The 177,183-nt window shown below is 61.3% G+C and carries 133 protein-coding genes and 3 pseudogenes; 69 read left to right on the forward strand and 67 right to left on the reverse strand.

The window, feature by feature from the left end:
- Window positions 1-250 precede the first annotated feature (250 nt).
- A complete protein-coding gene (gene tkt, locus EJD88_RS08260) occupies window positions 251-2,305 on the reverse strand; it encodes a transketolase (protein WP_158877644.1) in 2,055 nt (684 codons plus the stop codon).
- 175 nt (window positions 2,306-2,480) lie between these two features.
- Between tkt and EJD88_RS08265 the strand changes: the two genes are divergently transcribed.
- Window positions 2,481-2,705 (forward strand): YdcH family protein, encoded by a 225-nt coding sequence (locus tag EJD88_RS08265; protein ID WP_158877646.1) that lies wholly within the window; start codon window positions 2,481-2,483, stop codon window positions 2,703-2,705.
- A 50-nt stretch (window positions 2,706-2,755) separates the two neighbouring features.
- Here the strand turns inward: EJD88_RS08265 and EJD88_RS08270 are convergent, their stop codons facing one another.
- Window positions 2,756-4,132, reverse strand: a complete 1,377-nt coding sequence (locus tag EJD88_RS08270; protein ID WP_158877648.1) for a VOC family protein — start codon at window positions 4,130-4,132, stop codon at window positions 2,756-2,758.
- Window positions 4,133-4,331: 199 nt separating this feature from the next.
- On the opposite strand from EJD88_RS08270, the gene EJD88_RS08275 reads away from it, so the two are divergent.
- Complete coding sequence (locus EJD88_RS08275) at window positions 4,332-6,959, forward strand: glucosidase (RefSeq protein WP_178117105.1); 2,628 nt, start codon at window positions 4,332-4,334, stop codon at window positions 6,957-6,959.
- A 125-nt stretch (window positions 6,960-7,084) separates the two neighbouring features.
- On the opposite strand, the gene EJD88_RS08280 is transcribed toward EJD88_RS08275, so the two are convergent.
- Window positions 7,085-7,399 carry an SCP2 sterol-binding domain-containing protein gene (locus tag EJD88_RS08280; protein ID WP_158877651.1) on the reverse strand — a complete coding sequence of 105 codons (315 nt, stop codon included), beginning with the start codon at window positions 7,397-7,399 and terminating at the stop codon, window positions 7,085-7,087.
- Between the two features lie 56 nt (window positions 7,400-7,455).
- Window positions 7,456-8,166 (reverse strand): histidine phosphatase family protein, encoded by a 711-nt coding sequence (locus EJD88_RS08285; RefSeq protein WP_112195708.1) that lies wholly within the window; start codon window positions 8,164-8,166, stop codon window positions 7,456-7,458.
- A 194-nt stretch (window positions 8,167-8,360) separates the two neighbouring features.
- Between EJD88_RS08285 and sohB the strand changes: the two genes are divergently transcribed.
- Together sohB and EJD88_RS08295 are read left to right on the forward strand one after the other, a co-directional pair.
- Window positions 8,361-9,386, forward strand: a complete 1,026-nt coding sequence (sohB, locus tag EJD88_RS08290) for a protease SohB (protein ID WP_158877653.1) — start codon at window positions 8,361-8,363, stop codon at window positions 9,384-9,386.
- Between the two features lie 374 nt (window positions 9,387-9,760).
- Complete coding sequence (locus tag EJD88_RS08295) at window positions 9,761-11,323, forward strand: TerC family protein (RefSeq protein ID WP_158877655.1); 1,563 nt, start codon at window positions 9,761-9,763, stop codon at window positions 11,321-11,323.
- Here EJD88_RS08295 and EJD88_RS08300 read toward each other — a convergent pair.
- Both EJD88_RS08300 and EJD88_RS08305 read right to left on the reverse strand, forming a co-directional pair.
- Complete coding sequence (locus EJD88_RS08300) at window positions 11,290-11,646, reverse strand: thioredoxin family protein (RefSeq protein ID WP_158877657.1); 357 nt, start codon at window positions 11,644-11,646, stop codon at window positions 11,290-11,292. The genes EJD88_RS08295 and EJD88_RS08300 overlap by 34 nt on opposite strands.
- 85 nt (window positions 11,647-11,731) lie before the next feature.
- Window positions 11,732-11,980, reverse strand: a complete 249-nt coding sequence (locus EJD88_RS08305) for a hypothetical protein (protein WP_158877659.1) — start codon at window positions 11,978-11,980, stop codon at window positions 11,732-11,734.
- A gap of 321 nt (window positions 11,981-12,301) precedes the next feature.
- On the opposite strand from EJD88_RS08305, the gene EJD88_RS08310 reads away from it, so the two are divergent.
- From EJD88_RS08310 to EJD88_RS08345, 8 genes are all read left to right on the forward strand, one after another.
- On the forward strand, window positions 12,302-13,150 hold the full coding sequence (locus EJD88_RS08310; RefSeq protein ID WP_099583189.1) for a transporter substrate-binding domain-containing protein: 849 nt from the start codon (window positions 12,302-12,304) through the stop codon (window positions 13,148-13,150).
- Window positions 13,151-13,202: 52 nt separating this feature from the next.
- Window positions 13,203-13,865: an amino acid ABC transporter permease gene (locus tag EJD88_RS08315; RefSeq protein ID WP_112195698.1), complete on the forward strand. Its 663-nt coding sequence runs from the start codon at window positions 13,203-13,205 to the stop codon at window positions 13,863-13,865.
- A gap of 11 nt (window positions 13,866-13,876) precedes the next feature.
- Window positions 13,877-14,539 carry an amino acid ABC transporter permease gene (locus EJD88_RS08320; protein ID WP_099583191.1) on the forward strand — a complete coding sequence of 221 codons (663 nt, stop codon included), beginning with the start codon at window positions 13,877-13,879 and terminating at the stop codon, window positions 14,537-14,539.
- Complete coding sequence (locus EJD88_RS08325) at window positions 14,536-15,318, forward strand: amino acid ABC transporter ATP-binding protein (protein WP_099583192.1); 783 nt, start codon at window positions 14,536-14,538, stop codon at window positions 15,316-15,318. Before EJD88_RS08320 ends, EJD88_RS08325 begins: the two co-directional genes overlap by 4 nt.
- A 14-nt stretch (window positions 15,319-15,332) precedes the next feature.
- A complete protein-coding gene (locus EJD88_RS08330; RefSeq protein WP_065952451.1) occupies window positions 15,333-15,722 on the forward strand; it encodes a RidA family protein in 390 nt (129 codons plus the stop codon).
- Window positions 15,723-15,890: 168 nt separating this feature from the next.
- Window positions 15,891-16,655: an IclR family transcriptional regulator gene (locus EJD88_RS08335; RefSeq protein ID WP_032886547.1), complete on the forward strand. Its 765-nt coding sequence runs from the start codon at window positions 15,891-15,893 to the stop codon at window positions 16,653-16,655.
- A gap of 8 nt (window positions 16,656-16,663) precedes the next feature.
- The gene (locus EJD88_RS08340; RefSeq protein ID WP_158877661.1) at window positions 16,664-17,872 is read left to right on the forward strand and encodes an amino acid deaminase; all 1,209 of its coding nucleotides are present in this window, start codon (window positions 16,664-16,666) and stop codon (window positions 17,870-17,872) included.
- Between the two features lie 47 nt (window positions 17,873-17,919).
- Window positions 17,920-18,828, forward strand: coding sequence for a sugar kinase (locus EJD88_RS08345; protein ID WP_158877663.1), 909 nt, complete (start codon window positions 17,920-17,922; stop codon window positions 18,826-18,828).
- Between the two features lie 77 nt (window positions 18,829-18,905).
- On the opposite strand, the gene EJD88_RS08350 is transcribed toward EJD88_RS08345, so the two are convergent.
- The 12 genes from EJD88_RS08350 to EJD88_RS08405 form a co-directional block, all read right to left on the reverse strand.
- The gene (locus tag EJD88_RS08350) at window positions 18,906-19,181 is read right to left on the reverse strand and encodes a peptidylprolyl isomerase (RefSeq protein ID WP_003174397.1); all 276 of its coding nucleotides are present in this window, start codon (window positions 19,179-19,181) and stop codon (window positions 18,906-18,908) included.
- Between the two features lie 43 nt (window positions 19,182-19,224).
- Window positions 19,225-21,720, reverse strand: a complete 2,496-nt coding sequence (locus EJD88_RS08355) for a PAS domain-containing sensor histidine kinase (protein ID WP_112195693.1) — start codon at window positions 21,718-21,720, stop codon at window positions 19,225-19,227.
- Between the two features lie 140 nt (window positions 21,721-21,860).
- Window positions 21,861-23,813, reverse strand: a complete 1,953-nt coding sequence (locus EJD88_RS08360; protein WP_158877665.1) for an acetoacetate--CoA ligase — start codon at window positions 23,811-23,813, stop codon at window positions 21,861-21,863.
- Between the two features lie 36 nt (window positions 23,814-23,849).
- Complete coding sequence (locus EJD88_RS08365) at window positions 23,850-24,623, reverse strand: 3-hydroxybutyrate dehydrogenase (RefSeq protein ID WP_158877667.1); 774 nt, start codon at window positions 24,621-24,623, stop codon at window positions 23,850-23,852.
- A 7-nt stretch (window positions 24,624-24,630) separates the two neighbouring features.
- Entirely contained in the window at window positions 24,631-26,022 is a 1,392-nt protein-coding gene (locus tag EJD88_RS08370) for a GntP family permease (RefSeq protein WP_099583199.1), read from the reverse strand.
- Between the two features lie 296 nt (window positions 26,023-26,318).
- Entirely contained in the window at window positions 26,319-27,710 is a 1,392-nt protein-coding gene (locus EJD88_RS08375) for a sigma-54-dependent Fis family transcriptional regulator (RefSeq protein ID WP_099583200.1), read from the reverse strand.
- Window positions 27,707-29,281: an ABC transporter ATP-binding protein gene (locus tag EJD88_RS08380; protein WP_158877783.1), complete on the reverse strand. Its 1,575-nt coding sequence runs from the start codon at window positions 29,279-29,281 to the stop codon at window positions 27,707-27,709. Before EJD88_RS08380 ends, EJD88_RS08375 begins: the two co-directional genes overlap by 4 nt.
- Before the next feature lie 11 nt (window positions 29,282-29,292).
- A complete protein-coding gene (locus tag EJD88_RS08385; RefSeq protein WP_160385023.1) occupies window positions 29,293-30,315 on the reverse strand; it encodes an ABC transporter permease in 1,023 nt (340 codons plus the stop codon).
- Window positions 30,315-31,376, reverse strand: a complete 1,062-nt coding sequence (locus tag EJD88_RS08390) for a microcin C ABC transporter permease YejB (RefSeq protein WP_122306167.1) — start codon at window positions 31,374-31,376, stop codon at window positions 30,315-30,317. Before EJD88_RS08390 ends, EJD88_RS08385 begins: the two co-directional genes overlap by 1 nt.
- Window positions 31,376-33,235 carry an extracellular solute-binding protein gene (locus EJD88_RS08395; RefSeq protein WP_158877669.1) on the reverse strand — a complete coding sequence of 620 codons (1,860 nt, stop codon included), beginning with the start codon at window positions 33,233-33,235 and terminating at the stop codon, window positions 31,376-31,378. Before EJD88_RS08395 ends, EJD88_RS08390 begins: the two co-directional genes overlap by 1 nt.
- Window positions 33,236-33,365: 130 nt before the next feature.
- Window positions 33,366-33,647 (reverse strand): peptidylprolyl isomerase, encoded by a 282-nt coding sequence (locus tag EJD88_RS08400; protein WP_005788801.1) that lies wholly within the window; start codon window positions 33,645-33,647, stop codon window positions 33,366-33,368.
- A gap of 89 nt (window positions 33,648-33,736) precedes the next feature.
- Window positions 33,737-34,231: a DUF1543 domain-containing protein gene (locus EJD88_RS08405; RefSeq protein WP_099583205.1), complete on the reverse strand. Its 495-nt coding sequence runs from the start codon at window positions 34,229-34,231 to the stop codon at window positions 33,737-33,739.
- A 106-nt stretch (window positions 34,232-34,337) separates the two neighbouring features.
- Here EJD88_RS08405 and EJD88_RS08410 point away from each other — a divergent pair, with 106 nt between their 5' ends.
- A complete protein-coding gene (locus EJD88_RS08410) occupies window positions 34,338-35,159 on the forward strand; it encodes an aldo/keto reductase (RefSeq protein ID WP_158877671.1) in 822 nt (273 codons plus the stop codon).
- Between the two features lie 53 nt (window positions 35,160-35,212).
- Here the strand turns inward: EJD88_RS08410 and EJD88_RS08415 are convergent, their stop codons facing one another.
- Complete coding sequence (locus EJD88_RS08415) at window positions 35,213-35,728, reverse strand: Hcp family type VI secretion system effector (protein WP_099583207.1); 516 nt, start codon at window positions 35,726-35,728, stop codon at window positions 35,213-35,215.
- Between the two features lie 475 nt (window positions 35,729-36,203).
- On the opposite strand from EJD88_RS08415, the gene tssA reads away from it, so the two are divergent.
- The 16 genes from tssA to EJD88_RS08490 are packed head-to-tail and all read left to right on the forward strand — an operon-like array spanning window position 36,204 to window position 55,929.
- Window positions 36,204-37,751 carry a type VI secretion system protein TssA gene (gene tssA, locus EJD88_RS08420; protein ID WP_158877673.1) on the forward strand — a complete coding sequence of 516 codons (1,548 nt, stop codon included), beginning with the start codon at window positions 36,204-36,206 and terminating at the stop codon, window positions 37,749-37,751.
- Between the two features lie 32 nt (window positions 37,752-37,783).
- Window positions 37,784-38,281, forward strand: coding sequence for a type VI secretion system contractile sheath small subunit (gene tssB / locus EJD88_RS08425; RefSeq protein WP_112195675.1), 498 nt, complete (start codon window positions 37,784-37,786; stop codon window positions 38,279-38,281).
- A 28-nt stretch (window positions 38,282-38,309) separates the two neighbouring features.
- Window positions 38,310-39,785 (forward strand): type VI secretion system contractile sheath large subunit, encoded by a 1,476-nt coding sequence (tssC, locus tag EJD88_RS08430; protein WP_099583210.1) that lies wholly within the window; start codon window positions 38,310-38,312, stop codon window positions 39,783-39,785.
- Window positions 39,786-39,799: 14 nt separating this feature from the next.
- Window positions 39,800-40,201 carry a type VI secretion system baseplate subunit TssE gene (gene tssE / locus EJD88_RS08435; protein ID WP_158877675.1) on the forward strand — a complete coding sequence of 134 codons (402 nt, stop codon included), beginning with the start codon at window positions 39,800-39,802 and terminating at the stop codon, window positions 40,199-40,201.
- Complete coding sequence (gene tssF, locus EJD88_RS08440) at window positions 40,191-41,978, forward strand: type VI secretion system baseplate subunit TssF (RefSeq protein ID WP_158877677.1); 1,788 nt, start codon at window positions 40,191-40,193, stop codon at window positions 41,976-41,978. Before tssE ends, tssF begins: the two co-directional genes overlap by 11 nt.
- Window positions 41,942-42,949: a type VI secretion system baseplate subunit TssG gene (gene tssG, locus EJD88_RS08445; RefSeq protein ID WP_112195667.1), complete on the forward strand. Its 1,008-nt coding sequence runs from the start codon at window positions 41,942-41,944 to the stop codon at window positions 42,947-42,949. The genes tssF and tssG overlap by 37 nt, the downstream gene beginning before the upstream one ends.
- A gap of 12 nt (window positions 42,950-42,961) precedes the next feature.
- Window positions 42,962-45,400 carry an AAA family ATPase gene (locus EJD88_RS08450; RefSeq protein WP_158877679.1) on the forward strand — a complete coding sequence of 813 codons (2,439 nt, stop codon included), beginning with the start codon at window positions 42,962-42,964 and terminating at the stop codon, window positions 45,398-45,400.
- Entirely contained in the window at window positions 45,397-46,923 is a 1,527-nt protein-coding gene (locus tag EJD88_RS08455; protein ID WP_099583215.1) for a sigma-54-dependent Fis family transcriptional regulator, read from the forward strand. Before EJD88_RS08450 ends, EJD88_RS08455 begins: the two co-directional genes overlap by 4 nt.
- 59 nt (window positions 46,924-46,982) lie before the next feature.
- A complete protein-coding gene (locus EJD88_RS27185) occupies window positions 46,983-47,114 on the forward strand; it encodes a type VI secretion protein (protein ID WP_256673659.1) in 132 nt (43 codons plus the stop codon).
- Window positions 47,115-47,130: 16 nt separating this feature from the next.
- Window positions 47,131-48,315, forward strand: coding sequence for a type VI secretion system-associated FHA domain protein TagH (gene tagH / locus EJD88_RS08460; RefSeq protein WP_158877681.1), 1,185 nt, complete (start codon window positions 47,131-47,133; stop codon window positions 48,313-48,315).
- A 5-nt stretch (window positions 48,316-48,320) separates the two neighbouring features.
- The gene (gene tssJ / locus EJD88_RS08465; protein ID WP_099583217.1) at window positions 48,321-48,791 is read left to right on the forward strand and encodes a type VI secretion system lipoprotein TssJ; all 471 of its coding nucleotides are present in this window, start codon (window positions 48,321-48,323) and stop codon (window positions 48,789-48,791) included.
- A 1-nt stretch (window position 48,792) separates the two neighbouring features.
- Window positions 48,793-50,121, forward strand: a complete 1,329-nt coding sequence (gene tssK, locus EJD88_RS08470; RefSeq protein WP_099583218.1) for a type VI secretion system baseplate subunit TssK — start codon at window positions 48,793-48,795, stop codon at window positions 50,119-50,121.
- A gap of 5 nt (window positions 50,122-50,126) precedes the next feature.
- On the forward strand, window positions 50,127-50,990 hold the full coding sequence (gene icmH / locus EJD88_RS08475; RefSeq protein ID WP_158877683.1) for a type IVB secretion system protein IcmH/DotU: 864 nt from the start codon (window positions 50,127-50,129) through the stop codon (window positions 50,988-50,990).
- Window positions 50,991-51,005: 15 nt separating this feature from the next.
- The gene (gene tssM, locus EJD88_RS08480) at window positions 51,006-54,371 is read left to right on the forward strand and encodes a type VI secretion system membrane subunit TssM (RefSeq protein ID WP_158877685.1); all 3,366 of its coding nucleotides are present in this window, start codon (window positions 51,006-51,008) and stop codon (window positions 54,369-54,371) included.
- A 5-nt stretch (window positions 54,372-54,376) separates the two neighbouring features.
- Window positions 54,377-55,090 carry a PP2C family serine/threonine-protein phosphatase gene (locus tag EJD88_RS08485; protein WP_158877785.1) on the forward strand — a complete coding sequence of 238 codons (714 nt, stop codon included), beginning with the start codon at window positions 54,377-54,379 and terminating at the stop codon, window positions 55,088-55,090.
- A complete protein-coding gene (locus EJD88_RS08490; RefSeq protein ID WP_099583220.1) occupies window positions 55,087-55,929 on the forward strand; it encodes a serine/threonine-protein kinase in 843 nt (280 codons plus the stop codon). Before EJD88_RS08485 ends, EJD88_RS08490 begins: the two co-directional genes overlap by 4 nt.
- 8 nt (window positions 55,930-55,937) lie before the next feature.
- Here EJD88_RS08490 and EJD88_RS08495 read toward each other — a convergent pair whose 3' ends face one another.
- Window positions 55,938-56,267 (reverse strand): DUF6388 family protein, encoded by a 330-nt coding sequence (locus EJD88_RS08495; RefSeq protein ID WP_099583254.1) that lies wholly within the window; start codon window positions 56,265-56,267, stop codon window positions 55,938-55,940.
- 267 nt (window positions 56,268-56,534) lie between these two features.
- Between EJD88_RS08495 and EJD88_RS08500 the strand changes: the two genes are divergently transcribed.
- A complete protein-coding gene (locus EJD88_RS08500) occupies window positions 56,535-58,610 on the forward strand; it encodes a PTS sugar transporter subunit IIC/EAL domain-containing protein (RefSeq protein WP_099583221.1) in 2,076 nt (691 codons plus the stop codon).
- On the opposite strand, the gene EJD88_RS08505 is transcribed toward EJD88_RS08500, so the two are convergent.
- From EJD88_RS08505 to EJD88_RS08515, 3 genes are read right to left on the reverse strand one after another with little or no spacing between them, the layout of a single operon-like run.
- Window positions 58,607-59,440 (reverse strand): metal-dependent hydrolase, encoded by an 834-nt coding sequence (locus EJD88_RS08505; RefSeq protein ID WP_112195657.1) that lies wholly within the window; start codon window positions 59,438-59,440, stop codon window positions 58,607-58,609. The two genes, EJD88_RS08500 and EJD88_RS08505, sit on opposite strands and share 4 nt — an antisense overlap.
- Window positions 59,441-59,455: 15 nt before the next feature.
- Complete coding sequence (locus EJD88_RS08510; RefSeq protein ID WP_099583223.1) at window positions 59,456-60,346, reverse strand: SDR family oxidoreductase; 891 nt, start codon at window positions 60,344-60,346, stop codon at window positions 59,456-59,458.
- A complete protein-coding gene (locus EJD88_RS08515) occupies window positions 60,343-61,881 on the reverse strand; it encodes an NAD(P)/FAD-dependent oxidoreductase (protein ID WP_158877687.1) in 1,539 nt (512 codons plus the stop codon). Before EJD88_RS08515 ends, EJD88_RS08510 begins: the two co-directional genes overlap by 4 nt.
- 276 nt (window positions 61,882-62,157) lie before the next feature.
- Between EJD88_RS08515 and EJD88_RS08520 the strand changes: the two genes are divergently transcribed.
- From EJD88_RS08520 to EJD88_RS08565, 10 genes are all read left to right on the forward strand, one after another.
- Complete coding sequence (locus EJD88_RS08520) at window positions 62,158-63,147, forward strand: alpha/beta fold hydrolase (RefSeq protein ID WP_177411548.1); 990 nt, start codon at window positions 62,158-62,160, stop codon at window positions 63,145-63,147.
- Window positions 63,148-63,441: 294 nt separating this feature from the next.
- A complete protein-coding gene (locus EJD88_RS08525; RefSeq protein WP_158877689.1) occupies window positions 63,442-64,737 on the forward strand; it encodes an alkane 1-monooxygenase in 1,296 nt (431 codons plus the stop codon).
- Between the two features lie 113 nt (window positions 64,738-64,850).
- The gene (praA, locus tag EJD88_RS08530; protein ID WP_112195651.1) at window positions 64,851-65,345 is read left to right on the forward strand and encodes an alkane oxidation protein activator PraA; all 495 of its coding nucleotides are present in this window, start codon (window positions 64,851-64,853) and stop codon (window positions 65,343-65,345) included.
- Window positions 65,346-65,467: 122 nt separating this feature from the next.
- Entirely contained in the window at window positions 65,468-65,962 is a 495-nt protein-coding gene (praB, locus tag EJD88_RS08535; RefSeq protein WP_158877691.1) for an alkane oxidation protein activator PraB, read from the forward strand.
- A 133-nt stretch (window positions 65,963-66,095) separates the two neighbouring features.
- Window positions 66,096-67,553, forward strand: coding sequence for an outer membrane protein transport protein (locus tag EJD88_RS08540; RefSeq protein WP_099583229.1), 1,458 nt, complete (start codon window positions 66,096-66,098; stop codon window positions 67,551-67,553).
- A gap of 247 nt (window positions 67,554-67,800) precedes the next feature.
- Window positions 67,801-70,326 (forward strand): acyl-CoA dehydrogenase, encoded by a 2,526-nt coding sequence (locus tag EJD88_RS08545; RefSeq protein WP_158877693.1) that lies wholly within the window; start codon window positions 67,801-67,803, stop codon window positions 70,324-70,326.
- A gap of 70 nt (window positions 70,327-70,396) precedes the next feature.
- Window positions 70,397-71,740 (forward strand): 3-oxoacyl-ACP reductase, encoded by a 1,344-nt coding sequence (locus tag EJD88_RS08550; protein ID WP_158877695.1) that lies wholly within the window; start codon window positions 70,397-70,399, stop codon window positions 71,738-71,740.
- A 3-nt stretch (window positions 71,741-71,743) separates the two neighbouring features.
- Window positions 71,744-72,634: a MaoC/PaaZ C-terminal domain-containing protein gene (locus EJD88_RS08555; protein WP_158877697.1), complete on the forward strand. Its 891-nt coding sequence runs from the start codon at window positions 71,744-71,746 to the stop codon at window positions 72,632-72,634.
- Window positions 72,631-73,929 carry an acetyl-CoA C-acetyltransferase gene (locus tag EJD88_RS08560; RefSeq protein WP_158877699.1) on the forward strand — a complete coding sequence of 433 codons (1,299 nt, stop codon included), beginning with the start codon at window positions 72,631-72,633 and terminating at the stop codon, window positions 73,927-73,929. The genes EJD88_RS08555 and EJD88_RS08560 overlap by 4 nt, the downstream gene beginning before the upstream one ends.
- A 31-nt stretch (window positions 73,930-73,960) precedes the next feature.
- The gene (locus EJD88_RS08565) at window positions 73,961-75,664 is read left to right on the forward strand and encodes an AMP-binding protein (protein WP_099583234.1); all 1,704 of its coding nucleotides are present in this window, start codon (window positions 73,961-73,963) and stop codon (window positions 75,662-75,664) included.
- A 111-nt stretch (window positions 75,665-75,775) separates the two neighbouring features.
- Here EJD88_RS08565 and EJD88_RS08570 read toward each other — a convergent pair whose 3' ends face one another.
- On the reverse strand, window positions 75,776-76,891 hold the full coding sequence (locus EJD88_RS08570) for a Gfo/Idh/MocA family protein (RefSeq protein WP_158877700.1): 1,116 nt from the start codon (window positions 76,889-76,891) through the stop codon (window positions 75,776-75,778).
- A 308-nt stretch (window positions 76,892-77,199) separates the two neighbouring features.
- Here EJD88_RS08570 and EJD88_RS08575 point away from each other — a divergent pair, with 308 nt between their 5' ends.
- Complete coding sequence (locus EJD88_RS08575) at window positions 77,200-78,240, forward strand: YCF48-related protein (protein ID WP_178117168.1); 1,041 nt, start codon at window positions 77,200-77,202, stop codon at window positions 78,238-78,240.
- Window positions 78,241-78,255: 15 nt separating this feature from the next.
- Window positions 78,256-80,631 carry an RND family transporter gene (locus EJD88_RS08580; protein WP_112195637.1) on the forward strand — a complete coding sequence of 792 codons (2,376 nt, stop codon included), beginning with the start codon at window positions 78,256-78,258 and terminating at the stop codon, window positions 80,629-80,631.
- Window positions 80,632-80,683: 52 nt separating this feature from the next.
- Here EJD88_RS08580 and EJD88_RS08585 read toward each other — a convergent pair whose 3' ends face one another.
- Both EJD88_RS08585 and EJD88_RS08590 read right to left on the reverse strand, forming a co-directional pair.
- Complete coding sequence (locus tag EJD88_RS08585) at window positions 80,684-85,597, reverse strand: hypothetical protein (protein ID WP_158877704.1); 4,914 nt, start codon at window positions 85,595-85,597, stop codon at window positions 80,684-80,686.
- A 190-nt stretch (window positions 85,598-85,787) separates the two neighbouring features.
- Window positions 85,788-90,461, reverse strand: a complete 4,674-nt coding sequence (locus EJD88_RS08590; protein ID WP_158877706.1) for a hypothetical protein — start codon at window positions 90,459-90,461, stop codon at window positions 85,788-85,790.
- A 178-nt stretch (window positions 90,462-90,639) separates the two neighbouring features.
- On the opposite strand from EJD88_RS08590, the gene EJD88_RS08595 reads away from it, so the two are divergent.
- The 3 genes from EJD88_RS08595 to EJD88_RS08605 all read left to right on the forward strand — a co-directional run bounded on the left by EJD88_RS08595 (window position 90,640) and on the right by EJD88_RS08605 (window position 92,428).
- Complete coding sequence (locus tag EJD88_RS08595; protein ID WP_158877708.1) at window positions 90,640-90,930, forward strand: DUF5629 family protein; 291 nt, start codon at window positions 90,640-90,642, stop codon at window positions 90,928-90,930.
- On the forward strand, window positions 90,917-92,092 hold the full coding sequence (locus EJD88_RS08600) for a lactonase family protein (RefSeq protein ID WP_158877710.1): 1,176 nt from the start codon (window positions 90,917-90,919) through the stop codon (window positions 92,090-92,092). Before EJD88_RS08595 ends, EJD88_RS08600 begins: the two co-directional genes overlap by 14 nt.
- A gap of 156 nt (window positions 92,093-92,248) precedes the next feature.
- On the forward strand, window positions 92,249-92,428 hold the full coding sequence (locus EJD88_RS08605; protein ID WP_158877712.1) for a hypothetical protein: 180 nt from the start codon (window positions 92,249-92,251) through the stop codon (window positions 92,426-92,428).
- Window positions 92,429-92,447: 19 nt separating this feature from the next.
- Here EJD88_RS08605 and EJD88_RS08610 read toward each other — a convergent pair whose 3' ends face one another.
- The 10 genes from EJD88_RS08610 to EJD88_RS08655 form a co-directional block, all read right to left on the reverse strand.
- Complete coding sequence (locus tag EJD88_RS08610; protein WP_099583245.1) at window positions 92,448-93,041, reverse strand: glutathione S-transferase; 594 nt, start codon at window positions 93,039-93,041, stop codon at window positions 92,448-92,450.
- The gene (locus tag EJD88_RS08615; RefSeq protein WP_158877714.1) at window positions 93,038-96,676 is read right to left on the reverse strand and encodes an AAA family ATPase; all 3,639 of its coding nucleotides are present in this window, start codon (window positions 96,674-96,676) and stop codon (window positions 93,038-93,040) included. Before EJD88_RS08615 ends, EJD88_RS08610 begins: the two co-directional genes overlap by 4 nt.
- Window positions 96,673-97,914 carry an exonuclease SbcCD subunit D C-terminal domain-containing protein gene (locus EJD88_RS08620; protein WP_158877716.1) on the reverse strand — a complete coding sequence of 414 codons (1,242 nt, stop codon included), beginning with the start codon at window positions 97,912-97,914 and terminating at the stop codon, window positions 96,673-96,675. Before EJD88_RS08620 ends, EJD88_RS08615 begins: the two co-directional genes overlap by 4 nt.
- 214 nt (window positions 97,915-98,128) lie before the next feature.
- Window positions 98,129-99,769 carry a BatD family protein gene (locus tag EJD88_RS08625; protein ID WP_158877718.1) on the reverse strand — a complete coding sequence of 547 codons (1,641 nt, stop codon included), beginning with the start codon at window positions 99,767-99,769 and terminating at the stop codon, window positions 98,129-98,131.
- Window positions 99,766-101,505 carry a tetratricopeptide repeat protein gene (locus tag EJD88_RS08630; RefSeq protein WP_158877721.1) on the reverse strand — a complete coding sequence of 580 codons (1,740 nt, stop codon included), beginning with the start codon at window positions 101,503-101,505 and terminating at the stop codon, window positions 99,766-99,768. The genes EJD88_RS08625 and EJD88_RS08630 overlap by 4 nt, the downstream gene beginning before the upstream one ends.
- Window positions 101,502-102,590 carry a VWA domain-containing protein gene (locus tag EJD88_RS08635; RefSeq protein ID WP_099585381.1) on the reverse strand — a complete coding sequence of 363 codons (1,089 nt, stop codon included), beginning with the start codon at window positions 102,588-102,590 and terminating at the stop codon, window positions 101,502-101,504. The genes EJD88_RS08630 and EJD88_RS08635 overlap by 4 nt, the downstream gene beginning before the upstream one ends.
- Window positions 102,583-103,077 carry a DUF4381 domain-containing protein gene (locus tag EJD88_RS08640; protein ID WP_099585380.1) on the reverse strand — a complete coding sequence of 165 codons (495 nt, stop codon included), beginning with the start codon at window positions 103,075-103,077 and terminating at the stop codon, window positions 102,583-102,585. The genes EJD88_RS08635 and EJD88_RS08640 overlap by 8 nt, the downstream gene beginning before the upstream one ends.
- Window positions 103,074-104,006 carry a DUF58 domain-containing protein gene (locus EJD88_RS08645; protein ID WP_099585379.1) on the reverse strand — a complete coding sequence of 311 codons (933 nt, stop codon included), beginning with the start codon at window positions 104,004-104,006 and terminating at the stop codon, window positions 103,074-103,076. Before EJD88_RS08645 ends, EJD88_RS08640 begins: the two co-directional genes overlap by 4 nt.
- A gap of 5 nt (window positions 104,007-104,011) precedes the next feature.
- Complete coding sequence (locus EJD88_RS08650; protein WP_017739127.1) at window positions 104,012-104,971, reverse strand: MoxR family ATPase; 960 nt, start codon at window positions 104,969-104,971, stop codon at window positions 104,012-104,014.
- 197 nt (window positions 104,972-105,168) lie between these two features.
- Entirely contained in the window at window positions 105,169-105,522 is a 354-nt protein-coding gene (locus EJD88_RS08655; protein WP_158877723.1) for a hypothetical protein, read from the reverse strand.
- A gap of 492 nt (window positions 105,523-106,014) precedes the next feature.
- On the opposite strand from EJD88_RS08655, the gene EJD88_RS08660 reads away from it, so the two are divergent.
- Window positions 106,015-110,883, forward strand: a complete 4,869-nt coding sequence (locus tag EJD88_RS08660) for an NAD-glutamate dehydrogenase (RefSeq protein WP_099585377.1) — start codon at window positions 106,015-106,017, stop codon at window positions 110,881-110,883.
- 94 nt (window positions 110,884-110,977) lie between these two features.
- On the opposite strand, the gene EJD88_RS08665 is transcribed toward EJD88_RS08660, so the two are convergent.
- The 3 genes from EJD88_RS08665 to EJD88_RS08675 form a co-directional block, all read right to left on the reverse strand.
- Window positions 110,978-111,664 carry a GntR family transcriptional regulator gene (locus EJD88_RS08665; protein ID WP_099585376.1) on the reverse strand — a complete coding sequence of 229 codons (687 nt, stop codon included), beginning with the start codon at window positions 111,662-111,664 and terminating at the stop codon, window positions 110,978-110,980.
- Window positions 111,665-111,680: 16 nt separating this feature from the next.
- Complete coding sequence (locus EJD88_RS08670) at window positions 111,681-112,382, reverse strand: FadR/GntR family transcriptional regulator (protein WP_099585375.1); 702 nt, start codon at window positions 112,380-112,382, stop codon at window positions 111,681-111,683.
- A gap of 107 nt (window positions 112,383-112,489) precedes the next feature.
- Window positions 112,490-113,815, reverse strand: coding sequence for a C4-dicarboxylate transporter DctA (locus EJD88_RS08675; protein WP_174244871.1), 1,326 nt, complete (start codon window positions 113,813-113,815; stop codon window positions 112,490-112,492).
- A 217-nt stretch (window positions 113,816-114,032) separates the two neighbouring features.
- Between EJD88_RS08675 and EJD88_RS08680 the strand changes: the two genes are divergently transcribed.
- Entirely contained in the window at window positions 114,033-114,662 is a 630-nt protein-coding gene (locus EJD88_RS08680) for a DNA-3-methyladenine glycosylase I (protein ID WP_112195613.1), read from the forward strand.
- 81 nt (window positions 114,663-114,743) lie between these two features.
- On the opposite strand, the gene EJD88_RS08685 is transcribed toward EJD88_RS08680, so the two are convergent.
- The gene (locus EJD88_RS08685; protein WP_158877725.1) at window positions 114,744-116,177 is read right to left on the reverse strand and encodes a PLP-dependent aminotransferase family protein; all 1,434 of its coding nucleotides are present in this window, start codon (window positions 116,175-116,177) and stop codon (window positions 114,744-114,746) included.
- Between the two features lie 238 nt (window positions 116,178-116,415).
- Here EJD88_RS08685 and EJD88_RS08690 point away from each other — a divergent pair, with 238 nt between their 5' ends.
- Both EJD88_RS08690 and EJD88_RS08695 read left to right on the forward strand, forming a co-directional pair.
- Complete coding sequence (locus tag EJD88_RS08690; protein WP_158877727.1) at window positions 116,416-119,772, forward strand: calcium-binding protein; 3,357 nt, start codon at window positions 116,416-116,418, stop codon at window positions 119,770-119,772.
- A 67-nt stretch (window positions 119,773-119,839) separates the two neighbouring features.
- On the forward strand, window positions 119,840-121,684 hold the full coding sequence (locus EJD88_RS08695; protein WP_158877729.1) for a hypothetical protein: 1,845 nt from the start codon (window positions 119,840-119,842) through the stop codon (window positions 121,682-121,684).
- A gap of 52 nt (window positions 121,685-121,736) precedes the next feature.
- Here the strand turns inward: EJD88_RS08695 and EJD88_RS08700 are convergent, their stop codons facing one another.
- The 3 genes from EJD88_RS08700 to EJD88_RS08710 form a co-directional block, all read right to left on the reverse strand.
- On the reverse strand, window positions 121,737-122,504 hold the full coding sequence (locus EJD88_RS08700; RefSeq protein ID WP_158877731.1) for an SDR family oxidoreductase: 768 nt from the start codon (window positions 122,502-122,504) through the stop codon (window positions 121,737-121,739).
- Window positions 122,505-122,527: 23 nt separating this feature from the next.
- Entirely contained in the window at window positions 122,528-123,595 is a 1,068-nt protein-coding gene (locus tag EJD88_RS08705; protein WP_158877733.1) for a phosphotransferase family protein, read from the reverse strand.
- A gap of 129 nt (window positions 123,596-123,724) precedes the next feature.
- On the reverse strand, window positions 123,725-124,678 hold the full coding sequence (locus tag EJD88_RS08710) for a 2-hydroxyacid dehydrogenase (protein WP_099585366.1): 954 nt from the start codon (window positions 124,676-124,678) through the stop codon (window positions 123,725-123,727).
- Between the two features lie 223 nt (window positions 124,679-124,901).
- On the opposite strand from EJD88_RS08710, the gene EJD88_RS08715 reads away from it, so the two are divergent.
- Complete coding sequence (locus tag EJD88_RS08715; protein ID WP_158877735.1) at window positions 124,902-126,179, forward strand: serine/threonine transporter; 1,278 nt, start codon at window positions 124,902-124,904, stop codon at window positions 126,177-126,179.
- A gap of 215 nt (window positions 126,180-126,394) precedes the next feature.
- On the opposite strand, the gene acnB is transcribed toward EJD88_RS08715, so the two are convergent.
- Window positions 126,395-129,004 carry a bifunctional aconitate hydratase 2/2-methylisocitrate dehydratase gene (gene acnB, locus EJD88_RS08720; protein WP_099585364.1) on the reverse strand — a complete coding sequence of 870 codons (2,610 nt, stop codon included), beginning with the start codon at window positions 129,002-129,004 and terminating at the stop codon, window positions 126,395-126,397.
- A 396-nt stretch (window positions 129,005-129,400) separates the two neighbouring features.
- Here acnB and EJD88_RS08725 point away from each other — a divergent pair, with 396 nt between their 5' ends.
- Window positions 129,401-129,871, forward strand: coding sequence for a DUF1289 domain-containing protein (locus tag EJD88_RS08725; protein WP_158877737.1), 471 nt, complete (start codon window positions 129,401-129,403; stop codon window positions 129,869-129,871).
- A gap of 33 nt (window positions 129,872-129,904) precedes the next feature.
- Here EJD88_RS08725 and EJD88_RS08730 read toward each other — a convergent pair whose 3' ends face one another.
- Entirely contained in the window at window positions 129,905-130,768 is an 864-nt protein-coding gene (locus EJD88_RS08730) for a universal stress protein (RefSeq protein ID WP_158877739.1), read from the reverse strand.
- 150 nt (window positions 130,769-130,918) lie between these two features.
- Between EJD88_RS08730 and EJD88_RS08735 the strand changes: the two genes are divergently transcribed.
- Window positions 130,919-131,521 carry a tRNA-(ms[2]io[6]A)-hydroxylase gene (locus EJD88_RS08735; protein ID WP_099585360.1) on the forward strand — a complete coding sequence of 201 codons (603 nt, stop codon included), beginning with the start codon at window positions 130,919-130,921 and terminating at the stop codon, window positions 131,519-131,521.
- On the opposite strand, the gene EJD88_RS08740 is transcribed toward EJD88_RS08735, so the two are convergent.
- Window positions 131,477-132,676, reverse strand: coding sequence for an MFS transporter (locus EJD88_RS08740; RefSeq protein ID WP_158877741.1), 1,200 nt, complete (start codon window positions 132,674-132,676; stop codon window positions 131,477-131,479). The genes EJD88_RS08735 and EJD88_RS08740 overlap by 45 nt on opposite strands.
- Window positions 132,677-132,833: 157 nt before the next feature.
- Between EJD88_RS08740 and EJD88_RS08745 the strand changes: the two genes are divergently transcribed.
- A complete protein-coding gene (locus tag EJD88_RS08745) occupies window positions 132,834-133,541 on the forward strand; it encodes a winged helix-turn-helix domain-containing protein (protein WP_112195589.1) in 708 nt (235 codons plus the stop codon).
- The gene (locus EJD88_RS08750) at window positions 133,542-134,819 is read left to right on the forward strand and encodes an ATP-binding protein (RefSeq protein ID WP_158877743.1); all 1,278 of its coding nucleotides are present in this window, start codon (window positions 133,542-133,544) and stop codon (window positions 134,817-134,819) included.
- A 33-nt stretch (window positions 134,820-134,852) separates the two neighbouring features.
- Here EJD88_RS08750 and ampC read toward each other — a convergent pair whose 3' ends face one another.
- Window positions 134,853-136,007: a class C beta-lactamase gene (gene ampC, locus EJD88_RS08755; RefSeq protein WP_178117095.1), complete on the reverse strand. Its 1,155-nt coding sequence runs from the start codon at window positions 136,005-136,007 to the stop codon at window positions 134,853-134,855.
- Between the two features lie 202 nt (window positions 136,008-136,209).
- Between ampC and EJD88_RS08760 the strand changes: the two genes are divergently transcribed.
- Window positions 136,210-137,394 carry a DUF2252 family protein gene (locus tag EJD88_RS08760; RefSeq protein WP_112195585.1) on the forward strand — a complete coding sequence of 395 codons (1,185 nt, stop codon included), beginning with the start codon at window positions 136,210-136,212 and terminating at the stop codon, window positions 137,392-137,394.
- Between the two features lie 143 nt (window positions 137,395-137,537).
- Here EJD88_RS08760 and yghX read toward each other — a convergent pair whose 3' ends face one another.
- Window positions 137,538-138,425 (reverse strand): YghX family hydrolase, encoded by an 888-nt coding sequence (yghX, locus tag EJD88_RS08765; protein WP_099585354.1) that lies wholly within the window; start codon window positions 138,423-138,425, stop codon window positions 137,538-137,540.
- Between the two features lie 129 nt (window positions 138,426-138,554).
- On the opposite strand from yghX, the gene EJD88_RS08770 reads away from it, so the two are divergent.
- A complete protein-coding gene (locus EJD88_RS08770) occupies window positions 138,555-139,106 on the forward strand; it encodes a YceI family protein (RefSeq protein WP_158877745.1) in 552 nt (183 codons plus the stop codon).
- Here the strand turns inward: EJD88_RS08770 and EJD88_RS08775 are convergent.
- On the reverse strand, window positions 139,103-139,993 hold the full coding sequence (locus tag EJD88_RS08775; protein WP_158877747.1) for a DMT family transporter: 891 nt from the start codon (window positions 139,991-139,993) through the stop codon (window positions 139,103-139,105). The two genes, EJD88_RS08770 and EJD88_RS08775, sit on opposite strands and share 4 nt — an antisense overlap.
- Before the next feature lie 90 nt (window positions 139,994-140,083).
- Between EJD88_RS08775 and EJD88_RS08780 the strand changes: the two genes are divergently transcribed.
- Complete coding sequence (locus EJD88_RS08780) at window positions 140,084-141,409, forward strand: PLP-dependent aminotransferase family protein (RefSeq protein ID WP_158877749.1); 1,326 nt, start codon at window positions 140,084-140,086, stop codon at window positions 141,407-141,409.
- Between the two features lie 14 nt (window positions 141,410-141,423).
- Here the strand turns inward: EJD88_RS08780 and EJD88_RS08785 are convergent, their stop codons facing one another.
- Window positions 141,424-141,849: a nuclear transport factor 2 family protein gene (locus EJD88_RS08785; protein ID WP_099585350.1), complete on the reverse strand. Its 426-nt coding sequence runs from the start codon at window positions 141,847-141,849 to the stop codon at window positions 141,424-141,426.
- Window positions 141,850-142,096: 247 nt separating this feature from the next.
- Here EJD88_RS08785 and EJD88_RS08790 point away from each other — a divergent pair, with 247 nt between their 5' ends.
- Window positions 142,097-142,315, forward strand: a complete 219-nt coding sequence (locus EJD88_RS08790) for a DUF6434 domain-containing protein (RefSeq protein ID WP_158877751.1) — start codon at window positions 142,097-142,099, stop codon at window positions 142,313-142,315.
- A 163-nt stretch (window positions 142,316-142,478) separates the two neighbouring features.
- Here EJD88_RS08790 and EJD88_RS08795 read toward each other — a convergent pair whose 3' ends face one another.
- On the reverse strand, window positions 142,479-144,185 hold the full coding sequence (locus tag EJD88_RS08795; RefSeq protein WP_158877753.1) for an amidase: 1,707 nt from the start codon (window positions 144,183-144,185) through the stop codon (window positions 142,479-142,481).
- Window positions 144,186-144,241: 56 nt separating this feature from the next.
- Window positions 144,242-144,394, reverse strand: a pseudogene (locus tag EJD88_RS08800) (transcriptional regulator); the annotation flags it as partial.
- A gap of 85 nt (window positions 144,395-144,479) precedes the next feature.
- Between EJD88_RS08800 and EJD88_RS08805 the strand changes: the two are divergent.
- Window positions 144,480-144,785, forward strand: a complete 306-nt coding sequence (locus EJD88_RS08805) for a DUF2834 domain-containing protein (RefSeq protein WP_099585347.1) — start codon at window positions 144,480-144,482, stop codon at window positions 144,783-144,785.
- Window positions 144,786-144,908: 123 nt separating this feature from the next.
- On the opposite strand, the gene EJD88_RS08810 is transcribed toward EJD88_RS08805, so the two are convergent.
- From EJD88_RS08810 to EJD88_RS08820, 3 genes are read right to left on the reverse strand one after another with little or no spacing between them, the layout of a single operon-like run.
- Window positions 144,909-145,832 carry a sugar ABC transporter substrate-binding protein gene (locus EJD88_RS08810; RefSeq protein WP_158877755.1) on the reverse strand — a complete coding sequence of 308 codons (924 nt, stop codon included), beginning with the start codon at window positions 145,830-145,832 and terminating at the stop codon, window positions 144,909-144,911.
- A gap of 37 nt (window positions 145,833-145,869) precedes the next feature.
- Window positions 145,870-146,994, reverse strand: coding sequence for a phytanoyl-CoA dioxygenase family protein (locus tag EJD88_RS08815; protein WP_158877757.1), 1,125 nt, complete (start codon window positions 146,992-146,994; stop codon window positions 145,870-145,872).
- The gene (locus EJD88_RS08820) at window positions 146,994-147,839 is read right to left on the reverse strand and encodes an SDR family oxidoreductase (RefSeq protein ID WP_158877759.1); all 846 of its coding nucleotides are present in this window, start codon (window positions 147,837-147,839) and stop codon (window positions 146,994-146,996) included. The genes EJD88_RS08815 and EJD88_RS08820 overlap by 1 nt, the downstream gene beginning before the upstream one ends.
- A gap of 123 nt (window positions 147,840-147,962) precedes the next feature.
- Here EJD88_RS08820 and EJD88_RS08825 point away from each other — a divergent pair, with 123 nt between their 5' ends.
- A complete protein-coding gene (locus tag EJD88_RS08825) occupies window positions 147,963-148,988 on the forward strand; it encodes a LacI family DNA-binding transcriptional regulator (RefSeq protein ID WP_099585343.1) in 1,026 nt (341 codons plus the stop codon).
- Window positions 148,989-149,023: 35 nt separating this feature from the next.
- The gene (iolG, locus tag EJD88_RS08830) at window positions 149,024-150,028 is read left to right on the forward strand and encodes an inositol 2-dehydrogenase (protein WP_158877761.1); all 1,005 of its coding nucleotides are present in this window, start codon (window positions 149,024-149,026) and stop codon (window positions 150,026-150,028) included.
- A gap of 2 nt (window positions 150,029-150,030) precedes the next feature.
- Here iolG and EJD88_RS08835 read toward each other — a convergent pair whose 3' ends face one another.
- Together EJD88_RS08835 and EJD88_RS08840 are read right to left on the reverse strand one after the other, a co-directional pair.
- Window positions 150,031-151,191, reverse strand: coding sequence for a GGDEF domain-containing protein (locus tag EJD88_RS08835; protein WP_158877763.1), 1,161 nt, complete (start codon window positions 151,189-151,191; stop codon window positions 150,031-150,033).
- A gap of 108 nt (window positions 151,192-151,299) precedes the next feature.
- A complete protein-coding gene (locus EJD88_RS08840) occupies window positions 151,300-152,511 on the reverse strand; it encodes an MFS transporter (RefSeq protein WP_099585340.1) in 1,212 nt (403 codons plus the stop codon).
- 144 nt (window positions 152,512-152,655) lie between these two features.
- On the opposite strand from EJD88_RS08840, the gene EJD88_RS08845 reads away from it, so the two are divergent.
- Window positions 152,656-153,447 (forward strand): helix-turn-helix domain-containing protein, encoded by a 792-nt coding sequence (locus EJD88_RS08845; protein WP_099585339.1) that lies wholly within the window; start codon window positions 152,656-152,658, stop codon window positions 153,445-153,447.
- On the opposite strand, the gene EJD88_RS08850 is transcribed toward EJD88_RS08845, so the two are convergent.
- The 3 genes from EJD88_RS08850 to EJD88_RS08860 form a co-directional block, all read right to left on the reverse strand.
- Complete coding sequence (locus tag EJD88_RS08850) at window positions 153,422-155,980, reverse strand: EAL domain-containing protein (RefSeq protein ID WP_158877765.1); 2,559 nt, start codon at window positions 155,978-155,980, stop codon at window positions 153,422-153,424. The genes EJD88_RS08845 and EJD88_RS08850 overlap by 26 nt on opposite strands.
- Before the next feature lie 74 nt (window positions 155,981-156,054).
- The gene (locus tag EJD88_RS08855) at window positions 156,055-157,194 is read right to left on the reverse strand and encodes an MFS transporter (RefSeq protein WP_158877788.1); all 1,140 of its coding nucleotides are present in this window, start codon (window positions 157,192-157,194) and stop codon (window positions 156,055-156,057) included.
- Window positions 157,195-157,238: 44 nt separating this feature from the next.
- Window positions 157,239-158,261 (reverse strand): alpha/beta hydrolase, encoded by a 1,023-nt coding sequence (locus tag EJD88_RS08860; RefSeq protein ID WP_158877767.1) that lies wholly within the window; start codon window positions 158,259-158,261, stop codon window positions 157,239-157,241.
- 166 nt (window positions 158,262-158,427) lie between these two features.
- On the opposite strand from EJD88_RS08860, the gene EJD88_RS08865 reads away from it, so the two are divergent.
- The gene (locus tag EJD88_RS08865) at window positions 158,428-159,342 is read left to right on the forward strand and encodes an AraC family transcriptional regulator (protein ID WP_099585336.1); all 915 of its coding nucleotides are present in this window, start codon (window positions 158,428-158,430) and stop codon (window positions 159,340-159,342) included.
- Here EJD88_RS08865 and EJD88_RS08870 read toward each other — a convergent pair.
- Together EJD88_RS08870 and proP are read right to left on the reverse strand one after the other, a co-directional pair.
- Window positions 159,317-159,823 carry a GAF domain-containing protein gene (locus tag EJD88_RS08870; RefSeq protein WP_099585335.1) on the reverse strand — a complete coding sequence of 169 codons (507 nt, stop codon included), beginning with the start codon at window positions 159,821-159,823 and terminating at the stop codon, window positions 159,317-159,319. The genes EJD88_RS08865 and EJD88_RS08870 overlap by 26 nt on opposite strands.
- Before the next feature lie 51 nt (window positions 159,824-159,874).
- Window positions 159,875-161,377, reverse strand: a complete 1,503-nt coding sequence (proP, locus tag EJD88_RS08875) for a glycine betaine/L-proline transporter ProP (protein WP_099585334.1) — start codon at window positions 161,375-161,377, stop codon at window positions 159,875-159,877.
- A gap of 394 nt (window positions 161,378-161,771) precedes the next feature.
- Between proP and EJD88_RS08880 the strand changes: the two are divergent.
- Window positions 161,772-162,041: pseudogene (locus EJD88_RS08880) on the forward strand (GNAT family N-acetyltransferase); the annotation flags it as partial.
- A 143-nt stretch (window positions 162,042-162,184) separates the two neighbouring features.
- On the forward strand, window positions 162,185-163,588 hold the full coding sequence (locus EJD88_RS08885) for an MFS transporter (protein WP_158877769.1): 1,404 nt from the start codon (window positions 162,185-162,187) through the stop codon (window positions 163,586-163,588).
- A gap of 51 nt (window positions 163,589-163,639) precedes the next feature.
- On the opposite strand, the gene EJD88_RS08890 is transcribed toward EJD88_RS08885, so the two are convergent.
- Window positions 163,640-164,932: a sorbosone dehydrogenase family protein gene (locus tag EJD88_RS08890; RefSeq protein WP_158877771.1), complete on the reverse strand. Its 1,293-nt coding sequence runs from the start codon at window positions 164,930-164,932 to the stop codon at window positions 163,640-163,642.
- Window positions 164,929-165,342 (reverse strand): DUF2231 domain-containing protein, encoded by a 414-nt coding sequence (locus EJD88_RS08895; RefSeq protein ID WP_160385003.1) that lies wholly within the window; start codon window positions 165,340-165,342, stop codon window positions 164,929-164,931. Before EJD88_RS08895 ends, EJD88_RS08890 begins: the two co-directional genes overlap by 4 nt.
- A 221-nt stretch (window positions 165,343-165,563) precedes the next feature.
- Here EJD88_RS08895 and EJD88_RS08900 point away from each other — a divergent pair, with 221 nt between their 5' ends.
- Both EJD88_RS08900 and EJD88_RS08905 read left to right on the forward strand, forming a co-directional pair.
- Window positions 165,564-166,589: a UV damage endonuclease UvsE gene (locus tag EJD88_RS08900; protein ID WP_158877773.1), complete on the forward strand. Its 1,026-nt coding sequence runs from the start codon at window positions 165,564-165,566 to the stop codon at window positions 166,587-166,589.
- Entirely contained in the window at window positions 166,586-167,380 is a 795-nt protein-coding gene (locus tag EJD88_RS08905) for a nucleotidyltransferase domain-containing protein (protein WP_158877775.1), read from the forward strand. Before EJD88_RS08900 ends, EJD88_RS08905 begins: the two co-directional genes overlap by 4 nt.
- Before the next feature lie 86 nt (window positions 167,381-167,466).
- Here the strand turns inward: EJD88_RS08905 and EJD88_RS27515 are convergent, their stop codons facing one another.
- From EJD88_RS27515 to EJD88_RS08915, 3 genes and pseudogenes are all read right to left on the reverse strand, one after another.
- Entirely contained in the window at window positions 167,467-168,234 is a 768-nt protein-coding gene (locus EJD88_RS27515) for a methyl-accepting chemotaxis protein (RefSeq protein WP_371926551.1), read from the reverse strand.
- A gap of 87 nt (window positions 168,235-168,321) precedes the next feature.
- Window positions 168,322-169,419: pseudogene (locus EJD88_RS27520) on the reverse strand (cache domain-containing protein); the annotation flags it as partial.
- Window positions 169,420-169,556: 137 nt separating this feature from the next.
- Window positions 169,557-173,540, reverse strand: a complete 3,984-nt coding sequence (locus EJD88_RS08915) for a bifunctional nitrate reductase/sulfite reductase flavoprotein subunit alpha (protein ID WP_158877777.1) — start codon at window positions 173,538-173,540, stop codon at window positions 169,557-169,559.
- A 587-nt stretch (window positions 173,541-174,127) separates the two neighbouring features.
- Between EJD88_RS08915 and nirB the strand changes: the two genes are divergently transcribed.
- Complete coding sequence (gene nirB, locus EJD88_RS08920) at window positions 174,128-176,671, forward strand: nitrite reductase large subunit NirB (protein WP_158877779.1); 2,544 nt, start codon at window positions 174,128-174,130, stop codon at window positions 176,669-176,671.
- On the forward strand, window positions 176,671-177,012 hold the full coding sequence (gene nirD, locus EJD88_RS08925) for a nitrite reductase small subunit NirD (RefSeq protein WP_158877781.1): 342 nt from the start codon (window positions 176,671-176,673) through the stop codon (window positions 177,010-177,012). Before nirB ends, nirD begins: the two co-directional genes overlap by 1 nt.
- The last annotated feature ends 171 nt before the right edge of the window (window positions 177,013-177,183 follow it).

Below are 177,183 nucleotides of genomic sequence, written 5' to 3' on the forward strand. Positions count from 1 at the left end.
GGCAGGACGCCGGGTTAGCCGCGCTGGGCCAAGGATGGCCCATCGCGGCGGCCCACGCTCCAAAGCCTGCGTTCGGGCATGCCGAGCCTAGGCGAGGCACCGAGTGGTGGGGCGAGAGCCTTTTGCTTACTTTTGGGCTCTTCCAAAAGTGAGCCGCTGTAAGAGCGGAACCGTAGGTGGTCGTTACCTAAACAACGGATATGTACTCAGACCCATCGCCATCGGGGGCAAGCCCCCTCCCACAGGGTGATCAGTGGCCGGCCAGGTCGATTTGTTGCTTGGCCTGGTTCACCACATGCTCAACCGTAAACCCAAACTTCTCCTGCAACTTGGCCAACGGCGCCGACGCCCCGAAGCTGTTCATCACCACCTTGGCGCCGGTCTGGCCGACATAACGGTCCCACCCCAAAGGCCCGGCCTGTTCCACCACTACCCGCGCTTTCACCGCCGGCGGCAACACGCTGTCGCGATAGGCCTGGTCCTGTTCTTCGAACAACTCCCAGCTCGGCATCGAGACCACCTGCGCGGCAATCCCGTCCTTCTTGAGTTGCTCATAAGCGGCTACTGCAAGGCTGACTTCACTGCCCGTGCCGATCAGGATCACCTGGGGTTCATCCGCCCCCGCCAGCACATAAGCGCCTTTGGCGGCTCCGCAGGCCGAGGCATAGTGCGTGCGATCCAGCGTCGGCAGCGGCTGGCGCGACAGCACCACACAGCTTGGCCGGTGGGTTTGCGCCAGGGCAACTTTCCATAGCTCCAGGGTTTCATTGGCATCGCCCGGTCGCAGGGTCAGCAACCCCGGCGTGGCTCGCAACTGCGTCAGGTGTTCGATGGGCTGGTGCGTCGGCCCATCCTCACCCACGCCGATGGAGTCGTGGGTAAACACAAACACCACCGGCAGTTCCATGATTGCCGCCAGGCGGATCGGCGGTTTCATGTAGTCGCTGAACACCAGGAAGGTCGAGGTGTACGGGCGCAGGTACGACAGTGCCATGCCATTGGCGATGGCGCCCATGGCGTGTTCGCGAATACCGAAATGCAGGTTGCGCCCGCTGTAGTCATCGGCGCTGAAACGCCCGGCGCCGTCGAAGGTCAGGTTGGTCTTGGTCGACGGTGACAAGTCCGCCGAGCCACCGAGCAGCCAGGGGATTTGCTGGGCGAAGGCATTCAGCACTTCGCCGCCCGCCGCCCGGCTGGCGACGCCCTTGGCATCGGCGGCAAAACCCGGCAGGTCAGCCTGCCAGTGCTTGGGCATCTCCCCGGCACGCATCCGCTGCAGTTCATCGGCCAGTTGCGGGTCGAGACGCGACAGGGTCTGGTTCCACTGCTGGAACAACGGTTCGGCGCGGGCGTGCAGCGCATCCCGCAACAGCGTGCGCGCCTCATCCGGCACCAGGAAACTGGAATCCTGCGGCCAGCCATACGCGGCCTTGGTCAGGCGGATTTCCTCGTCACCCAACGGCTCGCCATGGGCGGCGGCGGTGTTGTGCTTGTGGGGCGAGCCGTAGCCGATCACGCTGTCGACCACGATCAGGGTCGGCGCGCCAGTGTTCGCCTGGAAGGTTTCCAGGGCCGCGCTCAGTGCCTGCAAGTCATTGGCGTCGGTGACGTGCAAGGTGTGCCAGCCATAGGCCTGGAAGCGCTTGATCACGTCTTCGCTGAACGCCAGTTCGGTGTGGCCTTCAATGCTGATGGTGTTGTTGTCGTAGATCCAGCAAAGGTTATCCAGCTTCAAATGCCCGGCCATCGACGCCGCTTCGCTGCTGATGCCCTCCATCATGTCGCCGTCGCCGCACAGGGTGTAGACGTTGTAGTCGAACACCACCTGATCGTCGCGGTTGAAACGCTCAGCCAGCCAGCGTTCGGCCATGGCCATGCCCACACTGTTGGCGCACCCCTGGCCGAGGGGGCCGGTGGTGGTTTCCACGCCGGTGGTCATGCGGTATTCCGGATGGCCTGGGGTCTTGGAGTCGGCCTGACGGAACAGCTTGATATCGTCCAGGCTGATTGCCGGCTGCCCGGTGCGCTGGCCATGGGCATCAATCTCCACCACACCGGCCAGGTGCAGCAGCGAATACAACAGCATCGACGCATGCCCCACCGACAACACAAACCGGTCGCGGTTGGGCCAGTCGGGATGCTCGGGGTGATAGCGTAAAAACCGGCTCCACAGGGTGTATCCCACCGGCGCCAGGCCCATGGGCGTGCCTGGGTGGCCGGAGTTGGCCTTCTGCACGGCGTCCATCGCCAGGGTGCGCAGGGTGTTGATGCATAGGGTGTCGACAGTGGTTGCGGCATGAGTCATGAAACCGGTCTCCCTCAAGTGACGATCTACAGTGGAGGGCAGTGCGTGGCGAAGGTTTGATCCCATTGCCGTTGCCGCGACGAACGGGGATGTATTGCGCGCAAACATGACAAGACCTGCTGGAATGGGCTAGCGTCTGGTATGTAGGCCATTGATCAACTTGCGGAGGTACGTCATGCCAGTGAAACACGACCTGTATCAGGATCTGGGTTTGAGCAAGGAAGTCGTTCACGAACGCAGGGCGAGTGATAAACGTCTGGACTCGCTGCTCACGCAATATGCAGCTGCCGACGAGCATGTGCTGGAGGCGGAGTCGCGCAAGGCCGACGACATGGAGGTGGAGGTGCTGAAGAAGAAACGTCTGTTGATCAAAGACGAGATTGTGCAGCGATTGGGTTAAGCCCGGACCGAGCCCCGTGCGGGAGCGGGCAAGCTCGCTCCCGCCGTGGTTTACGCCAGCAATGCCTGGGTGCATGCATCCATCGACCGCTGCTGCGTCTCGCCGTACAACTGCAATTCATCAATAGTCCTGCGCCCCAAGGCCTCCTCGAATTGCGCCTGGTTTGATTGGGCTGCGTAGTGGCTCTGCGCGGCATCCCCCAGGTTCGATTGAAATATCCCCGCCGCACTCACCGGCAGAAAATCCTCATACACCAACGGCTCCACATCCACATGACCGGCGGCGATCAGCGTTTGCAGTGTGCGTGGTTGATCGGCGTGGCCGCGTGCTGCCAGGCCTTTTGGCGTGGCGAAGTAGCGGAAGTACGCCAGGCCTTGTTCGCGCATCTGGTCGTGGTTGTCCGGGAAGGCCTGGAAGTGCTGTTCCATCAAGTGCATGTAGTGAGCGGCGTTGGATTCGTTGGGGAACGCGCCCAACTCGTCGCGGGCGGCGTTCAGCAACTGGTCGTAGAGGGCACGGCCCTTGGGCGTGAGGGCGACGCCGCGTTGTTCGATTTCACCGAAGCGCGCGCTGTGACTGCCTTGGGCGTCGGTAAAGGCGATGGCTTCGTCGAGGGCCTTGAAGCTGGTCTGGCGCAGCAGGATCGGGCACCGGCGGCGCGGTGGGCCTTCGATCACGGCCTTGGGGGTGATGCCCTTGCCGGGCATGGCGGCCTGCACCTGGTCGATGTCCAGGGTGCGTGGGGTGAGGTGGTTGATGTGCGGGCCCTTGAAAGCCACCACATCGGCGATCAGGCGGTGCTGGTCGCTGAGTTGCTGGTATTGCGCGGCGGTGACGGTAGCGGTGTGGTGCCAGCGGAAGGTTTCCAGGGCCTGGCGGATAAATTCGTCGGCTTGGGCGGCGTTGAGGCCGCCTTGTGTTTGCGCCTGTTCGATCAACGCCAAGACGCCGGTGGTGAAGATCGAACGTTTGGCCAGTGCGCTTTCGGCGAAGGCGCGTAGCTCGGGGTTCTCAATCAGTTCCAGGCGCAGCAGTGAAGTGAACACGCGAAACGGGCTGGCTTGCAGCGCGTGTTCGTGCACCGCGCGAAACGCCGTGGAGTGCACCGGCACGCCGGCTGGCGTGAGGTCGTAGTAGCCCACCGGCTGCATGCCCATCACCGCAAACAGGCGGCTGATCGTGGCCAGTTCGGCCGCCGTGCCCAGGCGGATGGCGCCGTGGCGCTCCATGTCCAGGCGCTGGATTTCGCCGGTGCGTTGCAGCTGTTGCGCCAGGCCTGGCTGGCTGTCGAGCACGCGGCCGTTGGTCTCGGCCACCAGTTCCATCAGCGCCCCATACAAGGGGACTTCGTCCCGGTACATATCGGACATGGCCTTGGAAAAGCCCTTGCGGATCTCGTCGGGGCTGACATGTGCGGCACTGGGCATAGAAAATTTCCTGATGACGATGAAGAGGGCGATGGCCTTTTACTGGATTTTGTTGGGCTCCATGAGCGCTTGCAAACGAAGAATCCTCTGGACTTCATTCTGCAAATGAATGAATGGCAGGCTCTGCCAAGTCTTCATGTGCATCCGGGCGCCGATGGGTTCTACACTGCTCCTCACCTTGTAGGCGATGGAGGACCCCATGACGGCCACGCCCGTTACCCAAACGATTGAAGGCCAACGCTTGGCCACCGAAGACGCCGAGCGCTGGCGCGAATGGGGCCCGTACCTGAGTGAACGCCAATGGGGCACGGTGCGTGAAGACTACAGTGCCGACGGCGATGCCTGGACCTACTTTCCCCATGAACACGCGCGCAGCCGCGCCTACCGTTGGGGCGAGGACGGCCTGGCCGGTTTCAGCGACAAGGCCCAACGCTGGTGCCTGGGCCTGGCGCTGTGGAACGAGCGCGACGCGATCCTCAAGGAGCGGCTGTTCGGCCTCAATAACGCCGAGGGCAACCATGGGGAGGACGTCAAGGAACTGTACTTTTTCGTTGATGGCGTACCGAGTCATGCCTACATGCGCATGCTCTACAAATACCCCCATGGCGCCTTTCCCTACACTGACCTGATTACCGAAAACGCCCGTCGCGGGCTGGATGATGCCGAGTATGAAATCCTCGATACCGGCGTGTTTGAGGACAACCGCTATTGCGATGTCAGCGTCGAGTACGCCAAGCAGCAGCCTGACGATATTTTCATGCGTGTCACCGTGCATAACCGCTCGCAGCAGCCGACACGCTTGCAGGTATTGCCTCAGGCGTGGGCGCGTAACGACTGGAGCTGGACCTTTGATGCGCCCAAGCCGCAGTTGTCGATCGACGGCGAGCGAGTATTGGCCCGTCATCATGAATTGCCGGATCGTCATCTGACTGCCTGGGGCGAGGATGGCGTGGAGTGGTTGTTCTGCGAAAACGAAAGCAACGTCGTCAAACTGGACGGGCAAGTGGCGTCGGGGCCGTTCAAGGATGGCATCAATGACTACGTGGTGAGTGGCACTCAATCCACGATTCGCCGGGACACCGGCACCAAGGTCGCGGCGCGCTTCATCCTTGAGCTGGCGGCGGACGAAAGCAAAACCCTGTACCTGCGTTTTGCCCCGGTTGATGCGCCTGCGGTCAATGCGCGCAAGTTGTTTGAACAGCGTCGCCAGGAAACCGACGACTTCTACGCGGCCCTGCAACACGGCATCGCCGATGCTGATGCGCGCAACGTGCAGCGTCAGGCCCTGGCCGGTTTGCTGTGGTCCAAGCAACTCTATTATTTCGACGTGAACCAATGGCTCGACGGCGACCCGGCGCAACCCGCGCCGCCGCCTGAGCGCCTGCATATTCGCAATACCCATTGGCGGCACCTGTCCAACTTCGACATCCTCTCCATGCCCGACACCTGGGAGTACCCGTGGTACGCCTCGTGGGACCAAGGCTTCCAGGCGGTGGCGATGGCGCTGATCGATCCGGGATACGCCAAGCAACAGCTATTGTTGCTGGTGAAGGACCGCTTCATGCACCCCAACGGCCAATTGCCAGCCTATGAATGGCGCTTCGACGACGCCAATCCGCCGGTGCATGCCTGGGCCAGTTGGCGGGTGTACCTGCAGGACAAGGCGTTGACCGGTGTAGGCGATATGGATTTTCTGGAGCGGATTTTCCATAAGCTGCTGTTGAATTTTTCCTGGTGGGTCAACCGCAAGGACGCCGAGGGCCGCAACCTGTTCCAGGGCGGTTTCCTGGGGCTGGATAACATTGCGCTGTTCGACCGCTCGGCGGCATTGCCGGCGGGGTATCAGTTGGACCAGGCCGACGGCACGGCGTGGGTGGCCGCGTATGCGCTGGACTTGATGCGCATCGGCCTGGAACTGGCCAAGCGCAATGCCGTGTACGTGGATATTGCGGTGAAGTTTTTCGAACATTTCCTGTATATCGCCGGCGCCATCAACCGGGTCGACGACAGCGCCGAAGGCCTGTGGGATGAGCAGGACCTGTTCTTCTACGACGTGCTGCACCGCCCCGACGGGCAGAGCGAACCGGTGCGCTTGCGCTCCATCGTCGGCCTGATGCCGTTGTTCGCCGTGTTGGTGCTGGAGCAGCGCGAACATGAAGCGCTGGCGGGGTTGCGCGAGCGATTGCTGGGTTTTATGAAACATCGACCGGATCTGGCCAGGTTGGTCTCACGCTGGAATGAGCCGGGGCAGGGCAATCGCCTGCTGCTGGCGTTGTTGCGCGGTGAACGTACCAAGGACTTGCTGCGGCGCATGCTTGATGACAAGGAGTTCCTCTCGGCCTTTGGCGTGCGCTCCCTGTCCAAGGCGTTCGCCGAGCAGCCGCTGGCGCTGAAGATGAATGGCGACACCCTGTGTGCCCGTTACCAGCCTGGCGAATCAGATTCACGCTTGTATGGCGGCAACTCGAATTGGCGGGGGCCCGTGTGGATGCCGGTCAACTACATGCTGATTGAATCGCTGCGCGAGTTTCATCGCTACTACGCGGATAACTTCTCGGTGGAGTACCCGTCTGGGAGCGGTTATCTGTCATCCCTGGAGGAAGTGGCTGACAGTCTCAGTCAGCGGCTGACCGGATTGTTTCTACGGGATGAAAATGGCTGTCGACCGTCGATGGCGGGGTATTCGCAGTTGGAAGCGGATCCCCTCAGCCGTGACCTGGTGCTGTTCCATGAGTATTTCCATGGCGAGACCGGGCGCGGGTTGGGCGCATCACACCAGACCGGCTGGAGTGCGTTGGTGGCGTTGTTGCTGCAGCCCAAAAATTGAATACCACCGACCCAATGCAGGAGGGGGCTTGCCCCCGATAGCGGTGGATCAGTCAACTCAGAATCGACTGAAAACCGCTATCGGGAGCAAGCCCCCTCTCACAGTGATTCAAGGTTGCCCGTGAATCAGGAAGGAAACAGTTCGCTCAGCTTCATGGCCAGCATCATGTCGCCTTCGGTGCGCAGCTTGCCGCCCATGAAGGCCTGCATGCCGTCAGTCGAGCCGTCGACGATGCCTTCCAGGGTTTCGCTGTCCATGACCAGGGTCACTTGTGCGTCTGGGTTTTCGCCTTCCTGCAGTTCGCAGGTCTTGTCTTTGACGATCAGGGAAAAGTTCTTGGTGTCGTCGATACGGAAACCGAACACCAGGTCCAGACCTTCGGCAGCGCCTGGGTTGAATTTGGCTTTCATTGCTTCTACAGCTTTGGCTACGTCAGTCATGGTTTCGATCCTTTAGGGTAGAGTCCAGTGACCTTGGGGTCACGGTTGGCCGCACTTCATCGAAAGGTGATGAGTTGCGGCGCCTTCAACAGTTGCAAGTGGGTATGCCCGTTGAAGGAAGCCAGTGCCACCTCGCGACCGCGGAATTTCAGCTGGTTGAGCGAGGTGTTAACAATTTGCCAGTTCAGTTCGAACGCCTGGGCGGCAGGCATTCGGGTAATCAGGTGGAGCAGGGCGGTGATGGTGCCGCCGGAGGTGAACACGGCGATTTTCTGTGTGTTGTCCGCGGCTTCAAGAATGCGTTGCAAGCCCCCCTGGACGCGTTCGACAAACCCCAACCAGCTTTCGAGCCCCGGCGTGTCATAAGTGCCGGCCAGCCAGCGCTCGATGATCAGGGCGAAGATGCGCTGGAATTCACTGCGGTTCTGCGCGGCGTTGCGCAGGATGTCCAGGGCGTCGGGTTCGGTGGTGAGCAGGTCGGGGAGCAGGGCGCGGATGATTGCGTCGGCATCGAATTCGTTAAAGGCGCTGTCGGTTTCCAGGACCGGAACCGGCAGGCCAAGGGCACGGTATTGATCGAAGGCAGCCGTGGCAGTGTGCTGCTGGCGGCGCAGGTCGCCCGCCACGCAGCGGTCGAACACCAGGCCCATGTCCGCCAGGTGGCGACCGAGCACGTGTGCCTGCTCCACGCCGACGGGCGACAGGACGTCATAGTCGTCTGCACCGAAGGAGGCCTGGCCATGTCGAATCAGATAGATGCTGCCCACGTCCGTTTTCCCGGTACGTTGAAGTCTGGCGAGGTTATGAGGATGCCAGGGAGCTGTCAATGAAAAAACATACGCTTGTTTTAAAAGCGCATTGGAGGCTGTGCTTGCTGGCGGTTTGATCACTGGCCCGGAGGCGGTGCCGCCGGTATGCTGGGGCAATCCGCGCCGCGCGCACTGCACTTGTAAGGAGCAACATGGATTTTTTGGCCGAATATGCCAGCTTCCTGGCGAAGACTGTCACCCTGGTGGTCGCTATTCTGGTGGTACTGATCAGCTTCGCCGCACTGCGCAGCAAAGGTCGTCGCAAATCCGCCGGCCAACTGCAGGTCAGCAAGCTCAACGATTTCTACAAAGGCCTGCGTGAGCGCCTGGAGTCGAGCCTGCTCGACAAGGACCAGCTCAAAGCCCTGCGCAAGTCCGAAAGCAAAACCGAAAAGAAGAACAGCAAGAAAAAACCCGAGGCCAAGCCACGGGTATTCGTGCTGGACTTTGACGGTGACATCAAGGCCTCGGCCACCGAGAGTCTGCGCCATGAAATTACCGCGCTGCTGAGCCTGGCCACGCCCAAGGACGAAGTGGTGCTGCGCCTGGAAAGCGGCGGCGGCATGGTGCACAGCTACGGCCTGGCCTCGTCGCAATTGGCGCGTATCCGCCAGGCGGGTGTGCCGTTGACCGTGTGCATCGACAAGGTCGCGGCCAGCGGCGGCTACATGATGGCGTGCATCGGCGAGAAGATCATCAGCGCGCCGTTTGCCATCCTGGGCTCCATCGGCGTGGTGGCGCAGTTGCCCAACGTCAACCGCCTGCTCAAAAAACACGACATCGACTTTGAAGTGCTGACCGCCGGCGAATACAAACGCACCCTCACAGTGTTTGGCGAAAACACCGAGAAGGGTCGCGAGAAGTTCCAGGAAGACCTGGATATCACCCATCAACTGTTCAAGAACTTCGTATCGCGTTATCGCCCGCAGTTGGCGATTGATGACGTGGCCACCGGGGAAGTGTGGCTCGGCGTTGCAGCCCTGGACAAACAACTGGTCGACGAACTGCAAACCAGCGACGAATACCTCGCCACCAAGGCTGCGACCGCCGAGGTGTTCCACCTGCATTATGCCGAGCGCAAAAGCCTGCAAGAGCGCCTGGGCCTGGCGGCCAGCGGTTCGGTGGACCGTGTGTTGCTGACGTGGTGGAGCCGCTTGACCCAGCAGCGGTTCTGGTAAGAGGCAGGTAATCCCCTGTAGGAGCGGGCTTGCTCGCGAAGGCGGTGTATCAGTCAAGCATGGACCGACTGGCACTCCACTTTCGCAAGCAAGCCCGCGCCCACATTGGTCCAGCGGTGACTGAGGGAATACAGATCTTGTAATAGTTTTGCGTTGTAGGAAAATTACCTTTCGGCTGTACGATTCAAGTCCTTTTGTCATCGCAGGATTTGCATGAACACCCTCTCGGAGCCCCCCAGTCGTCTTTCCCCAAGACACCTACTGCTGCCGTTCCCGCTGAAACATCCCGTATTCCGACTGCTAACCTTGTCCCGGTCTCCTGACCGCGTCTTGCCGTGTCCGGCATTCTGAAACCTAGATAGAGACTGATATTAATGGAATGGTTAGCGGATCCAACGGCCTGGCTCGGCCTGTTGACCTTGATTGTGCTGGAACTGGTGCTGGGTATCGACAACCTGGTGTTTATCGCGATCCTGGCAGACAAACTGCCGCCGGAGCAGCGTGACCGCGCGCGGTTGATCGGTTTATCCCTGGCGTTGCTGATGCGCCTGGGCCTGCTGGCCAGTATTTCGTGGTTGGTAACCCTCACGCAGCCGCTGTTCGAAGTGTTCGACAAGAGCTTCTCCGGCCGTGACTTGATCATGCTGTTTGGTGGTGTGTTCCTGCTGTTCAAGGCCACCATGGAATTGCATGAGCGCCTTGAAGGGCACGTGGCCCAGCGTACGGGCAATGTGGCTTATGCCATGTTCTGGCCAATCGTGGCGCAGATCGTGGTGCTCGACGCGGTGTTCTCCCTGGATGCGGTGATTACCGCCGTGGGCATGGTCGATGAGCTGGCGGTGATGATGATCGCGGTGATCATTTCCATCGGCCTGATGATCGTGGCGAGCAAGCCGCTGACGCGCTTCGTCAACGCCCATCCGACCGTGATCATGCTGTGCCTGGGCTTTTTGATGATGATCGGTTTTGCCCTGACCGCCGAAGGCCTGGGCTTCCATATTCCGAAGGGTTACCTGTACGCGGCGATTGGTTTTTCGATCCTGATCGAGGTGTTCAACCAGATCGCCCGTGCTCGTCGCAAGAAATCGGCGCAGGGCGTGTTGCCGGTGCGTGAGCGTACCGCCCACGCGGTAATGCGCTTGCTCGGCGGTCGCAGCCTGGCAGTGGAAGAAGTGGGCGAAGAGGTGGCCGACTTGCTGGGTGAGCCGGATACCGCCCAAGGCCCGCTGTTCGACCGCCGCGAACGGGTAATGATCAGCGGCGTGCTGCAATTGGCCGAGCGGCCGATCCGCAGCCTGATGACGCCACGAGCCAAGGTCGACTTTATCGACCTGGCGGACGATGCCGAGACGATTCGCCTGAAGCTGATGCATTCGTCCTACTCACGCCTGCCGTTGATCCGTAATGGCGCGGTGGATGAACCCTTGGGCTTCGTGCACAAGAAGGAACTGCTCAAGGAATACCTGGCCGGTAACGAGCCGAACCTGGAGCACCTGGCGCGTCGGGCAATCAACCTGCTGGAGAGTTTTTCGATCCTCAATGCCCTGGAGCAGATGCGCCAGGAGTCGACCCATATTGCGTTCGTGATCAACGAATTCGGTGATTTTATGGGTGTGTTGAGCATGACCGACATCCTCGAATCCATCGCCGGGGAATTGCCGGATGCCAGTGAGATCGAAGGGCCGGACATTGTCGAGGAGGCTGACGGCTTTCGCGCCAATGGCGCCTTGAACCTCACCCAGGTTCGTCGGCGCACTGGCTTCAAGGCAAGCGCTACCGAGGATTACCAGACCCTGGCCGGCCTGGTGATGAGTCTGCTCGACCGTCTGCCGGTGGTGGGCGATAGCCTGGAGCATGAGGGTTGGCGGTTGACGGTCGCGGCGGTAGAGGAGCGGCGTGTGACTCAAGTTTGCCTGGTGCCGGTGCCTGCGCCGTAACCTTCTTTTCTGGTGTACTGCTCGAAAGCCTTTTTTAGCGCCTGCTCACCCAGGCCGGGAACGGTGTCGAGCAGCGCTTTATTGTGATAGATCAGTAGCATGGGAATGCGATCGACCTCGGGATGGCGAGGGGTTTCGGTACAGTCAAGGATCAGGATTTTAATCCCGCCCTTATACCTCTCGCTCATACGCGTGAAGCGCGGCATTGCGTCAGTGCAAGCCGGGCAAGCATGTGAAATAAATACGACGAAAACCGGCAGCGGCGTATCAAGCGCGCGCTCAAACGCCGCCTTGTCCTCGATCACAGCGTTGACATAGTTCATCGGGCAACCCCCTTCAGCACCTTGGGCTTACGCTAAGGCAGGCGTTTGCGCCGGTCTACTGTCAACTTTCACAGGTAGCAGTGGCTTACACGTCGTTGGCACGCTCTGCGCGTTCCCGGGCCTTACGGGCCTGGCTTGCACATTTTCTGTATTCCTCATTGTCCCTGGAAGCCTTCGCCTGCCGGTAGCCGTGGTGATTCTGGCTGCTGTAGTTGGTATCGAAGGCCTCCTTGAGCTTTTGCAGTTCCTCTTTACATTCGCGGCGGTCGTTACTTGCCGCGGCACTGCCTGCTGCCAGTAGAGCGAGCAAAACCAGGGGGAGACGAAGCTTCATTGGAACCAGTCCTTATTTTCGGGTCTGTGCCAAAGGCTAGCCCAGCTCAGGCGTTTTTCCACGGTGCGAGTGTGCGCGGTAACGGAGCGGTGACGCACCCCGATGGCGCTGTCACTGCTGTGTGAGTCCTTGAGTAGCAATCTGATTCCAGGGGCTGGGCAGACGCCGCCGCTCACGCGCCTATTTATGTAGCTGATTAGCAAGGACTTTATCGAGTCCGTAGTTTTCGCCGAACACGTATGGCACACTTTCTGCTGTCTATTCCGTTGTTACATACTATGTTCCGGTATAGCGGAATACACAACTCCTGGAGTGCCTGTCATGCATCACCGACCTTCCGTGTTCAACGCGTGTGTTTTTCTCTTCGCCGCATCGGCTTCCCTCGCAGGCATTGTGCAAGCGGCGGACAGCAAGCTCGATAACGTGCTCAAACGTGGGCATTTGATCGTGGGTACAGGCAGTACCAATGCGCCGTGGCACTTCCAGGGAGCGGATGGCAAGTTGCAGGGGTTTGATATCGACATTGGCCGCATCGTGGCCAAGGGGCTGTTCAATGATCCGACCAAGGTCGAGTTCGTGGTGCAGTCTTCCGATGCGCGGATTCCCAATCTGCTGACCGACAAGGTCGACATGAGCTGCCAGTTCATCACCGTCACCGCCAGCCGTGCGCAGCAGGTGGCGTTCACCTTGCCGTATTACCGCGAAGGCGTGGGCCTGCTGCTGCCGAACAACAGCAAGTACAAGGAGATTGAAGACCTGCAGGCAGCGGGTGATGGCGTCACCGTGGCCGTGCTGCAAAACGTCTACGCCGAAGAACTGGTGCACCAGGCGCTGCCCAAGGCCAAGGTCGACCAGTACGACAGTGTCGACCTGATGTACCAGGCCGTGAACTCCGGGCGCGCCGATGCTGCCGCCACCGACCAGTCCTCGGTCAAGTACCTGATGGTGCAGAACCCCGGCCGCTACCGCAGCCCGGCCTACGCCTGGAGCCCGCAAACCTATGCGTGCGCGGTCAAGCGTGGCGACCAGGACTGGCTGAACTTCGTCAACACCGCCCTGCATGAAGCCATGACGGGTGTGGAATTCCCGACCTACAAGGCCTCGTTCAAGCAGTGGTTCGGCGTGGACCTGCCTGAGCCGGCAATTGGTTTCCCTGTTGAATTCAAGTGATCCGGAATAACCGGGGTGCCTGTCAAGGCGCCCCAACCAGGTACTGTTGACCATGAACTATCAGTTGAACTTTGCCGCCGTGTGGCGCGACTTCGACACCTTGCTGGCGGGGCTCGGCCTGGGCCTGCAACTGGCATTGCTGTCGATCGCCATCGGCTGCGTGATCGGCCTGCTGATGGCGTTTGCCATGCTGTCCAAACACCGTGCGTTGCGCATCTTCGCCTCGGTGTACGTGACGGTGATCCGCAACACGCCAATCCTGGTGCTGATCCTGTTGATCTACTTTGCCTTGCCGAGCCTGGGCATCCGGCTGGACAAGATTCCCTCGTTCATCATCACGTTGTCGTTGTACGCCGGTGCCTACCTGACCGAAGTGTTCCGCGCCGGGCTGTTGAATATTCCCAAGGGGCTGCGTGAAGCCGGGCTTGCGATCGGCCTCGGCGAGTGGCGTATCCGCGCGTATATCACCGTGCCGGTGATGTTGCGCAATGTGCTGCCGGCGCTCTCGAACAACTTCATCTCACTGTTCAAGGACACCTCGCTGGCCGCTGCGATTGCAGTGCCCGAGCTGACCTATTACGCCCGCAAGATCAACGTCGAAAGCTACCGGGTGATTGAAACCTGGATGGTCACGACCGCGCTCTACGTGGCTGCCTGTTACCTCATTGCCATGCTGCTCCGCTACCTGGAACAGCGTCTGGCGATCCGTCGTTAAGGAGGGTTTCCATGTACGAATCCCCCAGTTGGCTGCATGAATTGTGGATCGCCCGGGACACCCTGTGGGCCGGGTTCCAGACCAGTATCTATTGCTCGGCGCTGGCGATTATCTTCGGCACCCTGATCGGCATCTTCGCCGGGCTGGTGCTGACCTACGGCAAATTCTGGATGCGGGCGCCGTTTCGCCTGTATGTGGATCTGATCCGCGGCACGCCAGTGTTTGTGTTGGTGCTCGCGTGTTTCTACATGCTGCCGGCGCTCGGTTGGCAGATCAGCGCGTTCCAGGCCGGTGCCGTCGGGCTCACCTTGTTCTGCGGCTCCCATGTGTCGGAAATCGTGCGTGGTGCCCTGCAAGCCATTCCCCGTGGACAGTTGGAAGCAGGCAAGGCGATTGGCCTGACGTTTTATCAGTCCCTGGCCTACGTGCTGCTGCCCCAGGCACTGCGGCAGATCCTGCCGACCTGGGTCAATTCCTCCACGGAAATCGTCAAGGCCTCGACCTTGCTGTCGGTGATCGGCGTGGCTGAGTTGCTGCTCAGTACCCAGCAAGTCATCGCACGTACCTTCATGACCCTGGAGTTCTACCTGTTCGCCGGGTTTATGTTCTTTGTCATCAACTACGCCATCGAGTTATTCGGGCGCTACATTGAAAAGCGGGTGGCCTTGCCATGAACCAACCTCAAACAACCGAGCCACTGCTGAACATCCGCGGCCTGCGCAAGCAATACGGCGAGGTGGAAGTGCTCAAGGGCGTCGACCTGTCCATGCAGCGCGGCAACGTCGTGACCTTGATCGGCTCCAGCGGCTCAGGCAAGACCACGCTGTTGCGCTGCGTCAACCTGCTGGAAGAGTTCCAGGGCGGCCAGATCACCCTGGACGGCGAGTCCATCGGCTACAGCGACGTCGGCGGCAAGCGTGTGCGCCACCCCGAACGGGTGATCGCCCAGCACCGGGCGATGACCGGCATGGCCTTCCAGCAGTTCAACTTGTTTCCCCATTTGAGCGCGTTGCAGAACGTGACCCTGGGTTTGTTGAAAGTTAAGAAAATGCCTAAGGACGAGGCCGTTGCACTCGCGGAAAAATGGCTCGACCGCGTAGGACTTCTGGAGCGCCGCAATCACTTCCCCGGCCAGCTGTCCGGCGGCCAGCAACAGCGTGTGGCGATTGCCCGTGCGATTGCGATGAACCCCAGCCTGATGTTGTTCGACGAAGTCACCTCGGCCCTCGACCCGGAGTTGGTGGGCGAAGTGCTCAGCGTGATCAAGGGCCTGGCGGAAGAGGGCATGACCATGTTGCTGGTCACCCATGAAATGCGCTTTGCCTATGAAGTCTCGGACAAGATCGTATTTATGAACCAGGGGCGGATCGAGGAGCAGGGCTCGGCCAAAGATATTTTCGAGCGCCCGCAGTCACCGCGCCTGGCGGAATTTTTGAAGAACATTCGTTTTTAATCAGGAGCACATGTATGAGCATTACTCGTTACGGCGCCGGCAGCACCGCCGGTGGCGGCCAACCCCGTCCTTTTGCACGCGCCGTAGAAGCGGACGGCTGGCTCTACGTCTCGGGCCAGGTGCCGGCGGTGGACGGTGAAATCATCACCGGCGGCATCATCGAGCAGACCCGGCAGACCATGCGCAACGTGGTGGCGATCCTCGAAGAAGCCGGCTACGAACTCAAGGACGTGGTGCGGGTCGGCGTGTGGCTGGAAGACCCGCGGGATTTCTGGAGTTTCAACAAGGTCTTCGGCGAATACTTCACCGCGGAACACGCCCCGGCGCGGGCCTGTGTGCAGGCCAATATGATGGTGGATTGCAAGGTCGAGATTGATTGCGTGGCCTACAAGAAAAAGGGCTAAATTGCCCCGTTCTTGAACCCACAGAAAATCCACTGTGGGAGGGGGCTTGCCCCCGATGGCGGAGTGCCAGTCGACACATCTGTTTCTGACACACCGCTATCGGGGGCAAGCCCCCTCCCACAGGAGAATTGTGTCGTACCCAACAACTTCGACCGGACCGAAATTGCCATGACCGAAGACACCATCAAACGCCGCGCCAAAGGCCTGGACCGTGCATTCGATATCCTCGATTTCCTCAAGGAAGTCGGCCAGCCCCTGCGCCCGAATGATATCGCCAGCGGTATCGGCAGCCCCAAGTCCACCGTCTACGAATTGGTCGCGTCCCTGCTGGAACGGCGCATTCTTGAAACCGTGGGCAAGGATGGTCACGTCTACCTCGGTCGCCAGTTGTACTTCCTCGGCCAGGCGCACCTGCGCCACTTCGACCTGACCCGCGAGGCCGATCACGCCTTGCAGGAGATCGTCAGCCAGACCCACGAAACTGCACAGATGTGCCTGCTCAATGGGCGCAAATACACGGTAGCGCTGATGCGCGAAGGCGAGCGGCATTTCCGGATTTCTTCGGACATCGGCGAAAACGCGCCAATCCCCTGGACCGCCTCCGGGCGCCTGTTGCTGGGGCACCTGAGCGACCAGCAGATCGTCGACCTGATCGACCATGACGATTTCATCCTGCCGGACGGTCAGCGCCTGCCGCTGGAAACGTTCCTTGCGCAGATACGCCAGGCCACCCTTGATGGGTTCTTTTCCTTCGACAGTGTGGCCGACACCTTTACCCATTGCTTTGCCGCCCCGGTGCGGGACGCGCAGGGCATCAGCATTGCGACGCTGTGCATCGTCGCCCCACGGGCCGATGCGCAAAAAAACTACAACGACTATCGCCGGGTGTTGATCGACAGCGCCAACCACCTGGCCCGTCGCATCAACGAATAGGAGTTTTCATGTCTGCCATCAACGCCGTTGAAAAAGGCGCCGCCGCCGTCGGTGCCCACCTGGTCCGTGACGTCAGTTTGCCGGCCCTGGTCCTGCACCGCGACGCCCTGGAACACAACATCCGTTGGATGCAGGACTTTGTCAGCAACAGCGGCGCCGAACTCGCGCCCCATGGCAAGACCAGCATGATGCCGGCGCTGTTTCAGCGTCAGATCGCCCAAGGCGCCTGGGGCATTACCCTGGCCAACGCCGTACAGACCCGCGCAGCGTATGCCGGCGGCGTGCGCCGCGTGTTGATGGCCAACCAATTGGTGGGCGCGCCGAACATGGCGTTGATCGCCGACCTGCTGGCCGACAAGGATTTTGACTTCCACTGCATGGTCGACCACCCGGACAACGTCGCCGACCTGGGCCTGTTCTTCGCCGCCCGTGGCCTGCGCTTGAATGTGATGATCGAATACGGTGTGGTCGGTGGCCGTTGCGGTTGCCGCAGCGAGCAGCAAGTGCGCGACCTGGCCAAGGCGATCAAGGCCCAACCGGCGCTGGCCCTCACGGGTATCGAGGGTTATGAAGGCGTGATCCATGGCGAGCACGCCATCAGCGGTATCCGCGAATTTGCCGCCAGCCTGGTGCGTCTGGCGGTGGACCTGCAAAACAGCGGCGCTTTCGATTTGACCAAGCCAATCGTCACCGCTTCGGGCTCAGCCTGGTATGACCTGATCGCCGAGTCCTTTGAACAACAGAACGCCGCCGGGCGTTTCCTCAGCGTGCTGCGCCCTGGCAGCTATGTAGCCCACGACCATGGCATCTACAAAGAGGCGCAGTGCTGCGTGCTCGACCGTCGTAGCGACCTCAATGAAGGCCTGCGTCCGGCGCTGGAAGTCTGGGCCCATGTGCAGTCGTTGCCTGAGCCGGGTTTTGCAGTCATTGCCCTGGGTAAGCGTGACGTGGCCTACGACGCCGGGTTGCCGGTACCGCTCAAGCGCTACAAGGCCGGCATCGTACCGGCGCAAGGCGATGATGTGAGCTCCTGCAAGGTTACGGCAGTGATGGACCAGCATGCCTTCATGGTCGTGGCGCCCGGGGTTGAACTGCGCATTGGCGACATCATTTCCTTTGGTACGTCCCACCCATGCCTGACCTTCGACAAATGGCAGGTGGGTTGCCTTGTGGATGAGCAACTGCAGGTGGTCGAGTCCCTGCACACTTGCTTCTAGACCGCGTCGTTCCTATCGGGGCCCTCAGCCCCACCGAGAAAGCAGCCATGACCACCCAACCCCGCATCGCCCTGATCGGCGAGTGCATGATCGAACTGCAACACCGCGCCGACGGCAGCCTGCAACAAAGCTTCGGCGGCGACACCCTGAACACGGCGGTGTACCTGCGCCGCGAGCTGGGCGATATCGGCGCGGTGGACTATGTCACTGCCTTGGGCGACGACAGCTTCAGCGACGCCATGTGCCAGCAATGGACCGACGAAGGCCTGGGGCTGGGCTTGGTCCAGCGTCTGCCGGGGCGATTGCCGGGCTTGTATTGCATCCAGACCGACGCCCACGGCGAGCGTAAATTCCTCTACTGGCGCAACGAAGCCGCCGTGCGCGACTGTTTCACCACGCCGGCAGCCGAGCCGGTCCTGGCGGCTTTGCCGAGTTATGACGTAGTGTATTTCAGCGGCATTACCCTGGCGGTACTGGGCGAGGTCGGGCGTGAGCGTTTGCTGCAAGCGCTGGTCGAAGCCCGCCGCCGTGGCGCCAAGGTGGTGTTCGACAACAACTACCGGCCGCGCTTGTGGGCCAGTATCGAGGCGGCGCGTGCGGCGTATCGAAAAGTGTTGGCTGAGGTGGATATCGCCTTGCTCACCGAAGATGACGAGCGCGCGTTATTTGGTTATGCCGACAGCGAGCAGGTGTTTGCGGCGTACCCGGCGATTGCGGAAGTGGTGCTCAAGCGAGGGGCGGATGCGTGTTTGATCCGCTGCTATGGCGAGCGCTTTGTCGTGCCGGCGTTGAAAGTCGAGAAAGTGGTGGATACGACGGCGGCGGGGGATTCGTTCAGTGCGGCGTACCTGGCCAGCCGGCTCAGGGGTGGGGCGCCGGAAGAGGCTGCGTTGGCTGGGCATCGGTTGGCGAGCCGGGTGATTCAGGTGCCGGGGGCGCTGATTTCAAGAGAGTGAGTGGATGGCCGCCTTTGGCGGATCGGGGGCAAGCCCCCTCCCACAGGAGCCCCCGATAGCGTTCTAAAGCCAACCACTCAATCCCGGTAAAACACCTGCACCAAGTGATACCCAAACTTGCTCTTGATCGGCCCGTGAACCACCTTCACCGGTTTCTTGAAAATCACCGCATCGATCGCCCCGACCATCTGCCCCGGCCGCACTTCACCCAGGTCACCGCCGCGCTTGCCCGATGGGCAAGTGGAGTACTTCTTGGCCAGCACATCAAAGGCTTCGCCCTTGGCGATGCGCTGCTTGAGTTGTTCGGCTTCTTCGCTGGTTTTCACTAGGATATGACGGGCTTGGGCTTTCATTGATCTCTACCAGGTGTGCGACGGCGCGCGATTATGCCTGAACTCATTCGACCACGCTGATCATGCTGCGGATTTTAGTCGCCAGCAGGTCGATGGAAAACGGTTTGGCCACCATGTCCATGCCGTCCTCCAGGAAGCCCTGGCGCTCGGCGGCTTTTTCGGCGTAACCGGTCATGAATAGCACCCGCAACCCTGGACGGTGCTGGCGCGCGATTTCCGCCAGTTGCCGACCATTCATGCCCGGCAGGCCGACGTCGGTCACCAGCAGGTCCACGCGCAGGTCCGATTCCAGCAGTGGCAACGCGGTGCGTGAATCCGCCGCCTGATGCGCGGTATAGCCCAATTCATCCAGCACATTCACCACCAGCATGCGCACCGCCGGGTCGTCCTCGACCACCACCACGGCTTCACCGGCCAGGGCCACCGGCGCTTCGCCGAGGCTGGCGGGCAGATTGCTTTCCAGCGCAGTGCCGTGCAGGCGCGGCAGGTACAGGCGCACACAGGTGCCCTGGCCGGGTTCGCTCTGGATCGTGACGTGGCCGCCGGACTGCTGGGCAAACCCGTAGATCATCGACAACCCCAGGCCGGTGCCCTGGCCGATGGGTTTGGTGGTGAAGAACGGGTCGAACGCCTTGGCGAGGATTTTCGGCGCCATGCCAGTGCCGTTGTCGCACACGCCGAGCATCACGTAGTCGCCGGCCTTGACCGGTTCGAGGGTGGTGATGTCGGTGCCGTCCAGGTAGCTGTTGGCGGTTTCGATCAGCAATTCGCCGCCATCGGGCATGGCGTCGCGGGCGTTGATCACCAGGTTGAGCAGGGCGTTTTCCAGCTGGCTGGCGTCGGTGTTGACCGGCCAGATGTCGTGGCCCAGTTGCACCTTGAGCGCGATATGCGCGCCCTTGGTGCGCTGGAACAAGTCCTCCAGGGACGCCACCAATTGGTTGGGGTCGGTGGGGCGGCGGTCCAGTGACTGGCGTCGCGAAAACGCCAACAAGCGGTGGGTGAGGGCGGCAGCGCGATGGGCCGACGACACGGCGGCATCGGTAAAGCGCCCGATCTCCTCGCTGCGCCCGGCGGCGATGTAACGCTGCATCAGGTCCAGACTGCCGATGATCCCGGTGAGCATGTTGTTGAAGTCATGGGCAATGCCGCCAGTCAGTTGGCCCACCGCTTCCATTTTCTGCGCGTGGCGCAGCGCATCTTCGGCGCGCTCACGTTCGAACATCTCGTTTTGCAGGCGCTGGTTGGCCTCGGCCAGGGCCTGGGTGCGCTGGGCCACGCGCTCTTCGAGGTTGTCGTTGAGGTGGCGCAGGGCTTCTTCGGTGAGTTTGCGTTCGGTTTCGTCGATCACAAAGATGTAGAAACCGTTCACCGAGCCGTCATTGCTGAAACGCGGCAAGTACTTCATCAGTGCATGACGCGGGCGCCCGTCGCGGTGGGGTGTGATGGTCATGAAGCTGCAGGCCTTGCCCTTGAGCGCGGCGGCGATCTTGTCTTCGCGTCCTGCGTACACCTCGTCGCCGAGCACTTCGCGGATGGTCTTGCCGTACAGCTCCTGGGGCGTCATGCCGTACCACTCAAGGTAGGCGCTGTTGTTCAGGCGAAAGCGCTGCTCGTGGTCGACGTAGCCGATCAGCACCGGCATCGCGTTGATGATCAGTTGCAACTCGGTCTGGCTTTGGCGCAGGGCCTGCTCGGTGTGCTTGCGCTCGGTCAGGTCCAGTGCGGCGCCGAGGAAACGCGCCGGGCGGCCATTGTGATCCTTGTAACACCGACCTCGGGCAAATACCCAGCGCACCTGGCCGTCGGCTTGTTGCAGGCGGTATTCCTCGGCGTATTCGGTGCCGTGGGTGATGCAGTGCTTGATGCTGCGCGCCACCGTGCCACGGTCTTCCGGATGCACGCCATGCAGGTATTCGCTGATGGGCAGCAGGCCAGCGTCGCTGGGGTCGACACCGTGCAGGTAGGCGAAGTGGGCGTCGGCGATAAAGTGGTCCTCGCCGATGTCCCAATCCCAGGTGCCTACGGCGTCGGTCGCCGCCAGTGCAAGCTGCAGGCGTTGCTCGGTGTTGTGCTGGGCTTTGCGGCGCTCATTGGTTTCGATGGCAGTGACGAGGATACCGGCCACATTGGCGCTTTCATCGCGGATCGGGCTGTAGGTCAGGTCCAGCCAGATTTCCGTGTCGCGATTGTTGCGTTGCAGGACGAAGCGCTGCTCGCTGAAAGTGCGCACCTGGCCACTGAGCACGGCGTCGTAGACCGGGCCGGTAAAGCCTTCCAGCTCTGGCCATGTCTGGTGCGCCGGTTGGCCCATGGCCTCGGGGTGTTTATTGCCGGCCAGCGCCGCGAAGCCGTCGTTGTAGAGTTGGGTGAGCTGGCTGCCCCACAGCAGGAGCATCGGCATCGGCGAATGGACGACGATATCGACCGCTGTGCGCAGGCTTTGCGGCCAGTCATTGGCCTCACCGAGTGGGCTTCGTGCCCAGTCCAGCCGCGCAATCAATGCAGCGGCTTCGCTACCGGTGGATGTTCCTTTCATATAAAGCCCTGAGCGTAACGCTTTGAAAAATGACAACACCCATTATCCCGTGAGTCGGGAATGGGTGACTACTCCCGAAAAATAGCACGCATTCGGGGTTTGTCTTCAAATGAGTGCCTCAGGGCTGAAACCTTTCATCTTTACGCCAGTTCCGGGCGGTCGCGAAACTCCTCCAGTGCCTGCGGGTTGGCCAGGGCGTCGGTGTTCTTTACCGGCTCGCCATGCACCACGTTGCGCACCGCCAATTCAACGATCTTGCCGCTGATGGTGCGAGGGATATCGGTAACAGCCAGGATTTTGGCTGGCACATGGCGCGGGGTAGTGTTGGCGCGGATGACCTGGCGGATCTGCTGCTGCAGGGCCTCATCCAACTCGACGCCCTCATCGAGGCGCACAAACAGCACCACGCGCACGTCGTCCTGCCAGCGTTGGCCGATGGCGAGGCTCTCCAGCACCTGCGGGATTTTTTCCACTTGGCGATAAATTTCCGCTGTGCCGATGCGCACGCCGCCGGGGTTGAGCACGGCGTCGGAGCGGCCATGGATCAGCAGGCTGCCATTCGGGCGTTGCTCGGCGTAGTCGCCTTGGGCCCACACGCCGGGGAACTGGCTGAAATACGACGCGCGCAGCTTTTTCTGGTCCGGGTCGTTCCACAAACCGATGGGCATGGCCGGGAAGTGCCGGGTGCACACCAACTCGCCTTTTTCGCCGATCAACGGCTGGCCCTGGTCGTCCCACACCTCGATGGCCATCGCCAGGCTCTTGCACTGCATTTCGCCACGGCGCACCGGCAGCACCGGGTTGCCGATCACAAAGCAGGACACGATATCAGTGCCGCCGGACATCGACGACAGGCACAACTCGCCCTTGATCTCGCGGTAAACGTAGTCGTAGCTCTGGGGCGACAGCGGCGAACCGGTCGAGATCAACCCCTTGAGGCTGCCCAGGTCATGGCTCAGGCGCGGTTGCAGGCCGGCCTTTTCGAGGGTGGCGAGGAACTTGGGGCTGGTACCGAATACGCTGATTTTTTCGGCATCAATCAGGTCGATCAAGCGCTCCGGGCCTGGATGAAAGGGCGAACCGTCGTACAGCACCGCCGTCGCGCCGATGGCCAGCACTGACACCAGCCAGTTCCACATCATCCAGCCGCAGGTGGTGTAGTAGAACAGGCAGTCCTCGCGGCACAGGTCGGCATGCAGGCCGTGTTCCTTGAGGTGCGTGAGCAACACGCCGCCGGTGCTGTGGATGATGCATTTGGGCACGCCGGTGGTGCCGCTGGAATAGAGGATGTACAGCGGATGGTCGAACGGCACCGCGACAAATTCGGGCTCGCCGCCGGGTTGGTAGAAGTCATTCCACAGCGCAACGTTTGCCGGGGTGCGGTAGTCCTCGACCTGCGCCTCGGGCCGCGCATACGGCACCACAATCAACTGCTCCAGGGACGGCAGCCGTTCGAGGATTTCATTGAGCTTGGCGCTCTGGTCGATGGTCTTGCCGGCGTACTGGTAACCGGCGCAGGTGATCAGCACCTTGGGCTCGATCTGCCCAAAGCGATCGATTACGCCTTGGGTGCCGAAGTCCGGTGAGGAGCACGACCAGATCGCGCCCAGGCTGGTGGTGGCGAGCATGCCCACCAGGGTTTGCCAGGTGTTGGGCATGCACGCGGCAACGCGGTCACCCTGGCGGATACCGGCGGCGTGCAGGCTTTTTTGCAGGCCGGCGACGTGTGCGGCCAGTTCGGCATAGGTGAGTTGTTCGCGCTGGCCGTCTTCGCTGATGGCGACGACCGCTGGATGAGCGTCGCGACGGCGCAGCAAGTGCTCGGCAAAGTTCAGCGTCGCGCCGGGGAACCACTGAGCGCTGGGCATCTCGGTGTTTTCGATCAGCGTGGTGCCGGGCGGGCTGCGAAACTGCACGTCGAAGAAGGCGACGATGGCCTGCCAGAAGTCCGGGCGCTGGTCGATGCTCCATTGGTGCAGCGCGGGGTAGTCGGCCAGTTGCAAGGCGTGGCGGTCGTTAATGAAACGGCGGAACCCGTCCATCCGCGTATGGCGGATGCGTTCGGGGGAGGGTTGCCAGAGGATCTCGGACATCAGCAAGGTCTCTTGTTCTTATAAATGTGTCTGGGGTTATTGGGCCAGCCAGCCGCCATCGATGTTCCAGGCGGCACCGCGCACCTGCGCGCCCGCTTCGCTGCACAGGAACAGTACCAACTCACCCAACTGCGGCGGCGTCACGAATTCCAGCGAGGGTTGCTTCTCGGCGAGCAGATCATGCTGCGCCTGTTGCGGGTCCACGCCTTTGGCCACGCGATCATCAATCTGCTTTTGCACCAACGGCGTCAGCACCCAACCTGGGCAAATCGCATTGCAGGTCACGTTGCTGGTGGCCGTCTCCAGGCCCACCACTTTGGTCAAACCGATCACGCCGTGCTTGGCTGCCACATAGGCCGCCTTGCCCACCGACCCGACCTGGCCATGCACCGAGGCGATATTGACGATGCGTCCCCAGCCCTTGGCCTTCATGCCCGGCAGGCTCAGGCGCGTGCTGTGGAACACCGACGACAGGTTGATGGCAATGATCGAGTCCCAGCGTTCAGCCGGGAAGTCTTCCACGGCTGCCACGTGCTGGATGCCGGCGTTATTGACCAGGATGTCCACGCCGCCGAATTCACGTTCGGCGTAGGCGATCATGTCGGTGATTTGCGCCTGGTCGCTCACGTCCGCCGGGTGATGGCCGACCTTGCCGCCAAATGCCTGGACCTGGGCGACCACCGCACTGGCGTCGCCGAAGCCGTTGAGAATCAGGTTGGCGCCCGCCTTGGCCAGGCTCAATGCGATCCCCAGGCCGATGCCGCTGGTAGAGCCGGTGACCAGGGCGGTCTTGCCATTCAAAGTCGTCATGAAAACCTCACACAATGCCGGTGGCGTAGAAAGTACCGATCACCACGAACACCGCGAGGGTCTTGATGATCGTAATGCCGAAAATGTCCTTGTAGGCTTCGCGGTGGGTCAGCCCGGTGACCGCCAGCAGCGTGATCACCGCGCCGTTGTGGGGCAGGGTGTCCATCCCGCCGCTGGCCATGGCTGCGACCCGGTGCAGCACTTCAAGGGGAATATTGGCCGCATGGGCCGCCGAAATGAAGCTTTCGGACATGGCCGCCAGGGCGATGCTCATACCGCCCGACGCGGAACCGGTGATACCGGCCAGCAGGGTCACGGTAATCGCTTCGTTGACCAGCGGGTTGGGGATGCCCTTGAGCCAGTCCGCCAGCACCAGGAAGCCTGGCAGCGAGGCAATCACCGCACCAAAACCATATTCCGACGCGGTGTTCATCGCCGCTAGCAATGCGCCGCTGACCGCACTTTTACTGCCCTCGGCCAGCTTGCTTTTGATTGCCGCCCAGCCAAACACCAGCACCATGATGATCCCGACCAGCAACGCCGCCTGCACCGCCCAGATCGCGGTGAGCTTGGCGATTTCAGTGGTCACCGGCGCGCTCATCCCTGGCAGGCTGAGGCTGTGGGTCTTGCCGTACCACTGTGGGATCCAGTGGGTGAACAGCAGGTTCATCACGCCCACCAGGATCAGCGGCGACAGCGCGATCCACGGGTTGGGCAGGGTCAGGTTCTCGGCGGTTTCCGGCTCGTTGCGCAACTCGGTGCCGTAGCCTTCACCGGCGCGCTGGGCCTTGTTGCGTTGGCGCGCCAGGTACAGCATGCCGGCGCAGAACACGAAGATGGTGCCAATCAAACCCAGCCACGGCGCGGCCCAGGCGGTGGTGTTGAAGAAGGTGCTGGGGATGATGTTCTGGATCTGCGGCGTGCCCGGCAGGGCGTCCATGGTGAACGAAAACGCGCCGAGGGCGATGGTCGCCGGGATCAGGCGCTTGGGGATATTGCTCTGGCGGAACATCTCCGCCGCGAACGGGTACACCGCAAATACCACCACAAACAGCGACACGCCGCCGTAGGTGAGCAGGGCGCAGACCAGCACGATCACCAGCATCGCCTGGCGCGTGCCGAGCAGACGGATCGCAGCCGCCACGATAGAGCGCGAGAAGCCCGACAGCTCAATCAGCTTGCCGAACACTGCACCCAACAGGAACACCGGGAAATACAGTTTGATAAAGCCGACCATTTTCTCCATGAACACCCCGGTAAACGCAGGGGCGACGGCGGATGGGTCGGTGAGCAAGACAGCGCCGAGGGCGGCTATGGGGGCAAACAGGATAACGCTATAGCCACGGTAGGCAGCCAGCATCAGCAACGCGAGCGCTGCCAGGGCAATGATCACACTCATGGTGTGTCTCCATCGGATTGTTATTGTTGTGGGGTGGTGCTTTGGAGAAAGGCTATAGCGAGATGCGTGCCAAATATTCAACTCATTGAAAATAAACAATATTTAGTGAGTTTGCATGGCGGCTTGCTGGTTTTGTCTCAGTATAGAGACATACAGGACGCAAATGTGGGAGGGGGCTTGCCCCCGATAGCAGTGTGTCAGCCACTGCATCTGTCAACTGATCCAATGCCATCGGGGGCAAGCCCCCTCCCACAGTAGAGTGTCTTGATAGGGAGAATGTTGTCTCTTTTTTGAGATCAGGCGATGCCCAGGGCGACCATTTTCTTGTACAGCGTCGACCTGCCCAGCCCCAAGCGCCTTGCCGCCTCGACCACATTCCCATCACAGGCCTTGAGCGCCGCCCCTATTACCTGTCGATCGAACCGCTCCCGCGCCGCCGCGAACGTCTCACCCTCAACCGCCGCAACAGCGCCGCGCTCCACAGGGCTGAACGTGCCAATCGCCGCTCGAATCTCCTCGGCATTCAGCACCAGGTCATCACTCAACAAGGCCGCCCGTTCCAGCACATTGCGCAGCTCACGGATATTCCCCGGCCACGCGTGCTGTGCCAGCAGCGCCAAGGCGTCGCGGTCCAGTTCATGCTGGCTGCGCAGCTCTTCAAGGATCGCCTCGCTCAACGCCGGAATATCCTCCAGTCGATCACGCAGGGGCGGCACCTGGATCGGCAGCACATTCAGCCGGTAATACAAATCTGCGCGAAACTCGCCGCGCTTTATGGCCGCTTCCAGGTCCATGGACGTGGCGGCAATCACCCGCACGTCGCTGTGCAGCATTTCATTGGAGCCGACCGGTTCGAATTCCTTTTCCTGCAACACCCTCAGCAATTTGCTTTGCAGCGGCAGCGGCATATCGCCGATTTCATCGAGGAACAGCGTGCCGCCCTGAGCAATCTGGAATTTGCCGGGACGGCCCTTGCGATCGGCACCGGTAAAGGCACCCGGCGCGGTGCCGAAGAATTCGGCCTCCAGCAAGTCATGGGGAATCGCCGCACTGTTGATGCTCACAAACGCCTTGTGCGCCCGTGGCGAGGCACCGTGGATGGCCTGGGCCAGCAACTCCTTGCCGGTGCCGGTTTCGCCGAGCAGCAACACCGGCGACTCGGCGCTCGCACTGCGCCGGGCACGCCGCTTGACTTCAAGGCTGGCGGCACTGGTACCGATAAAGTGCGCGAAGTTGTACTTGCTCTGGCGTGAGCGCAGCAGCGAGCGGGTTGAGGCCAATTCCTGCTGCATGCTCAGGTAGCGTTCGATCAGGGGCGAGAGGTTGCGCAGCTCATCAAACAGCGCAAAGCCAATCGCGCCGATCACCGCGCCGGCGTCGTTGTGGATCGGCAGGCGCATCACCACCAGCGGACCTTTGGGCGTGTCCTGGATGTCCAGCAGGATCGGCTGGTCATTGCGCACCACCTGACGCAACAGGCTGTTGGAAATCACCTGCTCGCAAGGCTGGCCGATGGCTTCGTCAGCGCTTTTGAGGCCGAAGCGCTTGGCGTAGCGCTCGTTCATCCACACGATGTTGGCGTCGCGGTCGACAATCACCGTGCCTTCGCTGGACTGCTCGATGATCTCGAACAGCGACTGGATCGCCAGGCCGCGAACCTGTTGGTAGTCCTTGAGGCTGGTGCTCATGTCGACAGTCCGCACGCCGCCGCCAGCAACTCCCTGGTGTACGGATGTTGCGGCGATTCGAACACATCATGGCTGGCGCCGTGCTCCACCACCTTGCCGTCCTTGATCACGATCATGTCGTGGGCCATGGCGCGCACCACGGCCAGGTCGTGGCTGATAAACAGGTAGGTCAGGCCGTATTTGTCCTGCAGTTCGCGCAGCAGCGCCACCACTTGCTTCTGCACCGTGCGGTCCAGCGCCGAGGTGGGTTCGTCCAGCAGCATCAGGGCCGGCTTGAGCACCAGGGCGCGGGCGATGGCGATGCGTTGGCGCTGGCCACCGGAAAACTCATGGGGGTAACGATGGCGGCTGGCGGGGTCGAGGCCCACGTCCTTGAGCACCTGGATCACCTGCGCGTCGCGGTCGGCGAGGCTGCACGGTGCATGGACTTCCAGGCCCTCGCTGATGATCTGCTGCACCGACATGCGCGGGCTGAGGCTACCGTAAGGGTCCTGGAACACCACCTGCATCTGTTTGCGCCATGGACGCATTTGCTGGTGGCTCAGCGGGTCGAGGGCTTCACCCTGGAAGCGGATGCTGCCGCTGGAATCCAGCAGGCGCAGGATCGCCTGGCCCAGGGTGGATTTGCCCGAGCCGGACTCGCCGACGATCCCCAGGGTCTTGCCGCGCTGTACGCTGAGGCTGATGCCGTCCACGGCGCGCAGGTAGGTTTTGCGCCGAAACAGCCCACCGCTCAGGGGGAACTGTACGCTCAGGTCGTCGACTTCCAGCACCGTCTCGCGTGGATCGCTGCACAGCACATCGCCGGACGGCTCGGCGTCCAGCAGCAGGCGGCTGTAGGGATGTTGCGGCGCGGTGAACAAGGTCTCGCAGTCAGCCTGCTCGACAATCTCCCCGGCGCGCATCACACAGACCCGCTGGGCAATGCTGCGCACCAGGTTGAGGTCGTGGCTGATCAGCAGCAGCGACATGCCCAGGCGCTGTTGCAAGGACTTGAGCAGCAGCAGGATCTTGCGTTGTACGGTCACGTCCAGGGCGGTGGTGGGTTCGTCGGCAATCAGCAACTCCGGCTCGCAGGCCAGGGCCATGGCGATCATCACCCGTTGACGCTGGCCGCCGGACAGTTGGTGCGGATACGCCTTGAGGCGCCCCTCGGGTTTCTGGATGCCCACCAGTTCGAGCAGTTCGAGGATGCGCGCCTGCGCCGCCTTGCCGCCCAGGCCCTTGTGCAGCAGCAAGGTTTCGCCGATCTGCTTTTCGATGCTGTGCAGCGGGTTGAGGGAGGTCATCGGCTCCTGGAAGATCATTGCGATGCGGTTGCCGCGCAGCTTCTGCAAGGTTGCCGCCGACGCGCCGATCAGTTCCTGGCCGCGATACTGAATGGAGCCTGCGGTCTCAGTGCCGGCCTCCGGGAGCAGTTGCAGGATCGAATGGGCCGTGACCGACTTGCCCGAGCCCGACTCACCCACCAGCGCCAGGCATTCGCCGGGGCGCACGTCCAGGCAGAGCTTGCTGACGACCGTCTGGCCGCTGAAGGCGACGCTGAGGTCGCGGATTTCGATCAGGTTCATTAGGGACTTACTCATGAACGTGGGTCGAAGGCGTCACGCAACGCCTCGCCGATAAAGACCAGCAGCGACAGGATCAGCGCCAAGGTGAAAAACGCCGTCAGGCCCAGCCACGGCGCTTGCAGGTTCTGCTTGCCCTGGGCGATCAGTTCGCCCAGCGACGCGCTGCCCGCTGGCATGCCGAAGCCGAGGAAGTCCAGGGCGCTCAAGGTGGAAATCGCCCCGGTCAAAATAAACGGCAGGTAGCTCAAAGTGGCGGTCATCGCATTGGGCAGGATATGCCGGCTGATGATCTTGCCATCGCCCAGGCCCAGCGCCCGTGCGGCCTTGACGTACTCCAGGTTGCGCCCGCGCAGGAACTCGGCGCGCACCACATCCACCAGGGCCAGCCAGGAAAACAGCGCCATGATCCCCAGCAACCACCAGAAATTCGGTTCGACAAAGCCCGACAGGATGATCAGCAGGTACAGCACCGGCAAACCGGACCACACCTCAAGCACGCGCTGGCCGATCAAATCCACCCAGCCGCCGTAGTAACCCTGCAAGGCCCCGGCGGCAATGCCGATGGCCGCGCTGATGGCCGTGAGCGCCAAGGCAAACAGGATCGACACCCGCGCACCGAAGATCACCCGCGCCAGCACATCGCGGGACTGGTCGTCGGTGCCCAGCCAGTTCACCGCCGACGGCGGGCTGGGGGCAGGGCGGGTCAATTCGTAGTTGGGCGTGTCATCGCTGAACGGAATCGGCGGGAACAGCATCCAGCCGCCGTCCTGCTTGATCAGCTTTTGCACGTAGTCACTGCGGTAGTCGGCCTGGAACGGCAACTGGCCGCCGAACTGCTGTTCGGTGTAACGCTTGAACACCGGGAAATACAGCTCGTTCTTGTAGCTGAGCGCCAGGGGCTTGTCGTTGGCGATCAGCTCACCGCCGAGGGTCAGGATAAACAGGCCGATAAACAGCCACAGCGACCACCAGCCACGGCGGTTTTTCTTGAAACGCTCGAAGCGTCGGCGCGCCACGGGGGACAGATTAAGCATCAGGCGTTCCTCGCGGCGAAGTCGATACGCGGGTCCACCAAGGTGTAGCAGAGGTCACCGATGAGTTTTATCAGCAGGCCGAACAGGGTGAAGATAAACAGCGAGCCGAACACCACCGGGTAATCCCGTGAAACGGCCGCTTCATAGCTCATGCGACCGAGACCATCCAGAGAGAAAATCACCTCGATCAGCAACGAGCCGGCGAAAAACACGCTGATAAACGCCTGGGGAATCCCCGAGATCACCAGCAACATGGCATTGCGGAACACATGGCCGTACAGCACGCGTCGTTCGCTCAAGCCTTTGGCCCGTGCAGTCACCACGTATTGGCGGGTGATTTCATTAAGGAACGAATTTTTGGTGAGAATGGTCAGGGTGGCAAAGCCGCCGATCACCAAAGACGTCACCGGCAACACCAGGTGCCAGAAGTAGTCGGCAATCTTGCCCACAGTGCTCAGTTCTTCGAAGTTTTCCGAGACCAGTCCGCGCACCGGGAACCAGTTCAGTGAGGTGCCGCCGGCGAACACCACGATGAGGAACATCGCAAACAGAAACGCCGGCATCGCATAGCCGATCACGATGGCGGTGCTGCTCCACACATCAAAGCTGCTGCCATGGCGCACCGCCTTGCGAATCCCCAGGGGGATCGACACCAGGTAGGTGATCAGCGTTGCCCACAGACCCAGCGAGATCGTCACCGGCATCTTTTCCAGAATCAGGTCAATCACCGTCGAGCCGCGAAAGAAGCTATTGCCGAAGTCCAGCTGGGCATAGCTCTTGAGCATCAGCCACAGGCGCTCCGGTGCGGACTTGTCGAAGCCGTACTGTTTTTTGATGTCCTCGATCAGCTTCGGGTCCAGGCCCCGGCTGGACCGCGAGCCGCTGCTGATGCCTTCGCCGGATGAACCGCCGACGCCACCGCCGCCAATCCCCTGCAAATGGGCGATGGCCTGCTCAACCGGGCCGCCGGGCGCGGCCTGCACGATCACGAAATTCACCAGCAGGATGATCACCAGCGTCGGGATAATCAGCAGCAGGCGCCGCACGATATAGGCAAACATCAGCGCGCTCCTCCGCTTTTTTTCAGTTCGGCGTTCATCTGTTCAGTGGTCAGTGGCGTGGGGCTGATTTCCCACCAGGTTTCCAGGGCCTCGTCGTTCTTGGCCTCGATGGCCGGGCGACCGAAACGGTTCCACCACGCCGCGGACGTGCCGGGCGGGTAGTAATTGGGAATCCACAGGTAATTCCATTGCAGCACTCGGTCCAGGGCATGGGCGTAGGTGAGCATCTGCGCCTGGGTGTCGGCCTTGACCAGGCCCTTGATCAAGGCGTCGACTGCAGGATCCTTGAGCACCATGTAGTTGTTCGCGCCTGAATCGAAAGCGGCGCTGGAACCAAAGTAGTTGTACAGCTCCATGCCCGGGGAGGTAGTGACGGGGAACCCGGTGACGATCATGTCGTAATCGCGCGACATCAGCCGGTTCACGTATTGCGATGAGTCGATGCGACGGATATTCAGGGTAATACCAATCTGCGCCAGGTTGCGCTTATAGGGCAGCAACAGACGCTCCAGACCGGCTTGGGCATTGAGGAAGGTGAACTCCAGCGGTTCGCCTTCGGCGTTTACCAGCTTGTCGCCGGCGGGTTTCCAGCCGGCTTCCTCAAGCAGGGCCAGGGCTTGCAGCTGCTTGTCGCGGATCATGCCGCTGCCATCGGTGACCGGAGCCTTGAACACCTGGGTAAACACCTCATCAGGGATCTGCCCGCGCAGGGGTTCGAGAATCGCCAGTTCTTCCTGGGTCGGCAGTTGGGTCGCCGCCAACGGGCTGTTGGAGAAGAAGCTCTGCTGACGGATGTACAGGTTGCGCATCATCTGCCGGTTGGCCCATTCGAAATCCCACAGCATTGCCAGGGCCTTGCGCACACGGCGGTCCTTGAAGATCGGCTTCTGCACGTTGAAGACATAGCCTTGGGCCGGTTGCGGCATGTCCTTGGCCAGGTGGGCGCGTTGCAGACGGCCGTCATCCAGCGCGGGACCGTTGTAGCCGATGGAGTAGCCGGTCGCGGAAAATTCGCGATTGAAGTCATACGCGCCGCCACGCAGCACTTGGCGGGCCACTTCGGTGTCGCCGAAGTATTCCAGGCTCAAGTGATCGAAGTTGTACAGGCCACGGCTGACGGGCAAATCCTTGCCCCACCAATTCGGGTCGCGGGTAAAGGTGATGGTATTGCCGGAGTCGATTTTGCTGACCTTGTACGGGCCGCTGCCCAGCGGGGCTTCGTAGCCACCGCCGTTGGCGAAGTCGCGAGTCTTCCACCAATGCTCGGGGAACACCGGCAGGGTGGCGATATCCAGGGGCAAGGTGCGGTTTTCATTGCTGGAAAAGTCGAAGCGTACCTGACGCTCACCTTCCACTTCGACGTGCTTGACGTCGGCGAACAGCGTGCGAAAGCGCAGGCTGCCCTGGGTCATCAATAAATCGAAGCTATAGCGTACGTCTTCGGCGGTGATGGGTTTGCCATCGGCAAAGCGCGCCTTGGGATTGAGGTAGAAGCGCAGGGACAGGCCGTCTTCGGCGCGCTCCATCTTTTCGGCGACCAGTCCGTAGACCGTATAGGGCTCGTCCAGGGAACGCAGGGCGAGGGGCGCGTAGAGCCAGCCGTCAACCTGTGACACGCCGATGCCTTTGTCGATATACGGCAACACGTGGTCGAAGCGCCCGATTTCAATGGCCGAGCGCCGCAGGCTGCCACCCTTGGGCGCGTTGGGGTTGGCGTAGTCGAAATGGCTAAAGCCGGCAGGGTACTTGGCCGGTTCGCCGTACACCGTCAGCGACGGTTGCGGCGCCGCGATCACGGCGGTGCTGGCCAGCAGCAGGGCGAGGGTGGAACGAAATAGAGTCGAAAAGGCCAATCGCATTATCAGTCTTGAGCGCCGGAAGAACAGGAATAGGGATTTGTACGCTAACGGCATCAGCGTCGCCAGTCATCACATGCACAACGGCCCACCAAAAGGCGGGCCGTTGTTTATTGCATCAGCGCGGACTGGATCAGTCCTGGCGGCTGGTGACTTCCAGCAGGTGGTAGCCGAACTGGGTTTTCACCGGGCCTTGCACGGTGTTGACCGGGGCGCTGAATACCACGGTGTCGAATTCTTTAACCATTTGGCCTGGACCGAACGAACCCAGGTCGCCGCCTTGACGGCTGGACGGGCAGCTGGAGTTGGCTTTGGCAATTTCTGCGAAATCGGCGCCGCCTTCAATTTGGGCCTTGAGTTCGTTGCACTTGTCTTCAGTGGAAACGAGGATGTGACGGGCGGTGGCTTTGGCCATGGGGAGTAACTCCTTGAGTAAAAAGGGTGAGCCTACCGGATTCAGGCGGTTATTTCCTGGCAAAGTTCCCGGTATTTGATCGGTTGGGTTCAGGGCAGCACGATATAGTCGTTGCGCTGCAGGATTGCCCGGTGCGGCGCCTGGACGAGGTGCAGGTAGCGCCCATCCACCAGGTCGATGGGCAGGCAGTCGTCGATATCCAGCACACCATCGGTATGGGCCTGGGACCAATGCCCGCGCATCTGCTGCTTGCCCATGCCCATGGCTTGCTGTTTGTTGCGGGCGACCACCAGCAGGTAGTGATGGGCTTCGCCAAAGGTGTTCGCTTCATAACCGCCCAGGTTGATGAAGTACAGGTGATGCGCGTCCGCCTGGGGTGCCAGATGGCTGAGTTCGACCTTCCAGCCGTCGACGCCATCCACGGCCATCCACGAGTCGATATGCACGCCCTTGGGGCTGCCAAACCAACCGTCACGCAATTGCGGATAAGTGGCCTCCAGCGTATCCGCAGCGGCGAACACCACATCGTGCACTTCAATTTTCGCCCTGGGGTGCTTGCCCCCGAGCATCACGACAAACAGCATTGCGGGTCTTTCCTCGCGACTTGGCAAAGGCCAACCATACTGCGATTGAACGCTTTTGTCCGACCAATGCCACACTGTTAATCCGCGAACTCATCAGGAGGTTGTCATGCGTACCATTGATCTGGCGGGTGTTCCCGTCCCTGTCATCGGCCAGGGAACCTGGCGCATGGGCGAAAACCCGCACCAGCACCGCGCCGAAGTTGCGGCGTTGCAACTGGGAATCGACGAGGGCATGACCCTGATCGACACCGCTGAAATGTATGGCGAGGGCGGCGCCGAGACGGTGGTCGGCGAAGCCATTCGCGGCAAACGTGACCAGGTGTTCCTCGTGAGCAAGGTGTACCCGCACAATGCCAGCCACAAGGGCGTCCCGCGTGCCTGCGAAGCCAGCCTCCAGCGGCTGGGTACTGACTACATCGATCTTTACCTGCTGCACTGGCGTGGCCAACACCCGCTTGAAGAAACCGTTGAAGCGTTTGAGCGTCTGCGCGAAGCCGGCAAGATCGGCCGTTGGGGCGTCTCCAATTTCGACATGGCAGACCTGCAGGAGCTTGCGTCCGCTGCCTGCGCAACCAACCAGGTGCTCTACAACATCGAAGAGCGCGGCATCGAATTCGATCTCCTACCCTGGTGGCAGCAACATTACCTGCCGTTGATGGCGTACTGCCCGATAGCGCAGGGCGGTGAGTTGTTGTCCAGTACGACCCTCAAGCAGATCGCCCATCGCCATGAGGTCACACCGGCCCAGGTCGCACTGGCCTGGGTGTTGCGCCAAGAGGGTGTGATCGCTATTCCCAAGGCTGTTTCGCCGGAGCACGTGCGACTGAACGCAGCCGCCGCCAACCTGCTGCTCGACGAGCATGATCTCGACGCCATCGACCGTGTGTTCGGCGCGCCCAAGCGCAAGCACTCGTTGGCGATGGTTTAGCCTACGCGCAGAAACGGCGCCATCCGTGGCGGCCGTTTCTGCGCGAGCCCGAGTTAACCGGCTACCGGGCTGCGCCAGTCATCCGACCCAGACGTGCCGGACACTTCGTGTGTCCACACGATCTTGCGATAGGTGAAGTACACGTCCTCCAGATGTGTGAAGTGGGCATTGTCGGGGTCTTGGCAGTTGGGCATGCGCGACTGGATGTCTACAAGGGTGGCGCCCTCCAGCTCAATGGTGAAGTAGTGTTCCTGGGTGCCGGCCGAGGACGTGCGAAACCATTCCAGCCGGCACTTGACCTCTTCACCGCTGGTCAATGCGCTGAACAGCAGTGGCGAGGACTTATCGAAGACCTTGCTGACCATCAGCGGCTTGTGCACCCGCTGGCCCGTTGGCTGACCCGACTGTGGGTCGCGGGGAATGATTACCTGATGGGAAAACGCCTGCACCAGAATCTGGTCCTCATGGCCTTCCTGAAAAATATTCCCTACCGAGTCCTGGGTAAATGTGCCTGCCGTGATCAAACCTTGTTTTACACCGGTGATAGAGAGATACGCGGGTGTTGGCATGACTGGTTTCCTTGCCTGATTAAAAAGTAATTCCAATCGGCAACTGCGCCGACTGGTCAAATGCCTATAACAAGAACTGTGCCGGAAAGTGCGCAAGCTAATAAAAACAAAGGGGCTGTGATCGCAGTTTGCTGGATGTTGGGAATTGTGGGGAGATTTTAGTGGTTTTATAAGAATTTAGTTGCGCATAAGTGCGCATTTGTTTGCTCATGTCTCAATGCGCTGGATATTGAGTCTCTTGAGTAGGCTGGGCAGTTTATCCTGTTTTTACTGCGCAAAAACCTGCGCATGCCCTGTTTTAATTGGGTTGTAGGATGTTTCTTAAGTTTGGTTCCGATGCTTGATGAATGGGCTTTGCATGGCTAATGTTTTTGAACTTTGTAGCAGGTTTACAAAGTTTGGATGGCATTCTGATGCGACTGCTTAGTTCGCTTGGTCTGTCGATAATGTATCGATCAGTCGCATACGGTTTCAAATGGACTATTCAGAAAAGCGTTGCGCTTATTACCGTGAACTTGCCCAGTTACCCTGTTCTCCAACAAGTTTTGCGGGCAGCGATATGCGCTTTTCGGCTGAATACGAAGCGCTGGAAGCCGAACTGGGAAAGGGGCAGTCCTTACATGGCGCCGGCCAACCGGATTGGCAGAAGATCCAGGAGACCAGCGAGTACCTGTTGCGCGAGCACTCCAAGGATCTGCGGGTGGCCGTCTGGCTGACCTGGGCGTTGCACCAGCGCGAATCCTTTACCGGGCTCCTGGCAGGCCTCGGTTTGCTGCGCCAGCTGTGTGAGCATCACTGGTCGGCGGTGTATCCGAAAAAACTGCGTACCCGTGGCGCTGCGTTCGGCTGGTTGGTTTTGCGCCTAGAAACACTGGCGGCGCAAAGCCTATCTCTTCAGGGCCAGCAACCTGTATTCCGAGCTTTACTTGAGCAGTTGGCGCGCCTTGATGAGCTGTGGGCTGAGCATCTGACGGATGACGCGCCGTTGCTGCTGCCGATTCGCCGGCAATGGGACCAGCTGTTGGCTCGCGCCGCGCAAGGCCAAACGCCTGCCGTAGGGTTGGGCAGTGTGATTGCCCAAGTCAAACAGGCTGCGACTGAACGGCTTAAAGCCGAACCGACGGTAAACAACGAAAAAGACGCGCATAAATGTCTGCGCGCGTTACAGGAACAGGCCCGTCCATTGTGTACCTGGTGGTTACGCCAGAGCGCCACCGACCTGCGTGCCTTGCGCTTGAACCGGACACTGGCATGGCTGGCTCTCGTCAGCTATCCGGACGCCGACAGTGAGCGGCTCACTGCGCTGCGTGGTCCTGCGCCCGACAAACTCAAGCGTTATCACGAGCGCTTTGCCCAAGGCCATCATGCCGACTTGATCCTTGAACTTGAGGCCAGTTTCTCAAGCGCGATGTTCTGGTTCGACGGCGTGCGCATGCTCTGGCAATGCCTTGAAGCCCAGCAGGCTGGCCTGGCCATGACCGAGCTGGAAGTGAGCTTCGCCCTGTTGCTGCAACGCTTGCCCGATCTGCCGGAGTTTCGCTTTTTCGATGGCGCGCCCTTTGCCGACGCCATGACCCGCGACTGGATCGCCCTGCACGTTTCTCCTCACCTGCAATCCCCGGAGGCCTCCGGCGTGGTGGTTGACGGTGAGCCATGGGAGCTCGCCTTGCAGAACGTGGTGCCCCGGTTGCGCAAGGATGGGCTCAAGGCTGCGGTACAGGAACTCAAGCAGGGCTTGCATGCCGCCCGCGGAGACCGCGCCCGATTTCATTGGCGTCTGGCTCAGGCCCGGGTGTGCATACAGGCGGGCAAACATGAGCTGGCGAAGATTCAGCTGGAACACCTGGATCTCGAACTCCAGCGCACGGGCCTGGAGCGCTGGGAGCCGGAGCTGGCCCTTCAGGTGACCCAACTTTTGTACCGCTGTTGCGACCTGATGCCCCAAGACCACGCCGTGCGCGAGCGCAAGGAAGACACCCATCGCAGGCTGTGCCTCTTCGATCTCGAAGCGGTACTTGAATAGGCTTTCGAGCCATCCATAAAAGGAGAAATACCGTGGCCAAAGAAGGTTCGGTAGCACCCAAGGAACGCATCAATATCACCTTCAAACCCGCTATCGGTGGTGCGCAGGAAGAGGTCGAACTTCCATTGAAACTGTTGGTGCTGGGGGACTTCACCCAGCGTGAGGACGTGCGAAAGCTTGAAGATCGCAAGCCCATCGCCATCGACAAGAACACCCTTGACGAGGTGCTGGCCAAGCAGGCGCTGAGCCTGACCCTGAATGTGCCCAATCGCCTCCAGGCCGACCCCGACGTCGAAGAGTTGGCGATTCAGGTACGCATCAATTCGATGAAGGATTTCAACCCCGCGAGCCTGGTGGAACAGATCCCCGAGCTGCACAAGCTCATGGCGCTGCGTGAGGCGTTGATGGCACTCAAAGGGCCGCTGGGCAACACACCGAGCTTTCGCAAGGCCATCGAGCAGGCGCTGGCCGATGACGGGGCCCGCGCGCGGGTACTGGCTGAGCTGGGGTTGAGCGACCACACCGTCTGAGCATTTTCAGTAAAAGGACACTGACACCATGACCACACAGCAAAAAACGTTGCCTGTACACACCGCTGACGAGTCCAGCATTCTCGATCACATCATTGCTCAAACGTTGCTGAGTGCTGACGACGAGGCTTACGCCATTGCCAAACGTGGCGTCTCGGCATTTATCGAAGAGCTGATCAAGCCGCAGAACAGCGCAGAACCGGTCAAGAAGCGCCTGGTCGACCGGATGATTGCTGAAATTGACGAGAAACTCAGCCAGCAAATGGATGAAATTCTTCACCATCCGCAGTTCCAGGCCCTGGAGTCATCCTGGAAGGGCCTTCAGTTGTTGGTCGACCGCACCAACTTCCGGGAAAACATCAAGATCGAACTGCTCAACGTTTCGCGCCAGGACCTGCTGGATGACTTCGAAGACTCGCCTGAGGTGACCCAGTCCGGGCTCTACAAACATATCTACAGCGCTGAGTACGGTCAGTTCGGCGGCCAGCCTGTGGGCGCAATCATTGCCAACTATTTTCTGTCTCCCAGCGCCCCCGATGTGAAGCTGATGCAATACGCCTCCAGCGTGGCATGCATGGCCCATGCGCCTTTTATCGCGTCCGCCGGGCCAGGCTTCTTCGGCTTGGAAAGCTTCACCGGCCTGCCTGACCTGAAGGATCTCAAGGACCACTTCGAAGGCCCGCAGTTTGCCAAATGGCAGAGCTTGCGCCAGAGCGAAGATGCGCGCTATCTCGGGCTGACCGTGCCGCGTTTCCTGCTGCGCACGCCGTACGATCCCCTGGAGTGCCCGGTCAAGACGTTTGCGTATCGGGAAAACGTGGTGAACAGTCACGAGCACTACCTATGGGGCAATACCGCCTACGCCTTTGCCACGCGCCTGACCGACAGCTTCGCGCGGTTCCGCTGGTGCCCGAACATCATCGGCCCGCAAAGCGGTGGTGCAGTGGAAGACTTGCCCTTGCATCACTTTCACAGCATGGGCGAGATCGAAACCAAGATCCCCACCGAAGTACTGGTGTCCGACCGTCGTGAATACGAACTGGCGCAGGAAGGCTTCATTGCCCTGACGATGCGCAAGGGCAGCGACAATGCCGCGTTCTTCTCCGCCAGCTCCGTGCAGATGCCCAAGAGTTTCGGCATCAGCGCCGAGGGCAAGGAAGCCGAACTGAATTACCGCCTGGGCACGCAGCTGCCCTACATGATGGTGGTCAACCGTCTGGCCCATTACCTCAAGGTCCTGCAACGGGAGCAGTTGGGTTCGTGGAAGGAGCGTACCGATCTGGAACTGGAGCTCAACAAGTGGATTCGCCAATACGTTGCCGACCAGGAAAACCCCAGCGCAGAAGTGCGTGGGCGACGGCCATTACGCGCCGCGCGCATCGTGGTCAGTGACGTCGAGGGCGAGCCGGGTTGGTACCGCGTCAACCTGAGTGTGCGACCGCATTTTAAATACATGGGGGCTGACTTCACGCTGTCCCTGGTTGGCAAGCTCGATAAAGAATGAGCAGGGGCCAAGGGATGACCCGCAACAGAAGCCTTTTCGAGCGGCTTGAACAGCCTGCGGCTGACCCGGCAAACGGTGTGACATCCGTTGCGGCTCACTTGGGGAAAATGCTCAGCATCCGTGCCGGCAGCGTACAGACACTGCCGGATTACGGCATGCCGGACCTCAATGATATGCACCGCAGCCTGCATGAGTCGTTGAGCCAGTCGCGCGTGTTGATCGAGCGATTTATCCGGGCCTACGAGCCACGCTTGAAGCAGGTACGCGTGAGGGCACTGCCGCGTGGTCATGATCCTCTGGCCTTGGCATTCGCCATCGACGCCACGTTATGCATAGCCGGTGAGACGCAGCCTGTGGCGTTCACCGCGCACCTGCGTGATGCCGGGCAGGTAGAGGTGTTGCCTGATGTCCTTTAACCAGTATTACCAAAGTGAGCTCAGTGCGTTGCGTCAGCTGGGCCGGCGCTTCTCTGAACGTAATCCTGCGCTTGCCCCGTTCCTTGGCGAGGCTGGTCAGGATCCTGATGTGGAGCGCCTGCTGGAAGGCTTTGCCTTTCTCACGGGTCGCCTGCGCCAGAAGCTGGATGACGAGTTACCTGAACTGACTCACTCTTTGATGCACCTGCTGTGGCCCAACTACATGCGGCCGACACCGGCGTTCAGCATCTTGCAGTTTGACCCGTTGAAGCAGGTTGGGCCGGGTGTGATGGTCCCACGGGACACCCCCGTGGAAAGCTCGGCGATCAACGGCGAGCGCTGCCGTTTTAGGACCTGCTATGCCACCCGGGTCCTGCCACTGCAACTGAGTGCACTGGATTACAGCCCCCAAGGCGAGCGGGCGCTGTTTAGCCTGCGTCTGGAGATGAGTGCCGAGGGCAATTTCAGTGAGTGGTCGTTCGATCATGTGCGCCTGCATCTGGCGGGAGACCGTTATGTCAGTCAGGGGTTGTACCTGAGTCTGTTGCGCCACGTTGACGGGATCGAGTTGCAGCCATTCGGCTGCGATGGCCTGGCAATCAAGGGGGCGGATGGCCAGGCTTTGTGCCTGCGAGTTGGCGCCGATCAGGTGAAGCCGGTGGGGTTCTGCGAGCTGCATGCGCTGATTCCCTACCCGCAGAACACCTTTCGCGGATACCGTCACCTGCAGGAATATTTCGCTTTCCCGGAAAAATACCTGTTCGTCGATGTGCAAGGGCTGGATGTGCTGCAGCAGTTGCCCCAGGACGTACTCAAGCAGATCTGCGGAGTGAAGCTGTGCTTCGGGTTACACACCCAGAGCCAGGCTACGCAGTGCCCTACGCTGGACAACGTGAAGCTGTACTGCACGCCCATCGTCAACCTGTTCCAGCATGATGCGGTGCCGATTCGCCTTGAGGGCAAGCAGGACGAATACCTGCTGATTCCCGGCGAGTATGCGCGCGCTAACGCCAGCGTGTTTTCCGTAGACAAGGTGACGGGCTGGCGCCCTGGCGGCTTGGGGTATGCGGCTTACGTACCGTTTGAATCCTTCGAGCATGACGGCGATACGGATGCATCGGCAGCGCCCAACAGCTACAGCATTCGCCAACGCGAGTCGACGCAGCACGCGGGACTTGATACCTGGCTGGGCCTGGGCAACGGCCATGGGCATGCACAGGAAACACTGTCGATCGAGCTGACCTGTACCAATCACAACCTGCCTCGGCAACTGCGGGCCGGAGAGATCAACCAGCCCTGCGAGCAGACACCGGAGGGGTTGTCATTTCGCAATATCAGCGTGCCGACCGCGAGTTATGCGCCGCCCCTGGATCAGGACTTTCTCTGGCGCCTTATCAGCAACATGTCACTCAACTATCTGTCACTGAGCGATATCAAGGCGCTGAAGGTGATCCTCGAAACCTATGACCTGCCGCGTTATCACGATCGACAGGCACGCAAGGTCAGCCAGATCAGGTTAGGTGCGTTGCAGTCCATCAGCCATACCGCCGTCGACCGCTTGCACCGTGGAATGCCCTATCGGGGGTTGCGGATCGACCTGACCGTTGATCCACACGGTTTCCTGGGGCCGGGCGAAGTGTTTGTGTTCGCGTCGGTGCTCAACGAGTTCTTCGCGCTTTACGCCAGCCTCAATGCCTTCCATGAACTACGCGTCATCAGCACACAAGGAGATGTGTACCTATGGCCACCCAGGATGGGCCAGCAGCCCCTGCTTTGACCGAACTGTCCCGTGTCATTCGCGAGTATTCGCTGTATCAGGCGATTTTGCAGGTGATCAAACGTCTGCGTGATGCCCATCCGTTGCTGGATGACAACGCGCTGTATGACCGGTTGGAGTTTCAGGCCAACCCAGGTCTTGGTTTCCCCGGTCACGATATTGATCGGCTGGAGTTTTTTGTCGAGCGCGATCAGTTGCACGCGCGTCTTCGCCTGAACGTGCTGGGGTTATGCGGTGCGGGCTCTCCATTGCCCGCGTTTTATGGCGAGCAGGCATTTGCCGAAGGGGTGGGCGGTACGACGACGCGAGATTTCCTGGACCTTTTTCATCACCGCCTGCAACGACTGATGCTGCCGATCTGGCGTAAATACCGCTATCGAGCGCGGTTTCAGACGGGAGCCAGCGACGCCTTTTCCGAGCAGATGTTTGCCCTGGTGGGGTTGGGGAGCAGGCACATCCGTGATGCGACGCAGTTGGACTGCAAACGGTTGCTGCCTTACCTGGGGCTGCTGAGCCTGCGGGCTCATTCGGCGGCCCTGATCGAGACAGTCCTGCGTTACTACTTCAAGCACAGCAGCGTGTACATCGAGCAGTGGGTTGAGCGCACGGTTGGCATTGCTCTAGAGCAGCAAAACCGGCTGGGTGGTGCCAACAGTTTGCTGGGGTTGGACCAGGTATTGGGGTGCCGGGTCGCCGACCGCAGCAGCAAGTTCAGGGTGCATGTAAAGGGCCTGGACTGGCGGCGTTTTCATGGGTTTTTGCCCAATGGTCCGGAGTATCCCCAACTGTGCTCGTTGGTGCGATTGACCGCACGAGACCCACTGGAATATGACCTGCGCCTGGTGTTGGCCAGGGACGAGATCAGGCCACTGCACCTCGGCGAACACAACGTCTGTCGGCTGGGTTGGACCAGTTGGCTGGCACATGAGTGCGCTGACGGTGTGGTCATTGTGGCCAGCAATGCTCAATAGGGACTGATGATTATGATGAATGTAGACCTGCAACAACTTATCCGGACGCTGAGCCCCGGGGTTCGTCGAGACCTGGAACGCTCGGCCGAGCGTTGCGTTACCCGGGGCGGACGGGAGGTGCTGGTAGAAGACTTGCTGCTGGCCCTGCTGGAGCATAGCGGTGGGCTTCTGGAGCGGGCATTGGCCGATGCCGGGGTTGAAGTCGGCGAGCTGGAAGCCGCCCTGCAACCCAAAGGCGAGACGAGCGCGTCGCGTAATCCGGTGTTTGCCCTGGCGCTTGTGCAATGGCTGCAACAGGCGTTGCTGGTTGCGCATTTGGAACTGCGTCAGACCGAAGTGGACCATGGCGCCCTGTTACTGGCGCTGTTGCGCCACCCACTGCAGCATGCGGGCAGTGGCTATCAGGCGTTGTTGAGCCGTTTGGACGCACAGCGCGTCCGCGATGTTGCGTTGAGCCAGGTAGCTGAGATCAGGCCGGTGACCAGCGGCGAGTCATTGCTGGAACGTTTTACCCATGACCTGACGCGCCAGGCAGGTGAAGGGCGTATCGATCCGGTGTTGTGTCGCGATGCTGAGATTCGCCAGTTGATCGACATCCTTATGCGCCGGCGCAAGAACAATCCGATCCTTGTCGGTGAGGCGGGGGTGGGCAAGACCGCCGTGGTCGAAGGCCTCGCCTTGCGCATTGCCAACTCACAGGTGCCTGACCCGCTCAAGGATGTGCGGGTGCTGACCCTGGACATGGGCCTGTTGCAAGCAGGTGCCAGTATCAAAGGTGAATTCGAACGGCGCCTCAAGGGCGTGATCGATGAGGTCAACGCCTCTGCGAAGCCGGTGATTCTGTTTATCGACGAGGCACATACCCTGGTGGGTGCCGGTGCGCAGGCGGGTGCCGGCGATGCGGCCAATCTGCTCAAACCGGCGCTGGCGCGGGGCGAGTTGCGGACCATCGCGGCCACCACGTGGTCGGAATACAAGAAGTATTTCGAGAAGGACCCGGCGTTGGCCCGACGTTTCCAACCGGTGCTGGTTGGCGAGCCCAGTGTTGAGCAGGCGATCTCGATCCTGCGCGGGCTGGTTCCGGCGTATGAGACCAGTCACGGCGTGTACATCCGTGACGATGCTGTCGTCGCAGCCGCGCAGATGAGCGCCCGCTACCTCGCCGGTCGGCAACTGCCCGACAAGGCCGTGGATGTGCTGGATACCGCCTGCGCACGTGCGCGAATCAGCCAGGTAACAGCGCCCGAGGCATTGGAGCGCCTGAGTACCCAACAGGCTGAAGGCTCGCGCCAGCGCGAGGCGCTGAGTCGAGACAGGAACGCCGGGCTCCCCGTGGATGAGCAGGCCATGCACGCATTGAGCCTTCGACTGGCGGCTATCGAGAGCGAGCGTCAGCCGTTGGAACAGCGCTGGCATGAACAGCGAACTCAGGCGGAACCGGTGCGTGTGTGCCCGCGGGTGGTGGCGCAGGTCATCAGCGCCTGGACGGGTATTCCGCTTGAACAGCTGTCCCTGGAACACAGTGCGGCGGTCCTCGGTTTTGCCGATGCGCTGCGTTCGCGCATTCTCGGCCAGGAACCTGCTGTACAGGCGCTGGATCGCAACCTGCGCGCGGTGGCGGCAGGGCTGAACAAGGCCGATGCTCCGGTCGGCGTGTTTCTGCTGGTGGGCCCGAGTGGTGTGGGCAAGACCGAAACCGCCTTGGCTCTGGGGGATTTGCTGTATGGCGGCGAGCGTTTTGTTACCACGCTAAATATGTCGGAGTTTCAGGAAAAGCACGCCTTGTCACGGCTGATTGGCGCACCACCCGGTTATATCGGGTACGGCGAGGGCGGGGTGTTGACCGAGGCTGTGCGCCAGCGACCTTATTCGGTGGTGCTCCTCGACGAAGTCGAAAAGGCCGACCCGGAGGTGTTGAATCTGTTCTATCAGATCTTCGACAAGGGGCTGGCCAATGATGGTGAAGGACGGGAAATCGATTTTCGCAACACGCTGATCCTGATGACCTCCAACCTGGCCAGCGAGTGCATCGTCGACTTATGCGCAGGCGGCCAACGGCCTGACGCTCAAGTGCTGCAAGACGCAATCCGCCCCGTGCTGCGCGACTATTTCAAGCCAGCACTGCTCGCCCGGATGCGTGTCGTGCCTTATTACCCGGTCGCGGGTGATGTATTACATGACCTGGCAAGGCTCAAGCTCGACCAGTTGGGGCGAAGATTGCAGTCGCGCAAGCTGGTATTCAGCTATGCAACTGAACTGCTTGCTCATATGGCCGAGCGTTGCTCCCATAGCGACAGCGGGGCACGGTATATCGACCAATGGATCGAGATCCACCTGTTGCCACAGATGGTCGATCGTCTGCTGGAGGCGATGACCATCGGTGAGTCTCTGTCGAGGGTTCATGCACGTCTGGATGGTGACGGGCAGCCGATATGCGAGTTCAGCCGATGATGAACAGTGCATTCGCCCAATTACCCCAGCCCCTGGCCTATGCCGATGCGTTGCTGGCATGGATCACCCGGATGGGGATCGACAGTGATGAGAGTACGTTGCCGGACCTGTGCGTCGCGGCGGCTGCGCAACTGAGTCAATGTGAACTCAGCCAGTTGTATTGGCGCGATGAGGCGACGGGTCGACTCGACCTGATTGCCCAGCATTTGCCTGGGGCACTATCCCCGTGTAATCAGGCTTGCGGACCTGACTTCCAGCAAGAGCAGTTGTTGGACTATGTCCTCAGCCAGTGCCGTCCACTGAGCCTGGAAGATCTGCCTGGTAGCGTGTACCAAAGCGGGTTTTTGCCGGCAGTGGCAATGCCCTGGCGGTCGTTGTGCTGCGTACCGTTGTTCGGTCGGCGCAAAACCGTTGCCGGCGTGTTGCTGTGCGCCAGCCAGCATCCGGTGTCCTTGCAGGAATATGCCTCTTCGTTGGGCCAGTTGGGCAGCTTCGCCTTGAGCCAGCTTGCCTTGTTGCGGCGTATGCGCCCCGCGCCCGGCGGCGCCCAGGTTTGCATGCCGATACCGCGTACGGTGTATGGGCTGATCGGCAAGAGCGCGGCCATGGATGAAACCTGCCGCTTGATCGGCAAGGTACTGAACACACCCTATACCGTGCTCCTGCGCGGCGAGACGGGCACCGGCAAGGAGGTGGTGGCGCGGGCCATCCATGGGGCCGGGCCGCGCAAAAACAAAGCCTTTGTGGTGCAAAACTGTGCCGCCTTTCCCGAAGGCCTGCTGGAAAGTGAGTTGTTCGGCTACCGCAAAGGCGCCTTCACTGGCGCTGAGCGCAACCACGCCGGGCTATTCGATACGGCGGACGGAGGCACGTTGCTCCTTGATGAAATCGGCGACATGCCGCTGTCGCTGCAGGCCAAGCTGCTGCGGGTTTTGCAGGAAGGAGAAATCCGCCCGTTGGGCGCCAGCGCTGCGCATAAGGTCGATGTGCGCATTATCGCGGCGACCCACCGTGACCTTGCGGCGATGGTGGCCGAAGGCAGTTTTCGCCAGGACCTGTATTACCGGTTGGCGCAATTCCCTATCGAGCTTCCGGCCTTGCGTGAACGGGAGGGCGACGTGTTGCTGTTGGCGCGACATTTCGCGCAAATCGCCTGTACCGCGCTGGGCCGTACTGCGGTGGAGTGGTCCAGCGCAGCCCTGGACCAACTGTCGAGTCACGCCTTCCCAGGCAATGTCCGCGAACTTAAATGCCTGGTGGAGCGCGCTGTATTGCTTTGTGACGACAGCGTGATCTTGCCGGTACATCTATCTCTCGCGCCAGTGCCTGAGGCTACGGCGGCGGATGCAACGTTGCGCCAGCGGCTGGAGCGAGTTGAACGGGTGTTCCTGATCGATTGCCTGCGCAAAAACCGTGGCAATCGAACCCGTACCGCTCACGAACTGGGGGTTGCACGTCGCACGCTGCTCTATCGCCTTGCACGCCTGAACATCCCCTGTGGCGCCGCCCAAGGAGAGTGCTGAATGCAGAATATGTGGGTTTTTTGCGCCGTCGCCGGCCTTACTTTTCGTGGAGATACCTGATGCCTGTTCGTCCATGTCAAGCCCTGGCGCTTGCACTGTGTTTACTGGGCGGCTGTAACGCCAATTACGTTTTTGATGATGCCGACTACCGTCCGCTGGGTGATCCCCATGCGCTCCGTCGCGGCCATTGAACTGGGGAACCCTGCCATGCAGTTAGTGTTAGAGGTGTGCAATACCACGGACGGTGAACCGCCTGCCGGCAAGGTTTTTGACGGCGTCGGTGGCGTGATCGGCCGTGGCTCGGGTTGTGACTGGGTCATCCCCGACCCCAGCCGTTTGCTCTCCAGTCAACATGGTTTGGTCAGTTACCGAGGCGGCCAGTACTTTCTCACCGATATCAGTAGCAACGGGATTGGTGTGTCGGGAAGTACCGAGCGTTTGCTGAAGGGCCAGGCTCGCCTGATCAGCGAAGGTGATGTCTATCAAGTCGGCTCGATGGATATTCGCGCAGGCTTGACGGGGCAGGGCTCGACGCGGGACCGGCGAGCGTTTGCCAGCACTGACCCGATTCCTGACGATGCCTTCCTCGGGCTGGACCCGTTGCAGGTGTTGGAGCACGAACCCTCGGACAGCACGTCGTCCGACGAACCAGACACCTGGCGATCTGCGGCGCAGGCGCCGGGCGGCACGTTTTCTCACGGCGCGGTAGAGCGCGATCATATGATCGTGCCGAGATGGGCCGAGCCCGGCACACGCGAGGCCTGTACTCAACCCGCTGCGGTGGCTGCGCCAGCAACGGAAGTCTTCTGGGCGCAATTCGGTGAAGCGCTGGGCATGGATATGGATGCGCTCGACACGGCGGGTCGCGAGGCCATGGCCATCAAGGTGGCGGGGCTGTGCAGGCAATCTATCGAAGGGTTGCAGCAGAGCCTGCGAACCCGCGATGAACTCAACAGTGAATTGAATCTGGATTGGGCCACGTCGCCGCTCAAAGGCCCCAATCCCCTGAAGGATTGCCCCGATATACAGGCCACCTTGGCGTCGCTTTTGAGCAGCGCCGAGGTAGGCCAGCGTTCGGCCGAATTGGCGGTTGCCGAGGTATGCCGGGAGATCCAAATCCATCAACTCGCCTTGGTTGTGGCCTGCCGCGCCGCCATGCGGGGCGCGCTGGCAGCGTTTGCACCCGACCATCTGCGGCTGTGCTTCGAACGCCAAGGTAAGCCGCGCAGGTTCTCTACCGACGGTGCTCATTGGCGGGCTTACCAACTTCATCATCGCCGGCTGATCGATGAGGCCGCCTCGGGCGAACATCTGTTGCGCAACGATTTTTCCAACGCCTACAAAGAGCAGGTGCGCCTTGTCTCCACGTTGCTTACGACTTGCTCAGGATGATGGTCATGTATCGAATCCCTTTTGTATCAATGCTTGTCGTTCTGGGGCTGTTGGCCGGTTGCGCCGGCGTCTCACCCATTTCCACCTTGACCAAGCTGGATCTGACGTTGGCAGCCAGCGAATCCGTCAACCCGGACCTGCACGGTCGTCCGTCGCCAGTGGTTGTGCACCTGATTGAGCTACGGCATCCGGTGGCGTTCGAAAATGCTGATTTCTTCAGTCTCTATAGTCGCGCCGAGCAGTCATTACCCAAGGACTGGGTCAATGGCGAAGAGCTGGAGCTGCGCCCTGGTGAACAGCTGGCGCTAAAGCTCAGTGTCGAACCACACAGTCGTTATATCGGCGTTTTGGCTGCCTATCGAAATTTGCCCCACGTGCAGTGGCGGTTTGTGCTTCCCGTGACCCGGCAACGGCTGACACGGGCGGACCTGATTCTTGACGAGTCGGGTATCCGAACCAGCAGAAGGGAAGATTGAAATGGAAATTCATAAAGTCATCTGGCAGGAAGGCATGCTGCTGCGCCCCCAGCATTTGCAGCACAACGACCGCTATTACCATCAGCAGCTCAACCGTACCCGCTTGCTCGGCAGTGATGGCTGGGGATTCCTGAGTCTGGAGGTCGACGTGCAGTACCTCAACATGGGCAAAGTGGTCGTGAATCAAGCCAGTGGTGTCTTCCCTGATGGCAGCCTGTTCGAGCTGAACGCAGCGATGGCGCCGCTGGTATTGCAGGTGCCCGCCAACACAGGCGGGCAACCAGTGTTCCTGGCGTTGCCGTTGGTCATCGGTAATCAGATAGAAGTGCGCAGGCAAGAGCAAAGCGAAGTGCTGGCACGTTACGTCAGTTGTGAGTCGGAGATCGGTGACTCCAACGCCGGAGTCGAGTCCCGTTGTCGGATCAACTGCGCACGGCCGGACCTGCGATTGCTCCTGGGAGAGCAATCCAGTGACCCGCTCCATGTGAAGCTTCAGGTTGCCCAGGTGCTGGACTCGACCCCTGAGGGCGGCGTGCGGCTGGACACGGATTTTGTACCGACATTCATTTATCTGCAGCAGTCAGGTTACGTATCGTCATGCATCAAGGAAGTACTCAGCCTGCTCGCGACCCGAGGGGATGCGATTGCCGAACGCATCCAGGGCAATGGTGGAGCATCGGGCGCTCAAGTCGGCGATTTTCTGATGCTGCAATTGATCAATCGCACGGAGCTGGTATTGCGGCACTACCTGGGTCAGACGCAGGTGCGTCCGGAAGCCTTGTATCGAGAGTTGCTGTCGGTTCTCGGCGAGTTGTCCACGTTTGCCACCGACAGCAAACGTGCGCAGCTGGAAGGGTATTACCGGCATTGTGACCAGGCCGCGAGCTTTCGCGGCCTGATGGCGGGCGTGCGCGGGGTGCTGTCGTCGGTGCTGGAGCAACATGCCATTGAGCTGGTGTTGCAACAGCGTCAGTACGGTGTGCTGGTGTGCCCGGTGAGTGACCTCAAATTGCTGGGCACGGCCACGTTCATTCTGGCGGCGACCGCTCAGTGTGATTCGGATGAATTACGCCACCGCCTGCCTGCGCACCTCAAGATCGGACCTGTGGAGCGGATCCGCGAGCTGGTCAACCTGCACTTGGCCGGTATCAAGGTCAAGCCATTGCCGGTAGCGCCGCGACAGATCCCATTTCACGCCGGCAAGACCTATTTCATGCTCGAACTCGGCGCCCGTGACATCACGCAGTTGGAGCAATCCGGTGGTTTTGCCTTTCATGCCAGCGGCGAGTTTGCCGAACTTGAACTCAACTTCTGGGCCATCAGGAACTGAACGCCATGACTATGGACAGTGAATACCCGCAGGACGAAAAAACCGTGCTGCTTGACCGCGATGGCCGCGCCCCGGCGCACGTGGCGTTGACGGATTTTCCCACGCCCCCGCGCTTCGAACACCTGGAAGACCGGATGATCTATACCGCCGGCCAGCAAGGGGTACAAAGCTTCAATATAGGGCCCAACACTCTGGTAACCGCCGCCTGGGAACTGCTGTCACAGGTGGTTCAGCTCAAAGGCGACGCCGGACGGGAAAGCCTGCAGAGCCTCAACGACCGGTTGTCCTCTGGAATTACCGCGTTTGAAACACGTGCCTTGTACCAGGGTGCAGAAAACAGTCAGGTCATGTCGGCGCGTTATGTGCTCTGCAGCGTGATTGACGAAGCCGTGGTGACGACCGCTTGGGGCAATCGCAGTGACTGGTCGAAGACCAGCCTGCTGAGCCGCTTTCACAATGAAACGTTCGGCGGGGAGAAATTCTTCCAACTGCTGGAGCGCCTGTCCCGTGATCCGGTCAAGCACCTGGCCATGCTGGAGCTGATGTACCTGTGCCTGTCATTGGGTTTTGAAGGTAAATACCGGGTCCTGGATCGTGGAGGGTCGCAGCTGGAAACCGTGCGCGATGGTTTGTACCGACAGATCAGGCACGTGCGTGGTGATCGCCCATCGATGACTACGCCAACGGCGACTGTCCCAGCGGCAGGTGCACGCTTGCGCATTATTTCCGTTACCCGGGTCGTGATCTTCACATGGGTCTGTTTGCTGGCGATGTACTCAGGTTTTGCCTGGGTCCTGGGCACTGAACGCATGACGGTGCTGCAATCCTTTCAACCTTTGGCGCCGGATCAGACACGGTCGTCCTTGTAACGCTGGGAGCAATGAATGAACGCATTCTTCAAGGGCGTGGGCACAGTGCTGCGCAAGAGTTGGGTCTGGAGCCTGCTTATCGTGTTGGCCAGCGCGCTGCTGGTGTGGTTTTTCGGGCCGTTGCTGGCGGTGGGCGACCACCGGTTCTGGCAAGGTGCTACGTCTCGCCTGCTGAGCATCTGTGGCCTGTTGCTGCTGTGGGGATTGGCGATGGTCGTGGTGGGCGCACGTCGTACCGCACGGATCAACCAACCTGAACAGCAGGCACGCGATCAACGCCAGGGGTTGATTGACGATGAGCGCCGGCATGTACGCGGCCGTTTCAAGGAGGCGTTGCACGCGCTGAAAATCTCCCACCGTTATGGTGAGCGCAGTGAACGTTGGCGCAACGATTTACCCTGGTACCTGTTGATCGGCCAACAGGGCAGTGGCAAGTCCCACTTGCTGGCGGCCTGCGGCTCACCGTTCCCGCTGGATCGGGACGGGGCGATGGCGCCGGGCGCAACTCAGTATTTTGACTGGTATCTGGCTGACGCAGCCGTACTCGTCGAAAGTGCCGGGCGCTACCTGGCCCAGCCTGATAGCGCAGTCGATGGGGCCGGCTGGTCGACGTTCCTGGGCTTGCTCAAAGGGCGGTGCCGGGCGCGCCCGCTCAACGGCGTGGTGGTGACGCTGGCGGTAGAGACACTGCTAGGCGGCCATGAGCGCGACCTGGACCTGCATGCGCGCCACGTACACAGCCGCTTGCAGGATATCCAGCAGAAGCTGCATGTGGACGTGCCGGTTTATCTGGTGCTGACCCAGGCAGACCGATTGCCGGGTTTCGCCGAGTTCTTCGATGCATCCCACGGCGACAGCGTCGACACCTTGCTGGGGGAGCGGCTGACTACCAGCGCCGCCGGTACCGAAATGACCCAGGTGCGCGAAGCGTTCGAGGCGCTGTTGCAACGCCTTGCAGCGGAGCTGATCCCGCGTTTGCACCAGGAACGCGATGCCGGACGTCGTGGCCAGATGCTTGATTTTCCTCGGCAGGCTGCGCAGATTGGTGAGCGTTTGTGTCTGTTTGTGGAGTCTGCGTTCTCCGCGCACCGCTTTCAGCGTATCAACGGATTGCGCGGGTTTTACCTGACGTGCGCGCAGACTGACGACAGGCGCTCCCACTTCGTCCAGGGCCTGTTCAACCGAGTGATTTTTGCCGAGGCCAATCTCGCGGGATTGCAAACACCGGAGCGCCGACGCATCCGTCAACGCCAAGGGTTGCTGGCGTTGACCGCCGTACTGGTCATCACCGGGGCAGGAGGCCTGTGGGCACACAGTTATGGGGTCAACCACCAGCGTTTGATGCAGCTGGCGGAACTAATCAAGTCGCCGCCACCGGGTCCGTCCGCCGCGGACCAAACCCTGACGTTGCTGCCCTTGCTGGACGGTCTGTTGGCCGCGACCCGTGTATTTCCGTCGATGGGAGAGGCTCGCTGGACGGAGAGGGCCGGCTTGTATCAAGGCGAGGTGAGCCGTGCACCGTTGATCAGTGCCTATGAAGAGGCGCTGCACCAGCAGTTTCTACCGCAGGTGACCTCGTTGCTCGAAGAACAGGTGCGCACCAGTCTTGATGATCGCGAGAGGCTGCTGGACATGCTGCGGGCCTACCTGATGATTAACCTGCGGGAGCGGCGCGATACCACTTGGTTGGCACAGCACATGGCCGGTCACTGGTCCACCCGGTATGCCGGGGAGGCTTCGACGCAGAGCCGCTTGAACGAACACCTCTCGCGGATGCTTGAACAACCCTTCCAGGCGCCCCTGAACACCGAGCTGGTGGCTCAGGCCCGGCAGGCGTTACGAGGTGAGTCTCTGGCGGATGTGGTCTATCGGGTGCTGCGAGACCAGGCCAGGAACCTGGAGCCCCATCGTCTACCAGAAGGGCTGGGCCTCACCGCTGTCGACCAGCCGATACCGGGCTTCTACACCAAACGGTACGTGCACTATTTTGAAAAACACGGCCCCCGTCTGGTCAACGCAATCGCCCAGGATAACTGGGTGCTTGGGGAGGCCGGCGATCTGAGCGCCATGGATTTGCGCCAGTTGATGCTGGAGTTGGAACAACGCTATTTCAGCGAGTACGCGGATGCCTGGAGCCAGGCCCTGGGGCGGATCAGCCTGCAGCGCAGCGACAGCGTCCGGCAGCATGCCGATGGGCTTGCCGGATTGGCGTCAGTGCAATCACCGCTGGTGCAACTGTTGCAACAGGTGCGAGAGAACACCCGCTTGTCGGCGGCCAGCGATCGTCTTCAGGCAATGGGGGAGGCGGTTCAAGAGGCGGCATCCAGTGTGCTGACCAGCCAGCTGTCGGTACCGGCGGCTTCTGATTCTGCGCGACGTGCTTTGCAGCGGCGATTCGAACCTTTGCATCAGTTGCTGGATGCCGAGCAGAACCCAGGCGCAGAACTGATGCAGGCGTTGCGACTGCTGGATGAATGGCAGCTGCAATTGGCGGCACTGAACCGCGAGGGCGCGCCGGAGCAGGCAGCGTTCAAGCTGGTCAAGCAACGCATGGAAGGGCAGCAGCCGCTGCTGGGCCGTGTGCGTGATGCTGCAGTGCGCCTGCCGCAACCTTTCAAGGGCTGGTTTGGCGACATTGCCGATGAGAGCTGGCGACTGCTGCTTGATGACGCCTATGTGCATGTCAATCAACGCTATCAAACTGAGGTGTACGGGTTTTACGCCAAGGCGATTCAGCGCCGCTACCCGTTCAGTGCCCACGCCGGCAGCGACGTTGCCTTGGGCGATTTCCAGGAGTTTTTCAAACCTCGTGGAGGCATGGCGCGCTTTTATGACAGCTACCTGCGGCCCTTTGTCGGTGCCGAGGGTGGCCGCTATCGCCTGCGCAACCTGGATGGCCGGAGCCTGCCGTTGTCGCGCTCGCTGTTGGAGCAACTGACAAAGGCCCAGATGATTCGACATGGTTTTTTTACTGAAGAACAGGGGGACTGGGCGGTCCGCTTCACGCTGGCGCCCTACAGTCTGGATCAGGCCGTCAGCCGCGCGATTCTGAGCATTGGTGGGCAACACCTTGAATACCGTCATGGCCCGATCGTGCCGATGGCGTTTCATTGGCCAAATGACGCAGACAATGGCCGCAGCAGCCTGGTGCTGGAGCGGGGCGCGGAGCGGCCGCTGGGCATTGAAAAAAACACCGGCCCCTGGTCGTTATTCCGGTTTTTCGACCTGATGCAAAGCGAGCCTGCAAGCGGCCGGGATGCACACCTGCTCAAGGCCGATCTGGCTGGCCTGCGCGCCAACTTCCTGCTCACCAGCCAACGCCACCCAGGCCCGTTTCAGTTGGCGACGTGGCGCACGTTCCGTCTGCCGGAGCAATTGTGAGGCAGCTGCATATCCAGAGGGACAGCGCCGGACGAACGCTGCGGGGTAACGCGCGTTCGCGCAATGAGGATGCGTTCCTCGACTGCCCCCAGCACGGTTGCTGGGCGGTAGCCGACGGGATGGGTGGCCATCGGGCCGGGGATAGGGCGAGCCAGTGGGTCATCAACAGCCTCGCTTCATTACCCGGCCAGGGCTGTCTTGATGAACGTGTCGAGGCCGTGCGGCGTTGCCTGCGATGGCTCGACACTCAGATGGGACGGCCGTTGCAACAAACCGCCGAGGGCATCATGGGCAGCACCGTGGTTGCGCTGTTGCTCGATGGGAATCGCGCCGCCTGTATTTGGGTGGGGGATAGCCGTTGCTACCTGTGGCGCGGTCAACGCTTGTACCAGTTGTCGCGGGACCATTCCCGGTTGCAGCAGTTGATGGACACGCAGCAACTGAGCCTGGAACAGGCTCAGGCTCATCCGCACTCCCGGGCCTTGACCCGTGCCATTGGCGGCCGGCAGCCCTTGAGCCTGGAAGTGCTGGAACTCGGCACCCAGCCGGGGGACGTATTTTTGTTGTGCAGCGATGGTTTGTATCAGGGGCTCAGTCATGGCGAATTGGGCAACGCCCTGAGTCTGGGGACGCCCCGACAGGCGGTGGATCGGTTGTTTGCCCAAGTGTTGCGCGGCGCGGCGCGGGATGACCTGACCGCCGTGGTGGTCCAGCCATGAGCGCGACCTTCGGCCCGCCGAACCTGCTTGCCGGGCGTTATCACCTTGAACGGGTATTGGGCTCCGGCGGCATGGGGGTTGTCTACCGTGCCCGCGACCTGCTGCACGAGGCGTTTGGCGAACCCAGCGCCTGGGTGGCATTGAAGCTGTTGAGCGATACGCTTGCTGGATCTTGCGATGGTCATGTCTTGCTGTACAGCGAGTTCGCCCTGACTCGAAGTCTGCGCCACGATCACGTGGTCAGGACCTTTGCCTTCGAGGTCGACAGCCTGCGTCAGGTTGCGTTCTTCACCATGGAATTGCTGCACGGTATGACGTTGGATCGACGGCTCCAGGCGTATCCGGATGGATTGCCGTGGCCTGAGTTGCAACCCATCGCGATGCAACTACTGGAAGCACTGGCGTATACCCACCAGCAGGGCGTGCTGCATGGCGATGTGAAACCCGCCAATATCATGGTGGGCGAGCAGGGCGTGCGCTTGTTCGATTTTGGTTTGGGTCATGCGCAGGTGCAGCAGGCTGCGGGGCTGCCGGCCTTGAGCCGCAGCCGTTTGAACGCCTGGACACCCGCCTATGCGGCGCCGGAATTGGTGGCGGGTGGAAACCTCTCCGCCAGGGCCGACCTGTATGGCGCTGCCTGCGTGATCTATGAGTTGGCCCAGGGAAGCCGTCCCGATGGGGGGCAGTTGAAAAAGCCTGTGCCCAGGCCCCGACACTTGCCCAGGCATTGCTGGCCGGCGTTGCGTTCTGCGCTGGCGGCGGACCCTGAGCAGCGAACGATTTCGGTCGACGAACTGTGCGAAGCCATCAATGGGCGGCGGCGCTCGTGGTTTCTTTAGTGGGCGTATCAGCCAGCCAAGTCGTGCAGTTGGCAGTATTCGACCCAGCTCAGGCCGGCCATCTGCGCCACTTCCTTGTGCACTTCCAGGCGCTGGGCCTCAAAGGCTTGCGGGGTGTCTGCGGTGAGTTTGAGCGTCAACTCCCAGGCAAACAAACCCTGGCGCTCCGCTTCCGCTTCGAAGGCTTCATGCAGCCGTTCGGCGCGGTACTGGGCTTGGGTTTCGCCTTTGGCCTGGGCTGCCAGCGGGTTCAATGTGTTCAGTTCTGCGGCTATATCGGGGTGCTCGTTCAAGAAACGGTCCAGCGCGAGCTGGTGATTATCGCCAGGTGTTGACAAGGGCATGCTCCAAATCAGTTGGGATCAGGCTTCGTTTTTCTGGCCCGACGCGAGTTTTGTGCGAATTGAGCACAGAGATAACGGGTATTGAAGCAGATTCCGGGCGTGGCCCAGGCCAGAAAATCCAACAATTGAAACCAGTGCTGAAATTTCACGCCGAGACATGGCAAAAGGCTTTCGCTCCCGGTGCCAGGACGTGTAGCGTTAGCCCCGGTATTTCGGGTCCTGCCCTCCAGGGGCAGACGGCGATGGGCTGAGGGACGGGTCATGGCGCAAACGCTGTTCAAACTTTTCTTTACCCAGCGCCTGGCCGCTTTGGCCAGCACCGAGTCGTTGCGCGCAATCCGCGAAGGGCTGCTGTGGATCCTGCCGTGCCTGCTGGTGTCGGCGAGTTTTCTGATCCTGTCCGAATGTGCGCGGGTGCTGGGGTTCGATCCGCAGGTGGTGGCCTTCTTCGCAGGGCTGCACAATCAGATCAGTTCCGTGATTCCGCTGCTGGTAGCGGCCTCCATCGGTTACATGCTCGCGATCCAATACCGCCTGCCACAGCTACCGGTGGCGTTCCTGTGCCTGGCCCAAGTGGTGATTGCGACTTTTATCCTGCGTGAATACCCCCGCGCTTGCGCCACGTTCGTTCTGTTTATCGCCATTGCCTCACCGCTGCTGAATGTGCCGGCCATGGCCTGGCTGTGCCGCTATCGCTGGACCCGTCTGATCAATGAAGACCTGGTAGGGCACAACCTGCGGGGTACGATCAATATGGTCGTGCCGGGAGCGATCACCGCGCTGGCGCTGGTCGCGCTGCTCTCCCTGTTGCTGCAGATTCCCTATGTGGCGCAGTTGCAGGGGCCGCAGGTGATTGAAGCCTTGGCGTCGCCCTACGGCAGCGGTTTGTTTGTCACCCTGATGAACTCGCTGTTGTGGTTTTTCGGGATTCACGGTGTGTACGCCATGCAGCCGCTGTTCGACGTCCTGGACCAGGCCGTGGTGCTCAACGGCACCGCACTGGCCGCCGGTGAACCGATTAAATATGTGCTCAACAGCGGCCTGTTGGGCAGTTTTGCGTTTATCGGCGGCTCGGGCGGCGCGTTGTGTTTGCTGGTGGCCATCCTGCTGTTTTCCAAGAGCCAGTCCATGCGGCTGCTGGCTGTGGCGAGTCTGCCGCTCTCACTGTTCAACGTCAGTGAAGTCCTGCTGTTTGGGCTGCCGATCATCCTCAATCCACGTTTGTTCATTCCATTTCTGGTGGTGCCCGCGTTGAACGCAATGGTAGCGCTGACCGTGGTGGGGTGGGGGTGGGTATCCCCGGCGGTAGCCAGCGTGCCGTTCACCTCTCCGATATTGCTCAACGCCTACCTGAGTACCCACGGTGATCTGGCGGCAGTGGTGCTGCAAGTCGCGCTACTGGCCCTGGGCACCCTGGTGTACGCGCCTTACGTACGTGCAATCCATCGTCAGGCCGCCGAAGGGGGCACGGTTTACCTGAAATCCCTGGACATGACCTTCCGTGGCCTTGAAGAAAAAGGCCGGCTACGTGAATTGGACCCGGTGCTGGTGTCCCACAAGACCTTTGCGCGCCAGGCCAATGAGCTGAGCCATATCCAGCAGATCAGCGACTACGAGTTCTACCTCGAATTCCAGCCACAGGTCTCGACCCGCACCGGCCTGTGTACCGGCTGCGAAGCGCTGATGCGCGCCCGCGATGCCCAGGGCACGGTGCATTCGCCGTGGGAGTTCCTGCAATGGTTGGCCCAGGCGCGCTTGATGCCGGACGTGGATGTGTGGGTGGCGTCCCAGGCGGTTCGTCAGTACCAGAAGTGGCAAAAAGTCGGCTTTGCCCTGCCGATGACCATCAATATCTCCAGCGCCACCCTGACCGATGCCGCCTATGGCGAGCGCCTGGTGGAAATCCTCGCCCAGGCTCACGGGCAGGTATCGGTGGAGATCACCGAAGATGCGCTGATCAGCGATATCCCGGCCACGCGCCAGAACATCCGTAAATTGCAGGCCATCGGCGCCAAGGTTTATATCGACGACTTTGGCACCGGGTTTTCAGCCTTGAGTTACCTGCACCAGTTTCCGGTGGACTTCATCAAGATCGACCGCAGCTTTGTGGTGGCCCAGCACGACCCCAAAGGCGCTCAGGTACTGACCGGCATGCTGCGTTTCTGCGAAGCGCTGAACCTGGGCGTGGTAGTGGAGGGCGTTGAGACCGCCGAGCAGTTGGCCTTCCTGAACACCGGCCCCGAGTTGATTATCCAGGGCTGGTATTTCAGCAAGGCGCTGCCGGGCGATCAGTTGGAAGGCTTTGTGCGCGAGCGTGAAACCTTGGCGCAGGTCTAGTAACCCCGCTGGGTCTGTTCGATGTCCTCGATCAACTCGTCGATACCCGCCAGGCGCGCGCGGTTATCGTGGTCCCAAGGGTGAAAACCGGGTTTGAAGTAGTGCAACCACGGCCGCAGCATGCGTGGGAAAACGCCTTTGGGGCCGTACAGAAATTTCAGCATGCGCCAGAAGCCTTTGAGGTGCCCACCGGCCTTGCGGTCGGCGATCAACAGGCGCACGTGGAAATCCAGCACCACCAGCCAGAAGAACACCGTGGTGGTCAGCATGGCGCCGGTGCGCAGCAGATAGCGCTTGGGCCCTGGCTTGATCACGGTATTCCACACGTCAAACGCCACGGCCTTGTGTTCGGTTTCTTCCAGGGCGTGCCAGTACCACATCTGCTGGTAACCCTTGAGTGAATCGCCGAAGCGTGACGGGTCGCTGAGCAGGATTTCCGCCAGCATCGCTGTGTAGTGCTCAAGAGCTATGGTAATCGCCAGATTGAACGCCGGCGGGAAGTGTTTTTTCTGCAGGTCGAGGATGAATTTGAGGCGACCGTCCAGGGTGTGCGCCGGCAGCCCTGCCGCTTGCATCAGGTCGTTGTAGGCCACGTGTTCGCGGCTGTGCATGGCCTCCTGGCCGATAAACCCCTGGATCTCTTTTTTCAGCGCCGGGTCCTCTACGCGCTGGCGGTAGTGGCGCACGCTGTCCATGAAAAACAGCTCGCCCTGGGGAAACAGCAGCGACAGGGCATTGAAAAAATGCGTGATGAACGGGCCCTGTTCGTGCCAGTTGGTGATGCGCTCGGCGGGCAGGGCAAAACGGACGTCGCGGCGGATAGGCAACATAGTGCGTGCTCCTGTTCAGAGACGGGGTTCGTCGTTGGTTTCAAAGACCGGTCTGGGTTGCTTGGGCGCCATGCGCTTGCTGGCGAACACCACCAACGCTTGATAGGCCGCGGGCAGGCAACGGGCGAGCAGGTCGAGGAAGTACGCGTCGCGGCCGATCAGCACGCGGCGTTTGTTTTTGCGCACGCCTTGCAGGATGACTTTGGCGGCCTGGTCGGCATCGGTGATGAAGAGTTTTTCGAAATCGGCGCGGGCTTGCTGCTCGCTGTGGATCAGGAAGCCGGTCATGTTCGCGTCGATGCGGCTGCTGCGGCAGATGTCGGTGCGAATACCGCCGGGGTGCACGCAGGTGGCGGACACGCCGCAGCGTTGCAGGTCCAGCTCCTGGCGCAGCGCTTCGGTGAAACCACGCACGGCGAATTTAGTGGCGTTGTAGCCGCTCATCCCCGGTTGGGCGAACAGGCCGAACACGCTGGAAGTGTTGATCACATGGCCATCGCCGCTGGCCTTCAGGTAAGGCAGGAATGCCTTGGTGCCGTGGACCACACCCCAGAAGTTGATGCCGACAATCCACTCCAGGTCGGCATAGTCCACACCTTCCACTGTGCTGGAGAGCGCCACTCCGGCATTGTTGAACACCAGGTTGACCCGGCCGTGCTCCGCCACGCAGCGAGCCGCCCATTGTTCCATGGCCTGGCGATCGGACACGTCCAGCACCTGGGTGGTGATCGTGATCGGCGACAGGGTGGAGGTCTTGATCAGCGTCAGAGTTTGCTCCAGGCCCGAGGCGTTTTTGTCCGCCAGTGCCAGGTGGCAACCTTCCCGTGCCAGCGCCAGGGCCAATGAACGGCCCATGCCGGATGCCGCGCCAGTGATGGCCGCCACGCGACCGTTGAATGACTTCATGACAGGCTGCCTTCTGCGGTGGAATGGGGCGCCGTTGCCGGATGGGCGGGCGTATGGAGCGGTAACCGATCGACTACATAGTCCTTGAGCGCAAACTGTCGTGTGACTTGCTTGAAGCGCCATGTCGAGCCGGGCCACAGGGTGGTGTTCTTGCCGGTACGCGGGTCGAGGTACCAGCTCTGGCAACCGCCGGTATTCCAGATGGTGCGCTTGAGCTGGTCTTGCAGTTGACGGTTGTAGGCCTGTTCCACCGCCGGTTTGACGTCCACCGTGGCGATGCGCTGGCGCTGCATCTGCCTGAGGGCGTCGAGGATGTAGGTCACCTGCGCCTCGATCATCAGGATCATCGAGTTGTGCCCCAGGCCGGTGTTGGGCCCGACGATCAAAAACAGGTTGGGATAACCCGGCACCGTAGTGCCCTTGTAGGCGTGGGCGCCGTCGTGCCAGGTGTCCATCAGGTCCAGCCCGTCGCGCCCGATGATGCAGTCCCGAGGCAGGGGATCGGTGGCCTGGAAGCCGGTGCCGAAGATCAGGCAATCGGCCGGGTGCTTGATGCCATCAGCGGTGATCACGCCGTCGGCTTCGACGCGCAGCACGGGCTCGGTGACCACCTCGACATTGCTGCGCGACAGCGCCGGGTAATAATCGTTGGAGATCAGCACGCGCTTGCAGCCGATGGTGTAGTCCGGCGTCAGGGTCTTGCGCAGGGAAGGGCGGGCGACTTGTTTGTGCAGATGGCGCAGGGCGATTTTCTGCACCATCTTCATCAGCCGTGGGTGCAGGGCAAAGCCCACCACGCGACCTTCCAGCGCCCAGTAAAAGGCGCTGCGCACCAGGCGCTGGGTGAAAGGCAGGTGCTTGAACAGCGAGCGTTCGAAGACTGAAATCGTCCGGTCAGGCTTGGGCATGATCCACGGCGGCGTGCGTTGGAACAGGTCCAGGTGGGCCACCTGCGGCGCGATCTGCGGCACGAACTGGATGGCACTGGCGCCGGTGCCGATCACTGCCACGCGCTTGCCCTTCAAGGAATAGTCGTGGTCCCACTGCTGCGAGTGAAAGCTCTTGCCCTTGAAGCTGTCCAGGCCTGGAATCTGCGGTAACGCCGGGCGCGACAGGCCGCCCATGCCCGATACCAGCACCCGTGCACTCACGTGCCGGCCATTGCTGAAGCTCAATTGCCAGCGTTGCTGCTGTTCATCGAACACTGCGCGCTCAAGGCCGTTGTTGAAACGCAGGTAAGGCGCCAATTCGAAGCGCTTGGCGCATTGCTCCAGGTAGGCGCGGATTTCCGCCTGCGGCGCGAACTGCCGCGTCCAGTCCGGGTTGGGCGCAAAGGAAAACGAGTACACATGGGACTGCACGTCACAGGCGCAGCCTGGGTAGTGGTTGTCCCGCCAGGTGCCGCCGAGGGTGTCGGCCTGCTCGGCGATAAAGAAGTCGGTGAACCCGGCTTCCTTGAGTTTGATCGCCATACACAGGCCGGCGAAGCCCGAGCCGATGATGGCGATGTCGATGGATTCACTGTGGGCATTCATAGGCTGTCCTTGATGGGCATCGGATGTGCTCCTGTTTTTGTTTTGTCTTTTAGATAAAACACCATTGCAAAGGAAAATTGAATTAATTATTTTAAAAAAGATTTTAAATAATTTACCTGAAAATATCGCCTACGCTAGGACCATGTTTGGTATGCACCCCTTGTCCGACGGACGAGCACGGCATGCATGAGGTTCAGATCCAGGGTGTGGACGGTGGCTGAGGCCTTGACCAATTCCGGTCGGGTCGCCAGCAGCAGGGATGCAGAGGACCGAGCTATGGCTGTGGAGTGGGTTGCCGCTGCGGCGGGCGCAAGTGCGGTGTTATGGGGCTTCAGCGCCTGGATGACACGGCGCATCGAAGCCGCTGTCCCCATCAACGGGCGCTTTGTGGAGGTCGATGGCGAGCGCTTTCATTATGTAGAAGAGGGCAAAGGCCCACCGCTGGTGATGATTCACGGCTTGATGGGCAGCAGTCGCAACCTGACCTATGCCTTGTCCGGCCAGTTGCGTGAGCATTTTCGGGTGATCACCCTGGACCGTCCGGGGTCGGGTTATTCCACCCGTCATAAAGGCACGGCAGCAGACCTGCCGGCCCAGGCGCGGCAAATCGCGGCGTTTATCAATGTGCTGGGCCTGGATAAACCTTTGGTATTGGGGCATTCCTTGGGCGGGGCGATCTCCCTGGCCCTGGCCCTGGATCATCCCTCTGCAGTCTCGGGCCTGGTGCTGGTGGCGCCGCTGACCCATCCCCAACCCACTTTGCCGCTGGTGTTCTGGTCGCTGGCGGTGCGACCGGCGTGGCTGCGACGCTGGGTCGCTCACACACTCACCGTGCCCATGGGTCTGTTGACCCGACGTTCGGTAGTCAAGGGTGTGTTCGCGCCGGACACCGCCCCCGAAGATTTCGCCACCCAGGGCGGCGGGCTGCTGGGCATGCGTCCGGACAACTTCTACGCCGCCTCCAGCGAGATTGCGCTGGTCAACGACTGCCTGCCGGACATGCTCAAGCGCTACCCGCAACTGACCCTGCCCATCGGCCTGATCTACGGTGCGCGGGACAAGGTGCTGGACTTCCGCAAGCACGGCCAGGCCCTTGCCGACAAAGTGCCAGGCCTCAAGCTGCAACTGGTGGAAGGATGCGGCCATATGCTGCCGATCACCGCCACGGCGCGGGTGGTTGAGGCGGTGTTGCAGGTGGCCAAGCGGGCGCGTCCGGCGCAAACGGCCACGGTCCTGCATCCGCCCTTTGCCCTGGCGAACAAATAATCGTGGCCCTGATTGCGGGTCTGGATGTCGCAAATGCCTGCCCTAGAGACCTGACCAAACAGCGGAAAAAGAGACTGTCCGGTCACGTCAAAAAGGCTTCGAAAAAGTAGTTGACGACCTAACGATTCCGCGTTATTTATTTAAAAAAATATTTCAATGTTTGTTTTGAAATGATTTTTGAAATGCCTAAGAGCGAATAAAAATGAAAAAAACGTCTTTTATCGCATGGTTGATTTCCCGGAGCCTTCAGCGCTCCCTGAACCTGTTTTCCACCTCCCTGCCAAGGAGGCTGCCATGAACCAGACTCTGGCAGCGCCAAGTGTGTGGACCGATGGCAAGCGCCACCTCTGGTGGTTGGGCATCATGCCGTTGGCCACGCCGCTGTTGTCCGGCTCTCTCGCCATTCTTACCGGTGTCCAGCAATTGTGGTGGGTCGGTGTCCTGGTGATCTTCGGCCTGATCCCGCTGATCGACGGCCTGCTCGGCGAAGACGTGAGCAATCCGCCCGAGTCCGCCGTCAGTCATCTTGAAACCCAACGCTACTACCGCTGGATCGTCTACACCGGCGTGCTGTTCGTCATCTCGTCGGTGATCATTACCGGCTGGCTGGCCGCCGGCGGTATCGAGTGGATCATCCAGGGTGGCCTGCTGCACGCCACCGCCAACCTCGACCCCTCCAACTGGCTGGTCCATGCCGCCAGTTACATCACCGACCGCACGCAACTGCACGGCGCACCGAGTGGGTTTACCTACCTGGGCATGGCCATGTCGACCGGCGCCGCTACTGGCATCGCCATCAATACCGCCCATGAACTGGGGCACAAGCCCAACGCCCTGGAAGTGTTCCTGGCCAAGGTCACGTTGGCGCCGACCTTCTACGGGCACTTCTACACCGAACACAACCGTGGCCATCACGTACGCGTCGCCACGCCGGAGGATCCGGCCAGCTCGCGCCTGGGCGAGAGCTTCTGGGCCTTTCTGCCGCGCTCGGTGTGGTTCAGTGCGCAGTCGGCGTGGAACCTGGAGCGCGAGCGCCTGCGCAAACTCGGCCTGCCGGCCTGGCACTGGAAGAACGGCGTACTGAGCGCCTGGATGTACAGCGTGGTGTTGTGGGGCGCGATGATTGCCTGGCTGGGAGTGGCGGTGATTCCGTTTCTGATTGTCCAGGGCATCTACGGGTTCTCGCTGCTGGAAGTGGTGAACTATGTCGAACACTACGGCCTTAAACGCCAGAAGTTGCCCAATGGTCGATATGAACGCTGTTCGCCGCGTCACTCCTGGAACAGCAATCGGATTGTCACCAATATCTTTTTGTTCCAGTTGCAACGGCATTCCGATCACCATGCCAACCCCACGCGCAGTTATCAGTCATTGCGTCATTTTGATGAGTCGCCGCAACTGCCTTATGGCTACGCGAGCATGATTGTCTGGGCGTACGTGCCTTACTTGTGGCGCCGGCGCATGGATCATCGGGTGCTCAATCATTATGCCGGGGATATCACGCTGACCAATCTTCAGCCGTCACAACGCTTGAAGTATCTGGAGAAGTACAGCAACGAGAAGTACAGCAACAGCGCCACGCCGTTCTGACATGCAGTAACTGTAAGTTGTGTACTCGGGGCCTTACATGCCGCGCAGGACGTTATCGCCCCGAGGAAGTGGTTTGACCCGAACAACAATAATTAAAGGGAAGGACGTACACCATGCAAACACCTGCCAAGTTCACTACCCATATTCTATTGGCTGCGCTGGGCCTGATCGCCTACCACCAGGCCCAGGCCGCCCGTATCGAACCGGCTGGCAGTGCCTTCACGGCCCAAGGCCCGATCAGCTTCTCCAAAGGTGCGCTGATCAGCGCCGATTGCACCATCAAGGTGGCCGGCAAGGTGGCGGCGGATGGTACTTCGGTGAATGTCGATAAAGTTGAATTCGACGGTGGCCTCAAGTGCAGCCGTGTCGAAGCCATCAACTTGCCGTGGGTATTGATCGCCAAGGACACCCGCAGCGGTTCCATGTCGAATATCAGCGTTGATGTTCACGCCTTCGGCCTGGGTGGCAAGTGCGGGCCTTCTACGGCGGATGGCACCTGGGATAACGCCACCGGCAAGTTGGAAGCCGCCAATGTACCGATTGGCGAAGACTGCAAGATCAAGACGGTGTCGATCAAGATGCCGCCGAACTTCAAAGTTGTTGAATAACGTGCAGCGGTAATTGAATTGAGATTTGGCTGGAAAGGGAAGTTCTGCAGTTTCACCGTGACCTCTCGTTCATGGCCATTACCCCCTGGCGAATGACTCGCCATTACATGTGAGGAAAAACAATGAAAAGCTTTAAAACTCTCGTGTCGTTGACTGCCCTGGCTGCTTGCATGGGTGCTGCTTCCATGGCGAACGCTTTCAGCATCTCTCCTGTGAGCACCAGCTTCACCGCGCCTGGCACGATCTCGGTGAAGTCGCCATCCTCCTTCCAGGCGACGGTTAACTGCGGCGCGACCTTTACCGGGAACGTCGATGCCACTGGCGTTGCGAAAATCACTGGCGTGTCGATCACCGGTGGCGGCCTCTGCGCGCTGCCTAAGATCACCGGCTTGCCTTGGACCCTGACCGCCACGGCGGCAGCGGCTGGCACCGTCACGAATGTGGGTTACACCATCGCCAGCACCATCCTGTATCCAGCCTCCAATTGCGGGCCGTCAACCATTGCCGTGGGGTACTCGGGTGGCGTATTGACCGCCACCAACCAGACCTTGAGTGGCAGTTGCACCGTCGTCAGCCTGAGCGTTACTCCGAGCCCTGCGCTGACCATCGTGCCTTGATCCGAGGCTGAGAACGAAGGGCTGATCACCCGCTGAAAAACGGGCGCCTGAACCGGGCGCCCGTTCATGGATTGCCAGGCTGCAAGACGAACCGGTCATGCCGGCTCGCAGAGAGAATAATAAGGAGTGCCGCATGAATAATAAGAAACAACACGTGCAGGTTTTGCTGGGGCTGGCATTGATAGGCGGGGTGATGGTAACCGTGCCTGTCCAGGCTGGCGGCTTTTCAACACCCACCTTCGGCGCACCAGGATGGGGCCGTGCATTTGCGGGGGGTTCGCTGTTCAAGAACGACCCCAGTTCGGCCTTCAACAACCCTGCGGCCATGGCGTTTGTCGAGCACAACGTGGCGCAATTCACGGTCGACTACGCACGCATCAAAATCAAATACAAAGGTGAGGCCAACGATTACCTGGGTAACCCTACCTCCAATACGCCGATTGGGGCTGATGGTTTCCCGGACCTCTCTGCAACCACGGTGAATAACAATGATGGCGGCCAAGGGGGGTTCACTGCCTGGTTGCCGACGGGCTTCATGGTGATGCCGCTTGGGGATCGGTTTGCGTTCGGCTTGAGTCAAGTGGTGCCTCAAGGCATGCGTTCAACGTGGGACCAGGACTCCAAATTCCGCGATTTCGCCGTCGATACCAAGATTGAAACCGTGGGGTTGACCGGGTCGCTGTCCTTCAAGGTGAATGATCAGTTCTCTGTCGGTGGCGGCGTGATCGTTCAGCACACCAAGGGTTTCGTCAGCCAGAACATCGATCTGTTGGCGGCAGCGGCGGTTTCCCAGGATCCGATCCTCGGCAACCTCGACTTGCCGTCAGGCGTCGGTGATGCATTGATACGGGTCAAGGTCGACAATATTTCCACCGGCTGGTTTACCGGCCTGACGTGGAAGCCTACCGATAAAGACACGTTAGGCATCAACTATCACGCCAAGATCAAGAACAAGCTGACGGGCAAATACACCATTCGTGCAGACGCATTCTCGAATAACTTGATGACGGGCACGAATCCGTTCACTGGCAGCGGAACGCTGGTTGGCTCCGCCTATCCAGGGCTGGAACTGTTTCCCGACGGCGCTCATGCCAGCGTCCAACTGGACATTCCCGCCACTATCGGCCTGGACTGGGTGCACCAGTTCAATGACCGGTTCACCATGGGTGTGAGTGCGGTCCAGACCAAGTGGTCGTCGTTTAAAAACCTGACGCTTGAGTCGCGGGGCTCGGAGATTGTCTCTATTCCCTATAAATATCGTGACGTCTGGATGCTTTCCATTGGCGGTGATTACCGCGTGACCGACGAGTTGACGTTGCGCGCCGGTGTGGCCCTGGACCAGACACCTACCCGTAACTCGACCCGTGACCCGCGGATTCCAGACGGTGATCGGACCTTCCTGTCGTTGGGCGCCGGTTACGAGGTGAAAGCTATCAAGGGCCTGAGTCTTGACGCTGCGTATTCCCACCAGTTCGTAGAGGAGGTCAAGCTGAAGACCCAGAACGTCGATCGCCTTGGGGGCGCAAGCCTCAATGGTAAAGCCGAGTCGTCAGGTGATGTGGTGAGCCTATCGGCGACCTACGCTTTCTGACGTTTCACGAAGGGCGATGGAAGAGGGCACCAAGCGCATCTTGTTGCCTTCACCCAGTCGTTCGTCCTCAGTTGTTGATTGATCAGGCTGACCCGTTCAGCCGCTATTTTTTCGCCCAAGTATTAAATAAAAATTTCAAAACAAAATTTGAATTTGCTTTTCCAAGTTTGTAGTGTGGCTTTACGTGTCAGCCCATTTACGAGCTGGCGCGTCGTAGCCGTACCCTGAATCGAGTAGAGGTATCCCCATGGTTATCTGGTTATTGGTGGGTGTCGCAGCAGCGATTGCCCTGGCGTATCGACAAGCTGCCGCCGCGTTGTGGCTGGGCGTAGGCCTGGTCTGGCTGGCACTGGGTTATCTGCTCAATGTGGTGGCTGCGTTCGGCCTTACCGTCGCGGCGCTGCTGGTGATAGCACCTGCGCTGTTGATGACGATCAAACCCCTGCGCCGTACCCTGCTCACCAGCAAGCCCCTTGGCCTGTTTCGCACGATCATGCCGGCCATGTCCGACACCGAGCGTGCGGCTATCGAGTCCGGCACCGTGTGGTGGGACGCCGAGCTGTTCAGCGGCAAACCCGACTGGCAGCGCCTGCTGCAAGCCGCGCCGGCGAGCCTGAGCGCCGAGGAGCAAGCCTTCCTCGACAACGAAGTGGAAACCCTTTGTGACATCGCCAACGACTGGGAAACCACCCAGGTCTGGCAGGACATGTCCCCCGAAGGCTGGCAGTACACCAAGGACGCCGGTTTCCTCGGCATGATCATTCCCAAGCAGTACGGCGGCAAAGGCTTCTCCCACTATGCGCATTCGCAAGTGGTGATGAAGCTGTCGACGCGCTGCTCGGCGGCGGCGATTTCGGTGATGGTGCCCAACTCCCTTGGCCCAGCCGAACTCCTGCTGCATTACGGCACCGATGCCCAGCGCAATTACTACCTGCCGCGCCTGGCCCGTGGTGAAGACATCCCGTGTTTTGCGCTCACCAGCCCGTATGCCGGCTCGGATGCCGGGGCCATTCCCGATTTGGGCATCGTCTGCAAAGGCGTGCATGAGGGCGAGGAAGTGCTGGGCTTCAAAGTGACCTGGGACAAGCGCTACATCACCCTCGGCCCGATTGCCACGGTGCTGGGCCTGGCGTTTCGCGCCGAAGATCCGGACGGCTTGCTGGGCGCGAAAGGTTCGCTGGGCATCACCTGCGCGCTGATCCCGACGTCCCATCCCGGCGTGAACAGCGGTCGTCGTCACTGGCCGCTTAACGCCGTGTTCCAGAACGGCCCGACCACCGGCAAGGACGTATTCATCCCACTGGAATGGGTGATCGGCGGCCGCGAACAAGTCGGCAATGGCTGGCGCATGCTGATGGAATGTCTGGCCGCTGGCCGCGCCATTTCGTTGCCGTCGGCCAACGTCGGCCTGGGCAAGGTTGCGGTGCGCGGTACCACGGCGTATGCCGCGATGCGCAAGCAGTTCGGCCTGCCCATCGGCAAGTTCGAAGGGGTGCAGGCACCGCTGGCGCGCATGGCTGGGCATTTGTATGCCTGCGATGCGGTGCGCAAGGTGTCGGTGGCCTCCCTGGATGCCGGCGAGAAACCATCGGTGATTTCGGCCATCGCCAAATACCACGTCACCGAGCGCGCACGCATCATCGTCAATGACGGCATGGACATCGTCGCCGGCAAGGGCATCTGCATGGGGCCCAACAACTTCCTGGCCCGCGCCTATCAGCAAAGCCCCATCGCCATTACGGTGGAAGGCGCGAACATCATGACCCGCTGCCTGATCATCTTTGGCCAGGGCCTGATCCGTTGCCATCCCTATGTGTTCCGCGAGATGGAAGCAGCACGCAACCCGGACCGGCGCAAGGCGCTGGAAGACTTCGACACGGCGATGTTCGGCCACGTGAGTTTCGTGCTGGCCAACACCGTACGTGCGGTGGTGCATTCGCTGACTGGCGGGCGACTGATTTCCGCACCGGCCAAGACCGAGCCCGCGCTGGCGACCTACTACCGCCAAGCCAATCGTCTGTCGGTGGTGTTGGCGTTGATCTCGGACATTTCCATGGGCGTGCTGGGGGGCGCCCTCAAGCGCAAGGAAAGTATCACCGGGCGTCTGGGGGATATTCTGTCGCAGCTGTACATCTTGTCCTGCGTGCTCAAGCGCTTCGAGGATGATGGCCGGCCCCAGGCAGACCTGCCGCTGGTGCATTGGTCGGCCCAGGACGCGCTGTTGCGTGCCCATGAAGCCCTCGCTGAAGTGCTGGCTAACTACCCTTCGAAAGCCGCCGCCGCCGTGGTGCGTGGCCTGACATTCCCGTTCGGCATCCCGCTGCGCAAGCCCTCGGATCGCCTGCTGGCCCAGGTGGCCGATGTGGTGCAGACACCGGGTGAAACCCGCGACCGGTTGCTGGCCAATTCCTACATTCCACGGCCGGAAATCGACAAGCTGGCGTACGGCGAGTTGGGCTTCCGTCTGCTGCCACAAGTGGAATTGATCGAGGCCCGACTCAAGCCTGCGATCAAGCAGGGCGTGCTCGAACCGATGCCGATCTCTGCCACAGCCTTCACCTCCTGGCGCGTCAAGGCCAGGGCGCTGGACTTGATCAGCGACGACGAAGACGCCTTGCTCGGCCGTTATGTGGAATACGCCGACCATGGTATCCAGGTGGATGACTTCCCTCAGGACTTCGGTTTGCTGGAGGCGTTGCAGCAGCGCAAGCAGGCGCTGGAACCGGCCCCCAAACGTCGCACCAGCCAAGGCGAAAACGCCTCGGTCAACTAGAAAAATCGCGGTCTGCGTGGGCGGGGCAAGCTCCCTCCCACTGCGGCCCGTGTTGTGAGTGGATCTATCTATGAGTGACAGCTACCTATCGTTCGTCAATTCCCCTTGGGGCCGGCGCCTGGCCCAGGCGGTCGGCTTGCCGCAACCGCTGCCGCTTCAGCGCCATCGCAGCGGTCAACCAGGCTTGGCCAACCCGGTGATTATCGCCGGGGCAGGGCGCCTGACGGCTCAGGTGCAACGCTTCTTCAGCAGCACCGATACCGTCGCCGCCACCCCGGCGACGCTCAAGGCGCCCTCGACGGGCAAGGTGCAGGGCGCGGTGTTTGATGCCAGCGCTGTGGTCGACCTGAAACAGCTGGATGAGCTGTACGAATTTTTCCACGCCAATGCCAAACGCCTCGGCCAACACGGCCGCGTGGTGGTGCTCGGCACCGCGCCGGAACATTGCCAGGACTTGCCCCAGGCCATCGCCCAGCGTGCCCTCGAAGGCCTGGTGCGTTCGCTGGCCAAGGAGCTGCGCCGGGCGATCACCGTGCAACTGCTGTATGTGGCGCCGGGCGCCGAAGATGCGCTGGACAGCAGCCTGGGTTTCTTCCTGTCGCGCCGTTCGGCCTATGTGTCGGGGCAAGTGGTACGGCTGGACAAACCGGTGGACGGCAATCCTGGCGTCAACGGGGAAAAGCCCTTCGCTGGCCGACGTGCCCTGGTCACCGGCGCGTCCCGTGGCATAGGTCTGGCCATCGCCCAGGTGTTGGCCCGTGAGGGCGCCGATGTGGTGTGCGTGGACGTGCCCCAGGCTCAGCAATCGTTGGAACAGGCCGCCGCCAGCGTCGGTGGTTCTGCGTTGCCGTTGGACATCACTGCGCCTGAGGCCGCCTCGTCTTTGCTTGCGCATGTCAGCCAGTACGGCGCGTTCGATGTGGTGGTGCACAACGCAGGCATTACTCGCGACAAGACCATCGCCAAGATGCCCGAAGCGGCGTGGCGCAGCGTGCTGGCGGTCAACCTCGACGCGCCGGTGCACCTGAGCAACGCCTTGCTGGACAACCAGGGCCTTAACCCCAGTGGTCGCATCGTGTGCGTGTCATCGATTTCCGGCATTGCCGGCAACCTCGGCCAAGGCAACTACGCCACCTCCAAGGCCGGCGTGATCGGCCTGGTGCAAGGCCTCGCGCCCCGCGCGGCCAAGCAGCAGGTGACGGTGAATGCGGTGGCGCCGGGGTTTATCGAGACCCAGATGACCGCAAAGATCCCGTTGATGATTCGCGAAGCAGGGCGGCGCATGAATTCCATGAGCCAGGGCGGGCAGCCCATCGATGTGGCCGAAACCATCGCCTGGCTGGCGCACCCGGCTTCGGGCGGCGTCAACGGCCAAGTCGTACGCGTGTGCGGCCAAAGTCTGCTGGGAGCCTGAGCCATGGACTACCTGACCCAGATTGTCGACCCGCCGCCCTCGCGCACGCAGCTGCTGTTGGACGGCGTGCGTGCCCTGCGCAAGCCCAAGCTCGACGGCGAACCGCTACTGCCCAAGGAGCGCCTGGTGCGTTCGGCGGTGGAGTTGTCCGCCGTCGGCATCGCCGCCTATGGCCGCGCCTGCGGTTTTCGTCGCGAGCAGGGCGTGCCGCTGTCCTATCCCCACGTGCTGGCGTTCCCCTTGCACCTGATGCTGCTGACCCGACCAAGCTTCCCGTACCCGGCCAGCGGCATGGTGCACCTGGCCAATCGCATCCGTCAGCACCAACGCCTGCACGAAGGCCAGGCCTTGCGCCTGGAGGTGTATGCCGAGCGTTGGGTCGCCCATCCCAAGGGCCAGGCGCTGAGCATCGCCACCCGCGCCTACAGCGCCGGCACCCTGGCTTGGGAAAGCGACAGCCTGTACCTGCGCCGCGACGTCAAGGACCCGGTCGGCGAACCATGGGACGACGCGTTGCCGTTGCAGGAGCACGGCCTGTTGCGCACCCAACGCTGGGTGTTGCCCGCCGACCTGGGCCGGCGCTTCGCCAAGGTCTCGGGGGACTTCAACCCGATTCACACCTCGGTGATCGGCGCGAAGCTCTTCGGCTTTCGCCGCGCCATCGCCCACGGCATGTGGACCTTGGGCCGCGCCCTGGCCGCCCAGCAACCGCCTGGTGGCCTGGCTCAGGCCGAAGCCCATTGCGACTTCAAATTGCCGATTTTCCTGCCCGGCCAGGTCGCCCTGTGGAACCACCCCGCAAGCGGCCCGCGCCGTGAGTTCGAAGTGCGTAATTTCGCCGGCGACAAACCCCATATACGCGGGCTATTTGTCTGGAATGAGAGCCCTACATGAGTGACTACAGTTTCAATCCGGCCCCGACCCGCCGTGTGGCGATCATCGGCGGCAACCGCATCCCGTTTGCCCGTTCCAACACGGTGTACGCCCACGACAGCAACCAGGATCTGCTGGTCGCGGCGCTGCAAGGCCTGATCGACCGTTACAACCTGCACGGCCAGCGCCTGGGCGAGTTTGCTGCCGGGGCAGTGATCAAGCATTCGCGGGATTTCAACCTGGCGCGTGAATCGCTGCTGTCCACCACCTTGTCTCCAGACACGCCGGCCTACGATGTGCAACAAGCCTGTGGCACCGGCCTGGAAGCGGCCTTGCTGGTGGCGAATAAAATAGCCCTGGGCCAGATCGAAGTAGGTATTGCCGGTGGCGCCGATACCACCTCCGACGCGCCCATCGGCATCAACGAATCCCTGCGCCACACCTTGCTCGCGGCCAACCGCGCCAAGGGCCTGGGCGACAAGCTCAAGACACTGTTGAAAGTGCGGCCGTCGATGTTCTTCAAACCGCTGCTGCCCCGCAACGGCGAGCCGCGTACCGGTTTGTCCATGGGCGAGCACTGCGAAGAAATGGCCAAGCGTTGGCAGATCAAGCGCCTGGCCCAGGATGAACTGACCCTCACCAGCCACCAGCGCCTGGACGCGGCCTACATACGTGGTTTCTTCGACGACCTGATCAGCCCCCATCGCGGCCTGGCCCGGGACAACAACCTGCGGGCCGACGCCAGCCTGGAAAAACTCGCCGGTCTGGCCCCCGCCTATGACCGCCAGAATGGCACCCTCACCGCGGGCAATTCCACGCCCCTGACCGATGGCGCCTCGGTGGTGCTGCTGGCCAGCGAGGAATGGGCGGCTGCCAACGGCTGGCCGGTGCTGGCCTACTTGCGCACCGGCGAAACGGCCGCGGTGAATTTTGTCGATGGCACCGAAGGCCTGCTGATGGCCCCGGCCTATGCGGTGCCGCGCATGCTCAAGCGCGAAGGCTTGAGCTTTGCTGACTTCGATTTCTTCGAAATCCACGAAGCCTTCGCTGCCCAGGTGCTGTGCACCCTCAAGGCCTGGGAAGACGCGGACTATTGCCGCGAACGGCTGGGGCTGGGCGCGCCGTTGGGCCCCATCGATCGCGCGAAAATGAACGTCAACGGCGGCTCACTCGGCTGCGGCCATCCGTTTGCTGCCACCGGTGGCCGGCAATTGGCGGCGCTGGCCAAGGCCATCCATGAGCGCGGCGGCGGGCGTGGGTTGATCTCGATCTGTGCGGCGGGCGGGCTGGGCATTACCGCCATTGTGGAAAAGTAGCGCTACCCAAAATAACAACAAGGAGACTGCCATGAACGCTATCAGCCAGGAACACACCGAACGGGTGTGGTTGAACGCCTACCTGCCCGGCGTCCCGGCAGACATCGATGCCGCCATTGAGGATTACCCGTCGCTGCGGGAAGTCTTCCTGGAGCACCTGGAAAAATTCCGTGAGCGTGTAGCCTACGTCAGCATCGGTACCGAAATGACCTACGCCGACTGGAAGGTCCAAGGCGTTGCATTCGCCGCTTGGCTCCAGGGCCAGGGCGTGCAGCCGGGCGACCGTGTGGCGCTGATGATGCCCAATTGCTTGCAGTACCCGATCTGCCTGCTGGGCACCCTCCTGGCCGGTGCGGTGGTGGTCAACGTCAACCCGCTGTACACCGCCCATGAGCTCAAGCACCTGCTCAAGGACAGCGGCGCCGAGACCGTGGTGATCTTCGAGAATTTCGCCCACACCCTGGAGAAAGTGGTGGCCGGCAGCAGCGTCAAGCGCGTGGTGATCGCGGCTATCGGCGATCTGCTCGGCACCTTCAAGGGCGCGGCGATGAACTTCATCCTGCGCCGTGTGCAAAAGCAGGTGCCGGCGTTCACGTTGCCGGGTGCGGTGCGCTTCAATCAAGTGTTGAAACAGGGGCGGGCGCTCAACCACTTCCCGGTGAGCATGGTCCTGGACGACCTGGCCTTCCTGCAATACACCGGCGGCACCACGGGCGACGCCAAGGGCGTGATGCTCAGCCACCGCAATATCATCGCCAACCTGTTGCAGGCCAAGGCGTGGGTCGGTGATCAACTGGACCAGGACAAGCAGGAAACCAACGTCACGTTGCTGCCGCTGTACCACATCTTTTCCCTGACGGTGAATTGCCTGATGTTCATGTGCCTGGGCGGGCGCAACATCCTTATCGCCAACCCGCGGGACGTGAAGCGGGTGCAGATGATCCTGCGCAAGGAACGCTTCAACGGCATTGCCGGGGTCAACACGCTGTTTAACGGTTTGTTGGAAAACAAGGAATTCTGCGCGCGGGATTTTTCTGACCTGCGCATGGTGATCGCTGGCGGCATGGCCACCCATACCGCAGTGGCCAAGCGATGGAAGGAAGTCACCGGGCTGCCGATCATCGAGGGGTATGGCCTGACCGAATGTTCGCCGGTGGTGAGCATCAGCCCCATCGATATTGCCCGCATGCGCGAAATGGAATTCACCGGCAGCATCGGCGTGCCGTTGCCGTCGACCTGGGTGCGTTTCGTGCGTGAAGACGGCGAGCTGGCCGACATCGGCGAACAGGGCGAACTGCAGGTGCGCGGCCCGCAGGTGATGCAGGGCTACTGGAAACGCCCGGAGGCGACTGCTGAAGTGCTGGATGCGCAGGGCTGGTTGTCCACCGGCGACATCGGCGTGATGGACCCGCGCGGGTATATCCGCCTGGTGGACCGCAAGAAGGACATGATCCTGGTCTCGGGTTTCAACGTTTACCCCAATGAAATCGAAGACGTGGTCGCGATGCACCCTGGCGTGGGCGAAGTCGCGGCGATTGGGGTGGAGGATGGCGTGACGGGCGAGAAGGTGAAGATCATCGTGGTGCGCAAAGATCCGCAGCTGACTCAGGAGCAGATCCTCGCCCACTGCCGGGAGTACCTGACGGGGTACAAGGTGCCCAAGTATGTGGAGTTCCGCACCACTGAATTACCCAAGACCACGGTGGGCAAAGTGCTTCGAAGGGCCCTGCGCTGAGTTGAAGATTTAGGCGATCCAAGTGTGGGAGCTGGCCTGCCTGCGATAGCGGTGTATCAGTCACATCGCCATCGCAGGCAAGCCAGCTCCCACAGGGTTCGGTGGTGTGGCTTAGAGTGCGTTCACTGTTACCCAGCGTTCTTCGAGGGCCGCCACACGAATCGCCGTCGCCAGCCGCTCAACCTCCCATGCCGCTTCAAAGTCAGTGCCATCCGCGCCCTGGCCAACCACAGCCATGATCAACTCCTGCACTTCGAGGGTCTTCAACTCGTTGTACCCCAGCTGGTGTCCCGCCGCCGGGCTGAACGCTGCATAACCGGGCAGGGCCGGGCCGGCCAGCAGACGCTGGAAGCCGTCCTGGCCGACGCGGCACAGGCGCAGTTCATTCAAACGTTCCTGGTCGAACGCCAAGGTGCCTTGGGTCCCGCTGATCTCGAAACTCAAGTGGTTCTTGTAGCCATGCTTGAGCCAACTGCTGCTCACCGTCCCGCGCGCGCCATTGGCGAAACGCAGCAGGGCGTGTACCTGGTCATCCACGGCGATAGGTTTGAGTGCGTTGCTGCCTTTGACCGCCGGGCGTTGCGCGTGGACGGTCTGGGTGTCGGCGCACACGCTGAGCACATCGCCGACCAAGTAGCGCGCCATCGACAGCAAGTGGCTGCCCAAGTCGGCGAGGGCGCCGCCGGCATGTTCCACTTCGCAGCGCCAGGACCAAGGCGATGCTGGATCAGCCATGAAGTCTTCGCTGAACTCGCCCTGGAAACTGATGAGTTCACCCAACTCGCCGCTGGCAATCAGTTGCCGCGCCAGGGTGATCATCGGGTTGTGCTGGTAGTTGTAGCCCACCCGCGTGACCACCCCGGCGGCACTCGCGGCGCGGCGCATGGCGTCGGCCTGTTCCAGGCTGACCGCCAGGGGTTTTTCGCAGTACACCGCTTTGCCGGCAGCCATCGCGGCCATCGCCATGGGGTAGTGCAAATGGTTGGGCGTGGTGATGGCGACGACATCGACCTTGGGGTCGTTGATCAACGCTTGCCAGTCGCCATGGGCCTGTGCAAATCCCCAGGCGGTGGCACAGCGCTGGGCGCGTTCGGTGTCGGCATCGGCCAGGGCGGCCAGCTTCAGGGTGACTGGCAGTTCGAATACCGCCCGGGCATTGTTGAACGCCAAGGCGTGGGCGCGGCCCATGAAGCCTGTGCCGATCAAGCCGATTCCGAGTTCACGCATCGTCGTGGTCCTTTGGATTATTGTTTTTCATGAAGCATATTAATGGAATAAAAATTCCCATAATTCAATAGATGGAATAAAAATTCATTATTGCTGCGCCAATCACCCCGGCGAATGCAGCTATATTCACCACGTGGCCAAAAGCCGCCAGTTAACAAAAGATAACGTAGCGCCGATTGTCAGACGATTCCAAAGCCCGATAGGATGGCCCCTGCTTCCTTCAGGCGCTCTAGATTGCAGGTTTCAGAGCCCGGGAAGGCAAGACCTAACAATAATAAATGGGAGAAAGGTCTATGAGTGAGCCTGTCATGGGTTGGGTTGTTTGCCGCCCACGCGCCGCACGCAGGGTTGCGTTGCTGGCCACAGCGCTCTCGTTGCTGGCCGGTGTCGCGTTGACGACACCGGTGCTGGCAGCCGGCGATACCCCCGCAGCGCCTGCGTTTGCGATTGAGTCCCCCAAGGCCGCCAAAGGCCTGATGATCGACGTCGTCCATGCCGGCAAGCGCCTGGTGGCGGTCGGTGATCGCGGGCACATCCTCTATTCCGATGACCAGGGCAGCACTTGGACGCAAGGCAAGGTCCCTACCCGGCAATTGCTCACGGCGGTGTTTTTCGTCGACGACAAACAAGGCTGGGCAGTCGGCCATGATGCGCAAATCCTCGCCAGTTCCGACGGTGGCGCCACCTGGACCCAGCAATACCAGGACCTCAAGCGCGAAGCGCCGCTCCTCGACGTGTGGTTCAACGACGCCAGCCACGGCCTGGCCGTTGGCGCCTACGGTGCGCTGATCGAAACCACTGACGGAGGCAAGACCTGGAACGACGTCAGCGACCGCCTCGACAACGAAGACCAATACCACCTCAACGCCATCGCCCACATCAAGGACGCCGGCCTGTTTATCGTCGGCGAGCAGGGCAGCATGTTCCGCTCCAGCGACGACGGCCAGACCTGGGAAAAACTCGAAGGCCCCTACGAGGGCTCGCTGTTTGGCGTGATCAGCACCGCCCAACCGCAAACCCTCTTGGCGTACGGCCTGCGCGGCAACCTCTACCGTTCCACCGACTTCGGCAGTACCTGGGAACAGGTTGAGTTGAACGCCACCCGTGGCGCCCTGGAGTTCGGTTTGTCGGGCGCTACCTTGCTGGAGGACGGTTCAATCGTGGTGGTCGGCAACGGCGGCAGCGTGGTGGTCAGCCACGACGATGGCCAGACCTTCAGCGTGTTCAACCGCCCGGACCGCATTTCGTTGTCGGCCGTCACGGCGGCGGGCAATGGCAACTTGATTCTGGCCGGGCAGGGTGGCGTTCGTGTATCGACGCCGACTGGCGCTGAGCTCGTAAAACAATAAAAAGGCGGGGACAGAATGAGCAGTCATCACAACGATAAAGCGACCTTTCTTGAGCGCCTGATCTTCAACAACCGCCCGGCAGTGATCGTGATCTGCCTGCTGGTAAGTGTTTTCCTGTTCTGGCAGGCGACGTTGATTCGCCCGTCCACCAGCTTTGAAAAGATGATCCCCCTCAAGCATCCCTTCATCGAAAAGATGATGGAACACCGCAACGACCTGGCCAACCTGGGCAACACGGTGCGCATCTCGGTGGAGGCCAAGGACGGTGACATCTTCACGAAGGAGTACATGGAGACCCTGAGGCAGATCAACGACGAGGTGTTCTACATCTCCGGCGTTGACCGTTCGGGCCTCAAGTCGCTGTGGAGCCCCAGCGTACGCTGGACCGAAGTCACCGAAGAAGGCTTTGCCGGCGGCGAAGTGATCCCGCAGAGCTACAACGGCTCGGCGCAAAGCCTCGACCAACTGCGCAACAACGTGCTCAAGTCCGGCCAGGTCGGGCGCCTGGTGGCCAACGACTTCAAGTCGAGCATCGTCGACATCCCGCTGCTGGAGTCCTACCCGGACCCGCAGGACCAGGGCAAGTTGCTGGCCCTGGATTACCGCAAGTTCTCCCATGAACTCGAAGACAAGATCCGCGACAAGTTCGAAGCGCAGAACCCCAACGTCAAGATCCACATCGTCGGCTTTGCCAAGAAGGTCGGCGACCTGATCGACGGGCTGGTGATGGTGGTGCTGTTCTTCGGCGTTGCGTTCGTCATCACCCTGGTTCTATTGCTGTGGTTCACCAACTGCCTGCGCAGCACCATTGCGGTGTTGAGCACCACGCTGGTGGCGGTGGTCTGGCAACTCGGCCTGATGCACTTCTTCGGCTTCGGGCTGGACCCGTATTCGATGCTGGTGCCGTTCCTGATCTTTGCCATCGGGATTTCCCATGGCGTGCAGAAGATCAACGGTATCGCCCTGCAGTCCAGCGAGGCAGACAACGCGCTGACCGCCGCGCGGCGGACTTTCCGGCAACTGTTCCTGCCGGGGATGATCGCGATTCTCGCTGACGCCGTGGGCTTTATCACGTTGCTGATCATCGACATCGGCGTGATCCGCGAACTGGCCATCGGCGCATCCATCGGCGTGGCGGTGATCGTGTTCACCAACCTGATCCTGCTGCCGGTGGCGATTTCCTATGTCGGCATCAGCAAGCGCGCCATCGCCAAGAGCAAAAAGGACGCAAACCGCGAGCATCCGTTCTGGCGCCTGCTGTCCAAATTCGCCAGCGCCAAAGTCGCGCCGGTCTCGGTGTTGCTGGCGTTGGTCGCTTTCGGTGGCGGCCTCTGGTACAGCCAGAACCTCAAGATCGGCGACCTGGACCAAGGCGCACCGGAACTGCGCCCGGACTCGCGCTACAACAAAGACAACAATTTCATCATCAGCAACTACTCCACCAGTTCCGACGTGCTGGTGGTGATGGTCAAGACCAAGGCCGAAGGCTGCTCGCGCTATGAGGCCATGGCGCCTATCGACCAGTTGATGTGGAAGATGCAGAACACCGAGGGTGTGCAGTCAGCGATCTCGCTGGTGACCGTGTCCAAACAGATGATCAAGGGCATGAACGAGGGCAACCTGAAGTGGGAAACCCTGTCGCGCAACCCCGATGTGCTGAACAACTCCATCGCCCGTGCCGATGGCCTGTACAACAACAATTGCTCGCTGGCGCCGGTGCTGGTGTTCCTCAACGACCACAAGGCCGAAACCCTCGACCGCGCAGTCCATGCGGTGCAGGACTTCGCCAAGGACAACAACAAGGATGGCCTGGAATTCATCCTCGCCGCCGGTAACGCCGGGATCGAAGCAGCCACCAACGAGGTGATCAAAGAGTCGGAACTGACTATCCTGATCCTGGTGTACCTGTGCGTGGCGACCATGTGCATGATCACCTTCCGCTCGTGGGCGGCGACCCTGTGCATCGTGCTGCCGCTGGTGCTGACTTCGGTGCTGGGCAACGCGCTGATGGCGTTCATGGGCATCGGCGTCAAGGTCGCGACCTTGCCGGTGGTGGCCCTGGGCGTGGGGATCGGCGTGGACTACGGCATCTACATCTACAGCCGCCTGGAAAGCTTCCTGCGTGCCGGTTTGCCGTTACAGGAAGCCTATTACCAGACACTCAAGTCCACCGGTAAAGCCGTGCTGTTCACGGGCCTGTGCCTGGCGATCGGCGTGTGCACCTGGATCTTCTCGGCCATCAAGTTCCAGGCCGACATGGGCTTGATGCTGACCTTCATGCTCTTGTGGAACATGTTCGGTGCACTGTGGCTGCTGCCGGCACTGGCGCGTTTTCTGATCAAGCCCGAGAAACTGGCGGGGCAGAAGGGCAATTCGTTGTTTGCGCACTGATTCCGTCAGCTGCGCACAGACGCCCGATGTCAGCATCATCGGGCGTTGATGATCAGGTGGCTGAGGGCGCGATGGCTAAAAACAGTTGATCCTGAGGCGGCATGATCAACACATACAGGATTTTCTCGATAGGTTCGGCCCCAGGCGACTGTTGGCTGCGTAACCGTGCCTGAACATGCTCTTTGAGCAGGTCCTTTTGCGTGTATTTACGCTGGCTGGCGAGTTTCAGATGGGCCCGGGTGTAGCGGGCTGGCGGTGCATCGGCGGTGGCGTAGTGAAAGTGCGCGTACCAGAGCACCGTCGGCGGCCTTTGTGCTTTGTCATACACGGCGTATTCGGTGAAGAAATCGCCGCCCAGGGTGGGCCGCTGCGGATCTGCCCGGCTGGTGAGGTTGATATCGATTTGTTTTTGCCGCCATAGGTATTCGAGGCTTTCCAGGCTTGGCCACTGGCGTTTATAGGCCTCACTGCACACCCGCTGCGCCATGCGCTCCATGTCCCTGGCGTGTGCCCGATAGGTGTCGATCAGGTCCTGCGCTGAAGGTTGGTTGCGGTGAGCGTGCGCGACTTCATCGGCGAGGTCCGTGAGCTTTTTCGCTTGCCCGGTGAGTAACTCGTCCCAGTCCGCGGGGTTGATGTCTTGCCGGGTGATGGCAGATTCCAGCTTCTGTTGTTGTGCGGTGATTACCCGTTCGATCTCTGTGCGTTGCCGGATCAGTTTCTCGCCCTGACTCTTGAGCGTTGCCAGGGGGCGCATACTTGCGGCGGGGGCTGGTGTGGCCAAGGGTTCCTGGACGGTTTCTACCCAGCTGTCAGCATCATAGGGCTCGAACGAGGCCACGGTTTCACCGGTAAAGGTGTTGCTGATGACGAGACGTTCCTGAGGGTGTTGGCTGTCAGCAGGCTTCAGGTCACCGACCAGGTAGTTTCTTTGGCGGGTTTTGAAGATGCGTTTTGTCGGCGCTTTCGGCCTGCGCAAGCTTGACGACAACGCTTCGACCTCCAGTGCCTCCTGGCTGCGCACCACGCTCTCCAGCTCGTTCTCGGCCAGCATCCGGGCTTGCCTGAGCCCATTCATGAGGCGTTCGGCGACAGGGTGAACGCGTTCCGGATTGATAAATGTGAGGGCCTCAATGGCGCGCTCGTAGCTGCGGTATTTATCGAGGAGCGTGGCGTATAGCATGCGTTGTTGATCGAGAGGGTAGCCGGTGCTGCTGCGTACTTCGGTGTGCGAAAGCAAGGCTTGGCTCAGGTTCGAATCGGCAAGATGTTCGATGTACAGCGCCTCCAGTGGCGGCGGCTCAAGTGCTGATAACTTGACCACTGCCCACGACAGCGGGATCAGCGCGTGGAGCTCCAGGTTCTCTGAAAAAAAGTGTTGGAGCGCGTCAATTTTTGAAAGCAACTCTTCACGTATCGCACGCCCTGCCACAGAGTCCTGTTCCAATAATTCAAGGGTGATTTCCATCTCGCGGGAGCGAGCGGCCATACGCTGGATGACGTCTGCCAGTTCAATCGCTCGGGTCACGTGTTCGTTGTACGCCCAAGGACGCCCGCTCTGCATCTCAGGCAACATCCGTTGACTCATTTGGCTCATGGGCTCGCCACGATCGGTGAATAGAAAGGTATCTGCCCATTTTTGCAGATGGATATGCAGGCGCAGTTGGTCCTCCCACAGTGTTTTCAGGGTCACTGCGCGGTCCTGCACGTGGCCACGAGTGCCTGCGTACTTTTCCAGATCCTGTCCCGCCTTGAACAGTTCAATACGCTTGGGTAGTAACAATGCGTACTGTTGTTCCGCCTTTTCCAGAGCAATTTCATAGCGCGTGCGCACCGTTGAATAGCTTGATATCTCTTGCTCGTGTCGAGCTTCAAGGGCCGGTTTTTGCGTGTCGGTGGCTTTATCCAGAAGGTTCCATACCAGTTTCAACGTGCTGATGTGTTGAAGCAGGGTTTTGCGCTCGCTGTTCAGCCCATCGAGCGATGCCCTGAACGCGGGCATCGAGTGGGTGAGCTCCACACTGAGCAGTTGAATGCGGCCCAGCAGTTGCTCCCTTTGGAGCCGATTGGCTTCACGTAAAGCCGCCACGCGCTTGGGGCCACCGCCGGTCAGTTTCAGCCCGCGGTCCAGGCTCCAGTGACCGGAGCCATCGGTTCGCAGCTTAATCCCAGGGTGGTCGGGTTTATCGGGGTCAATAGTGAACACCTCGTTAAAGCCCGGGACGATGCTGACGCGAAACAGCAGGCCACCCACCGACGCATGCCAGCGTTTGTCGAGCCTGAACAGCCCGCGTAGAGGGCCGAGCGCGATGGGTTCCGGGGCCGGTTCAGGCCAGGGAATATTGAACCCCAACAGTTTTTTCAGCAGGCGCGCCGAAGCACTGTCGCCGGCCAGTGAGCGGTCAATGTCCAACAGCGTGCGGCCACCACCGGGGGGCTCGGAGGGCAAGCCGACGATGCCCCGCTTAACCACGGCAGAGGCCGGGGGCGCTTGAGTGGATGGGCGGCTCAATGGCCATTGTTCCAGGGCCGGTGGAGCCGGCTCAGCGACGGCGGCGGGCTTTTTTGCCGCCTGGATGGGCAAGCCGAAGTGGATCAACACCATGCTGGTATTGAGCAGCAGGTCGACCCAGGCAAGTTCCCTGGCAGTCGGGTCGTCGCTCTCCAGTGCCGGCACGTCGTGCTTGAGGCTTTGTGCCAGTTGCATGAACCAGCCCACGGCCGCCAGCGGTCCGCGTACCAGCATCAACAGCGTATTGAAGCCCAGTTGCATGCCTTCGAGGATTAACGCCCAACGGCTTTCAGCGTTGGAGGTTGAATCGCGGTCGGCCTGGTCCAGCAACTGACGCGCTTCGCACTCAAACAGGTACTCCATCAGTTGGTTGCCATTGAGCGCTTGCAGAATCCGATCGTTGCTTTCATCTCCAGGCAGGGCAAGGGTGGCGGGAGGTGGAATTCTGGGCAAGGGATCGAACTCTGAACCGATCCCGCTGACACGCACGTAATGGGGCTCCTTGAACCCACCGTTGCTGTAGATAGACCGGGCGTCATCTTTCAACCAGGCCAGTACGCTGTCCTGGACCGCGCCAGGCTCGATGATGGCCGCCAGCAGGCTCTCCCGGTCGACGAACTCCAGCAGCGACTCGCGGTACGCGGGGCGATACAGCAGACGCGGTCCCGGCTGCCCGTTGCGCGGCTCGATGATGAACATGTTCTGTACCGTATCCGCCCTGGCGCCGGGCTTGCGCTGAAACGCCAGCACGCGCATCACGATTTCATCGGCACCCGCCCAACGCTCCGAACTGTGGGTGCCAAGCACTGCGTTGACATAGCGCAAACCGCCCGGCGTCAGCCCGGCTTCACCCTTTATCTTGTGCTCCAGGGCCAGGCTTTTCAGGTCGATGGGGCGTTGCTGGCAGAACAGGCGCTTGCGTTGTTGCGCCTCTGCTTCATCACTGAGCAGGCCCTGTTGGATGTAAGCCGGGTAATTGCGGCCGACATCAACGCGCTGCACCAGTTGGAGCAGGTATTGCGGGGTCAGCCAGGGTTCGATTGGCAGCCCTGCCGTGTGCTGCACTGTCATGCGCCCGGCGGGTGTACCGCTGAGGTTCTTCAGGGCCAGGTCGACCAGGCTCATCGGGACGTTCTCGACATAGCCACTTTGCAGCGTGCCCACGGGCACATGGAAGGTCAGGTGCAGGGTGTCGGCCGTGTAAGGCGAGTGGGCAGTGTCCGTGCAGGTGCGCTCGCCATGCAGCGCGGTATTTCGATCCAGGCACAGTTGATGGTTCAGGTGCCGGGTGGCGTAGGTGCGGATATCGTCCAGCCCGTCCAGGTAGCCTTTGCCGTGTGTCAGGCGTCTGAGGTTGGCTTGTTCGAGCAGGCGTTGATGAAAGGCAAAACGGTCGGCAGGCGAGGCGTCGCGTAGCCAGTCAGGAAGGGCGGCCTGGATCGACGGCAGTGTTTGGCCGGGCATACGCGGCGCATGGCTAAACAGCTCGGCCGGATCAGTCAGGGCGTCAAACTGCGTCTCCAGCCGATGGACGGTGCTGTCGGCGGGCAGGTGTATGCGAGCCAGCGCGTCCAGTTGTTGATTCAAGATCAGGGCGGCTTGCACCTCGAAAATATCGCCGTCGGGTTCGTACTGCCGCCAGGTGATCGTATCGGCGATCCATTGTGCTTGCATGTGCTTGCCCCAGGCTTCACCGAAAGCATCCAGGCTGGCATAGGACAGGATCTGGCCTGACAAGGCACACCAGAACACGCGGCTGCCACTGACCACCAGGATATCGCTGGCCTGCAGCGTCAGCGTGGTATTCCCGCGCACCAGCTGGGTTTCCAGGGTGTACGCGTGAATCGCGTTATCGGGCCACAGCCGTTCGGACCTGGCTTCTCGGCTGGGACAGTCGGCCAGGGTGCTGAGTATTTGCAGTTGCTGGGCATCATCACCGGACTGGCGCACGGCCGAGGTGCTCAGCCGGCCTCGCAGCACACTTGCCAACCATTGCCAGCGGCTGCCGCCAGCATCGCTGTTCTGCTCCCAGTAGGTGGCCAGCGCCTCTTGCGCGCCGACAAACAGAATCAGGGGCAGCTCGCGTATCGCGTCTTCAAAGACATGCCGGTCGTAGCTGCGCTCGCCATTGGCTTGGAAGGTGAGCCGGGTACCGGTTTTGTCGCTCAGGTAAGCGTCCAGTCCGTAGCGAAACGACAGATCGGGAAAACTGCCGTCGGCAAGATGTTGGAGCGCCACGTCCAGTAGCGGGCGCAGACCTCGGCCGCCACCTTCGCGGGGTAGCGCCAGGCAAAGACCTGAGAGGGGAATGGATAACAGCGGCGGATATTTCTCTTCCAGGGTGCTGGCCAGCATTTGAGCAACAACTGAGCGCAGTGAGGGCCGCGTGGAAAATTGCGCGGCTACGACTTTTTTCAGCAGGTTTTCGGCCGGACTTGGCGGGATGACAGGCATGGACATCTTCCTTTACGTGGACAAGTGAATGCCTTCGTAAAGTAAGATCAACAGTTCGCCCGATGTGGTAGCCCGATATTATCGGAAGGCTTTACGGCAACGCGCGCGAGGCTGATCAACCCCGCGCGCGTAGTAACGACCAGACACGGCAGTGCTTATGCGCGATTGCTGTTAGTGGGATGTTCTGGCCTCAGGGTTCGAGCGACAAAAACCAGCGCTCGGCCAACGCCTTGCCGATCAGCCCACGGTGTACATCCACCACCGTCTGCGGGCTCTGAGCCTGGGCCAGTAACGAGTAGTAGCTCTGCGTTCGTTGCGCAGCGGTTTTCAAGTGGGCGGCGGTGTAGCCGGCCTTGGGTGTATTGGCGGCCGGGTAGTGAAAGTGCGCGAACCACAGCGGTTTGCCTTGCTGGTCATTCACCGCGTATTCCTGGATGAAGTCCCGACGCTCGCCTTTTAATTGAAACCGTACATTCCACCTGGACACGCTGACCTGTTTTTCGCCGATCAGGTATTCAAGGTTGCCGTGAGTCGGCGGCAGTTCCAGGCTCAATTGAATACGCAGGGCCTTGCCGCGAGCGCTCAGGCGTCGTCCGGCTTCACGCAGGTCGGCCACCAGCGTCTGGTCCGCGACGGTGCGGGCACTTTCGGCCTGGGCCTGAATCAGCCGGTCCATCTCGGTGGCCAGCTTGTCGTAGCGGACCGCTTCGTACTGCAGGATCTCCTCGACCTCTTGCGGATGCTTGCAGATTTTCCTGTAGTCGTCGCCCCGACGCAGGTGCTCTTCAACCATCGCCAGCAGCTTGCGCGCATTGCCTTTGACCAGGCCGAACTCGCGCGGGGCAGCGGGCGGCTGGGCAGGCGTTGCTTCGACGAACTCGACCCAGTCGTCACCGTCCTGCGAGTACATTCCCAGCAGTTGGTCGTTGGCTTCGTCTCGCACCTCGACGATTTCCACGTTACCAACGGGTTTTACCTCGCCGATAAGCGTGGCCTTTTTTCGGGTCCGAATGACCTTTTTTGCGGGTCTTCCCGTGACTGCGGCAGGGCGCCGGGGTGGCCGTCGGCTGGTTTGCGCAGGAGGTTTGACTTCGCTGGCCAAGCGTCGCGTGACGTCCTGGTAGAGCTCATCGAGCAAGGTGAACAGTTTGCTGTTGTAGGTCGGGTCCAGCACGCCGGCGTCAACGATGCCCAAACCCTGCAACGAATCCAGGGCGCGACCATAATGCTCCACCAGGCTCTCCAGCACACTCAGGCGATCACTGGCCGACAGTTCCAGCCTGTTGAGTTCACTGTGGGTGCGCAAATGCTGTTGCAGCGGCTCGACAATGGTGTCAAACGCAATGAACAGCGGATGCTGGACGTCTTTGACGACCAGCAGTTTCAGGCAGCGGATTTGCAGATCCTTGATGGCCAGGGCGCTGTTCTCGTTCGGTCGGTCCGGAGTCAAGCGTTTGAACGCGTCGGCACCGGAGGAGCCGAGATTGAATAACTGCTCCAGATGACGATCCTCGGACTCAAGCCCGCGCATACTGCGTTCATTGATGTCCAGCATTTGATGGAGGAACTGTCGATAAACCATCGGTTCGCTGAGCACCGCCCGGTACAGGGCGGCGCTATCACGGGTGAACGAAGGATGGGCGCGGTAGAGTGCTTGCCTGTCTGTTTCTGCGACCACCACATGTTTGCGGGCGTTATTGATGGTGTTCTCCAAAAGCGCCAGGGTGCTCTTGAGCGGCAGTGGAATGTTCAGTTCGTTGCGTTCCTGGGCGCTGTTGAGGATCTTCAGGTAATCGCGGGTCTGGGTTCTGAGGGCATCGTCGAAGCGCTTGCGCGCGTTGGCCCGCTGCACCTCGCTGAATCGGGCATTCTGTTCGGCGTTTTCCATCGCGGCCTGGGCCGCGTCCACTGTGCGTTGCCGTTCCTGTTGGTTTGCCAGCATCTGCTCATACTCACCTTGCAACTCACTGATACGCAGTGCCTTGCGCTGGCGTTCGGCGGCAATCCGTTTTGGCGGCATGCCCCCGTGTAGCCGCAGCCGGGTATCGACGGACCAGACACCCTGTGCGTTGGTACGCAGGTAGGGGCCGCGCCGCTTGCTATCGGCATGGTCGACGATCACCACGCTGCCATCGTCGTCCAGAACGACCTGGAACAGGTCCCCCTCAACCTGGGCGTGCCAGTGGTTTTCGATCAGGTACAAGCCTCTGCGTGGGCCGTTCAACACGGGCTGGGGCAAGGTGGGTGGCGTGGCGACTTTAAATGCCGCAAGGCGCATACGCTGGCTTGGTGTGAGGCGCTGGCTTGCCTGGGCGAAACTGAAATCCAGGGCCGTACGGTTGTCGCGCGGCAGTTTTCCGGCCAGGGCCACGGTGCCTTGGCGGCGCTGCGGGGAAGGCAGGGGCGGCCAGCGCGAGGCATCGCGGCGAGGTACGGGTGCGTGCAAAGCCCGTTGCCGGATGGCCGGGGCCAACGGTGGTGGTCGTGTCTGCACCGATGGGAAGTCCAGCAACGCCATCGCGACGTTGAGCAACAAGTCGATGGCGCCCTGTTCGCGGTCGAGGGGGGGCTGGCTGCTGAGGGCCTGAATATCCCGGGTAACGCTGGCGAACAGGATCAGTAACCACCCGGTAAGCATCGCCGGGCCACGCAGTACCGGCACCAGCAGGCTGCCGAACAGCAAGCTCGCGCCTTCCATCAACACTTGCCAGCGGCTTTCGTTGTTGGACACCGACGCGCGTTCGGCCTGATCCACCAGGGCCCGGGCGTGGTCGCTGAACAGGTAGCGCATCAATTGCCCGGTCACCAGGCATTGTTGCAGTTCATCGTTGAGGCCATTGCCGGCGAGGGTCGCCGGCGGCGGCGTGTACAGTGGCGCGAATTCGTCGCCTTGGCCAAAGCGCACGTAATGGGGTTGGCGAAAGCCGCCCTGGTCGTAGATCGGCCGCACGTTGTCGGGCAGCCAGGTCAGCACGCTGGTTTGTAACGCTCCGGGCTCGGCGATGGCCTCGAACAGCGCAGCACGGTTGGCGAACTCGCGCAGCGGTTCGGCATACAGCGGTCGATACAGGAGGTGCGGGCCACTCTCAAGATTCTGGTACTCAATGAGGTACATGGCGCTGACCGTATCCGCTGGGGCGCCTGGGACACGCGAGAATGCCAGGTGACGAATCGCCACGGGATGGTTGTTGACGTGCTGGTCTGCACTCTCGGGCTGCATCAACGCGTCGACCATGTTGACGCCTTGGGGCGTCACGCCGGCCGCGCCCTGGAGGCTCAGCTCCAAGGCCAGCAACGGCAGCTGCACTCGCTGTTGATCGGTAAACAGGACTTCGCGTCGCTGTGCGTCAGGTGTGTCGCTCAGCAGGGCTTGTTTAAGCTGCAGGGGGTAGTGTTTGCCGATGTCGACTTGTTCGATCAAGCCATCACTGCCCGTGAGGTACTCCGCCGTCAACCAGTCCGGCAGTGGGGTGCCGTGGCGATGGGCAATCGACAGTTGGCCGCTGGGACGGGCGGACAGGTTATTGATGGCCAGTTCGGTGAGGCTCATGTTCACGTGTTCGACGATACCGGCGCCGCCGGGGTAACCGGCGGCCACCACGAACGTCAACATCACATCATCGGGGTTCAATGCGGCCTGGGGCGCGGGGGCTGCGGCCCTGGCGGCCTCGCGCTGCAACGCTTGCTGCAGGGCGCGGACCGTGTAGGTGTGGATGTCGTCAATGTCACTGAGGAAGGTGCGTCCTTGCGCCCGCTGCTTTGCGCTGGCCAGGGCCAGGCTGTATTGCCGGTAACGGGAACGATCGGCGGGGAGCGCATCGCGCAATGGGTCGGGCATGAGCGCCCGCACGGTCCTGAGGTGCGGCAGGCGGTCTGGCGGGGCATCGATAAAGTATCGCCCTGGGTCGGTGAATTCGCGGTACAACGCTTGCAGTGTCGCCGGGCTTTGATCCAGTGGCAGGTTCAGGTCGGCAAGGTTTTCCAATTGCTGGTTGAGGATGATCGCTGCCTGGTGGTCGAAGATCGAGCCTTCGGGTTCGTAGCGGTTGCAGGTGATTGTCTGGGCTTGATACTGCGCGCTGATGCGCTGTTCCCAGGCGGTGGTGAAGTCATCCAGGGACGTAAAATGTTCAACCCGGCCACTGGGTGTACACAGCAGCACCGGCGCTTGGCCGTTGATGACGCGAGTCAGCAGCAGGTGCTCGGGAAGCAGGCGAGCACTGCGGCCCTTGTTATCAAGTGTGGTCTCGATACCGTAGGCCATCACGGCATGCTCACCGTAGCGTGCCATGCGCTGGGCGCGGTCTGGGGTGGTGGTGAGCTGGTCGATGGTTTGGCGGGCTGTCTCATCCAGCGTCGGCTGGCCGAGAGCGGCGGCCTGCAAGGTGCTCCTGAGCATATCGCTGAGCCAGCGCCAGCGGCTCACACCGTTGTCCGCGTCCTCATTCCAGAAGCGGATCAACACGTCCTGCAGGGCAATCGGCAGGGTGGCGGGCAATTCCCGGATCACGTCCTCGATGACCTTCATGTCCAGCTTTTCTGTAGTGGTACCCGGCAGCTCCAGGGGCTTGGGCGGAGCGTCGGACAGGTAATAGGCGGTGTCATTGACGTCACTGAAGTCCAGTGGGCCATTGCTGCCCAGGTACTGGTAGACGACGTCTATCAAGGGTTGGAGTTTCCAGCCACCGGAGGGCTGTGGAATGGCCAGTCGGGTAAGGGACAGGTCGATCGCCAATGAGGGGTAGCGTTCATTGATGGCACCCAGGAGCAGAGGGCGGATGATTGTTTCCAGGGCTGCGAGGCCAGCAAATTGCTGGCTCACCACCTGGGCCGTCAGGTCTTCAGGGAGGGCAGGAGAGGGCATGGGCGTAAAAGTCCTTTTCTAGGGCGCGCCGCCTGGATCAGGCGAGGTCATTTCAGCCAAGCATGGTGTCTGTGGGCGGGCCGCAGGCGGTAGCCGGCTATGGCCGGGCAACGCGAAGGAAGAAAGGCGTGAAGGATTGGCCTATCATCAGTGTCTTTCTTGCTGATGAATGACCCTGATGACTGCTAATACCTTGCTGGCTGAACTTGCCACCAGCGCCATGCTTGAAATCGATGGCCTGCATGCCTTTGAGTTTCACCTCTATGCCCAGAAATTGCTGATCACCGCCATGGACGGCCGTGAGGAAAAACGCTGGGAGTTCAGCACGGCTCAGGTGCAGGCGGCTACTTTCGACACCACCTTGCAAAGCTGGCTCCTTACCGGTGATTCGGGCGAGCACCGCCTGATCTGCATGAGCGGCTTCACCGGCAACAATAACGACGAGGATGAAGCCGATGATGATGCGTAAATTCTGGCCCCTGTTGATGGCCGGCAGTGTCGGTGCGATGTCGGTGCAAGCCGCCCCGGCCGACACCTATGAACTGTTGGTCGGCAGCTACACCGCCGGCAGCAGTGAGGGTATCTACCGCCTGCAATTCGACAGCCGTACCGGCCAGCTCCAGGGCCCGCCGGTGCTGGCGGCCAAGGCGGCCAACCCGTCCTGGCTGACGGTCTCCAAAGACCAGAAGCACCTGTTTGTGGTCAACGAAAATGGCCCGGGCCAGACGGACGCTGTAGGTCGGGTCAGCAGCTACAGCATTGATCCGAAGAGTCATCAGCTCACCCTGATCAACCAGGTGCAGAGCCTGGGCAACGAGCCGACGCACTCCAGCGTCGCCGGGGACGGGCGTTACCTGTTTGTCGCCAACTATTCGGTGCTGGAAGATCCGGGCGGCAGCCTGGCGATCCTGCCGGTGGACGCCACCGGCAAACTGTCGGCGCCGGTGCAGTTGAGCGGGCATCCGGCCAGTCGCGTGAACCCTGAGCGCCAGGCGTCCAACCATGTGCACTCGGTGGTGTCGTCGCCAGATGGCAAGTATGTGTTCGTGCAGGACCTGGGGGCGGACAAGCTGTTTGCCTACCGCTACGATCCCAAGGCCAATCACGAATTGCCACTGACCCCGGCCAATCCGGCCTCGGTGCAATTACCGCCCGGCAGCGGTCCGCGTCACTTGCTGTTCAGCGCCGATGGCAAACACGCCTGGCTGACCACCGAGATGAGCGCGCAGGTCGCGGTGTTCGATTATCACGACGGTAAGCTCACGCAGACACAATTGGTGGAGTTCGCTGCCGGGCAACCGGTTTCCGACAAGGCGGGCGCCGCGCTGCACGCCTCCGGTGATGGCAAATTCCTGTATGTGAGCAACCGTGGCACCGCCAACCAGCTGCTGGTGTTCAGCATCGACCCGGCGACCGCGCACCTCAAGGAAGTCCAGCGCCGCTCCGTGGAAGGTGACCACCCGCGTGAGTTCAGCCTGGACCCGAGCGGCAAGTTCCTGCTGATCGCCAACCAGAAGAGCAATGAAATCGTGGTGGTCGAACGTGACCCCAAGACCGGCCTGCTGGGTAAAACCGTGCAGAAATTACCGATTGATGCCCCTAGCGACCTCAAGTTCCTGGTGCGTCAATAAGCCACAGGCCCCGCACTGCGGGGCCTGAGCCTTTCTATTAATTGTGTTGATAGCGGCTAGTGTTTCAAAGCATTTCTAAGGTTCAACCCTCGGGCGTAAGTTGGGTTCCAAGGCCTTCACCGGCCACCCAACCAAACGCACACAAGGGTTACCGACATGAACTTCAATCTCTTCTCGATCATCGCCGCCTCTGCTGTTTCCGCCACCGTGGCCTTGCCCGCGTCCGCCAGCGTGGAAGTCAGTGGCAAACAATCGAGCACCAGCGCCTACACCCAGAAATACCTGCAACAAAGCGCCAACTTCTATGCGGCCCTGGATCACAAGACTCAGCACTGAACGCCAGGGTGTGCGGGGCTCAAGCTTTTGCCATCACCGTGAGAAACAGCGGCGAGTCCAGGAAACGTTGTAGCCAAACCGCTAGCCGCTGATACGGTGCCCCTGCAAACCACTCCCGATCCACATGAGCAAACTGGCGCACAAACGGCGCCAGTGCCACATCGGCCAGGCTCAAATGGTCGGCCAGCAAGTAGTCGGTCCCCGCCAGCAAGTCCTCAAGCTTCTGCAAAAATACCGCGCCCTCGGCCCGATAATGCTCCATTGGCTGCTCGGGGTAGCGTTCGGCATATTTGTATCGATTCAAATGATGCTTGAACGCTGAATCGTTCTCGGCAATCAACTCCAACACCCTGGCATCGCCCTGCAGCAACCAATCGTCAGGGTCGTTCTGCGCCAGCGCCCATTGCATGATCGCCAGGCTCTCGTCGATGACCTGACCGTCCACACTCAACACTGGCACCGTGCCCTTGGGTGACAGCGCCAGCATCTCTGCCGGCTTGGCTTTCAGGCTCACCTCGATGATCTGTACCGGCACGCCCGAATACCGCAGGGCCAGGCGTGCGCGCATGGCGTACGGGCACCGGCGAAACGAATACAGCAGCGCCTCGCTCACTTGACCTCCAGGGTGCTCAAGCCATTGCCTTGGCGCTTGACCTGGATCTGCACGGGGATGCGCTCATGCATTTCCTGTACGTGGGAAATCACCGCGACTTTGCGGCCCTGGGCCTGCAAGCCGTCCAGGGCATCCATCGCCAATTGCAGGGACTCCGGGTCGAGGCTGCCGAAGCCTTCGTCGATAAATAGCGACTCGATCTTCAGCGTGCTGGACGCCATCGACGCCAGGCCCAAGGCCAGCGCCAGCGACACCAGGAACGTCTCGCCGCCGGACAAGGAATGCACCGAGCGCAGTTCGTCGCCCATTTCCGTGTCCATCACCAGTAACCCGAGCATGCTGCCACCGCGCTTGAGGCGGTAGCGGCGCACCAGTTGGCGCAGTTGCACGTTGGCGTGATGCACCAGCAGGTCAAGGTTGTAGGCCTGGGCGATCTTGCGGAACGTATCGCCGGTGGCCGAGCCGATCAACGCATTCAAGCGCGCCCAGCGTTGCCACTCTTCATAGGCCTGGGTGATGCGCTCGGCCAGCGCATGGTTGGCATCCTGGCGGCGTTGGTCCTCGGACTGACGCGCGCGCAGTTCAGCCACCTGTTTTTCGCCTTCAGCCAATTGTTGATTGAGGCTGGCCAGGGCGCTGTCCAGTTGCTCGGCATCCAGGTTACCGTTGTGCGAAGCCTGATGTTCGGCGAGGCGTTGCTCGCGCTCTTGCAGCAGGACCTTGGCTTGTTCGACGGCCTTTTCGCTGGCCTGCAGCTGTTGGCGCAGTGCGCTGACCTGGGCGTCGTCGAACGCCAGAAGCCGTGTCAGGCCAGTGTCATCCAACTCAGGGTGCAGGGCGCGCCACTGTGCGAGGCGTGTTTCGAGTTCCTGCCGTTCAGCGTCCAGGGTGTGCTGACGTTCCTGGCGGGATTTGAGATCAGCGGCCAGTTGGATCAGCTCGTTGTGGATGACCTGCAACTGTTGGTTGGCGTCGGTTTCGCTCTGGCGCGACTGCACCACGGCCTGCTCCAGTTGTTGCTGCCACTGTTCAGCGCTGGCGTGCTCGCCCAGCAGTGTACGGAGTGTGTCCTGGGCCACCTGTTGCCGGGCCGCCAGCTCGGTGAATTGCTGGTTCAGCGCATCGAGTTGCTGCTGGCGATGCTGCTGGTGGGTGTGTTCTTTCTCGATGGCCTGCTGGCGCTCCTGTTGCTCGGTCAGTTCATCGTGCTGATGACCCAGCTGCTCAAGGCGCTGGCTCACCTGCTGGTCGAGCAACATAAAGGTCGCGGCCGGTTCGTTGCGCAAGCCTTCGAGGGTGTCGGCCGGCAGCAGGCTGGCGAAGGCCTGGAGTTCTTCATCAAGACGCTCGCGGTCGTTGGACAGCTCGCGCTGCTGATCCAGCATCAATTGGCGGGCCTGCTGGCTCGCCTCCTGGGCCAGTTGCAGTTGCTGCTGCAGGCGCCCGGCGTTCTGTTGCAGGTTGAGCAGGGCGCCCTGGCGTTGTTCGTCCTGGCTGATGCTTTGGGTCAGTTGGCTTAGTTGCTGGGTCAACCAGTCGCTGCGTTTGGCCGCGTCCTGGTTGAGCAGCGAGGCGGACAACGGGTGAGCTTCAAGGCTCGGCGCAAGGCCCTGTTGCTGGATTGCCAACTGCTCTTGCTGTTGCAGAAATTCCTTTTGCTGGGCAATCAAGCCGCCCACTTCAGCGCGCAATTCGGTGAGTTTTTCCTTGAGCGTGTCGACGGCTTTCTGCGCCGTGGCCTCCTCGTTTTCATCGTGGCGGCCGAGGCTGTGCAGCAACGCTTCGGGTTGGTGATAGGGGTGCTCATGGCTGCCGCAGACTGGGCAGGGCTGATCATCTTGCAACTGTTCGCGCAGCTCTTCGACGCTGGCACTGCGCGCCAGGCGCTGGCGTTCCAGCAATTGTCGGGTGACCGTCAACGTCTGCTCGGCGACCGCCAGTTCGGCCTTGGTGTGCAGGCCGGCCTGGTTCAGTTGGTCCCGTTGCTGCGCGGCGTCGACGAGCTTTTGCGTGAGGGCAGCGGCCTGCTGGTCCAGCTGCTGCTGGCTGTCCCACAGGCGCGTCAGGTCTTCGAAGGCGCGCTGTTGCTTGCGATTGTCTTGCAGCAGGCTGGCCAGCAGTTGCACCTGTTCGGCCACGGCGTGGGGTTCGGCGCCGGCTTCTTGATAGAGCAGGTCGAGGGCTTCGCGTTGCTGGGCAAACGTGTCGGCCGAGGTGGTGGCGCGTTCTTGCAGTTGAGGCAGTTCGGCCTGGCCTTTGTTCAGGCGGTTGCCGATCAGCATTAGCTGTTGCAGGCGGTCGCGGTAGGCGTTCCAGGCTTCGCTCAGAGGGGCGAGGCTGGCACTGCGCTCAAGCTCGGCAGACAAACGTTGCAGGCGCTCGGCAACCTGGGTGTGTTTGTCTTGCAGGCCCTTGAGCAGGGCGTGGCCCTCGGTGCAGGCGGTTTCCTGCTGCTGTTTTTCCTCCGTGCGCTTGGCCAGGTCACGGGTCAAATGGGCGAGGGTGCTTTGCGCTTCGAAGGCCTGGCGCAATAGCGGCGCCGCGTCTGCTTGGTTGCTCAGCGCTTGAGCCAAGGCACTTTGTGCTGTCGCTTGTTGCAGCTGCGCGTGTTGCTGACGGGCGTGCAGGGCGTTTTGCTGCTCGATGTGCTGCTGAATCTGCGCTGCCAGCGGGGTCAGCAACGTGCCGAGTTCAGCCTGTCGTGCAAAGTGATGGCGTTGCGGCGCCAATTGCTCCAGCCGGCTCAGGTCCTGGCGTTGCGGGCCCTGGCTATCCCAGTCGCCTTGGGCGCGATGCAACTGTTCGGTGGCACTGAGTTGGCGTTCCTGCCATTCGCGCAGTTCCTTGAGCCAGGTGTGCTGCAATTCCAACTGCTTTAGCTGGGCCTGCTGAGACTTGAAGTGCTGCTGGGCGTCGGCCAGTTGCTGATCCAGCTCGGCGCGGGCTTCGGCGGCCAGGGGGACCACGCCAGTGGCCTGATCCTGCAGCTGCTTGTGCGTGTCCTTGGCGTCCTTGGCCTTGTCGAATGCGCGGCGCCCCAGTTGGGTATAGAGCGCGGTATCGGTGAGCTTTTCCAGCAGTTCGCTGCGCTCGTTGTCGTTGGCCTTGAGGAAGGCGCTGAACTCACTCTGGGCCAGCAGTACGGCGCGGGTGAATTGCTCGAAGTTCAGACCCAGGGCCAGTTCCAGCTGGGTCTTGTATTCGGTCTTCTGGCTGGCCAGCAGTTGGTCGCTGTCCAGGTCCATCAGGCTTTGCCGGCTGTTCTGCAGCTTGCCGCTGGCTTTGTCGCGGGCGCGATTGGCTTCCCAGCGCGCACGGTAGCGGCGGCCACTGACGCCGACAAAATCCACCTCGGCATAGCCGCCGCCGGTGCCACGACGGATCAGGGTGCGTGGATCGCCGATGGAAATATCGGTGTCGGCATCGGGCATCTTGGCCTGGCCGGTATCGCCCAAGCGCGGCACGGCGCCAAACAGCGCCAGGCACAGTGCATCGAGCAACGTGCTTTTACCGGCGCCGGTCGGCCCGGTGATCGCGAACAACCCGGCGCTGGCCAGGGGGTCGGCGGTAAAGTCGATCTCGAACGGGCCGGCCAGGGAGGCGAGGTTTTTCAGGCGGATGGCGAGGATCTTCATGGCTGTTCCTCCTGCTGTTGTACTTCCTGGAGCAGCACGGCGAAGTCCTTCAGGGTCTGTTCATCCACTTCACTGCCGTAGCTGTCCTGCCAGGCGCGGCTGAACAGCTCTTGGGGCGTGAGTTGGTCGAGTTCGATCAAGCGCTCTTCGTCAGTGGCATCGCTGCCGCGTTTGCCGGCGTACTCGGCGGCGATGCGCACCAGGCGCACGGCCTTGCCTTGCAGGGCGGTTTCGATCTGTTGGCGCAGGTCCGGTTGCGGTTCGTCGAGGCGTACACGCACTTCCAGCCACGGGTGGCGCTGGGTTTCGGCGAGCAGGTCGATGTCGGGCAGCTCTGCCAACTGCTTGAGGATATCCGCCAGGGGCGCGGCTTCGAGGCGTTGCAGGTCGACCGAGCGGGGAATCAGCAGCGGTTCGACACTCACCAGGCATTGGCCCTGGAAGGTCACATCGAGAATCTGGTGCTTGTAGCCGATCTCGGAAAACGACAGCGGAATCGGTGAGCCGCTGTAGCGAATGCGCTCTTCGCCGTTGACCTTTTGCGGCTTGTGCAAATGACCGAGGGCAACGTAGGCGACACTTTTGTCGAACAGTTTGGCGGGCAGTGCCTCGGCATTGCCGATGATCAGGCTGCGCTCTGAGTCTTCCGACACCGAACCACCGGCCATGTGCGCATGGCTAATGGCAATCAGCGCCTGGCCTTTTTTGCGTTTGGCGTTGGCGGCGGCGATCAGCCATTCATGTACCTGGCCGATTCCACGCAGGTAATCGTCACCCAGCTGGGCGCCGGTGACTTCCGCTGGCCGCAGGAAGGGCAGGGCCAGGCACCAGGCGCCGATCTTGCCTTTGGCATCCGGCAGCGGGATCAGCAGCCGGTCGGCATCCAACTGCCCGTCATCCAGCCACAGCACGCGGCCGAGCGCATGGGTGCGCAGGCGCCGCATCAACGGCGCGGGCAACTCGATGCGCGAGCCGGAATCGTGGTTGCCGGCGATCATCACGATGGTCAGGTTGGGGTTTTGTTCATGGGCGCTGATGATGAAGTCATACAGCCGCTCCTGGGCCTTGAGCGGCGGGTTGACCGTGTCGAAGATATCGCCGGCGATCAACAGCACATCGGGGCGATGGGTATTGAGTTGGCCCAGCAGCCATTCAAGGAAACAGGCGTGTTCGAAGTCGCGTTCCTGGCCGTGCAGGTTTTGGCCAAGGTGCCAGTCGGAGGTGTGGAACAGACGCAAGGCGAACTCCGTGGAGAAGAGGGAAAGGAGGGGAGTTTACCTGTATTGCGAACACGCTGCTCCAGACGACGCCGATCCAATGTGGGAGGAGGCTTGCCTCCGATGGCGGTGGGTCAGCCTGCTCTTTTTTGACGGACCCACCGCCATCGGGGGCAAGCGCCCTCCCACAAGGGTTATGCGGTGTGCAGGCTGCCCAGCGCTCGCCACAAGGGGGTTACTTGGGATACAGCGGCGGCAAGCTGGTGGTGTCCGTCGCCGAGTCTTGCACGCGCTCGGTCATGGGGATGGCTTTTATCGCGCGCCACAGGTCTTCGCCCAGCCAGTACTGGCCGCTCTCGCTGTACAGCGCACCGTTCAACCCATCCAGCGCATCCGACAGCGGCACGAAGCGCGCCGCCATGTCCGCCAGGGTTTCCGGCTGCTGCCGCGCCCAGGCATCCAGCGCCTGACGGGTGGCCTGGGGGTCGTTTGCCTGGGTGGCGCGTTTGAGGTCATCGAGCAGAGTGCGCGGGCTCGGGCCGGTTTGTGCGGCGCGCAGCACCGCCGGTTGCCAGCGCGCACGCCACCACAGGCCGAAGCCCAGCAGGGTGGTGCAGGCCAGGACCAGGGTGCTCAGTTGCCATAGCCACAGACGGCTGTCGTCCGGTGCGGTGATGATGGTTGGCGTGGCAGGCGTGTCCACCATCAGACTCGGGTTGGCCGCCACTTGCAGGGTGCGGGCGGGCACGCTGGTACGTTCAAGGTGATCCTCATGGGTGTTCCACCACACCACTTCAACAGGTGGCAGTTCCAGCGGGCCGACCCGATTGGGGACCAGGGCTTCGCGGTCTTCGCGGCTGCCGACCAGGCCACGGTCGCTGGTCTGGTTGCCAAGTACCGGTTGGTCCGGGTAGCGGCGCAAGCCATTGATTTCCGTGCTGGGGAGGGCCGGCAGTTGGGCACTGGACAGGCCCTCGGCCTTGACCGTGAGGCTGCGCGTCAGGGAGTCGCCGACTTGCACATGTTCAGGCTCTGGATTCCAGGATTCCGTCAGGGTCAGGCTGCGCGCCGGCAACCAGGGCGTATCGGCGGGATAGAACTCGGGCTTGGGTTTGACCTGCAATGCCAGCGGCGCCGAACTCACATGGATCAGCTTGCCCGGCTTGGTGCCTTGCAGGGTATTGTCCTGGGGCGGGCGCGATTCCACCAACGTGGCGCTGAAGGTCTGCGTTGGCAGTTCCAGGGCGCCGCTGTGTTGCGGGTAGATCGCGTAGCGGGTTTCGATCACTCCGTGGCGGATGCTGTTGATGACCTTTTCATAGGTGCGTGACTCGCCCAATTGCTCCACGCGAGCATCCGGGATCTGCAACGGGGTGAGGCTGCTGTCGTCATACAGCGACACCGAGTGGTACACGCGCACCGTCAACAGGGCCTGTGCCTGCACGTACACGCTGGATTGATCGAGGCTGGCTTCAACAAACACCGGCGCCAGCTCGGCGTTGCTGTTCTGGCTGGCGGTTTCCAGCACTTGCAGGCTGATCGGCTGGGTCGAGTACTCGCCCACTTGCAACGGCGGGATCACTACGGTGCCGTTTTCCTTGGGCAGCAGGGTGATGATCCAGCGCGTGGTGGCGTGGTTGTCGCCGCCCAGGGTGGTGAGCTGGTTGAGCTGGCGGGTGCCGCTGACTTCGAACTGTGCATCCAGTGGCGACAGGTCGGGTTTGCCGAACTGGGTGACGTCGCTGGACTCCACCGTCAGCTCCACCGTTTCCCCGGAATTGAGGCGGCTGCGGTCGACACTGGCCACCAGGTTCGCCGCCTGGGCGTGGCCTGCCGTCAACGCCAGCAGAAGCAGAAGGGGGGTGCGGCGGCTCATCGAGTCTTGTCCTGATGTTGTTGCTGTTCGTACCAGAATTTGCGTCGCAGCAGTTCGCCGGGGTTGTCCGGGATCTCCCGCAGCCATTGTTCCAGGGCTTGGCGGTGTTCATCGTCGAGGCTGGCGTCGGCGGGGCGCAGCGGCGGGGTAGTGGTTTGCTCGTCGCCCAGTTCGCTGCCCGGTACTTCGTTGCCGCCGGCTTGGGGTGTTGCGCCGGTCTGGGTGTCACCGCTGCCGGCTTCGCCCTGGCCCTGGGACGACTGCTCGCCGCCCGTGGCAGTTTGCCCACTGGCGCCCGGTTGCGCAGTTTGGCCGGGTTGGGTGGTTTCGTCATCCTCGTTTTTTGCCGGCTGTTCGGGCTCGGGCGCTGCCTGCTGCTGCATCAGGGCTTCCACCAGGGCCTTGTTTTTCAGGGCTGGTTGCAGGTCGGGCTGGGCTTCCAGGGCTTGCTCGTAGGCGTCGACAGCCGCTTCGAGTGCGCCGGATCTGGCCAAGGCATTACCGCGATTGTAGTGAGCGTAGGCGTCATTGCCTTCGGCAAAGCGCTTGATGGCTTCGGCATAGTTGCCGGCTTCGTACAAGGCAACGCCTTGCCATTGCACATCCTGGAAGTGTTCGGCGGCTTCGGCGGGACGTTTTTTCTTGAGCAGGTATTGGCCTTGCTGGTCTGGGCGCAGCCACAAATCCTGGAGTTCAAAGGCGTAGCTGGGCTGGGGGGCGGCCATCAGCAGCAAGGGCAGGCAAAACAACCAGCCACGGCGCCCGGCGCAGGCGGCGAGCAGCAACAGCGGCAAGAGCAGCCAGTAACCCTGGTCGGCCCAGGTGTCGAGGTGCAGCAGCTGGCCGTCGTTACGCAGGGCTTGCGGCGGGTCGAGTACGCCGAGCTGGCGCAGGTCTTTATCGTCCAGGCGCGCGGCACGGTAACGCCCGCCCATCTCGTTGGCGAAGGCTTTGAGCGTGGGGCTGTCGAGGCGTGGCACCAGAATCGCGCCTTGTTCGTCCTTGAGAAATTCACCGCTTTCCTGGGTGACGGGCGTGCCTTCGCGGCTGCCGATGCCGAGGATCGACAGGGGCGGCGACTGGTTGCTTTGCAGCAACAGACGAATGCCCTGGCGCTCCTGCTTGGACAGCGATGAGCCGATCAGCAGCAGGCGTCCTTGGCCGAGGCCGCTGTGCTTGAGCAGGTCCAGGGCTTTGTGCACCGCCAGGTCAGCGCGGTGGCCGGTCTCGGGCATGATCGAGGGACGCAGCGCTTCGAGCAGGTTGCGGCTGGTGCCCAGGTCGTCCGACAGTGGCACCAGCGTGTGGGCGCTGCCGGCATACACCACGATGGCGGTTTGCGCATCGGTGCGCGCCTGCAACAAGTCATACAGCTTGCGGCGGGCTTGCTCCAGACGATTGGGCGGGCTGTCGGTGGCGAGCATTTCCGGGGTCAGCTCCAGCAACACCACCAGCGGGTCGGAGGGCTTCTGGCTGGTTTGTTCGACCCGTTGCCAACTGGGGCCGAGCAAGGCCAGCACGGCCAATAGCCAGGCGATACCGAGCACCACCCACGGTGATTTGCTTTCGCGACCGCTGCCACCGCTGAGCAGCACGGCATGGAAGGCCGGCGGCAGGATCATCTGCCAACGCCCGGCGCGTTTTTGCCGGTGCCACAACTGCCATAGCAACCAGCCGAGCAGCGGCAACAGCAACAGCCACCAGGGGCGGAACCAGTGCGGCCAGAGGTCGATCATCGGCGCCTCCGCAAACGCAGGCGTTTAAGGCGTTGGCGCCACTCAGGACTTTGTTGCAGGAAGATCCCCTTGCTCGACACTTTGCTGAACCAGCGTTGCAGGGCGTTGTTCGGCCAGCGTTCCTGGATCACCAGCAACAGGCTCAGGATCAGCGCCAGGGCCAGGGGGCCGCTGTACAACGCCTGGGCCGGGCGGGCCTGGGTCGGTTGTTGCTCGACGGGTTCGAGTCGGTCGAGGGTTGCCTTGATGGTTTGCAGCTCTTCGCCATCGCGGGCGCGGAAGTATTGCCCGCCGGTTGCTTCGGCAATGGCCCTGAGAGCCGGTTCATCGAGGTCCAGGCTCGGGTTGACGCCGAGGATGCCCAGGGAACCGGTTTGCTCGGGGTCGGCGCCGATGCCGATCGGGTAGATTTTCACACCTTCTTCGGCGGCCAGGCGTGCGGCGGTCAGCGGGTCGATCTGCCCGGCGTTGTTGGCGCCGTCGGTGACCAGGATCAGTACGCGGCTTTGCGCCGGGCGCTGGCGCAGGCGTTTTAGGGCCAGGCCGATGGCATCGCCGATGGCAGTGTTTTTGCCGGCGATGCCGATGCGTGCTTCATCCAGCCAGGTGCGCACGGTGCGGCGGTCGAAGGTCAGTGGCGCTTGCAGGTACGCCTGGCTGCCGAAAAGGATCAGGCCTACGCGGTCACCTTCGCGGTGTTCAAGGAAATCACCCAATAGGTTTTTGACCAGGGACAGGCGACTCACGTCCTCGTCCTGCCACTGCATATCGGGGAAATCCATGGAGCCGGACACGTCGACTGCCACCAGTAGATCGCGGCCGCTGGCGGCAATCGGCAGCGGTTCACCGAGCCATTCCGGGCGTGCGGCGGCGGTCAGCAGCAGCAGCCACAGCACCACGAAGGGGGCCTGCTGGCGCCAGCCCGGCAAGTTGACGCGCGCGCGGCGCCTGGCCAGGCCTTCGAGGTCACCGAGGTAGCTGACTTTAAGTGCGGGTTCGCCGCTGTCGGCCGCTGGCAGAACCAGCCGCATCAACCAGGGCAGCGGCAACAGGACGAAGATCCACGGCCAGGCGAACTCAAACATGTTTGCGAATCCAGGTGTCGACGGCTTGAGTCAGGCCGGCGATGGCTTTGTCGTCGAGTTTGCATTCGGGTTTGTAGGCGCCTTCCACCAGCACCATCCAGCGGGTGAGGCCGGCAGCCGGGCAGCGGTTGTCGAGGAATGCCAGCCATTTGCGCCCGTTGAGGGTGTGGCTCTGGCTGTAAGGGTAGTCGTTGCGGCACAGGCGCTTGAGCAAGCCATTGAGTTGTTGCAACCAGGCACCGGCGGGCGCGCCGTCGTAGGGTTTGGGCATCAGCGCCAATTCGGCCAGGGCGGCGATGCGCAACGGGTCCAAGGGTTGTTCGGCGCGTGCGACCGGGCGGCGCGCAGGCAGGAAGCGGCGCAGGGACCAAAGCCCCCACCCCAGCAACGGGATCACCAGCAGCACCAGCCACCAGCCCGGTGCAGGCGGCCAGAAGCCGATACTCGGCGGGGCGATCAGCGGTTGCAGTTGGTCGAGGCTGCTCATTGTTTTTTGGCCGGGCGTTGCGGGTTGAGGTATTCGCGCAGTTGCTCGACCATTTCGCTCTGGGTGCTCAAGGGCATCAGCAGGACCCGCAGTTTTTGCGCGAGACGTTCCCAGCGGGCGATGCGTGCTTCGGCCTGGGCCTTGTAGGCCTGGCGCAAGTCGTAGTTCAGCGTGTCGAGTTCCAGTTGCGCGCCTCGCTGCGCGAAACGCAGCAGCCCGGCGGCGGGCAGGGCGTGGTCCAGCGGATCGGAGATCGGCAACAGCAGCAGATCACAATGGCGTGACAGCAGGCTCAGTTGTTGCTCGGCGCCGTCGGTGAGGGCACGTTCATCGCAAATCACAATCACCAGGCTGCCAGGGCGCAGCACTTCGCGGCCACGGCGCAGGGCCATGCCCAGGGCGTCGGCTTCGGGACGGCTTTCGGTGTCCAGGCTCTGGTTGACGCGCACCAGGCGGTTAAGCAGTTGCAGCAGGCTTTGCTTGCTGCGCCGGGGTTTGATTTCGTAGTGCTCGTTGTCGCCGAACACCAGCCCGCCGACGCGATCGTTGTGCCCCAGGGCCGCCCAGCCGATCAGGCTCGCCGCCTGCGCCGCCAGCACCGACTTGAACATCTGCCCCGAGCCGAAAAACAGCCGGCAGCTTTGCTCGACCATGATGAAGATCGGCCGTTCGCGCTCTTCATGGAACAGTTTGGTGTGCGGTTCCTGGGTGCGTGCGGTAACGCGCCAGTCGATGGTGCGCACGTCGTCTCCGGCCTGGTACACACGCACCTGGTCGAAGTCGACGCCGCGCCCGCGCAGCTTGGAGTGGTGCAGGCCGATCAGCGGGCTGCGCTGGCTCGGCGTGGAAAACAGCTGCACTTCGCGCACGCGGTGGCGCATCTCAATCAATTCGCTGAGCGTGACGCGGATCCCATCGCTGGCATTCATCGACTTCAAGCGACGGCAACGACGTCAAGAATGCGTTGCACCACGCGGTCCTGGTCAATCCCGGCCGCTTCGGCCTCGAACGACAGAATGATGCGGTGGCGCAGCACGTCGAACAGCACGGCCTGAATATCCTCTGGGCTCACAAAGTCGCGTCCGGCCAGCCAGGCGTGGGCACGGGCGCAGCGGTCGAGGGCGATGGAGCCACGTGGGCTGGCGCCGTAGGCAATCCACTCGGCCATCTCCGGGTCGAACTTGGCCGGGGTGCGCGTGGCCATGACCAGTTGCACCAGGTATTCCTCCACCGCATCGGCCATGTACAGACCGAGGATTTCCTTGCGCGCGGCGAAGATTGCCTGCTGGCTGACGCGGCGCTCGGGCTTGGTTTCGCCGTTGAGGGCTTCGCCACGGGCCTGTTGCAGGATACGGCGCTCGACGGCCGCATCGGGAAAGCCGATCTTGACGTGCATCAGGAACCGGTCGAGCTGGGCTTCGGGCAGCGGGTAGGTGCCTTCCTGTTCGATGGGGTTTTGCGTGGCCATCACCAAAAACAGCGGCGACAGCTCGTAGGTGCTGCGCCCGACGCTGACCTGGCGCTCGGCCATGGCCTCAAGCAGCGCCGACTGAACCTTGGCCGGGGCACGGTTGATTTCGTCCGCCAGCACCAGGTTGTGGAAGATCGGCCCTTGCTGGAACACGAAGCTGCCGGTTTCCGGGCGATAGATCTCGGTGCCGGTGATGTCGGCGGGCAACAGGTCGGGGGTGAACTGGATGCGATGGAACTGCGCCTCGATCCCTTCGGCCAACTCTTTGATGGCCTTGGTCTTGGCCAGTCCCGGTGCGCCTTCCACCAGCATATGGCCGTCGGCGAGCAGGGCGATCAGCAGGCGATCGATGAGTTTTTCCTGGCCGAGAATCTGCGTAGAAAGAAAGGTTCGCAGCGCAAGCAGCGCTTCACGATGTTCCATCGATGACGGTTCCTGGAGAGAGGGGCCTGTGCGTCATGTAACAAACGACAGCCTGGGGCGCCTACTTTAATGCATGGCAGGGGCTGGCGACTAACGGCGTTACGGGTATTTTTGGCAAAACTTGTAGGAATTTTGTTTTGGAACAGGGTCAATGTGGGAGGCGCCAAGCCCCCTCGCACATTTGAATTTTGGTGCTCTCAGGTTCGGTTGAAGGTGCCTGTGCCCTTGAGGATGTTCTGCAGGGTTTGTTCCAGCTCGGCCATGTCCGACGCGGCGGTGGCGTGGGTGATCTGCAGTTGGTCCTTGCCGCCCAACGCATCGGCATCACCTGCCGCCAGCTCTACCAACAGGGTCGTGTCGCCCAACGTGACCTTCAGCCCGTCCAGGGTCGACGGCTCATAATCCCAGGTCAGCTCGACTTCGTCTTCATCCGGATAGCGGGTCAACATGAACATTTCGCCGGTCGTGCCGTGGCAGCAGAGCATGGCCATGTTGTCTTCTTCGTCGTCGCAGGGAGTGGCCATCAGGGCGTCGGTTTTCAGCTGCAGCATGGGGAATCCTGTCTGGGAGAGGGCGTTGCAAGGGGCGATTGTGCCATTGCGGCGAATTTTCTGCTGCATCCTGTGTCACACATGCGTTATGACCTGACGGGCAAAACCAGTCATTTTCGGCACTGGCAGCTTTGAAAATTGCGTTTTTCAACGGGTGGGAATGTGGGGTTGCACTCGTCGCAACCCGAACCCTGCTTACTGATGACCGAATATGTCGCAGCATTGCAAGAGCAGTCCTCCTACACTCGTTAAGCTGCGCAACGGATGCGCATGTTCCAGGCGCCTGACCTGCCCGTCGTACCGTCACCCGGCAAGGTGTGCATCTTATGGAAGTTGTATGTGACCTGACTGTCTTGTCCAGCTTCACCCACCTGTCACTCTGAATTCGTTATGGTGTTTGAGTAATGACCTGCGAATCCAGGTGACGGTCTCCCCGCAAGGGGATAACACGCGACGCTTCCATCAATAACAAGCCCAAGCGGAGTACCACAGATGGCGTTCTTCACCGCAGCCAGCAAGGCCGACTTCCAGCATCAACTGCAAGCGGCACTGGCGCAGCACATCAGTGAACAGGCACTGCCACAAGTGGCGCTGTTCGCTGAACAATTCTTCGGCATCATTTCCCTGGACGAACTGACCCAGCGTCGCCTTTCCGACCTGGCCGGTTGCACCCTGTCTGCCTGGCGCCTGCTTGAGCGCTTTGATCACACCCAACCGCAAGTGCGGGTCTATAACCCCGATTACGAACGTCATGGCTGGCAGTCGACCCACACCGCGGTCGAAGTGCTGCACCATGACCTGCCGTTCCTGGTGGACTCGGTGCGTACCGAGCTGAACCGTCGCGGCTACAGCATCCACACCCTGCAGACCACCGTGCTCAGCGTGCGCCGTGGGAACAAAGGCGAGTTGCTGGAAATCCTGCCAAAAGGCACCCAGGGCGAAGGCGTCGAGCAAGAATCGCTGATGTACCTGGAAATCGACCGCTGCGCCAACGCCGCCGAACTGAGCGTGTTGAGCAAAGAGCTTGAGCAGGTGCTGGGCGAAGTGCGGGTGGCCGTAGCCGATTTCGAACCGATGAAAGCCAAGGTCCAGGACCTGCTGGCCGGCATCGACGCCAGCCAGTTCAGCATCGACGGCGAAGAAAAAGCCGAGATCAAGAACTTCCTGGAATGGCTGGTGGGCAACCACTTCACCTTCCTGGGCTACGAAGAATTCGTGGTACGTGACGAGGCGGATGGCGGGCATATCGAATATGACGCCAGCTCGTTCCTCGGTCTGACCAAGCTGCTGCGCGCCGGCCTCACCGCCGACGACCTGCGCATCGAAGACTACGCCGTGTCCTACCTGCGTGAACCGACCGTGCTGTCGTTCGCCAAGGCTGCGCACCCGAGCCGCGTACACCGCCCGGCTTACCCGGACTACGTGTCGATCCGCGAGATCGATGCCGACGGCAAGGTGATCAAGGAACACCGCTTCATGGGCCTGTACACCTCTTCGGTGTATGGCGAAAGCGTGCGCGTCATCCCGTACATCCGTCGCAAAGTGGCCGAGATCGAACGCCGCTCGGGCTTCCAGGCCAAGGCGCACCTGGGCAAGGAACTGGCCCAGGTCGTTGAAGTACTGCCCCGTGACGACCTGTTCCAGACCCCGGTCGACGAACTCTTCAGCACGGTGATGTCCATCGTGCAGATCCAGGAACGCAACAAGATCCGCGTCTTCCTGCGCAAAGACCCGTACGGTCGTTTCTGCTACTGCCTGGCCTACGTGCCGCGTGACATCTATTCCACCGAAGTGCGCCAGAAGATCCAGCAAGTGCTGATGGATCGCCTGAAAGCCTCGGATTGCGAGTTCTGGACTTTCTTCTCCGAATCCGTGCTGGCGCGCGTGCAGCTGATTCTGCGGGTAGACCCGAAGAACCGCCTCGACATCGACCCGCTGCAACTGGAAAAAGAAGTGGTGCAGGCCTGCCGCAGCTGGCAGGACGACTACTCCAGCCTGGTGGTGGAAAGCTTCGGCGAAGCCCACGGCACCAACGTGCTGGCAGACTTCCCGAAAGGCTTCCCGGCCGGCTATCGCGAGCGTTTCGCGGCGCATTCGGCCGTGGTCGACATGCAGCACCTGCTCAGCCTGACCGAAGCCAACCCGCTGGTGATGAGCTTCTATCAGCCGCTGGGCCAGGTCTCCGGCCAACGCGAGCTGCATTGCAAGCTCTACCACGCCGACACCCCGCTGGCGCTGTCCGACGTGCTGCCGATCCTGGAAAACCTCGGCCTGCGCGTGCTGGGTGAGTTCCCGTACCGCCTGCGTCACGCCAATGGCCGTGAGTTCTGGATCCATGACTTCGCGTTCATCGCCGCCGAAGGCGTGAACCTGGATATCCAGCAGCTCAACGACACCCTGCAGGACGCGTTCGTGCACATCGTCCACGGCGATGCAGAAAACGATGCGTTCAACCGCCTGGTACTGACCGCCGGCCTGCCATGGCGCGACGTCGCGCTGCTGCGTGCCTACGCCCGTTACCTGAAGCAGATCCGCCTGGGCTTTGACCTGGGTTACATCGCCAGCACCCTGAACAACCACACCGACATCGCCCGCGAGTTGACCCGGTTGTTCAAGACGCGCTTCTACCTGGCACGCAAGCTCACCGCCGACGACCTGGAAGACAAGCAGCTGCGCCTGGAACAAGCGATCCTCAGCGCCCTGGACGATGTTCAGGTGCTCAACGAAGACCGCATCCTGCGTCGCTACCTGGACCTGATCAAGGCCACCCTGCGTACCAACTTCTACCAGACCGACGCCAACGGCCAGAACAAGTCGTACTTCAGCTTCAAGTTCGACCCGCGTGCGATCCCTGAGCTGCCCAAGCCGGTGCCGAAGTTTGAAATCTTCGTCTACTCGCCACGGGTTGAAGGTGTGCACCTGCGCTTTGGCAACGTTGCGCGTGGCGGCCTGCGCTGGTCCGACCGTGAAGAAGACTTCCGTACCGAAGTGCTCGGCCTGGTAAAAGCCCAGCAGGTGAAGAACTCGGTGATCGTGCCGGTGGGCGCCAAAGGCGGCTTCCTGCCGCGTCGCCTGCCACTGGGCGGCAGCCGTGACGAGATCGCGGCCGAGGGCATCGCCTGCTACCGCATCTTCATTTCGGGCCTGTTGGACATCACCGACAACCTCAAGGACGGCGCGCTGGTGCCGCCGTTGAATGTGGTACGTCATGACGACGATGACCCGTATCTGGTGGTGGCAGCGGACAAGGGCACTGCGACCTTCTCCGACATCGCCAACGGCATTGCCATCGACTACGGCTTCTGGCTGGGCGATGCGTTCGCTTCCGGTGGTTCCGCCGGTTACGACCACAAGAAAATGGGCATCACTGCCAAGGGCGCGTGGGTCGGCGTGCAGCGTCACTTCCGTGAGCGCGGCATCAATGTGCAGGAAGACAGCATCACTGTGGTGGGCGTCGGCGACATGGCCGGTGACGTGTTCGGTAACGGCCTGTTGATGTCCGACAAGCTGCAACTGGTCGCCGCCTTCAACCACCTGCACATTTTCATCGATCCAAACCCGAACCCGGCGACCAGCTTCGTCGAGCGTCAGCGCATGTTCGAGCTGCCGCGTTCGGCCTGGACCGACTACGACACCAGCATCATGTCCGAAGGCGGCGGCATCTTCTCGCGCAGCGCGAAGAGCATTGCCATCTCGCCACAGATGAAAGAACGCTTCGACATCTCGGCCGACAAGCTGACCCCGACCGAACTGCTGAACGCTTTGCTCAAGGCGCCGGTGGACCTGTTGTGGAACGGTGGTATCGGTACGTACGTCAAGGCCAGCACCGAAAGCCACGCCGATGTGGGCGACAAGGCCAACGACGCGCTGCGTGTCAACGGCAACGAACTGCGCTGCAAGGTGGTGGGCGAGGGCGGTAACCTCGGCATGACCCAGCTGGGTCGTGTGGAATTCGGCCTCAATGGCGGCGGTTCCAACACCGACTTCATCGACAACGCCGGTGGCGTGGACTGCTCCGACCACGAAGTGAACATCAAGATCCTGCTCAACGAAGTGGTGCAAGCCGGTGACATGACCGACAAGCAACGCAACCAGTTGCTGGCGAGCATGACCGACGAAGTCGGCAGCCTGGTGTTGGGCAACAACTACAAGCAGACGCAGGCTCTGTCCCTGGCCGCCCGCAAGGCTTATGAGCGAGCAGCCGAGTACAAGCGCCTGATGAGCGACCTGGAAGGCCGTGGCAAGCTGGACCGCGCCATCGAGTACCTGCCGACCGAGGAGCAGCTCATCGAGCGCGCCGCCAACGGCAAGGGCCTGACCCGTCCGGAACTGTCGGTACTGATCTCGTACAGCAAGATCGACCTCAAGGAAGCGTTGCTCAAGTCCCAGGTGCCGGATGACGAGTACCTGACCCGTGACATGGAGACCGCGTTCCCTCCGAGCCTGGTGGCCAAGTTCGGCGAAGCCATGCGTCGCCACCGCCTCAAGCGTGAGATTGTCAGCACCCAGATCGCCAACGACCTGGTCAACCACATGGGCATCACTTTCGTTCAACGACTCAAAGAGTCGACCGGCATGAGCCCGGCGAACGTGGCCGGCGCCTACGTGATCGTGCGTGACATTTTCCACCTCCCGCACTGGTTCCGTCAGATCGAAGCCCTGGACCACCAGGTTAGCGCTGACGTGCAATTGCAGTTGATGGATGAGCTGATGCGCCTGGGCCGTCGCGCCACGCGCTGGTTCCTGCGCAGCCGTCGCAACGAACAGGACGCCGGGCGTGATACCGCGCACTTCGGTCCGCACCTGGCAGCGTTGGGCCTCAAGCTCGACGAACTGCTGGAAGGCCCGACCCGCGAAGGATGGCAGAACCGTTATCAGGCTTACACCGAAGCGGGCGTGCCGGAGTTGTTGGCGCGCATGGTTGCAGGTACGACTCACCTGTACACCTTGCTGCCAATCATCGAAGCCGCTGACGTGACCGGGCATGACGCCGCTGAAGTGGCCAAGGCCTACTTTGCCGTTGGCAGCGCCCTGGACTTGCCATGGTACCTGCAGCAGATCAGTGATCTGCCGGTTGCCAACAATTGGCAGGCCCAGGCCCGCGAAGCCTTCCGCGACGACGTGGACTGGCAGCAACGGGCGATCACCATTTCTGTCCTGCAAATGGCCGACGCGCCACAAGACATGGAAGCCCGTGTGGCCCTGTGGCTTGAGCAGCACAAGGACATGGCCGATCGCTGGGTCGCCATGATGGTGGAAATCCGTGCTGCGGTCGGCACGGACTACGCCATGTACGCGGTGGCCAACCGTGAGTTGCTGGACTTGGCGTTGAGCGGTCAGTCGGTGCTGCAACCGGCTTGATTTAGCGGCTAGAACAAAAGCCCCTGTATCTTGAGATGCAGGGGCTTTTTGTTGGAGTGCTCTTTATCAAACAATAGAGGGCCAATGTGGGAGGTTAGTGGTGTTTCAGCAACTTGGCTTCCAGGTGATCGAGGTGTTGGGTCATCAATGTCATTGCTGTTGCCGAATCCCGCTGTTCCACCGCATCCACAATCGCCACATGTTCCTGCCACGCGCAATACGTGCAGGCTTTCGCTTCAAATTGCGCAATGACCAACGACGTCAACGGCACCAGGCTGTTCAAAAACTGCGCCAGTGGCCCATTCGCCGCGATGGCCGCCAAGTGCAGGTGAAACTCCCCCGACAAGCGAATCGCCGGCCCACGCTGGTCGCGTTCTATGCACTCACGTTCACGGGCGATCAGCTCGCGCAGTTGGCGTATTTGCGAGGATGTCGCCTGGGCACAGGCCAGTTGCACCACGGTCATTTCGGTCATGCGCCGTGCTTCGAGGATCTGCCGGGTCTGCTGCGCATCCGGTGCCGCCACTTGGGCGCGCTGGTTGGGGCGCAGGATGATCACTTGCTGATGGGACAGCTTGGCCAACACCCGGCGAATCACACTGCGGCTTACGCCAAAGGTTTCACCCAGGCTTTCTTCGGTAAACCGGCTGGCCGGGGCGATGCGTTGTTCGAGGATCGCGTCGAACAGCCGTGGGTAGATGTCGTCCACCGAGGGCTTTTTACCGGCAACCAGGCGCAGGGCGGGGAGGAAGGGCTCGCGGTGCAGGGCGTGGGCGGTCATGGTCGTCTCCAAAAAGTCAGCTGCCCAGATGGTCGTCCGGGATGTTCAAGCGGATACCCATGCGCAAGCCTTCCTGGAGGATGTGCTTGCGCATTTCGGCGCTGGCCAGGGCGCTGTTTTTATTGCGGATGGCGCGTACCACGGCGTCGTTTTCCTGCAGGCGCTCGGCCAGGTGTTCCGGCGAATTGCGCAGCACCTGGGCGCTTTGCTTGAGGGCGTTGCTGGTCTGTTGCACCACGTTCTGGAAGATCGGGTTGGAGGTGAGGGCGAACAGTTCTTCGTGGAAGGCGATGTAGGCGTTCATCCCCGCTTCGGCGTCTCCGGCGTCGAGGGCTTCGCGCATGTCCATCAGCGTCAGGCGCAACTGGCCGACTTCCTTGCTGCTGATGGATTGGGCGACGAGACCGACGATGAAGGGTTCGAGGGTGTAGCGCAGTTGCAGGATGTCTTCGAGGCTGGCGTCGGCCACGGCGTCGCTGGATTGGGGCTCGCTGACGCTGGTTTCCAGCACCACCACACCTTTGCCGGGCATCGAGCGCACCAGGCCGAGGGTTTCCAGTACGATCACCGCCTCGCGCAGGCTGGGGCGGCTGATGCCCATCTGTTCAGCCAGTTCACGTTGGCCGGGCAGCATTTCGCCACGACGCCACTGGCCCCGCGCCAAGGCGGCGCGCAGTTTCTCTACGACTGAATTGACGACGGTTGAGGTGCTGATCACGTCGATATTTCCTTAATTTTGCTAATACAGCAGTAAATCTTGTGATGAGCTAATGTGGGGGGGGCAAGCCCCCTCCCACATTGATTTGTGTCGTGCTTGAAAGCGGATCAGAACTCTTGATGCGCCGGTAACACCGGCTTCTTGGCCTGGAATGCATACCCTTGCTGGCCGTCCAACACCTTGTTGGCGCGTTGGATATCGATGTCTTTTTCCCAGCGGGCAATGGCCACGGTGGCGACGCAGTTGCCGATCAGGTTAGTCAATGCGCGGCCAATGCCCATGAACCAGTCCACCGCCAGTACCAGCACCAGGCCCACCACCGGAATCGCCGGGATTGCTGTCAGCGTTGCCGCCAGAATCACCAGCGCCGAGCCGGGAATCCCGTGGGCGCCTTTGGAAGTGATCAACGACACCAGCAGGATGGTCAGTAAATCGGTCATCGACAGCGGTGTGCCGGTGGCGTTGGCGATAAACACGATGGCCAGGGTCAGGTAGATCGAGAAACCGTCGAGGTTGAACGAGTAACCCGTTGGAATCACCAGGCCAACGGTGGAGCTGCCGATTCCCAGGTGTTCGAGTTTGCGCATGACCTGGGGCAGCACGGCGTCGGAGGACGCGGTCCCCATCACGATCAGCAGTTCCTCGCGCAGGTACTTGAGCAGCGGCAGCATGCGCAGGCCCGACAGGCGCATCACCAGGCCGAGGATCAGCGCGACGAAGGCAAAGCAGGTCAGGTAGAACAGGCCAACCAGACTGCCCAGGTGTTGCAGCGAATCCAGGCCGTAGGTGCTGGTGGTGAAGGCGATTGCGCCGAACACGCCAATCGGCGCCAGGCGCACGATCATGCCCATGATGCGGAAGATCACGTGGCTCAGTTCATTGATCAGCCGAGTGATGCCCGAGGCCGCTTCGCCCACCAGGTTCAGCGCGCTGCCGAACAGCACCGAGAACAGCAGTACTTGCAGCACGTTGTTGTCGGCAAATGCGCCGATCACCGAGTTGGGGATCAGGTCCATCAGGAACTGGCTGGTGCCTTTGATGTGCTGGCCCTTGTCGGCCAGTTCATTGAGGCCCGCGGAGGAGAGCTGTTCCAGGTGGATATTGGCGCCTTGGCCGATACCGGTGCTGAACGCCATGATCAGGCCGATAACCAGGGCAATGGTGGTGAGGATTTCAAAGTAGATCACCGACTTGAGGCCGATGCGGCCGACTTTCTTCAAGTCGCCGGCGCCGGAAATGCCACTGACCACCACGCAGAACACGATCAGGCCAATCAGCATTTTGATCAGCTTGATAAAGCCATCGCCGAGGGGTTTGAGTTGCGAAGAGAATTCGGGAAGGGCCAGGCCGCAGATGATGCCTAACATCAGGCCAATCACGACTTGCAGGAAAATCGAACGCGAGCACCATCTGAGCATGGGAGGGATCTCTATTCGGTGCCCTGGTGGTTCCAGGGCTTAATTGTTGTGGTCATACCGGTAAGTCCAGTGCGAGGCCAGTCTACGCCGGGTTTTTTCGAAACCACAAGTCATTATTGGGTGATTGACAAGTCCCGGTCTGACCAGTTGGTCGCTGAGGGTGGTGCTTGAGCGGTTGGCAGGGTGGAAAAAATTTCGTCTATCATCCGCCGCTCGGCTTATGAGGTAAGGGATGGATACTCCAGGATTGACCACTGACGCAGCGGGCCACAGCCATTGCAGCTGGCGCACCTCGGCGCCGGAATACCCGCGTTACCACGACCACGAGTGGGGCGTGCCGGTGGCGGATGATGTCCAGCTGTACGAAAAGATTTGCCTGGAAGGCTTTCAGGCGGGAATGGCGTGGATCACCATTTTGCGCAAGCGCGACAGCTTCCGGCAGGCGTTCGACGGCTTTGATTTTCGTCGGGTGGCGCAGTATGGCGAGGCCGATATCGAACGCTTGATGCAGGACCCGGGCATTGTGCGTAATCGGGCGAAGATCGTGTCGACCATCAACAATGCGCGCCGGGCGTGTGAGCTGGTGGATGAAACCGGGTCGCTGGCGCGGTGGTTGTGGGCGTTCGAGCCCGGTCCTGAAGAGCGCCCCGCCGTGGTGGACCTGGCTTATTGGGCGGCTAATCCGACCTCATCGGCTTCGGTGCGACTGTCCAAGGCCTTGAAAAAACGCGGCTGGACGTTCGTGGGGCCCACTACGATGTATGCGCTGATGCAGGCGATGGGGATGGTCAATGATCACCTTGAAGGGTGCGTGTGCCGCCAGCAGATTGAAGACCTGCGACGCCAGTTCAAACGCCCCTGATAAATGTGGAAGTGATTCGAGACCTGTCCACCCTACGCCGCAGTGCTTTGCCGACCAATGACCAATGCGCCGGAAAAACCCCTAGCCAATCTGTTGGAGAATGTCGCGCACCTTGTCCAGTGCCGGGTCGATGTCCAGGGTTTCGATGGCCCCGAATCCAATAATCAACCCAGGTCGCACCGGTGCGTCGTGAAAGAACACGTCCAGCGGATACACACCCACGTCGACCTGACGCGCCAAGGTCATCAGCAACGCAATATTCACCGGCACCTTGCACAGCGCCGCCATATGAAACCCCGCCACGGTGGGTACGGCTTCGAACCACGGCGACAAGTCCCCGGCCAGGCGTTGCAGGATGCGCTCGCGGCGCCCGGCGTATACGGTGTGGCAGCGGCGGATATGCTTGAGCAAATAGCCCTCGCTGATGAACTTGGCCAGCGCCCACTGCGGCAGTGTGGAACTGTGCTGGTCGGTCAATTGCTTGGCCTTGACCACCGCGCCGTAAATCGTCGGCGGCAACACCAGATACCCCAGGCGCAGCTCGGGCAGCAGGGTTTTGGAGAAGGTGCCGACGTAAGTGACCACGCCACGGGTGTCCATGCTTTGCAGGGAGTCGGTAGGGCGGCCTTCGTAGCGAAACTCGCTGTCGTAGTCGTCTTCGATGATGATTGCGCCCAGCGCGAAAGCGCGGGCCAAGAGGGCTTCCCGACGTGGCAGGCTCATGGGCATGCCCAGGGGGAACTGGTGGGAGGGCGTGACGTAGATCAGCCGTGTGCCATCGGGGATCTGATCCACCTGAATGCCTTGGTCATCCACCGGCACACTGGCGACGCTGGCGCCCATCGCTTGGAACAACTGGCGTGCGGGGCTGTAACCGGGATCTTCCATGGCGACGATGCTGCCCGGTTCCAGCACCACCCGGGCCAGCAGGTCCAGCGCCTGCTGCGCGCCGTTGGTGACGACAATGTCATCGTCGCGGCAGTTGACGCCCCGGGAAAACGCGATATGCCCGGCAATCGCACTGCGCAGTGCCGGCAAGCCTTCGGGTTGGCTGTAGAAACCGCTGTTCTGCGCGATACGGCGCAGGGCGTCCTGGGTGCAGCGTCGCCATTCATCCTGGGGGAACTGGTTGCGGCTGGTGGCGCCGCCGAGAAACTCGTAGCGCAGGGTGTTGTCGCGGGCGGGGTGGCGCATGGGTGAGGGCAGCGCTTGCCATTTCGCCAGGTTGGCGGCACAGGCCAGGTCGGTGGCGGTTTGCAGGCGATCCGCAGGCGGCGCCCACGCGTTGACGAAGGTGCCTCGGCCGATCCTGCCCACCAGCAGACCTTCGTAGGTCAGCGTGGCGTAGGTGTCGGAGACGGTCTTGCGTGAGACGCCCAACTGCTCGGCCAGCAGGCGGCTGGGTGGCAGTTGCGCACCTGCCGCGAGACGCCCGGCGGCAATGGCTTCGCGCAGTTGCTGATATAACTGGGCCGCCAAGTCCTTGCGGCCCTTGATGACGATGTGCAGTTCCATGTTTCATCCCAAGGCGTGAATCTGCGCCAAGATTACTCGCAGGGGGCGTGCACTCAAAACGGTCTCTGCATAAACCGTCGCGTTGCCAGCAACCGCCGAATGCGTGATCAGCCCCGCGTTTGCGCTTTATGTATGCACCTCAGGTTCACCACGCAACCCTTCAGTATTGATCCAGTGCGCAAGCGGTTTTCGCATTGATCAGGCGATTTTTTATCGTCGATGACTGGAGTTCCATTCTATGGACGAGTTGCAACAAGAGGCTGCATCGGCCTCACAGCAACGTCAAAAGGCTTTGACGGATCTGGATAAAAAACTGGGACCGATGAGTATTGGCGAGATATCGGCCAGCCGGGTGGCCCTGGATAAAATGGGCGCGCGTGTGGCAGGAGCGCCGCTTTCCGAACGGCGGTTTACGGTCAGTGAAGCGGATCAGGGCTTGATTGACCAAGTGACATTTTCTGCTTCACATCTTGAGACGTATCTGGCGGCCTGTTGCGATGACACGGGTAACCAGGCCACTGCGACGTTGTTTGAACTGGCATCACTGCGTTCGCAAGTGGCGCCTGCCTTGTTGAGTGACACGCATGCTTCCGCTACGCAGGTCACCAAGTTGGAGCGACTTTTGAAGTCGGTACAAAACGTCAATCTTAACGACATGAGTGCCGCAGACTCTCTGCCGGCCTGGGCCGACAAAGTCAGAAGCGGCAGCGTTCAAACCCTGGGTTCCGGCCTTCAGCTCTACGGTTTCTACAGTGCAATACAAGGTATAGGCGAAGCGATCAGAACGGGCGACACCGCTACGCTATTGTTTGAGGCGGGTGCGTTGACTGCGGAAGGGTTATCCGTGGGGCTTGAGCTGGCGTTGGAGCGTATCGGCAAAAAAATGATGGGTGCCGCCCATGCGGCCTACAGCGGTTTTGGCGCATCGCGCGCCGGTTTGTTGTTGCGGCGCGGTGCTGGGTTGATTGCTTCGATATTGACCGTGCCTTTTGATCTTGCCCAGGCGGGCATCGCTCTTTCAAATGCGCTGAAGTCAAAAGGCAAGGAAGCTCAGGACTTGTACGTCGAAGCCGGTTTGAGTCTCGCCAGCGCAACGCTGAGTATTGGGCTTGGGGTGGCTGCGTTGGCAGGGTTCAGTGCAGCCGGACCGGTGGGTGTGCTCGCCTCGGCGCTGCTGATCATCGGCGCGCGCGCCTACGCGGCGGGTCGAGTGGTGGACGAGATAGATGATTACATCGAGCTGAGCACCCACGAGCGTCTGCGCAGCGGCTGGTTTTCGTTTGCAGGTATTGAACTCGATGAAAGCGTACTTGATCGCTACAAGATCAGTCGCACGCACAGCGTCTATTCAGCAAGCCTGAAGACCCAGGCCAGGGCAATGCTTGACGGCGAGCTGAAAGACAGTGTGCAGGCCGTTGTCAATGGCAAGTTCGAGGTGCGCCTGCAGACGGTGCAGCATTGGAAGTATCAATGGGATGATGAGGCGGGGGAGAGCCCCTACACGAAAGTTCGTGAGCCGGTCATTCAGGATGCGGATGACTACATCGACGCGGGTCAAGCGGGGGCCATTGATCAACTGCCCGATGCAACCTGGGGCACCAAGGGGCCTGAAAAAGGTGTGGTCTGGTTGCTCGGCGGGGGCAACGACTTTGTGGCGGGCATGCGTGACGGCCCGAACCACTTCCACTATGACGAGGGCAAAAAGCACCTGGTTGGCGGTAGCCAGAACGATGAATTCATGTTCAGCGTGCCGCCGGGCACCTTTGCTGCCGTAGAGACGCCTGTGCCCATCTCGAATCTGGTCGGTAACGCAGGCATCGACACCTTGAACTTTGCCGGCGTGGCAGGGCGGGCGGATGCTGTCGGGTTCAATGTGAACCTTGATGCGGGGACTGTGCATCTGGTCACCGACAATGCTCGCAACGGTGAACAGACTATGCGGTTGTGGGGCATCGAAAATGTTTCGACCCTGGCGGGTGCCTCCAGCGTTGTTACCGGTACCGGTGAAGCCAATCGTATCGTGTTGAAGGGGCGCCAAGATAACGCCGATGCTAAAGCAGGGGATGATCAGTTACTGATCAATGGCGTGGCTGCCAGGGTGAACGGTGGGCCAGGCGCCGACTACTACGAAATCTCTGAGAGTGCGAGGGATGTCGTTATTGAAGAGGATGGCCAGCAGCAGAGCCTCATTTTGCTTAACTGGGCATTCAACCGTATTCAGCGTTGGTGGATAGCGGGTAATGATCTGAAGGTGACGTCCACCAGGGGGCAGGACGGCGAATGGCCAGGCCCCAGCGTCACTATCGAGAACGTCTACGTGGCACGCGACGGCAAGCGTTGTCTGGTCAATAAACTGTTCAGCTTTCTGACGCAGGACGGCTATCGAATCGTGCCGTTGCTGCTTGAGGAATTGGAGGCGGCAGGGGAGCCGCAGGTGAGCATGGAGGTCGTCGTACCCTCCGGCCCAACGGTATTCCCCGTTATTCTGGGGCCTGGTCAGTCGGTGACTCTGGCGCCAGGCAGTTGTAATTACTTTGTCGTCCGCGGTCATGCCATGACAACCGTTGAGACGGGTGTTATTGATGAACGCTCCCGCTGCTGCCTGTATGTGGACTATGACAGTAGTGAACTCGCCGGGGTGTATACGAGCTATGAGGTGTCGTCGCGACGATGCGGTAATTTTGAATATTTGTATTATGAAAATGCGCAGATCACATTTAAATTCAACGACGGTCGAATCCTTAGCCTTAACGACTATGCAGCGCAACGGGTCGCCACCTGGACAAGTGTCGGCGGGGCATTGCAGGCATCGGCATTCAAATTGCGCGCTGAGTTTATAGTCGTTATGCGCAACGGCGTTTCTTATCGGCTGTTGCCGCCCACACAGTCTTATATTCGTGATCATGCCAGCCCAGGTTATACGGTAGACGACGGTATGCGCTCGCTGGTGTTGAGGTACGGCCATTATCCATTCTTCAGGCCGCGACGGGCCAAAAACATAAACTTGACTGCCCGACCACAACGGGTGGAATTATGTGAGGCACCACACACGTCAAGTTATCTGTTGTCAGGACGAGGTGGGGTGTATGAGGTTTATCTAACGTCTTGGGCAAATATCGAACTGTCAACGCCAGGCGCTTTGCGTAAAACGTCTGATGCGTCGACATGGGATGTTTACTGTACCGGGCTGGTCGAGAGCGTTGATATCGACAGTATTGTTGTCAGCGCCGGCCACCTGAAAATCGGCAGTGTCTCGGTACAAGTGCCCGTGTATGACGATCCGGATGTGCCGCTGGAAAATATAAGAATTCACTCAAGGGAAGGGGCGCGTTATGACATCAGGTTGGATATCAAAAAAGCCTACCTCTCACAGGTGACCGCCACGCTTGGCAGCTCGGTTGCCGGGCTGCTCAAGTTATTACGTCAGAGCCGACAAAGAAGCACTGTGTTTGTACCTCTCATTCCGATAGTGGGTATCAACATGGCCGATGGGACGCTGGGAAGTATTTATTATGATGTTGCGGCTGATGACTGGAAGTTGAAGGCCGAGGGCATGCGGCCTGTTTCGGCCGATCAACTCGTTATTTCAATTTAAGTTGACGTGCTCACGTTAATTTAATGCGGCTCTTTCAGTCAGTCATTACATAGTCTAAGGACATTCTATGAAGCAATTTACTTCCCCCCCGTTACAGTCGGCTCCAGGGCGCGCGACCAACCGCCCCAGCGGTGCCGCTCCCGACGCCCGGGTTTCTTCGCCTGTCTTTGACTTCGCCGCCGGGCCCAGACCGCCTGTCGCCATACCCGTTCAAGGTGATCTTTCTCCTGACGTATCTGGCGCGACTTATCGGCGCATTATTGATTTGCCGTCATCCTCCGACGCCACTTCAGGCGCTGTGTTCGTTCCCCCTGGCGACCCCATACCGGCACCTGATCCCGTCACCGGGCTGCGGGAGTCTGAAGAGCGAACTTACTTAAACCTTAAAACCGGCCCCAACCTGAACGAGATAACAACGATTGTTGTCGAGCGCGATCCCAGCACCGGCGAATGGCGAGAACGGCCGCTCAGTTCGCGCCAGGTACGCGGCCCGGCACTTCACCGGATGCAAGCGTCGAACACTTGGCGCGCCGGTACTTCAATCGACTCATCCTCTTCTTCCCCAAGCATAAGCGCCAGTTCATCCTCTTCCTCATTGAGTCACAGTACTTCATCGGCCTCGCTGGCCGCTGCAGCGAACACTATTAGTTTATCGAACGTCGCACGTATTGACCCAGTCTGGAATATTGATCTTTATACATTGCCGGTAAATGTCCCGCTTACGAACGTGCCTGTATTTCGTGGAAAAAAACCCTTCATGATCGGGGCCGAACTATATTTTATGGATGTCAACTATGGGAACTTGTCAGGCAATGTTCCTCTTGCAGTTTCCGATCTGTTTGCAGTGGGTAAGACAGGTATACTGAAAAAGGTTGGATGGATCGGGGAGGAGGGTATTTATACAATCAATAATGTGCAGTATTTATCGATGAACTCCGGGTTTTGCAAAGTCTTGTTCGACAGCGCGCAGTTGCATTTTAAAATGGTCGGGGCAGGCACTCAAGGCGTACCAGATATCTTCATTGAAATGGGCGGCGCCCCCGACTCGTGGGTGCCGGTACTCGCCATCGATAAAATACCAAATCTTCTACAGTCATCCCGAGCGATCTGCGGGTATCCGGGGCGAACGGGGGCGTTCGATTGGGTTAATAGCAGTATTGACCAGCGGGTATACAGTTATGTGCGCAGTTATTTACGGCAAATAATAGGGTTTTGTGAACCGAACATCCGCCGTGCACCGGTAGCGGAAAAAGGCGCGTTGATAGACGCTTATATATGGCGGCAGGGTTACCCTTATGACTGTCTGGCGTCAATTCACAATGCGCTGCCGCCGGGAATGCCGAAATTTGACGCGCTTCAAGGTTTGGCAACAATCAAATGCTCAAAGAACGGTAACTTCAACATGCAGCGCATCGTGGGGCAAATGCAACTGTACTATCCTGAGAGAGAGCGATCGCAGTCCGAAAATGCGCTGCTGGAAAAGTGGAAAGTAGTACGTGATGCCCGCGACGACAAGGGCAAGGGTAAATTGAATGAAAAGATGTATGAGGCCCGATTGACCGAGGATGGGTATACGTTGCTGCGTGGCGGAACCTACGGCGAAGGGCAGAATGGCTTCGATTGCGTGTTTGAAGGGCCGACTGGAAGTATCTATCTTCTGGAAGCCAAGCATGTCAGCTCTAACTCTGCCGGCAAGCTTGGCAGCGTCAGTCTCGGATCGACAGTACACTCACGGCAAATGACCAACACGTGGGTGCACAACGTATTGAAGTCATCCGATCCCAATTTGCCTGCAGCACGACGTGTTTTCGAGGCCATGAGTAATGGGCAATTATTCAAGTTATTAGGCGTCACTACTCCCGAAGGCAAGCTGTGCATTTTCAAGATAGACATGAGCCCGGTCGATTTCTAAGCGTAGCGGGCGGTATCGGGAGCGAGCACGTTCGCTCCCTTGTTTGCTGGCGTCAGGACAGGAAACCACCGTCCACATTCAGCGACACGCCGGTGGTATAGCTGGACGCATCACTGGCCAAAAACAGCACCGCACCGGCCATCTCGCTTGGGTCGGCCACGCGCTTGAGCGGGATCTGCGCCAGGGCCATTTTCAGGATCGCGTCGTTCTTCACCAGTGCCGAGGCGAACTTGGTGTCGGTCAGGCCTGGCAGCAGGGCATTGCAGCGGATGCCGAACTCGGCGCATTCCTTGGCGAACACCTTGGTCATGTTGATCACGGCGGCCTTGGTCACCGAGTAGATGCCCTGGAATACACCCGGCGAGATGCCGTTGATCGAAGCCACGTTGATGATGCTGCCACCGCCGTTTTCGCGCATCAGCTTGCCGGCTTCCACCGACATGAAGAAGTACCCACGAATGTTCACGTCAACGGTCTTCTGGAATGCACCCAGGTCGGTGTCCAGCACGTTGCAGAACTGCGGGTTGGTGGCGGCATTGTTGACCAGGATATCCAGGCGGCCGAACTGTTCGCGAATGCCGGCGAACGCCTGGGTGATCTGCTCCATTTCACCGATGTGGCAGGCAACTGCCGTGGCCTTGCCGCCGTCTGCGATGATCGCGTCGGCCACGTGCTGGCAGCCTTCAAGCTTGCGGCTGGAGACGATTACATGGGCGCCTTGCTGGGCCAGCAACCTGGCGATGGCCTCACCGATGCCACGGCTGGCGCCGGAGACAAACGCGATCTTGCCGTCGAGGTCGAACAGATGAGTCTTGGACATGGGGGTTCCTTGTTTTTGTGCGATCAGAGGGCTGATTTAGCGATGACGTTCAGGCTCATCTGCTCCAGCAGCTTGTTCATGTGAATGAACTGCGCAAAGCGTTTGTCCTGGGTCTGGCCATGGAAGAAGCGGTAGTAGATCTGCTGCACGATGCCGGCCAGGCGGAACAGGCCGTAGGTGTAGTAGAAGTCGAAATTGTCGATCTGGATGCCTGAGCGTTCGGCGTAGTAATCCACGAACTCACGGCGGGTCAGCATGCCGGGCGCATTGCTCGGCTGGCGGCGCATCAGTTGCACCGGGGCCGGGTCCGCCGCTTCGATCCAATAGGCGAGGGTGTTGCCCAGGTCCATCAACGGATCGCCGAGGGTGGTCAGTTCCCAGTCCAGCACGCCGATGATCTGCATCGGGTTGTGCGGGTCCAGGATCACATTATCGAAGCGGTAGTCGTTGTGCACGATGCTGGATGTGGCGTGGTCGGCTGGCATCTTGTCATTGAGCCAGGCGCGTACCGCCTCCCATTTAGGCGCATCGGGGGTCAGGGCTTTTTCGTAGCGGTCGCTCCAGCCGCGGATCTGGCGCGCCACATAACCTTCGGGCTTGCCCAGGTCGGCCAGGCCGCAGGCGTTGTAGTCCACTTGATGCAGCTCGACGAACTTGTCGATGAAGCTCTTGCACAGGGCTTCGGTGCTGGTCGCGTCCAGGCCCAGTTCGGGTGGCAGGTCGGAGCGCAGGATGATGCCGTTGACGCGCTCCATCACGTAGAACTCGGCGCCGATCACCGATTCATCGGTGCAATGCACGTAGGCCTTGGGGCAATAAGGGAAGCCGTCTTTGAGCTGGTTGAGAATGCGGTATTCGCGGCCCATGTCGTGGGCGGACTTGGCCTTGTGACCAAACGGCGGGCGGCGCAGGACGAACTCCTGGTCGGGGTATTCCAGCAGGTAAGTCAGGTTTGACGCGCCGCCGGGAAATTGGCTGATCGTGGGCGTGCCGCTCAGGCCAGGGATATGGGCCTTGAGGTAGGGATCGATCAGGCTGGCATCAAGTTCTTCACCTGGGCGAATCTGGGTCGATTGGTCATTCAGCGCCATGCTTATCCCTTCTGCTTATTCTAAAGGCCTTGGACTATTTCCTAATCTAATGCGCACAACCGCCCAGCGACAAGGTCGGGGCGGCTTAATAGGTTAGCGTGTTGGCGGGCGATCAGCGTGCCTGATCGGTCATTTTACGGGCGCGGGCAAGGCTACGGGGGTGAGCACCGCTCGGCCGGCGAAGTACTCCACCAGATTGTCGGCCACCCGTTGCACGGTGTCGTGGGCGGCTTCCGGCGACAGGCCCGCCACATGGGAGGTGAGCACGGCATTGCTCAGGTGCTTGAGAGCGTCGGGGACATTGGGTTCGTCGTCGAACACATCCAGCGCGGCACCACCAATGCGACGTTGTTCAAGGGCAGTGATCAGGTCGGCGGTGACGATCACGCTGCCACGGCCGATATTCACCAGGTAGCCATTGGGCCCCAAAGCATCCAGGGCGAGACGATCGATCAGGTGACGGGTGCTCGGGCCTCCAGGCGTGGCCAGGATCAGGAAATCCGAGGTGCGCGCCAGTTCCACGGCCGTGGCGCAGTAGGTGTAGTCCACATCGTCACGGGGCTGGCGGTTGTGATAGCTCACCTCCATGCCAAATCCGAGGGCGGCGCGCCTGGCGATCTCCAGGCCCACGGCGCCCAGTCCGAGAATGCCCAACTGCTTGCCGCCGAGGGAAGGGCGCATCACTTTGGGCCATTCCCCACGTCGCACGGCGGCATCGGTCTGCGGGATGCCGCGCACCAGGGACAGCAACAGCGCCATGGCGTGGTCCGCCACCGACGGGGCGTTCACCCCGGCGCCGTTGGTGACCACGATCCCGCGGTTGCTGGCCGCCTGCAGGTCCACATGTTCATAGCCGGCGCCGATCACGCAGATAATTTCCAGCAACGGCAGGGCAGCGATTTCCTCGGCATACAAACCCAGCGGGCCACGGGTCAGCACGGCCTGGATCTGGCCGCCGTGAACCTTGATGGCCTGGGCGCGTTCGGCGGGCGTCGGCGCCAGGATCACATGAAAGTCGTTGCTCTCGATAATGGGCAGGTAGTCGTTGATGGTTTCAACCAGGACTAGGACAGTGGTGGTCATCGGACGGCTCTTCCTTGGGGAGGCGGTATGGAAGAGAGAGTATGCGACATTTTATAGGGGGTTGATGCAAGGACTGCCGCAGCGGCACGGGACTACCATTCCTCAGCTAAGTCTTTGCTTATTCACAAGAATCCCGGACAATCCGGCCCCTTCTATGGTCGGGGCGCTGCCTGTCAGGTTTTTCTGACTCGTCCCGGCCGTGTAAATGCGGAGATCCGACCGGATGAATGATCAGGCCAATAGCGTCGACGAACGCTATGCAACGACACCTGCAACCCTCACAAGCTGGAGCCGCCAGGACACCACCTGGATGCTCGGCCTGTTCGGCACGGCCATCGGCGCCGGTACTTTGTTTCTGCCCATCAACGCCGGCCTGGGTGGCTTCTGGCCGCTGCTGATCCTGGCGGTGCTGGCGTTTCCGATGACGTTCTTTGCCCACCGTGGCCTGACCCGTTTCGTACTCTCCGGGCGTGAAGGTTCGGACATCACTGACGTGGTGGAAGAACATTTCGGTATCAAGGCGGGTGCACTGATCACCTTGCTGTACTTCTTCGCCATCTTTCCGATCCTGTTGATCTACAGCGTGGCGCTGACCAACACGGTCAGCAGCTTCATGGAACACCAACTGCACATCCTGCCGCCGCCACGGGCGATCCTGTCGTTTGTGTTGATCCTTGGCCTGCTGGCCGTGGTGCGTTGCGGTGAGCAGGTGATCGTCAAGGCCATGAGCCTGATGGTGTACCCGTTTATCGTCGCCTTGCTGTTCCTCGCGGTGTACCTGATCCCACACTGGAACGGCGGCATCCTCAGCACCGCCAGTGTAGTCCCGGCGCCGTCTGCGTTGCTCAATACCCTGTGGCTGGCGATTCCGGTGATGGTGTTCTCCTTCAACCATTCGCCGATCATCTCGGCCTTCGCGGTTGACCAGAAACGCCAGTACGGCGCCCATGCCGATGAGCGCAGCTCGCAGATCCTGTCCCGCGCGCACCTGTTGATGGTGGTAATGGTGCTGTTCTTCGTCTTCAGCTGCGTGCTGACCCTGTCGCCGGCGCAACTGGCTGAGGCGAAGGCGCAGAACCTGTCGATCCTGTCGTACCTGGCCAACCACTTCAACAACCCGACCATCGCGTTTGCCGCGCCATTGATCGCGTTCGTGGCGATTGCCAAGTCGTTCCTGGGCCACTACATCGGTGCCAGTGAAGGCCTCAAGGGCTTGGTGCTCAAGAGTGGTCGTCGTCCGGCGGCCAAGACTCTGGACCGCATGACTGCTGCCTTTATGCTGGTGGTGTGCTGGATCGTTGCCACGCTGAACCCAAGCATCCTCGGCATGATCGAAACCCTCGGCGGGCCGATCATTGCGTCGATCCTGTTCCTGATGCCGATGTACGCCATCCGCAAGGTGCCGGCCATGGCCAAGTACCGTGGGCAGGCGTCCAACGTATTCGTGACGGCGGTTGGCCTGGTGGCGATTACGGCGTTGGTGTATTCGTTTATTGCTTGAGGTCTGACGCAGCTTTCAAGGGCAGCACAGGTCTAAATGTGGGAGGGGGCTTGCCCCCGATAGCGGTGTATCAGCCACCCATGAATTGGCTGACCCACTGCCATCGGGGGCAAGCCCCCTCCCACATTTGCTTTTCAGTGTTATGAAGATCGTATTCCAGGCATAAAAAAACGCCGCGTACCTTGCGATACGCGGCGTTTTTTCACATCAACACCTTAGGCTTGAATCACCGGTATGTTGGCGCTTGCTGCGATCTTGCGGAACTCAGCGATCTGGTCGAAGTTCAGGTAGCGGTAGACGTCACTGGCCATGGTGTCCAGTTTCGCCGCGTAGCCCATGTACTCTTCGACGGTCGGCAGGCGACCCAGGGTAGAGGCCACTGCCGCTAGCTCAGCCGAGGCCAGGTAGACGTTGGCGCCATCACCCAGACGGTTCGGGAAGTTACGGGTCGAGGTCGACACAACGGTCGAGTTCGGTTCTACACGTGCCTGGTTACCCATGCACAGCGAGCAGCCCGGCATTTCCATGCGCGCGCCAGCCTTGCCGTAGATGCCGTAGTAGCCTTCTTCGGTCAGTTGGTGAGCGTCCATCTTGGTCGGCGGCGACAGCCACAGACGGGTTGGCAGCTGCCCCTTGACCTGTTCCAGCAACTTGCCGGCAGCGCGGAAGTGACCGATGTTGGTCATGCACGAGCCGATGAACACTTCGTCGATCTTCTCGCCGGCAACGCTGGACAACAGACGGGCGTCGTCCGGGTCGTTCGGTGCGCAGAGGATCGGCTCGTTGATTTCGGCCAGGTCGATCTCGATGATTTCGGCGTATTCCGCGTCGGCATCGGCTTCCATCAGCTCTGGGTTGGCAACCCAGGCTTCCATCGCTTGGGCACGACGTTCCAGGGTACGTGGATCACCGTAGCCTTCGCCGATCATCCAGCGCAGCAGGGTGATGTTGGAGTTCAGGTACTCGGTGACGGACTCTTTCGACAGCTTGATGGTGCAACCGGCAGCCGAACGTTCGGCCGAGGCGTCGGACAGCTCGAAAGCCTGCTCCAGCGTCAGGTCGTTCAGGCCTTCGATTTCCAGGATGCGGCCCGAGAAGGCGTTTTTCTTGCCTTTCTTCTCGACGGTCAGCAGACCGGACTGGATCGCGTAGTAAGGAATGGCATGAACCAGGTCGCGCAGGGTGATGCCAGGTTTCATTTTGCCTTTGAAGCGCACCAGGATCGATTCCGGCATGTCCAGTGGCATTACGCCAGTGGCTGCGGCGAAGGCGACCAGACCGGAACCGGCCGGGAACGAGATGCCCATCGGGAAACGGGTGTGGGAGTCACCACCGGTACCGACGGTATCCGGCAGCAGCATGCGGTTCAGCCAGCTGTGGATGATGCCGTCGCCTGGGCGCAGCGATACGCCGCCACGGGTCATGATGAAGTCAGGCAGGGTGTGGTGGGTGGTCACGTCGATCGGCTTTGGATAGGCCGCGGTGTGGCAGAAGGACTGCATCACCAGGTCGGTCGAGAAGCCCAGGCACGCCAGGTCTTTCAGTTCGTCACGGGTCATCGGACCGGTGGTGTCCTGGGAACCCACGGTGGTCATCTTCGGTTCGCAGTACGTACCTGGACGAACGCCTTTGCCTTCCGGCAGGCCGCAGGCCTTGCCGACCATTTTCTGCGCCAGGGTGAAACCCTTGCCGGTGTCGACAGGCGCTTCAGGCAGCTTGAACAGGTCGGTAGGGCCCAGGCCGAGTTCGGCGCGAGCCTTGTCGGTCAGGCCACGGCCGATGATCAGCGGGATACGGCCGCCGGCGCGGACTTCGTCCAACAATACCGGGGTCTTCATTTCGAAGGTGGTCAGGACTTCGTCGGTGCCGTGTTTGCAGACTTTGCCAGCATGGGGGTACAGGTCGATCACGTCGCCCATGTTCATGTTGGTAACGTCGAATTCGATCGGCAGTGCGCCGGCATCTTCCATGGTGTTGTAGAAGATCGGAGCGATCTTGCTGCCGAAGCAGAAGCCGCCGGCGCGCTTGTTCGGCACGTAAGGAACGTCGTCGCCGAAGAACCACAATACCGAGTTGGTCGCCGATTTACGCGACGAACCGGTACCGACCACGTCACCGACGTAGGCGATCGGGAAGCCTTGGCCACGCATCTCTTCGATCTGCTTCATCGGGCCAGTCTTGCCTTGCTCGTCCGGCACGATGCCTTCGCGAGCCATTTTCAGCATGGCCAGGGCGTGCAGCGGGATATCTGGACGGGACCAGGCATCAGGCGCAGGGGACAGGTCGTCGGTGTTGGTTTCGCCGGTGACCTTGAACACGCGCAGGCTGATCTTGTCAGCCAGGGTAGGGCGGTTGCGGAACCATTCGCCGTCAGCCCAGGACTGGATCACGCCTTTGGCGTGCTCGTTGCCGTTCTTGGCTTTTTCGGCCACGTCGTGGAACGCATCGAACATCAGCAGGGTGTGCTTGAGTTGGGCGGCAGCGACAGGCGCAAGCGTGGCGTCGTCCAGCAGCTCGACCAACGTCACGATGTTGTAGCCGCCTTGCATGGTGCCAAGCAGTTCAACAGCGCGTTTCTTGTCGATCAGGGGGGAAGTGGCTTCGCCCTTGGCCAGGGCAGACAGGAAACCGGCCTTGACGTAGGCAGCTTCGTCAACACCTGGTGGAATGCGGTTGGTGATCAGGTCAACGAGGAATTCTTCTTCGCCAGCCGGAGGATTTTTCAGCAGCTCGACCAGGCCTGCGGTTTGTTCGGCGTTAAGCGGCTGGGGAACAATACCCAGGGCTGCACGCTCTTCGATATGTTTGCGGTAGGCTTCAAGCACAGTTATTACCCTCATCAGTGGTCCCACGGGACGCTCATCCAGAAATGAACGGCACGCATGCGCTCGGGGGCTTTTTGGGCCGCAAAGCCAGCGCTGCCGGCATTCCTCACAGAAGCTGCTTTCAAAGTTTTACGCCTGCAGAACGGAGCTGATGAGGGTTGGCGCGGTTTTTGACCTACCGGGGTCAAACCCGCGCCAACACCGTTCTGAAGGAACGACTGTGCTCGTGACGCTTTGAAAACAGCTTCCAGCGGATTATTGGCGCCTTACAAGGCCGGATGATTCTACGGCAAAAAATTTCTAAAGGTAAGTTGCCACGGCAAGTTTGCTGGGTGATCAACCTTAGACAAAGGGCTAACATGGCGCACTGTTTCGCTGATTTGTGTGTTGTTGCCCATGTCCAACCAAACCATCAAGACCCCCTGCGTCGGCCTGTGCTCCACGGTTTACGGCGATCTGGTGTGCCGTGGCTGCAAGCGCTTCCACCACGAAGTGATCCTGTGGAATGGCTACAACGAAGAGCAAAAACGTGCGGTTTGGCTGCGTCTGGAGCAACTGCTGGTGCAGGTGATGGCCGGCAAACTGGAGATTTTCGACCCCAAGACCCTGCGCGGTCAGTTGGAACAGCGCAAGATCCGCTTCGTGCCGCACCAGTCCGAGTACTGCTGGGCTTATCAGTTGATTGCCCGTGGCGCGCGGGTCATCAATAACCTGGAGGCGTACGGCATGGTGCTGTTGCCGGAGTTTCGTGATTGGGCCTTGCCGGACCTGCGCGATGCGATTGACCGTGAGTTCTTTATCCTGTCCGAGGCGCATTACCAGCGCTATATCGCGCCCGGTTTCCTCAGAGACGCGCTACCAGACTGATAACGCGGATCAAAATGTGGGAGCTTCAGCGTCTCAGGGTTTGGTGGCGAGTTCTTCCAGATGATCCATCAACGTCTGGGGCTTGAGTACCAGTACATCCCCCTCGACCTTATCCAGCACTACCTCTGCCGTATTGCCGATCAGTGCACCGGAAATGCCGGTGCGCGCTACGGTGCCGATGATGGTCACGGCCGCCTGCAGTGTGTGGGCAAAATGTGGAATCAATACGTCGGCCGGGCCTTCCTCGATATGCAGGTGTTTGTCATCGACATCGAACTCGGCCTGAAATGCCCGGCACTGCTCGCGGTAGCGCGCCTCGATGGTTTCCTTGAGCTGGAAGGTCGGGTCGGCTGCCGACAGCATCGGTGACGGATGGGCGCTGATCACATGCAGTTGCGCCTTGGCCAGGCTGGCGATATCAAAGCCATGGTCGATGATCGCGTTGTGCAACGAGCGATGCTCACCATCGTTATTTCCCACATCGATGGCCGCCAGAATCACCTTGCCGGCCCACGGTGCAGCGGTCTTCACCAGCAGCACCGGCGTCGGGCAGTACCGCAGCAGCTTCCAGTCCCCCGGCGTCAGCAGCGCCTTTTTCAGCGGGCTGTCGGGAAAGTGTTGCTTGACCACCAGGCCGCAGCCCTCGGCCTGCTGCACGTCGATGATGGTTTCATGCAAGCTGTCATTCCACCCCTGCTCGGTGGTCACGCTGTAGCCATCCTCCTGCAAGCCTGCCTTGAGCAGACTCAGCAGTGCCGAATGCTCATGTTTCTTGTCGCAGACCAGCAAGTGCAGGTGCGCGCCGGTGACCTCGGCGATCAGCTTGGCGCGCTTGAGGGCCAGGCTCTCTGAGTGCTCGGGCTCGATGACCACCAGGATGCTGCGGATGGCTTGCATGGTGGGGAACTCCAAAAGAGTGGGCGTGGGGTAACTATAGTTGCTGCCCGGCAGCCGTCATGTTGATGCACATCAAGGCCAGTGGCTGGTGGTCTGCGGCGTGGTCGGTATAATCGCCGGCCTTTTGTGATCCTTTTGCCCGTGAGCCCGATGAACCTGCCAGAAATCCACGAATTCCTCGGTTGCCGCACCCCTGACGCCTGGGTCCAGGCTGCATTGGCCGACCAGGAGACCCTGCTGATCGACCACAAGAACTGCGAATTCAAAGCCGCGAGCACCGCCCTGAGCCTGATCGCCAAGTACCACGGCCATGTCGACCTGATCAACATGATGTCGCGCCTGGCCCGCGAAGAGCTGGTGCACCACGAGCAAGTCATGCGCCTGCTGAAAAAGCGCAAGATCGAACTGCGCCAGTTGCACGCCAGCCGCTATGCCTCGGGGTTGCGCAAGGTTGTGCGCAGTCATGAGCCAGTGAAACTGGTGGACACTCTGGTAGTCGGCGCTTTTATCGAAGCGCGCAGTTGCGAGCGATTCGAAGCGCTGGTGCCGCATTTGGACGAAGAACTCAGCAAGTTCTACTTCGGCCTGCTGAAAAGCGAGGCGCGGCATTTCCAGGGTTACTTGAAACTGGCTTATCAGTACGGCGACGCCAAGGATATTGCCCAGGTGATCGAGCGGGTCAGGGCGGCCGAGCAAGAATTGATCGAGTCACCTGACGTCGAGTTCCGCTTTCACAGTGGCGTGCCAGCCTGACGCCACGGCCACGCCGAGCAAGGTGGTGATCGCCGTCAGTAGCAGGATCACTGTTTGCGTGCCAAGTGGCGCTGCGAGTATGGCAATCATCAGCCCTGCCAAGGGTTGCGGCAGGTTATTGATCAAGGTGATCACGCCCACCGTCTTACCGAAGTCCTGCGCCGGAATCACCCGCTGACGGGTGCTGCGCAGGTACACGTTGAACATCTTGTCGAAACCGGTGACCAGCAGGAAACCCAAGGTGTAGCCCCACAAGGTCGGGCTGACCGCCATGATCAACGCCCCTGCGGCAATCGTTGAATACGACAGCCCGCCCATGACCTTCAGCGCCAATGACGAGCGTGCCAGGTAAGACAGGATGACGATGGTGGCGACCGCGCCGGCCGCTTGCAGCAGGGCGTAGGTATCCTTGCTGGCTGCATATTGGCCCGTAACCATTGCCGCCGATGTGGCCAGTGTCACGCCAATCAACAGGTTCACGCCGACAGCGAGGGTAATGACCCGCTTCAGTTCCGCCAGGCTGCGGATATGCCCGAAGGCAATGCGCAGCGGCTGCAACCAGATGTCACGGTGCTGTGCATGGCTTTGCAGGCTCACCGTGGTAGTGCGTTGCCAGATCAGCATGGCCAGGTCTGCCAGCACAAACAGCCCGCCGACAGCCAGCACCACCCAGTGCCAAGGCCATATTTCGAGCATCAGCGCTGCCACAAGCGGGCCCAGCACCAGGCCGCTCTGGTCGGCGATTTGTGAATAGGACAAGGTCTTGGTGTAGGTGTAGTGCTTGAAGATATGCGGCATCAGCACCTCACGGGCCATGATGCCTTGGGTGGTCAGCACGCCGCACAATGCAGACAGCAGCACCAGCCAGTAGATACCGTCGAATATCCCGTACAGTGCCACCGCCAGCACACAGGCCAACGCCCGGTAGGCCTGGCTGATGTGCAGGATGCGCACCGGCGAATACTTGTCGCACAGGGCGCCGCACACCGGGAAGGCCAGGAAGCGAGGCAGCGATTCGATAAAAAATGCCAGGCCTGCCCACGACACGCTTCGCGTGGTCTGGAATACGATCAGCGGCACGATAAACAGCAGGATCTGGTCCGCCAGGCGCGACAGGAACAGCGAAACAAAGAACGCCAGGTAATCCTTGCGCATACAACTCCTTGTGAATGGCGTTAAAGAGTGCGGGCTATTTGTAAAAAACTCTTAATAACATGAAGCTTGCGTGGCAGCGTCCGGCTGAATGCTTCAGTTGCCCAGCTTGCCACCTATAATGCGCGCTCTTCAATCCGCGTGCGCACACAGAGAACGTATGGAAAACCTGGGTCAGGGTAAGGTTCTGCTCATTGAGGACGACGAAAAGCTGGCGGGGCTGATCGCGCATTTTTTATCACAGCATGGCTTCGAGCCCCGTGTGGTGCACCGAGGCGATGAAGCCCTGGCGGCGTTCCTGGCGTTCAAGCCGAAAATCGTCGTACTCGACCTGATGCTGCCGGGCCAGAGCGGCCTGCAGGTGTGCCGCGAGATTCGTAGCGTTTCCGACACCCCCATCGTCATCCTCACCGCCAAGGAGGATGACCTGGACCATATCCTCGGCCTGGAATCCGGCGCCGATGACTACGTGATCAAACCGATCAAGCCGCCGGTGCTGCTGGCGCGCCTGCGCGCGCTGCAACGTCGCCAGCTGCCGGAGCCGACCGTGCGCGGGGCGCTGGCATTCGGTCGATTGGCCATCGACCGCAGTTGCCGGATGGTCAGTCTGGGTGACGACAAGATCGACCTCACCACCATGGAATTCGAACTGCTGTGGTTGCTGGCCAGCAACGCCGGCACCATCCTTTCTCGCGATGACATTCTCAACCGCATGCGCGGCATTGCATTCGACGGCCTTAACCGCAGCGTCGACGTGTACATCAGCAAACTGCGCGGCAAGCTCAACGACAATCCCCGCGAACCGGTGTGCATCAAGACTATCTGGGGCAAGGGTTATCTGTTCAATCCGTTCGCGTGGGAGGTCTAGATGCTGCGCTTGTACATGCGCCTGTACATCATCCTGGCGCTCGGTTTGGCGGGGGCGATCTGGCTGGTCAACTACACCTTCGATGAGCTGCTGCCCGAAGCCAACGAAACCTATAACCGCGAAGCCATGCGCGGCCCGGCGTATGGCCTGGTGGAACAACTGCGCCTGCTGCCGACCGATGCTCGCCCGGCGCGGCTGGCCGAGCTGCAGCCCCATTACGGCTTGCTGCTCAAGCTGGTTCATCGTGATGAGTTGGCCCTGAGCCCCCGTGAACAACAATTGCTGGCAGACGGGCGCCTGGTGGTGCGCGGTGACTTCATGGAGTTCATTGCCCGTATCGACAGCAGCCCGCAACTGCTCGAAATCAAACTCCCCGAAGAGCCTAAATGGCTGTACCTGTGGGCCTACAGCCTGCTGGGCCTGTGCCTCGCGGTGGTGCTGTATTTCTGGGTGCGCCCGCACTGGCGTGATCTGGAGCACATCCGCCTGGCCGCGCAACGTTTTGGCGACAACGACCTCGGCTCGCGCATCCTGCTGCCGCGCCGTTCCACCGTGCGTGAACTGGCCGGGCACTTCAATCAAATGGCCGAGCGCATCGAGAGCCTGATCGCCAACCAGCGCGAACTGACCAACGCGGTGTCCCATGAGCTGCGCACGCCCATTGCGCGCTTGTCGTTCGAACTCGACCAGCTCAAGCAGCAGGCCGATCCGCGTCAACGCGGCGAGTTGATCGCCGATATGTACGCCGACCTGGGCGAACTGGAAGAAATGGTCTCCGAACTGCTGACCTACGCCAGCCTGGAGCGCGGTGCGACCCAGGTCACCCGCGAGCCCATCGAAGCCCACAACTGGCTCGACAGCGTGATCGGCAGCGTCGCGCTGGAAGCGGAGGCGGCAGGCATCCAGTTGTCGCTGCGTGCCTGTGAGGTGGATGTGATCCAGATCGAACCGCGCTTCATGGCGCGGGCGGTGATCAACCTGCTGCGCAACGCCATCCGTTACGCCGAGCACCGCGTGGACGTGTCGCTGATCAAATTCGGCAACGGTTATGAGGTGCGGGTGTGTGACGACGGCCCCGGAGTGCCCGAGGACGGACGAGCGAAAATCTTCCAGCCGTTTATGCGCCTGGACGCCAGCCGCGACCGCCGCACCGGCGGCTTCGGCCTGGGCCTGGCGCTGGTGCAGCGAGTGTCCCAGTGGCACGGCGGGCAGGTGCACGTGGTGGACTCGCAATGGGGTGGGGCGTCGTTTCGGATGACCTGGGCGTATGCCGAGTAACGTCGTCGCCCCCCGTTCTTTTTGTGCCAGGCTTTAGTGGTCCAGCGTACTCAAGATCGCATGGGCCACTTTCACCCGCTCCGCATTCGGGTAGTTCTTGTTCGCCAGGATCACCACCCCCAATCCCTTGCTCGGCACGTAGGCCACATAGGCACCAAACCCATTGGTCGAGCCGGTCTTGTTCACCAGGGTGTTGGCATGGGGCGCCTGCGCCGGCGTTAGCCAGTTGACCTTGTGCGGTTCCATGGCCATGGGTGTGGAGTTGCCGTCAATCAACGCATCGAGCGTGATGGGGTAGGGGTACATTTCCCAGCCCAGGCCCTGGGTCATGCCGTCGACGGTGTAGTAGCCGGTATGAGTGATGGCGATTGCCTGTTGCACGGCGGTTTCCAGCTTCGCGGAGCGCATGTTGGCTTGCACATAACGCAGCAGGTCCGAGGCGCTGGTCTTGATGCCGTACGCCTCGCTGTCCATGGCGCCGGGGCCGACGCGCACCGGCTTGCCATCCTTGCCGTAGCCTTGGGCGTACAGGTCCATCTGGCTTGTCGGCACTTTGACGAAGGTGTGCTTGAGCCCGAGTTTGGGCAGCAGGGTCTTTTCCATCGCCTGGTCGAACGGCTGCTTGAGGCTCTGCGCCGCGAGGTAACCGAACAGGCCCAGGCTCGGGTTGGAATACAATCGCTGGGTGCCAGGGGCGAAGTCGGGTTTCCACTGCTGGAAGTAGCTGATCATGTGCTGGTTGTTGTCGGCCTCAGGCGGAAATTGCAGGGGCAGGCCACCGGCGGTGTAGGTGCCCAGGTTAAGCACGCTGATGTGGTCGAACTTGCCGCCGCCCAGTGCAGGCAGGTAGTCGCTGGCCGGGGCCGACAGCTTGAGTTTGCCGGTGGCTGCTGCATAACCGGCGAGGGTGGCGGTGAAGGTTTTGCTGACCGAACCGATTTCGAACAGGGTGTTTTCGTTGACGGGCTGCCGCGTCTCCCGGGATGCGACGCCATAGTTGAAATACTGCACGTTGCCGTCCTGAACCACGCCGACGACAAGGCCGGCAATGGCCTGTTGCTGCATCAGCGGCTTCACACTGGCGTCCACCACCGCTTGCAGGTCAGTGGCGGCCAGGCAGTTGCCGGCAGCGAGAAGGGCGGCTATCGCCGTGACAGTGCGCATGCCTGGGAGCATAGAGAGGGGCATGAGAGGGTTTCCATGAAAGTGATCGAAAAAAAAGACCCTGCGCGGGCGAGGCAAATATAGGCAGTTCGCCAGCGCTGGGCAAACGATGACGTCGCTTGCCTGGCTGTAGCGGAAAAGGCCAGCGTAACGACTATTTTAGAAACATAATGAAACATTCGCCGATGCGCGCCGCTCTACCGCTACACCTGTACAGAGTTATTCCATGAAAACACCGCGCCCCTCCGCTCGTATGCCTCACCTTACCCAACTGCGAAACCTGAAGATGGCGCGCTCGGCCCACGCCTATGTACGCGGCAGTACCGTGCAGTTCTACGACTGGCTGCACAGTTTGCCGGGGCGTCGTTTACCCAACGGGCCTGCGATCTGGATCTGCGGCGATTGCCATGCCGGAAACCTGGGCCCCACCGGCGACAACGAAGGCCGCATCGATATGCATATCCGCGACCTGGACCAGGCTGTGATCGGCAACCCGGCCCACGACCTGGTGCGCCTGGCCTTGTCCCTGGCGACCGCCGCGCGAGGCTCGGACCTTCCTGGTGTGACCACCGCACGCATGCTTGAAGAAATGATGCTGGGCTACGAACAGGCCTTCAAAGATAAACCCGACGAAGCACCGCCACGCCCGTCCCAGGTCAAGGCCGGCATGCGCAGCGCGGTGGCGCGCACCTGGAAGCACCTGGCGCGCGAACGCATCGAAAGCGCCCGGCCGACCATCCCGCTGGGCAAGCATTTCTGGGCGTTGTCGCGGGCTGAAAAAAGCGCGCTGGAAGGCGTCTGTGCGTCGGATGAGATCCACCAATTGGTCACCTCGCTCAAAGGTCGGCCCAAGGACGCCAAGGTCGAACTCCTGGATTGTGCTTACTGGGTCAAGGGCTGCAGCTCCCTGGGTCTGTTGCGTTACGCGGCCTTGCTCGGCGTGGGCGACAAGGATGATCAGGAATATTGCCTGATCGACATCAAGGAGGCGGTCGGCGCGGCTGCGCCCCGAGCCGCACGGGCGAAGATGCCCAGGGATAATGGCCGCCGGGTGGTTGAAGCTGCGCGGCAGCTGTCACCGGGCCTGGGCGGACGCATGGTCGCGGCGCGGTTTCTGGATCACGGGTTTTTTATTCGGGAACTGCTGCCACAGGACATGAAGTTGGAACTCGATGAGTTGAGCGAGACTGACGCTATGCACGCCGCGGGTTATCTGGCGCGGGTGGTTGGCGTTGCTCATGCGCGGCAGATGGACCGAGCGACCCGCAAGGGGTGGATGGCGACGTTGCAGGAGAACCGGTCGAGGGAATTGGATGCGCCCTCATGGTTGTGGACCAGTGTGGTGCAGTTGGTGGGGAGTCATGAACAGGGGTATTTGAACCATTGTCGGCGGTATGCTTTGGAGCACTGACCCAGGGCGCCAGGGTGAACAAGATACCCCGTAGATACCGCACACATTTCTCCCTTGCGCTTGCCCGGTGAGCGTGAAGACGGTATCTACGGCGGCGGGGCAACGAGGTGGAGATGCTCATGACCGGCGCGCCGCAACGCCGGTCATGCCAGGTATTTGCGAAACCAGCCCAGCGTTCTTTCCCACGCCAGGTTCGCCGCTGCTTCGTCATAACGCGGCGTCGAGTCGTTGTGGAAGCCGTGATTGGCACCCTTGTAGATGAACGCTTCATAGGTTGTGCCGGCCGCTTTCAAGGCTTTCTCGTACGGCGGCCAGCCTTCGTTGATGCGTGTATCCAGTTCGCCGAAGTGCAGCATGATCGGTGCCTTGATGCGCGGCACGTCCTTGGCCTCCGGCTGGCGGCCGTAGAAGGAGACCGCTGCGCCCAGTTCGGGGTAGGCCACCGCTGCCGCGTTGGTCACGCCGCCGCCGTAGCAGAAGCCGGTGATGCCGACTTTGCCGGTGCTGCTGTCGTGGTGCATCAGCCATTCGATGGCGGCGAAGAAGTCGTTCATCAGTTTGGTCGGATCGACGGTCTGTTGCAGTGCCACGCCTTTTTCATCATTGCCGGGGTAGCCGCCAACGGAGGTCAGGCCATCCGGGGCCAGGGCAATAAAGCCGGCTTTGGCCAGGCGTCGGGCGACGTCTTCGATATAGGGGTTCAGGCCACGGTTTTCGTGCACCACCACCACCGCCGGCAACTTGCCCGCTGCCTTGGCCGGGCGCACCAAGTAGCCGCGTACCGTGCCGTTGCCCTTGGGCGAGGGGTAGGTGATGTAGTCGGCGACGATGTCCGGGTCGGTGAATTTCACTTGCTCGGCCAGGGCGTAATTGGGGCTCAGGGCGGCGAGCAGTGCGCCAGCGCTCATGCCCGCGAAGGTGAACAACGCCGCACGGTCGAGAAATTCACGGCGGTTGATCTTGCCGTGGGCGTAGCCGTCGTAGAGTTCCAGCAGTTCGGGGGCAAAGTCTTTCGCGGTGAGACGAGTCATCGGTGCAATCCTCGATTGGCGGTGGCAATCAATGTAGACCAGGTTCAGCCTTCACGGCCACGGGCAGCTACGCTGTCCAGCAGAACATGCGTCTGTGGGGGTACGTCCATTTTTTTTGCGGAGAATTGAATGAAGCGTCGAATGTTAGCCGTAGCCCTTGGTTTTATCGCCAGCGCCCAGGCCGTTGAGTACAAGGACGTCAACCACACCGCCAGCCAGATCAGTTTTACCTACGAGCAACTCGGGCAGCGGATGTATGGCACGTTCAAGGAGTTCGAAGGCACCTTGACCTTCGATACGCAGGCGCCGGGGGCGGGGCATGCGTTGCTCAAGATCCAGCTCGCCAGCATCGACGCCGGCAGCGGCGATACCAATGACACCCTGCAACGCGCGTCCTGGTTTGATACCGCGACCTACCCGGTGGGCGTGTATGAGTCCACCGGGGTCAAGGCGCTGGGGGATAACCGCTTCCAGATCAGCGGCAACCTGACTATCAAGGGCATCACGCGCCCGGTTGATGTGCAGGTGCTGCTCAAGGAGCTGGATGGCATTGGCGTGTTCGATGGCGAATTCATCCTTGATCGCGGCAATTTCAAGATCGGCGACGGTGAATGGGCCGGCAACAGCGTGGTGTCCAACGACATCCATATCAAATTCAAAATGGTCGCGCCGCAGCGCTAGCGGGCGACCTTTTTCGCGCCGGCCACGCAGCCGATCACCGCCACTGTCACCAGTACCATGCCCAGGCTCACCTGCTCATGCAGCAGGCCCGCCGCCAGCGCCAGGCCAAAGAACGGTTGCAGCAACTGCAACTGGCCGACGGCCGCGATCCCGCCCTGAGCCAGGCCGCGATACCAGAACACAAACCCGATCAGCATGCTGAACAGCGCCACATAGCCCAGGCTCAGCCAGGCCGGGAGGCTGATGCCGGTAAAACGCGGCGGGGCAAGGATCAGGCTCAGCGGCAGCACCACCGGCAGCGACACCACCAGCGCCCAGCAGATCACCTGCCAACCGCCCAGGCTGCGCGACAGCTTCGCGCCTTCGGCGTATCCCAATCCGCATACCAGCACCGCCAGCAGCATCAGCACATCGCCCGCTGGTGACGCGCTCAAGCCTTGGGCCAAGGCATAACCCATCACCAACGCACTCCCCAGGACCGAAAACACCCAGAACACCGGCCGCGGCCGCTCGCCGCCGCGCAGTACACCAAATACCGCCGTGGCCAGGGGCAGCAGGCCGATAAACACGATTGAGTGCGCAGAGGTCACGTATTGCAGGGCCAGGGCGGTGAGCAGGGGGAAGCCGATCACCACGCCCAGTGAGACGATCACCAGAGGCACCCACTGACCGCGTGCGGGGCGTTTCGCCTTGAGCAGCCACAACAGAAGCAGCCCCAATGCGGCGGCGATGGCGGCGCGGATCATCGTCAGAAACACCGGATCGAATTCCATGACCGCCAAGCGCGTGGCGGGCAGTGAACCGCTGAAAATCACCACGCCGATAAAGCCATTGATCCAACCCTGAGTGCTGCTGTCCAGGGCGCTGAGGGGAGACGTACGTTCCATGAGGGCTGTCCGGAAAAAGAAAAGTTGCGTGGCGCCCATCCTAGGATCGAAGATTAAGACAATCAAAAAATTGTCATGGATACACCGCCAATGCCCCGCGCCCGCTACAAGTCACTGGTCGACAGGTTTGCCGAAGACATCCGCAGCGGGAAAATGCCCCCCGGCATGCGTTTGCCCACCCATCGCCAATTGGCCGCCGACCACGGCCTGGCGCTGGTCACGGCGAGCCGCGTGTACACCGAGCTGGAAGCCATGGGCCTGGTCAGTGGGGAAACCGGGCGCGGCACCTTCGTGCGGGAGATCACGTTACCGCCAGGGCAGGGCAGTGGGCAGATGGCCATCGCGACGGGCATGCTCGACCTCAATTTCAATTACCCCTCGCTGCCCGGTCAGGCCGACTTGCTGCGCACCGCGCTGCGCCAGTTGGCGCTGTCCGGCGACCTTGAAGCGCTGCTGCGTTATCAACCCCACGCCGGTCGCCTGCATGAGCGAGCCACCATTGCCCGTCACCTGCTGAGCCGGGGGCTGACGGTGGCCGCCGAGCAGGTGCTGGTGGTCAGTGGTGCCCAGCATGGGTTGGCGGTGGCGATGATGGCGTTGCTCAAGCCAGGGGATGTGATCGCGGTGGACGCATTGACCTATTCGGGGTTCAAGGTGCTGGCAGAGACCCTGCATCTTGAAATCGTCCCGATTCCCGTCACCGCCAGCGGCCCGGACCTGACAGCTCTGCGCAACCTGTGTGGCAAGCGCCCGGTGCGCGCGGTGTACAGCATACCGACCCTGCACAATCCGCTGGGCTGGGTGATGGGCATTGAGCAGCGCGAGCAACTGGTAGCCATCGCCCGCCAGCACAACCTGATGATCATCGAAGATGCGGCCTACGCGTTTCTGGCCGAGGACGCACCGCCGCCCTTGGCCAGCCTGGCGCCGGAGCGCACGGTGTATGTGGGCGGGTTGTCGAAGAGTGTTGCCACCGGGCTGCGAGTGGGGTTTGTCGCCGCGCCCGCTGCGTGGATGAAGGCGCTGGAACGCACCATCATGGCCACCACCTGGAACGTGCCCGGCGTGATGAGTGCGATCGCCGTGGCCTGGATCGAGGACGGCACCGTCGCCCAACTGGAAGCACAAAAGCGCCAGGATGCCCAGGCTCGGCAAGTCTTGGCGGCGCAGGTGCTGAAGGGGCTGGCCTACACCAGCCACCCGTCATCGTATTTTCTGTGGCTGCCTTTGGCGGAAGACGCCCGCGCTGACCAAGTCGCCATGACCTTGCAGCGCGAGGGCGTCTCCGTCTCCACCGCCGAGCCGTTTGCCGTTTCAGCCCACGTGCCCCATGCGTTGCGTCTGGCATTGGGTTCGGTGGACATGCCGGCGCTGCGCGAGGCGTTGCACAAGGTGCGCAACGTAGTGGCGTGGTGAGCCTACGCTTGCCTTCAGAATTTAAACGCCTGGCGACCGATCAATAGCCAGTGGCCTTTCTGTTTCTGCCAGACCTGGAAGTTTTCGATGTCGGTGGGTACTTCCACGCCACTGTTCACCGCCTGGGCGTGAAAGTGGTTGCGCACCAGCGCCGTGTCGCCTTGCAGGGTGATGGTCTGTTTTTGCATTTCCAGAGTCTTGAAGCCGCTGCGACCGGTCTCGATATCGGCGATGAACTCCTGTTTGTTCTGGATCTTGCCGCTGGAGTGGCCGTAGGTGAGTTGCTCGGCGGTCAGGGCCTGAAGCTGCTTGATGTCTTTATGCAGCATGGCTTGGGTCAGGTGATCGACCGCTTGGGCGACGTCTTTGTCGGCAGGGGATGCGGCCACGTAGCCGCTGAACAGGCAAAGAAAACCGATCAGTAGTTTGACGTTCTGCATGGATGTTTCCTTATTGTTGTTGGGGATGTAGACGACAGCTGTAGTCGTCGTACAACCATGCAATATTTCCTGTGACGATGGAAAGTGAAATTTCGAAATATCCTGAAATTATTGGGCATATAAGATTGAATGCGCTTATACGATGTCCCAACACATTGAGTTCTTTGAGTTGCCTGGTTTTGGTGCTTCCTCGGAAACAGGCGCATCGCTATGCTAACGCCGACACCTCACCTGCCCGAGCGAAAAAATGGATTTTGACTGGCACAGCGACCCCATCACCCGCGCCACTCCCGTGACCGCGCACTACAAAAACACCCAGAACGTGCGCCGCTTCATGTGTGAGCACTGCGCGCCGAGCTTCAAATTCGACCGCCCCTTCATGGCGTGGATTCGCAACGAGACCCCCAAGACCCTGGGTGACGTGGTGGATGAGTGGCAGCGCCGGAACACTGACAAGCATCCATAAGCACGGCAATGTGCTGGCGACCTTTTAAGACAAAGCCAAGCAACTGACACGCCGAAGATCAAAATGTGGGAGGGGGCTTGCCCCCGATGGCAGTGGTTCAGGTGGAACAGCTTTGACTGACACTCCGCTATCGGGGGCAAGCCCCCTCCCACGGGTTGAGCCGTTAGTTGTCTGCCAGCGGCGGGGTACGCGGCGGAATCAGGCGCTTGCTGCCCGTTGCCTCATACGCCGCCGCAAGGCGCAACAACGCCGAGTCATCATAGGCGCGCCCGGCAAATGTCAGCCCCACCGGCATGCCGATGTCCGCCATCACGCCCATCGGCACGGTGACGGTAGGTACGCCCAGGTGGCGGATGGCGAGGTTGCCGTTGGCCACCCAGATGCCATTGCTCCAGGCGATGTCCGCGCTGGCTTCATTCACATCGGCATCGGCCGGGCCGACGTCGGCGACGGTGGGGAACAGCACGGCGTCGAGGCCGAGCTTGTCCATCCAGTCTTCCAGGTCGATGCGCCGGGTTTGTTCCAGGCCGCGCAGGCCGTCGGGCACGGTGCTGATTTCATTCCAGGGTGTGATGCCGCGCTGGGCCATGCGCACGTATTCGTCCATGCCGGCGGCGAGGTCGTCTTCACGGTTAGGCAGGGTGCCGGGGTCGTGTGGGAAGATTTTTGGGCCGTCCACATCCGCCAGGCGGTTGAGCGTTGGGTCGTCGTTGGCGCGCAGGAAGTCATCGAAGGCCCAGGCGGACAGTTCCCACAACTCGTCGTGCAGGAATTCCTTGGACACCAGCCCACGGGTGAACACCGTCGGCGCGCCGGGGCGATCGCCTTCGCAGTTGGACACCAGCGGGAAATCCACCTCGATCACTTCGGCACCCGCTGCTTCCAGCGCCGTGCGGGCGTCTTTCCACAGGTCGATCACGCTCTCACGGGTGTTGATCCGTTGCCCGGTCGGGCCGCCGATGCCGGGCTTTTCGCTGCTGCCGGCGTCGGGGTCGGCATTGATGTACATGCGCGGTACGCCCAGGCGTTTGCCCGCGAGGGACTCTGCCGTCGCGGCCAGTTCAGCGTAAGACGCCGGGCGCACGTCGGTGACGCGGGGGATCGGCACCCAGGGTTGCAGGCGCCACAGGTCGCCACGGGTGTCGGAGTCTTCGGCGACCACCACATCGAGCACTTCCAGCAGGTCGGCCATGGTGCGCGCATAGGGCACCACCACGTCCATGGTTGGCGTCAGCGGCCAGTTGCCGCGCACCGAAATCACCCCACGGGACGGGGTGTAGGCGCACAGGCCATTGTTGGACGCCGGGCCACGCCCGCTGGACCAGGTTTCTTCCGCCAGGCCGAATGCCGCGAAACTGGCGGCGGTGGCAGTGCCCGCGCCGTTGGACGAACCGGAGGCGAACGGCGCGGTGAGGTACTCAGCGTTATACGGGCTTTCGGCACGGCCATACACGCCACGCTGCATGCCGCCATTGGCCATCGGCGGCATATTGGTCTTGCCCAGGCAGATAGCGCCACCGGCGCGCAGGCGTTCGATGGTGAACGCATCGCGATGAGCGACGAGCTTGGCAAAGGCCGGGCTGCCCGAGGCCGCAGTCAGCCCCTTGACCAGGTAGCTGTCCTTGGCGGTATAGGGAATGCCATCCAGTGGCCCCAATGTTTCGCCTTTGGCCCGGCGCGCATCGGACGCCTCGGCTTCTTGAAGCGCTTCGGGGTTGCGCACCACCACGGCGTTCAACGCGGTAGCGGTCTGCGGGCCGTCGTAGGCCTCGATCCGGGCAAGGTAAGCCTGGACCAGCACAACGGCAGTGGTCTGGCCGGATTCAAGCGCAGCGCGCAATTGGGCAATGGAGACTTCGGTAACTTGCATGACGTTTTCTTCGCCGCCTTAAGTTGAGGTATGGCCGCAGTCTACGTACAGATATTTCACAAAACCAGCGCCGAATAGTCCGCGAAGGCGGCGCGCATCACCTGCCAGGTCGCCTCGTCAGCGGGAATCAGATGCTCGATGCGCAGCGAGGTGAGGGTGATGTCCTGAGGCATGCCGAACGCGGTGAAGGTCGACAAAAAGGATTTTTCGTGGCCCTCGCAATGACCTCTAAGGTCATTGCGAGGGCCAAACCTTATCGCTAAGGTGGGGCTCGATCACTTCAAGGAAGACATCATGCCAAGACCCTCGATTGCCCTGGCCGCTTTGCTCGGGTTTTCCCTCTACACCCTGTTCACTCTGTTGACTGCCGAGCAATCGTTATGGGCTTTTGGGCAGCAATTGCTCTCGCGGCCGGACACCGCGCAAGTAGTGATTGACCTGTACCTGATGGCGATATTGGCGTGCGTATGGATGTATCGGGATGCGCGTGGGCGAGGGCGCTCGGTGTTGTCGGTGGTGCCGTATTTTTTGCTGACGGCGGTGTTTGTGTCGGTGGGCCCGTTGCTTTACATCGTGCTGCGGGGGAGGAGGGAGCAATGACCGTCCAAAAAATTCCAGGCTGGTATGAACACTCTGCGGCGTTTCTCTGACTTCTGTGGTGAGCGAGCTTGCCTCGCGCGGCAAGCCCGCTCACCACAAAAGCCCCTTACTGACCCAAATCTATCAAGGGTTGAGGAACGCCTGGTAGTTGTCCTTGGTGATCTGCTGGTAAGGAATGGTCAGCTCAGCCTCGTAGGGCTGTTTTTTCACCATCTTCACCGCCAGGTCAATCGAACCCACCGCTTGCCCCTTGTTGTCCTGATACGCCGTCACCAGCAACTGGCCTTTTTTGACCGCATCCAGCCCGGCCGCGCCGCCATCGCTGCCGGCGACCAATATGTCCTTGCCCGGTTGCATGCCCGCCTGGCTGATCGCCATGGCCGCGCCAATCGCCATTTCATCGGCATTCGCCGCCACCGCATCGATTTTGCGGCCCGAGACAATCCAGTTGTTCATCAGGTCAATCGCCTTGCTGCGCTGCCATTCGGCGCTCTGCTCCTCGACGATCTTGATATCGGGGTAGTCCTTGAGCACGTTCTTCACGCCCAGCGTCCGGTTGTGCGTGGCGTTGTTCGACAGCAGCCCCAGCATGATCGCCAGGTTGCCCTTGCCGCCCATTTTCTGCGCCAGATAACGCATCTGGATTTCGCCGGCCTTGATCTCATCCGAGCCCACGTACCCCACGCCCGGCGGAACATCCTTGAACTCCGGACGACGGTTGACGTACACCAGCGGGATCTTCGCCTGCTGGGCATTCACCGTCATTTTCTGGGTGGCGGCGGTGTCCACCGCGTTGACGATGATCGCGTCCATGCCTTGTGCGGTGAAGTTCTGCACCTGGTTGAGCTGGCGCACTACATCGCCCTGGGCGTCTTCGAACTGAAGGGTTACACCGGGCAGTTCCTTGGCGTGGCTCGCCATGTAGTCACGCATTTGCGCGAGGAACACATCGTCGACCTGGGCGATGCTCACGCCGATCCGTATATCGGCCAGGGCCCAAGGGCTGACAGCCAGGGTAAACAGTGCCGCAAGGAGTTGCTTCTTCATGATGGTGCTCCGCTGTTTTTGTTGTTGTTAAAGCGATTCATGCCTGACGCTTGGCCCGCATCTGCGCCACTGCTGCGGCGAAGTCCGAATAGGGCCAGCGTTCGTTGAGAGCTTGCTGCATCAGCTGTTGCCCGGTTTGCGGGGCCAGGCCCCGCAGCGGCGGGTCGGTGTCGAGGTTGGTAGGGAAGGAATAGCCATCGGCCGTGCAGGCAATCACGGCCTGGGCGTCCAACGTTGGGTTGGCCAGCAATGCCGGATAGACCGCCAGCATCATGCGGTCACGGTCGAGGGCTTCCATCGGTTTGCCGAACGCCGAGGAGATTTGCAGCAGATTGGCCATGCGATGGCGGTCGACGGTGCGGTTGGTGCCGGCGGCATGGAACAGCGCCGGGTTGAAGAACAGCAGGTCGCCCTTGTTCAGGGGCAGTTGCACGGCATGCTGCTGGAAATAGTCGATGAAATCTTCGCGACGCCACGCCAAATAGCCCAAGGCGTATTGCTGGGAAAACGGCAGCAACTGGGTCGGTCCGCTTTCCAGCGGCATGTCCGTGTGGGCCACCGCGCCTTGTAACGTCAGGTATTGCGACAGCACGTGCAGCGGCAGCGGAAAGCGCTCCACCACATCGTTGGTCTGGAAGCCCAGGTGGTAATCCCGGTGCGGCTGTTGCGCCTGCCCGCCGGGATGCACCACATTCACCTGGGCCGTGACTTGGTAACTCGGCCCCAGCCACGCTTCGGCAATCAGCCCCAGCAGCGGGTTGGCGTAATACTCGACAAAAGATTGCGGCGACTCTAACGCCGCTTTTTGCAGCGAGTTCCAGATACGCCCGTTGCTACCGGCCTTGGCAAAATGATCGGCGGCCACGCCTTGCGCGGCCTCAGTGGCGAAGATCGCCTCGAACACCTGGCTATGGCGGTCCACTACGTCCAGGTCCTCATACGCCTGGCGCACCACCATCACCCCCGGTCCATCGCGGAACAGGCGGTGCAGTTCATCCATCACCGCGCGGCGGTCGCTGTTGCGCAGGGTGTGGGCCCGATAGATCGGCACATTGCCGACTACCTCGGCGCACAGCGGATAATCCTTGGCATGGGCCTGTTGCGAGCACAGCCGCTGGAAGTCTTCCAGGCGCACCGCTTCGGCGCTGACGAATGCCGACATCACACACCTCCCGACAGGCTCAGGGCCTGATGCGGTTGCGGGCTGCCGCCGTCGGTACAACCGACCACGCCTTGCTCCAGATCGATCACCGAGCCGGTCATCATGCCGGACTCGCTGGACAGTAAAAACGCCACGCTCTGCGCCACTTCCTCGGGCTTGAGCAAGCGTCCGAACGGTTGCGCGCTTTCGGCCTTGGCCAGCCAACCGTCCTGGGCACCGTGGTACTGGCGCTGGATATCATCCTCGTGGGGCGTGTCCATCCAGCCGATATTCAAGCCATTCACCCGGATGCGGTTGCGCAGGGCGCTGAACGCGACGTTCTTGGTGAGGATCGCCAGGGCTCCCTTGGACGCCGCGTAGGCACTCAAAAACGACTGCCCGCCATGCCCGGTGACGCTCTGGATATTCACCACGGCGCCTTCCACGCCGTTGCTGATCATCAGTTTGAGCGCTTCCTGCATCAGGAAAAACGGTGCCCGCACATTCACCGCAAACAGCCGCTCGAACAGCTCCGGCGAGGTATCGAGGATGGTGCCGCGGTCCGACATCCCCGCGCAGTTCACCAGCCCATGCAAGGTGCCGAAGTGGGTGCGTGCCGCGTTGATGATCGCCCGGCAATCCTCGACTTTCTCCAGGTCCGCCTCGACAAAAATTGCCTGGCAATCCAGTTGCGCCAGTTGCCGCACTTGCTCTTCACCCTGGGCACGACGACGGCCACAGATGATCAGCCCGGCGGCGCCGCGTCGTGCCAGGGTGTGGGCCACCGCCGCGCCCAGGCCTTGGGTGCTGCCGGTGACGACAAAGTACTGGCCGCTGAACGAGGTGGCGAGATCGGTGTTGGGCATGAAGTTCTCCTGGATTTGTTGTTGTTTTCATCGCCCGGCTCGACGGCGGGCAAAATGGAGATTAGCATTGCAAAACCTCAGTAACGCCCAAATAAGACCTCAAAAACACCTCAGGCGAAACCCATGCTCGAACGCGCAAAACATTTCTCCATCAAGCAACTCGCGACGCAGGCCGGTGTGAGCAAAGCCACGGTCGACCGCGTGCTGCACCAGCGCGGCAGCGTGCATGCGCAGACCTCGCGGCGCATCGAGCAGGCGCTGGATGAGTTGGAGTCCCAGGAAAAAAACGGCCTGGCGGTGGGGCGCACGTTCCATGTCGACGTGATCATGCACACGCCCCAGCGCTTCAGCGCGGCGGTACAGGCGGCGATCGTCGCGCAACTGGGTAGCCTGGCGCCGTTTCGTATTGCACCTCGCTTTCACCTGTTCGAAGAAATCGAGCCTCAGGCCATGCACGACCAGTTGCTGCGTTGCCTCGACACCGGCAGCCAGGGCGTGGTGCTCAAGGCCGCCGATGAGCCAGCGGTGAACCAGGCGGTCAAGCAACTGATCGCGGCGGGCATTCCCGTGGTGACCTTGGTGACGGACCTGCCGCAAAGCGAGCGCATCGGCTACGTGGGCATGGACAACCGCACCGCCGGCCAGACGGCCGCCTATCTGATGTCCCGCTGGCTGCCGGCGCAGCCCCAGGACGTGGCCGTGGTGATCGGCAGCGAACTGTTCCGTGGCGAAGAAGAGCGCGAGATGGGCTTTCGCGCCTGGTTGCGTGGCCGGGCGGCGCACTTGCGGGTGCTGGACATCAGCGGCGGCTACGGCGTGTACGACCGCACGTTCGACCGCGTGAGCCAGGCGCTAAAACAACATCCAGAACTCAAGGCGGTGTACAGCGTCGGCGGCGGCAACCGCGCAATCGTCGATGCCTTCGCCGCCCTGGAGCGCCCGCTGGAGGTGTTTATCGGCCACGACCTCGACGAAGAAAACCGCCAGTTACTACGCGAAGAAAAAGTCGCCGCGATCATCGACCACAACCTGCAGATCGATGCGCGCCATGTGTTCCTGCACATCCTGCAACACCATCGGCTATGGAAGGCCGGGCCGATTGCGCCGTCACAGGTGCAGATCGTCACACCGTTCAACCTGCCGGACTGAGTACTCCCTTTAAAAACAACATCAGGAGTTCAACCATGTTACGTATCGCTATTCTAGGTGCCGGGCGCATCGCCAGGATCCACGCCGCCAACGTCGCCGCCCACCCCAACGCCACGCTGGTGCTGGTGGCCGACCCCTGGCGCGAAGGGGTCGATGCGCTCAGCACGCAACTGGGTTGCGAAGCGGCCTACGACTGCGCCGCCGTGCTCACCCGCAAAGACATCGACGCCGTCGTGATCGGCACCCCGACCGACACCCATATCGACCTGATGCTGGCGGCGGTGGCCGAAGGTAAAGCGGTACTCTGCGAAAAACCCATCGACCTCGACATCGCCAAGGCCCGCAGTGCCGCCCAGGCCGTGGAGCGCCAGGGTGGCAATGTCATGCTTGGCTTCAACCGTCGCTTCGACCCCGACATGCTGCGCCTGCGCCAAGCCCTCGACGCCGGCCAGATCGGCGCCGTGCGCCAAGTCATCATCACCAGCCGCGACCCCGGCCTGGCCCCGCGTGACTACCTGGCGCACTCCGGCGGCATCCTGCGCGACATGACCATCCACGACTTCGACACCGCCCGCCACCTGCTCGGCGAAGAACCCGTGGAAGTCAGCGCCATTGCCAGCCGCCTGGTCGACCCCACCCTGGAACAGATCGACGACTACGACAGCGTCATGGTCCTGCTGCGCACGGCCTCCGGCAAGCAATGCCACATCAACTGCTGTCGTCAGGCGGTGTACGGCTACGACCAACGCGTCGAAGTCTCCGGCGCCACCGGCGTCCTGCTCACCGACAACCACCGACCCAGCACCTTGCGCCACTGGGGGGCCGAGCACACTGAAGCGCTGGAACCGCTGCAGCACTTTTTCCTGGAGCGGTATGCGGATGCCTATCGCAATGAGCTGACCCAGTTCATTGACGCGCTCAACGACGGTCGCGAACTGCCCACCAGCGTGCGGGATGGGTTGTATGCGTTGCATTTGGCGGAGTGTGCGTTGGAGTCGGTGAGGACGGGGCGGAGTGTTGGGGTTAGTTACGATCTCTAGCGCTAGGTACTGACGCCGGTCCGATCCACCAACCGAATACTGTCCCGCCCACCCCGCTTGGACTCATACAACGTCGAATCACCTTGCTCGATCAACGCCGCCAGGCTTTCCGGCGGCTGATCGAACAGGTTGGCGCCGATGCTCAGGGTCACGGGCTGCGGGGTGCTGAAGCTCTGCGCGGCCAGTTGCTGGAACTGCCCGCGCAGGTTGCTGCCCAGCTCGACGATCTGCTCGGCCGACGCCGGGTTCAGCAGGATCACAAACTCATCGCCGCCCAGCCGCGCCGCCAATGCGCCTTGGGGCACGACGGCGCGGATCATTTCGCTCAGGGCAATCAGCAGGCGGTCGCCAGCCGTGTGCCCGTGGAGGTCGTTGACGCCTTTGAAGTTGTCGATGTCGATCAGCAGCAGGGCGCCGGGTTGGGTTGGGGAGACCTGGGCCAGCAGGCGCGGGGCGCGCAGGTCGAGGGCGCGGCGGTTGTAGAGGGCGGTGAGTGGGTCGCGGGCCGCGAGGCGTGCGATGTGTTGTTCGCGGCGGTAGCGTTCGGAGCCGGTCATGGACAGGGCAATCAGCATGATTGCCATGGCGCCTTCGACCAGGGAGACCTGGATGATTTCGCCCTTGAAGGCCGCGAGGTCGATCAAAGTGCCGGGGATCACCACCGACAGTGCCTTGGCCACGTAAAAGATCCCGTGGAGCAGCAGCACGAAACGCAGCTGCACCGCGCCGACGCTCAGGGACCGGCCATGGGGCCGCAGCAGGAAACTGGCGCGCAGGGTGGGCAGTGCGACCAACAGCGATTGCACCGCCAGCATGGCCTTGGACCAGGACGGGTCGGCTGGCAAGGCGAGCATGGCGAACCAGATCGCGGGCATCAGGACCCAGGCACGCGACACCCGCACTTGGGTAAACCGCGCTACGCCGAGCAGAAACAGGAAGTGTGCGGTCACCAGCAAACCGTTGGCGAACCAGATACCGATGACTAAAAAGCCATTGATGCGCAGCAGGGCCAAGGTGGAGCCAATGGTGATGGTGGCGAAACCGCTGCTCCACAACAGCAGCGAGGGCTCGCGCACGCTGCGCCATTCAACCAGCAGGTAAAGGGCGGCAGCGGCTGCCAGGGCAACGGTGAGTGCCAGAATCGTAGGAGGGTCGAGCGTCATGTCTTGCCGGATCTGCCTGGTGTGCGTTCAAACCGGGATTGTAAGCGCACACGCAGGTTTTTCAGAGCTTTCTGGGTAATGGCACACAGCCAGCCGATGATCGGCCAGTCAGATCCCTTTGGTCGATGGCAACAGGACCGTCAGGATGCCCACCAGCGGCAGGAACGAGCACAGTTTGTAGACGTACTCGATGCCGTGGGTATCGGCGAGCAAACCGAGCAACGCCGCGCCAATCCCGCTGAAGCCGAACATCAGGCCGAAAAATATCCCGGCGATCATGCCGACGTTGCCAGGCACCAACTCCTGGGCAAACACCACGATGGCCGAGAACGCCGAGGCCAGGATAAAGCCGATTACCACGCTGAGCACGGCCGTCCAGAACAGGTCGACATAGGGCAGGGCCAGGGTGAACGGCGCGGCACCAAGGATCGAGAACCAGATGACTTTCTTGCGCCCGATCCTGTCGCCGATCGGTCCACCCGCGAAGGTGCCCACGGCCACCGCACCGAGGAACAGGAACAGGTACATCTGGGAACTCGATACCGACAGGTGGAATTTTTCAATCAGGTAAAACGTGAAGTAGCTGGTCAGGCTGGTCATGTAGAAGTACTTGGAGAACACCAGCACTGCCAGCACCACCAGGGCAAACGTCACGCGGCCTTTGGACAAGCCGTGGGTGGCTTTGCCGCCTTGCTTGAGCTTGAACAGGTTGAGGTGGCTGCGGTACCAGCGGCTCAAGCCGTACAGCACCAGGATCGCGAACACGGCAAACAGCCCGAACCAGGCGATATTGCCCTGGCCGTAGGGAATGATGATCGCCGCTGCCAGCAACGGGCCCAAGGCACTGCCAGTGTTGCCGCCGACCTGGAAGGTCGACTGCGCCAGGCCGTAGCGCCCGCCGGAGGCCAGGCGCGCCACGCGGGAGGTTTCCGGGTGGAAGGTCGACGAGCCCACGCCCACCAGCCCTGCCGCCAGCAGGATCGCCGGGAAGCTGCCGACAAACGCCAGCATCAGAATACCGATCAAGGTGCACACCATGCCGGCCGGCAGCAGCCAGGGCTTGGGATGACGGTCAGTGTGGTAGCCGATCCACGGTTGCAGCAGCGAGGCGGTCAGTTGGAAGGTCAGGGTGATCAGCCCCACCTGGGCAAACGTCAGCCCGTAGTTGGCCTTGAGCATCGGGTAGATCGACGGCAGCACGGCCTGGATCAGGTCATTGATCAAGTGCGCCAGCGCACAGGCGCCGAGGATGCGCATGACCAGGGGGCTTGCTTGGGGCGCAGGGGTGGCAGTGGCGGGTGACGCGGTGAGTGTCGACATGCAGGCATTCCATACAAGGCGGTGAACAGGGGCCGCCAATACGTGGTTGGCGGTCCATTTCAAATTGTTTCGGGGTTTATGCTAGATTCAGTAAAAATGTCTGTCTCACGAAATTCGGGCGGTAACTGTCGCAAAAAGGGCTAAATGATCAAATCACTGGATAAATTCCTGCAGGAGATCGACGAAGGCGAGTGGGCCGTGATCAGTTCGGCCACCGACTATCCGGAAAACTGGGTGATCCCCGATCACAGCCACGAGAAGCATCAACTGCTCTACGCGACCGAAGGGGTCATGGTAGTGCATTCGGCGCAGAATCAGTGGACCGTGCCGCCCAATCGCGGCTTCTGGATGCCCTGCGGGCACGTGCATTCCCTGCGCTGTGTGGGCCCGCTGAAAATGCGCAGCGTGTTTGTGCGCCCCGACAGCTTCCCCAATCTGCCCACCGAAACCAAGGCGGTGAGCATCTCGCCGCTGCTGAGCGAGCTGATCAAAGCCTCGGTCAGCCTCAAGCCGCCGTATGCCGAGGATTCGCGGGATGCGCGGATCATGCACCTGATCCTCGACGAACTGGCTGACCTGCCCGCGCTGCCGTTATCCCTGCCGCAACCGGCCGACCCGCGGATCCAGCGGATTTGCCTGGCGCTGCAACAGGATCCGGGCGATGCCTCGACGGTAGCGGACTGGAGCGAGCGCCTGGGCCTGGATCAGAAGACCATCCAGCGTCTGTTCCGCAAGGAAACCGCCATGACCTTTGGCCAATGGCGTCAGCAGGCGCGGCTGCTATTGGCTCTGGAACGCATGGCGATCGGGGAGAAGATCATCGACGTGGCGCTGGAGCTGGGCTACGACAGCCCGAGCGCCTTCACTAGCATGTTCAAGAAACAGTTCGGCAAGACGCCGAGCCTGTTCTTCAAGCAGGGCCCAGCAAGCGGTTGAACGCGTCGATATCCAGGGGGCGGCTGAGGAAGTAACCCTGGCCCTCGTCACAGGCCACGGCCTTGAGCATCGCCAGGTGTTCGGCGGTTTCGATGCCTTCGGCGGTGACCGTCAGCGCCAGGGCGCGGCCCAGTCCGACGATGGCGTGGATGATGGCTTGGTCGTCCTCGCTGTCTTCCAGCCGGGTCAGGAAGCTGCGGTCGATCTTCAAACCATCGAACGGGAACGCACGCAGGTAGCTCAGCGAGGAATACCCGGTGCCGAAATCGTCCATGGCAATGCGGATGCCCAGTTGCTTGAGGGCGCGCATCACGTCCAGCGCACCGCCCGCGTCTTCGAGCATGACGCTTTCGGTGATTTCCAGCTCCATCCGCGCCGGGTCGATCCCCGAGACCTGCAAGGCGTGGCGCACGCGTTCCATCAGGTTGCCGCGCTTGAACTCTGTGGGCGACAGGTTCACCGACACGAACAACCCATCCGGCCACTGCGCGGCACAGGCGCACGCGGTTTCCAGCACCCAATCGCTCAGCGACAGGATCAAACCTGACTCTTCGGCAATCGGGATAAAGGTGTCTGGCGCGATCAGGCCGCGGTCCGGGTGTTGCCAACGCACCAGCGCCTCGGCGCCGACCATCTGGCCATCGGCAATGCGATAACGCGGCTGGAAGTGCAGGCGCAATTCCCCATGCGTGATGCCGTAGCGCAGATCACTCTCCAGGCGACGACGCTCGATGATCCGCGCATTCATCTCGCCGGAGTAAAAGCGCCAGGTATTGCGCCCAGCGGACTTGGCCTCGTACAGCGCGATGTCGGCGTAGCGCAGCAGTTCGGTGACGGCGCTGGCGTCATTGGGCGCCAGGGCAATGCCGATGCTGGCGCTGATAAACACTTCCTGCTCGTCGATGCGGATGGCCCGCTCGATGGAGGCGATCAAGCGGCGGCACAGGTTTTCGACTTCGTTCAGGGTGCCGGCCTCGCTGAGGATCAGCACAAACTCATCGCCGCCAACCCGCGCCACGAGGTCGCCGTGGCGCACGCAATCGGTCAGGCGGCTCGACACTTCGTTGAGCACACGGTCGCCGGCGGCATGTCCGAGCAAATCATTGACCGGCTTGAAGCGGTCCAGGTCCAGGCTGAGCATCACCACGGGTTGCTCAAGGGTCGGCAGTGCCTTGAGCTTGGCGTCGAGGAAGGCTTGCAGGCGCGTGCGATTGGGCAGCCCGGTCAGGGCGTCGTGCTGGGACAGGAACTCGATGCGTCTGCGCGCCTCGACCTCTTCGGTCACGTCGGTGGCCGTGCCGCGAAACCCGCCGCACGGCATTTCCCGCGCGGACAGTCGGGTGGTGCGCTCCAGTCCTTTGGCATCCACATACAGGCATAGCACGCTAAGGTCCGGGCGCCTGCCGGGCGTGCACAACCACTGTGACAACAGCCCGTCTTCGGTGCCCAGCAGGTCATTCATGGCTGCGCCGATCCATGCGTCGCGGGCCAATCCGGTCACGCTTTCGAAACGCTCCGACAGGTAGGTGAAACGCCAGGCGGCATTGATCTCCCAGACCCAGTCGGAGCTGGCTTCCACTACATCGCGAAAGCGCGCTTCGCTGGTGGCCAAGGCACTCTGGCTGGTTTGCAATGAACTATGACTGGCATCCAGGGCCAGGGCGGCGGCGGTGCTGCGGCGCAAAATCATCCACGTCATCAGGCACACCAGCAACGCGGCCAGGCCCAGCAAGGGCAGGCCGACACCGATCAAGCGCCGGCCGGGCTGTTCCGGCTGCCAGTACAGGCTGCCGGCGCTGCCGTGGTCGCCGAGGGGCAGAAACACGCCCTTGGCGATGTCGTCAGGGCTGGCGATGTGCAGGTTGTCCACGCCAAAGTCATTGCCGATCCGGCCCAGTTTGGCGCTGTCGAGAATGTCGACGAAGATCAGCACCGAGGCTGGCCGGCCATCCGTAACCACAGTGGGGTCGGTGCCTGGGGTGATCGCGGCGGCGGCCACCAGCGCCGGGCTGCCGCGTACGTTGATGAACGTGCTCACGGGGGTTTCGTCGTCGGCACCGGCGCGGGCCTGTTCGAGAAGCTGGGTCAGGGGCTGGTCGAGCCATTCGCTGATTTCAAAGGCTTGCAGTTCGCCCTCGACCACCGCGTAGACGGTGCGGTTGGCGTCGTTGACCACAAACAGGCCTTGAAAGCCGAAATCATGGAACAGTGTCGAGCCGATATTGCCACGGGCGTAGGCCCACTCCTTGTCGACCTCGATATGCAGGTGCCTGTAGGCATCGCTCCAGAATGCGTAATCCTTGACCGTCACCCGCATGGCTTTTTCCATGGACTGCATGGCTTTGCGGGTATGGAACGCGCTTTCGGCCTGCTCGGTGTGGTCCAGCTCATGGGCAATGTAAAGCAGCGAGTAAGCCGCTGCCGCAAAGACAACGGCCAACAGGACCATGAAGTTGAACAGTGACGTGCGCGTCAGCGACAGGCTGGTACGGGTGGACAGCGAACGAACGATCGGAGCGAGAGAGTTGGGCATTATTTCGCGCAGGGCCTCGCTGCATGTCAGGGGTATGACAGCTTATCGGCGGCCCTGGAAAAAGGTTGAGCGCGTCAGGCGGTGCTCAAGCGCCCGGCGCGATAACTGACCCGGCGTGCCGCCCACGCCAGCAACGCGGCCACGCACAGCAGCGTCGCACTCAACTCGAACGTCGCCTGATAACCACTGATATCAAACACCACGCCTCCCACTGTGGCACCTGAAGCAATCGCCAACTGGATGATCGCGACCATCAAGCCGCCTCCAGCCTCGGCATTGTCGGGCAGGGTGTTTGCCAGCCAGGTCCACCAGCCCACGGGGGCGGCGGTGGCGACCAGGCCCCAGAGTCCCAGCAACAGGGTCGTCATCAAGGTCGAGCTGCCGAAAGCGACCAAGGCCAGGGCGATCAACGCCATCAGCAATGGGATAGCAATCAGCGTGGGGTACAGGCTGCGCTTCAAAAACCGTTCGATCAGGAACGTGCCCGCCAGACCGGCCAGGCCGAGTACCAGCAGCATCAGCGATAACAGGGATACGCTGACTTGAGTGACGGTTTCCAGAAACGGTCGCAGGTAGGTGAACAACATGAACTGGCCCATGAAAAACACACTGACGGCGAGCATGCCGATGGCCACCGGCGGGTGTTTCATCAGGCGCAGCACATTGGTGGTCTTTGCGTCGCCGTGGGTTTTGATCGACGGCAGGCTGATCAGCAGCCACACCACGGCAATCACTGCCACCGGCACCACGCAGAAAAACGCGCCACGCCAGCCGATCATCCCGCCGAGAAAGCTGCCGAGCGGCGCGGCAATCACCGTTGCAAGGGCGTTGCCGCCGTTGACCATGGCCAAGGCACGCGGCACTTGGGCTTCGGGCACCAGGCGCATGGCGGTGGCAGCCGACAGGGACCAAAACCCGCCAATGGCCACGCCGATCAGCGCACGCCCCAGCATGAAGATCAGGTAATTCGGCGCAAGTGCTACCACCGTCCCGGACACGATCATCAGCAGGGTCAGTGCCACCAGCAGGCGCTTGCGATCCACCCGGGCCGCCACGGCGGCAATCACCAGGCTGGTGAGCAAGGCAAACAGCCCCGACACAGAGATGCCTTGACCGGCCTGTCCCTGAGTGATGTCGAGGTCAGCCGCCAGCGGTGTCAGCAGGCTCACCGGCATAAACTCCGAGGCGACCAATGTAAAGGCCGCCAGGGACATGGCGAGCACCGCGCCCCAGCGCGGTGCAGTCGAGTGACCGGGCTTCACTTGAGGTTGTTCTTGAAGAAGGCGGTGAGCTGGGCGAACGGAATCAGGTTGACCCGGTCGTACAGATCCACATGGCCCGCATTGGGGATGATGAGCAGTTCTTTCGGTTCGGCCGCACGCCGGTAGGCGTCCTCGCTGAACTCGCGGGAGTGGGCGTTGGCACCCGTGATCAACAGCAGTGGGCGCGGGGAAATCGTCTCAATGTCGTTGAACGGGTAGAAGTTCATGAACTTCACGTTGCTGGTCAGCGTCGGCATGGTGGTGGTCTGTGGCGATGCACCGGCAGGCGTGACTTGGCCGCGTGGGGTGCGGTAGAAATCGAAAAACTCGTCACCCACCGGGTCGCCCGTCAGCGTGAGCGGCGAGCCGCTGGTGTAGAGGGTTTCGCCGCCCTGGAATTCCACGTAGCGCTGGTTCGCCGCCTGCAGCAGGATGTGCCGGCGCTGTTCCAGCGTGACGCCGTGCTTGAGCCCGTTGCGGTTGGCTGCGCCCATGTCGTACATACTGACGGTGGCGATGGCCTTGAGGCGTGGGTCGATTTTTGCGGCAGCAATGGCAAAGCTGCCGCTGCCGCAGATACCGATCACGCCGATGCGCTCACGGTCGACCATCGGCCGGGTGCCGAGGAAGTCCACGGCGGCGCTGAAGTCTTCGACGTAAAGGTCGGGCAGCACCGCATTGCGCGGTGCACCGGCGCTTTCGCCCCAGAACGACAGGTCCAGGGACAGTGTGACGAAGCCCTGTTCGGCCATTTTGGCGGCATACAGGTTGGCGCTCTGTTCTTTGACGGCCCCCATGGGGTGGCCGACGATGATTGCAGGGTTTTTTGCGCCAGTGGCGAGGTTTTTCGGCACGAACAGGTTGCCGGCAACCTGCAGGCCGTATTGGTTGTTGAAGGTGACCTTTTCGACTGTCACCTTGTCGCTTGTGTAGAAGTTGTCAGCACCGTTGGACATATCGGCTCCCAGAGCAGTTAACGACGTCACCAGCAAACCCAGGGCAAGCAAGAGGCGTTTCATGGGTGGATCCTTGAAGGGGTTGGTCCGTGCATTTTCCCGGTGTGTCCGTAGGTTCTGTAGTGCGTTGCGCTGGATTACTTGCCTGATGCTCTGAGTCTGTGGGTTTGCCGGGGACGCCATGGGCTGTGCGGGGTACAGTTCGTGAACCAACGAAAAAGGGCGGGTTATGAAGAACAATCTGGACGCGCTGATTCACGCCATCGCTTCGCGCATCGGCGCACCTGGGGACAGCCCCATGCCAATCCCAGGCCTGGGGTTTTATCGGCGCGAGCAGCCGTGCACGCCGGTGGTGTGCATGGTCGAACCGAGCATCGTGCTGGTCGCCCAAGGTCAGAAGCAGTTATGGGTAGGCGGCGAAGGGTATCCGTATGACACGTCGCGCTTTCTGGTGACGTCGCTGGATATACCGGCCAATTCCGAAGTGCTGCAAGCGAGCCCTGCGCGGCCGTGCCTGGGGCTGACCTTCAAGCTGGACCTGCGCATATTGGCCGAGCTTATAGCCCAGAGTGAGTTGCCGCCCAAGCGCGAGCGCTCTGCGCTGAAGGGGGTCGGCATCGGTGTGGTCACCGAGGGCATGCTGGCGTCATTTGCGCGGCTGGTGGCGTTGCTCGATGAGCCCGAAGCGATCCCGGTCCTCGCGCCGTTGATCCAGCGCGAAATCCACTACCGGCTATTGCAGAGTGACCAGTCGGATCGACTGCGCCAGATCTGTTCGGTGGACGGGCAGGGGTATCGCATCGCCAAGGCGATTGACTGGCTCAAGCTCAATTACGACGCGGCACTGCGCGTTGAAGACCTGGCGGCGCGGGTGCAGATGAGCGCGGCGACTTTCCATCATCACTTTCGCCAACTCACGGCAATGAGCCCGTTGCAGTATCAGAAGTGGCTGCGCTTGAACGAGGCGCGCCGGTTGATGCTCAACGAGCATCAGGATGTGTCCAGCGCGGCGTTCAAAGTGGGCTATGAAAGCCCGTCGCAGTTCAGCCGCGAATACAGCCGGCTGTTTGGAGTGCCGCCCAAGCGCGATATCGCCGGGTTGCGCGGCAAGCCTGGATTCAGCGATCGCTCTGCGTCAGGTTAGCGAAAAAAATGCAGCCGATCAGCCGCGCAAACAGGCTCAGGGTTTCTGGCAGGTTGGGGTCGTCAAACAGCATTGCCTGTGAATCCAAGGCACACAGCGCGCCGAACAGTCGGCCGTCGGGCAGGAAGATCGGCGCACCGGCGTAGCTTTCGATGGCGAACTGCTTGACCACCGGGCGTGCGGCGAAGCGGCCGTTTGCACTGACTTGCGGGATGAACAAGGTCTGGGGGTTGATGCAGAACTCGCTGCACAGGGTGGTTTCGAGGTCGAGCACGTCGTCCACATGGATCCCCATTGCCATGGGGTCGTGGACCGAGCAGACCACCCATTCCAGATCGGTGAACTTGGCGATGCCGGCAAAGCGCATGCCGGTCAGGCGGGTGACCAATTGCAGGATGCTGGTGGTGGCTTCTATTTCGGCGATGGCGGCGCGTTCGTCTGCGCTGAGTAACGATTGTGCTGAGGTGACGCTGGGAAGCATGCTGAACACTCCAAAGGCGTGGTGGCCTGGGCCACCACGCACGGTCAGGGCTTAATTGATTCGCGGATGCTGTTGTACCAGATTCTGGCGCTTGGCTTCCAATGCAGCAATTTCGGCGTCGATGTCTTCGATCTTCTGCTCGATGTTGTCGTGGTGTTCCTGCAGCAACTCCTTGGCTTCTTCCATGTCCGACGCCGCCGGTGCCGCGCCACGCAGGGGCTTGTTGGCGGTTTCCTTCATGGTCAGGCCGGTGATCAGGCCGACCACGGCAAACACCATCAGGTAATAGGCGGGCATGAACAGGTCATTGGTGCTTTCCACCAGCCAGGCCACGGCGGTCGGGGTCACACCGGCGATCAGCACCGAAACGTTGAACGCACTGGCCAATGCACTGTAGCGCAAGTGGGTGGGGAACATCGCCGGCAACGTCGAGGCCATCACACCGATGAAGAAGTTGAGGATCACCGCCAGGATCAGGAGACCGGCGAAGATCAGGCCGATCTTGCCGCTGGTGATCAGCATGAATGCCGGGATCGACAGGAACAACAAGCCAACGCTACCGGCGATGATGAAGGGCTTGCGGCCGATCTTGTCGCTGACAAAACCGATGAACGGCTGCACAAACAGCATGCCGACCATGATCGCGATGATGATCAGCACGCCGCTGTTTTCTTTGTAATGCAGGTTGTGGGACAGGTAGCTCGGCATGTACGTGAGCAGCATGTAGTACGTCACGTTGGTCGCCGCGACGATGCCGATGCAGGTCAGCAGGCTGCGCCAATGCTTGGTGGCGACTTCCTTGAACGAAACCTTGGGACCATGGGTCAGGCCTTCGCGGTCGCCTTGTTCGAGCTTGTCCATGTGCTGCTGGAACGCTGGGGTTTCTTCCAGCGCATGGCGCAGGTACAGGCCGATGATGCCCAGGGGCAGGGCGAGGAAGAACGGCAGGCGCCAGCCCCACGCTTCAAATTCGGCTTCGCCGAGCACGCTGGAGATCAGCACCACCACACCGGCACCCAGCACAAAACCGGCAATCGAGCCGAAGTCCAGCCAACTGCCGAGGAAACCGCGCTTGCGGTCTGGGGCGTATTCGGCGACGAAAATCGACGCGCCGGTGTATTCACCCCCCACCGAGAAACCCTGGGCCATTTTGCACAGCAGCAACAGGATCGGCGCCCAGATGCCGATGGAGGCGTAGCCGGGAATCAAGCCGATGGCGAAGGTGCTCAGGGACATGATTACGATGGTGGCGGCGAGGACTTTCTGTCGCCCGTACTTATCGCCGAGCGCGCCGAAGAACAGGCCACCCAGCGGGCGAATCAGGAATGGCACGGAGAACGTACCCAGTGCGGCGATCATTTGTACGCTGGGGGAGGCGTCCGGAAAGAACACTTTACCGAGCACATAGGCGACAAACCCATAGACACCGAAGTCGAACCATTCCATGGCATTGCCCAGGGCGGCGGCAGTTATCGCCTTGCGCACCTTGGCATCGTCGACGATGGTGATGTCCTTCAACCCGATGGGTTTAACGCTTTTTTTACGTAATTTCATGCGAACCACTCTAAAACCGAACAGGGGTGGTGCTATCACCGCGATAGCACCGCTCTGTCAGTTCAGATACAAGCGGACACGAAATAATTCACCCGCAGGTGTATTTTTTCTCAACCGGGTGCAGAACCACCTGTGGGAAGCGCAATTTTCCAGCTCCACGAGCTCCCTGTGGTGAGCTGGCTTTTGTGATGGGCGGGCTTCTGTGGTGAGCGGGCTTGCCCCGCGCTGGGCTGCGAAGCAGCCCCAAAACCATACAGCTCGGTTTGTCTGGAAAAACGAGGGTGGTTCTGATGGGGCCGCTGCGCAGCCCAGCGCGGGGCAAGCCCGCTCACCACAACAAGCCCGCTCACCACAAAAAAGAGCGGCATCTTGAGAGAGGATCAACCCAATGGCCACCGAGCGCCGCATCAACCTCGGCTACCGTTTTGCCGTGGAGGCGTGGGGGCAGGGCTATGCCACCGAACTTGCCCGCGATGCCCTGGCGTTGGCCTTTGAAAACCTGAACGTGCCCCAAGTGTTCGGGCTGGTGCGACCCGATCACGCCGCCTCGATCCGCGTGTTGGAAAAGGTTGGCATGCAGCACTTCGGCCTTCTTGACGATGTGCCTGGCCAGGCGCCCAGCCTGGTCTTGCGTATTTGTCATCCTACAACTGAGTCTCCGTGAAACTTCTCGTAACCATGTGGTACCTAGACAAACGTTAATCTTTGAGATTGACACCGCTCAGGCGTCTCGCTATAAAAGTCGCAGTTGTACGACGACATATGACGTTACATATGTCCTGACTAACAAAAATAAAAAGTGATGCCATGAATCTGAACGAGCCCATCAGCGCCCACCGCGTGGGTCAGGCGGTAGGCAACTATCGCTGGACCATCTGTGCGATGTTGTTTTTCGCCACCACCGTCAACTACCTCGACCGTCAGGTGCTCAGCCTGTTGGCACCGCAGTTGTCCACGCAATTTGGCTGGAGCAACACGGATTACGCCAACATCGCGGCGGTGTTCCAGTTCGTGTATGCGATTTCCATGCTGTTTGCCGGGCGGTTTGTCGACAAAATCGGTACCAAGGCCGCCTATGTGGTCGCGATTGCCATCTGGTCCACCGGCGCCATCATGCATGCGTTCTCGGTGCAGATGGGTGAGGGCATCGCCGCCGTCAGCGGCGCGATTGGGTTGGCGGTCATTCCGGTATCGATTGCCGGCTTCATGCTCTCCCGTGCAGTGCTGGCGATTGGCGAGGCGGGTAATTTCCCAATTGCGATCAAGGCTACCGCCGAATATTTCCCCAAGAAGGAGCGGTCCTTCGCGACCGGTATCTTCAACTCCGGTGCCAATGTCGGCGCAATCCTGGCGCCGATCTGCGTGCCGCTGATTGCCGGTATGTGGGGCTGGGAGGCCGCCTTCATGGTGATCGGCATGCTCGGCTTCCTGTGGGTGGCGGTGTGGGCGGCGGTGTATGAAAAGCCCGAGCAGCAAAAACGCCTGTCGGCCGAAGAACTGGCCTATATCCGCAGTGACCAGACCGTACAGCCACACACCAAAGCCCCGGCTGGCACGTCCGGGAAGAAAGTTTCGTGGTTCAAGCTGCTGACCTACCGCCAGACCTGGGCCTTTGCCTTCGGCAAGTTCATGACCGACGGCGTGTGGTGGTTCTTCCTGTTCTGGCTACCGACTTACCTGTCGGCGCAATACGGCATGAAAGGCGCCGATATCGTCATGCCGCTGGCGGTGCTGTACAGCATGACCATGGTCGGCAGTATCGGCGGCGGCTGGTTCCCCAGCTACTTCATGGCCCGCGGCGATGCTCCGTACGACGGCCGCATGAAAGCCATGCTGGTGATCGCGCTGTTCCCGCTGGTGGTACTGCTGGCGCAGCCCCTGGGCTATATCAGCTTCTGGGTCCCGGTATTGCTGATCGGCGTGGGTGCGTCTGCGCACCAGGCGTGGTCGTGCAACATCTTCACCACCGTGTCGGACATGTTCCCGCAGAAAACCGTGGCCTCGGTGGTCGGCATTGGCGGCATGGCCGGTGGGATCGGCGGCGTGGTGATGACCAAGATCGGCGGTTGGGTGTTCGACTACTACAAGTCGATCAACGACATCCACACTGGCTACATGATCATGTTCGCCATCTGCGCGCTGGCTTACCTGGTGGCCTGGAGCGTGATGAAAGCTTTGGTACCGCGTCACAAGGAAATCGCTGACCTGTAACGCGAACTCCCTGTACGGGGTTTTCTGTAGCAGAAAACCCCGCATCTGCTGCTATTGGTTACGCGTCACTCGCCACACCGTATTGGCCAAGTCATCGGCAATGATCAGTGCACCCTTGGGGTCCACCGTCACACCCACCGGGCGGCCACGGGTCTTGCCGTCGTCGCCACGGAAGCCGGTGGCGAAATCAATCGGCTCGCCCGCCGGTTTGCCATTGCTGAACGGCACAAAGATCACCTTGTAGCCCACCGGATTCTCACGGTTCCAACTGCCATGCTCGCCGACGAACACCCCATCGGCGAATTTCTCGCCCATGGCCGGGATGGAGAAGTCCACACCGAGCGCCGCCACATGGGAGCCCAGGCTGTAATCGGGCTTGATCGCGGCCGCGACTTTGGCCGGGTTCTGCGGTTGCGCACGCGGGTCGACGTTCTGGCCCCAGTAGCTGTAGGGCCAGCCGTAGAACGCGCCTTCACGCACCGACGTCAGGTAATCCGGCACCAGGTCGGGGCCGAGTTCGTCGCGTTCGTTGACTACTGTCCACAATTGCTCGGAGTCCGGTTGGATGGTCAGCGCCGTCGGGTTGCGCAGCCCGGTGGCATAGGGCTTGTGCGCGCCGGTGGCGGCGTCGATCTGCCAGACCATGGCGCGGTCGATTTCCACTTCCATGCCCCGTTCGGTCACGTTGCTGTTGGAGCCGATGCCCACGTAGAGCTGGCGTCCGTCAGCACTCACGGCCAGGGACTTGGTCCAGTGGTGGTTGATCTGTGCCGGCAGGTCGGTGACTTTGACCGGCGCGCCACTGGCCTTGGTCTGGCCGTCGGTGTAGTCGAACCGCACCAGCGCATCCTGGTTGGCCACGTAGAGCTTGCCGTCGGCAAATGCCAGGCCGTAGGGCGCGTTGAGGTTGTCGGCGAACACGGTTTTCAGCTCGTAGGTGCCGTCACCGTCGGCGTCGCGCAGCAGGGTCAGGCGGTTGCCGCCCTTGACCTTGGTGTTGCCCTCGGCCTTGATCAGGCTGGCGATCACATCCTTGGGCTTGAGCTTGGCCGCACTGCCGCCACGGCCTTCGGCGACGAGGATGTCACCGTTGGGCAGCACCAGGGTCTGGCGCGGAATCGCCAGGTCGGTGGCGATTGCGGTCACGCTGTAACCCTCGGGCACTTTGGGTTTCTGCTCGCCCCACGGCGCGGGCTCGGCGATCTTCATGCTCGGCAGCAGGCTGCTTTGCTGCTCGGGCAACTTGGGATCAGGGCCACGGGCCTGGGTTTTATCGCCTTCGCCACCACAGGCACTCAGCAGCAGGGCGGCACTCAACAGGGTCAATGTATTGGACGTTTTCATTTGGCACCTCCCGAACGCAGGCCAGTCCACGTGGCTGCCAGCGTCAGCAGCATCACGATTGCCGACAACACCAGGCCGGTCGGCATGGCGGCGTAGGCATCCTTGGCGTGTTGGAAGGCATTGACCAAGCCCAGGACCCAGGTGACCAACAGCAGCAGGACATACAGCGTGGGCTGCCCGGCCTTGCGCTCGGCGCGCAGCAGGTTGACCAGTGCAAACAGCAGCGCAAAACCACCGAATACCAAGGCACCGGCAATCAGCCAGGAGGCGAAGTTGGCCCATTGAATCTGGTAGGTCTGGGTGTAGGCAATGTCACTGAGCAGGGCGCCGAGAAACAGCGGCACGGTGCCGGCGAGCAAGGTCGCATGCAGCGGACCTGGCGTGCGGCGATAAGTGGAGAGGGTAGTCATGGTGATGGCGGCTCCTTGTCTGTTTCAACGTAGCTTTTTTTTCAACGTCGCGTTGTTTCAACGTAGCTATCCAACGCATCTGGGCGCGGCAGCGCATAGGAAGTGAGCGCGGCGCTTGTCAGAAAGTTCAGGGTGATCAGTGTCTAAATATTATGAACCCGCTGCCTGAGCCCACGCCTAACGCCGTATCATCCTGTCCTTTCCTTTCGCCGGGCGCCTCCATGACACACCCTCGCATTGGCTTTGCCTGCCAGTACAAGCATCCAGAACGCCTATTGTCGGCCAGCGCCCTCAAGCTGATCGAAGGCCCCTTCAACCCGCGCACCACCACCTTGCGCTGGATGGACGGAGTCACGCCGCAGGTCGCCCGCGACAAGCTGGTCGAAGTGGTCACCCATAACCTGGCGGCACAGTTACGCCTGCTGGCCTATGTCGCCGACCTGCCGCCGACCTTGCGCATGCTGCGCCTGAGCAGCGACCTGCTGCCGTTCTACAGCCATCCTAAAGTCGCCGACGTTTATAAAGACCCTGCCATCGAACGCCAATTGATCGAAGGGTTCGCCGCCATCGGCGAGCTGGCGCGCGCCTCGGATATTCGGCTGTCGTTCCACCCCGGCCAATACTGCGTGCTGGGTTCGGAAAACCCCGGCGTGGTGGAAAACAGCCTCGCCGAATTCGAATACCACGCCGACATGATCCGCATGATGGGCTACGGCCGGCGCTTCCAGGACCTCAAGTGCAACGTGCACATCGCCGGGCGCCTCGGCGTGGAAGGCACCCGCGCCGTGTGGTTGCGTTTGTCCGAGGTGGCGCGCAACTGCATCACCTTTGAAAACGATGAAAAGACTTATGGCCTCGACCACTGCCTGCAAGTCGCCGACCTCGCGCCGGTGGTGCTCGACATTCACCACTGCTGGATCAACGAAAACGCGTACATCGACCCCAACAGCGAACGTGTCGCTCGCGTGATCGACAGCTGGCGCGGCGTACGCCCGACGATGCATTACTCCCAACCCCAGGAAAGCCTGCAGGAGCTGGGTTTCGACGCCGAGCACAAGCTGGAAATGGACGCGCTGTTGCAGGTGGTGTCCAAGCGCGACCTGTACGGCCACAGTGCGCAAATGTGGAACCGCTGGACCAACGACTACGCGCTGCAGTTTCTGGAGCGCTTCGACATCATGCTGGAAGCCAAGGACAAGAACGTGGCGGCGCTGGCGTTTTATGAACACTGGAAGAAACAGTCATGAGCCTGTCGAACATCGACCTCAACGGTTACATCCTCAGCGTCACCGATAGCCCCGTGCAGCCTGAGTTTCAACCACTGCTTGAGGATGTCTGCGCGTCGCTGTCGCAGGATGATCTGGGGCTCGATGGGATCTATCTGTACGGCAGTGTCGCCAGGGCAGACGCCACGCTCGGGGTCTCTGACCTTGACCTCACGCTGGTGCTGCGCGAACCGCCGACTGCGCCGCTATTGGAACGCCTGGAGGCGATCCGCCAGGCGCTGGAGCAGCGCCACCCGGAGGTTATCAAGGTGGATTTCGATATTGGCAGTCGTGCGCAAGTCCTGGCGCCTGAAAACACGCACAGCTGGGGCTTCTGGCTCAAGCACCATTGTCGCTGCCTGTGGGGCAATGACCTGTCGCAACAGTTTGAGCGGTTTCGGCCGTCACGCGAGATCGCCGTGGCGCTGAATGCTGACTTTGAACAGGTGTTGGCGGGCTATCTCGCACGTATCGCGCAGGCCGATGCCGAGCCGCAACGCCTGCGCTTGCAGCGTGAAGCGTCGCGCAAGGTGGTGCGGGCCACGCATGTGTTGCGCTCGGAAGAGGCGACGACGTGGCCGCAGACGCTTGAAGAACATGTCGCGCTGTTCGTGCGGTGTTATCCGACGATGATCACACAGGTGGCATTCTTTCTGTTTGAAGCGCGAAATCCCGAAGCGCAAGGCGACAACTTCACCACCCGGTTGCAAACCTTTATGGCGTGGATGGCCTTGCAACATACCGCCGCAATCGCGGCACAGGTATCCACATAGCTCCTGAAAGCTGACACATAACGTTGTGGTGAGCGGGACAAGCCCGCTCACCACAAGCCAGCGCCTACAGGCGCGCTTGCCGAAAGTCAGGACTTGAAGCGCCCCACCAACCCATTGAGCTCGCTCGACAGCTCCGACAACCGCCCCGAGTCGTCCTGCGCCGAGTTGGCCAGGCTTTCCACCAGCCGCGCTTCGTCGTAGATCTGCTGGATATGCCGGTTGATCTCTTCGGCCACGCTGTGTTGTTCCTCGGCGGCGGCGGAGATTTGCAGGTTCTGGTCGCGGATCTCGTTGACCGACAACTGGATGCCTTCAAAGCTGTCCCGCGCGCTCTCGATGGACGACACGCTGGCCCGTGACAGGTCCAGGCAACTGCCCATTTTTTGCGTGACTTCCTGGGTCTTGTTTTCCAGGGTGCCGAGCAGGTGTTCGATTTCGCCGGTGGAGTCGGAGGTGCGCTTGGCCAGTGCGCGCACTTCATCGGCCACCACCGCAAAACCGCGGCCCTGATCACCGGCGCGGGCCGCTTCGATGGCGGCGTTGAGCGCCAGCAGGTTGGTCTGTTCGGCAATGGCGCGGATGGTGCCGAGAATCTGGTTGATGCTGCGGCTGCCGGCTTCCAGTTCGACCATGGCCTGGGACGATTCGGTCAGGCGGCGGCCCAGGCGGTTGACGTTGTCGGTGGTCACTTCAATCTGCTGCTTGCCCTCGGCCACGCGGCGGTGGCCGTTCTCGGCGGACTCCGCCGCGCCGCTGCACGAGCGCGCCACTTCGTTGGCGGTGGCAACCATTTCGTTGAACGCGGTGGACACCAACTCCACCGCCTCACGCTGACGCCCGGCGGCTTCGTTCATGTTGTGCGCCACTTCGCTGTTGACCTTGGAGGCGTTCTGCAAATTGGCCGAGGCTGCGCCGATGTGCTGGATCAGTTGGCGGATGGCCGCCAGAAACTTGTTGAACCAGCCCGCCAACTCGGCGGTTTCGTCCTTGCCCTGCACCTGCAGCGCGTGGCGCAGGTCACCTTCGCCCTCGGCGATGGATTGCAAGCCGCTGCTGACCTGGCCGATGGGCTTGACGATCACCTTGGAAAACGCTGCCGCGAGCAAGCCGAAGACCAGCACCAGCACGCCGACGATGGCGGCGGTGAGGTAGGTCATGCGTGTGGCTTCGGCCATCACTTCGTTGTGTTCGATCAGCCCGATATAACGCCAGCCCAGGCCGGGGGAGGTCCACACGTTGGCCATGTAGCGCACACCGCCGATCTCTACTTCGGTGGAGCCTTGGGGCGTTTGGGCAAGGTGGGCATAGGCGTCGCCCAAATCCTTGAGCGGCTTGAAGCTGTGGCCGGCGTCACGCGGGTCCACCAGCACCACACCGTCCTCGATCAGCATCACGTAGCCGCTTTCGCCGAGCTTGATGCTCTTGACCAACTCAGTGAGGTTCTTCAGCGACACGCTGACCACGAACACGCCTTTGGCTTTGCCCGCGTTGTCGAGCAATGCCCGTGCAGTGCCCACCAGGGCCACGTCGTCTTTGTCGTAATAGTAAGCCGGGGTGCGCACGGTCTTGCCGGGGCTGGCCATCGCCGCTTTGTACCAAGGGCGCGTGCGCGGGTCGTATTTGGCCAGTTGTGGGTCATCCGGCCATTTGACGTAGGTGCCGTCTTCCAGGCCGATGGACAGGATGGCCGCCGCCGGGTGGGTGGCGCCAAAGCGGGCGAAACGGTCGATCACGGTTTGCGCGGCCGCAGGCATCGGTTGGCTGGGCGCATCCGCGGGTTGGTAATTCTTCAAGGTGTTGATAGAGGTGTATACAGGATCCGTAGCCATTTGATCGACGTTCTGTAGCGTGCCGTCGAAGAACTGGCGGATATTGCCATCGATCTGGCGGATTTCCCGGGTGCTGCCATCAATGAACTGTTCAACCGCCTGGGTTCGCGTGTTCATGACAGAGATCACGGCCACCAGGCTGACCGGGATAAACGCGACAGAAACAAATGCCAGGACAAGCTTATTTTTTATTTTCATCGAGACGACCATCAGCGCAGAGGGTGGTCAAACCGCCGCACGCTGTAATAACAGTGCGGCGATTTGCTATCAATGCTGTTTCGGCCCGTACTCAGCAAATCTTTAGGGTTTTTTGTACACAATACAATTGACGATTGTTCTGTATCCAATCAGTAGACATCACGCAAGTAACGCTTCTGCTCGCTCAGTTGGCGCCAGTACTCCACGGCGTCCTCCACGCCCAGCCCACCGTGGGTATGCGCCACTTGGCGCAACGCCTGGTCCACATCCTTGGCCATATGACTGGCGTCGCCGCAGATGTACAGCCTGGCGCCGTCCTGCAACCAGCGCCACAGCTCGGCGCCCTGTTCGCGAATGCGGTCCTGCACGTAGATCTTCTGCGCCTGGTCACGGGAAAACGCCAGGCTCAGGTGAGTGAGCAGGCCATCGCGCTGCATGCCTTGCAGTTCGTCCTGGTAGTAGAAGTCGCTGGCGGCGTACTGCTCGCCAAAAAACAGCCAGTTACGGCCCTGATGCCCCATGGCCCGACGCTCCTGCAAGAACGCGCGAAACGGCGCCACCCCAGTGCCGGGACCGATCATGATCATCGGCACATCGCCGTCCCTGGGCGTGCGGAAGTGTTTGGACGGCTGCACAAACACCGGCACTTCGCCGTCGCCGACGCGGTCGGCGAGGAAGGTCGAGGACACACCTTTGCGTTTGCCGTATCGCACCGCCGCCACGGTGAGGTGGACTTCCTGGGGATGGGCCTTGGCGCTGGAGGCAATCGAATACAGCCGCGGTTGCAGGCGCTTGAGGGTACCGAGCAGTTCGTCCGCCGAGCAGTCGATGGGGTATTCCTGCAGCACATCCGTGAGCTGTCGGCCCCATAGCCAGTCTTTGAGTTCGGCCTTGTGCTCAGGTCGCAGCAGTTGCTCCAGGCCTGGATTGGCGCTGCGTTCGGCAATAAAGGCCAGGGTCTCGTTGCCGGGGCGGGCGATTTCGAAGTGCTGGGTCAGGGCTTGTTGCAGCGACACGTCACCGAACGTCTCGATGTTCACCGAAGCGCCTGCGCTCAGTTGGGTCAGCTCAAGCAGTTCGCTCACCAGGTCCGGGCAGTTGCGCGGCCGCACGCCGAGGGCATCACCGGCTTCGTAGGTCAGGCCGGAGCCCGTCAGGTCCAGGGCGAACTGGCGGGTTTCCTTGTGGGCGCTGTGGGGGTTCAGGTGCCGGTTGAGCAGCAGGCGTGACGGATGCAGTTTGGTTTTGCCGGCCGGGGTGGCCGCCGCTGCGACGGGCTTGGCCGGGTTGAGGGTTTGCTGGAATCGGGTCAGCCAGGCATCGGCGGGTTCTTCGAATTCGGTGTCGCAGTCGACACGTTCCAGCAGGCGAGTGGCGCCCAGTTCCAGCAGGCGCTGGTCAAGCCTTTTGCCGTGCTTGCAGAACTGGTCGTAATTCGGATCGCCCAAGGCGAGCACCGCAAACCGCAGAGACTCAAGGCGCGTCTCGACGGTGCTGAGGCTGTGCCAGAACCCTTCGCCATTGTCCGGTGGATCGCCGTCGCCAAAGGTGCTGCTGATCAGGGCCAGGGTCTGGATGCTGGCCAGTTTGCTTGCGGGGAAGTCCGCCATGGCGCTCAGTTCTACGCTGATACCCGCTTCGCGCAGGCGTTTGGCAAAGCGCTCGGCGAGGGCTTCGGCATTGCCGGTCTGCGACGCCCACAACAGCGTGACGTCCGGGGCGGCTGCTGGCGCAGAGTCTGCGCGGCTGAACAAACCGCCGAGCAAGCCGTCCAGCCATAGGCGGGCATCCTTGGTCAGCGGCGCGCTCGCCGGCATTACCGGTACGCCAGCGTCCTGGCGCGCCGCACTGGCGTGCAGGCCGCTGAGGAACCCGGCGAGGTAGGTGCGTTCACTGTCGCTCAGTAACGGCGCCGGTACGTTACGGATGCCGGCGAGTTCGGCGAAGGCGTCGAGGCGCGACATGCTGAAGTCCTCTCGGAGATCTTGGGGAGCGGGTTGATCAAGGAACTGATGGTCGATCAGCTCGACTCGGGCCAGCGCGACAGCGCAACACTTGAACTCGGGCTGCAGGGAAATCGGGTCGACGGCATCGTTGGTCACCGCGTTGATCGCCAGGTGCTCGCCAAACACATCGTTCCAGTGGAAGGGCGCAAAGCAGTTGCCGGGACGCACGCGGTCGGTGATCAGCGCTGGCAGCACGGCACGCCCGCGCAGGGAGCGCACCTCCACCGGATCCTTGGCCTTGAGGCCCAGGCGCGTGGCATCGTCGGGGTGGATTTCCACGAACGGGCCGGGGTTGAGTTTGTTCAGGGTGGCGACCTTGCCGGTCTTGGTCAGGGTGTGCCACTGGTGCTGCAGGCGGCCGGTGTTGAGCACGAACGGGAAGCGCTCGTCGGGCATTTCCGCAGGCGGCATATGGGGGCGCGGGAAGAACTGGCCTTTGCCGCTGTCGGTGGCGAATGCGAGCGTGGCGGCAGTGCGATAGCGGATCGGGTTGCGGTCCGCGCCATCGGCCGAAGCGCAGGGCCATTGCAGCGGTTGTTCACGCAGGCGTGCGTGGCTGGCGCCGCGTAGGTCGTAGCCGGTCTTGGGGTTCCAGGCGCGTTTGATTTCTTCGAATACCTCGACGGCGCTGGCGTAGGTGAAGGCGTCGGCAAAGCCCATTTCACAGGCAACCCGAGCGATGATTTGCCAGTCGGGCAACGTGTCGCCGGGCGCCTCGACGGCTTTCTGCATCAGGGTCAGGTTGCGTTCGGAGTTGATCATCACCCCTTCAGCCTCGGCCCACAGGGCGCCGGGCAGCAGGATATCGGCGTAGCGGTTGGTCTCGGTGTCGAGGTAGGCGTCCTGGGTGATCACCAGTTCGGCGGTGCGCAAACCGTCGATGGCGATCTGGCGATTGGGCACGCTGGCCACCGGGTTGGTGCAGATGATCCAACACGCCTTGATCTGCCCGGCAGCCATCTGCTCGAACATCGCCACGGTGCCGTTGCCGGCCTGGCGCGGCAGGTGGTCAGGCGGGATTTGCCAGAGGTCTTCGATAAATGCGCGGTCGGCTTCGACCAGCACCGAACGCTGCCCCGGCAGGCCTGGGCCCATGTAGCCCATCTCGCGGCCACCCATGGCGTTGGGTTGGCCGGTGAGGGAAAACGGCCCGCTGCCGGGGCGGCAAATCGCGCCGGTGGCCAGGTGCAGGTTGCACAGGGCGTTGGTGTTCCAGGTGCCGTGGGTGCTTTGGTTGAGGCCCATGGTCCAGCAACTCATCCACTCGGCGGCTTGGCCGATCCAGTCGGCGGCTTGGCGGATATCCGCTTCGGCCAGGCCGGTGAGGGCGGCGACGCGGTCGGGCGAATAGTCCTCAAGAAAGCCAGGCATGGCCTCCCAGCCTTCGGTGAATGCGGCGATGAAGGCTGGGTCGGTGTGGCCGTTTTTAACCAGCAGGTACAGCAGGCCATTGAGCAGGGCGAGGTCGGTGCCGGGCTTGATCGGCAGGTACAGGTCGGCCTTGTCGGCGGTGGCGCTGCGTCGGGGGTCGACCACGATCAGCTTCGCCCCGGCCTTGACCCGGTCCATCATGCGCAGGAACAGAATCGGGTGACAGTCGGTCATGTTGGCGCCGATCACGAAGAACAGGTCGGCGCGGTCAAAGTCTTCGTATGACCCCGGTGGCCCATCCGAGCCCAGGGACAGCTTGTAGCCGCTGCCCGCGCTGGCCATGCACAGGCGCGAGTTGGATTCGATGTTCGGCGTGCGCACAAAGCCCTTGGCCAACTTGTTGACGAGGTACTGCGCCTCCAGGGACATTTGCCCGGACACGTAGAACGCCAGCGCATCGGGGCCATCGCGGTCGAGGATATGGCGCAGGCGGCTGGCGGTTTCGCTGATGGCGGTGTCCATGGCGATGCGCACCGGGTCGTGATCGCGCTCTTCGCGCAGGTAGGCATTCTCCATGCGCCCTGACTCGGCGATGGCTTGGCCGCACGTAGTGCCTTTGGTGCACAGGCGACCGAAGTTGGTGGGGTGAGCCTTGTCGCCGATCACCTTGACCACTTTATTGTTTTCCACTTGCATCACGATGCCGCAGCCGACGCCACAATAAGGACACACGCTGCGTACGCTTTGGTTTGCCATCCGTCACCCTCGAAACTTTTTTACCCGCCAACAAAAAAGCGCCTTGCAACCCTCCGTTTGGAAACGGGGGTTGCACGGCGCCTTTGTCGTGAATGGGCAATCAGCGTTGACTGCTTTATGCAGGTGTTCCTAGCAAGTCACGCGCCAGCTTTGCATTTCAAGTGGCTTACCCACTGTGGCGAGGGAACTTGCTCCCGCTGGGCTGCGAAGCGCCCCCAAAATCCAGGGAGCGCTGCGCACTCCAGCGGGAGCAAGCTCCCTCGCCACAGAGGCGGGTATGCGCACTTATATGATGCGGGGCGCACCAGTTGGAGGCGCAATCGTGGGCGTATTGCTGGGTTGAAGGGCTGGCGTAGCCGCGACTGCGGGGTTGCGGCCAATTGGCACGCCGCCTGCAAGCTCCCCCTCAACCCCACTCGGTCAACGACGATCGACAGGCCCTTCAAGGTCATGGGCATAAAGCGATGGATCCGGCGAAGTCGTCCGAACCGATCCCGCATAAGAACAGGCAAAGACGCCTGGAACCGCAAGGTTTCAGGCGTTTTTTTTTGCTTTTTAAACCGTGATGAATGTTGTCAGGTGCTGATATGAACAAACCGATGAAAACCCTGATCGTCGTTGGCAATGGCATGGTCGGTCACCATTGCGTGGAGCAACTGATCGAGCGCGGTGCGCTGGAGCACTTCCACCTGCATGTGTTCAGTGAGGAGCCGATGCGCGCCTATGACCGTGTGCACCTCTCCGAGTATTTCACCGGCCGCGATGCCGAGTCGTTGGCCCTCTGCGAAGCGTCGCTGTACCAGACGCCGGGTGTGACCTTGCACTTGGGCGTGCCGGTGCTGGAAATCGACCGCGCCCGCCGTGAGGTGATCACGGCGCAGGGCTGTGTGGGCTACGACACCTTGGTCCTGGCCACCGGTTCCTACCCGTTTGTGCCACCTATTGAAGGCGCCGAGGGCGATTCGCGGTTGGTGTATCGCACCTTGCAAGACCTTGATGCCATTCGTGCTGCGGCAGCCAATGCCCGGCGCGGGGTAGTGGTCGGCGGTGGCTTGCTGGGCCTGGAAGCGGCGAACGCCCTGAAAAGCCTCGGCCTGGAAGCCCATGTGGTGGAGTTCGCGCCGCGCTTGATGCCAGTGCAGTTGGATGATTTTGGCGGCCTGGCGCTCAAGGCCCAGATCGAACGGCTGGGCGTCGGTGTGCACCTGTCCCGTGCCACGCAGTCGATCAGCGCGGGCGAGCAGTACCGCTATCGCATGAACTTTGCCAACGACGAATTTCTGGAAACCGACCTTATCGTATTCTCCGCCGGTATCCGCGCCCAGGATGCACTGGCGCGCCAGGCTGGCCTGGAGATCGGCCCGCGCGGCGGCGTGGTGATCAACGATGAATGCAAAAGCTGCGACCCGCACATCTACGCGATTGGCGAGTGTGCCTCGTGGAATGGCAGCCTGTTCGGTCTGGTCGCGCCGGGCTACCAGATGGCCCGTGGGGTTGCCGCGCTGTTGTGCGCGCAGGCCGCCGAGCCGTTTGTCGGCGCCGACATGTCCACCAAGCTCAAACTGCTCGGCGTGGACGTTGGCTCCATCGGCGACGCCCACGCCCACACGCCGGGTGCGCGCAGCTACCAGTTTATCGACGAGGCCAGCGCCAGCTACCGGCGCCTGGTGGTGGACGCATCGGGCAAGCATGTGATCGGTGCGGTACTGGTGGGTGACAACAGTTACTACGACACCTTGCTGCAATACATGCAGAACGCGATTGCGCTGCCGGCGGAACCGGCCAGCCTGATCCTGCCGTCCTCCGCCGGCGCACCGACCCTCGGCCCCGGCGCGTTGCCCGAATCGGCCACCGTGTGTTCCTGCCACAACGTCACCAAAGGTGCGATCTGCTCGGCCATCGACGGCGGTTGCAGCGACCTGGGCCTGCTCAAATCCCAGACCAAGGCTTGCACCGGTTGCGGCGGTTGCGCGGGCTTGCTCAAGCAGGTGTTTGAACACGAACTGATCGCCCGTGGTGTCAGCGTCGACAAGAGCCTGTGCGAACACTTCGCCTATACCCGCCAGGAACTGTATGCCCTGGTGCGGGTGGAAGGGGTAATCACCTTCGAAGAACTGCTGGCCAAGCACGGCCGTGGCCACACCGGGTGCGACGTGTGCAAACCGGCGGTGGGTTCGATCCTGGCTTCGTGCTGGAACCAGCCGATCATGGATGCCTCGCTGGTGCCGTTGCAGGACACCAACGACACGTTCATGGCCAACATGCAGAAGAACGGCACCTACTCGGTGGTGCCACGGATTCCGGGCGGCGAGATTACCGCCGACAAGCTGATCGTGATTGGCGAGGTGGCGAAGAAATACGACCTCTACACCAAGATCACCGGCGGCCAGCGCATCGACCTGTTTGGCGCGCAACTGCATGAGCTGCCGGATATCTGGGCCGAGCTGATCGCGGCCGGCTTCGAGACCGGGCACGCGTATGGCAAATCCACGCGCACGGTCAAGTCCTGCGTGGGCAGCACCTGGTGCCGCTACGGCGTGCAGGACAGCGTGAAAATGGCGCTGCTGATCGAGGACCGCTACAAGGGCCTGCGTTCGCCGCACAAGCTCAAGTTCGCGGTGTCCGGCTGCACCCGTGAATGCGCTGAAGCCCAGAGCAAAGACGTGGGCGTGATTGCCACCGAAAAGGGCTGGAACCTCTACATTGCCGGTAACGGCGGCATGCGTCCGCGCCATGCCGAACTGTTTGCCACCGACCTCGATGACGCCACGCTGATCCAGTACATCGACCGTTTCCTGATGTTCTACATCCGCACCGCCGACAAACTGCAGCGCACCTCGGTGTGGCGCGAAAGCCTGGAAGGCGGCCTGGATTTCCTCAAGGACGTGATCCTGCACGACAGCCTGGGCCTGGGCGCCGAGCTGGAAGCGCAAATGCAACTGGTGGTCGATCGCTACGAATGCGAATGGGCCAACGCCCTTAAAGACCCGGAGAAACTCAAGCGCTTCCGCACCTTCGTCAACGACAAACGCCCGGATCCGGACATCCACTTTGTCCAGGAACGCGGCCAGCGCCGGCCGATCATGGCCGCTGAACTCAACCTGATTCCTGTCATCGAGGAGCTTGCCTGATGAGCCAGTCCACCTGGAAACGCGTGTGCAACGAGACTGACCTGGTGCGCCATTCCGGCGTGGTGGTGTGGCTGGACGGCGCGCAAGTGGCGCTGTTCTACCTGCCGGGCGCGCAGGAGCGGACGCTGTTCGCCATCGACAACCATGACCCGGAGTCGGGAGCGAATGTGATTGGTCGCGGTTTGGTCGGCAGCATCAAGGGCGATCTGGTGGTGGCTGCGCCGATCTATAAGCAGCATTACCGCTTGCACGACGGCCAGTGCCTGGAGGCGCCGGATCAGCGCCTGCGGGTGTGGCCGGTGCGGTTGAATGCTGGAGTGGTGGAAGTAGGCGTGGGCTGACACACCTGGGTCTAAATGTGGGAAGGGGGCTTGCCCCCGATAGCCATAGGTATCTACACAACTTCCCGTGGATGCTGAATCTATGGCAAATGGGCTGTTGTGGTGAGCGGGCTTGTCCCGCGCTGGGCTGCGAAGCAGCCCCATCAAAGCCACCGCGTTTTTTCAGAAAAA

Source organism: Pseudomonas sp. PB105, from assembly GCF_009764655.1.
GTDB lineage: Bacteria > Pseudomonadota > Gammaproteobacteria > Pseudomonadales > Pseudomonadaceae > Aquipseudomonas > Aquipseudomonas cyclaminis.

Bases quoted from the DNA above. Each gene is read 5' to 3' on its own strand.
- EJD88_RS08795 (WP_158877753.1), bottom strand. From the start codon at position 144,185: ATGCAAGTTACCGAAGTCTCCATTGCCCAATTGCGCGCTGCGCTTGAA.
- EJD88_RS08690 (WP_158877727.1), top strand. From the start codon at position 116,416: ATGGACGAGTTGCAACAAGAGGCTGCATCGGCCTCACAGCAACGTCAA.
- yghX (WP_099585354.1), bottom strand. From the start codon at position 138,425: ATGACTCGTCTCACCGCGAAAGACTTTGCCCCCGAACTGCTGGAACTC.
- EJD88_RS08265 (WP_158877646.1), top strand. From the start codon at position 2,481: ATGCCAGTGAAACACGACCTGTATCAGGATCTGGGTTTGAGCAAGGAA.
- EJD88_RS08320 (WP_099583191.1), top strand. From the start codon at position 13,877: ATGTACGAATCCCCCAGTTGGCTGCATGAATTGTGGATCGCCCGGGAC.
- EJD88_RS08405 (WP_099583205.1), bottom strand. From the start codon at position 34,231: ATGCTGTTTGTCGTGATGCTCGGGGGCAAGCACCCCAGGGCGAAAATT.
- EJD88_RS08565 (WP_099583234.1), top strand. From the start codon at position 73,961: ATGAACGCTATCAGCCAGGAACACACCGAACGGGTGTGGTTGAACGCC.
- tssA (WP_158877673.1), top strand. From the start codon at position 36,204: ATGGACTATTCAGAAAAGCGTTGCGCTTATTACCGTGAACTTGCCCAG.
- EJD88_RS08415 (WP_099583207.1), bottom strand. From the start codon at position 35,728: ATGCCAACACCCGCGTATCTCTCTATCACCGGTGTAAAACAAGGTTTG.
- EJD88_RS08355 (WP_112195693.1), bottom strand. From the start codon at position 21,720: ATGAAAGGAACATCCACCGGTAGCGAAGCCGCTGCATTGATTGCGCGG.
- EJD88_RS08570 (WP_158877700.1), bottom strand. From the start codon at position 76,891: ATGCGTGAACTCGGAATCGGCTTGATCGGCACAGGCTTCATGGGCCGC.
- EJD88_RS08375 (WP_099583200.1), bottom strand. From the start codon at position 27,710: ATGAGCACCAGCCTCAAGGACTACCAACAGGTTCGCGGCCTGGCGATC.
- EJD88_RS08560 (WP_158877699.1), top strand. From the start codon at position 72,631: ATGAGTGACTACAGTTTCAATCCGGCCCCGACCCGCCGTGTGGCGATC.
- EJD88_RS08745 (WP_112195589.1), top strand. From the start codon at position 132,834: ATGGAAAACCTGGGTCAGGGTAAGGTTCTGCTCATTGAGGACGACGAA.
- EJD88_RS08450 (WP_158877679.1), top strand. From the start codon at position 42,962: ATGATGAATGTAGACCTGCAACAACTTATCCGGACGCTGAGCCCCGGG.
- praA (WP_112195651.1), top strand. From the start codon at position 64,851: ATGCAAACACCTGCCAAGTTCACTACCCATATTCTATTGGCTGCGCTG.
- EJD88_RS08305 (WP_158877659.1), bottom strand. From the start codon at position 11,980: ATGAAGCTTCGTCTCCCCCTGGTTTTGCTCGCTCTACTGGCAGCAGGC.
- EJD88_RS08595 (WP_158877708.1), top strand. From the start codon at position 90,640: ATGACTGCTAATACCTTGCTGGCTGAACTTGCCACCAGCGCCATGCTT.
- EJD88_RS08635 (WP_099585381.1), bottom strand. From the start codon at position 102,590: ATGTTTGAGTTCGCCTGGCCGTGGATCTTCGTCCTGTTGCCGCTGCCC.
- EJD88_RS08540 (WP_099583229.1), top strand. From the start codon at position 66,096: ATGAATAATAAGAAACAACACGTGCAGGTTTTGCTGGGGCTGGCATTG.
- EJD88_RS08350 (WP_003174397.1), bottom strand. From the start codon at position 19,181: ATGAAAGCCCAAGCCCGTCATATCCTAGTGAAAACCAGCGAAGAAGCC.
- EJD88_RS08580 (WP_112195637.1), top strand. From the start codon at position 78,256: ATGAGCAGTCATCACAACGATAAAGCGACCTTTCTTGAGCGCCTGATC.
- EJD88_RS08360 (WP_158877665.1), bottom strand. From the start codon at position 23,813: ATGTCCGAGATCCTCTGGCAACCCTCCCCCGAACGCATCCGCCATACG.
- EJD88_RS08760 (WP_112195585.1), top strand. From the start codon at position 136,210: ATGAAAACACCGCGCCCCTCCGCTCGTATGCCTCACCTTACCCAACTG.
- EJD88_RS08790 (WP_158877751.1), top strand. From the start codon at position 142,097: ATGGATTTTGACTGGCACAGCGACCCCATCACCCGCGCCACTCCCGTG.
- EJD88_RS08825 (WP_099585343.1), top strand. From the start codon at position 147,963: ATGCTCGAACGCGCAAAACATTTCTCCATCAAGCAACTCGCGACGCAG.
- EJD88_RS08515 (WP_158877687.1), bottom strand. From the start codon at position 61,881: ATGAATGCCCACAGTGAATCCATCGACATCGCCATCATCGGCTCGGGC.
- EJD88_RS08275 (WP_178117105.1), top strand. From the start codon at position 4,332: ATGACGGCCACGCCCGTTACCCAAACGATTGAAGGCCAACGCTTGGCC.
- EJD88_RS08390 (WP_122306167.1), bottom strand. From the start codon at position 31,376: ATGTTTGCCTATATCGTGCGGCGCCTGCTGCTGATTATCCCGACGCTG.
- EJD88_RS08665 (WP_099585376.1), bottom strand. From the start codon at position 111,664: ATGACCGCCCACGCCCTGCACCGCGAGCCCTTCCTCCCCGCCCTGCGC.
- EJD88_RS08715 (WP_158877735.1), top strand. From the start codon at position 124,902: ATGAATGATCAGGCCAATAGCGTCGACGAACGCTATGCAACGACACCT.
- tkt (WP_158877644.1), bottom strand. From the start codon at position 2,305: ATGACTCATGCCGCAACCACTGTCGACACCCTATGCATCAACACCCTG.
- EJD88_RS08490 (WP_099583220.1), top strand. From the start codon at position 55,087: ATGAGCGCGACCTTCGGCCCGCCGAACCTGCTTGCCGGGCGTTATCAC.
- ampC (WP_178117095.1), bottom strand. From the start codon at position 136,007: ATGCCCCTCTCTATGCTCCCAGGCATGCGCACTGTCACGGCGATAGCC.
- EJD88_RS08680 (WP_112195613.1), top strand. From the start codon at position 114,033: ATGGATACTCCAGGATTGACCACTGACGCAGCGGGCCACAGCCATTGC.
- EJD88_RS08770 (WP_158877745.1), top strand. From the start codon at position 138,555: ATGAAGCGTCGAATGTTAGCCGTAGCCCTTGGTTTTATCGCCAGCGCC.
- tssF (WP_158877677.1), top strand. From the start codon at position 40,191: ATGTCCTTTAACCAGTATTACCAAAGTGAGCTCAGTGCGTTGCGTCAG.
- EJD88_RS08600 (WP_158877710.1), top strand. From the start codon at position 90,917: ATGATGATGCGTAAATTCTGGCCCCTGTTGATGGCCGGCAGTGTCGGT.
- EJD88_RS08555 (WP_158877697.1), top strand. From the start codon at position 71,744: ATGGACTACCTGACCCAGATTGTCGACCCGCCGCCCTCGCGCACGCAG.
- EJD88_RS08725 (WP_158877737.1), top strand. From the start codon at position 129,401: ATGTCCAACCAAACCATCAAGACCCCCTGCGTCGGCCTGTGCTCCACG.
- EJD88_RS08310 (WP_099583189.1), top strand. From the start codon at position 12,302: ATGCATCACCGACCTTCCGTGTTCAACGCGTGTGTTTTTCTCTTCGCC.
- EJD88_RS08575 (WP_178117168.1), top strand. From the start codon at position 77,200: ATGGGTTGGGTTGTTTGCCGCCCACGCGCCGCACGCAGGGTTGCGTTG.
- EJD88_RS08710 (WP_099585366.1), bottom strand. From the start codon at position 124,678: ATGACCACCACTGTCCTAGTCCTGGTTGAAACCATCAACGACTACCTG.
- EJD88_RS08520 (WP_177411548.1), top strand. From the start codon at position 62,158: ATGGCTGTGGAGTGGGTTGCCGCTGCGGCGGGCGCAAGTGCGGTGTTA.
- EJD88_RS08865 (WP_099585336.1), top strand. From the start codon at position 158,428: ATGAAGAACAATCTGGACGCGCTGATTCACGCCATCGCTTCGCGCATC.
- EJD88_RS08545 (WP_158877693.1), top strand. From the start codon at position 67,801: ATGGTTATCTGGTTATTGGTGGGTGTCGCAGCAGCGATTGCCCTGGCG.
- EJD88_RS08805 (WP_099585347.1), top strand. From the start codon at position 144,480: ATGCCAAGACCCTCGATTGCCCTGGCCGCTTTGCTCGGGTTTTCCCTC.
- EJD88_RS08810 (WP_158877755.1), bottom strand. From the start codon at position 145,832: ATGAAGAAGCAACTCCTTGCGGCACTGTTTACCCTGGCTGTCAGCCCT.
- EJD88_RS08270 (WP_158877648.1), bottom strand. From the start codon at position 4,132: ATGCCCAGTGCCGCACATGTCAGCCCCGACGAGATCCGCAAGGGCTTT.
- EJD88_RS08380 (WP_158877783.1), bottom strand. From the start codon at position 29,281: ATGAACCTGATCGAAATCCGCGACCTCAGCGTCGCCTTCAGCGGCCAG.
- EJD88_RS08685 (WP_158877725.1), bottom strand. From the start codon at position 116,177: ATGGAACTGCACATCGTCATCAAGGGCCGCAAGGACTTGGCGGCCCAG.
- proP (WP_099585334.1), bottom strand. From the start codon at position 161,377: ATGAAATTACGTAAAAAAAGCGTTAAACCCATCGGGTTGAAGGACATC.
- EJD88_RS08385 (WP_160385023.1), bottom strand. From the start codon at position 30,315: ATGCTTAATCTGTCCCCCGTGGCGCGCCGACGCTTCGAGCGTTTCAAG.
- EJD88_RS08650 (WP_017739127.1), bottom strand. From the start codon at position 104,971: ATGGAACATCGTGAAGCGCTGCTTGCGCTGCGAACCTTTCTTTCTACG.
- EJD88_RS08525 (WP_158877689.1), top strand. From the start codon at position 63,442: ATGAACCAGACTCTGGCAGCGCCAAGTGTGTGGACCGATGGCAAGCGC.
- nirD (WP_158877781.1), top strand. From the start codon at position 176,671: ATGAGCCAGTCCACCTGGAAACGCGTGTGCAACGAGACTGACCTGGTG.
- EJD88_RS08370 (WP_099583199.1), bottom strand. From the start codon at position 26,022: ATGAGTGTGATCATTGCCCTGGCAGCGCTCGCGTTGCTGATGCTGGCT.
- EJD88_RS08335 (WP_032886547.1), top strand. From the start codon at position 15,891: ATGACCGAAGACACCATCAAACGCCGCGCCAAAGGCCTGGACCGTGCA.
- EJD88_RS08700 (WP_158877731.1), bottom strand. From the start codon at position 122,504: ATGTCCAAGACTCATCTGTTCGACCTCGACGGCAAGATCGCGTTTGTC.
- EJD88_RS08505 (WP_112195657.1), bottom strand. From the start codon at position 59,440: ATGTTGCCTATCCGCCGCGACGTCCGTTTTGCCCTGCCCGCCGAGCGC.
- EJD88_RS08780 (WP_158877749.1), top strand. From the start codon at position 140,084: ATGCCCCGCGCCCGCTACAAGTCACTGGTCGACAGGTTTGCCGAAGAC.
- EJD88_RS08630 (WP_158877721.1), bottom strand. From the start codon at position 101,505: ATGATCGACCTCTGGCCGCACTGGTTCCGCCCCTGGTGGCTGTTGCTG.
- EJD88_RS08615 (WP_158877714.1), bottom strand. From the start codon at position 96,676: ATGAAGATCCTCGCCATCCGCCTGAAAAACCTCGCCTCCCTGGCCGGC.
- EJD88_RS08845 (WP_099585339.1), top strand. From the start codon at position 152,656: ATGATCAAATCACTGGATAAATTCCTGCAGGAGATCGACGAAGGCGAG.
- EJD88_RS08325 (WP_099583192.1), top strand. From the start codon at position 14,536: ATGAACCAACCTCAAACAACCGAGCCACTGCTGAACATCCGCGGCCTG.
- EJD88_RS08365 (WP_158877667.1), bottom strand. From the start codon at position 24,623: ATGACGACTTTGAATGGCAAGACCGCCCTGGTCACCGGCTCTACCAGC.
- iolG (WP_158877761.1), top strand. From the start codon at position 149,024: ATGTTACGTATCGCTATTCTAGGTGCCGGGCGCATCGCCAGGATCCAC.
- EJD88_RS08550 (WP_158877695.1), top strand. From the start codon at position 70,397: ATGAGTGACAGCTACCTATCGTTCGTCAATTCCCCTTGGGGCCGGCGC.
- EJD88_RS08590 (WP_158877706.1), bottom strand. From the start codon at position 90,461: ATGCCCTCTCCTGCCCTCCCTGAAGACCTGACGGCCCAGGTGGTGAGC.
- EJD88_RS08655 (WP_158877723.1), bottom strand. From the start codon at position 105,522: ATGCTGCAGCTGAAAACCGACGCCCTGATGGCCACTCCCTGCGACGAC.
- EJD88_RS08345 (WP_158877663.1), top strand. From the start codon at position 17,920: ATGACCACCCAACCCCGCATCGCCCTGATCGGCGAGTGCATGATCGAA.
- EJD88_RS08395 (WP_158877669.1), bottom strand. From the start codon at position 33,235: ATGCGATTGGCCTTTTCGACTCTATTTCGTTCCACCCTCGCCCTGCTG.
- EJD88_RS08750 (WP_158877743.1), top strand. From the start codon at position 133,542: ATGCTGCGCTTGTACATGCGCCTGTACATCATCCTGGCGCTCGGTTTG.
- EJD88_RS08300 (WP_158877657.1), bottom strand. From the start codon at position 11,646: ATGAACTATGTCAACGCTGTGATCGAGGACAAGGCGGCGTTTGAGCGC.
- EJD88_RS08860 (WP_158877767.1), bottom strand. From the start codon at position 158,261: ATGAAACGCCTCTTGCTTGCCCTGGGTTTGCTGGTGACGTCGTTAACT.
- EJD88_RS08735 (WP_099585360.1), top strand. From the start codon at position 130,919: ATGAACCTGCCAGAAATCCACGAATTCCTCGGTTGCCGCACCCCTGAC.
- EJD88_RS08835 (WP_158877763.1), bottom strand. From the start codon at position 151,191: ATGACGCTCGACCCTCCTACGATTCTGGCACTCACCGTTGCCCTGGCA.
- EJD88_RS27515 (WP_371926551.1), bottom strand. From the start codon at position 168,234: ATGAACGAAGCCGCCGGGCGTCAGCGTGAGGCGGTGGAGTTGGTGTCC.
- EJD88_RS08730 (WP_158877739.1), bottom strand. From the start codon at position 130,768: ATGCAAGCCATCCGCAGCATCCTGGTGGTCATCGAGCCCGAGCACTCA.
- icmH (WP_158877683.1), top strand. From the start codon at position 50,127: ATGACTATGGACAGTGAATACCCGCAGGACGAAAAAACCGTGCTGCTT.
- tssE (WP_158877675.1), top strand. From the start codon at position 39,800: ATGACCCGCAACAGAAGCCTTTTCGAGCGGCTTGAACAGCCTGCGGCT.
- EJD88_RS08400 (WP_005788801.1), bottom strand. From the start codon at position 33,647: ATGGCCAAAGCCACCGCCCGTCACATCCTCGTTTCCACTGAAGACAAG.
- EJD88_RS08695 (WP_158877729.1), top strand. From the start codon at position 119,840: ATGAAGCAATTTACTTCCCCCCCGTTACAGTCGGCTCCAGGGCGCGCG.
- EJD88_RS08895 (WP_160385003.1), bottom strand. From the start codon at position 165,342: ATGACTACCCTCTCCACTTATCGCCGCACGCCAGGTCCGCTGCATGCG.
- EJD88_RS08410 (WP_158877671.1), top strand. From the start codon at position 34,338: ATGCGTACCATTGATCTGGCGGGTGTTCCCGTCCCTGTCATCGGCCAG.
- EJD88_RS08915 (WP_158877777.1), bottom strand. From the start codon at position 173,540: ATGGCAAACCAAAGCGTACGCAGCGTGTGTCCTTATTGTGGCGTCGGC.
- EJD88_RS08885 (WP_158877769.1), top strand. From the start codon at position 162,185: ATGAATCTGAACGAGCCCATCAGCGCCCACCGCGTGGGTCAGGCGGTA.
- tssK (WP_099583218.1), top strand. From the start codon at position 48,793: ATGGAAATTCATAAAGTCATCTGGCAGGAAGGCATGCTGCTGCGCCCC.
- tagH (WP_158877681.1), top strand. From the start codon at position 47,131: ATGCAGTTAGTGTTAGAGGTGTGCAATACCACGGACGGTGAACCGCCT.
- tssJ (WP_099583217.1), top strand. From the start codon at position 48,321: ATGTATCGAATCCCTTTTGTATCAATGCTTGTCGTTCTGGGGCTGTTG.
- EJD88_RS08455 (WP_099583215.1), top strand. From the start codon at position 45,397: ATGATGAACAGTGCATTCGCCCAATTACCCCAGCCCCTGGCCTATGCC.
- EJD88_RS08280 (WP_158877651.1), bottom strand. From the start codon at position 7,399: ATGACTGACGTAGCCAAAGCTGTAGAAGCAATGAAAGCCAAATTCAAC.
- EJD88_RS08775 (WP_158877747.1), bottom strand. From the start codon at position 139,993: ATGGAACGTACGTCTCCCCTCAGCGCCCTGGACAGCAGCACTCAGGGT.
- tssG (WP_112195667.1), top strand. From the start codon at position 41,942: ATGGCCACCCAGGATGGGCCAGCAGCCCCTGCTTTGACCGAACTGTCC.
- EJD88_RS08705 (WP_158877733.1), bottom strand. From the start codon at position 123,595: ATGGCGCTGAATGACCAATCGACCCAGATTCGCCCAGGTGAAGAACTT.
- EJD88_RS08820 (WP_158877759.1), bottom strand. From the start codon at position 147,839: ATGCCCAACACCGATCTCGCCACCTCGTTCAGCGGCCAGTACTTTGTC.
- EJD88_RS08905 (WP_158877775.1), top strand. From the start codon at position 166,586: ATGAGCCTGTCGAACATCGACCTCAACGGTTACATCCTCAGCGTCACC.
- tssM (WP_158877685.1), top strand. From the start codon at position 51,006: ATGAACGCATTCTTCAAGGGCGTGGGCACAGTGCTGCGCAAGAGTTGG.
- EJD88_RS08295 (WP_158877655.1), top strand. From the start codon at position 9,761: ATGGAATGGTTAGCGGATCCAACGGCCTGGCTCGGCCTGTTGACCTTG.
- EJD88_RS08315 (WP_112195698.1), top strand. From the start codon at position 13,203: ATGAACTATCAGTTGAACTTTGCCGCCGTGTGGCGCGACTTCGACACC.
- EJD88_RS08330 (WP_065952451.1), top strand. From the start codon at position 15,333: ATGAGCATTACTCGTTACGGCGCCGGCAGCACCGCCGGTGGCGGCCAA.
- EJD88_RS08500 (WP_099583221.1), top strand. From the start codon at position 56,535: ATGGCGCAAACGCTGTTCAAACTTTTCTTTACCCAGCGCCTGGCCGCT.
- EJD88_RS08510 (WP_099583223.1), bottom strand. From the start codon at position 60,346: ATGAAGTCATTCAACGGTCGCGTGGCGGCCATCACTGGCGCGGCATCC.
- EJD88_RS08640 (WP_099585380.1), bottom strand. From the start codon at position 103,077: ATGAGCAGCCTCGACCAACTGCAACCGCTGATCGCCCCGCCGAGTATC.
- EJD88_RS08645 (WP_099585379.1), bottom strand. From the start codon at position 104,006: ATGAATGCCAGCGATGGGATCCGCGTCACGCTCAGCGAATTGATTGAG.
- EJD88_RS08870 (WP_099585335.1), bottom strand. From the start codon at position 159,823: ATGCTTCCCAGCGTCACCTCAGCACAATCGTTACTCAGCGCAGACGAA.
- EJD88_RS08785 (WP_099585350.1), bottom strand. From the start codon at position 141,849: ATGCAGAACGTCAAACTACTGATCGGTTTTCTTTGCCTGTTCAGCGGC.
- EJD88_RS27185 (WP_256673659.1), top strand. From the start codon at position 46,983: ATGCCTGTTCGTCCATGTCAAGCCCTGGCGCTTGCACTGTGTTTACTG.
- EJD88_RS08605 (WP_158877712.1), top strand. From the start codon at position 92,249: ATGAACTTCAATCTCTTCTCGATCATCGCCGCCTCTGCTGTTTCCGCC.
- EJD88_RS08850 (WP_158877765.1), bottom strand. From the start codon at position 155,980: ATGCCCAACTCTCTCGCTCCGATCGTTCGTTCGCTGTCCACCCGTACC.
- praB (WP_158877691.1), top strand. From the start codon at position 65,468: ATGAAAAGCTTTAAAACTCTCGTGTCGTTGACTGCCCTGGCTGCTTGC.
- EJD88_RS08340 (WP_158877661.1), top strand. From the start codon at position 16,664: ATGTCTGCCATCAACGCCGTTGAAAAAGGCGCCGCCGCCGTCGGTGCC.
- EJD88_RS08740 (WP_158877741.1), bottom strand. From the start codon at position 132,676: ATGCGCAAGGATTACCTGGCGTTCTTTGTTTCGCTGTTCCTGTCGCGC.
- EJD88_RS08840 (WP_099585340.1), bottom strand. From the start codon at position 152,511: ATGTCGACACTCACCGCGTCACCCGCCACTGCCACCCCTGCGCCCCAA.
- nirB (WP_158877779.1), top strand. From the start codon at position 174,128: ATGAACAAACCGATGAAAACCCTGATCGTCGTTGGCAATGGCATGGTC.
- EJD88_RS08625 (WP_158877718.1), bottom strand. From the start codon at position 99,769: ATGAGCCGCCGCACCCCCCTTCTGCTTCTGCTGGCGTTGACGGCAGGC.
- EJD88_RS08585 (WP_158877704.1), bottom strand. From the start codon at position 85,597: ATGCCTGTCATCCCGCCAAGTCCGGCCGAAAACCTGCTGAAAAAAGTC.
- EJD88_RS08660 (WP_099585377.1), top strand. From the start codon at position 106,015: ATGGCGTTCTTCACCGCAGCCAGCAAGGCCGACTTCCAGCATCAACTG.
- EJD88_RS08900 (WP_158877773.1), top strand. From the start codon at position 165,564: ATGACACACCCTCGCATTGGCTTTGCCTGCCAGTACAAGCATCCAGAA.
- tssC (WP_099583210.1), top strand. From the start codon at position 38,310: ATGACCACACAGCAAAAAACGTTGCCTGTACACACCGCTGACGAGTCC.
- EJD88_RS08815 (WP_158877757.1), bottom strand. From the start codon at position 146,994: ATGTCGGCATTCGTCAGCGCCGAAGCGGTGCGCCTGGAAGACTTCCAG.
- EJD88_RS08890 (WP_158877771.1), bottom strand. From the start codon at position 164,932: ATGAAAACGTCCAATACATTGACCCTGTTGAGTGCCGCCCTGCTGCTG.
- sohB (WP_158877653.1), top strand. From the start codon at position 8,361: ATGGATTTTTTGGCCGAATATGCCAGCTTCCTGGCGAAGACTGTCACC.
- EJD88_RS08855 (WP_158877788.1), bottom strand. From the start codon at position 157,194: ATGTCCCTGGCGGCCTTTACATTGGTCGCCTCGGAGTTTATGCCGGTG.